Annotated in this window: 152 protein-coding genes and 3 pseudogenes (1 of these 155 cut by a window edge); 82 read left to right on the forward strand and 73 right to left on the reverse strand. The window is 57.8% G+C overall.

The annotated features are described in order from the left end of the window. On the forward strand, positions 1 to 778 hold the end of the coding sequence (locus tag LEPTO7104_RS0117705; protein ID WP_017299918.1) for a cation:proton antiporter domain-containing protein. It extends 1,307 nt beyond the left edge of the window; 778 of the gene's 2,085 nt are visible here — the last part of the coding sequence; its start codon lies off the left edge, out of view; the stop codon is at positions 776 to 778. A gap of 53 nt (positions 779 to 831) precedes the next feature. On the opposite strand, the gene LEPTO7104_RS34370 is transcribed toward LEPTO7104_RS0117705, so the two are convergent. Next, entirely contained in the window at positions 832 to 2,376 is a 1,545-nt protein-coding gene (locus LEPTO7104_RS34370; RefSeq protein ID WP_017299919.1) for an N-acetylmuramoyl-L-alanine amidase, read from the reverse strand. A gap of 556 nt (positions 2,377 to 2,932) precedes the next feature. On the opposite strand from LEPTO7104_RS34370, the gene LEPTO7104_RS0117715 reads away from it, so the two are divergent. After that, positions 2,933 to 5,248 carry a glycoside hydrolase family 9 protein gene (locus tag LEPTO7104_RS0117715; RefSeq protein ID WP_196358128.1) on the forward strand — a complete coding sequence of 772 codons (2,316 nt, stop codon included), beginning with the start codon at positions 2,933 to 2,935 and terminating at the stop codon, positions 5,246 to 5,248. A 123-nt stretch (positions 5,249 to 5,371) separates the two neighbouring features. Here the strand turns inward: LEPTO7104_RS0117715 and folE are convergent, their stop codons facing one another. The 5 genes from folE to LEPTO7104_RS0117740 all read right to left on the reverse strand — a co-directional run bounded on the left by folE (position 5,372) and on the right by LEPTO7104_RS0117740 (position 10,248). After that, the gene (folE, locus tag LEPTO7104_RS0117720; protein WP_017299921.1) at positions 5,372 to 6,085 is read right to left on the reverse strand and encodes a GTP cyclohydrolase I FolE; all 714 of its coding nucleotides are present in this window, start codon (positions 6,083 to 6,085) and stop codon (positions 5,372 to 5,374) included. A gap of 81 nt (positions 6,086 to 6,166) precedes the next feature. Beyond that, positions 6,167 to 6,904, reverse strand: coding sequence for an SDR family oxidoreductase (locus LEPTO7104_RS0117725; protein WP_017299922.1), 738 nt, complete (start codon positions 6,902 to 6,904; stop codon positions 6,167 to 6,169). Between the two features lie 267 nt (positions 6,905 to 7,171). Then, positions 7,172 to 8,152 (reverse strand): acetyl-CoA carboxylase carboxyl transferase subunit alpha, encoded by a 981-nt coding sequence (gene accA, locus LEPTO7104_RS0117730; RefSeq protein ID WP_017299923.1) that lies wholly within the window; start codon positions 8,150 to 8,152, stop codon positions 7,172 to 7,174. 146 nt (positions 8,153 to 8,298) lie between these two features. Then, on the reverse strand, positions 8,299 to 9,351 hold the full coding sequence (locus LEPTO7104_RS0117735) for a long-chain acyl-[acyl-carrier-protein] reductase (protein ID WP_017299924.1): 1,053 nt from the start codon (positions 9,349 to 9,351) through the stop codon (positions 8,299 to 8,301). A 201-nt stretch (positions 9,352 to 9,552) separates the two neighbouring features. Next, a complete protein-coding gene (locus tag LEPTO7104_RS0117740; protein WP_026072818.1) occupies positions 9,553 to 10,248 on the reverse strand; it encodes an aldehyde oxygenase (deformylating) in 696 nt (231 codons plus the stop codon). An 863-nt stretch (positions 10,249 to 11,111) separates the two neighbouring features. Between LEPTO7104_RS0117740 and LEPTO7104_RS0117750 the strand changes: the two genes are divergently transcribed. Next, positions 11,112 to 12,086: an ABC transporter ATP-binding protein gene (locus tag LEPTO7104_RS0117750; RefSeq protein ID WP_017299927.1), complete on the forward strand. Its 975-nt coding sequence runs from the start codon at positions 11,112 to 11,114 to the stop codon at positions 12,084 to 12,086. Positions 12,087 to 12,091: 5 nt separating this feature from the next. Here the strand turns inward: LEPTO7104_RS0117750 and LEPTO7104_RS0117755 are convergent, their stop codons facing one another. Both LEPTO7104_RS0117755 and LEPTO7104_RS0117760 read right to left on the reverse strand, forming a co-directional pair. Continuing rightward, entirely contained in the window at positions 12,092 to 13,540 is a 1,449-nt protein-coding gene (locus LEPTO7104_RS0117755; protein ID WP_017299928.1) for a glycoside hydrolase family 13 protein, read from the reverse strand. A 198-nt stretch (positions 13,541 to 13,738) separates the two neighbouring features. Then, positions 13,739 to 14,152 carry a nuclease A inhibitor family protein gene (locus LEPTO7104_RS0117760; RefSeq protein ID WP_017299929.1) on the reverse strand — a complete coding sequence of 138 codons (414 nt, stop codon included), beginning with the start codon at positions 14,150 to 14,152 and terminating at the stop codon, positions 13,739 to 13,741. Between the two features lie 225 nt (positions 14,153 to 14,377). On the opposite strand from LEPTO7104_RS0117760, the gene LEPTO7104_RS0117765 reads away from it, so the two are divergent. After that, positions 14,378 to 15,835, forward strand: coding sequence for a DASH family cryptochrome (locus LEPTO7104_RS0117765; protein ID WP_017299930.1), 1,458 nt, complete (start codon positions 14,378 to 14,380; stop codon positions 15,833 to 15,835). Between the two features lie 491 nt (positions 15,836 to 16,326). Here LEPTO7104_RS0117765 and LEPTO7104_RS34380 read toward each other — a convergent pair whose 3' ends face one another. Beyond that, positions 16,327 to 16,746, reverse strand: a complete 420-nt coding sequence (locus tag LEPTO7104_RS34380) for a hypothetical protein (RefSeq protein WP_017299931.1) — start codon at positions 16,744 to 16,746, stop codon at positions 16,327 to 16,329. A 327-nt stretch (positions 16,747 to 17,073) separates the two neighbouring features. Here LEPTO7104_RS34380 and LEPTO7104_RS0117775 point away from each other — a divergent pair, with 327 nt between their 5' ends. Further along, the gene (locus LEPTO7104_RS0117775) at positions 17,074 to 18,129 is read left to right on the forward strand and encodes an ABC transporter permease (RefSeq protein WP_026072819.1); all 1,056 of its coding nucleotides are present in this window, start codon (positions 17,074 to 17,076) and stop codon (positions 18,127 to 18,129) included. 16 nt (positions 18,130 to 18,145) lie between these two features. Continuing rightward, positions 18,146 to 18,448, forward strand: a complete 303-nt coding sequence (locus tag LEPTO7104_RS0117780) for a hypothetical protein (RefSeq protein WP_017299933.1) — start codon at positions 18,146 to 18,148, stop codon at positions 18,446 to 18,448. A 222-nt stretch (positions 18,449 to 18,670) separates the two neighbouring features. Here LEPTO7104_RS0117780 and LEPTO7104_RS0117785 read toward each other — a convergent pair whose 3' ends face one another. From LEPTO7104_RS0117785 to LEPTO7104_RS0117795, 3 genes are all read right to left on the reverse strand, one after another. Further along, positions 18,671 to 19,855, reverse strand: a complete 1,185-nt coding sequence (locus LEPTO7104_RS0117785) for a bifunctional sterol desaturase/short chain dehydrogenase (protein ID WP_017299934.1) — start codon at positions 19,853 to 19,855, stop codon at positions 18,671 to 18,673. Positions 19,856 to 19,997: 142 nt separating this feature from the next. Beyond that, on the reverse strand, positions 19,998 to 20,990 hold the full coding sequence (locus LEPTO7104_RS0117790) for a hypothetical protein (RefSeq protein WP_017299935.1): 993 nt from the start codon (positions 20,988 to 20,990) through the stop codon (positions 19,998 to 20,000). Positions 20,991 to 21,078: 88 nt separating this feature from the next. After that, positions 21,079 to 21,858 (reverse strand): RNA polymerase sigma factor SigF, encoded by a 780-nt coding sequence (locus LEPTO7104_RS0117795; protein ID WP_017299936.1) that lies wholly within the window; start codon positions 21,856 to 21,858, stop codon positions 21,079 to 21,081. 747 nt (positions 21,859 to 22,605) lie between these two features. On the opposite strand from LEPTO7104_RS0117795, the gene msrP reads away from it, so the two are divergent. Next, positions 22,606 to 23,595: a protein-methionine-sulfoxide reductase catalytic subunit MsrP gene (gene msrP / locus LEPTO7104_RS0117800; protein WP_026072820.1), complete on the forward strand. Its 990-nt coding sequence runs from the start codon at positions 22,606 to 22,608 to the stop codon at positions 23,593 to 23,595. A 59-nt stretch (positions 23,596 to 23,654) separates the two neighbouring features. Here msrP and cobW read toward each other — a convergent pair whose 3' ends face one another. Beyond that, complete coding sequence (gene cobW / locus LEPTO7104_RS0117805) at positions 23,655 to 24,710, reverse strand: cobalamin biosynthesis protein CobW (RefSeq protein ID WP_017299938.1); 1,056 nt, start codon at positions 24,708 to 24,710, stop codon at positions 23,655 to 23,657. Between the two features lie 87 nt (positions 24,711 to 24,797). Between cobW and LEPTO7104_RS0117810 the strand changes: the two genes are divergently transcribed. Beyond that, positions 24,798 to 25,364 (forward strand): Uma2 family endonuclease, encoded by a 567-nt coding sequence (locus LEPTO7104_RS0117810; RefSeq protein ID WP_017299939.1) that lies wholly within the window; start codon positions 24,798 to 24,800, stop codon positions 25,362 to 25,364. 193 nt (positions 25,365 to 25,557) lie between these two features. Here LEPTO7104_RS0117810 and LEPTO7104_RS0117815 read toward each other — a convergent pair whose 3' ends face one another. The 4 genes from LEPTO7104_RS0117815 to LEPTO7104_RS0117830 form a co-directional block, all read right to left on the reverse strand. Next, positions 25,558 to 25,992, reverse strand: a complete 435-nt coding sequence (locus LEPTO7104_RS0117815) for a VOC family protein (protein ID WP_017299940.1) — start codon at positions 25,990 to 25,992, stop codon at positions 25,558 to 25,560. A gap of 78 nt (positions 25,993 to 26,070) precedes the next feature. Then, entirely contained in the window at positions 26,071 to 26,682 is a 612-nt protein-coding gene (locus tag LEPTO7104_RS0117820; RefSeq protein WP_017299941.1) for a hypothetical protein, read from the reverse strand. A gap of 147 nt (positions 26,683 to 26,829) precedes the next feature. After that, positions 26,830 to 27,450 (reverse strand): signal peptidase I, encoded by a 621-nt coding sequence (gene lepB / locus LEPTO7104_RS0117825; protein ID WP_017299942.1) that lies wholly within the window; start codon positions 27,448 to 27,450, stop codon positions 26,830 to 26,832. A gap of 105 nt (positions 27,451 to 27,555) precedes the next feature. After that, a complete protein-coding gene (locus LEPTO7104_RS0117830; RefSeq protein WP_017299943.1) occupies positions 27,556 to 33,042 on the reverse strand; it encodes a translocation/assembly module TamB domain-containing protein in 5,487 nt (1,828 codons plus the stop codon). A 956-nt stretch (positions 33,043 to 33,998) separates the two neighbouring features. Between LEPTO7104_RS0117830 and LEPTO7104_RS0117835 the strand changes: the two genes are divergently transcribed. Genes LEPTO7104_RS0117835 through murQ form a run of 3 tightly spaced genes read left to right on the forward strand, consistent with a single transcriptional unit; the run spans position 33,999 to position 36,351 of the window. Then, positions 33,999 to 34,397, forward strand: a complete 399-nt coding sequence (locus tag LEPTO7104_RS0117835) for a DUF3110 domain-containing protein (RefSeq protein ID WP_026072821.1) — start codon at positions 33,999 to 34,001, stop codon at positions 34,395 to 34,397. A gap of 12 nt (positions 34,398 to 34,409) precedes the next feature. After that, positions 34,410 to 35,327, forward strand: coding sequence for a DUF4870 domain-containing protein (locus LEPTO7104_RS39440; protein ID WP_017299945.1), 918 nt, complete (start codon positions 34,410 to 34,412; stop codon positions 35,325 to 35,327). 55 nt (positions 35,328 to 35,382) lie between these two features. Further along, entirely contained in the window at positions 35,383 to 36,351 is a 969-nt protein-coding gene (murQ, locus tag LEPTO7104_RS0117845; protein WP_017299946.1) for an N-acetylmuramic acid 6-phosphate etherase, read from the forward strand. Here murQ and LEPTO7104_RS34390 read toward each other — a convergent pair. The 3 genes and pseudogenes from LEPTO7104_RS34390 to LEPTO7104_RS0117860 form a co-directional block, all read right to left on the reverse strand. Then, entirely contained in the window at positions 36,334 to 36,915 is a 582-nt protein-coding gene (locus LEPTO7104_RS34390) for a pentapeptide repeat-containing protein (RefSeq protein ID WP_017299947.1), read from the reverse strand. The two genes, murQ and LEPTO7104_RS34390, sit on opposite strands and share 18 nt — an antisense overlap. Positions 36,916 to 37,517: 602 nt before the next feature. Next, a complete protein-coding gene (locus LEPTO7104_RS0117855) occupies positions 37,518 to 38,249 on the reverse strand; it encodes a rhomboid family intramembrane serine protease (RefSeq protein WP_026072822.1) in 732 nt (243 codons plus the stop codon). Between the two features lie 106 nt (positions 38,250 to 38,355). Further along, positions 38,356 to 38,637 (reverse strand): annotated as a pseudogene (locus LEPTO7104_RS0117860) (pirin family protein); the annotation flags it as partial. 231 nt (positions 38,638 to 38,868) lie between these two features. On the opposite strand from LEPTO7104_RS0117860, the gene LEPTO7104_RS34395 reads away from it, so the two are divergent. Then, entirely contained in the window at positions 38,869 to 40,392 is a 1,524-nt protein-coding gene (locus LEPTO7104_RS34395; protein WP_017299950.1) for a hypothetical protein, read from the forward strand. Positions 40,393 to 40,429: 37 nt separating this feature from the next. On the opposite strand, the gene LEPTO7104_RS0117870 is transcribed toward LEPTO7104_RS34395, so the two are convergent. The 4 genes from LEPTO7104_RS0117870 to mtnA all read right to left on the reverse strand — a co-directional run bounded on the left by LEPTO7104_RS0117870 (position 40,430) and on the right by mtnA (position 43,216). Continuing rightward, the gene (locus LEPTO7104_RS0117870) at positions 40,430 to 41,101 is read right to left on the reverse strand and encodes a molybdenum cofactor guanylyltransferase (RefSeq protein ID WP_026072823.1); all 672 of its coding nucleotides are present in this window, start codon (positions 41,099 to 41,101) and stop codon (positions 40,430 to 40,432) included. Positions 41,102 to 41,116: 15 nt separating this feature from the next. After that, positions 41,117 to 41,341 (reverse strand): DUF167 domain-containing protein, encoded by a 225-nt coding sequence (locus tag LEPTO7104_RS0117875; RefSeq protein ID WP_017299952.1) that lies wholly within the window; start codon positions 41,339 to 41,341, stop codon positions 41,117 to 41,119. After that, positions 41,338 to 42,054, reverse strand: a complete 717-nt coding sequence (locus tag LEPTO7104_RS0117880) for a hypothetical protein (protein ID WP_017299953.1) — start codon at positions 42,052 to 42,054, stop codon at positions 41,338 to 41,340. Before LEPTO7104_RS0117880 ends, LEPTO7104_RS0117875 begins: the two co-directional genes overlap by 4 nt. A 106-nt stretch (positions 42,055 to 42,160) precedes the next feature. Continuing rightward, complete coding sequence (gene mtnA, locus LEPTO7104_RS0117885; protein WP_017299954.1) at positions 42,161 to 43,216, reverse strand: S-methyl-5-thioribose-1-phosphate isomerase; 1,056 nt, start codon at positions 43,214 to 43,216, stop codon at positions 42,161 to 42,163. A gap of 320 nt (positions 43,217 to 43,536) precedes the next feature. Between mtnA and LEPTO7104_RS37125 the strand changes: the two genes are divergently transcribed. After that, positions 43,537 to 45,195, forward strand: a complete 1,659-nt coding sequence (locus LEPTO7104_RS37125; protein ID WP_017299955.1) for a serine/threonine-protein kinase — start codon at positions 43,537 to 43,539, stop codon at positions 45,193 to 45,195. Positions 45,196 to 45,201: 6 nt separating this feature from the next. On the opposite strand, the gene LEPTO7104_RS34405 is transcribed toward LEPTO7104_RS37125, so the two are convergent. Beyond that, positions 45,202 to 46,845 (reverse strand): EAL domain-containing protein, encoded by a 1,644-nt coding sequence (locus tag LEPTO7104_RS34405; protein WP_017299956.1) that lies wholly within the window; start codon positions 46,843 to 46,845, stop codon positions 45,202 to 45,204. A gap of 849 nt (positions 46,846 to 47,694) precedes the next feature. Between LEPTO7104_RS34405 and LEPTO7104_RS0117900 the strand changes: the two genes are divergently transcribed. Continuing rightward, complete coding sequence (locus tag LEPTO7104_RS0117900; protein WP_017296610.1) at positions 47,695 to 48,486, forward strand: IS5 family transposase; 792 nt, start codon at positions 47,695 to 47,697, stop codon at positions 48,484 to 48,486. Between the two features lie 270 nt (positions 48,487 to 48,756). Next, positions 48,757 to 49,401: a hypothetical protein gene (locus tag LEPTO7104_RS0117905; RefSeq protein ID WP_155523683.1), complete on the forward strand. Its 645-nt coding sequence runs from the start codon at positions 48,757 to 48,759 to the stop codon at positions 49,399 to 49,401. A gap of 4 nt (positions 49,402 to 49,405) precedes the next feature. Here LEPTO7104_RS0117905 and LEPTO7104_RS0117910 read toward each other — a convergent pair whose 3' ends face one another. The 3 genes from LEPTO7104_RS0117910 to groES all read right to left on the reverse strand — a co-directional run bounded on the left by LEPTO7104_RS0117910 (position 49,406) and on the right by groES (position 52,289). Continuing rightward, positions 49,406 to 49,996, reverse strand: coding sequence for a heme-binding protein (locus LEPTO7104_RS0117910; RefSeq protein ID WP_017299958.1), 591 nt, complete (start codon positions 49,994 to 49,996; stop codon positions 49,406 to 49,408). A 148-nt stretch (positions 49,997 to 50,144) separates the two neighbouring features. Further along, on the reverse strand, positions 50,145 to 51,776 hold the full coding sequence (gene groL, locus LEPTO7104_RS0117920) for a chaperonin GroEL (protein WP_026072825.1): 1,632 nt from the start codon (positions 51,774 to 51,776) through the stop codon (positions 50,145 to 50,147). A 201-nt stretch (positions 51,777 to 51,977) separates the two neighbouring features. After that, on the reverse strand, positions 51,978 to 52,289 hold the full coding sequence (gene groES / locus LEPTO7104_RS0117925) for a co-chaperone GroES (RefSeq protein ID WP_017299961.1): 312 nt from the start codon (positions 52,287 to 52,289) through the stop codon (positions 51,978 to 51,980). Positions 52,290 to 52,615: 326 nt separating this feature from the next. On the opposite strand from groES, the gene LEPTO7104_RS0117930 reads away from it, so the two are divergent. Together LEPTO7104_RS0117930 and LEPTO7104_RS37130 are read left to right on the forward strand one after the other, a co-directional pair. Beyond that, positions 52,616 to 53,518 carry a DMT family transporter gene (locus tag LEPTO7104_RS0117930; protein ID WP_017299962.1) on the forward strand — a complete coding sequence of 301 codons (903 nt, stop codon included), beginning with the start codon at positions 52,616 to 52,618 and terminating at the stop codon, positions 53,516 to 53,518. A gap of 133 nt (positions 53,519 to 53,651) precedes the next feature. Next, positions 53,652 to 55,079 carry an SGNH/GDSL hydrolase family protein gene (locus tag LEPTO7104_RS37130; RefSeq protein WP_017299963.1) on the forward strand — a complete coding sequence of 476 codons (1,428 nt, stop codon included), beginning with the start codon at positions 53,652 to 53,654 and terminating at the stop codon, positions 55,077 to 55,079. A 36-nt stretch (positions 55,080 to 55,115) separates the two neighbouring features. Here LEPTO7104_RS37130 and LEPTO7104_RS0117940 read toward each other — a convergent pair whose 3' ends face one another. Next, the gene (locus LEPTO7104_RS0117940) at positions 55,116 to 55,322 is read right to left on the reverse strand and encodes a hypothetical protein (RefSeq protein WP_017299964.1); all 207 of its coding nucleotides are present in this window, start codon (positions 55,320 to 55,322) and stop codon (positions 55,116 to 55,118) included. Positions 55,323 to 55,718: 396 nt separating this feature from the next. Here LEPTO7104_RS0117940 and LEPTO7104_RS0117945 point away from each other — a divergent pair, with 396 nt between their 5' ends. Together LEPTO7104_RS0117945 and LEPTO7104_RS0117950 are read left to right on the forward strand one after the other, a co-directional pair. Beyond that, positions 55,719 to 57,644, forward strand: a complete 1,926-nt coding sequence (locus LEPTO7104_RS0117945) for a putative bifunctional diguanylate cyclase/phosphodiesterase (protein WP_017299965.1) — start codon at positions 55,719 to 55,721, stop codon at positions 57,642 to 57,644. 149 nt (positions 57,645 to 57,793) lie between these two features. Then, positions 57,794 to 59,086 carry a Glu/Leu/Phe/Val family dehydrogenase gene (locus LEPTO7104_RS0117950; RefSeq protein WP_017299966.1) on the forward strand — a complete coding sequence of 431 codons (1,293 nt, stop codon included), beginning with the start codon at positions 57,794 to 57,796 and terminating at the stop codon, positions 59,084 to 59,086. A 190-nt stretch (positions 59,087 to 59,276) separates the two neighbouring features. Here the strand turns inward: LEPTO7104_RS0117950 and aat are convergent, their stop codons facing one another. After that, positions 59,277 to 59,864 (reverse strand): leucyl/phenylalanyl-tRNA--protein transferase, encoded by a 588-nt coding sequence (gene aat, locus LEPTO7104_RS0117955; RefSeq protein WP_017299967.1) that lies wholly within the window; start codon positions 59,862 to 59,864, stop codon positions 59,277 to 59,279. A 129-nt stretch (positions 59,865 to 59,993) separates the two neighbouring features. On the opposite strand from aat, the pseudogene LEPTO7104_RS34415 reads away from it, so the two are divergent. Both LEPTO7104_RS34415 and LEPTO7104_RS0117965 read left to right on the forward strand, forming a co-directional pair. Next, a pseudogene (locus LEPTO7104_RS34415) lies at positions 59,994 to 60,320 on the forward strand (hypothetical protein); the annotation flags it as partial. 102 nt (positions 60,321 to 60,422) lie between these two features. Further along, complete coding sequence (locus LEPTO7104_RS0117965) at positions 60,423 to 60,998, forward strand: Uma2 family endonuclease (protein ID WP_017299969.1); 576 nt, start codon at positions 60,423 to 60,425, stop codon at positions 60,996 to 60,998. Positions 60,999 to 61,105: 107 nt separating this feature from the next. On the opposite strand, the gene rpsN is transcribed toward LEPTO7104_RS0117965, so the two are convergent. The 3 genes from rpsN to tgt form a co-directional block, all read right to left on the reverse strand. Beyond that, complete coding sequence (rpsN, locus tag LEPTO7104_RS0117970) at positions 61,106 to 61,408, reverse strand: 30S ribosomal protein S14 (protein WP_026072826.1); 303 nt, start codon at positions 61,406 to 61,408, stop codon at positions 61,106 to 61,108. Between the two features lie 419 nt (positions 61,409 to 61,827). Then, positions 61,828 to 61,965, reverse strand: coding sequence for a photosystem II reaction center protein K (locus LEPTO7104_RS0117975; protein ID WP_017299971.1), 138 nt, complete (start codon positions 61,963 to 61,965; stop codon positions 61,828 to 61,830). 117 nt (positions 61,966 to 62,082) lie between these two features. Continuing rightward, the gene (gene tgt / locus LEPTO7104_RS0117980) at positions 62,083 to 63,258 is read right to left on the reverse strand and encodes a tRNA guanosine(34) transglycosylase Tgt (RefSeq protein WP_017299972.1); all 1,176 of its coding nucleotides are present in this window, start codon (positions 63,256 to 63,258) and stop codon (positions 62,083 to 62,085) included. Positions 63,259 to 63,873: 615 nt separating this feature from the next. Between tgt and LEPTO7104_RS0117985 the strand changes: the two genes are divergently transcribed. From LEPTO7104_RS0117985 to LEPTO7104_RS0118020, 8 genes are all read left to right on the forward strand, one after another. Continuing rightward, positions 63,874 to 64,260: a hypothetical protein gene (locus LEPTO7104_RS0117985; RefSeq protein WP_017299973.1), complete on the forward strand. Its 387-nt coding sequence runs from the start codon at positions 63,874 to 63,876 to the stop codon at positions 64,258 to 64,260. Positions 64,261 to 64,272: 12 nt separating this feature from the next. After that, positions 64,273 to 66,336, forward strand: a complete 2,064-nt coding sequence (locus LEPTO7104_RS37135) for a caspase family protein (RefSeq protein ID WP_017299974.1) — start codon at positions 64,273 to 64,275, stop codon at positions 66,334 to 66,336. A 242-nt stretch (positions 66,337 to 66,578) separates the two neighbouring features. After that, positions 66,579 to 66,932: an ArsR/SmtB family transcription factor gene (locus tag LEPTO7104_RS0117995; RefSeq protein ID WP_017299975.1), complete on the forward strand. Its 354-nt coding sequence runs from the start codon at positions 66,579 to 66,581 to the stop codon at positions 66,930 to 66,932. Between the two features lie 430 nt (positions 66,933 to 67,362). After that, positions 67,363 to 70,632 carry a carbamoyl-phosphate synthase large subunit gene (gene carB, locus LEPTO7104_RS0118000; protein ID WP_017299976.1) on the forward strand — a complete coding sequence of 1,090 codons (3,270 nt, stop codon included), beginning with the start codon at positions 67,363 to 67,365 and terminating at the stop codon, positions 70,630 to 70,632. Positions 70,633 to 70,838: 206 nt separating this feature from the next. Then, the gene (locus LEPTO7104_RS0118005; RefSeq protein ID WP_155523684.1) at positions 70,839 to 71,627 is read left to right on the forward strand and encodes a DUF6602 domain-containing protein; all 789 of its coding nucleotides are present in this window, start codon (positions 70,839 to 70,841) and stop codon (positions 71,625 to 71,627) included. 251 nt (positions 71,628 to 71,878) lie between these two features. Continuing rightward, positions 71,879 to 72,118, forward strand: a complete 240-nt coding sequence (locus tag LEPTO7104_RS0118010) for a ferritin family protein (protein WP_017299978.1) — start codon at positions 71,879 to 71,881, stop codon at positions 72,116 to 72,118. A 34-nt stretch (positions 72,119 to 72,152) separates the two neighbouring features. Next, positions 72,153 to 72,539: a C6orf136 family protein gene (locus LEPTO7104_RS0118015; RefSeq protein ID WP_017299979.1), complete on the forward strand. Its 387-nt coding sequence runs from the start codon at positions 72,153 to 72,155 to the stop codon at positions 72,537 to 72,539. 106 nt (positions 72,540 to 72,645) lie between these two features. Beyond that, on the forward strand, positions 72,646 to 73,059 hold the full coding sequence (locus LEPTO7104_RS0118020; RefSeq protein WP_026072828.1) for a hypothetical protein: 414 nt from the start codon (positions 72,646 to 72,648) through the stop codon (positions 73,057 to 73,059). Between the two features lie 7 nt (positions 73,060 to 73,066). Here the strand turns inward: LEPTO7104_RS0118020 and serS are convergent, their stop codons facing one another. The 4 genes from serS to LEPTO7104_RS0118040 all read right to left on the reverse strand — a co-directional run bounded on the left by serS (position 73,067) and on the right by LEPTO7104_RS0118040 (position 75,675). Continuing rightward, positions 73,067 to 74,344, reverse strand: coding sequence for a serine--tRNA ligase (serS, locus tag LEPTO7104_RS0118025; protein ID WP_026072829.1), 1,278 nt, complete (start codon positions 74,342 to 74,344; stop codon positions 73,067 to 73,069). A 153-nt stretch (positions 74,345 to 74,497) separates the two neighbouring features. After that, positions 74,498 to 74,737: a NifU family protein gene (locus tag LEPTO7104_RS0118030; protein WP_017299982.1), complete on the reverse strand. Its 240-nt coding sequence runs from the start codon at positions 74,735 to 74,737 to the stop codon at positions 74,498 to 74,500. A 421-nt stretch (positions 74,738 to 75,158) separates the two neighbouring features. Next, positions 75,159 to 75,302, reverse strand: a complete 144-nt coding sequence (locus LEPTO7104_RS0118035; RefSeq protein WP_017299983.1) for a chlorophyll a/b-binding protein — start codon at positions 75,300 to 75,302, stop codon at positions 75,159 to 75,161. A gap of 160 nt (positions 75,303 to 75,462) precedes the next feature. Further along, entirely contained in the window at positions 75,463 to 75,675 is a 213-nt protein-coding gene (locus tag LEPTO7104_RS0118040; RefSeq protein ID WP_017299984.1) for a chlorophyll a/b-binding protein, read from the reverse strand. A gap of 184 nt (positions 75,676 to 75,859) precedes the next feature. Here LEPTO7104_RS0118040 and LEPTO7104_RS0118045 point away from each other — a divergent pair, with 184 nt between their 5' ends. After that, a complete protein-coding gene (locus tag LEPTO7104_RS0118045; protein ID WP_017299985.1) occupies positions 75,860 to 76,624 on the forward strand; it encodes an SDR family NAD(P)-dependent oxidoreductase in 765 nt (254 codons plus the stop codon). 212 nt (positions 76,625 to 76,836) lie between these two features. Here LEPTO7104_RS0118045 and LEPTO7104_RS0118050 read toward each other — a convergent pair whose 3' ends face one another. The 3 genes from LEPTO7104_RS0118050 to LEPTO7104_RS0118065 form a co-directional block, all read right to left on the reverse strand. Then, positions 76,837 to 77,262, reverse strand: a complete 426-nt coding sequence (locus tag LEPTO7104_RS0118050) for a CAP domain-containing protein (RefSeq protein WP_017299986.1) — start codon at positions 77,260 to 77,262, stop codon at positions 76,837 to 76,839. Positions 77,263 to 77,735: 473 nt separating this feature from the next. Continuing rightward, positions 77,736 to 78,983, reverse strand: a complete 1,248-nt coding sequence (codA, locus tag LEPTO7104_RS0118060) for a cytosine deaminase (RefSeq protein ID WP_017299988.1) — start codon at positions 78,981 to 78,983, stop codon at positions 77,736 to 77,738. 235 nt (positions 78,984 to 79,218) lie between these two features. Beyond that, a complete protein-coding gene (locus tag LEPTO7104_RS0118065) occupies positions 79,219 to 79,407 on the reverse strand; it encodes a hypothetical protein (RefSeq protein WP_017299989.1) in 189 nt (62 codons plus the stop codon). Between the two features lie 675 nt (positions 79,408 to 80,082). Between LEPTO7104_RS0118065 and LEPTO7104_RS0118075 the strand changes: the two genes are divergently transcribed. Next, positions 80,083 to 80,943 (forward strand): transglutaminase family protein, encoded by an 861-nt coding sequence (locus LEPTO7104_RS0118075; protein ID WP_017299991.1) that lies wholly within the window; start codon positions 80,083 to 80,085, stop codon positions 80,941 to 80,943. Between the two features lie 9 nt (positions 80,944 to 80,952). Here LEPTO7104_RS0118075 and LEPTO7104_RS0118080 read toward each other — a convergent pair whose 3' ends face one another. After that, a complete protein-coding gene (locus LEPTO7104_RS0118080; RefSeq protein WP_225887010.1) occupies positions 80,953 to 82,827 on the reverse strand; it encodes a protein kinase domain-containing protein in 1,875 nt (624 codons plus the stop codon). Between the two features lie 418 nt (positions 82,828 to 83,245). On the opposite strand from LEPTO7104_RS0118080, the gene LEPTO7104_RS34425 reads away from it, so the two are divergent. Next, entirely contained in the window at positions 83,246 to 85,003 is a 1,758-nt protein-coding gene (locus LEPTO7104_RS34425; protein ID WP_196358130.1) for a putative bifunctional diguanylate cyclase/phosphodiesterase, read from the forward strand. A gap of 54 nt (positions 85,004 to 85,057) precedes the next feature. After that, positions 85,058 to 85,429, forward strand: a complete 372-nt coding sequence (locus LEPTO7104_RS0118090) for a cupin domain-containing protein (protein ID WP_017299994.1) — start codon at positions 85,058 to 85,060, stop codon at positions 85,427 to 85,429. Between the two features lies 1 nt (position 85,430). On the opposite strand, the gene LEPTO7104_RS34430 is transcribed toward LEPTO7104_RS0118090, so the two are convergent. Further along, a complete protein-coding gene (locus LEPTO7104_RS34430) occupies positions 85,431 to 85,622 on the reverse strand; it encodes a hypothetical protein (RefSeq protein ID WP_040695529.1) in 192 nt (63 codons plus the stop codon). Positions 85,623 to 85,906: 284 nt separating this feature from the next. On the opposite strand from LEPTO7104_RS34430, the gene LEPTO7104_RS0118100 reads away from it, so the two are divergent. The 5 genes from LEPTO7104_RS0118100 (at position 85,907) to LEPTO7104_RS0118120 (ending at position 93,886) form a co-directional block, all read left to right on the forward strand. Continuing rightward, on the forward strand, positions 85,907 to 87,877 hold the full coding sequence (locus LEPTO7104_RS0118100; protein ID WP_040695531.1) for an AMP-binding protein: 1,971 nt from the start codon (positions 85,907 to 85,909) through the stop codon (positions 87,875 to 87,877). A 114-nt stretch (positions 87,878 to 87,991) separates the two neighbouring features. Then, entirely contained in the window at positions 87,992 to 88,441 is a 450-nt protein-coding gene (locus LEPTO7104_RS0118105) for a YlqD family protein (protein ID WP_017299997.1), read from the forward strand. Positions 88,442 to 88,560: 119 nt separating this feature from the next. Further along, on the forward strand, positions 88,561 to 89,847 hold the full coding sequence (locus LEPTO7104_RS0118110; protein WP_017299998.1) for a dihydrolipoamide acetyltransferase family protein: 1,287 nt from the start codon (positions 88,561 to 88,563) through the stop codon (positions 89,845 to 89,847). 212 nt (positions 89,848 to 90,059) lie between these two features. Further along, a complete protein-coding gene (locus LEPTO7104_RS0118115) occupies positions 90,060 to 91,481 on the forward strand; it encodes an amidase (RefSeq protein WP_017299999.1) in 1,422 nt (473 codons plus the stop codon). 464 nt (positions 91,482 to 91,945) lie between these two features. Continuing rightward, positions 91,946 to 93,886, forward strand: a complete 1,941-nt coding sequence (locus LEPTO7104_RS0118120) for an SLC13 family permease (RefSeq protein WP_017300000.1) — start codon at positions 91,946 to 91,948, stop codon at positions 93,884 to 93,886. Positions 93,887 to 94,115: 229 nt separating this feature from the next. Here LEPTO7104_RS0118120 and LEPTO7104_RS0118125 read toward each other — a convergent pair whose 3' ends face one another. Then, complete coding sequence (locus LEPTO7104_RS0118125; protein WP_026072830.1) at positions 94,116 to 94,661, reverse strand: late competence development ComFB family protein; 546 nt, start codon at positions 94,659 to 94,661, stop codon at positions 94,116 to 94,118. Positions 94,662 to 94,818: 157 nt separating this feature from the next. After that, complete coding sequence (locus LEPTO7104_RS0118130; protein ID WP_017300002.1) at positions 94,819 to 95,031, reverse strand: Hfq-related RNA-binding protein; 213 nt, start codon at positions 95,029 to 95,031, stop codon at positions 94,819 to 94,821. A gap of 234 nt (positions 95,032 to 95,265) precedes the next feature. Between LEPTO7104_RS0118130 and LEPTO7104_RS0118135 the strand changes: the two genes are divergently transcribed. The 6 genes from LEPTO7104_RS0118135 (at position 95,266) to LEPTO7104_RS0118165 (ending at position 102,759) form a co-directional block, all read left to right on the forward strand. Continuing rightward, on the forward strand, positions 95,266 to 97,095 hold the full coding sequence (locus LEPTO7104_RS0118135; protein WP_017300003.1) for a DUF1989 domain-containing protein: 1,830 nt from the start codon (positions 95,266 to 95,268) through the stop codon (positions 97,093 to 97,095). Beyond that, positions 97,092 to 97,607 carry a hypothetical protein gene (locus LEPTO7104_RS0118140; protein ID WP_017300004.1) on the forward strand — a complete coding sequence of 172 codons (516 nt, stop codon included), beginning with the start codon at positions 97,092 to 97,094 and terminating at the stop codon, positions 97,605 to 97,607. Before LEPTO7104_RS0118135 ends, LEPTO7104_RS0118140 begins: the two co-directional genes overlap by 4 nt. Positions 97,608 to 97,860: 253 nt before the next feature. Continuing rightward, positions 97,861 to 99,258 (forward strand): ammonium transporter, encoded by a 1,398-nt coding sequence (locus LEPTO7104_RS0118145; RefSeq protein ID WP_017300005.1) that lies wholly within the window; start codon positions 97,861 to 97,863, stop codon positions 99,256 to 99,258. Between the two features lie 44 nt (positions 99,259 to 99,302). After that, positions 99,303 to 99,743 carry a hypothetical protein gene (locus LEPTO7104_RS0118150; RefSeq protein WP_017300006.1) on the forward strand — a complete coding sequence of 147 codons (441 nt, stop codon included), beginning with the start codon at positions 99,303 to 99,305 and terminating at the stop codon, positions 99,741 to 99,743. A 221-nt stretch (positions 99,744 to 99,964) separates the two neighbouring features. Beyond that, complete coding sequence (locus LEPTO7104_RS0118160; protein ID WP_017300008.1) at positions 99,965 to 101,614, forward strand: CapA family protein; 1,650 nt, start codon at positions 99,965 to 99,967, stop codon at positions 101,612 to 101,614. 269 nt (positions 101,615 to 101,883) lie between these two features. Then, entirely contained in the window at positions 101,884 to 102,759 is an 876-nt protein-coding gene (locus LEPTO7104_RS0118165; protein ID WP_017300009.1) for a DUF2267 domain-containing protein, read from the forward strand. 218 nt (positions 102,760 to 102,977) lie between these two features. Here the strand turns inward: LEPTO7104_RS0118165 and LEPTO7104_RS0118170 are convergent, their stop codons facing one another. Together LEPTO7104_RS0118170 and btpA are read right to left on the reverse strand one after the other, a co-directional pair. Next, positions 102,978 to 103,913 (reverse strand): vitamin K epoxide reductase family protein, encoded by a 936-nt coding sequence (locus LEPTO7104_RS0118170; RefSeq protein ID WP_026072831.1) that lies wholly within the window; start codon positions 103,911 to 103,913, stop codon positions 102,978 to 102,980. 223 nt (positions 103,914 to 104,136) lie between these two features. Then, positions 104,137 to 104,982, reverse strand: coding sequence for a photosystem I biogenesis protein BtpA (gene btpA, locus LEPTO7104_RS0118175; RefSeq protein ID WP_017300011.1), 846 nt, complete (start codon positions 104,980 to 104,982; stop codon positions 104,137 to 104,139). A gap of 350 nt (positions 104,983 to 105,332) precedes the next feature. Between btpA and rimO the strand changes: the two genes are divergently transcribed. The 4 genes from rimO (at position 105,333) to LEPTO7104_RS0118195 (ending at position 109,149) form a co-directional block, all read left to right on the forward strand. Then, positions 105,333 to 106,688 carry a 30S ribosomal protein S12 methylthiotransferase RimO gene (rimO, locus tag LEPTO7104_RS0118180; protein ID WP_017300012.1) on the forward strand — a complete coding sequence of 452 codons (1,356 nt, stop codon included), beginning with the start codon at positions 105,333 to 105,335 and terminating at the stop codon, positions 106,686 to 106,688. Positions 106,689 to 106,744: 56 nt separating this feature from the next. Further along, complete coding sequence (locus tag LEPTO7104_RS34435; protein WP_017300013.1) at positions 106,745 to 108,154, forward strand: DEAD/DEAH box helicase; 1,410 nt, start codon at positions 106,745 to 106,747, stop codon at positions 108,152 to 108,154. Between the two features lie 177 nt (positions 108,155 to 108,331). Beyond that, positions 108,332 to 108,529: a hypothetical protein gene (locus tag LEPTO7104_RS0118190; RefSeq protein ID WP_026072832.1), complete on the forward strand. Its 198-nt coding sequence runs from the start codon at positions 108,332 to 108,334 to the stop codon at positions 108,527 to 108,529. 125 nt (positions 108,530 to 108,654) lie between these two features. Further along, on the forward strand, positions 108,655 to 109,149 hold the full coding sequence (locus LEPTO7104_RS0118195; RefSeq protein WP_017300015.1) for a Tic20 family protein: 495 nt from the start codon (positions 108,655 to 108,657) through the stop codon (positions 109,147 to 109,149). Here LEPTO7104_RS0118195 and LEPTO7104_RS0118200 read toward each other — a convergent pair. Further along, positions 109,146 to 109,922 (reverse strand): fumarylacetoacetate hydrolase family protein, encoded by a 777-nt coding sequence (locus LEPTO7104_RS0118200; RefSeq protein ID WP_017300016.1) that lies wholly within the window; start codon positions 109,920 to 109,922, stop codon positions 109,146 to 109,148. The two genes, LEPTO7104_RS0118195 and LEPTO7104_RS0118200, sit on opposite strands and share 4 nt — an antisense overlap. Positions 109,923 to 110,082: 160 nt before the next feature. On the opposite strand from LEPTO7104_RS0118200, the gene rpsF reads away from it, so the two are divergent. Together rpsF and LEPTO7104_RS0118210 are read left to right on the forward strand one after the other, a co-directional pair. Further along, complete coding sequence (gene rpsF, locus LEPTO7104_RS0118205; RefSeq protein WP_017300017.1) at positions 110,083 to 110,439, forward strand: 30S ribosomal protein S6; 357 nt, start codon at positions 110,083 to 110,085, stop codon at positions 110,437 to 110,439. 328 nt (positions 110,440 to 110,767) lie between these two features. After that, positions 110,768 to 111,313 carry an Npun_F5560 family protein gene (locus tag LEPTO7104_RS0118210; protein WP_340627217.1) on the forward strand — a complete coding sequence of 182 codons (546 nt, stop codon included), beginning with the start codon at positions 110,768 to 110,770 and terminating at the stop codon, positions 111,311 to 111,313. Positions 111,314 to 111,557: 244 nt separating this feature from the next. On the opposite strand, the gene LEPTO7104_RS37140 is transcribed toward LEPTO7104_RS0118210, so the two are convergent. Then, entirely contained in the window at positions 111,558 to 112,502 is a 945-nt protein-coding gene (locus tag LEPTO7104_RS37140; protein ID WP_017300019.1) for an S-layer homology domain-containing protein, read from the reverse strand. A 237-nt stretch (positions 112,503 to 112,739) separates the two neighbouring features. On the opposite strand from LEPTO7104_RS37140, the gene LEPTO7104_RS0118220 reads away from it, so the two are divergent. After that, the gene (locus tag LEPTO7104_RS0118220) at positions 112,740 to 113,474 is read left to right on the forward strand and encodes a hypothetical protein (RefSeq protein WP_155523686.1); all 735 of its coding nucleotides are present in this window, start codon (positions 112,740 to 112,742) and stop codon (positions 113,472 to 113,474) included. Between the two features lie 15 nt (positions 113,475 to 113,489). Here the strand turns inward: LEPTO7104_RS0118220 and LEPTO7104_RS0118225 are convergent, their stop codons facing one another. The 3 genes from LEPTO7104_RS0118225 to LEPTO7104_RS0118235 all read right to left on the reverse strand — a co-directional run bounded on the left by LEPTO7104_RS0118225 (position 113,490) and on the right by LEPTO7104_RS0118235 (position 116,560). Continuing rightward, positions 113,490 to 115,019, reverse strand: a complete 1,530-nt coding sequence (locus LEPTO7104_RS0118225; protein ID WP_017300021.1) for an anthranilate synthase component I family protein — start codon at positions 115,017 to 115,019, stop codon at positions 113,490 to 113,492. Between the two features lie 191 nt (positions 115,020 to 115,210). Next, positions 115,211 to 115,639 (reverse strand): photosystem I reaction center subunit II PsaD, encoded by a 429-nt coding sequence (gene psaD, locus LEPTO7104_RS0118230; RefSeq protein WP_017300022.1) that lies wholly within the window; start codon positions 115,637 to 115,639, stop codon positions 115,211 to 115,213. A gap of 111 nt (positions 115,640 to 115,750) precedes the next feature. Beyond that, complete coding sequence (locus LEPTO7104_RS0118235) at positions 115,751 to 116,560, reverse strand: glucose 1-dehydrogenase (RefSeq protein ID WP_017300023.1); 810 nt, start codon at positions 116,558 to 116,560, stop codon at positions 115,751 to 115,753. A 172-nt stretch (positions 116,561 to 116,732) separates the two neighbouring features. Here LEPTO7104_RS0118235 and LEPTO7104_RS0118240 point away from each other — a divergent pair, with 172 nt between their 5' ends. After that, positions 116,733 to 117,410: a potassium channel family protein gene (locus LEPTO7104_RS0118240; RefSeq protein WP_017300024.1), complete on the forward strand. Its 678-nt coding sequence runs from the start codon at positions 116,733 to 116,735 to the stop codon at positions 117,408 to 117,410. Between the two features lie 175 nt (positions 117,411 to 117,585). Next, entirely contained in the window at positions 117,586 to 117,951 is a 366-nt protein-coding gene (locus LEPTO7104_RS0118245) for a hypothetical protein (protein ID WP_017300025.1), read from the forward strand. A gap of 26 nt (positions 117,952 to 117,977) precedes the next feature. On the opposite strand, the gene LEPTO7104_RS0118250 is transcribed toward LEPTO7104_RS0118245, so the two are convergent. After that, positions 117,978 to 119,615 (reverse strand): cation:proton antiporter, encoded by a 1,638-nt coding sequence (locus LEPTO7104_RS0118250; RefSeq protein WP_017300026.1) that lies wholly within the window; start codon positions 119,613 to 119,615, stop codon positions 117,978 to 117,980. Between the two features lie 302 nt (positions 119,616 to 119,917). Here LEPTO7104_RS0118250 and LEPTO7104_RS0118255 point away from each other — a divergent pair, with 302 nt between their 5' ends. Continuing rightward, positions 119,918 to 120,526, forward strand: a complete 609-nt coding sequence (locus tag LEPTO7104_RS0118255) for a CPP1-like family protein (RefSeq protein ID WP_017300027.1) — start codon at positions 119,918 to 119,920, stop codon at positions 120,524 to 120,526. 123 nt (positions 120,527 to 120,649) lie between these two features. On the opposite strand, the gene LEPTO7104_RS0118260 is transcribed toward LEPTO7104_RS0118255, so the two are convergent. From LEPTO7104_RS0118260 to LEPTO7104_RS0118270, 3 genes are all read right to left on the reverse strand, one after another. Then, a complete protein-coding gene (locus LEPTO7104_RS0118260; RefSeq protein WP_017300028.1) occupies positions 120,650 to 121,750 on the reverse strand; it encodes a 4-hydroxyphenylpyruvate dioxygenase family protein in 1,101 nt (366 codons plus the stop codon). A gap of 246 nt (positions 121,751 to 121,996) precedes the next feature. Beyond that, positions 121,997 to 122,797: a hypothetical protein gene (locus LEPTO7104_RS0118265; RefSeq protein WP_017300029.1), complete on the reverse strand. Its 801-nt coding sequence runs from the start codon at positions 122,795 to 122,797 to the stop codon at positions 121,997 to 121,999. 162 nt (positions 122,798 to 122,959) lie between these two features. Then, the gene (locus tag LEPTO7104_RS0118270) at positions 122,960 to 124,057 is read right to left on the reverse strand and encodes a Gfo/Idh/MocA family protein (protein WP_017300030.1); all 1,098 of its coding nucleotides are present in this window, start codon (positions 124,055 to 124,057) and stop codon (positions 122,960 to 122,962) included. A 125-nt stretch (positions 124,058 to 124,182) separates the two neighbouring features. Between LEPTO7104_RS0118270 and LEPTO7104_RS0118275 the strand changes: the two genes are divergently transcribed. Genes LEPTO7104_RS0118275 through LEPTO7104_RS0118290 form a run of 4 tightly spaced genes read left to right on the forward strand, consistent with a single transcriptional unit; the run spans position 124,183 to position 127,988 of the window. Beyond that, a complete protein-coding gene (locus LEPTO7104_RS0118275; RefSeq protein ID WP_040696988.1) occupies positions 124,183 to 125,523 on the forward strand; it encodes an efflux RND transporter periplasmic adaptor subunit in 1,341 nt (446 codons plus the stop codon). A gap of 32 nt (positions 125,524 to 125,555) precedes the next feature. Beyond that, positions 125,556 to 126,779 (forward strand): ABC transporter permease, encoded by a 1,224-nt coding sequence (locus tag LEPTO7104_RS0118280; RefSeq protein ID WP_017300032.1) that lies wholly within the window; start codon positions 125,556 to 125,558, stop codon positions 126,777 to 126,779. Between the two features lie 27 nt (positions 126,780 to 126,806). Then, on the forward strand, positions 126,807 to 127,508 hold the full coding sequence (locus tag LEPTO7104_RS0118285) for a hypothetical protein (RefSeq protein WP_017300033.1): 702 nt from the start codon (positions 126,807 to 126,809) through the stop codon (positions 127,506 to 127,508). Positions 127,509 to 127,514: 6 nt separating this feature from the next. Then, positions 127,515 to 127,988 carry a GNAT family N-acetyltransferase gene (locus tag LEPTO7104_RS0118290; RefSeq protein WP_017300034.1) on the forward strand — a complete coding sequence of 158 codons (474 nt, stop codon included), beginning with the start codon at positions 127,515 to 127,517 and terminating at the stop codon, positions 127,986 to 127,988. A gap of 28 nt (positions 127,989 to 128,016) precedes the next feature. Here LEPTO7104_RS0118290 and LEPTO7104_RS0118295 read toward each other — a convergent pair whose 3' ends face one another. Continuing rightward, positions 128,017 to 129,408: an NAD-dependent malic enzyme gene (locus LEPTO7104_RS0118295; protein ID WP_017300035.1), complete on the reverse strand. Its 1,392-nt coding sequence runs from the start codon at positions 129,406 to 129,408 to the stop codon at positions 128,017 to 128,019. 154 nt (positions 129,409 to 129,562) lie between these two features. Between LEPTO7104_RS0118295 and LEPTO7104_RS0118300 the strand changes: the two genes are divergently transcribed. Further along, entirely contained in the window at positions 129,563 to 130,057 is a 495-nt protein-coding gene (locus tag LEPTO7104_RS0118300) for an SRPBCC domain-containing protein (protein ID WP_017300036.1), read from the forward strand. A gap of 88 nt (positions 130,058 to 130,145) precedes the next feature. Here LEPTO7104_RS0118300 and LEPTO7104_RS34445 read toward each other — a convergent pair whose 3' ends face one another. Beyond that, entirely contained in the window at positions 130,146 to 130,415 is a 270-nt protein-coding gene (locus LEPTO7104_RS34445) for a hypothetical protein (protein WP_017300037.1), read from the reverse strand. Positions 130,416 to 130,695: 280 nt separating this feature from the next. Beyond that, positions 130,696 to 131,538: a class I SAM-dependent methyltransferase gene (locus LEPTO7104_RS0118310; RefSeq protein WP_017300038.1), complete on the reverse strand. Its 843-nt coding sequence runs from the start codon at positions 131,536 to 131,538 to the stop codon at positions 130,696 to 130,698. A gap of 278 nt (positions 131,539 to 131,816) precedes the next feature. On the opposite strand from LEPTO7104_RS0118310, the gene LEPTO7104_RS34450 reads away from it, so the two are divergent. Further along, complete coding sequence (locus LEPTO7104_RS34450; RefSeq protein WP_017300039.1) at positions 131,817 to 133,073, forward strand: DEAD/DEAH box helicase; 1,257 nt, start codon at positions 131,817 to 131,819, stop codon at positions 133,071 to 133,073. 155 nt (positions 133,074 to 133,228) lie between these two features. Here LEPTO7104_RS34450 and ppk1 read toward each other — a convergent pair whose 3' ends face one another. Then, entirely contained in the window at positions 133,229 to 135,400 is a 2,172-nt protein-coding gene (ppk1, locus tag LEPTO7104_RS0118320; protein WP_017300040.1) for a polyphosphate kinase 1, read from the reverse strand. Positions 135,401 to 135,656: 256 nt separating this feature from the next. Between ppk1 and atpD the strand changes: the two genes are divergently transcribed. Together atpD and atpC are read left to right on the forward strand one after the other, a co-directional pair. After that, positions 135,657 to 137,111 (forward strand): F0F1 ATP synthase subunit beta, encoded by a 1,455-nt coding sequence (atpD, locus tag LEPTO7104_RS0118325; protein ID WP_017300041.1) that lies wholly within the window; start codon positions 135,657 to 135,659, stop codon positions 137,109 to 137,111. Between the two features lie 70 nt (positions 137,112 to 137,181). After that, positions 137,182 to 137,589, forward strand: coding sequence for an ATP synthase F1 subunit epsilon (gene atpC, locus LEPTO7104_RS0118330; protein ID WP_017300042.1), 408 nt, complete (start codon positions 137,182 to 137,184; stop codon positions 137,587 to 137,589). Between the two features lie 151 nt (positions 137,590 to 137,740). On the opposite strand, the gene LEPTO7104_RS0118335 is transcribed toward atpC, so the two are convergent. Beyond that, positions 137,741 to 138,079, reverse strand: coding sequence for a 30S ribosomal protein PSRP-3 (locus tag LEPTO7104_RS0118335; protein WP_225887097.1), 339 nt, complete (start codon positions 138,077 to 138,079; stop codon positions 137,741 to 137,743). Positions 138,080 to 138,126: 47 nt separating this feature from the next. Between LEPTO7104_RS0118335 and LEPTO7104_RS0118340 the strand changes: the two genes are divergently transcribed. Further along, the gene (locus tag LEPTO7104_RS0118340; RefSeq protein WP_017300044.1) at positions 138,127 to 138,942 is read left to right on the forward strand and encodes a TIGR01548 family HAD-type hydrolase; all 816 of its coding nucleotides are present in this window, start codon (positions 138,127 to 138,129) and stop codon (positions 138,940 to 138,942) included. A 140-nt stretch (positions 138,943 to 139,082) separates the two neighbouring features. On the opposite strand, the gene LEPTO7104_RS0118345 is transcribed toward LEPTO7104_RS0118340, so the two are convergent. Continuing rightward, a complete protein-coding gene (locus LEPTO7104_RS0118345) occupies positions 139,083 to 139,946 on the reverse strand; it encodes a DUF4114 domain-containing protein (protein ID WP_017300045.1) in 864 nt (287 codons plus the stop codon). A gap of 434 nt (positions 139,947 to 140,380) precedes the next feature. Here LEPTO7104_RS0118345 and LEPTO7104_RS0118350 point away from each other — a divergent pair, with 434 nt between their 5' ends. Then, positions 140,381 to 141,295, forward strand: coding sequence for a LysR family transcriptional regulator (locus tag LEPTO7104_RS0118350; protein WP_017300046.1), 915 nt, complete (start codon positions 140,381 to 140,383; stop codon positions 141,293 to 141,295). A 233-nt stretch (positions 141,296 to 141,528) separates the two neighbouring features. On the opposite strand, the gene thrC is transcribed toward LEPTO7104_RS0118350, so the two are convergent. After that, entirely contained in the window at positions 141,529 to 142,632 is a 1,104-nt protein-coding gene (gene thrC, locus LEPTO7104_RS0118355) for a threonine synthase (protein WP_040696995.1), read from the reverse strand. Between the two features lie 289 nt (positions 142,633 to 142,921). Here thrC and LEPTO7104_RS34455 point away from each other — a divergent pair, with 289 nt between their 5' ends. The 3 genes from LEPTO7104_RS34455 to LEPTO7104_RS0118370 all read left to right on the forward strand — a co-directional run bounded on the left by LEPTO7104_RS34455 (position 142,922) and on the right by LEPTO7104_RS0118370 (position 144,921). Then, positions 142,922 to 143,227, forward strand: coding sequence for a hypothetical protein (locus LEPTO7104_RS34455; RefSeq protein ID WP_017300048.1), 306 nt, complete (start codon positions 142,922 to 142,924; stop codon positions 143,225 to 143,227). 120 nt (positions 143,228 to 143,347) lie between these two features. After that, positions 143,348 to 144,202 carry a hypothetical protein gene (locus LEPTO7104_RS0118365; protein ID WP_017300049.1) on the forward strand — a complete coding sequence of 285 codons (855 nt, stop codon included), beginning with the start codon at positions 143,348 to 143,350 and terminating at the stop codon, positions 144,200 to 144,202. Between the two features lie 200 nt (positions 144,203 to 144,402). Beyond that, positions 144,403 to 144,921, forward strand: coding sequence for a hypothetical protein (locus LEPTO7104_RS0118370; RefSeq protein WP_017300050.1), 519 nt, complete (start codon positions 144,403 to 144,405; stop codon positions 144,919 to 144,921). A 140-nt stretch (positions 144,922 to 145,061) separates the two neighbouring features. Here the strand turns inward: LEPTO7104_RS0118370 and LEPTO7104_RS0118375 are convergent, their stop codons facing one another. Both LEPTO7104_RS0118375 and LEPTO7104_RS0118380 read right to left on the reverse strand, forming a co-directional pair. Further along, a complete protein-coding gene (locus LEPTO7104_RS0118375; protein WP_155523687.1) occupies positions 145,062 to 145,994 on the reverse strand; it encodes a hypothetical protein in 933 nt (310 codons plus the stop codon). A gap of 318 nt (positions 145,995 to 146,312) precedes the next feature. After that, entirely contained in the window at positions 146,313 to 147,215 is a 903-nt protein-coding gene (locus tag LEPTO7104_RS0118380; protein ID WP_026072835.1) for an RluA family pseudouridine synthase, read from the reverse strand. A gap of 101 nt (positions 147,216 to 147,316) precedes the next feature. On the opposite strand from LEPTO7104_RS0118380, the gene LEPTO7104_RS0118390 reads away from it, so the two are divergent. Beyond that, the gene (locus LEPTO7104_RS0118390) at positions 147,317 to 147,787 is read left to right on the forward strand and encodes a VOC family protein (RefSeq protein WP_026072836.1); all 471 of its coding nucleotides are present in this window, start codon (positions 147,317 to 147,319) and stop codon (positions 147,785 to 147,787) included. Between the two features lie 101 nt (positions 147,788 to 147,888). Here the strand turns inward: LEPTO7104_RS0118390 and dxs are convergent, their stop codons facing one another. Then, on the reverse strand, positions 147,889 to 149,796 hold the full coding sequence (gene dxs / locus LEPTO7104_RS0118395; protein ID WP_017300055.1) for a 1-deoxy-D-xylulose-5-phosphate synthase: 1,908 nt from the start codon (positions 149,794 to 149,796) through the stop codon (positions 147,889 to 147,891). Positions 149,797 to 150,014: 218 nt separating this feature from the next. Here dxs and LEPTO7104_RS34460 point away from each other — a divergent pair, with 218 nt between their 5' ends. After that, positions 150,015 to 150,539: a hypothetical protein gene (locus tag LEPTO7104_RS34460; RefSeq protein WP_155523688.1), complete on the forward strand. Its 525-nt coding sequence runs from the start codon at positions 150,015 to 150,017 to the stop codon at positions 150,537 to 150,539. Positions 150,540 to 151,069: 530 nt separating this feature from the next. On the opposite strand, the gene LEPTO7104_RS37145 is transcribed toward LEPTO7104_RS34460, so the two are convergent. Next, positions 151,070 to 152,125, reverse strand: coding sequence for a toll/interleukin-1 receptor domain-containing protein (locus LEPTO7104_RS37145; protein WP_225887011.1), 1,056 nt, complete (start codon positions 152,123 to 152,125; stop codon positions 151,070 to 151,072). 42 nt (positions 152,126 to 152,167) lie between these two features. Continuing rightward, positions 152,168 to 153,394, reverse strand: coding sequence for a toll/interleukin-1 receptor domain-containing protein (locus tag LEPTO7104_RS38470; protein WP_071527279.1), 1,227 nt, complete (start codon positions 153,392 to 153,394; stop codon positions 152,168 to 152,170). 130 nt (positions 153,395 to 153,524) lie between these two features. On the opposite strand from LEPTO7104_RS38470, the gene LEPTO7104_RS0118415 reads away from it, so the two are divergent. The 3 genes from LEPTO7104_RS0118415 to LEPTO7104_RS0118430 all read left to right on the forward strand — a co-directional run bounded on the left by LEPTO7104_RS0118415 (position 153,525) and on the right by LEPTO7104_RS0118430 (position 156,811). After that, positions 153,525 to 154,571 carry a hypothetical protein gene (locus tag LEPTO7104_RS0118415; protein ID WP_155523690.1) on the forward strand — a complete coding sequence of 349 codons (1,047 nt, stop codon included), beginning with the start codon at positions 153,525 to 153,527 and terminating at the stop codon, positions 154,569 to 154,571. Between the two features lie 704 nt (positions 154,572 to 155,275). Next, positions 155,276 to 156,178: a GUN4 domain-containing protein gene (locus LEPTO7104_RS41245; protein ID WP_017300061.1), complete on the forward strand. Its 903-nt coding sequence runs from the start codon at positions 155,276 to 155,278 to the stop codon at positions 156,176 to 156,178. A gap of 15 nt (positions 156,179 to 156,193) precedes the next feature. Continuing rightward, positions 156,194 to 156,811, forward strand: a complete 618-nt coding sequence (locus tag LEPTO7104_RS0118430; protein ID WP_017300062.1) for a GUN4 domain-containing protein — start codon at positions 156,194 to 156,196, stop codon at positions 156,809 to 156,811. A gap of 24 nt (positions 156,812 to 156,835) precedes the next feature. Here the strand turns inward: LEPTO7104_RS0118430 and LEPTO7104_RS0118435 are convergent, their stop codons facing one another. The 3 genes from LEPTO7104_RS0118435 to LEPTO7104_RS0118450 form a co-directional block, all read right to left on the reverse strand. Then, the gene (locus LEPTO7104_RS0118435; RefSeq protein WP_017300063.1) at positions 156,836 to 157,939 is read right to left on the reverse strand and encodes a cation diffusion facilitator family transporter; all 1,104 of its coding nucleotides are present in this window, start codon (positions 157,937 to 157,939) and stop codon (positions 156,836 to 156,838) included. A gap of 177 nt (positions 157,940 to 158,116) precedes the next feature. Further along, a complete protein-coding gene (gene dps, locus LEPTO7104_RS0118445) occupies positions 158,117 to 158,647 on the reverse strand; it encodes a DNA starvation/stationary phase protection protein Dps (RefSeq protein ID WP_017300065.1) in 531 nt (176 codons plus the stop codon). Between the two features lie 379 nt (positions 158,648 to 159,026). Next, positions 159,027 to 159,197, reverse strand: a complete 171-nt coding sequence (locus LEPTO7104_RS0118450) for a PCP reductase family protein (RefSeq protein WP_017300066.1) — start codon at positions 159,195 to 159,197, stop codon at positions 159,027 to 159,029. A 486-nt stretch (positions 159,198 to 159,683) separates the two neighbouring features. Between LEPTO7104_RS0118450 and sigC the strand changes: the two are divergent. The 9 genes and pseudogenes from sigC to LEPTO7104_RS0118500 all read left to right on the forward strand — a co-directional run. Further along, positions 159,684 to 160,769 (forward strand): annotated as a pseudogene (sigC, locus tag LEPTO7104_RS0118455) (RNA polymerase sigma factor SigC); the annotation flags it as partial. Between the two features lie 244 nt (positions 160,770 to 161,013). Then, the gene (locus tag LEPTO7104_RS0118460) at positions 161,014 to 161,229 is read left to right on the forward strand and encodes a hypothetical protein (RefSeq protein ID WP_017300068.1); all 216 of its coding nucleotides are present in this window, start codon (positions 161,014 to 161,016) and stop codon (positions 161,227 to 161,229) included. Between the two features lie 21 nt (positions 161,230 to 161,250). Then, a complete protein-coding gene (locus LEPTO7104_RS0118465) occupies positions 161,251 to 161,589 on the forward strand; it encodes a cupin domain-containing protein (protein ID WP_017300069.1) in 339 nt (112 codons plus the stop codon). 130 nt (positions 161,590 to 161,719) lie between these two features. Further along, a protein-coding gene (locus LEPTO7104_RS0118475; RefSeq protein WP_155523613.1) for an ISKra4 family transposase occupies positions 161,720 to 162,783 on the forward strand; the annotation gives its coding sequence in 2 pieces (ribosomal slippage) (positions 161,720 to 161,876 and positions 161,876 to 162,783; 1,065 coding nt in all). 562 nt (positions 162,784 to 163,345) lie between these two features. Further along, entirely contained in the window at positions 163,346 to 164,251 is a 906-nt protein-coding gene (locus tag LEPTO7104_RS0118480) for an ATP adenylyltransferase family protein (protein WP_017300070.1), read from the forward strand. A gap of 171 nt (positions 164,252 to 164,422) precedes the next feature. Next, complete coding sequence (locus LEPTO7104_RS34470; RefSeq protein ID WP_017300071.1) at positions 164,423 to 165,277, forward strand: SPFH domain-containing protein; 855 nt, start codon at positions 164,423 to 164,425, stop codon at positions 165,275 to 165,277. A 54-nt stretch (positions 165,278 to 165,331) separates the two neighbouring features. Then, complete coding sequence (gene rlmN / locus LEPTO7104_RS0118490) at positions 165,332 to 166,429, forward strand: dual-specificity RNA methyltransferase RlmN (protein ID WP_083887095.1); 1,098 nt, start codon at positions 165,332 to 165,334, stop codon at positions 166,427 to 166,429. Between the two features lie 152 nt (positions 166,430 to 166,581). Further along, on the forward strand, positions 166,582 to 167,334 hold the full coding sequence (locus LEPTO7104_RS0118495; protein ID WP_051158514.1) for a lysophospholipid acyltransferase family protein: 753 nt from the start codon (positions 166,582 to 166,584) through the stop codon (positions 167,332 to 167,334). 90 nt (positions 167,335 to 167,424) lie between these two features. After that, a complete protein-coding gene (locus LEPTO7104_RS0118500) occupies positions 167,425 to 168,255 on the forward strand; it encodes an alpha/beta fold hydrolase (RefSeq protein ID WP_017300074.1) in 831 nt (276 codons plus the stop codon). Between the two features lie 94 nt (positions 168,256 to 168,349). Here LEPTO7104_RS0118500 and LEPTO7104_RS0118505 read toward each other — a convergent pair whose 3' ends face one another. Together LEPTO7104_RS0118505 and LEPTO7104_RS0118510 are read right to left on the reverse strand one after the other, a co-directional pair. After that, positions 168,350 to 169,183 carry a metallophosphoesterase gene (locus LEPTO7104_RS0118505; protein ID WP_017300075.1) on the reverse strand — a complete coding sequence of 278 codons (834 nt, stop codon included), beginning with the start codon at positions 169,181 to 169,183 and terminating at the stop codon, positions 168,350 to 168,352. 192 nt (positions 169,184 to 169,375) lie between these two features. Then, positions 169,376 to 170,185: a sulfite exporter TauE/SafE family protein gene (locus LEPTO7104_RS0118510; protein WP_026072838.1), complete on the reverse strand. Its 810-nt coding sequence runs from the start codon at positions 170,183 to 170,185 to the stop codon at positions 169,376 to 169,378. Positions 170,186 to 170,450: 265 nt separating this feature from the next. Between LEPTO7104_RS0118510 and LEPTO7104_RS0118515 the strand changes: the two genes are divergently transcribed. Further along, complete coding sequence (locus LEPTO7104_RS0118515; protein WP_017300077.1) at positions 170,451 to 170,840, forward strand: hypothetical protein; 390 nt, start codon at positions 170,451 to 170,453, stop codon at positions 170,838 to 170,840. 93 nt (positions 170,841 to 170,933) lie between these two features. On the opposite strand, the gene LEPTO7104_RS40230 is transcribed toward LEPTO7104_RS0118515, so the two are convergent. After that, entirely contained in the window at positions 170,934 to 171,083 is a 150-nt protein-coding gene (locus LEPTO7104_RS40230; protein ID WP_196358132.1) for a hypothetical protein, read from the reverse strand. Positions 171,084 to 171,412: the final 329 nt, after the last annotated feature.

Raw genomic sequence — 171,412 nt, forward strand, 5'->3', positions numbered from 1 at the left:
CCCGGTGGCGAACCCCAGTACCGAAGACAATCTGCTGCAGTTGGCCATCATTTTGACGAAGCGAGTGGGAGGTACGCTGCTGCCCCTGCATGTGCTGCCCGATCGCAACCAGCCGATCGCCAATGCCGACAAAACCCGGCAAAACCGCCTGCTCGACACCGCCGAAACCATTGCCCATGCCGCGGCCATTCCCGTAGAAACCATTGGTCGCATCGACGACTCCGTGGCCTGGGGCATTTTGCGCGCCCTGCAAGAGCGGGAGGCCGACCTGCTGATCTGCGGCTGGAAAGGGTTCTCGACCTATCAGGAGAATTTTTTCGGCAGCGTCATCGATACCATTGTGCGATCGGCCACTATTCCGGTGCTGATTAGCCGATTTCCCCAGCCGATCGAAAACACCGAACAGGTGGTGCTGGCCATTACCGGCCGGCCCGCCACCCTAGGCCGGGTCAAAAGCACCCTGGCCATTGCCCAAAGCCTGGCGGAGGAGCTAAAGGCGCCGCTACAGGTAGTCCAAATGCCCGTTAGCCCGGCTCGCGATCGCAAGCTGACCGCCCTATTTGAAGAGAAAGCTATCGCACCGCAGCTGGCCCAGGGAAACACCATCAGGCGAGTGTCGGAGGCCATTCAGCCCAACACTTTGCTCATTCTGATCAGCAGTGCCCACAGCGTAGGTCAGCCAGCTTTGGGGCGCGAACCCGAAGCGATTACTCGCGCCAACTGGGAGACCAACATTATCGTTGTCAACTTTCCGGCCCAGCCCCTGAAAAGCTCCTGAGCGACTTTCTTTCACCCCGAACTCTCTATCTACCGCCCTTGCCGCCCCCGCGTTCACCGGGGCTGGCTGCGCAGGTAGTTGAGAATGCCCTGGGCGATAGCCTGGCCCATCTGGGCCTGCCACTGGGGGTCACGCAGCTTGGGCGCATCGGTGGCGCCGGTAACAAAGCCAATTTCGATCAGCGCGGCGGGCATAGAGGTGTGCCGCAGTACGAAAAAACGGGCCTGACGGATGCCGCGATCGTGCATAGCCATAGTGCTCAACACCTGTTGCTGGAGGGCTGCGGCCAGCACCTGGCCGGTCTCGGAGTAGTAGTAGGTCTCCAATCCGTTGACCTCCTGGCGCTGCATATCTACCGCATTGGCGTGAATACTGACAAACACGGTCGATCGAGCCGCCTCAGCCTGCGCGGCGCGGGGCTGCAACTCCACTGTTTGGTCGCCCTGGCGGGTCATCTGCACCGCGACCCCCTGGGCCTGCAGGGCTGCCGCCGTGTAGTGGGCCACCGCCAATACCACCCCTTTCTCCTGTAAACCGCCGATGCCTACAGCCCCTGGATCGACGCCGCCATGGCCGGGGTCAAGCATCACCAAGACCTGCCCCAGGTTCGGTTGCCTGGGGGTAGATCCTGGCCCAGCGGCGGGTGAAGGGGCTGGAGTGGCAATTCCTGGGGGGGCAGCGGGACGGGTAATTGGCGGTGGGGCGGCTACCGCATTGATGACGGGCAGCGCCACGGTGGCAGGGGGAGCGGTAATCTGGCTGGGGGCCACCCCAATGGGCGTCAGCCAAATGCCACCGCTAGCTAGGGGAGTAATTTGCCAGTCGGGGCTATAGCCATCCAGGGTGAGGGTGACGCGGATGGCCGGCGGGTCGGTGGCAAACTGAGTCAGGTTCCAGCGGTGAACCCCGTAGCGCCCCTGGGGCAGCGTCTCGGCGGCAAGGCCGGGGGCAATGGCAGCATCCAGCAGATCGATGACGATCTGCCGCGCCTGGTTGGCATCGCGGGTGCGGTAGACCTGGATCTGTGGCGCGGCCCCAGCGGTGGGAATAAAAAACCCCTCGGCAGTGGCCTGCACGCCGCCCAGCACCGTAGCTGTTGCCCTGACAGCGGCCAGACTGACCTGATTGCGCCTGATTAGCGGCGGCAGCGGCTCGGCCCCTACTGTAGTGAGGGGGCGCGATGTCGATGCTTTAGAAAAGTCTGGAATGGTTAGCGTGCTGTTGGGAAAGGATTTGTCGACGCCGGGGGCCTGGGTTGAACTGGGCAACTGCACAACCCACTGCTGGTTGGTCAGCCCCCATACTTTGACCTGCTTGGGGTCAAGGTTGTAATCGGGGCTCAGATCTAACACCATGCGGGTGGTGCTTCCGTTGGCCTGAATAACCCGCACCGCCCGCACTGCCCCGCCGATAAACTGGTTGCCCAAGGCGTCGTCAGACAAAATTCCCGGCAGGTCAATGACCAGCTGGTGAGGGTTGGTCGATAGGCTGACCTGGGGTTCCACCCCACTCTCAGTGGTAAACACGAGGCGATTTTGGCCCGTATCAAACTGCCAGGCCTGTAGCCGTGCGCTGGCTTTGGCCGGTAGGCTGCCCAATAGGCAAACCCCAGCCACCCCAACTACACCGGTAAAAAACTGCCTTAGCCGCAATCGGGCTGATCTCCCCACGCACCACAGAACTTAGCTCGACCCTTGAGCGATCGCGGGCCGTTTGCTGTGCCAGCTCTCCTCTCCTTGGGCAACTTATATTGGCCCCGGACCTTGGCCCGGAAGCCAAAAACGGCCCCTGGCACAGGACTTGAGCGACTGAATCGGCTTAGATATTAGCTCACTTTTGATAAAGTAAAGCCCCAATTGTTTAGCTGCGGTAAAACTTTGGCCACGCCAGAGGAACGTTCCCCACAACCGCCCCTGGCGTTCTGTACTATGGCCCGAGAATGGCGGGACAGGGCCGGATGGGATTCCCCTTCAGTGGTGTTGAGTAGTTGGTGTTGAGAAGTTGGTGTTGAGACGGACTGTCGCATCGATCTGGTTTGCCAAAAAGAGGGTTTGAGAGATGTTGATTAAGCTGAGCCGTTGGCCTCGTAGGACAGCCCTCTGGCTAGGGATGCTAGCCTTTGCGGTAGCCTGTACTGCGGGCACTTTGGGGCGTATGCCTACCGCGCAGTCTGACCAGCCCAACGCCACCGTGACCGTTGTTAGCCCCGAGATTCTAGTGGTTTATATTCGCCAGGGTGAGGTCACCCAGGCCCGCCAGCAGCCTTACCGTTCTGACCCCGAAGACCGCCTGGAACGTTCGGGTAACGACACCTGGCTGCTGCGCCGGGGAAAAGCCTTGGGCACGCTGGTTGGTTCTGACCAGGATATTCTCTACGGGTTCGATCGCTATAGCGAAACTCCCTTTGATGCCGATCTTGCCAGTCAGCCCCGCAGCTATCGCATTCAGTCCGATCGCGATTCCAGCTATCGGCAGCCGGTTGCTCCACTGGAGGTGCACCGCAAGAGCAAGCCTGTGGATGTGGCCAATACAGACCGGGGGGAGCGCCGTTGGGCAATGGAGCATCGCTTTTACCTGCGGTTGCCCGCCCCCCTAACCCCAGGTGAAACCTACCGAGTCCAGCTGCCAGGGCGGGAGGGGTCGGAGCAGAGCCTGACCTACCAGCCCGATCGCCAGCCCAGCGAAGCCGTACATGTTACGGCGGTGGGCTTTCGCCCCGACGACCCAGTAAAAGTGGGGTTTTTGTCCACCTGGATGGGCACTGGTGGCGGGCTGATCTATCCAGAGGGGCTGTCGTTTCGGGTGATCGATGAGGCCACCAGTAAGGTTGTCTTTGCCGGACAGGCGAACCGCCGCCACCGCAGCGGCGCCATTGAAGATAAACGCGATCGCACCTACACCCTGACAGACGTAGATCAGCTCGACTTTAGCGCGCTTAACCAGCCCGGCCGCTATCGCCTCTGCGTAGACACCGTCGGCTGTTCCAACTCCTTTGTGGTGGCTGACGATGCCTGGCAGCAGGCCTTTTATCTCGCGGCTCGGGGATTTTTCCACCAGCGCAGCGGCATTGCCATGGGGCCACCCTACAGCGATGAGGTGCGTCCTCGCCCCTTTCATCCCGACGACGGCGTTACGGTTTACCAGTCGACGACGGGGCTGATGGATACCGGCAACGGCCTCAATGCCCAGGGCACCGACACCGGCAACTTCGCCAATCTGGTGAAGGGTAAAACCGACGAGGTAGTGGCCAACGCCTGGGGGGGCTATTTCGACGCGGGGGACTGGGACCGCCGGATTCAGCATCTAGATGTGGCCCGCTGGCTGCTGGAACTGCTGGAGCTGTTTCCTCAGCCCATGGCGAGTTTGGCCTTAAATATTCCAGAGTCTGCCAACGATCTGCCCGATTTGCTCGACGAAGCCCTCTGGGGAGTCAATTTTTTCCGTCGCCTGCAAACCCCCGAGGGGGGCATTCGCGGCGGTATTGAGTCGGCGGAGCATCCCCGCTGGGGTGAGACTAGCTGGCAAGAGTCGCTGCCAATTATGGCCTACGCCCCAGACCCCTGGAGCAGCTACGTCTATGCCGGAGTCGCCGCCCGCACCGCCCGATTGGTAGGCACCTACGCCCCTGATCAGGCCCAGGGCTATCGCGACAGCGCCCTGAAGGCTATGGCCTGGGCCGAAAACCTCCACCAAAAAGGCATTAAGGCCGAGGAGTGGGCCAGCAATCGAATCGAGGCCGATCGCGCTTTGGCCTGCCTGGAACTCTACCGACTCACGGGCGATCGCCCCTGGCACGAGCGCTTTGTGGCAGCGCGCTTGGCCATTCCCGCCGAGGCCAGAAATGACTGGCGCATTGCCGGTCCCCAGCGTGAAATCGCCTTTCTCTACAGCCGCTTGCCCGCCGACCAGGTGGATGCCAACCTACAGGCCGAACTCCGGGCAACGCTGATTGCCGAGGCCGATGGAGCGGTACAAACGGGCCAGACCACGGCCTTTGGCTGGACCAAGACGGACCCCTACACCCCAGTCGGCTGGGGCGACGGGCTGGGTGCGCCCAAGGCGCGCACGCTGCTGCGGGCCCACGCCCTGACCGGCCGCGATCGCTACCTTGAGGCGGCCCTGCTGGCCTGCCAGTTTTCCGCTGGGGCTAACCCCGACAACATGACCTACACCACAGGCCTGGGCGATCGCTACCCCCAGAACCCCTTGATCGTCGACCAGCGGATTACCGGGGAGGAGCGTCCCGGCATTACTCTGTACGGTCCCATCGATCCTGGCTTCTACGAGTCCGAATGGATGTTCGAAGTGCTGGATTCAGTCACTGTACCCGCTGCTCGCCAGTGGCCAGCGGTCGAGACTTACTTCGATATCTACATCGTGCCAGCCATTAATGAATACACCGTCACCCAAAGCATGGCCGATGCTGCCTACGCCTGGGGCTATCTGAGCGGGCGAAAGCCGCAGGGCTAGGCCTTTTGTTCAAAAGATTAAACCGCTAAAAATCGGGTGCTCGGGAGACAACTAGCTCCATATAGCTGTTGTCTCCCGAGCACCCGATTTGTCTAGTGGCCGACAACCGCCTAGAAACCCTGCTTAGAAGAACGAGGGCTGGTGGCGAATCAGGCTAAGAAACTCCTCGCGGGTCTTAGAATCTTCCTGAAATACCCCCAGCATGGCGCTGGTCACCGTCCAGGATCCAGGCTTTTGTACCCCGCGCATGACCATGCACATGTGGCTGGCTTCCACCACGACAGCCACTCCCTTGGGGTCAAGAATTTCCTGCACCGCTTCAGCAATCTGGCGATTGAGGCGCTCCTGCACCTGGAGGCGGCGGGAGTACATCTCGACAATCCGGGCCAGCTTGCTCAGCCCCACCACTCGCTGGTTGGGAATGTAGGCCACGTGGGCACGGCCCATGAAAGGCAGCATGTGGTGTTCACAGAGGCTAAACAGATTAATGTCGCGCACCAGCACCATTTCGTTGTGGCCTTCGTCAAAAATGGCCCCGTTGACTAGCTCCTCCAGCGACTGCTGGTATCCGCTGGTCAAAAACCGCATGGCCTCGGCCACGCGCTTGGGGGTCTTGAGTAGGCCTTCCCGCTCAGGGTCTTCGCCGACCGATAGCAGCATGGTGCGCACCGCTTCGGCCATGTCCTCGTGGCTGGTTTCGGGGATGGGATACTGGTCGGCATCGCTGCGGTAGCTATGGGTGCGATCGGGCCGGATGTTGGGTTGGGCTATGGCCTTAGTCCCAGCGCTTCTGTTGGTAGCTTGGTCGTTAAGGCCGTTTGAGGATGCGATAGTCATAGATTTTCTAAACACTCCAGAGGTTCAACAAAAATGGGGCCACTCGCTGAGTTGGCCAGGCCGCCACAGGGAAAAAACTAGCTACAAAGCGCCGCCCGCTGGCATTAAGGTGAGATCTTCAATCACCGCCTCGGGCGGCAGCAAAATGGTTTGCAGGACGGCTTGCGCCACCATCTCCGGTGTCAGCATTGACGATCGGTCAAAGTCGGCATGCACTGTGTCGGTATCCCAAATGGGAGTGTTAACTGCTCCCGGCGATACTGTCACCACGCGAATGCCATGAGGCCTTTCCTCGACCGCTAGCACCCGCGACAGCGCCACCAGGGCCGCTTTGCTGACGGTGTAAGCCCCCCAGTCGGGAAAGGCCGACTTAGCTGCGATAGAGCCGATATTGACTATGGTGCCCCCTCCCCCTGCCCGCAGGATGGGCAGAACCGCCTGGATACACTGAAATATGCTGGTGAGGTTTAAATCCATCACCCGCTGCCAGTCGGCCAGGGGCATGGTGGCTAAAGCGCCTGTATAGCCCATGCCGGCGTTGTTGACCACGACGCTGAGGGGACCAAAGTCGGCCAGCAAGTCGGCCAATCGACTCTGCAATCCCTCCATTTGGGCCAAGTCAACGGCGTAAGCCTTGGCTGCCACCCCGCAGGCTGTTAGTTCCTCCTGCACCGGCTGGAGTGAGTCCAGGGAGCGGCTGATCAGGGCAACGTCATACCCTGCCTTGGCCAGGGCCAGGGCGATCGCGCGACCTATACCACGACTTGCCCCGGTTACCAGGGCGCGGCGCGGCAGATCAGAAAACGTAGAAGTCAGCAATAGGAAGTACCAATCGACAAAGCATTTGGGGTGGCTGGCATGCCGGGAGCACTGGGCAAGCAGGCAGAGCGCCCAGCCAGTGGCTCAGCCAGATACATCAACTATGTTAACAAATGTAAACGCTTTATTAACGAAGTTGTTTCTGGCAAGCCTTTAGGCCTGTCTACCCTAGCGCTGGCCTTAGGGGGTTAAATGAATGGGCGATTAACTCCTTCTGAGATAGGTTGCAGAGAATTGCAGCCACAGCACGGGTTGGCCAAAAGACGCCTAAGCTGCCTCTGCAAAGACACCAATCTGACGGTATTTTTGGTAGCGCAGCTGCTGCCGCGCTGTGGGGGAGAGCTGAGACAGATCGGCCAACTGCTGTACCAGCGCTTGTTTGAGGGTGTCCGCCGCCTCAATGGGGTGAGCGTGGGCTCCGCCTACGGGTTCAGGCAGCAGCACGTCTAGAATGCCCAACTGTTTTAGATCCCAAGAGGTGATTTTGAGGGCTTCAGCGGCTTCTCCCGCACGGGCGGCATCTTTCCACAGGATGGCCGCGCAGGCCTCGGGGCTGGCCACGGTGTACACCGAATGCTCAAACATCATCAGGCGATCGCCCACGCCGATGCCCAAGGCCCCGCCAGAGCCGCCCTCCCCAATGATGGTGCAGACAATGGGTACCGAAAGCCCAAACATTTCTCGCAGGTTAAAGGCGATCGCCTCGCCCTGGCCCATTTCTTCCGCTTCATAGCCAGGATAGGCCCCGGGGGTATCGATAAAGGTAATAATCGGCATTGAAAAGCGATCGGCGTGGCGCATCAGCCGCATCGCCTTGCGATAGCCGCCGGGAGAGGCCATGCCAAAATTGCGGGCCACGTTGTCTTTGGTGTCGCGGCCCTTCTGGTGGCCCAAAATCACCACGGGCTGTCCGTCTAACCGGGCTACACCGCCGACGAGGGCGGGATCGTCTTTGCCGGAGCCGCGATCGCCATGGAGCTCAATCCACTCGTCGGTAATGGCCTGGATGTAGTCGAGAGTGCTGGGCCGACGGGGGTGACGGGCCACCTGAAGGCGCTGAGCAGGCGTCAAATTCGAGAAAATTTCCTGGCGCAGATGGGTGGCACGGGCCTCCAGCTGGCGCAGCTGGGTCGATACATCTACGTCATTCTCCTCCGCCAGATCCCGAATCTGATCAATGCGGGCCTCCAGCTCAACCAGGGGCTTTTCAAACGACAACAAAATTGACTTGCGCTCAGGTGGGGCCATAGCCAAGGGGTAAACAAAACTCAGACAGACCAGCGTTGAGGCAAGAACCGATCGCGCATCCGAAAAGCCCTTACCTATACGCATCCTAGAATACCAAGACAGCGTCCCCACTGCCCCAGGTAAAACCGCTATCGGACCTAAAAAATCTAGGAAAGTTCAGCCGCTAGAGGCGCAGCATTCAGGTCAAGCAGCGGGCGAAACCCGTGACGCCGTGACGATTGGCCAATCATGTCCATCTTTTCGAGGGTGATCTGATTGCGCCCCCAGGAAAAGTTGGTGTACCACTTTTCAAACTCCAGCAACATCGCCTCTGCAAAGCAGGCAAACAGCTGGCGGGCAGGCACATCCATATTCACAATACTCATAATGCGCCAGTCAATGTCCAGGGAATGCTCGACAATGCCGCCTTTGAGCACGTGGATGCCGTCGCAGTTAAAGTGCTGGTCAAGGTTTTTGGGGTAGCCGCCGTCGATCATCAGGCAGGGGCGTTTAAGGCTGGTGAGATCTACCTCAACGCCTTTGGCCATGCTGGCTACCCACACCACAATGTCTGCCTTGGGAAGGGCGGTTTCTAGAGCCATAGCCACGCCGCAGCCCAGCTCTTCCTGCAGGTGCTGAAGGCGCTCCTGGTTGCGGGCAATCAGCAGTAGGTCTTTGACATCGGTGCGCGCCGTCAGCCAGCGACACACGGCGCTGCCAATGTCCCCAGTAGCGCCGCATACCGCCACGGTAGCGTCTGACAGATTGATGCCCAGTTTTGCCGAGGCAGCAACCACTTGCTGACAAATAATGTAAGCCGTGTGGGTGTTTCCGGTGGTAAAACGCTCAAATTCAAGGGTGACATTGCGCACCTGCTGAATCTGGTTGAGGTTAAAATTCTCAAAAATAATCGATGAAAACCCTCCCAGTGCCGTAATGTCAATGCCGTGCTTTTGGGCATGGGCCATGGCATTGATGATTTTACGTGTGGCTGCTTTGATGCGCTTGGCGGCCAGCATCTCGGGTAAAAAACATGACTCAACGTAGCGCCCTTCAATTTGCTGGCCAGTAGCGCTGGTTACCTTAATGGTGTCGACAATTTGAGGTGGAGCGCTGCACCAAAAATCGAGCCCTTGGTCAGCATACTCTGGGTACCCCAGTTCTCGGGCTACAAGCTGGGCGTGGTCAAGGCTAGTTAAATGTCCGATTAGGCCAAACATCGCGAATCTAGGTTACTGGGGATAGTGCGCCAGAAGTATGGTGCAGGTTAACAATTCACCTACGATAAACTGCCCAGTGCTGGATTGAAAGCACACTGGGCAGTAAGTAGGTATCAATAGGCGGAAACAGGGTTTTGCTGAAGGTCGTCAATGGCTAAGGCTGAAGCCATGGCCATTGAGGTCGATCTTTGCCTGTGGCGGCTAAATTGCCGCTAGTCCCTGGGCTGACAGCTTCATGACCTCACGGCTAGAAAAGCCAATATTGGCCAGGGCCTCACCGTAGGTGATCATAAAGTCTTCGACCAGAGCGTCTTTTTCCATGCCCAGCACAGCGGCATCGTCAGCGACTTCGTTGAGCATGGCCCAAATAATGGGCAGGTTTTGGCGGTTGGCGGCTTCCAACTCGGCCTTGGCGGATTCAAAATTAGCCTTGAGCCACTCTTCGCCAAAATTCAGGTGGCTATACTCATCCTTGACAACGCCTTCTGTGATCTTACGAGCAAAGGCATCGGCCACCGGAATGTAGATGTTGTACGCCGAAATGGCAAAGGTCTCAATAATCAGCGACTGAATCAGTAGGCAGGTAACAATTTTGCCTTCGGCCCAGGCCTGCTGAAAGTTCTGGTGCAGCTGGGCAAAAAACTTGGCGGCAAACTCCATGTCAGGGGTGACGGCCAAATTTTTCCCACAGGCTTGAAAGCCTTTCATATGACGGCTTTCCATCTTTGCCAGGCGCAGCAAGTCGTCCTTAGCGTCAGGCAGAGACTCAGCCAGCTTGCAGTAGTTATCGTAGGCTTCCTGCTCGCCTTCAATCACAATGGCATTAATGCGGCTGTAGGCGTCTCTATAGTGCTCTGACTGGTAGTCAAGGGTCGACATTGTCTCAAGCTGTTGCATAGCCATGGGTTCCTGCTGATTACCGGACAACTTTCTAAAATTATTGATCGCAATAATACTATGCCAAAGTCAACGGGCCGTGGGGGCATCAAGGAGGGAAGCAAGCTCATTTTGCCCTAAAGTCGCTTCCCTCCTCCGCCAGGAGGAGAATCTCGGTTTAATAAAGGCAGCCAACTTTGGCTTATCGATAAGCATTGCTAATGTCTGAGTGGCGCCAGCGCGGCAGTAGCTTTTGAGTGGGCGATGGAGGAATTTCCCCCGGTTTTTGCTATGGCCTGTAAGGCTTTCCTGAGCAAAGGCAGAGCCGGATTAAGATATGGACTGAGCGGCTGATATGAGGTGCACTAGGGGCAAAGTCTGCGTCTGGGCCAGGGCAGCCTCTAGGTCCATGAATCCCCCTTGGCAACGGCTCAAACCATCTAGCCAGGCTAGTAAAAGGGGGAGAGAAGACAGGGGGGCAGGCACCATTTCACCTCGAAAATCGAGCAGCTGTACCAGCGCTAGATAGCCGACGGCAAGCAGTAAAGAAATAGCGCCTGTAACAATGGCAATTAGCTTCGATCGATCCATAGGAGTTGTAAGGCTTGAAAATACAACCAAGAGCCGCTAGCAGCCCTAAACTTGGCCTGTACGTTAAGGGGTTTAGGTGTTGGAGCGGGGCTTGAGGTCAGTACCATAGTGCCATTGGGTGGGTACCCTAAATAGGGCCATACCCGCTGCTGGTTTGACGGCTCCATACTCTATTCTGCCTCGGTGAGATAATTCTGCCTCAATGGACAGAGGCAGATTATGCGGGTGCGGGTTTGGGGTGTAGGTTTGAGGGGCATGGACTTAAGGGCTGTAGGTTTGGTGAGCATAGTTTTATGGACGCTGCATTGTCACAGCATGGGCTAACTGCACTGCCGGATCAGCGGCCGGTGGTTGTACAAACTGAGGGTCTGGGTAAGGCCTATCGCACTGGGTTTTGGCTGAATCAGCGGATTACCTCGCTCAAAGACTGTTCGCTGACCGTTGGCCAAGGTGAAACCTTTGGTCTGCTTGGCCCAAATGGTGCGGGAAAAACCACGCTGTTGAAAATCTTGCTAGGCATTATTCGCCCTACCTCTGGTACCGCCACACTGCTCAACCATGCTCTGGGCGATGGCGCGGTCAAGCAGCGCATTGGCTATTTGCCTGAGAATGCCTATTTCTACGATTTTTTGACCGGCTGGGAGTTTTTGCAGTACACGGCTGGCCTGTTTGGCCTTTCGCGGGCGGCCCAGCAGCGCCGTATTGTCGAACTGCTCGACCTGGTTGGCCTACCCCAGGAGACCGCTAAGAAGAAGCAGCTGCGGCAGTACTCAAAAGGCATGTTGCAGCGGGTGGGTATGGCTCAGGCACTCATCAACGACCCCGATGTAGTGTTTCTTGACGAGCCGATGTCGGGACTTGATCCGACGGGACGATTTCAGGTGCGGGAGATTATTTTGGCCCTGAAGCGAGAGGGCAAGACAATTTTTTTTAACAGCCATATTCTGTCGGATGTGGAGATAATCTGCGATCGCGTTGCCATTCTCGACCAGGGCGAGCTGATTGCCATGGGCAGTCTCGATGAGCTGCTGGGCACCGCCGACCAATATTTTGTCAAGGGGCAGGGCGGGCGCAGCGCTGAGATCGAACCCTGGCTCGATAGAATGACGGTGCAGGGCGACCTCTGGCAGGGCCAGGTTAAGGGCGACCCCTACGATTTTGCCAAGCAGATTCCCCTGGCCGGGGGGCGCTTGATTACCCTGAAGCAGACCCGTCCTACCCTGGAGGAATTCTTTATTGCCCAAATTCGCCAGCGTCGAGGCCAGTGAAGGGCTTATTCTGTGGCTATCACCATGGCTGAGCGGGGAGGCAGCGTCAGGCTGTCGCTGGCCCAGGTGGCGCCGTGGTAAGTGAAGACCTGGCGGCCAGCTTTGACCGCTGGCACGAGGGCCTCGGCGGCCAGGGTAACCGTATCTTCCGAGCCGGCGTTTAGAGCTACAATCACGCGATCGCTGCCCAGGCTGCGGCTAAACACGTAGCCCATTCCCTCGGCGCGCAGAACGTCGTAGGTGCCGGTGCGCAGGGCAGGATAGCGATCGCGCAGGGCAATCAGTTCGCGGTGAATTTTGAGCAGGTCTTGGCGCCACGCTTGCTCTGGCGGAAAGGTCCGGCGGCAGTCGGGGTCGAGTTCGCCCGGCAGGCCCACCTCGTCGCCGTAGTAGATGCTGGGGGCGCCAGGGAAGGTGAAGAGCAGCAGGGTCGCCAGCACCATGCTGGCGTCGTCTTCACCCACCACGGAGTAAATGCGGGCGACATCGTGGCTGGAGAGCAAGTTGAGCTGGGTCAGCTGAATTTCCCAGGGGTAGAGCGCTAGCAGGTGCTGAATTTTGTCGCCGTAGCCCGCCGCATCCAGGGCCGGGTAGGGATAGTAGTGGGGAATTTCGACCAGGTCCATGCGGACGCGATCGCCCGCCGCAAAGGCAATCGTTGGGGCGGTGAACAGGTAGTTCATGACCCCGTCGAACTGGGTGCCGTCAAGCCACTGGGTTGCATCGTACCAAATTTCCCCCACGATGTAGGCCTCGGGGTTGATGGCTTTGATGCGATCGCGAAACTCCTGCCAAAACCCCTCGGTGCCGACTTCGTAGGGCACATCGAGCCGCCAGCCGTCGATGCCCTGGCGCACCCAGTACTCGCCCACCCGCATCAGGTATTCGCGCACCGCCGGATGGTCGTGCTTAAACTGGGGCAGGGCGCGATTGTCAACCCAGCTTTTGTAGTTGGCGGGCAGCGACCCATCGTAGGCCGACAGCGGCCAGCCTTCTATCTCGAACCACTCCAGCCAGGGGGAGTTGGGGCCGTTCTCAAGAATATCGCTAAAGAAGAAAAAGCCCCGGCCACAGTGGTTGAAAACGCCGTCTAGCACCACTTTGATGTCTTTGGCATGGGCCGCCTCCAGAAGGTCAAAGAAGGCTGGGTTGCCTCCCAACAGCGGGTCCACCTGGTAGTAGTCGTGGGTGTGGTAGCGGTGGTTGCAGGCCGACTGAAAAATCGGCGTCATGTAGATGGCCGTAACGCCCAAATCGGTCAGGTAGTCGAGTTGCTCGGCAACCCCCCAGAGATCGCCTCCCTTATAGCCAAAGGGGGTGGGACGCGATTCCCAGGGTTCGAGCGCTACGGCCATGGCGGGGTGATCTAGATGCCGCTGGGTACGGGCAAACCGATCGGGAAAGATCTGGTAGAAGACAGCATGCTTCACCCAGTCCGGGGTTTGAAAAGCCATGGATTTTTGCCTCGATTTCTACCGTTAGGCTACCGTCATCTGGCCCGAGTGACCACGGCAATAGGTTTCGGCAAGAGAATTTTAGAGAAAGGGTTTAGACTTTTCTCCCTGCAAAGTTTAAGCCGCCTGAGCCCTTTTCCTGCCGTTTCCCGGGCAAAACCAAGCTCAGTATCCGCCTGAGGTTCCATCGCTTTTCCGCTAGGTCTCAATCGCGTGGGTGTAGATCCCCACGTAGCAGCCGCTGGAATGGCGACCCAGCAGGTATAAATTTACGTCCACAGCCCCCACCCGATAGCTGTGCAGGTCGAGCAGGTGGGCTTGCAAGATCTCCTGTAGGCGCCTGTACCGCTGGGTGAGATGGCCGCCTTGGGGGGTACTCCAGTAGAAGTTGCTGAACACTGGCCGAAAGAAGTCATCGGCAGATTGGTGCTGGAAGGTGTCAGAATTGGCCCCCAACTGCTGGCCAAGGGTTGTGGCATCTAGATTGGGGTCTGCATAGATCGCTATGGACAGGGGAGCGTCGGTTTCGCTAGGGTACCAGAGCCCAGCGATCGCCTCTTCTAACTCCCGTAAGCAGGTGACTAAATCGCTGTGGTGGGGCTGAAGTTCCATATCAGACTGCCTGTAGGGTTTTCGCAATGCCCGTGGCCTGAGCCACATAGCTCCCAAAGGGAATGGAGTTGGAGAGGTGCAGCACCTAATCTCAATCCCCCCTCGGTCACCATAGATGTATCTTCCGTCTAGGCGTTAATAGTTTTTTAGAATACTGAATAAAGCCGCCTCTTGCTCAACGGATTGCCGCATTGCCGGCTTCGCTATCCCCATTGACCCAACCCCATGCCTACCCTTGTCTGGTTCCGAACCGATCTGCGTCTCCACGACCACCAGCCTCTGGGCGCGGCTTTGCGGGCCGGGCAGCCGATCATTCCGCTCTACTGCTTTGACCCCCGGCAGTTTGGCCAAACGGCCTTTGGCTTTGCTAAAACCGGAGCCTACCGGGCGCAGTTTTTGCGGCAGAGCGTGGTCGATTTGCGGCGATCGCTGCAAGCCCTGGGCAGCAACTTAGTGGTGCGGGTGGGGCAGCCCGAGGACATCATTCCAGATCTGGTGCAGGCCCACGCCATTGATGCCGTCTACTGGCACGCAGAAGCTACCTATGAGGAACGCCGAGTTGAGCAAGCCCTAGCCGCAAAACTGGCAGCTATGGGGCGCAAAACCGAGGCCTTTTGGGGGGCGACCCTGTACCATCCCGATAGCCTGCCCTTTGAGCTGCCCTGTTTACCCGAGGTATTTACTCAGTTTCGCAAACAGGTAGAGCAGCACAGCACAGTGGATGCAGCACTTCCCACCCCTGCCAACGTGCCGCTTCTCCCCCAGGTCGAGCCTGGCGCAGTGCCAACCCTGGCTGATTTTGGCCTCGAAAATCTGATCGCTGATCGCCGCGCTGTACTGGCCTTTGAGGGGGGAGAAACCGCTGGTCTAGGCCGCCTGAACTACTACGTATGGCAAGCCGACTGCCTTAAAACCTACAAGCAAACCCGCAATGGCATGGTTGGGGCCGACTATTCATCTAAACTGTCGGCCTGGCTGGCGCTGGGCTGCCTGTCGCCACGGCAGGTGTACCAGACGGTGCAGGACTACGAGCGCGATCGCATTCGCAATGACTCCACCTACTGGCTGATTTTTGAGCTGCTGTGGCGCGACTACTTTCGCTTTATCTGCGCCAAACACGGCGACAGGGTGTTTCACTCCTCTGGGCTACGCGGCTTGAGGGTTAATTGGCGACAAGACTGGGATCGCTTTACCGCTTGGCGCCAGGGGATGACCGGTTTTCCCTTGGTCGATGCCAATATGCGCGAGCTGGCCTGCTCTGGGTTTATGTCGAACCGAGGGCGGCAGAATGTGGCTAGCTTTCTGACAAAAAATCTCGGCATTGACTGGCGGATGGGGGCTGAGTGGTTCGAGTCCCTGCTAATTGACTACGACGTATGCAGTAATTACGGCAACTGGAACTACACCGCTGGGGTCGGTAACGATGCCCGAGGATTCCGCTATTTCAATATTCTCAAGCAGGCAAAGGACTACGATTCCGAAGGGCTTTACGTCAAGCACTGGCTGCCTGAGTTGAAGTCTCTTCCTGCGGCCAAGGTGCACGAGCCCTGGAAACTTCAGCCTGCGGAGCAAAAACGCTTTGGGATCCAGATCGGTGTTGGCTATCCCCGCCCGGTGGTAGATCTGCACAAATCGGTACAGGCCAACGAAAAAATCTACAACGCCGCTCGCGAAATGTGTTAAGTGTATTGTCAAGGCTCAGTTATGACCAGTTGCGAGCACAGCTGCAAGAGATTTCGACCAGTCGATAATCCCAGGACTTAGGGTGTTCCATTGAAATGAACGTCCCCGTTGAGGGCGTAAAGTCGACCCGCCGGGCCTGTTGCCGTAAATCCCTGGATAAGCATTTAGCTGGAACACTCTCAAACCGCCAGAGCGTCAGCCCCGTCCTGAGGCTGGGCTGAATACGACATACCGCCTTCTGGATTGGCCTAACCGTAGTCTTTGTAACGGCAGTTAATGTTGCGCTACCATAGCATCTATGAAGTGTTCTTAATGCAATAGCTTGCTTGACTGTTGCTTCGGTTTAACCAGCGGCAGCAAAAGCAGCTAGGGCAGAGACAACACTACTACCGCTAAATCAAACCTTTAAATCAAAACCTTAAATCAAACCGTTGAATCAATCATTTAACCCCTTGCCCCAGCTTTGGACAGCTGGGGTTTTTTGTGGCTATTTACTGGCAGGTGCCGCGTCCCCACTGGCCGTCGTAGCCTACCGAAACCTGATCGCCCCGCTGAGCCGGACGGGCAGAGAGATGCACTAACGTCACATCGGCGGCGCCATTGACCGCGCCACGCCAGATGGCCTGGCCCTTGGCATTTTTGCGATCGTAGCTAAGAAACGCCTCGGCAATTTGCTGGCCGGTACTGCGACGCCGCAGCACGATGCGCGAAAAGCCTGCCTCTCGGGTAAAGAAAACCGTGTAATTAATGTCGTTGACCAAAATGGAGCCCGGACACTGCATTTGCAGGTTGTCCTGGTTGGGTTCAACCTGGGCCAAAGCTGGGGTCGATGACTCGGTGAGAGCAGCCCATCCATTGCCAGCCGGGGCAAAGCCGATGATCCCAAGACTCAAAGTAAAGGCAGCTTTCATGACTAAGCGGTTCATACATGCCCTCAATCAACAGTAAAATCCAGCACTAAGCTGATGAAATCTTAATGACCTATGAATTTTGTAGGAAAGCGGGAAAAACACCAGCATCTACAAGCGACCTGGCACACGGGGCCGTAACCTCTTTTCTCGGCTGGACAAGAGCAACGGGTGCCACAGGAGGATATCGTCGCCACTATGCGGGGCAATGCTGGTCCGAGGCGTCATTGGGTCGAGATGACAGTGATTTAGGCGGCCAGAACCGATAAGCCGGACGGGATTGGTTTAGAATCACCACAGATCATTTTTTTAACCTCGGCGCATTTGGGTATGGCTCAGTCTTCTACTCCCCGCCGTTCTTTGGTGAGTCCCTGGGACCGTTTGGCGGCCTTTGCCACTAGCGAAACTGTGCTCTACGTGGTGAAGCGCATTTTGCAGGCCGCGCTGACGCTGCTGCTGGCCTCTGCCCTTAGCTTTTTTGTGATTCAGCTGGCCCCTGGTAACTTCCTCGACCAGTATCGTCAGAGTCCACAGTTTTCTCCGGAGACTCTGGCGCAGCTAGAGGCGCAGTTTGGGCTAGACAAACCGGTGTGGCGGCAGTACCTGAACTGGCTATATCAGGTGGTTTTTCACGGCAATTTTGGCCTCAGCTTTGCCTACCAGCGCCCGGTGGTCGATCTGCTGTGGGAGCGGGTGCCTAACACGCTGCTGCTCTCCCTGGCGGCCATTGTAGTGACCTGGCTGATTGCCCTACCGATGGGCATTGTTGGGGCCGTTAACCAAAACAAATCGATCGATAGGGTACTGCGAGTGCTGAGCTATCTAGGCCAGGGCATGCCCACCATTGTGACTGGTTTACTGCTGCTGTTTTTTGCCCAGAGCGTTGCGCCGCTGTTTCCCATTGGCGGACGCACCAGCATCATCTACGACGATCTCAGCTGGTTTGGCAAGCTTGTAGATGTGGGCTGGCACATGATTTTGCCGACCCTGGCCCTGAGTATTACGAGCTTTGCTGGACTACAGCGAATTACTCGTGGGCAACTGTTGGATGTGCTGCGCCAAAATTATATCCAAACTGCTCGCGCTAAGGGGCTTTCAGAGAATCGAGTGGTTTATGTGCACGCGTTGCGCAATGCGATAAATCCTCTGATTACCCTGCTGGGGTTTGAGTTTGCTAGTTTGCTTGGGGGGGCGTTCATTACTGAAACCTATTTCAACTGGCCGGGGCTGGGGAAGCTGATCCTTGAAGCTGTACAGGCTCAGGACTTGTATTTAGTGATGGCTAGCTTAATGATGGGGGCGGTGATGCTGATTATCGGCAATCTGCTGGCCGATCTGGCCCTTAGTTTTGTAGATCCTCGCATTCGTCTGTCGGATATCAATTGAGGCGGCGGCTTACGCTATGGTTTCTCAGCTTTATTATTTGCTGCGATCGCGCGCCGATGGCAGCTATTTGGTAGCCCGCCCCCACGGTAATAGGGACCCAGGCCAACCGCTGTCGACTGGATTTTTGCTGGTGTTCACCGCTGACTACGATGCCCTCAGCTATCTCAATGCCCACGCCCCTGAGCTGAGCGACAAATTTGCGATCGAAACGATCGCCGCTGCCAGCCTTAAGCCCCTAATCAGCCGCTGGGATTTTCAAGGTCTAGGCATGGTCAGTGACCCTCGCCTACCCCAGGTCGAGTTCTTTAACCGCAGCTAATTAGCCTATTCGCCGCTAGCAAGATAAACGGCTATGGTCAATCTAGCTGTGGCCAACGCGCTTAGGACAGTCGCGATCGTCAATGGGGACACAGGGAGAGTTCATTGACGTATAGCGATCGCGCGCGAGCTACCTGTGCAGCGTCCTAACCGGGTTGGCTCTAGCTATAGAACTTGGTACTGGTTAGCGCCGATGCGTTGCAGCGGTAAGGTCACGGACTGATCAGTTACGGCTGGAGCGGGTAAAGAGCCTGAAATAGATCCCCTGGGCCAGCTCTTGGATGGGAAAGACTACATAGGTCAGCGGATTAACGGTGACAATGATGTTGCGCACGTTGCGTTTGGCCAACGCTACCACCGCCCAAGCCACCCAGTCGGCAGACATGACCCCAATCGGGTTTAGGTTGCTTCTAAACGGCCCTAAAATCACCTTGCGCACCACGCAGGGGGCGTCCAGCCGCCGCAGGCTTACCAGGTCGCCCATCAGGCGCTTAGACACCTCATACAGGGGACTAAAGGCCGGACTGACTTCGGCCTCCGATGTATTCACCCAAACTTCTTTGGTAGCCCGCTGGGGCGATGTCTCAACGGTGCTCAGGAACACCTCCATCAGCCGCCAGCCCGACAGGGCGTTGGCCTCTAGGGATGTTTGAACAGCTTCGGGGCTGCGATCGCCGTGCACATTCAGCCCGTGGTTGAGAATGAGAATATCCACTTTTTTCAGCGATTCGTGCAGGTCGGCTTCGGCCCCAGGCTGCCAGTGCCAGCAGGAAATGCCAGCCTCAAACGTTGCGCCTGGGGAGGTCGTCAGGGCGATGGGACGAGCTTTTTGAGCCGCTAGCTCTTGCAGCAGCGCCCGACCTAGGGTGCCTGATGCCCCAGTTACGGCAACGGTTTTACCCTTGAGGGAAACAGCGGTGCCTATGAGCTTATCGAGGAACGTGAAGTAGCCAGCGAAATAGGCGTTAGTGTCATCGAAGTGATGCCGCCAGTGGTAGGTGCGATTGACTCGCCAGTTGCCAGGAATAGTGGTGAGTTCGCCGGGTTCGTGGGTTAGGTCAGTGGTCAGCAACCAGCCCTGGGACCGAGCGATCGCCGCCGCCAAAAAGCCCAGGCCATAGAGCGCCCCCAGCCACAGCCCAGCAATGCCGGTAGAGATAGCCAAACCTGCCAATGCCCCAGCCATCACAATGGCTTCGGGGGCGTCGTTGTAGATTTGGGCCTGGCGATACAGCGTCGGGCTAACTGGCGTGAAGTCTTTTTTGTAGGCCCGGTGGTGCCAGTTGTGCAGCCGCATGAGGGGAGGCCAGTAATGGCTTACCACGTGGTAAACGTCGCGGATGGCCTCTGCCAGCAGAATGGCGATCGCGCCCCATAACCCTTGCCAAACAACCGTTTCAAGCGGCATAACACTGTTCACACCAAGTCGAGCAATTCACATTCTGACACGACTTAATACAGGGTGCGGAGCTTTAGGCTCTGACCCTAAGTCATAGGGAGCAGTCCATGAAGAAAACTTGGGGGCGAAGACTTGAGGGCAGCTGCCAGTTCTACGCCGAGGGCTGATCGACGGCTGGTGCCGGTGCGCCTACCGAACGAGTTACCTCAATGCCGTTTTGCTCTAGCACAACACTGGGCTCGCTACCGCGTATGTCGATACGCTTAATCAGCACTTGTCCGTTGGCTACGCGCTGGCCGACCTTAACGTACTGACTGCCCATGGACGTCTGCACCACCGCGAAGTTCTCATTGCCAATGGTCATCACTCCGGTGACTACCACGGCCTCAGCTAGGGTTGGCTGCGGCAGCGATGGCAGTGGTGCCAGCGGCGGCGTGGCCGGCTTAGCGCCGCCGCGGGCTCCCCCAGAGGTAGAGCCCGATGTAGAACCGGACCCAGCACCCGGCTGGCCAGGAGCAGTGGCCACAGATGAGCCTCCCCCAGGGGAACTACCAGCGGGTCTGCTACCCGCTGGGGTGGCGGTGCCAGGAGAAGGAGCGCCGGGCACGGTCGGTGGAGCAACTACCTGGGGTGGCGGTGGAATGGGCACTGCCGCAAAGGGATCGGAACGGCTATTGTTGATCTGCTGAAGGCGCTCATTGGGATCGGTGGACTGAATTAAATCAGCCCGAGCAATAGGCGATAGCTGAGGGGCGACGGGAACTAAGGGTTCGGCAAATTCTGCGTCGGGAGGCTGTGCTGACGTATCGGGCACCGGCACTGACTCAACGGGTGTGTTCTGGGCAGGAACGTTATTTTCGATGGTGCTGCTGACCTGGCCAGCGCGCTGGGCAATAAATGCGCCCAGCAGCGGTGTGGATAGCAGCATGACCCCAAGCCCGCCAAGGCTCATAATCAGGCCATTGCGAGCCCACTTACGACCCCAAAACTTGATGCAGTAAACCAGCAGGGCGAAGGGTATAAACAGCGATAGCAAACCCCAGACAGGGCTGACTCGAAACGCGTCTACCAGACTGACAATGCCGCCAGCGGTAGCCAGCAGAAACCCCAATACGAACAAGACTACAAACGCGATCGCCCCCATGGCCAAGCCTCCTTGCTTCCCGAGCCGATGTTCATCAACGATAGCTCAATTCTGCCGATGCGACTCAATTTTGCCGATAGGGAGTGATTTAGGCGATTTCGTCTTCGGTAGCGACCATTAGAGCCTGGAGGTGGGTGAGTCCCTGCTTGACCCGGCGCGATACGGTGACGGCGCTGATTCCCATGCGCTCGGCAGTTTCTTTTTGGGTGAGGTCGTAGAGAAAGACAAACTCCAGCACTTCGCGGGTGCGCTGCTCTAGCTGGTGTAGCGCCTGCTGGAGACGAAGCTGATCTTCCTGGGCTAGCTGAAAGCTTTTATATTTGAGGTCAGGCAGCAGATCGCCCAGACAAGCCGATTCTTCGTCCTGCACGGGGGCATCCAGGCTGAGCAGCGATCGGTTGCGGTTGGCGAGCTTGACCTCTTGCCATTCGGCTACGGAAATGTCGAGGGCGGCGGCAATTTCGTTGTCAGTAGGGCCTCGACCCAGCTCGGCTTGCAGCTGACGAATCACGCGAGTGGACTGGCTTTGGAGCGCTTGCCACCGCCGAGGAATGCGCATGGAGGTGCTTTTATCGCGCAGATAATGCTGAATTTCGCCCCGAATGTAGGGAATGGCAAAGGAGCTAAAAGCATAGCCTTTGCCCATGTCAAATCGCTCAATGGCACGAATTAGACCCAGGCTGCCTACCTGCATGAGGTCATCAAAGGTTTCGGTTGACTGCTGCAGCCACCGATAGGCCTCCCGACGTACCAACCCAATGTTGAGCTGTACGAGCTGATTCCTTAAATTGAGATCGGGGTTGTTCTGGTACTGCCGCAGCAGCTCTAGAGTACTGCCTTTAGATTGAAACCGAGAAGTAGCGGCCATGGCGATTTCAGGAAACGTCAAATCCGACTGGACAAACCGAGAACCGTGCTCCTTTGAATAAGGCGTAACCCTCGAGTAAGGAGTAACCCTGATGCTGATGCCGAGCAGAGGAAACTGCTTACCTTAGGTGCCGACAGATGCTCGCTACTCTAATCCAGGTATTCCCCGGTAGTAACAGGTCAGCCCGCAGCAAGAAGAACCGTGTACTCGTGATATCTAGCCTAAGGTTTGAGGAAAAGGGCCACAATGACGGAACTACGGATAAACCCTGGACTCGCCTAACCAGTATAGAAGCTGCTGATTCTATTCTCAAAAGCGCTCGTGTTAGTGGCGTCAAAGCGGCAAAATCAGCTGCCTATGAGGCCGATTGACCAGGTTCCTGGCGGTGGCTAACCCTTATGAAATAAGGGGTTGGGCTTTGTTTGCAAAATACCTACAGCTCTGTGAACTTTTAGCTAAATTACTGAATTTCATGCGGCCGAGCTAGTCGAGCTTTATTTTGCTTTCGATGGAAATAGCTGAATTCCCGCAGGGCCGCTGCATCAATGCCCGTGTTTTTACCAGGACGGACATGGAAGTGTTACATAAGTTCTGATTTGAATTGGGCAAGATCGACCTAGCTGATTGCCCGGCGGCTGGTTTCTCACTCCAGCCTCATCTATGGACGCTGCGAACATGACAGGATAAAAGGACGCTGGCGATCGCTGATGTCGCCTTCCCCCGCCGCCCTTCATCCTCAGACGTCGCATGGTTTTTTTTAAGGCACGCCCTGACTGGCAACGGTCTTCTGCTCAGGTGACTCCTGAGCAGATATTTTGGCGACGGCGACGGTTTATAGCTTCGCTGATTGGGGCGGGTGTGGGTTTGGCAGCAACCTCTGCTGGGGGGTGCCAGCGCTCTAAAGCTATGGATGGAGACCTGGAGCGCACCCTGGGGGAACCGCTGGCCGGGGTGCGCCGCAATAGTGCTTTTGCCGATGCGGGGCGAGAACCCACTCCCCAGCAGTATGCCAGCAGCTACAACAACTACTACGAGTTTGGCGGCAGCAAAAATATTTGGGAGAGCGCTCAGGCGCTGCCTACGAATCCTTGGGCGCTGGAGGTTGGTGGACTGGTCAAAAATCCAGCTACCTTCGATTTAGACGACCTGACCCAGCGCTTTGAGCTGGAAGAGCGCATCTATCGATTTCGCTGTGTGGAGGCCTGGGCGATGGTGGTGCCGTGGATTGGCTTCCCCATGCGGGCGCTAATGGCAGTGGTAGAGCCGACGGCGGCGGCCAAGTATGTGCACTTTACCTCCTACTATGATCCGGCGGTAACCCCTGGCCCCAGTCTTGGCTTCGCCCGCGACCTGCCCTGGCCCTACACTGAGGGGCTGACCGTGGACGAAATGGCCAATGAACTGGCTTTTTTTGCGGTGGGGGTCTATGGTCGCACTCTGCCAAAACAGCATGGTGCTCCAGTGCGCATGGTGGTGCCCTGGAAGTACGGATTTAAGGGAGCTAAGTCCATCGTCAAGATTGAGTTTGTCGCTGAGCAGCCAGCCACCTACTGGAATACCCTGGCTCCCAATGAGTACAAGTTTGAGGCCAATGTGGAGCCTGACGTACCTCACCCCCGCTGGTCGCAGAAGAAGGAACGCCTGATTGGCGAAAGTACGGCCATGTTTAGCTGGGAGGAGCAGCCGACGGTGATTTACAACGGCTATGGAGAATATGTGGCCGATCTGTACGCGTAGGTCTGTACGCGTAGGTGACGAGTAGATGCGGGCTGGGGCGATCGCGGAGGGGGGATGGTTTAGGCGGCGATCGCGGCCCTGATGGCCCCGGCCTCTAGGTCTTTGCCGATGACCACCAGACGGGTGTGGCGCGGCTCGGCAGCCTGCCAGGGGCGGTCAAAAAAGGAGTCGAACCGCTGGCCTACTCCGTGGACCACCAGCCGCATGGCCTTGTTGGGAACGTAGACAAAGCCCTTAATGCGGTAGATCTCATGGTTTGCAGCCAGGTGTTCTAGCTTTTCCATGAGCGTCTGGGGGTCAAATCCCTGGTCCAGCACAAGGGGAATAGCCACGATGTCGTCATCGTGGTCGTGGTCATGGTCGTGATCGTGGTGGCTAGAGCGGTTGTCTAGATCGTCTTCGACGGCGGCGTTGAAGCCCAGCAGTAGCTCGGGGCTAATGGCACTGGAACCTTCGCCACCGACGATGGAGAGCACCTTGACCGGGCGGGGAAGCTGCTGGTGTAGCCAGGTCTCCACTCGGGCGCGATCGCCTCCGCTCACCTTATCTACCTTGGTCAGCAGCACCAGGTCGGCGCAGTGGAGCTGGTCTTCGAACAGCTCTTCTAGAGGCGTTTCGTGGTCGAGGCTGTCGTCGGCCTGGCGCTGGGCCTCCAGGGCAGGCAGATCGCCGACCAGGCTGCCCTCTGCCAGGGCTTCGCAGTCGACCAGGGCGATCACGCTGTCAACGGTGGCCGCAGTGCGAATTTCGGGCCAGCGAAAGGCCTGCACCAGAGGCTTCGGCAGCGCCAACCCCGAGGTTTCGATTACTATGCAGTCGATCTGATCGCGACGCTCCATTAAAACCTGCATGGTGGGCAAAAATTCTTCCTGCACCGTGCAGCAGAGGCAGCCGTTGGTAAGTTCAACAATGTTGGCTGCGGCAGGCTGAACCGCTCCGTCTTCGTCGCACACCTGGCAGCTGCGCAGCAGATCGCCATCGATGCCGACTTCGCCAAACTCGTTGACCAATACGGCAATGCGCCGCCCCTGGGGGTTTTGCAGCAGCTGGCGAATCAGGGTGGTTTTGCCAGCCCCAAGAAAACCGGTAATGATGGTAACTGGAATTTTGTGCATAGCCCGCCAAAAAATCGCTGCCCCTCAACCTAGCACGGAGGCAGGGGATAGCGGTCTACAATGGCTACAATTCAACCCGTCTGGCCAATGGTACGAACTCCTGCCAAAACCATTACCCTAGCTGAGTTTCTGCAACAGCCAGAGACCAAGCCCGGGCGCGAATACATCGACGGCCAGATCATTCAAAAGCCAATGCCCCAGGGACAGCACAGCCGCATCCAGCAAAAACTGATCAATGCTATCAATGCGGTCACTGAAGACGATCGCATTGCTCTGGCCCTGCCCGAACTACGCTGTACGTTTGGCGGCAGATCCATTATTCCCGATGTGTCTGCGTTCCGCTGGCAGCGATTGCCCACAAATGACGATGGCACCATTGCCAATACGTTTAGCGCTGCCCCTGACTGGACAATTGAAATTCTTAGCCCCGAGCAGTCTTCCACGCGGGTGGTGAGCAACATTTTGCACTGTCTTAACCACGGCGGGCTGGGAGGGTGGCTAGTTGACCCCAACGAGAATTTGGTGCAAGTTTACCTGCCTGACCAGCTACCCACCTCCCTAGAAGCGGCAGAGAATGAGCTGACCATGACGGACCTGGCTCCGGCTCTAATGCTGACTGTGGGGCAGGTATTTGGCTGGCTACGAATAGGGTAAACGCTGCTCAAGCCTTTGTAGAAGAGCTTGGTAGCCGCAACAAAATCAAAATCCCGGCTGCTTCATCATAGCCCACCCTACAGCGGCACAGCTGCTGGATTTAGGCCGATATCTTCTTGCTTCGAATTCTCCTTGAGCTGTTGGGTGCGATCGACGGATGAAGGCCATGCGATCGCATTCCCCGCCTAGCGATCTATTCAGCGTCCCCCACCTGCTTTTGGTCAACCTCGCCAAAGATGGCGCTGGGGTGGCAGTAGTACTTAAATTCCAGCAGGTTGTAGAAGGGGTCTTGCAAAAAGAAGGTGCGATGCTCCAGCGTTGTGTCGGGGAAGCGCCGCTTTTCGCCCTGGTGAAAGCTGAGCTTTTGCCCCTGAGCCCGGTGCAGCAGAGATTCCCAGTCGGTCTCGGCCATGAATACCAGGCCAAAGTGGCGCGGGTAAATGCCTTTTTGGGGAGCCAGGTCAGCGGTGGTGTGGGCCACTAGCTGGTGGCCGTGCAGGTTGAGAATGAGGGAGTTGGGGGTTTCTCGCCCTGGCTGGCAGCCCAGGCCGTCGACGTAAAATTCTTTGGTGGTAGGAATGTCGGCTACGGGAAACGCAAGGTGAAAGAGAACGGCGGCGGAATCCATAGGAGGAGAGCAAAGGGAAACTGGGCGAGCCGTACAGGCTGGAGAATGATACGGGGAAGATCGCTCTGAGCGATCGCCCTAGGCTACTACCTTGCGATCGACGGCGTTGAGCAGAGCCTTGAGGGCTGTGTCTTCGGCCTGGCTGATCTGGTGGTCGAGCAGGGCGATGTGAATGGCTTTAGACAGCACAAAGGCGGCCACCTCGGGTTCTAGCTGCTCGACCAAAAGTTCCATGGGCATAGGGACTTTTAGGGCGCTTTGGATGCCCACCAGCATGGCCTGGTCCATACCCATGGCCGTCAGCCGGGGCTGTAGATCGGCCCATTCTGCGATGGGGTCTTGGCCACTGGCCTGGAGAATGGACGCCAGCAGCCGCTGCACCTTACTCTGCTGGGCAATGGACATGGCCGCATAGGTGAGGGCGTCTTCTTCGGCCGTAGTAGTCCTATCCTGGTTGAGGTTGTTGAGAATTTGCTGCCACTCGGCTTCGGTGCACTGCTCGGGTTTGCCCACGCAAAGCGATACCTGAATGCGGTTGCCCGTGGTTTGCAGCTGGGTAACCTCCGCATGGATGCCCAAATAGCCCAGCCACTGAGACACCATGCCCACCAGTTTGCCGCTGGCTGACTGCGCCTGGGCGAGCATTTGAACCTGGCTGCGCACCAGGGGACGAACAAGCTGTACGAGCATAGGGGCTTCCTCAAGACCGCTTTGATCTTACACAACCCTTCCGCCTGTGGTGGTAGTGCAGTACGCCATTGGGCCAGAGCCCAGGCCGGGTAAGAGCAGACGTTAGAACGGCTTACGGTCGGCTGAAAAGACCAGAGGACCCTGGATCTAGCCGACGGGGCCGAGGCGATCGAGGGGCCAGAAGCGGAACCGAGCGCGGCCAATAATGTTTTGCTGGGGCAGCCCGCCCCACACGTGGGAGTCGTTGCTGTCGTTGCGGTTGTCGCCCATGACAAAGACCTGCCCCGGTGGCACCGTGACCGGCTCTAGGGCGTAGGCGGGGGGCTCTAGGATGTAGGGCTCTTGCAGGGGCTGCCCGTCGATTCTGACCTGTCCCTGCACGACTTCAACCGTTTGGCCCGGCTCGCCAATCACGCGTTTGATAAAGGCCTGGCTGGGTTCGTAGCCCAGGCGGGTGAGCTGCGGCGGCGGGGCAAACACCACGATGTCGCCCCGGTGGGGGGGGTGCCAGCGGTAGCTGACTTTGTCGACCAGCAGGCGATCGCCGATGTGCAGGGTCGGGTCCATGGAGTTGGAGGGAATATAGCGGGGTTCTGCAATCAGCACCCGAACGGTGAGGGCGATCGCCAGCGCGATCGCCAGCACCCGCAGGTTTCCCCACTGACCAGACCAGAGCGATCGCCAGCGCGGCCCAGCGCCGCTGGGCGGATGGGCAATCTCATCCTCGGTGGCAGGCGGTGGGGAAGGGTTAGGTAGCTTGGGATTCATAGGTGGTAAACAGCGGTGGAGTGGGGGACATTGCCCCTCTGGAATTAACCTGTGGCATTAACCTTACAGGGGATACAGGGGCAAAGGCACTCTTTCGCCGCCGGGCTAGAACCGAAATTCTAAAATTGCCCCCGTGTTTTCATTAAACTGCTCGTAGCTGGTGATCGCCCGCAGGGTGATCTGGTCATTGATGCGATAGCGCACGCTAAAGACAGCGGGAGTAACGGTCGTAAACACCTTCTGCACCGATACCGAAATGCTGGGCGAAAAATTAAACCCAAGTTCACCCCCAATATCGATGGCTCCCGATTGCTGGCTGCCCGGCGGCGATGCCGAAAACAGACGCAGATCGGTGCGCTCTAGGCCCGACCCCAAAATATTTTGCAGGTTGTTGAGCAGGGCCGATCCGGCAAAGGCCAGCAGCCCCTGAAACCCGTCGCCGCCGCCCGACACACTGCCCAGGGTAGACTCCAGGGCGGCTAAAAAACCGCCGCTGATCAGGGCTACTATTTCGCCCTCGGAGCGGGGTGGGGAGCTGCTTAGCTCTACCCCTTGCAGGTTGACCACTCGGCTGACCCGACCGTTGACCGTAGCGCGAATTCTGACCGTCTGTACCCCCGCCTGGGTCAGGCCCAGCTGATCGATTCTAGACTCGCTGATTTCGTTGCGGGGGAAGGGGGTGGCCGTCGACAGGGACGCGCCAGCGCCAGCGCTGTCGGGCACGGCCGCCGTCAGGGTGGCCACCAGGTAGGGGTCAATGGTTTCGTCTAGGTCGCTAAACTCGGCGTAGTTTTCATCGCCGGTGAGCCGGAACTCAGTAGTCAGCAGGTTAATCCGGCCTGAGGGCAGGTTGATGCGGCCAATGGGCTTAATATTTGGGGCCGTGCCGACCAAATCTAGGGATCCCTCAGCGCGCACATCGACAATGCCTGGAATGGCAAGACGTACATTGTCGGCCAAGACCAGCTGAAAATTGTCGAGCACGGGGGGAATCGGATCGAAGATGCTGGGCTCGCGCGTGGCGCTAAAGGTCGCAGGGGTGGCGCCACTGCGGGCGTCAGGCAGCGTCAGCACGCCGTTGGAGAGCCTGATCTCGCCGTCGACCACCGGGGGCAGCAAAAATACACTGCCTCCCACCGTAACGTTGCCGTCTACCCGCCCCCGGTAGGTGCCCGAGGGATTGCGCAGGTCTAGGGCAATGTTGTCGAGGGTAACGTGAAAGGGGCGATCGCCCTCCGGGGCCAGGGCGGTGCTGCTGCTGTCAAAGAGCCCTGGGGCCAGATCTTGCACCGAGGGCAGCAGTTTGAGATTGCCCTCAGCGACCACTTTGCCGTTGCTAAAGTCACCCTGTAGATTTTGAAAATCGAGCACTAGGCCGTCGGTGTAGACCGAGCGGGCCACATCGGTGGCAGAACTATCGACCACCTGAATTTTTCCCTGGATGTTGGTCAGAGGTTCGGGCAGGCTGCGGGAGCTAATGGTCACGCCGTCCAGATTGGCCTCTCCGGTGACCCTGAGAGTGGTAAGCGCCTCTTGAATTGATTTGTTCGTCGGCCACCGGCCTTTCACGGCCAGGTTGAGATTGGCTGAGCCTGACTCCCAGGTGACGGCCTGGGTGAGCAGGTTGATCAGGGCAAAGCCGTCGTCGCGCATGCGGAGGGTGATGTTGACCGTATCGGTCTCGGGCTGCTGGCTGAGACCGGGCAGCGGTAGCGGGATGCTGGCCACCAGCCGCAGCGGATCTTCGACCTGCTCATTGACCGCGACTCGACTGATGAGATTGAGGCGGGCTTTGTCATAGCTGAAGTTGGCGGTGGCCAGGTCAATGGTGTTGCGGTTTATGGTGGCTTCGTTGACCGCCAGTTGTCCGCGCACCTGGGGATTGGCCAGGGTGCCGGTGAGGGTAGCCCCCAGGTTCATGAGGCCGTTGAGGTTGTCGGGAAGCCGCAGGGGCTGGCGCAAAGCCTCTAGGGGCACGTCGCTGACCTCTAAACGCATGGTGTGGTTTTCGGCATCGTCGGGGTCGAGACTAAACTCGCCGTTGAGGGTAGCCAGGGCCACCCCCTGCTGGGTTGTCGCCGAAAAATCTGAAAAATCTGACCGCAGACTGACTGGGTTGAGGCGAATGACGCTGTCCTGGTAGCTGCCCTGGGCCACGACTTCGTCAACCCGATAGACGGCACCGTTGCTGCCATCGGGCTTGCCCCAGACCCAGTTGGCCCCGGCCAGGTCAAAGGTGACGTTGAGGTCGTCGGGAATCGCGCCACTGGCGGTGACGGTGCCGGAGAAGCTGCCCACCAGTTCTTCTAGCGGCGGTAGTGGGGCGGCCTCGGACTGGGCCGCCAGCATGTCTTGCAGCTCTTGGACCTCGGCCAGGCGGCGCAGCTGGTCGAGCAGGCTGGCCTTGCGATCGCCCACGGGTTTAACTTCCTCCAGGGAGGCCACATCGGCGGCGGTGGCGGGCCGATACCAGTCGGGCGGCTGGAGGATATTGAACCGAAAATCGGACCGCTCAAAAATGAGCAGGGTTTGCAAAATCTCTTGAATTTGGCCATTTTCAACCTTCAGCTGGCCGTTGATCTGGGGCGTATCGCCCAGGGCGTAGGTGCCGCTGACTAGGTAGCGGCTGAGCCCCGAGGCTGACTCAAGCGTCACTCCCGCCAGGCCAAAAACACTGTTGGCGTAGGTAACGGTGCCCCGTAGACGACCGTAGCGGGTTTCCTCGGCCGGGCGCTCGGGGGCGTTGGGATCGATGGCCACAACGGTGGTTTCCGTCGGCAGCCGGATGTAGCTAATGCTGGGATCTTGGATGTCGAAGGTGGCCCGCAGGGTGGGCTGGCGCAGGTTGGCAACAATCTGCGCCGAGGTGATCAGGCCGCCCACGCGGCCAACACCGTTGACGCCCGCTTGGGGCAGTCTGAGGTCATCAATGGGAAGATTTTCGACGCTGGCGTAGAGGGTGTCGGCCTGGGTATAGCCTGTGGCTAGGGCCTCGCCGCTGCGGACCTCAAAGGTGAGGTCGCGTTGGTTGGAAGCCGGCCCTTGGGGACCATCGCCCTGGGCGCTGGCCACGTAGACGCGATCGCCGCCGCCGGTCAGGTCGACCGCCAGCGGGCCGCCCTGGGTATAGTTAACCGGACCGCTGAGGGGAGAGGCAAAGGCCAAATCGCCAGCGGTCAGCCCCACCAGGGATGCGTTGCCGCTCAGGACTAGGGCGCCGGGCCGCCCCCGCAGCCGTCCGTCAAAGAAGGCATTGCCCGCCAGGGGAATGATCTCTGGCAGGGGCAGTGCCGCCAGGCTAAAGCCATCCACACTGAGGTTGAGGTCGAGGTTAGCGATAGCGGGCGCACCGGGGCCGCTGAGCTGCGGCGTGATCAAACCACTGGCCTGCAATCCGGCGGTGCTGGCCCGCTGCACCTGAATCGCCTGACCATTCCAGGCCAGGTCAGCGGTGAGGGGCTGCCGCACCTGGGACAGCTGTGGCGCGCGCCCGGCCGCTGTGGCCAAACCATCGGAGAGAACCAGCTGCCCCTCGCCTCTGACCCCGGCCAGGCTGAGGTCACTGGTGCTGCCCCGAAACTGGAATTGGCCCGCAGCGGTGCCCTGGAGGTCGGGGGCAAAGGCCGCCATTTGCAGATTTTGGCCCCGCACATCGGCGACCCACTGATTGCCGCTGAGGGTAGCACGGGTGTTGACCGTGCCACCAGCAAGCACGGCCTGGGCAACTCCCTGCCCCTGGACACCGCTGAGGCCGTTGTCTAGGGTGCCGTTAAACTGGGCGACGCCATTGATTACCCCATCCACACCAGCGCCAATTTGGTTGAGCTGAACGCCCTCGGCGCGGATGGTTGACTCCCAGCGGCGGTCGGTCAACCCCAGGCTGCCAATGCCGGCCAGGGTGCCCCCGGCCACCTGCACAAAGGTGTCGGTAAAGCGCAGGGTGTTGTCTGCCAGGAGAATATAGCCCTGGGCAGGGTAGTCTCCCGCTGGGGCGCGCCAGTGGGCTTTGCCCCCCAGCTGGTCGATTGGCCCGTTGACCTCTGCTTCTAAAAATACTGGCCCCAGGGCAACGGACTCTGGCAGACCATAGAGCCGGCCCACGGCATCGGCGGGAAGGCGATCGCCCGTTAGCGAGAGGGCCAGCTGGCCCGGTTGGGCAAAGGTATACTGGCCTTTCCCGGTCAGAGACCCCCCGGCCTGGGGCTGGGCCTGAAAGCTGTCGATGATGAGGTTGGGGGCTTTCAGAGTGGTGTTGGCTTCTACCTTGGCGAAGGCGACCTGGTCGATGGTGACCGGGCCTTTAGAAAAGACATCAGTGGCAATCACGGGCCGATTGAGCGGCCCGGTCATGGCGACGTTGGCTAAAAAGCTACCCGTCGCAGGCACTGGCAGCGCCACCTCAAACAGCTTTGCAGCCTGCTCTACCGTAAAGGGGTTAACCTGGCCGCTCAGGTCATAGCCCTTATCCAGGTCGATGGTGCCGCCTGCCCTGGCGGCCAGGTCCTCCATGCGGGCCGTGACCGCTTCAAACTGCATCACCCGGCCCTGAAACCTCACATTTCCCTGTAAATCCTGGAGGGGAGCTGGCATCCCACGGGTTACCACCGAACCCTCCTCCACGCGCGCGGTGCCGACAATGCTGGTGGGCACGCCTTTGCCGCTTTCAATGTCTACCTGGCCGCTGACAACGCCGCTGGGAAACTGAACCGGCAGAGGGTTTTTTAGAAAGGAGTCCACCAGGGGCATGATGTCTGTGGCTCGGGCCTTTTGGGTGCGCAGGTTGAGATTGGCTTTCAGCCCTGGCCCCGGCACCGCCGTGGCGTCGGTACTGTCGCTGGAGACAGCGTTAGCGTTAGCCGGGGGCAGCAGGACGGCCCCCTTGAGGGCCAGGCTGCCCCCCTGAACCGAGTTGCCGTCTAAGGTTAAATCGAGCTGTCGAGTTTTTAGGGGAGACTCTGGATCCTCGGGCACGGCAATCAGGGCGTCTTTGAAGTGAAGCTGGCCCTGGAGGTCGTCGATCGCCACCTGCACTGGTTTCGCGCCACCCCTGGCGTAGGGCACCATGGTGAGCTGCCCGCCGTTGACGTTGACCGTGTCGAGGCTAACGTCAATAATTGGATTGCGATTGGGATCCTGCTCTGGCAGATCGATATCGAGGTTGATCCAGTCCCCGGCGGCGTTTTGCTCCAGGTAAAGCTTGCCCTGATCCAGCGTGAGGCTGAGGGGCAGCTTTCGCCGCCACAGATCTAGCAGGCTAAACCGTAGCTCCATTGCCGATAGGGATAGCGAGTCTGGATCGGTTGCGGTGGCTGGAATGGTCGACGGCCCCACCCGCAGTCCCGACAGCCCAATCTGCTCTAGCGGCCCCAGCTCTACGGGACGATTTAGGGTGTCGGAGAGCTGGGCTGACAGCCAGGGAATGAGGTGGTTACGGCTCCATAGCCAGCCGCCTAGGACCGTACTGCCCCCCAGCACCAGCAGCCCCGAACCGACCACCAGGGCTGATGTCAGCCAGGGTCTGCCGCCGCCTGCGTCTGGCTCCTGGGGCGATTCTGGTTCTTGAGAAGGCTCTGGCTCTTGAGAAGGGGTCATACCCGTTTACGCCACCGCAGAACACCCAACATAGTAATGAACTCCCTGACTTCTGCCTACTCCCCGTCCCCAATTTTCTCGGCCTTCAGCTGATGGTTTGCGCCGATCAAATCTGCGGGCCTAGCTGCTGCGATCGCAGGGTTGACCAGAATCTCTGGGGCAGTGTATTTACTTCTGTTAAGCGCCGCCGCCTAGTTCTGGTAAAGCCGTAGCCAGTCCGGTGAAGACATTTTCTTCCAATCAAAACGCTCAAACGCTCAAACGCCTCTGGATGTCCCAACCTGAGTGACTATAGCCACAGCTCTAACTCTACGCTAGATATAGCGGACTATGGCTAGCCTTCGGGGACCCCGAGGGCGATTGTCTGCGATCGCGGTCTCGCTGGCTAGCGGTTGGTCAGGGTCTGGCGCTCGGCCCATATCGCTAGAATCTCTGGGCCAAATACCCTCGCCCAGAGGTTCCAGATGTGAAACTAGACGGCGGGGCGGTGAATTTTGTTCGCCCTGAGATCAGCGGTGCCTCTTTGTAGGGAACCTTTGGCTCGGCAACCTTCGGCTGGAGCCGCTCTGGCTGCGATCGCGATGCTACTCAAGCCTCGGTCACCCAGGCGGAGATTGTTCAAGTCGTGGCGTTGGCAGGTTTAGGGCCGATGACAACTCCGCCCGATCCTGGCCTTGTCATCTTTTAGGAAGCACAACCTAGCACTCTGAGGCGGAAACATGCCGACTATTCCAGCTCGCTTGGCTCCCTAGCTCCCCTGCTCCCTCGCAATTGGCAATAGCCCCCCCACTTGTGCCGCAGTCTACTAGAAAGCACCGACGTTGGTCTGCCAAAAGCCACCCAGGGGGCCATGCTCGATGCTGGGGTATCTCGAGTTGCTAAGGGTTAACTTCGGATTGGCCTGGGGGCAAGGTGCCCAGTACAGTAAACAAGTGACCTGTTTGTGAGAGATGGCCATGGTGGTGTACGTGCTGTTATTCAACGCCCGCACCGACAACGAGGGGATTCACGCTGAAACTGTTAACGGGCAAAATCTGATTTTGATGTTTGAGCACGAGGACGATGCGACCCGCTACGCTCTGATGCTGGAGGCCCAAGACTTTCCGGAAGCCACCGTGGAGGGTTTTGAGCAAGCCGAAATTGAGGAGTTTTGCAGCTCGGTTGGGTACGGCTATCGCCTGATTCCCGAAGGGACGCTGGCGGTGCCCCCGGATCACAACCTCGATGAGCACCTCTGGAATCCTGACCAGCCTAGCTCTGGCCCCGCCCCCGACAGCTCCGTCGCTGAAGCCGATGCTCGCCTCTCCCAGGGAGAGCTCGATCGTATGCGTCAGCAGCTTGAGAAATTGCTCTAGACCCGCTGTGCTATGACCCCCTTCCTCGCCACCCTTATCGCCCGTGCGCGCCAGGGCGATGCCCGCGCGATCGCCCAGCTGATTACGCGATCGCTGGCGGATCAAGGCATTGTGGCCCGAGGGTACTGGCAGGGCACCGATCTCCACCTCGATCTGGAGTCAGACAATGCCCTTGGCCAAAGCCAGGTTGTGCCCCCCATTCGGCGCGGACTGCTGCGCCTGGGCCTCACCTGCCCCGTCCATACGGTGTGGGTAACGGCCCGCCGGGTGGGCTGCCCCAATGCCGACTGGTGCGAGAGCTTTGCGCTAGAGGGGGGGCTGTCTTCCCCGGCGGTCAGCCCCACAGAAGACATTGCCGCTGCTCCTCCCCCCGGCCCTGCTCCGGCGACCCCAGACGACGGGCTGCCGCCGTCCGATCGGTTGGACCCGCTGCCTGGGGCTGCTTGGGTGCCCCAGGCCCAGCCCAATCAGCCCGCTCTCGACCGTCCGGGGCTGGCCCCAGAGGGCGATCGCTCTCTGGGGCCGATTCCTTCGGATACGACCTTGATCGCCCTCGCCCATCTGGCTCCGGTGCTCAGCTACCTGGTGCTGGGCAGTCAATGGCTAGGGGGCTGGCCGCTGTTTTGGGGCGGCTCATTTTTGCTGCCCTGGCGGGTGGTGGCTCCCCTGGTGCTGCTGTTAGTCAAAGGGGCCGGGGCCAGCGCGGCTTCCAATCTGGCCTACGTTCAGCAGCAGGCTAAAGCGGCGCTTAACTTTCAGCTCACGATGTTTGTCGCCTGGGTGATCACAATTGCTCTGATGTTTGTTTTGGTCGGGTTTTTGCTGGTAGTGCCCCTGACCCTGTTTGAAATTGTGAGCTGTATTGTGGCGGCGGTGCGGGCTTCGGAGGGCAAGCCAGTGCACTATGGCGCAATTCGGTTTGTGCGCTAGGGGCACGATCCTCTACATTGGCAGGAGTGTTTATTGCCTCTGGGGAGGCTTGCCCATGCCTGCTAGTTCTTCCGCTCATTTTCTCTCCAACCCCGCCGATCGCGGCCATTTGCTGACTGAGCAAGCCAACCCCCGCAGTGCTCAGCTAGACCAGCTCAGCTCCCTGGAGCTGGTGGACCTGTTTAACCAGGAAGACCAGCGCACCCTGACGGCCATTGCCGCAGCGCGGCTGGCCCTGGCGGCGGCCATTGACGCGGCGGCGGCGGCGCTGGCCCAGGGCGGGCGGCTGTTCTATATCGGTGCTGGTACCAGCGGGCGGTTGGGGGTGCTCGATGCGGCAGAGTGCCCGCCCACCTTCTGCACGCCGCCGGACCTGGTGCAGGGCATTCTTGCGGGCGGCGCGGCGGCGCTGGTGAAAAGCTCTGAGGGGCTAGAGGATGTGGCCGAAGACGGGGCCGCCGCGATCGCCGATCGCGCCGTTCAACCCAAAGACGTCGTGGTCGGGATTACCGCTGGCGGCACCACCCCCTACGTGCGGGGGGCGATCGCCGCTGCCAATCAGCGCGGTGCCACCACGGTTTTTATCGCCTGCGTGCCCGCCGACCAGGTGCCGACCGAGGCCGACATCGACATTCGCCTGCTGGTGGGGCCAGAGCTGCTGGCCGGTTCTACCCGGTTGAAGGCGGGCACGGTCACCAAAATGGCCCTGAATATTCTCTCGACGGGGGCCATGGTGCGCCTGGGCAAGGTCTACGGCAACCGCATGGTCGATGTGGCGGTGACCAATACCAAACTGCGCGATCGCGCCCTGCGCATTCTCTGCGACCTCACCGATTTAGACCGCGAAGCCGCCGCCGATCTGCTCGATCGCAGCCATCAGCAGGTGAAGCTGGCGCTGATGATGCACCTGGGCGGCCTGGAGGCTGAAACGGCTGCCGGGCAGCTGGCACAGCACGGCGGCCAGCTGCGGCGGGCGCTGGCGGCCGTGCAAAACCCTGGTGAAGATTTAGTACGTGGAAGATAGCTCCGGGGGCTGGGGCGCGGCGTCTAGCCAGGCGCGATCGAGGTGAGCCCCCTCTAGCCGCGCGATCGCTAGGTTTACGCTGCGCAGGTTGGCCCCTGTCAGGTTGGCCCCGCGCAGGTCGGCGGCGGTTAAATCGGCCCCGTACAGGTCAGTGTAGCTGAGGTCGGCGTGGCGGAGATCGGCGTGGCGCAGGGTAGCCAGGCGCAGATTGGCCAGGCGCAGATCGCTACAGCGCAGATTGGCCTCGGTCAGATCAACTCGGCTCAGCTCAGCGCGAATCATTACCGTACGGGCCAGATTGGCCCCTCTCAGACTTGCCCCTGCCAGGCTGGCTCGCCACAGGTTGCAGCTGCTTAGGGTGGCCCCACTTAGATTGGCCGACCCCAGGTTGGCCGATCCCAAATTGGCCTGACTCAGGTTAATGCCGGGGAGCGCTACCCCAGGCATCCAGGCTTCGTGGAAGTCGAACTGGCTAAAATCGCGCCGACCAGCGGCGTACAGGTCCAGGACCTGAGCCGTGGTTATGGTGATGGACTGACTATCCATAAGGCTGTTTTTATCCATCGACACTACTCCAACGCTTCCCCCGCCCGCGAGATCAGCGCGCCGCTAACTGTGAACAACAGGCATTTTATATTACCCATTGTTACGATGCGTAAACTAATGTAACAACTCCTCATCCGTCTCGCAAGGGCGGAGTTGTTCTGCGCAAAGCGACCCTGCCTTGAGCCGCTAGGAGTTCTGGAGGAATTGGGCTAAAGAAGCCGAGGAGGTTTCTGGGAAAGAAGATCTAGCCAGAGTCACGTTGGTTAGGACATCCAGACACCCTATGAACGTTCAAACGCTTGAACGTTCATAGGAGACATGTCTTAACCAGACTGACCACAGCTATACCTCAGGATTGAAGTGCAGCCCTGCACCCTTGAGAGAAAGCAAACTTCGTCGGATATTTTCGCTACCAGAGCCGTCTATTCTCCCTGGCTCTTCTGCTTCCTTGCGATCGGCATTGTCAACGAACTTGTGCCAATAAACCTGCAATGAGCGGTGGAGCCGCAAGCCGAGGGTTGCCCTAGCGAAGCTAGGGCAACAGGTTGGGGTTGTTAATTATGTTAATTAGATGGGGTTGTATTTAAGTACTGTCCCAGCGCTCTGGCACATGCTCCCGCCTATTCTACGCCGGGGCTTTCGGCAGTGACCTCCGCATCGGGCTGGCTAAAGAGGCCAAACAATGGCCCCAGCAGGGCGCCAATGGCAAAGCCCCCGGCGTGGGCCCAGTAGGCAATGCCGCCCCCCTCCATGCCAATCATGGTAGGGGCGCTGAGGCTGGCGAAGCCGTAGACCGCCTGCTGGGCAAACCAGATGCCCAGGTAGAAGAGGGCCGGAATTTTCAGCGGCAGGGGAAACGGCCCCAGGGGAACCAGGGTGAGAATGCGCACCTCCGGGAATCGGAAGATGTAGGCGCCCATAACGCCTGCGATCGCACCGCTGGCTCCCAGGGACGGAATCTCTGAGCCCATGGCAAAAAACCACTGGGTCAGGTTAGCGAGCACCCCGCACAGCAGGTAAAACAGCAAAAAACGCAGGTGCCCCATCTGGTCTTCGACGTTGTTGCCAAAGATCCACAGGTAGAGCATGTTGCCCGCCACGTGCAAAAAGCCGCCGTGGAGAAACTGGCTGGTCACCACCGTCAGCCATTCTTCGGCATTGACCGTTGAAATCCCGGTGGACAGGCTGGTCGAAAACTCCTCGGGAACTACCGCCCAGGCGTGAAAAAAGTCGGTCAGCGCGTAGGCCGGCAGGCTCAGTTCGTAGATAAAGATCGCCACGTTGAGCACAATGAGGCCGTAGGTGACGTAGGGGGTGCGCTGACCTGGGTTGTAATCTTTAAGGGGTACCACCGACTGCTGTGCTCCTGCTAAAAACGGCTTGGGCAACAGCCCTACTATTGCAGAGTAGCCAAAAAAATAAAATCCTTCCCTAGGGGGCCTTTGGGTCAGGACTGCCCATCCAGTTCACTGCGCCGGGGTAAATGTCTTGCACCGTGCCGAGGCTATCGCGGTAGCGCAGCGCCCCCTCAAACAGATAGGTGACCGTAGCCAGGTTAATGTGAGGGTGCGGCCGCACATCGACGCCCTGCCCTGGGCCAAACTGAGCCGGACCAAGATGGTCAAAAAAAATAAATGGCCCCACCATCATGCGGTGCTCGTGGGGGAGCAATCGGCGGGCCTGGAACCCCCCCAGATCTTGAATGTGGGGCTTGAGCAGGCGATCGATGGGGTCTGGCATAGGAGATTTACAAAAAACAGTCGGCAGGCCGGGGTGCTGCTCCCACTATAAACTTAGAAAAACCAGGGAATTCAGGCCCAGAGGGGGCTGGGGTTGATTGTCTCAGCCCCAGCGCTTTCGCCGGACCGCACAATTTTCTAAACTGTAATTTTCTAAGCTGTAGTGGAGGGTGTTGCCTCTGGCCCGCCGACTTCAGCTAGATCTCCTCCTACCTACGCTCTGATCTCTGCCATGATTCATCTCCTCACCTCCCGTGGCGGGCTAGCGGCATCTGTAGTGCTAGGCGTTTTAATCACCTGCTGTACGGGGTCTTCCCGGCCCCTCGCTCCCCCCGCTGTATCGGGGCAGCCCGCTACCGCTGTTTCGCCTGCCCCTGACCCTTGGGAGCAAGCCGTAGGTGAAGCCAATCGGGCGACGCAGCTGGCCGCCACCGCTACCACCGCTGCCCAGTGGCAGCAGGTGGCCGGGGCCTGGGGGCGATCGGTAGCCCAACTGCACGATCTGCCCACGGATGATCCCAGGCAGGTGTTTGGCCAGCGCCGGGCTCGGGAGTACCAGCAAAACCTCTACCTGGCTCAGCAGCAGGCTGCCCAGCAGGGGGTGTCCAGGGCGTTTCCAGCCCTGGGCAGCACAGTGCTCGATGAGCAGGTCAGCCTGTATCGTTCCTACGTGGCTACCCTCGGCCCGCCGGATGTCTTGATTGTGGGCAGCTCGCGATCGCTGCAAGGCGTAGACCCGCAGGTGCTGCAACAGGCGCTGGCCCTGGAGGGCTACTCCGGTCTGCGGGTGTATAACTTCAGCGTCAACGGAGCTACGGCCCAGGTGGTCAGTTTTGTCACCCGGCAGCTGCTGGCCCCTGACATGTACCCGCGCCTGATTATTTGGGCTGAGGGTTCTCGCGCCCTGAACAGCAGTCGCTTTGACCGCACCTTTGCCGAAATTTTGGCTTCCCCTGGCTACGCCGCCGTGCGCGAGGGCAGCACCCTCAGTTTGGCGACCGCGATCGCCCCCCCCGCCGACAAAACTGCCGCTGCCGGGCCAGAACCCGACACCGAGGGCGAGGTGACCCCTGGGCCAAACACAGTCCCCGAGCCAGAGACACCACCCGCGCTAGAGACACCACCCGCGCTAGAGACACCACCCGCGCCCGGGCCAGACTCTGAACCTGTCGGAGAATCTGTCGAAGACATTGAAATTGAAGCCGGAGCGTCAGGGGCCGTTACAACGGCTGACGCCGCCGAGAAAACCCCCGTTAGCGCCATCAATTCCCAGGGGTTTCTGGCCGTGGATGACCAGTTCAACCCAGCCCTGTATTACCGCCACTTTCCCCACGTGCGGGGCCTCTACGACAACGACTACCGCCCTTTTCGGTTAGACGGTGTGCAAACGGTTTCCTTTGAGGCCGTGACGCAGTTTTTGCAAAGCCAGAATATTCCGCTGGTATTCGTCAATTTGCCCCTTAGCAACGACTATCTAGACGGGGTGCGCATGGTCTACGAGCGTCAGTTTCAAGCCTTTTTGCAGGGCTGGGCCAACCAGGGCAGCCTCACCCTGGTCGATCTGCTGGAGATATGGCGCTGGCAGTCCCATCTGTTTGCCGACCCCAGCCACGTCAACCGCTACGGCGCGCGCGAAATTGCCCGCCTGATTGCCGCCGACAGCCGGATCCCCTGGCCCCAGGCCCTCTCCCCGGCCCCCGAGGTGCCCGCTGCCGATCTCGACACCGCCACGGCTGGGCCTGAACAGGCCGACTAGGGACTGCCGCCGAGGCCAGCCCGGCGGGTTTGGTGGGCTAGCTATCTGACTGACTCGATCGCTGCCATGCCTCCAGATCGGCGGGGGTGTTGAGGTTGGCCAGCATGGCATCCTCCACCTGGGGCATGGGCTGTACCGGATGCTGGCGGAGCCAGGCTTGCAGCGATCGCCCCCTGGGGCCAACTTTTGACCCCTGCGCTGGCTCTTTGGAGGCTGCCAGTGGCGCTGTCACATACTGTCGCAGCGGCTCCAGGGCCGCCGTGCGGTAAAACCCACACAGCGGCTCCCAGCGGTGCTGGCGGCGGGGCAGGTAGGCCAGGTAGGGCAAAGGAACTGTGGCCAGATCGGCTCGCCAGCTGTTGAGGGCCGCCGCCGAGAGATTGGGCATATCGCAGGCCAGCACCAGCACCCACTCGGGGCACTGGGGGCGATCGCGCAGCAGACCTAGCGCCAGCACCAGCGCCCCCAGCGGCCCCTGGGAGGCTTCGGGCCGCTCTGGCGAGGCGCGCTCTTCGATCCAATGCACGGCACTGGGCACCAGGGGGCGGTAGCGATCGGGCCAGGGCGCAACGACATACACAGGGTCGGCGCAGGCTAGCGCTACCCGACAGGTGCGCTGAATCAGAGGTTCGGTCCCCACCGCAATCAGCGCCTTGTCCTGGCCCATACGAGAGCTGCGGCCCCCCGCCAAAATAACAGCCGCTGTCATGGCCGGGCCTCACCGTCAGTCATCAATTTCAACTCGCTTGGTGCGGCCGCTCTGCCCAGATTTGATCTTTACCTGGGCCTTGGTTACCCCCAGCTCCTGGGCCAGCAGGGCGATCAGCTCCCGGTTGGCCTTGCCATCCTGGGGTGGCGCTTTGAGGTGCAGCAGCCAGCTGCCATCGTCGAGTCGAGTGGCCCGCTGAACCCTGGCGTTGGGCTTGACTCGCACCGTCAGCAGGGTCATGCTTTGCGCTGGAGGGCGCTACCCTGGGCGACCTTACGCAGTCGGGCGGCATCGGCCTCGGCCAGGCCTTTGAAAAAATAAATTACCCCGGTGAGAAACGCTAACGCCATATAAAAGAGGCGTATGCCCCACCCGGCTCCGTCAAAAATCATGGAAAATACCCCTGGCTCAATGCCGCTAAAGCGAGTGAGCTCTGAGCGAAACCACTTCTGATCTTCGGCCATGCGCTGGAGCTCGGCTACGGTGTCGGGCAAGATGGGCATGCGGGTGGTGGTGGTGTAGTAGCCCCAAAACCCTGTTTTGCCCCCCTCGTGGCTGAGGGCCTGGTTGGCCAGGGCGGTAATTTCTTGGCGAGTCATGGTGGACTCCGCGGTCAGGTGGCTGATCCACAGGTAGTGCCGCAGCCAGTAGCTGCTAAAGAACACCAGGGGCAGCGCCACCACCAGGGCAATAGACTTGAGCCCCAGGGGAGTTTTGGCCGACAGGTGGCGGGTGGCGCTGCCCAGCCCAAACCCCAGGATGGCAAATAGCAAAACCACGCTCAGCTCAACGATCTCAAGGCTTTTGAGCCAGCCGCCCAGGATTGGGATGGGGTCTAAAAATACCTCGGCAGCCCAGGTGATTAGAAAGCGCACCCCCAGGACAGCGGCGGTTACGGCCACAACCGTCAGCAAATACCTGGAAACGTTGGCTGGGGGGCGCAGGGTAGGCATGGCTGGGGCTATCGAAAATAGGATGGGAGCGACGATCCCCCTAATAATAATGATGCTGGGCGGAGGATTTATGTTTGCTCTAGAAAAGTCAACGGTCTGGGCCGCCCTAGCTGGCCCTCAGGGTGTCAAGCTGGTCGGGGACAACGGCCCCCTTTTCGGTCACGATCGCGGTAATCAGCCGAGCTGGCGTAACGTCGGAGGCAGGATTATAGAACTCGGCACCGTTGGGGGAGGTGACCCGCTCGCCCAGTCGATAGATTTCCTCGGCGGCATGTTCGGCGATCGCCATGCCCTCCCCGCTGGCCACCGTAAAATCGACGGTTGACACCGGAGCCGCCACCACGAAGGGAATATTGTGGGCCTTGGCCACCAGGGCCAGGCTGTAGGTGCCAATTTTGCTGATCGTGTCGCCGTTGGCGGCGATGCGATCGGCCCCCGCCAGCACGGCGTGAATCAGCCCTTTTTGCATGCAGTGGGCGGTCATGCTGTCGGTAATCACCGTCACCGGAATGCCCTCCTGCACGCATTCCCAGGCGGTGAGCCGCGAGCCTTGTAGGCTGGGGCGAGTTTCGGCGGCGTAGACCCGCTCCAGACGGCCCGCCTTCCACAGCGATCGCATAATGCCCAGGGAGGTGCCGTAGCCCGAGGTGGCCAGGGCCCCGTGGTTGCAGTGGGTTAGCACCGTAAGCTTGGCCGGACGGCTGGGCAGCTCCTGAATACCGTAGTCGCCAATGGCGTGGCAAAGGCTAAAGTCTTCTGCTTGCATCGCCTGGGCCTGGGCCAGCAGCTGCCCTCTGACCTCGTCTATGGAGGCCTGGGAGTGATGAACGACCGCCAGCATGCTGTCCACCGCCCACTGTAAATGGGCTTTGTCGGGGCGGGTTTGCTTAAACTGGTCGCCGATCGCCTCGATCCGCTCCCAGAAGGCCACCGGGTCGTCGGTGTGGATTTCGTTGGCCCCCAGGTAGAGGCCGTAGGCGGCCGCCAGCCCCATGGCCGAGCCGCCCTGAACAATGCCGGAGCGCAGCGATCGCACCACATCGTCGCAGCGGTGAATCGACACAATGTTATAGCGCTCCGGCAGCTGGCGCTGGTCAATCAGCACCAGATGGTCGTCTTGCCAGAGCACAGGATAAACGTGGGTATCGCTGGGGGCAATCATGATGGCTGTGGAGATAGGGGGCGGCGGCTAATCCTATGACAATTAGTATGGAGGTTTCCTAGCCCCTGTCAATGTGGGCCTCTTGGCGGCAATAGGGCGGGACGCTTCGCTGGCGGAACAACGGCTGGGAACGCATTCTATCTTGCTGCGGCGGTACGAACGGTAGCACGTTCAGCTTCCTCGGGCAGTTTTCAGATTTTCTTTAATCTGCCCTGTTGCCGATCGCGCCGCCGCCGTTGGGCATTCGTGTCCACAGATACATTTGCTTCTGAATCAACTAAAGCTACGCTGGTGTTCAACCCCGTTAGCTGCCCCTGCCCATGCCTGTGTCTTCCCCTAATTTTCAGCCCGAGTCGAGACCCCTGGGGGGGCGCTATCGGCTGATTCAACCCCTGGGGGCGGGGGGCTTTGGGCAGACCTTTAGCGCCCAGGATTTGCACCTGCCGGGGCACCCGCTGTGCGTGGTGAAGCAGCTCAAGCCCCAGGTGAGCAGCGTTGAGGAACTGCAAGTGGCGCGGCGGCTGTTCGATACCGAGGCCCAAACCCTGGCCAAACTGGGGTCGCATCCGCAGATTCCGGGGCTGCTGGCCCACTTTGAGGAAAACCAGGAATTTTACCTGGCCCAGGAGTATATCGAAGGCCATTCCCTGGCCGACGAGCTGGGCACGCCCTGGAACGAGGCCCAGGTGACGACATTTCTAGGCGATCTGCTGGGGGTTCTGGCCTTTGTCCACCGCCACGGCGTCATCCATCGCGACATCAAACCCTCGAACCTGATTCGCCGCGCCAGCGATCGCCGCCTCGTGCTGATTGATTTTGGCGCCGTCAAACAGATGAGTAACCAGGCTACTGCCCTGCGATCGGGCCTCAGCCACACGATTTCGATTGGCACCCAGGGCTATATGCCGAGCGAGCAGGTGGCCGGGCGACCCCAGTTCAGCAGCGATATCTATGCCGTTGGCATGTTGGGAATTCAGGCCCTAACCGGTTGTCCACCGACCGAAATCCATCCCGATCCCCACAGCGGCGAGCTAGAGTGGCGGCGCTATGCCCCCAATGCTCACCCGGCGCTGCTGGAGGTGCTGGACACCATGGTGCGCTACGACTTTCGTACCCGCTACGCTACCGCCGCCGAGGCCCTCGCCGCCCTGAGGGCTCTGCCCCCAGCCTTGAGCCGGTACGTTCCGGTGGCGATCGCCCCTCCCAGCTACGCGCCTGGAGCTACCCAGGCAGCCCCAACGGTGGCTGTGGGACGTCGCCGAGAAAGAACCCAACTTACAGCACCCCAGGCTCCGGCCCAGAGAAGAGCAACGAGGCGAGAAAAGTCGGCGCCTGCCCTGTGGCTGCCGCTTGCGGCGGGGGCTAGCGTCGCGATCGCGGGTCTCGTCGGCTGGCAGGTCTGGCGCTCGGCCTCTACTTCAAATCCTGACGTTCCTTCGGTTGCAGCCACTCCCACGGATGCTCCTACGGCAAGTACTGAACCCCAGGACGAGGCGACAACCACGCCCCCTGGCGACGTTGATGAACCGGCTGAGGTCGAACCTGCGGAACCTGCCGCCCCACCGGAACCCGTGGTAACGAACCCCGAGAACTCCGCGCCAGAGCCATCCCCAGCGCCACCTTCAGAACCATCCCCAGCGCCCAAAAGTGAGCTGACTCCACAGGCGGCCCAGGCCACCATCGCGACCCTGTACAGTGCGGTGTCTAATCAAAATTGGGATGCGGCGCGATCGCAGTTTAGCGGCCCTCTGGCGCAGCAGTTTGACCCCGGCTTTTTCGCTCAATTCGATCACGTTTCGGTTGAGAATCTGCGGGTAACCGGGCAGACGGCCGATGCCGTCCAGTTGGTGGGCGAAAACACCTACGTTTACCCCGATGGCTCCACCCAGCGAGAAGAGCGCACCTTCACCGTAGAAATGAGCGATGGACAGCCCCGCATTACGGCCTCTAGCTTTAGAGGGGTGTTGAAGGCTCGTTAAAAAGCATTACCGTGCCATTGTTAGCGCCGGTAGCGGCTGGGCCGGGGACTTGGTTTGCAGCCAGGTGGCCAGCGCCTCTGCTGGCAAAGGGCGACTAAAGTAAAACCCCTGCCCCTCTTCACAGCCACGCTCTTTGAGATAGGCCAGCTGCTCCTGATCTTCAATCCCCTCTGCGGTAATGCTCAGGTGCAGGCTCTTGGCTAAGGCGATAATCGCATCGGTGACGGCGGCACTTTCTGGATTGACCCGCATGTCGTTGACGAAGGAGCGATCGATTTTTAGCATGGTCACCGGAAAACGGCTCAGGTAGTTGAGGGAAGAGTAGCCGGTGCCAAAATCATCCAGGGCGATCGCTATGCCCAGTCCGCGAAGCTCCTGCAAGGTCTGCACTGAGCGATGGATATCCTCCATCAAAAAGCTTTCGGTAACTTCTAACTCCAGATAGGCCGGATCCAGCTGAGTTTCAGCCAGGATCTGAGCGATGGTTTCAACCAAATTTGGCTGACTAAACTGGCAGGCGGACAGGTTCACCGACAGGCGCAGGGGCGGCGAGCCAGCCAGCTGCCAGGCTCGGCTCTGGGCGCAGGCTGTGCGCAGCACCCACTCCCCAATCGGCACGATCAGCCCGTTGGCCTCGGCAATGGGAATGAACTCGGCCGGAGAGACCAGCCCTCGAATGGGATGCTGCCACCGCACCAGCGCTTCCACAGCAATGGCCTGCCCCGTTTGCAGGTCGATCAGCGGTTGGTAATACACCCGTAGCTCATCACGCTCTAGGGCTCCGTGCAGGTCGTTTTCCAGCATCAGGCGATTCTGCAGCTGGGCCGTGGTCTCTGGGGAATAGAACTGATATTGGCCGCGCCCTCGCTGCTTGGCCTGGTGCATCGCCATATGGGCCTGTTGCAGCAGCTGATCGATATCCTGAGCCTCTTGGATGGTTTGCAGGACGACCCCAATGCTGGGGGTAATGTGAACAGTCTGCCCCTCGAGGAAAAATGGCCTTGCCAGAACGGCCCGCAGGCTTTGTATGAGCTGAATCACGCTCTTGGGCGAGGTGACATCAAAGCGGGCGATCGCAAACTCATCCTTGCCCATGTAGGCAAGGAGACCGTCTTGCACAACATCTTTGGTCAAGCGTTGAGACATTCCCCGCAGCAGTAGCCGCAGTGTCTCCGGCTCTAGACCGTGGCTGATATCGGTAAAGTCGTCGATACTGAGCAGCAAAACCGCCACTAATCGCTGATGGTCGGTCTGAAGAGATAGAGTTTCCCGCAGGCGATCGACCAGCAGAGCTTGATTGGGTAAACCCGTCAGATGGTCGTAGTGGCTGTTGCAGTACATCAGCTCATCCAGCTGATGCAGCGTCTGGGAGGTGTCCGCCATCAGGGTGCCGACTTCATCGGTAAACCTGGTGGGCAGACTGGGCAAGCTTTGATTTTCTAGATAGGTTTGCAGTGCCGTAGATGTCAATCTCACTGGCACTAGCAGCTGGTGTAGAGCGTATAGAGTGGCGGCTGTACCCGTCAACGTGGCCAGCAAAGCTACTCCCAGTACCCGGAGCGCTATTTCCCAGGAGTAGGTATTAGACATCACAAAGCTAGCCAACAGGGTTAGCAGCGGAACGTGAATGCCTAAAAAAGCTACGGCCATGATTTTAGCGGTATAGCTTCTTCGAAGCGCCCTAAAACTCGCTAAAGCAGAATATAAAACTAAAGAGCGATGAGTAATTTCCATAAGCCTAAAACTGAGTAATGGTAGATAGAGGCTGCTTCAATAAGTTCAATGAGATTGAACAGTCTCAGCCCAGCAGTAATACCTTGAGGGCACCTCGAGAAAACTGCAAAGACGTTCTCATCGTGAGATCATAGAATCAGTGTAAGCATCCCTAAAACTATGCTGGCTGAGCGAAGTCGCAGGCTTTGCCAACTGAAACATCTTCCAAAGGGAGAAAGTCAAAACTCACTAGAGATAAAATCCCCTAGCCTCCAGGGGGCAGTTAAGTGATCGGCACTCGCTTCGCGAACGCTAAAGATTCCGATCAGGGAGCGGTTACGAATTAGTTAGCTAGCCCCATCTGAGCTTAGCTACAGGACTATAAGGTTCCGGGACGAAGACGATAGGCATGATAAACGGGTGGCGAGACAGAACCCTTCGCAACGCCTGAAAATGACAGTGCCCTCGTCCTATTGATACAGCCATGACTTATTTTTGGCATAAGTTCTGATCAAAAGAATCAGCATTTATGCGTAGACAGAATTAAGAATTAAGGCGATTATTTATGCCGACAGTAGCTGTCTCTAAAGAAGCAACTCTATGCCTAAAGTTACAAAAGTTTGATCTATTCTAAGTTAGGAAAGTGACATTTTCGTGACATCCTAGTGCTCTAGGGCAAAAGCTTAGGCACCATTCCTGAGAGGGTGTTTGAAAAGTCGGTCCGTGGGTAAAAAAGCTCACTCCGTGTAAGTTGCAGATAGAAGTCAGCAATGCCGGAGTGAGACGATGAGTAAAGACTACCCCAGCAATTTAACCCGTGCCCAATACGAGCTGCTGAGTGACTTGCTGCCTGAGGCCAAACCAGGCGGACGACCCCGCAGCGTGGATCTGTGGGAGCTGCTCAATGCCATGATGTATCTCCTGGTAGAAGGGTGCCGTTGGCGGGCCTTGCCGGGAGACTTTCCGCCATGGCAGACGGTGTACACCTACTTCCGGAACTGGCGCAAGGACGGCACCTGGATCATCATTCATGACCACTTGCGCGAGTGGACTCGGATTGAGCAAGACCGACACCCTCAACCGTCAGAAGCCGTCATCGATAGTCAGAGCGTGAAAAGCGCGGCCATGGTGCATGAGGCCGTTGGCTATGATGCGGGCAAAAAGATTAAAGGACGTAAACGGTTTCTGGGCGTCGATACCTTCGGCTTGGTGCTGCGGGTGCTGGTCACCGCCGCCAGTGTGCCGGAGCGTGAGGGGGGTAAGCAACTCCTCAAGCGCGTCAAAGCGATGGGGCCTGCCATCTCGAGACTGACCATTATTTGGGCGGATGGGGGCTTTGATGGCCCTGCTTTCATGATGTGGGTGATGGATACCTGTCGTTGGATTCTCCAAGTCGTGCTGCGACCTCAACAAACTAAAGGGTTCGTGCTGCTCAAGAAACGCTGGGTGGTGGAGCGTACCCTCGGTTGGCTGATGGGGTGCCGACGTTTGGTGCGAGATTATGAACTGCTACCCGAAACCTCAGAGACCCTCATCTACCTGGCCATGATCCGTATTATGGTCAGGCGGTTGGCATAATTTTTGACCCCTCAGATCTTTTAAAACGTCCTCTGAAAGCTAGGCTAGGGAGCGAAGCGATCTGAGGCGGCAGGGGTATCTCTGCCGTCGGGTACCAGAAATTCCGCTATTTTCAGAGACATGCCAATATCCGCTAGATCTGGTCTTAACCGAAGACTGGCTCTCTGAAGGTTGAGCTAGCGATTGCTGACATGGACTTCCACCAATTCTCGAGATTTGCCCTAGGCTGGATGAAACAGCTTTTGTATCAGAAATAACTTTTTGCAAATTATGCGTAAAGCAGCCTTCCGTTCTTCTGCATTCCTGCCCCTTGGGCTAACGCTGCTGCTGGCTATGGCTGCCTGTACGCCAACCTCAGACACCGCCGATGCCAACGGTACAGACCCCATGGCTGATGCTGTTGACCCTGCCGATCCTGCTCCCACCGACCCTATTTCCGGCGACCAGGTTGAAGACACCGAGAGTCTCGTCGCGCTTTCTGGGGAAGGGCTTCAGATCGTAGGCGATCGGACTGGCTCCACCGCCTCCCTCGCATTTGGCACCGAGATGACCGTTGTCGCAGATGCCGTCACCAGCATATTGGGCGAACCGCTGGAATCGGGAGAAAACAGCGAATGCGGCTCTGGCCCACAAACGATTACCCAATGGCCCCACGGCCTGGTTCTCCATGCCGCTAACGATAAGTTTATTGGCTGGTCCCTGGGCTCCGATGCCGATACCACCTTAACTACTATGGCTGGCGTAGGCATTGGCTCCCCCCGCCGCGAGTTAGAGTCGGCCTACACCGTTAAGGTGTATGAGAGTTCCCTCGGTACCGAGTTTTCTGCGGGTGACCTGTTCGGAATTTTGAAATCGTCTGAGCCCGATGCCGTGATCGAAAATCTTTGGGCTGGCACCACCTGCAACTTTCGCTAAGCAATTAGTGCTGCACTGGAATCTGCACATCGCTGCGCTTGAGGGCGTCGGGCAAGAACGGTCCATCGTAGAAAAACCGCCGGGGCGGCCCCACCACTGTATAGTCGGGGTGGGCGGTCAACCAGGTCTCTAGCCGCTGAATACTAGCCTGGTAGGTCTTAAGGCTGTAGCCCCCTCGGGTGCCGATGCTCACCACCAGCATGGGCGGGATATCTTCAATTTGAATGCCTGGGGCGACATCCTCGGGCACAATATCCAGGCTGCGGTAGAGAAACGAGACGGTAGCTTCGCCTTCTGAGACAGGACTGTTTTCGAGCGTTGCCACTGGGTAGCGCGTTTCTACCGGAGCGGTCATCGAAATGTTGTTGCTGCTGATGTGGCGAAACAGCGGGCTAAAGCCGCGAGAAGGGGCAGCGTCTAGATCGCCCGAGGTTTGAACGGTGGCGGCTCGGTACTCAGGATACTGCTTAACTTCAATTTTCCCATCGGGGCTAGGGGGTGGAAACCCTTCGGGCAGCGGTGCTGAGGCGGCGCTGTAGGCTCCAAACAAAAGTGCGCCAGTGACGGCGATCGCAACCACCCCAAAAATCAACATAGTCTGATTCAGCTTCACGTTTAAGTCCCGCACATTACCTTCAGTCTAACGATCCTGTGGTTTTGCCTACCGACAAAAAAGCCGCCCTGAACCAGAGCGGCTTTTTATTGATTAACTCTGGCCTCTCAAACGAGGCTCAGGCGCTACCTTAGTAGTCGAAGTCGCCGCCCATGCCAGCGCCTGCAGGGGCACCTTCTTTGGGTTCGGGCATATCGACCACGATGCACTCGGTGGTCAGCACCATACCGGCGATGGAGGCTGCGTTCTGCAGGGCAGAGCGGGTCACCTTGGCGGGGTCCACGATACCGGCATCGAACATGTCAACGAACTCACCGTTAGCGGCGTTGTAGCCGACGTTGAAGTCCTTCTCTTTGACGCGCTCGGCGATTACCGCACCATTTTGACCGGCGTTTTGGGCAATGCGCATCAGGGGCGCGGCCAGGGCACGGGCGACGATCGCAGCTCCGGTGTGCTCTTCAGCGGTGAGGTTGGCTTCCAGCCACTCGGTGAGGTCAGGCACCAGGTGGGCCAGGGTAGTACCACCACCGGGGACGATGCCCTCTTCAACCGCCGCCTTGGTGGCGTTGATGGCGTCTTCCAGGCGCAGCTTGCGGTCCTTCATCTCGGTCTCGGTGGCGGCACCGACCTTGATTACGGCCACACCGCCGGAGAGCTTGGCCAGGCGCTCTTGCAGCTTCTCTTTGTCGTAGGTCGACTCGGTTTCGTCGATCTGGCGACGAATTTGCTCGCAGCGGGCCTTGACATCCTTCTCGTTGCCTTCGGCGACGATGGTGGTGTTGTCTTTGGTGATGGTGAGGCGGCGGGCCTGGCCCAGCATGTCGAGCTTGGTGTTGTCGAGCTTGAGGCCGGTGTCTTCGGAGATCACCTGACCGCCGGTGAGCACGGCGATGTCTTCGAGCATGGCCTTACGGCGATCGCCAAAGCCAGGCGCTTTCACGGCAGCCACATTCAGCACGCCGCGCAGACGGTTGACCACCAGGGTGGCCAGGGCCTCTTTCTCGATATCTTCGGCGATGATGATCAGGGGACGACCGGAGCGGGCCACCTGCTCCAATACGGGCACCAGGTCCTGCACCAGGGCAATTTTCTTGTCGGTGATCAGAATGTAGGGCTCGTCCAGCACCGCTTCCATGCGCTCGGTGTCGGTGACGAAGTAGGGGGAGACATAGCCTTTGTCGAAGCGCATGCCTTCGGTGACCTCCAGTTCGGTGGTCATCGACTTGCCCTCTTCCAGGGAAATGACGCCTTCGCGGCCCACTTTCTCCATGGCTTCGGCAATCATCTGGCCCACTTCTTCGTCGTTACCGGCGGAGATGGAACCCACCTGGGCGATCGACTTGGAGTCACCGACGGGACGGGCGTGCTCAGCAATTTTCTCCACCAGGAAAGCGGTGGCTTTGTCGATGCCACGCTTGAGGGAGATGGCGTTGGCCCCGGCAGCGACGTTGCGCATACCCTCTTTGACCATGGCGTGGGCCAGCACGGTGGCGGTGGTGGTACCGTCGCCAGCGGCGTCGTTGGTTTTAGAGGCTGCCTGGCGAATCAGGGCAACGCCGGTGTTCTCGATGTTGTCTTCGAGCTCAATTTCCTTGGCGATGGTGACGCCGTCATTGACGATCTGAGGCGCGCCAAATTTCTTCTCAAGGACCACGTTGCGGCCTTTGGGGCCAAGGGTGACGGCAACGGCCTCAGTCAGAATATCCATACCCCTTTCGAGGGCACGACGGGCGTTTTCGTTGTAAACAATGCGCTTAGCCATAGAATCAATTTTCTCCGAGAAGATAAGGAGTGAACGCGAGAAATGTCAGTCAGAAGTTAATGGAAAGGAGGACTCAGGCGTTCAGGTCAGCTGGGTGGAGCGGTAGCGAAACCCAACCAAACCAGCGAAGCCAATGATGGGCAGTGCCCACCCTACGCGACCTACGCGACCAAAATCCCAAATCTAAAATCCAAAATTGGCCTAGCCGAGCACGGCGAGGATGTCTTTCTCAGACAGCAGCACAAACTCGTCGCCGCCCAGCTTGATGTCGGTACCGGCGTACTTGGAATAGAGCACCTTGTCGCCAATTTTGACTTCCATGGCCTGACGGCTACCCTTGTCGTCGGTTTTACCGGGACCTACGGCGGTAATCTCGCCCACCTGAGGCTTTTCCTTGGCGGTGTCAGGTAGCAGAATGCCGCCAGCGGTGGTCTCTTCGGACGCACTTACTTTAATCAAAACTCGATCGGCTAGGGGCTTAACGCTAGATGCCGCCAAAGTGATAGCTGCCATACAATGCTTCTCCGGATTTGCTATTAAGACAGCGCCTGAAGCACGTACCCTACGAGATACAGGCGCACTACACAGATTTAGAACCGATTTAGAGCTTAGCACTCGCAAGCTCCGAGTGCTAATTTACGGCGCGGAGGGGGGCGATCGCAACGCCGAGAGCTGTACGGGTTCCCGAACTGGGTGGGTGAGAGGGTGCGGGGGTGCGGGGTGCGGGGATGCGGGGTGCGGGGATGCGAGGGGGGTGAATGGATTGAGTGGGGGCGATCGCTGTCAGAATTGGGCTGGGAATGGCCTCGGCTGAATCCTAATTCTTTCAAAATATTGCTATGTCTTCTTTGCCCGGCCTGAAGGTTTTGCTGCCTGTGCTCACCAGCTTTTTGTTTGCCGGTAGCTTTGTGGCGGGCAAGTACACCACGGTCGATCTAGGGCCGCTGACGACCTCTCTACTGCGCTACCTGATTGCGATGGGAGTGCTAGGAATCTTTATTGCCCGCAGCGCCCAGCCGGTGAAGGCGCTGACGGTGGCGCGATCGGACTGGGGCGCGATGGCGCTCTTGGGTCTGTTTGGGGTGGTGGGGTACCACTATTTTTTCTTTAGCAGCCTGCGCTACACGGCCACGGCCAACACCGCCATTATCAATGCCTTTAACCCGGTGGTAACGGGGGTGATGGCGGCCCTGTTTATTGGCGAACGGCTGACCCGCCGCCAGTACGGTGGCATCGCGCTGGCGCTGCTGGGGGTGCTGACGCTGCTGACGCGGGGCAACTTGACGAAACTCTTGACCCTGGAGCTAAACCGAGGCGATGGGCTGATGCTGTGCGCCGTGCTGTGCTGGGTGGTGTATTCGCTGATTATTAAACAGCTGAGCCAGCGCTACTCGGGGCTGACGATTACCTTTTATGCGGCGGTGGCGGGGGTAGGGCAGCTGCTGGTGCTGGCTGTGGCCGAGCGCTGGTGGCAGCAGTTGGCCACGCTGTCGTTGGCTTCGCTGCTATCGATTATTTACATGGGGGTGGCGGCCTCAGGGGTTGCCTACCTGCTGTTTAACCTCAGCATTCAGCAAGTTGGCCCCACCCGCACCGCCAGCGTGGTCTACAGTTTGGTACCGATTTTTGTGGCGGCGCTGGCCTGGTTATTTTTTCGTGAGCCGCTGACCGGGGCAATGGTGGCCAGCATGGGGCTGATTTTGCTGGGGGTGAATGTGGTGCTGAGTCAGCCCAAGGTGTGAGCCAGTCGTCGAATCCGATTCGTTATTCTGGGTGTGGTTATTCTGGGCGTAGTTCTTTTTCTCACCTATTTTTCTGCCGGGAGGCGTTATGGCATCGCTTTTGTCGCCTTTTTCAAGTTCCCTTGCGGCTCTTTTGGGACCAATCAATATTTTTGACAGCACCGTTTTGCTCGGTGGTTTTGGCGACGATGTGATCAATGGTGGGGCAGAAAACGAGATTTTAATCGGTCTCTGGGGCAATAACCAGCTGTTTGGGGCCGGGGGTGACGACTGGCTGGTGGGCGGATTTGGCGAGAGTTTTCTTGACGGGGGCCAGGGCAACAATCGGCTGATTGCTGGGGCGGGGCAAACCACCTTTGGGCTCAAAAACGATGGCCGAGTCGATACCGTTGTGAATTTTGCTCCAGGAGTCGATCGGCTGCGGCTGCAAGGAGGCTTGGGCTTTGGACAACTTGCGATCGCCCAGCAGGGGACCGACACTACCATCCGCTATCTGGGCCGGGCAGAACCCAGCGTGGTGCTGCTCAATGTCGATGCCAGCACCCTTACGCCTGAGAGTTTTGACACCCAGGCACTGGTGCCCAGCTTTAACGGGCTGACCATTTTTGGCGACAGCCTGTCCGACCCGGGCAACCTGTTTGAGCTAACCGGCTTTTTCCCGCCGTTTCCCTATTTTGAAGGGCAGTTTTCTAACGGCGATATCTGGGTCGATTACCTGACCGATGACCTTGGCTTTGGGCCTGACCAGGTGCAAAACTTTGCCGTGGGCGGGGCAACCACAGGCCGCGACAACGGCCTCGACCCGCTGATTGGGGCACTGACGGGCACAACCTCCAACCTGCCAGGTCTGCTTGACGAAGTGGACAGCTATCTGGGCACGTTAGGCAATGCCCCCGCCAACCCCGACAGCCTCTACGTGGTGTGGGCCGGGGCTAACGACCTGTTTAACCTGCCCAGCGACCCCGCCGCCATTCCGGCTTTTTTGGCGAACGCCGTGCAGAATGTGGCCACGACCATTACCACCCTGGCCCAGCGCGGGGCGGATACTTTTTTGGTGCCTAACCTGCCCAATCTGGGCCTCACTCCGCGCGCGATGGGCGACGGCAACAGCGTCGAGGCGACGATGCTAAGCAGCGCTTTTAATGCCGGTTTGGCCAATGCCCTAACCACTCTGGATCAAAACCCACAGCTGGCGATTGACATCATTCCGGTCGATATTTTCGGGCTCACCAACGAAATTCTCGGTGAACCCGCCGAGTATGGCTTTACCAACGTTACCGATCCACTGCTTGGGCAGCTAGAGCTGCAAAACCCCGGCTTCTTCTGGTGGGATCAGCAGCACCCCACAACACGAGTACATGACCTGCTCTCGGATATTTTTCAGAGCAATCTGGCTGAGGCCGGGTATTTGCAGGCTGAGGGAGGGATGCAGCCCGCCCTCAGTGCCGTGGCTGAGGCAAACTGGCTGCCCCAGGGTGCAGATAGCAGTCTGGCTGCACCGCTGACCAGTCTGCTACCCAGCCCAGAGGAGTGGCTGGCGGTGAGCAACGACCTGGGCTAGGCCAAACGGCTGGGTTTGAAATACAGGTTAATTAGCTTAGTAGCTCTCTTCTGGGGCAACGGTGTGCAGGGCCAGGTCGTGGTTGGCCTGGTTGAGGCGATCGGCGATCGCGCGCCGCCATTTAAGACTGATGGTGTCGTCGGCCAGTACCTCCTGGGCCTCTTCGCGGTACAGGGCGCTTTGCACCGTGTCGACCTCTTCGAGCTGCTTTAGGTGCTCAAATACTTCCTGGGGATTCTTCATAGAAATAGTCCTTATAGCTTTGAATTGGGCCAGAGTGACCTGTGCCAGCCGGCATCGAGCCAGGCGCATTTCCCTATTTTCTGGGAACATAACGTTAACGGCTACTGTTCAGGCTGAACCTTTACGCCCCGATAAAGTTTGTTGCGCTTCGCAACAGGGCGTTGCACTTCCCGCCAGCGAAAATTTACTGAACCATGGCCAGCGGCGATGGTCTGGGCCAGGCTGCTTTGGCTTTGCACCCAAGCAAAGTGTTGCTAAGCCAGTGATTTGCCGGTCTTTGTTACGCCTACCGTTAGTTCATAATTGAAAGTGTCTACTCAGTTATTGGTTGTAGGGTGCGGGCAAAGGTAGACCATCGGCCCTAAAAACGGAAGCCCTTATTGGGGAGAGCTAGGCATGGAGATTGCTGCTAACGGTGCGATCGCAGCAGCGTACTTTATCATTCCCCTAACGCTGCTGCCGCTGCTGCGGACAGCCAAGCGTGAGATTTGGCTCAATCTGCTGCTGGCCATAGGGTTTATCTTTAGCTGCGGCGTAGGGCATACCCTGAGCGCGCTCGGCCTGCACAGCACGCCCTGGCACTGGGTGACAGCGGCGGTATCGTGGGCGGCAGTGGTGGTGCTATGCAGAAGCCAAACCCGGCTGCGCTACCTGACCGAAACCTTTAGCCTGCTGGAAACCACCTGGGAGCAGGCCCTGACCGGCAATGTGCTGTGCGAGCGCGCTGGCGATGACCTGAAGGTGCTCAGGCTCAACCCCGCTGCTGCCGCCATTACCCAAAATCTGCTGGCCTCCGGCGATCGCCTCTGCGAGAAAATGCCCCTGCACCGTCAGCAGGTCTATCCCTACGAGGTGCCGCTGATTGACCTCTACCTAGAAGCGCTGGAATCTGGCGAGTCCAAGCGTCTGGAGTACCAGTACAAGGGCGAAATTTCCGGCTGGTACATGACTCTGGTGACTCCCCTGTCGCCCCAGCTGCTCTACATGACCTTCGCCGAGGTCAGCGGCATCATCCACGATCCGCTGACGGGTCTCTACAACCGCCGCATCCTAGAGATGGAGCTAGAGCACTGGGATGTCTGCCTGTTTCTGGATCTCGATCGCTTTAAGCTGATCAACGACCAGCGGGGCCACTTTCTGGGCGATGCGCTGCTAAAAGCGGTCGCCACGGTGCTGCAAGATCAGGCCCAAAACCATGACGGGATTGCCGTGCGCAACGGCGGCGACGAATTTTTGCTGCTGCTGCCCGCTGCCGCCGCCGATGCTGCTGAGCCGCGCCCTACTCCGGCGGCGATCGCCGCCAGTGTGCTAGCCGATATTCTCCTCATCGAAATCGAGGGGGCCAGCATCAGCGCCTCCATTGGCGTTGCCAGCGGCGTTATCCATGCCTTTCAGGAAGATGCCCCGATCAACCGGCTGCTGCAGGCGGCCGAAACCGCTCTGCGCGAGGCCAAACGCAACCGGCGCTCCAACTTACCCCAGCATCGCATTCAGGTATGGAATACCGCTCTGGCTTGGCGGCGGCTGCGCCAGATCACCCTGGAAGCCTATTTGGCGCAGCGCAGCAGCGAGCTAGAGTTTTGGCTCGCCTACCAGCCCATTTGCCACATGGAAACCGGCGCGATTGTCGGCGCTGAAGCCCTAATCCGCTGGGATTCGGCTCGCCTGGGACGGGTGTCACCGTCGGAATTTATACCGGTTGCCGAAGCGACGGGATTGGTACACCGCATCAGCGACTGGGTGCTCTGCCACGCCCTAGAGCAGTTGGCCCAGTGGCAGGAGGTCGCGCCTCAGTTCAATCTCTCCATCAATATCAGCCCCCTGGAGCTAGAAGACGACGACTTCTTGGACCGCATCACGCAGCGGGTTGCGGGGGCGGGCATTGCCAGCAACCACTTTGGCATTGAGATTACCGAGCGGGGCATCTACAACAACCTGGAGCGCTACCTGCAAAGCCTGCAAGACCTTCGCGATATGTCGCTACGGCTCAAGGTTGACGATTTTGGCATGGGGCAGTCGGGGCTGGCCCAGCTCTTGCAGTTTCGCTTTGATGAGGTCAAAGTCGATCGCTACTTTATTCCCACCAGCGCTCAAAATTTAGAGAAGGTGGCGATCTGCCGGGCGATCGCAAATCTGTCTCAGGGAATCAACTTTGACCTGGTGGCCGAGGGCATTGAGCAATCTAGCCAGCGCGACCTGATGCTGGGGCTGAACTACAACTACGGCCAGGGCTATCTCTTTGCTAGGCCGATGACGGCGCCGAACCTGACCACCCTACTGCAAGCGGGAACCTCTTTGTCGCCTCAGCCGCCGAGGGACTAGCTGAGGGCATAGGGCCGCGAGGTGAGGGTAAAACGGTATCTTGCAATACAAAATATTACTTTTTGGCTGGGCTGATTCGCCTTGGCGGAACCTTAAATAAGCGGCACAATTTGCTGTCTCACCATCCCTTCACTCTTTGGTGTTAGCCCATGGCTACCTCTATTTTGTCCGATGCCAACCGCCGTCTAGAGCGGGCGCTCAAGTATGTTTCGATTTCCGACGATGCCTCCGAGCGGTTGCGCTATCCCAAGGCCAGCCTCACTGTGTCAATTCCGGTGCGGATGGATGATGGCACCCTGAAGGTGTTTCAGGGCTATCGGGTGCGCTACGACGACACACGCGGCCCCACCAAGGGCGGCATTCGCTTTCACCCCGGTGTCACCCTCGACGAGGTGCAGTCCCTCGCTTTTTGGATGACCTTTAAGTGTGCTGCCCTCAACCTGCCCCTGGGCGGCGCCAAGGGCGGCGTGACGGTGAACCCCAAGGAGCTGTCGAAGTTTGAGCTAGAGCGGCTGAGTCGGGGATATATCGATGCGATCGCCAACTTCATTGGCCCCGATGTTGATGTGCCCGCCCCCGATGTCTACACCAACCCCATGATCATGGGCTGGATGATGGACCAGTACAGTATCATTCGCCGCAAGCTCAGCCCGGCGGTGATCACGGGCAAGCCGCTCAGCATGGGCGGCAGCCAGGGCCGCGACACCGCCACGGGCACTGGCGCATTTTACGTTTTGCAGGCCATGATGGCCAAGTTTGGCCGCGCGCCTCAGACCACCACCGTCGCCGTGCAGGGGTTTGGCAATGCGGGCAGCGTCATCGCCCGGCTGCTATTCGATGCCGGTTATAGGGTTGTGGCGGTGAGCGATTCCCAGGGCGGGGTCTATGCCCCCTCCGGGCTGGACATCCCCAGCATTCAGCAGTTTAAGACCTCGACCCGCAGCATTAAAGCGGTGTACTGCGAGGGCACCGTGTGCAACATCGTCGACGACCACGCCACCATCACCAACGAGGAACTGCTGGCTCTGGATGTGGATATTTTGATTCCGGCGGCGCTGGAGAATCAAATCACCGCCGAGAATGCCAATATCGTCAAGGCCCGCTACATTTTTGAGGTGGCCAACGGCCCCATCACCTCCGAGGCCGATCGCATTCTAGAGGCCAAAGATATCTACGTCTTTCCCGATATTCTGGTCAATGCGGGCGGGGTAACGGTGAGCTACTTTGAGTGGGTCCAAAACCGCAGCGGCCTCTACTGGTCGGTGGAAGATGTCAACACTCGCCTGCGGTCAATGATGGTGGCCGAGGGCGAACATATCTGGAAAATTGCCCAGGAATTAGCCATTTCTCCCCGCACCGCCGCCTATGTCCACGCCCTTGAGCGGCTGGGCGATGCCCTCAACGACAAGGGCACCCGCGACTACTACGTCAGCGGCATCTAGCCCGGAAGTGCAGTCACCCAGCGCTGAGCCTAAACGCTAGGCACTTTGACCCTGGGCAAAAGCTGTATATGGCCATAGTTATGTTAGTTAGGACATTCAGAAATCCTATGAACGTTCAAACGTTTGAACGTTCATAGGAGACATGTCTTAACCAGACTGGCTACAGCTATAAAAGGCAGGGAAGCTGGGTTCACAGAAAACTACAGTTTTGCTTGAGCGCAATTTTAAGCAGGCTTTTGTACTCGCGATCGCCCACAATATAGGCCCCAAACCGCTCCAGGTGCGGGTTCATCATCTGGGCATCAAACAGAGCAAAGTGGCGCTGGCGCAGGTGTTCTACCAGCTTCACCATCGCTACTTTAGACCCCTCAGAAATGCGAAAAAACATCGACTCGCCAATAAACGCGCCGCCAATCACTAGGCCCAAAATACCCCCGGCCAGCTCATTGCCCTGCCAGGTCTCAAAGCTGTAGGCCCAGCCCGCCCGGTGGAGTTCGCTGTAAACCTGCTTGAGTTCCCCTGAGATCCAGGTGGTGTCGCGATCGGCGCAGCCGCTGACCACTTCCTCGAAGGCTTGGTTGATGGCGACTTGAAAGCGGTTTTGGTTGAGCGATCGCCGCAGCGACCTGGGGTAGCGAAAGCGATCGTCCAGCGGAATCAGGGTGCGCTGGCGGCTAGAGTACCAGCCCAGATCGTCACCTTCGCCATCGGCCATCAAAAAATACCCTTGGGAGTAGCCGCGAATAATGGCGTCTAGGTCGTACTTGGTGGGGATCACGGCATTCTACACAGCAAAGAGGGGTTGATAATTCGTTACGCTCAGCCGCCCTCGGCTTGGGATTAGAAGCTAAAGCGGTAGTATTGAGTGTACAGAAGGTTTTCTCAGGTTGCTTCACCCCCCGCACCGATGACAGACCCCCTCGACCCAATTACGCTGCCGCCGCCGGAGGATGCTCAACGGGAAGGTCAGTGGCTCAAGTCAGCGTTGCTCACCTGGCTCAATGCCGAGTACCTGCCCGAACCCGCCAACCGCACCATTGCCGAGCGGGCCTCCCAGGTATTTGTGCGCCACCGCATGGAGGGCGAGAACGACGTTGGCTCGCTGGTGATGGCGATCTTGACCGAGCTACAGGCCTTTGACTTTTCAGACAGCTTCTACGGCGAGTTTACCGTCGCCAATGCCGTCGGCGATCTGCTGTTCGACAGTCTGGGCATCGATCGCTGCTGCGGACGTTCTACTACCCTTGAGACCAACCGCGTAGGCAAGCTCCCGGATGGCGAAGATACAGAGGGCGACATCAACTAACCTGTAACGATACGCCGTTACCCCAGGCCTATGACTTCTCTAACCCTGACCCTCGACCCGGTGGTGCGGCTCACCCGTGAGCAGTTCTACGAGCTGTGCAAGGTTAACCACGACATCCGCCTGGAGCGCAGCAGTACAGGAGATTTGATCCTTATGCCACCTACAGGCTGGGAATCGGGTAAGCGCAATGCAAACCTAACCACCGACTTGAATATCTGGAATCGTCAGGCTCAGGCGGGTGTGGTGTTCGACTCTTCCACTGGTTTTTCGCTGCCCAATGGGGCCGATCGCTCGCCCGACGTGACCTGGGTCGAAAAATCGCGCATTGAGGCTATCAGCCCAGACCCGGCCAAATTTCTACCCCTGGCTCCCGATTTTGTGGTTGAGCTGCGATCGGCCACGGACAAGCTGGCCACGCTACAGCACAAAATGGCCGAGTATCGCGATTGTGGCGTACGGCTGGGGTGGCTGATTGACCCCCAGGAAAAGCGAGTAGAAATCTACCGCCTGGGCCGACCTACCGAGTACCTGAGCCAGCCAGAGCAGCTTTCTGGGGAAGCGGTGCTGCCAGGCTTTGTGCTCACGCTAGCAACGATTTGGGACTAGGTGATTAGAGGGTCTCACTAAAAAAGGCCTGAGCGATACCCAGGCCTTTAGATCAAAAAGTTTGAAGCTGAAGGCAGACGCCTTGAACCAGCTCGAATACTGAGAGCTTACCAGCTCGACTTGACTACCCCGGGCAGCAAACCCTGGTGGGCCATCTCGCGCAGCTTGTTGCGGCAGAGGCCGAAGTCGCGGTAGTAGCCACGGGGGCGGCCAGTCAGCCAGCAGCGATTGTGCAGGCGAGTCGGCGCGCTGTTGCGGGGAAGCTGCTGGATCTTACGGTGAATCGCCACCTTCTCCTGCTGGTTCTCGGCATTGCTGAACTCTTCTAGCAGCGCCTCACGCTTTTGGGCGTACTTCGCCACCATTTTCTCCCGCTTGCGCTCCCGCGCAATCATGCTTTTCTTAGCCATTTAGTTTCTCTAGTCGTAAGACCTTATTATCACAAACACAGTCTACCAATATACGCGACGCCAGCCAGGAGAGTAAACCCTACCTGTCAATTTTTTCCCCAGGACTTTCCTTCGCAGGGTTCTAAATGTAGGGTTAGGGAAATTTAGATCGCCAGCGGGATCGGTTTGGAGGTGCTTCGACGACAAACTTAATCGCCTGGATTTTCGTCGCCTTGGCCACCCTTATCATCGTGGTGCAGTTTACACATCACTGATTACACACCACTGACCCGTTCTGAACCCCTCTCCTAGGGCGGCTTTAGCCCGCAGGACAGTCACCTAGCCAGCCCATGCGGCATTGAGGGCCAACCCAAAACAAACCCCCAGTGCAGAAGGGCGCTGGGGGTTTGAACTATTTGAACTAATCGGGGCTGAAACGCTTATTTGAAACCTACGGAAGCCTGCCAGACAAAAGCCAGCAGCAGGAAAAATACTGGAATGATGGGCAGCACGTCTACCAGGGGGTCGAACAGGGAATAGGCTTCGGGCAGCTTGGCCAGCAGCATTGCGACTTCCATTTAGTTATTATCCTCTCGTTACACAGCCGGGACAGACCATCCTTCAGACCTCAGCGGAGCGGTACCCTTAGCGCACCGGCTGGAATCTGAGAATTGGTAAATTTTCTTCGCATTTTATCATGGTGGGGATACGTCGATCGCAGTTGCGGCTGAGTTTGGCGCTAACCAGTGGGCAAATTCTGTGGTGAAGCGATCGCCCAAAATCGCCTCTCGGATCCGCTGGGTAAAGCGCACCAGCTCGGTGATGTTGTGGATCGAGATTAGCGTAAAGGCCAGCATCTCCTTGGCGTGGATTAGGTGGCAGAGGTAGGCGCGGGTGAAGTTTTGGCAGGTGTAGCAGGGGCAGGCGGTATCGATGGGGGTATAGTCGCGGCGAAAGCGCTGGTTTTTGAGGTTCCAGCGATCGCCTGCCACCAAGGCTGCTCCGTGCCGCGCCAGCCGGGTGGGGATAACGCAGTCGAACAGATCGACCCCGGCGGCGATCGCCTGGGCCATTTCCCGATAGGTGCCCACCCCCATCAGGTAGCGGGGCTTGTGCTCGGGCAGACAGGGGGCGGTGGCCCTGACGATGGTTTTGATCAGCTCCGGTGGCTCCCCCACGCTGACCCCGCCGATCGCATAGCCCGGCAGATCCAATGTTGCTAACTGCTCAGCCGCCGAACTGCGCAGGTCGGGGTAGACGCCCCCCTGCACAATACCAAACAGCGCCTGATCCGGTCGTTGGTGGGCCTCGACGCAGCGCAGCAGCCAGCGCCAGGTGCGATCGGTAGAGGCCTTGATCGTCTCGCGGCTGCACGGGTAGGGCGGGCACTCGTCGAAGGCCATGATCACATCGGCCCCCAGATCGTTTTGAATTTGGATCGAGGTTTCGGGACGAATATTAATGATGCGGCCATCCTTGGGCGACTTGAACGTGACGCCATCTTCGGTGATGGTGCGCATCTGGCTGAGGCTAAATACCTGAAAGCCGCCGGAGTCGGTCAGCATAGGGCCATCCCAGCCCATGAAGCGGTGCAGGCCGCCTGCCTCAGCCACAATGTCTTCTCCCGGCTGCAGGTGCAGGTGGTAGGTGTTGGAGAGCACCATCTGCGCTCCGGTGGTGGCGAGCTGGGCGGGGGTGACGGTTTTGACGTTGGCCAGGGTGCCCACGGGCATAAACCGGGGCGTGTGCACGGGGCCGTGGGGGGTGGTGAAGGTACCCGCCCGCGCCAAGGTGTGGCTACAGCGGGCGTCGCAGCTAAAGGAAAAAGCCTGGGTCAAGATTCGGGCGAACCGGTGGTAAGAAAGCTGCATCGATCATATCATTCTGCCTTCTCTGGTGAGTCTACTGAGTTCAGAGCTGTAGCAGATATAGGAGATAGGGTTCGGAGAAGGACTTGACTCCTACAGTCGGTCTCACTGGCATCTATCCAGAGTGTCAACCGCTTAAATCAAACATCGACGGCGCGAGCGCAGGTTTGTTGACTAACGTGCCAAGGTTCTAAGCAACACCAGAGTTGTTCTTGGCCTATTTGGCAAGAAGGTTCTAGCACACAAATCCCTAGAGCAAGAAACCAACATTTAGGGAAGCGAGGATTCAGCCGTACCAGAGGAAAGCGCTAGGGCTGCCCCAAGCTTGGCTCGAAGTTGTATATCAGAATACACTTCACCCCACTAAAAGGATTGGACTCTTTAGCAAGGCTATACAAGCTTGGTGCATTAACGAATAAGAGAAAAATCAGTGTTATTCATTATCTCGTTTCAATCCACTTTTCTGTAATTTCACGTATATTTAGGAAAGAGTCCACTTGTCCCAAGTCATGATTGGGCAGTGAACTTCATGAATTTCCCAGTGTGTTCCCCTGTAGTCAACGAAGTACATTTGTTCGCGTTATAGCTGGCGCGAAAATACTACGTGGGGAAAATATTATGTCGGTTGATTACTCTCTAGTTAGGGTAACTCTGCACTTCACTGATCCGTCCCTCAATCCCGATGAGCAAGATCTTGAGGTTCAAAAGCTACTGCCACAGTTAGCTCAGTTAGCTGCAGCTGGTGAAGTCGAGCAATCAGGTCGAGTTCTTGATCCTAATCCCCCTGAGAAGAGCAAGGGCTTTGGTTTTTTGCTAGGCTTGCTTCAAGCCGAAGTAAGTGCTTCTAACTTTAAAGCTTTGTCCCAGTTTTTGGGCGAACGTCTCTCTGGCAAAACCATTGAGATGGAGGTAGAGGCTAATGGAAGAAAATTAAAATTAAAAGCTAGTAGTCAAGCTGAATTATCTGCTGCTTTGAAGGCAGCCCAAGAGTTTATCGGTGACTAGAGGGCTGTTATTATGGCAAAATTTGCACTGCTTATAGGCATTAGCAACTACTCATCTGGCTTATCTCTCTTACCCGCAGCAATTAAGGACGTTCAAGCACTGCAGGTTGTATTAGAGCATCCTGAGATGGGTAATTTTGATCGAGTTCAGACGATACTTGATCAAGATGTTCAGAACATTCGGCGTGCTATTGAAGATCACTTTCTACAATGTGGGCGAGAGGATCTTGCCTTGCTGTTTTTCTCTGGCCATGGCATTAAAGATGACTTTGGGAGGCTTTATCTTGCTGGCAAGGAGACTTCTAAGGATAAGTATGGAAATCTCATTCGCTCAACTTCAGTGGAGACATCTTTTATTCAGGAAACTATGTCTCGCAGCCGATCGCGCCACAAGGTTGTAATTCTAGACTGTTGTTTCAGTGGTGCTTTTGGAGAAGGTTTCTTAGCTAAAGACGACGGCTTAATTGACATTGAGAATCAGTTAGGCGGAGAAGGAGTCGCTGTCTTAACTTCCTCAACTTCCATGCAATATTCTTTTGAACGCGAGGACTCAGACACTTCTATCTATACACGTTACCTAATTGAAGGCATTGAAACTGGGGCCGCTGACTTAGATGGTGATGGACTAATTTCAAGTCAAGAGTTGCATAACTACACAGCCCAAAGAGTAGCTGAAGCCGCTCCAGCTATGAGGCCCAAGTTCTTTGTTTTTGAAGAAGGATTCCGAATTTACCTTGCTCAAGCACCTACCAAAGATCCGTTACTTCAATACCGCCGTGAGGTAGAACGTGCCGCTAAGTTCAACTCAAATTCTGGTGAAATTTCTGAAATCGCCCAGCAGACGTTAACATTGCTACGAGAAAATCTTGGTATACCAAGAGACATTGCAGATAAAATTACTTACGAGGTATTAGAGCCGTATCGCAAGAAGAGGCAAAGTCTTCAAAATTATGAACAGACTCTACATGGTGTTCTCTGTGAAGAATATCCATTGTCTAAACGATCCGAATTAGAACTCAAACGCCTTCAAAATATTTTAGGCTTGCAAGATGAAGACATTGAGCCAATTCGTTCTAGATTGATATCGGAAAAAGAGGTATCTGGTTTTCTTGCCCCCTTAAACGAAGAAAATCAGAGTGATAATGTTAAGTTAAGCCACTTTTCCAATTCACAATTGCCTGTAACAAAATCGGATTCGTCAGAGAGCCCTAACCCAATCCAGGCTTTACCATTTTCAGCATCTTTCATTCGAGAGGGTTCAACGGACGAGACCAATCAAGCTCGGCGATTCAACTTTACTACGTTTTTGATAGTATCAGGTGCCTTCGTTGCTACTGTTATTTCAGGAGTATTCGCTTATCAATATCTTTGGAAAGGAGGGTTTAGAGACCCAATAACAGTTTTTCAGTCAGCATCCTTTCCACCAAATGCTGGTGAGTCTATGAATAGACTGGCAACGCGTATACAAGAAGCGAATCGAGAAGGGAAAGTCAGTGATGATAAAGCATGGATAATGTACACCCAAGATGGGGACATTGATGGTGCTATTCAAGAGCTAAATAAAGTTCTCCCAATTAGTTCTGAATATACTGCTGTCCAAGAGAAGCTAGCGGTGTGGCAAGCAGGTTTTGACAAAAATCAGCAGAATTTTAATCTGAGCCAGATAGCCTTAAACAATGGTAGATTAACTTCAGCAGAGAGCTACGCTAACGCGCTTGATAGTACGCAAGATTACTGGCGAAATCACCAGCAGGAATTGTTGAATCGTATTTCACGTGAGCGCGCTAGGATAGAACGCCAGAGCCATCGGCTTATCTGTGGGAATAGCAGCAGAGGCACTATCTTGAACCAGTTTCAAGTTGATGCCCAAGGTATACCAATCTCAGATTCATCCGGAGAACTTGTTTTGGATAAAGCTGATTCTTTGTTAGAGGGAACTAAGGTTGCTTTAACAAGATCGCCAGCTAGTTCACAAATGAGTAACCTTGATCTAAGTTTTGTAGAAGTGAAAGGTGGGCCTGATTTGGGTAAGAGGGGTTGGGTTGATTCAAATGATCTATGCCGTCTGATGGACTAATGAACTGTTTGAGATCCCTGTCGTGAAGTAAGTGAAGCAGTTGTCAACCAAAGACTTACTGTCTCAACCTTCTCTATCAACAAAAAGCTCTATTTAATTTATTGCTTTTATCTTGGTGACTGCTGGTTCTTGCGAAGTTTAGGGACGACTGGTACTTAGATTGGGACTCAACGGGCAAAATAGCTCCCGAAGTCAAAACAGCTCTGCTACGCTGGAATTTAATCGCTGTCAAACCCATACCAATGTCGCTAGGACTGCAATCCGCTTCGTCAGCCACCACCATAGCCAAGTTTAAGGCCCTGTCGGACCCGCTGCGGCTGGAGGTGATTGAGCTGCTGCGATCGCAGGAAATGTGCGTGTGCGACCTGCGCGATCGCATGGACATCGCCCAGTCCAAACTTTCCTTTCACCTCAAAACCCTGCGCGAGGCCGGGCTAATCTCCGCCCGCCAGGATGGCCGCTGGATTTACTACAGCCTCAACCCGGCAGAATTTGGCGAACTCGAAGATTACCTCAGTGCCCTGCGCGCGATCGCGGTTCCCCGGCTGGCTCGGGCCTGTGGGGAGGGGATTGAGGGGATGGGGGAGATGGGGTAATGGAGTGATGGGGTAATGGGGTAATGGGGTAATGGAGTGATGGGGTAATGGGGTGATGGGGAGATGGGGTGATGGGGTGATGGGGTAATGGGGTAATGGGTTTTGAGCAGGATGGAGCATGGTTAAAAAATTGCGGTTGAGAAGACTGAAACCCTCAATCCCTTCCCCTCAAAGCCGAAATTTACCCAACATCGCGATCGCTCCCCCCAAAGACTATCAATCTCCCCCACGCATCCATGCCCCCACGCCCTAACGCCCCCACGCCTCCACTCCCCCACGCCCCACTCCGGGAGTTTTGCTTAAATTCAACAAACGCTGACATTAGCCCGCAGCCTCGGCTAATCCTGCCCGATCGCCTCAACCTGGGCAAACGGATCTTGCGAATACCCCTTAGAATGATTTGGATTTTTCGTAAGCACCCCTGCAGCCTATGCCTCGCCGTGATGACATCCAAAAGATCTTGTTGATCGGCTCTGGCCCGATCGTCATTGGCCAGGCCTGTGAATTTGACTATTCGGGCACTCAAGCCTGCAAGGCACTGCGGGAAGAGGGCTACGAGGTGGTGCTGATCAACTCCAATCCGGCGACGATTATGACCGACCCGGAGACGGCCAACCGCACCTACATCGAGCCGCTGACGCCCGAAATTGTGGAGCGGGTGATTGAGCGGGAGCGTCCCGACGTGCTGCTGCCCACCATGGGCGGACAGACGGCGCTAAATTTGGCGGTGACCCTGGCCAAAACCGGGGTGCTAGAGCGCTACGGCGTAGAGCTGATTGGGGCCAAGCTGGAAGCAATTGAAATGGCGGAAGATCGCAAGCTGTTTAAAGAGGCGATGGCCCGCATCAATGTGCCGGTGTGTCCGTCGGGCCTGGCCGAAACCATGGATGAGGCGAAGCAAATTGCCCAGCAGATCGGCACGTTTCCTTTGATCATTCGCCCGGCCTACACCATGGGCGGCACGGGCGGCGGCATTGCCTATAACCAGGAAGAATTTGAGACCATCTCGCGATCGGGCCTCGACGCCAGCCCCGTATCGCAGATTCTCGTCGAGCAGTCGCTGCTGGGCTGGAAGGAGTACGAGCTGGAGGTCATGCGCGACCTGGCCGACAATGTGGTGATCATCTGCTCAATCGAAAACCTCGACCCCATGGGGGTTCACACGGGCGACTCAATCACCGTGGCCCCGGCCCAGACCCTCACCGACAAAGAGTACCAGCGCCTGCGCGATGCCTCGGTCAAGATCATCCGCGAGATCGGCGTGGAAACCGGCGGCTCGAACATTCAGTTTGCGGTCAACCCCGACAACGGCGAGTACATCGTCATCGAGATGAACCCCCGGGTGTCGCGCAGTTCGGCTCTGGCCTCTAAGGCGACGGGCTTTCCGATCGCAAAATTCGCCGCCAAGCTGGCGGTGGGCTACACCCTCAACGAAATCTCCAACGACATCACCAAGAAGACCCCGGCCAGCTTTGAGCCCACCATCGACTACGTGGTGACCAAAATTCCCCGGTTTGCCTTCGAGAAATTCCCCGGCACCTCTACCACGCTGACGACGCAGATGAAGTCGGTGGGCGAAGCGATGGCGATCGGGCGCACCTTCCAGGAGTCGTTCCAGAAGGCGCTGCGATCGCTCGAAATTGGCCGGGCGGGCTGGGGCTGCGATCGCGCCGAAAAGCTGCCCAGCCTCAACGAAATTCGCCCCAAGCTGCGCACCCCCAACCCCGATCGCATTTTTGAGCTGCGCCACGCCATGCAGCTGGGCCTGGCGATCGACGATATTTACCAGCTCACCGGCATCGACCCCTGGTTTCTCAACCAGCTCTGCGGCCTGCTGAAGACCGAAAAATTCCTCAAGCGCACGAAACTGACCGAGCTAACCTACGACGATATGCGGGCGATCAAGCGCCAGGGCTTTAGCGATCGCCAGATTGCCTACGCCACAAGCACCAGCGAAGACGCCGTGCGCGACTACCGCAAAGGCCTGGGCGTAATCCCCGTCTACAAAACCGTTGACACCTGCGCCGCAGAGTTTGAGGCCTTCACCCCCTACTACTACTCCACCTACGAAGACGAAACCGAGGTGTTGCCCAGCGATCGCCCCAAGGTGATGATCCTCGGCGGCGGCCCCAACCGCATCGGCCAGGGCATCGAGTTCGACTACTGCTGCTGCCACGCCTCCTTTGCCCTGCGCGACGACGGCTTTGAGACCATCATGGTCAACTCCAACCCCGAAACGGTGTCTACCGACTACGACACCAGTGATCGCCTCTACTTTGAGCCCCTCACCAAAGAAGACGTGCTCAACATCATCGAGGCCGAAAACCCGGTCGGCGTCATCATTCAGTTCGGCGGCCAAACCCCCCTCAAGCTCGCCGTCCCCCTCCAGCAGTACCTCGCCTCCCTCCCCGCCGCCGACCCATCCGCCCATCCACCCATCCATCCCCCAACCCAAATCTGGGGCACCTCCCCCGACTCCATCGACACCGCCGAAGACCGCGAACGCTTTGAGGCCATTCTGCGCGAGCTGGACATTCTTCAGCCCCCCAACGGCATGGCCCGCAGCTACCAAGACGCCCTCAAGGTGGCCCAGCAGATCGACTACCCCGTCGTGGTGCGGCCCAGCTACGTGTTGGGCGGTCGCGCCATGGAAATCGTCTACTCCGACGCCGACCTGGAGCGCTACATGACCTACGCGGTGCTGGTCGAGCCCGACCACCCGATTCTCATCGACAAGTTTCTGGAGAACGCGATCGAGGTGGATGTGGATGCGATCGCCGACCACACGGGCCAGGTCGTCATCGGCGGCATCATGGAGCACATTGAGCAGGCGGGCATCCACTCCGGCGACTCGGCCTGCTCGCTGCCCACCATGACTCTACCCCCCGCTGCCCTGGCCACCATCCGCGACTGGACGATCAAGCTGGCCAAGCGCCTCAACGTGATCGGCCTGATGAACATTCAGTTTGCCGTCAAGGGCGACCAGGTCTACATCATTGAGGCCAACCCCCGCGCCTCGCGCACGGTGCCCTTTGTTTCCAAGGCGATCGGCCACCCGCTGGCCAAGCTGGCGGTGCGCGTCATGTCGGGCAAAACCCTGGCGGAGCTGGGCTTCACCGAAGAGGTGATTCCCAACCATATCTCTGTTAAAGAAGCGGTGCTGCCCTTCGACAAATTTGCGGGCACCGACGCCCTGCTCGGCCCCGAAATGCGGTCCACTGGGGAAGTCATGGGCATCGACGCCGACTTTGGCAAAGCCTTCGCCAAAGCTGCCCTGGGGGCCAACCAAAAAATTCCCCTCACGGGTACCGTCTTCATTTCCATGAACGATCGCGACAAGGCCGCCGTCATCCCCGTTGCCAAAGACCTAGCCAGCCTGGGCCTCAAGCTGATCGCCACCTCCGGCACCCGCGCCGCCCTCATGGATGAAGGCCTAACCGTAGACCTCATTCTCAAAGTCCACGAAGGCCGCCCCAATATCGAAGACGCGATCAAAAACAGCGAAATTCAGCTAATCATCAATACTCCGGCGGGCAGCACCGCGCTCGAAGACGATCGCTCCATTCGCCGCACGGCCCTGGCCTACAAGGTACCGATCATCACCACCATTGCCGGGGCAAAGGCGACTACCGCTGCGATCGGCTCCCTACAACAGCACCCCCTCCAGGTGAAGTCGCTTCAGGAATATGTGGGAATGTAAGCTGGGAGAATGGAACGGGGAAGTCATCCTCCCCTCAGAGTGTGAGAATGTTTTTCATGGCGCTCCAGTACCCAGACTGAGACAACGTTTGAGCGTTTAGAAGGACGTCTCCACGTTGGAGCGCGGGATAACTTGAAGCTGTATATCTTCTAATTCAAGAAGTGTAGAGATTCGCTATATGAGATATAGACTTTGGAGGATTATTCATGCCAAACGAGAGATTAGTTCAGCGCTTTTCTATTGTACAAAAGCAATTTCAATTAAAGCTAGAAGAAATTAGATCGACTCATCAACACCAAGGTAATAAAGGATCAAACGTTGAACAGATAATTAGAGATTTTTTGAGAGCTTACTTTCCATTAGATCACAGAATTGGTCAAGGAGAAGTAATAGATAGTGGTGGAGAAATATCAAGCCAACTAGATATAATAATGACTAACTCATATCATCCGTATATTAACGATCTCAGCCAGCCGAGTATTTATTTTATCGAAGGAGTCGCATGTTGTGGTGAAGTGAAAAGTGTTTTGGCCAGCAAAGATATTGAAGCGATTCTAAGTAACTGCTTAAGGTATAAGAAACTAAGCTTGCAATTGTCTAAGGGGATGACCATTCACTCTAACTTGTCAGATATTAAGCGATTTGTTGAGAAGAGGCCGTACTTTCTTTTCGCATTTGAATCTCAAATAAACTTGGACTCAATGCTTAAGAGAATATCAGAGTTTAATAAAAAACACGATTTGGAAGTTTGGCAACAGATCGATGCTGTTTTTCTCTTAGATCGAGGAGAAATAATAAACTTTGGAGATGGAAGAGGAGCCTTCCAGTTTAAGGATTTACAGGGTCAATCTATTGCTGGATTAATCAAGCGTTCTATAGATGAAGAACCTAATCTGCTATTCAGCTTCATGACATGGATGTCAGCAGTCATACCTCGCTTTACCATTTACGACAATATACTAGTGTACTATCTGATGAAAGGGAAAATGGGATGACTAATGAGTTTTATCAGCATGGTGCTTTGAGCTACCTGCACAATGCATAGCAGACTCTAAAGTGATGATGCATTACATTGGCATCATAGACAGATTTGTTAAATTTTATCCATTATGCGGTCAAATGACTTTACGCTGATAACTAGACAAAAAAGGCTTTAGTAAAGATTAAACAAGCTCAAAGACAGCAACCTCACGCCACGCATGGCAGATACTCTGCCACAAGATCTACGCAAAGGAGGCTGAACAAAATGGCAACCCTAACCATCAGCAACGAGCAAGTTATTGAACTTCTCAAGCAGCTTCCCCCTCAGCAGCAGGCGGAATTGTTCAAATATCTAATACTCCAGCAGTGGAGTACCTGGGACTCGCTATCTAGCTACGGAGCTGAGAGAGTCAGAAGAGTCGCCCAAGAGCGTGGCCTTAATTGGGGTGCCATGACCGAAGCAGAGCGCGAAGCTTTTATAAATGACATAGTGAACGAAGACTGATGTAGCCACTGCATTCTCCAGGCGCGCCGCTTCTATGGATATCCTCGAACAACTCCGCCTCGACTACCAGCGCTTCCCCAAAGACCAGAGCTATCAGCTGTACGCCGATGACGTGTACTTCAAAGACCCGCTAAACCAGTTTCGCGGCGTCGATCGCTACCGGCGCATGATTGGCTTCATCGATCGCTGGTTTCAGGAGATAGACTTTCAGCTCCACGCCATAGAGTATGCCAGCCCCACCCAAATCAACACCCGCTGGACCCTAAACTGGGTCGCTCCGGTGCCCTGGCATCCGGCCATGAGCATTCCCGGTCGCAGCGAGCTAGGGCTGGGGGAAGACGGCCAGATTATCTCCCACATCGACTATTGGGACTGCTCCCGTCTGGCGGTGCTGAAGCAGTTGTTTGCGAACCCAGGTTAAACTCATCATCCCCTGCCAAGCAACGCTAGCTTTACCATTGCCCATACAAACGAGACGACGCGCCGATTTACTGCCACAATCGGGGTGAAACCATTGAGGACGGCCTATGAGAATGGTCAAGCAAGCGTTAGCAGGGTTCTTCCTGCTGATTGGGTTGCCGATTACGCTGTGGGCGATCGTAGATATTGTTAACCCTGCCACCGATGCCGAACAGCGCGCGGGCGCAGGCGCAGCGCTGGCATTTTTTGGGTTACCCTCCACGGCCCTGGGCGCCTGGCTGGTTAAAGACCTGCGCCAGAACCAGCAGCAATCGTCTGAGGCATTGCTGCAGCAGCAGGAGCAGCTTTTTTTGAAGATTCTCCATGCCCACGAAGGGAGCCTGACTGTGATTCAGTTTGCCACCGAGACTGAGATGTCTCTGGAAGACTCTAAGGAATTTCTAGACCAAAAAGCTAAATTTCTCAATGCCTCCTTCGATGTGTCAGACACCGGGGCCATTGTGTACCGCTTTCCGATGTAGCAGGTGCCTACAGGTACTCCCGGTTGAGGTAGGGTTGCAGCACCTCGGGCACGCGCACCGAGCCGTTGGCTTCCTGGTAGTTTTCTAGAATAGCGGCCATAGTGCGCCCGATCGCCAGCCCCGAGCCGTTGAGGGTGTGGACGTACTGGGTCCCTTTTTGCCCGGCTTCCTTAAAGCGGATGTTGGCGCGGCGAGCCTGAAAATCTAGACAGTTTGAGCAGCTGGAGATCTCTCGATAGCTGTCGGAGGAGGGCATCCACACTTCTAGATCGTAGGTTTTGCAGCTGGAGAAGCCCAGATCGCCAGTGCAGAGGGCCAGCACCCGGTAGGGCAGCTTCAGCTGCTGCAAAATATCTTCGGCATCACCGACTAGGGCCTCCAGTTCATCAAAGGAATGGTCGGGGTGAACAAACTTGTACATCTCCACTTTGTTGAACTGGTGCAGACGAATGAGGCCCCGCGTATCTTTGCCGTAGCTGCCCGCCTCGCGGCGAAAGCAGGGCGTATAGGCGCAGTAGTGAATGGGCAGCTGGTCGGCACCGAGAATTTCGTCGCGGTGCAGGTTGGTCAGGGGCACCTCGGCGGTGGGGGTGAGCCAGAGGTCGTCGTTGCGGCACTGGAAGCTTTCTTCGGCAAACTTGGGCAGCTGACCCGAAGCGGTAAGCGCCGCCGAGTTAACCAGGTAGGGGGGAATAACTTCGGCATACCCTGCCTTGGTGTGGCGATCGAGCATGAAGGAAATTAGCGCCCGCTCCAGCGCTGCCCCGGCCCCCATCAGCACTACAAAGCGGCTCTGGGCAATTTTTTCGGCGGCGCGCTTAAAGTCCAGAATGCCCAGGGTTTCGCCGATTTCCCAGTGGGGTTTGGCGGGCTGCTGGGGCAGATACTCATCGCCCCAGCGGCGCACCTCGACGTTTTCGGTTTCATCTTTGCCGACTGGGGTTGACTCGCTGGGCAGGTTCGGCAGAGCCAGCAAAATGTCGTCGATCTGGGCCTTTATCTCACGCTCTTGGGGTTCCAGGGTTTGCAGCTCGGCCTTGACCTGGTTGCCCTCGCCTTTGAGGGCGGTGATTTCTGGCCCGTTGGGGGCGGCACCGGCTTTGATGGTCTGGCCGACCTGTTTGCCAATCTCGTTGCTGCGGGCCTGGAGCTGCGATCGCGCCGTCTCAAGCTTGCGCTGCTGCTGGTCTAGCTCTAGCAAAGGCGTCAGATCATAGACCCCTCGCTTCCCCAGGGCCGCCTGTACCCGCTCCGGATTTTCCCGTATCTGCCTTAAGTCGAGCACAGCAATCCCCTAAACGCTACCCACCGAGAAATTAACCCCAAAAACGGGCCAACCCTTCGCCAATAAAATAGGATATCAGCAAAAACAGAAAATCCCCCGGCTGAGGTGCCGCGCACCGTCACCGAGAGATTTGGCCACAGGTCAACAGCCGTCCTAAAAAACTTGCTCGATCTCGGCAATTTCAGGGATAAACTCACGCAGGCGGCGCTCGATGCCCATGCGCAGAGTCATGGCAGAGCTAGGGCAGGAGCCACAGGCCCCCTGAAGGCGAAGTTTTACGACCGGACCGTCAATTTCGACTAGCTCGACATTGCCGCCGTCGGCAAGCAGGTAGGGTCGCAGCTCATCTAAGACCTGCTCCACATTAGGAGGGGTAAGGGCAAGGGTTTCCATAGGTTGTATCTGCCAAACGCATTTGTGAACTATTACCATTCTAGGGGCTGTCATCGATTAGTTGCTGATGGCCCAAAAATCAACGGTTACAGCCCCTAGCCTGTTTTTTGAGTCGGGCGTGACAATGCTGGGGGAATCAGGATTTTAGCCACCATTGAGGGCACGTCCTAGGGATTTTGCCCCCAAATCGAAGCGCCAGATTGAATCGTTTCCACAGGCAGGGAAGCGAACTCCCTAGTTCTATGCCAAAGTCATCCGATGACTCAGATAAACCTCGGCCTGCTCGGCAAGGACTTTGGCTTGGCGGTGGTTGAGTTCATTGGCTCACTTCAATAAACGCCCATCACCCCACAGCAACTAAAAAGGGGGATGAACGATTGCTCACCCCCCTTTCACTATTCAATTGTCTAATGGTAGATGACTACATGATGCCGAGCTGAGACAAAATGCCCTGTCCGGTCAGAAACTCAGTAGCGACACCGATTACAAAGCCCAGCATAGCCAGACGGCCGTTCCAGGTTTCTGCGAAGTTTACGAAGCCGAACTTGTTTTCGTTGGTTTCCATGATGGATATCTCCTAAATGATTAGAGGGGCGAAATCAATATCCTGTTACTTAACGTAACATAGATTTTTTGAGGCGTGGTCCGGAAACAATAACTTTTTTCACTGGTTGCGATTTAATCGCTCAATGTCGCTGTCTTGCAACAGCACCTGCGGCAGTCACCTACAGGTTAGTCAGCCAAGTGACGATGCCATTCCCCGTAGCCGCTTCGAACAGTACAGCAGAAACGAAGCCGATCATGGCTAAGCGACCGTTGAGCTTTTCGGCATAGGTGTTAAAGCCGAACTGCTGGCTGTCATCGACGTAAACCTTGGGTTCGACGGCAAAGTTGTTGAGACGACCGCCATCTTCGGTGGTGTAACCTCTAGTGGTCATAAGCTTTCTCCGTTTCTTCTGCACCTTTATTGTAACGCAATGTAAACAAATATTGCAATACTATTTACATTTTGGATGACATAATCCTCGCTGTAGATTGTCTATGGATGCCCTATCCTCTGCGATTCGGGGGGTGAGCCGGATGGCAATAGTTTGGGCGCTTAACCACTAGCGACAATGGTGTATGACCTTAATCGACTTACGGGGCAGCACGGTATTGGTGACGGGTGGATCGCGGGGCATTGGCGCTGCGATCGCCCGCACTCTCCACGGGGCCGGGGCCGCGATCGCGCTTCACTACAGCCAGGGAGAGGTCGAAGCCCAGCAGATCGCCGCCGAGTTGGGGGGCGATCGCATTCATGTAGTGCAGGCTAATTTGGCCGTGCCGGGAGCGGCCCCTGGGCTGTGGCGGCAGGCCCTGGGCTGGCGAGGGGAGATCAATGCCGTAGTGAACAACGCGGCTACTATGCCTGCCGCCACCATCACCGATGCCTGGGAACTTTGGTCAGCGGCCTGGCAAGACACGCTCCAGGTCAACCTGATTGCCATGGCCGATCTGTGCCGGGAGGCAATTGGCCACTTCCAGGCTCAGGGCGGCGGTGAGATTGTCAACCTAGCCAGTCGGGCCGCGTTTCGGGGGGATGGGCCAGAGTTTATGGCCTACGCCGCCTCTAAGGGAGGGGTAATTGGGCTCACCCGCAGCCTGGCCAAGGGGTTTGCCCAGGATGGGGTGCGGGCCTACGCGATCGCGCCTGGTTTCGTGCGCACCGATCGCATTGAGCAGGTGATGGCGGAAAAGGGGGCCGACTACGTCACCCGCGACATTCCCATGGGTGCCCCGGCAGACCCCCAGGACATTGCTAACCTGGTGGCATTTTTAATCGCGGGCCTGGCTCCCCACGCGACGGGTGCCACCTTTGACATCAATGGCGCGTCTTATTTTCACTAGCTCTGGATGTCGTTGTTTAAGCTCCAGATCTGGTTGACTGACAAAACCCTTGAAACCCTTATACTGCCGTAGGTTGGGTTAGCGTTAGCGTAACCCAACAAAACCGTTGCTGGAGTTGGGTTTTCTCCCCTAGAGACGCTACGCGAACGCTTCGCTCAACACCAACCTACATCAGAACTTTTGTCAGCCAATCAGGCTTCAGATTCAAGCCCTTAAAAAGGCTTTTGCCCCTGGTAGTTGCCAGGCGGTGAATAGCGGCATACCAAGACGTCCTGACCGCTGCCGGTGGCTAAGCCGCAGCCCACCGCTGTAGTGTCTCTCCAAACAATCTGGGTGTAATGCCCCACGTCTGTCCATCTGCCGGTTGTGGAGAGGTTTGGAAAGGCCGCATTCGGAATGAAGTACTCTTTCTCGTCTCCCCAGGAGTTCACCATTTCAGTTAGGGAGTAAGCCCCAGCGGTGCCCTTCCACAGGTTCTCTCCATAGCCATCGGCATTGCTGTGGGCAAAGGTATCTGTAGATGCCAGGTGGTCGGCCCAGGTTTGGGAAGAGGCGGCCAGGCTTTCCGACCACTCCAGCGGTGGTACGCCAACTTCAAAACGGTAAAGATTGTGAGCTTCCAGCAGGGTATCTGGCATGGAGCCACTGGTGGAGCTGCCCCCTGAACTGCCGCCCGGAGTTGGGCTAGGCCCTGGGCTGGAATTTGGGCTGGGCCCTGGGGCCATGCATCCTACCAGAGCAGACAACCCCAGCGCTGACAATCCAACGGTTAAGCCTTGCCATCTCATGGATTTCTTCCCATCACGTATCACCAGCATCCTAATAGCCAAGGCTATTATTCACGTCGAAAAATTTAGAATTCTGCAAAAATCTGCCTTCGAAGAACCCCAAAGTCGTCTCGGCGCGACCACTGGCCTACGGCGATCCGAGAGGGTTTCAAGACTGACTCCCCACCTAGCGCAGCGTCAAACCTAAAAATTAGGGTTCGCGTAGGTTGGGTGGAACGAAGTGAAACCCAATAGCAGCAAGCTTTTGTTGGGTTCTGCTAGCGCTCCACCCAGCCTACAAACTAAAGTTTGACAAAGCTAGGGCCAAAGCTGTTTTGTTCTTCTTACCCCTCGTGCGCATTCTGCCAGGTCACCTCAGCGGGCTGGGTCTGCACCAGCAATTTTCCGCGCGAGAACACGTGGGTCACCGTGGCAGTGCGGCGAATCGCTTCGTAGGGACTGTCGGCATCGAGCACGATTAAATTAGCGGGCTTGCCTACTTCCAGGCCATAGGCGTCTTGAACAGCCAGGGTTTTTGCCCCGTTGGTGGTAATCATGTCGTAGCAGGCGACGATTTCGTCCTGTCCGGTCATCTGGCAGACATGCACCGCCATAGACGCGACATCCAGCATGTTGCCAGAGCCCAGGCTGTACCAGGGGTCCTGCACGCAGTCGTGGCCCAGACTCACGTTCAGCCCCTGCTGCCAGAGTTCTTTGACGCGGGTGACGCCGCGCCGCTTGGGATAGGTGTCGGTGCGCCCCTGGAGGGTGATGTTGATCAACGGGTTGGCGATGAAGTTAATGTCGGCTCGGGACAGCAGCCCCATCAGCTTAAAGGCGTAGGCATTGTTGTAGGAGGCAAACGCGGTGGTATGGCTAGCGGTCACCCGCGATCCCAGGCCCGATCGCACCGCACAGGCGGCTACCACCTCCAAAAACCGCGACTGGTCATCGTCGATTTCGTCGCAGTGGATGTCGATCAGGCGATCGTAGTGCTGGGCCAGCTCAAAAATACGGTGTACCGACTGCACCCCGTCTTCGCGGGTCATTTCGTAGTGGGGAATGCCACCTACCGCGTCGGCCCCCAGTTTCAGGGCTGCTTCCATGAGATCCAGATTGCCGGGGCTGCCGTAGAGTCCGTCCTGGGGAAAGGCCACCACCTGCACAGTGATCCAGTCTTTGACGGTGTCGCGCACCTCTAGCAGCGCTTTGAGAGCGCTCAGGTTAGCCTCGCTGACATCGGCGTGGCTGCGCACAAACAGCACCCCCTGCTGGGCCTGGAGTTTGAGGGTGGCGATCGCCCGCGCCTTGACATCCTCTAGGCTGAGTGACTGCTTGCGATCGCGCCAGATCTCAATGCCCTCAAACAGAGTGCCGCTCTTGTTCCAGCGGGGTTGCCCAGCCGTGAGCGCCGAGTCGAGGTGGATGTGGGATTCCACGAAAGGCGGGCTGACCAGTTTGCCCGCCACGTTAATTTCCCGGGCGGCGGTAGCGGCCAGGCGGGGTTCTATGGCCTCAATTACACCCTCTCCTAGGCCAATATCGACCAGTTCCCCCCCAGGGAGCCGACATTCTCGAAGCATAAGATCCATAGCTAAGCCTGTCCTTGGCGAACCATCCTGCACCGTAGCGCTGGCTTGACTATATCAACTCAGCTAGGGCCAACCCCATAGACAAACCTCCCCGACATTGCCTTGTAGGCCTGCCGGGGAGGTTTAGATTGAGCAAGCCCGGCCTGAGGGAGGAGACCTTGAGGACGCAGGCTTTAGGAACGCAAGAGAGGGCAATGTTTGAGCATAAAAGCTGCAAGTACCGCCGCTGCGGCCCCTAGCAGGCCGATGTGGCAAACAGCCCTGGGGCGTAGGCTTCAATTACTTTGCCCGTACGAGCGCAGGTAATCATCAGATAGTCACAGGCGGCACACTGGGTGCGCACCAGCTGGTCAGGCTCGATGTGATGCCTCTCGGCCAGATGACCGCAGTTTGGACAGTGAACTTGTTGCGAATGACCAATCATTTTTATGACTCCGGCAGCTTTTTGATGGAATAAATCAGAGATATTATCTGTGGGTCTATGGAAACGTTTTAGCCAAAAAGAATCTCGCAATGGTTTACTTCACTGCGAGAGCTATTGATTAAAGTTGCAGATTAAATAACTGCTTTCCCCGTGGCTTTTATTATTACGCTGATTTATGGGAGGTGCAACCTTATTTTATAAATGCTTAACCTTGGGATCATGTGAGGGCGGGTGATCCCCGCCGTTGGATAGAGCAGTCTCAGTGAAATCAACGAGTCATTTATTTCGCCAGATGGAACAGAAGCAGGGCTTTGTTTCACAAAATTAAAATTGATAGAGCTGGATCCTGGCCAGGTTTTTCTGTCATTAACGGATCATCACAGTTGGCAAACTGTTATCTGGAAAACAAAAAATAGCCGAAACATTCTGGAAGCTTTTGGGCTGGGGCTATTTATCAAGAACTGGCAAGAACTGGCCACCCCAGACTGAGGGCAAGGCAAGGCCGTGGAAGCGACGGGCAATTTAGCTACAGGGCTGAGGCCAAGGGTCTGATACCGTTAATTCAACTCAGGAGTATAAATTAAAACTCTCTGGAAGAGGTCAAACGCCCCATTCGATCGCCGGATAGCCCCCCCAGGCTTGATTACACTGCCGCCCGCCAGGTTTTTCAGCTCTATGCGCTATCACATTCGCCATCTCACGACGTATCGCTATCAGCAGCCGGTTACCCTGCGCCAACACGTTGTCCGCCTGCGCCCCCGCAGCGACGGCGCTCAACAGCTGCTGAGCTTTGATCTGGAGGTGATCCCTACCCCCCGACAGCAGTCGGCAATCGCTGATTTAGAGGGCAACAGCGTTCTGGGGCTTTGGTTTGAGTCTAATCCAACCGAGCAGCTGACCCTGGTAGCCACCGCTGAAGTCGAAACCTACCGCTCTAACCCCTTTGACTACCTGGCCGAACCCTGGGCCACAACCCTGCCGGTAGACTATCCGACCACCGTGCGGACGGCGCTGCTCCCCTACCTCAGCTCCGATCGCGATCCTATTGCGGCGGGGGTCATAGACCTGGCCCAGGGGATGGCCCATGGCGCTGACGGCAATGTCGGGTTGTTTTTAACCACCCTGGCGTCTCACATCTATGAAACCTGTGACTACACCACCCGAGACACAGGCGCCCCCTGGCCCGGAGGACTTACCTGGGCCAAAAAGCTGGGCAGCTGCCGCGACTTTGCGGTGCTGTTCATGGAAGCCTGCCGGGCGGTGGGGCTGGCGGCTCGCTTTGTCAGCGGCTACGAAGAGGGCGATCGCACCGTTGTCGAGCGCGACCTGCACGCCTGGGCTGAGGTGTATGTTCCGGGCGGCGGCTGGCGCGGGTTTGATCCCACCCACGGGCTGGCTGTCAGCGATCGCCACATCGCCCTAGTCGCCAGTCCCTTCCCCAGCCAAACGCTGCCCATTCACGGCAGCACCCAGGAGGGCAGCCGGGTCGGCTCCAGCCTGGAAACCGAGGTGCGCATCGACGTACTGGCCGACTGACCCCCTGCCCTAGCGCCCCAGGGTTTGGCGGGCCTTCTGCCGCAGTTCCTTGGCGGGGGCGTAGTCGGGGTTGAGCTGTAGGGCCTTTTCGAGGGCGATGATGGCCTGGTCGTAGCGCTCCAGGGACCAGGTGGCCTCGCCGCGAACGGTCCAGGCCTCAGCTGAGTCGCGGTTGCGCGCGATCGCCTGATCGATGGCGGCAATGGCCTCGGCCGAGCGCCCCAGTTTTTGCAGCACCCGCCCCCGGTCTAGCCAGGCCTCAAACATGGCGGGCATAAGGCGATTGGTGTCTTCGTACAGGGTCAGGGCGGCCAGCAGTTTGCCCTGCTGTTCTTCGGCATTGCCCTTGCTGCGCACTGCCTCGGGGTAATAGGTGCTGTAGGCCAGCGCATCGTCGCAGGCGGCAATGGCTTCGAGGGGGCGCTTGAGCGCAATCAGCGCCTTACAGCGGCCCAGATAGGCCGCCGCGTACTCTGACTGGCTGGCTACGGCGTCGTTGTAGGTGGACAGGGCGTCGGGATAGCGCCCTTTGGCCAGCAGGCGATCGCCCTGGCGAGTCAAGAAGGCCGCCTTTTCCTCGGGGGGCAGCAGCCGGCCCAAATCGGTGGTCAGCGACGGCACCGTCGCCATCTGAAAGGGAATCATATGCCCCGCACCGTTGAGTTCGAAGGCGATCGTTAGACCGCTGCGCCAGAGTACCAGACCAATTGTCAGCGCCCCGAGGCACCCACCGATAACCAGCGATTGGCGGCGGGGATAGCGCCGGAACCCTGGCACGTGAGCATCGGCAATCAGGGGTAGGGTTCCGGCAGCGCTGCCGTTGCCGTTGCCGTAGGCCAGCCCCACGGGAAACAGGGAGGTTGAATCCTGGTCGTCGGCAAAGGCGGTAGGCTCTGAGGTTTCGGTGGGGCCAACGGCGGTGTTGCTGTCCTCGTCGGGAAAGGTTGGTCCTCGACCGTTGGCTCCCTTCATCCAGGTCTGATAGATTTGGGTGCCGACCAGCCCGTGCAGGGGGTTGGGCAAGTTTTGCAGGGCCTCTAGGGCTTCCTGGGCGGTGGGATAGCGATCGCGGAAGTCGTAGCGCACCATTTTGTCGAGCACGGCCACCAGCGACGACGACACCATCGGAGCATACTGCCGCCAGTCTAGTTCGCTGGTCACCGGGTCTTCTTCGATCTTCTGGGGGTGCAGGCCCGTCAGCGCCCGAATGCCGAGGATGCCGACCGCGTAAACATCGCTGCTAAAGCGAGGCTTGCCGGCATATTGCTCGTTGGGCATATAGCCATGGGTACCAATGGCCACGGTAATGTTGGTGGCTCCGGTTTCGGCATCGAGCAGGGGAGAGGACGTCACCTGCTTGACCGCCCCAAAATCAATCAGCACCAGCTTGCCGTCGCGGTGGCGGCGAATCAGGTTCGAGGGCTTGATGTCGCGGTGAATCACCTGCTGGCGGTGCACAAAGGACAGTATCTCCAGCACCTCTTGCAGCAGCAGCACCACCCGAGTCTCGGACCAGGGTTTGCCCTCCTCAATCTGGCGGTTGAGGCGGCTGCCCTCTATATATTCCTGGGCCAGATAAAACTCCTGATCTTCCTCAAAGTGGGCCATGAGGGCAGGAATTTGGGGATGGTTGCCCAGCTGATACAGCACTCGCGCCTCGGTATCGAAGAGGCGGCGGGCCATATCCAGGGTGCCGGTGTCCTTGTCCTGCACCTTGAGCTGCTTGATCACGCAGCGGGGATGGTTGGGCAGGTGTAAATCGGTCACTAGAAAAGTGCGGCTGAACCCTCCCGACCCCAGCCGCCGGACAACCTGGTACCGACCCCCTAGTAGTGTTTGCTCCATGCTGCCCAAAATGCCTTCGTCAGCCTGGTGTTGAACCACGGACTCAATCAACTCGTCGCAGCGCTGTGGAGACGACCTGTTTGCGGCCCCATACGTCCTAAACTATGCTCAAACCAGTATTCCAACAGGGCTTTGCCCCTGGCTTCTAAATCCGTCTGTATGACTCAACTCGCAACCCTGATCTACCAGCTTTAGTGTAGGCCCTGAGGGGCGGCCCTGAACCACCGCCACCGGGTAACTTCCTGACGGCTCACATGTCCTTTACAGCACTTTATCTTAAGTTGCTAAAGTCGAGATTTAAAGCCGTGCCCCAGTGGCTACTGCCCCCCCGGAGCCCGTTTCCCAGCCGTCAGCTAAGGTGCCACTCAGCTGGCATTTTGGGCAAGCTAAACCTATCGACTGCGAACCGCGATCGCCCAAGTCTATGCCGGGCCGTACCATTTTTCCCCTAGGCTCTATGTCACAGCCCCCCTGCCCCGATGCCAAGATAGATGCCGAGCTATACCTCGCCGCCCTGAACCACCTACCGGACGCGGTGATTGTAGTGGATGCGGCAGGGGCGCTCCTGTTTACGAACACCGCCGCTGAAGCGCTGCTACCGGGGGGAATAGCGGGCCTAGGGGGCCAGGGCAAGTCGTCGGCGTACCAGGTGCTGGATTGCCAGCACCGCCCCCTTGCCGCCGCTGATCTTCCCCTGGGCCGCGTGCTGGGGGGCCAGCATGTGCAAGCCGAAGAACTTGTGCTGGTGATCAGTTCGCCGCCCTGCACCCGCTGGGTGACGGTGACGGGAGAGCCGCTGTCGACGGTGGGGGGAGCCGCCGCGCTGCTCACCCTGCGAGACATTTCTGGGGCCAAACAGCATGAGGACAGCCTGCTCAAGCAGGCGTTTCACGATCTCCTCACCGGGTTGCCCAACCGCTATCTGCTCATGGATCGCCTTAGCTATGCCCTGGCCCGCGCCCAGGACCACCCCCAGGTCTCCATGGCGCTGCTCCTGATCGATCTCGATCGGTTTAAGGCCATTAACGACAACCTGGGCCACCAGGCGGGCGACAATTTGCTGGTTGAAGTCGGCACCCGGCTGCGATCGCAGCTGTGCCCCAACACCACCCTGGCTCGCCTCGGCGGGGACGAGTTTGCGATCCTGCTGGAGGACGTTGCCAGCAGCAGCGCCGCCGTTGATCTGGCCGAGCAGATTCACGCCGCGATCGCCCAACCGTTCTTTCTCAACCACCAGGAGGTGTACCTAGATGCCAGTATCGGCATTGCCCTCGGCCCCGCCGCCTACGAAAGCGCTGGCGACTGGCTGCGCGATGCCGACATCGCCCTGTGTCAGATCAAAAGTAACCCTGACCAAGCTTGGCACGTCTTCGATAGCTCGCTTCAGGTGCAGCAAGACCTCCGCTTGCAAACCGAGATAGACCTGCGCCAGGCCCTGATCTGCAACGAACTGCGGCTGCATTACCAGCCCATTGTCACCCTCAACAACGAAGAGATTTGCGGCTTTGAGGCGTTGGTGCGGTGGCAGCACCCCACCCGAGGGCTACTCATGCCGGGAGAATTTATCCACATTGCCGAGGCGACCGGGCTTATTATTCCCCTGGGCTGGTGGGTGCTGGCCGAAGCCTGCCGCCAGATGCACCTGTGGACCACAGAATTTCCGGCCATGGCCAACTTTACGGTCAGCGTCAATATGTCGAGTAAGCAGTTCTCCCAGCCGAACCTGGTGGAGAGAATTCAGGAAATTTTGGCCGAAACAGGGTTTACCGCCAATCGGCTCAAAATTGAAATCACCGAAGGCGTACTCATTGACCATTCCGACAGCATTATCGCCACCCTGGCGCAGATTAAAGCGCTGGGCATTAAGCTGCTGGTGGACGACTTTGGCACAGGCTACTCCTCCCTGAGCTACCTGCATCGCTTTCCCTTTGATTGCTTGAAGATTGACCGTTCATTTATCGAAAATGCCGATCAAGACTTTGAAAAGCTAGAGATTTTGCAGTCGGTGGTCCGCCTAGCCTGGAATCTGGGCCTAGATGTGGTCGCCGAAGGGGTTGAAACCTCCCGCCACCACGCCCAGCTCAAGGCCCTGCGGTGCGAACTGGGCCAGGGCTTTCTGTTTTCTCGGCCGCTGTCGCCCGCTGCCATTGAGGCTATGATGGCGAAAAAAAACGCCAGCTCCCTCGACCCGACCGCAGAACCTCCCTCCGCCTAGCTCGGCCCGCAGGGTCTGGGACGTTCTGATGACGCTCTGTCGTGCCAACTCACTATGCTAATCCGTAAATTGCTTGACTGCCCTGAGTTTATTGCTGGTGACGGCACCCAGCTGCGCGAGCTGCTGCATCCCGACCGGCAGGCCGTTTCCCTGCGCTACAGTCTGGCGCACGCAGTGGTGCCAGTAGGCCAGGTGTCGGTCCCCCACGCGCTTACTACCTCCGAGGTGTACTACATTTTGTCCGGACAGGGGGAAATGCACATCAATGACGAAATTAGCCCGGTTGAGCCAGGCGATGCAGTTTACATCCCGCCCCAGGCGCGCCAGTACATTCGCAACACAGGGGACCAGCCGCTGGTGTTTATTTGTCTGGTCGATCCCGCCTGGCGTCAGGCGGATGAGACCGTTTTCAAGGCGTCTGACTAGCCTAGCGCTTTGGTACCCACGGCAGAGTGACCCAAAAGGCATGCCAGAAGGCCCTGATCTGCTGCCCAAGGGTGCGGCGGGGGCGCAGACTACAGCGCTTGAGCTGGCGCAGCAGCTGATCTAGCGCCGCGTCTCCCTGGGCCAGCTGAGCGGCCAAACAGTGGGGCTTGTGGTGGCAAGAGGTGCATAACATGGGGCGTTGGGCCTGACTAGGCCCGAAGACAGAACGGGGGACGGTTGAGCAGGTGGGCATGAATTCCCTGACCTTCTAATATTTTGCTTTGCCAAAAATAAAAGCTGCTCACGTTGAACTGAATACATTCTGAAGGTTTGCGATCGCCCCTGCGGGCATCCTCCAGCCAGTTCAATTTCTGGAAGGATGTCTGTTAAGCCCGATCGGCTTTAGGGCTAGGTTGAGGCCAGGCTGCGGTAGGATGACCGCAAGCTTTTTTAAATTAAATTTTTTGGGTGGCCGGTATGCCTGTATCGACAACTGCGTTGCAAGAGGTGCGTCAGCGCGATCGCGCCTGCCTAGAGGCCAACAATCCCTACAAACAGCTCCAGGCTCTCCACGAAATTTGGCCGATGGTGGCCGAGCAATACGGCGATACCTTGGCTCTCCACGACCCTCACTACAAGCCTGCCACTACCCTTACCTATCGGCAGCTGGCGGCGGCCATCCGCACCTTTGCCAGAGGTTTACAGGCTCTGGGCGTTGAAAATCGCACCCACGTGGCGCTGTTTGCCGACAACAGCCACCGCTGGTTTATTGCCGACCAGGGCATTATGACCGCCGGGGGCATGAACGCCGTGCGCAGCGCCACCGCCGAAAAAGAAGAGCTGCTCTACATCGCGGGGCACAGCGAGAGCACCGTGCTTATCGTGGAGACCGCGGCGCTGCTGAAGCTGCTGCGGGACCGGCTCGATGCCCTACCGATCAGCCTGGTCATTTTGCTGTCGGACGAAGAACCACCGGCTGACGATCGCCTCAAAATTCTCAACTTTGGCCAGCTCATGGCCCTGGGGCAAGATCGCCCCTACACCCCAGTCGCCATCCAGCCCGAAGACCTGGCCACGCTGATCTACACCTCCGGCACCACCGGGCAGCCCAAGGGGGTAATGCTCAGCCACCGCAACCTGCTGCACCAGATCAACACCCTGGAGTCGGTGGTGCAGCCCGAACCCGGTGACCAGGTGATCGGCATTTTGCCGTCGTGGCACAGCTTTGAGCGCACCGCCGAGTATTTTTTGCTGTCCCGCGGCTGCACCCAGACCTATACCAACATTCGCCACCTCAAAACCGATCTCAAAACGGTCAAACCCCAGTACATGGTGGGGGTGCCCCGCCTGTGGGAGTCGATCTACGAAGGAGCGCAGAAGCAGTTCCGCGAGCAAAGCCCCGGCAAGCAAAAGCTCATCTTCACCTGCTTTGGCCTCAGTCAGCGCTATGTCGAAAACCTCTGGCGCTACCAGGACATGAAACTTGACGAGCCCCACCTGACCACCCTGAGACGATTGGGGTCTGGTCTGGTAGCGCTGGTGCTGTGGCCCCTGCACCAGCTGGGCAAAGCGCTGGTCTACGGCAAGGTGCGGGAGGCCACTGGCGGTCGGGTAAAGCAGCTGATTAGCGGCGGTGGCTCCCTGGCCCGCCACATCGATATTTTTTTTGAGATCATCGGCGTGCCCCTGCTGGTGGGCTACGGTCTGACCGAAACGGCGCCGGTGCTCTCGGCCCGCCGCCCGTGGCGCAACCTGCGGGGAGCCGCCGGGCAGCCAATTCCGTTTACGGAAATTAAGATTGTAGATCTCGAAACGCGCCAAGAACTCCCCCAGGGAGGCCAAGGCCTGGTGCTGGCGAGGGGGCCGCAAATTATGGAGGGGTACTACCGCAACCCCGAGGCCACCCGCAAAGCCATTGACCCCGAGGGCTGGTTTGACACGGGCGATCTAGGCTGGATGAGCCGCGACGGCAACCTGGTGCTCACCGGGCGGGCCAAGGACACCATCGTGCTGACCAACGGCGAAAACATTGAGCCGCAGCCGATCGAAGACGCCTGCATTCGCAGCAAGTACATCGATCAGATCATGCTGGTGGGCCAGGATCAGCGATCGCTGGGCGCGCTGATCGTTCCCAACCTGGAGGCGCTACAGGCCTGGGCCGCCGCTCAGGCACTCTTTGTGGCCGCCCCTGGGGATGACACCCCCGCCCCCGCCGACTGCACCGCCATTACCCTCGACGACGAGCGGGTGCAAAAGCTGTTTCGCGATGAACTCAGCCGCGAGGTCAAAGATCGTCCCGGCTATCGCCCCGACGATCGGGTTGGCCCCTTTCGTCTCATCCTGGAGCCGTTTGCCATTGAAAACGGCCTGCTGACCCAAACCCTAAAAGTGCGCCGCCCCGTGGTTACGGCTCGGTATCGCGATATGATTGACGCGATGTTTGTGTAGCTGCGGGGCGTGTAAAGACTTCACTAACCTGCGGCGGCGCGCTGAAGAAGAGTCCGGCCACAGGCCCCAGGGGCCGTAGTCGGTATTGGTAATTTCTTTACTAAGTCGAAGATTATGGATGAGAATCAGTCGTTGCTGCTCAAGCGGGTAGTCAACATTAAGGCCATTGTGACTCCCCTTTGGAAAGAAGAGGCCCAGAAACAGCTGCAAGCCCAGATCAATCAAGTCGACGGTCGCCTGCAACAGCTCGAAATGCAGGGCCAGCGCATGGTAGCCGAACTGCAAAAGCAGGCCGAAACCCAGCCCGCCAGCCCCGCCATTCAGCAGCAGATGGGCAATATTCAAAACCAGCTCAACCAAGACAAAAGCAAGCTGCTCCAGCAAAAAAACCAAAGTCTTCAACAGCTTCAGGAAGTGCAGACCCTGGCGATCGATGCCGAAGTTGAGCAGGGCAAAGTCGAGAGCTTCTTCAACGTGTCGGTGGGCGACAATCTGGTGCGCAAGCTCCAGGTCGAAATTTTAATTAAAGACGGCGTGATTCAAGAAATTCGCGGCGAACTCTAAGCCCAGGACGTTCGCAGGTTTTAAGGTTCCACGTTCTGAGGGTTCAGCCTTGGGGATAGAATAAACCCTTGGCATCTCTGCTGCTCTGTTGTTTTTGCCCTGTTTCGGAAGCCACCTCCATGATTCGCGAAGTTTTCATGCCCGCCCTGAGCTCGACCATGACCGAAGGCAAGATTGTGTCTTGGGTCAAAGCCCCCGGTGACAGGGTGGAAAAGGGTGAAACCGTGGTGATTGTCGAGTCTGATAAGGCCGATATGGATGTGGAATCCTTCCACGAGGGCATTTTGGCGGCCATTGTCGTAGAAGCAGGCGGTACGGCCCCGGTGGGAGAGGCGATCGCTCTCCTCGCCGAAACGGAGGCTGAAGTAGAAGCGGCCAAGCAGCAGGCGGCGGCCAAAGCCGGTTCCGCTTCTCCATCGGCGGAACCGGCTACTGCCACTCCGGCCCCCGTGGCTGTGGTTGAAGCGCCCACCCCCGCCACCCAAAACGGCGCCGCTGCGGCTAGCAGCGGTCGAGTGGTGATCTCCCCCCGCGCCCGCAAATTGGCCAAGGATCTCAAAGTAGATCTGGCCGGCCTCCAGGGCAGCGGCCCCCACGGCCGTATTGTGGCCCAGGATGTCGAACTGGCGGCGGGCAAAACCCCCACTCCCGCAGGTCCGGTAGCCACTCCCCTAGCCGCTGTAGCCCCCTCTATTTCTGCTGCTTCTGCCCCGGCTCCCAGCTCCGCCCCCCTGGGCCAAGTGGTGCCTTTCAACACCCTCCAGCAGGCCGTGGTGCGCAACATGGTCGCTAGCCTGGCGGTGCCGACGTTCCACGTGGGCTACACCATTACCACCGACAACCTTGACGCCCTCTACAAGCAGATTAAATCTAAGGGGGTGACCATGACCGGGCTGCTGGCCAAGGCTGTGGCCGTGACGCTGCAAAAGAATCCCCTACTCAACGCGGCCTACACCGACCAAGGCATTCAGTACAGATCCGGTATCAATGTTGCGGTCGCTGTAGCCATGGAGGGGGGGGGACTGATTACCCCGGTCCTCAAAAATGCCGATCAGTACGATATTTACTCCCTCTCCCGTACCTGGCGCGACCTGGTGGAGCGATCGCGCTCCAAGCAGCTTCAGCCTGATGAGTATAGCTCGGGCACCTTTACCCTGTCGAACCTGGGCATGTTTGGGGTCGATCGCTTTGACGCTATCCTACCGCCGGGACAGGGATCCATCCTGGCGATCGGGGCCTCCCGTCCCACCGTAGCGGCAACGGCTGACGGTCTGATGGGCATCAAGCGGCAGATGCAGGTCAACATTACCTGCGATCACCGCGTGATTTACGGGGCCGATGCCGCCGCCTTCTTGAAAGACCTGGCCAACATGATCGAAAATAATCCCCAGTCCTTGACCCTGTAGCCCGATCACCTTCTACGGCCCGGGCTCAGCTGCCGCAGCTATGGACGATTAGGGCTGAGGCTATCTCCAGCCCGCCTCTGTCGCCAGACTCCTCCAGTCTCTTTAGAGAAGGGCAACGGATGGCTGGTGTAGCCCCAATACTGAGGGGTTTTGTCCCCAGCTTAACTACGGCTTGATATTCTGAAGGCATCTTGCCCTCTGCCCAGCGCGCCATGAACTCAGTCGATCTCGCCTTCTTGCCCGCCCTCGAACAGGCCCGGCTGATCCGCGCTAGGGAAATCTCGCCCCTGGAGCTCACGGAGATCTATCTAGAGCGGATTGGGCGGCTTAACCCGGCCCTGGGCGCCTACGTCAAGGTCATGGCTGAGCCAGCCCTGGCCGATGCTAAAGCTAAAACCGAACACCTGGCCAGCAATCCTGAGCACTTGCCCCCCCTGTTTGGGGTCACGGTGTCGGTCAAAGACCTGAATCCGGTAGAGGGTGTGCCCTGCGCCTACGGGATCAAGATGGCCTGCGACCGCATTGCCGACCAGGACGACTACATCGTGGGCAAGCTGCGCCAGGCGGGGATGATTATTCTCGGCAAAACGGCCACCTCTCAGCTAGGATCGCTGCCCTACACCGAGCCACCGGGCTTTCCTCCCGCCCGCAACCCGTGGAATTTAGACTACACGCCGGGCGGGTCGAGCGGCGGCGCGGCGGCGGCCCTGGCCGCGGGGCTATGCGCCATTTCCCAGGGGTCTGACGGGGGCGGGTCGCTGCGGGGACCTGCCTTTTGCTGCGGCCTGGTAGCCATGAAAGCAGCTCGCGGACGGATTAGCTTTTCGCCAGGGGGGGAGCGGCTCAACGGGCTGGCCGTCAACGGCCCCCTGGGGCGCACCGTGGCCGATACCGCCGCACTTTTGGATGTCCTCAGCGGTTACGAACTGGGCGATCCCTACTGGCTGCCCGATCCAGACCCATCCTTCCTGGCTGGGCTAAATACTCCGCCTAGACCCCTGCGGATTGGCTATGCTACTCGCCTGGATCCGATCGGTGAGGTTGATCCAGTTTGCCGTCAGGCTATCTATGACACCGTGCGGCAAGTTGAAGACCTGGGCCACACCGCCGAAGAAGTTACCTTCCCCAACCTGGAAGACTTGATTGAACCCTTCGTGGTGGTGTGGGAGAGCGTGCTGACAGAGGTAGGGGTGCCCTGGATTGTGATGGAAAAAATGAACCGCTGGCTCTACTGGCGGGCCTGGCGGATCAACAGTGGCGCTTACCTACAGGCGGTAGCCAAGCTACAGCAGGTGGCCCGCCGAATTGTGCAGTTTTGCCACCCCTACGACGTGCTGATTTTGCCCGTGTACATGCACCAGGCCATCAAAGTGGGGGCGTGGAAAGGGCTGCGATCGCCCAAAATTCTTGACAACGTTATCAACTGGGTGGCTCCCTGCCCGCCTTTCAACGCCAGCGGCCAGCCTGCCCTGGCTATTCCTACCGGGTTTGCCCCCAGCGGTGTGCCGGTGGGGGTCCAGCTGGTGGGTCGTCCCGCCGATGAAGCCACGCTGCTGGCATTGGCCACCCAGCTGGAGCAGGCTCGTCCTTGGAGCCACCAGCGCCCTACCTTTGCTGACCAGACCGAGACCTAGGGCAGCATCCGCCGCCAAAGACGGGCGAGTTTCAGGTGAATTTTGGGGTTAATGGTCGGATTTGGCCCGTTAGCTAGGGCTCTTTGCCCTGTCTCCATTGATATAGCTGTAGCCAGTCTGGTTAAGACATGTTTCCTATGAACGTTCAAACGTTTGAACGTTCATAGGGTTTCTGGATGCCCTAACCAACGTGACTATCGCTATAAAATAGAGGGCAAAAACCTAATCTGTTGTGAAGTTTATTTCAAAACAATTACCTTTTGAATTCAGTTCAAACGCAGCTCATCTATATTGATGGGGCGTAATTAACGGGATCGTACGTCAGGTGAGCTACCGGGCTGCGTTCCTCAGGGGCTGGCAAATCTGCTACGGCTCTCTGCTAGCCTCTTTTGGCGCCATGGACCGATCCCATAGGTTTAGTTTGATTCCTATACATCCAGGGCAGCGCCCTCGATCAGCCTTTTATGGACTACGATCCGCTCCAGGACAGGCAACGGTTTGAACCGCAGGCAGCGCAAAACCAGGCCCGCAAGGGCGATCTGACTGTGCTTCTGCTCACTGTGTCCCTCATCGTTGGGGTGGTGCTGCTGGGGGGAGTGGCCCTCGCCCTAGGGGTGGTGTCCCTGCCAGGCCAGCTCACCGGGGCCGGTTGGTTGACCATCGGGGTAACGCTGGCTGCTTTTTTGCTCAACGCCCTGACGCCCCTGCCGGCGGAGGCCATCTTTTTGGCGGCCCTGGCTACTCTACTGCTGTCCGGGGTGCTTGATACCGCCACGGCTTTAGCCGGGTTCAGCAATCCTGGCATGGTGACGGTGGGCGTTTTATACGTGGTGGTGGCAGGGCTACAGCAAACTGGCGGGCTGGACATGATTTCGCGATCGCTGCTGGGGCTGCCCAAGGGGCAAACCATGGCGCTGCTGCGGCTCATCGTACCGGTTTTGGGCATGAGTGCTTTTCTCAATAACACGCCGATTGTGGCGATGTTTATTCCGGTGGTGAGCGACTGGTGCCGAAAACTGCGCATCAGCCCCTCCAAGCTCATGATTCCGCTCAGCTATGCCGCCATTATGGGGGGCATGTGCACACTGATTGGCACCAGCACCAACCTGGTGGTCAACGGGCTGCTGGTGTCTGAAACCGACTACCCCGGTCTTAAGCTATTTGACCTGGTGCCCGTAGGGGTGCCCTGCGCGATCGCGGGGACGCTGATGCTGACCTTGGCCCAGCGCTGGCTTCTGCCCCAGCGCAAGCCCGCCATCACCGACACCGACGATCCGCGCGAATATACCGTAGAAATGGTCGTTGAAGACCACAGCCCCCTGGCGGGAAAAACTGTTGAACAGGCGGGCCTGCGCCATCTGCCAGGGCTTTACCTGACCGAAATTCAGCGGCAGGGGCGGCTGCTAACCGCCATTGGCCCCCAGGAAACCCTGCAAGCGCAAGATCAGCTTGTCTTTGTGGGCATGGTCAATTCCATCGTTGACCTCAGCCACATCCGGGGCCTACAGCCAGCCACCGACCAGGTCTTTAAGCTCGATACCCCGCGCACCGAGCGCACTCTGGTCGAAGCCGTGGTTTCCAACACCTGCCCGCTGGTGGGCATCACCATTCGCCAGGGCAAGTTCCGCAGCCGCTACGGAGCCGTAGTGCTGGCAGTCGGGCGCAACGGCGAGCGACTGCCCGGCAAAATTGGCGACATTCGCCTGCAAACCGGCGATACTCTGCTGCTGGAGGCCAATCCGGCCTTTCTAGAGGAGCGCCGCGCCTCGCGGGATTTTTATCTGGTCAGTGAGATTCCCAACTCCGACCCCCTGCGCCACGATCGCGCCCCGGTTGCCCTGGCCATTTTGGTGCTGATGGTTGCCCTGGCCACCTCGGGTTGGATGGACATGCTCAACGCCGCCATCCTGGCCGCGCTGCTGGTAGTCATCACAGGCTGCTGCTCATTTCAGCAGGGCTTTCGCGCCATCGACTGGTCGGTACTGCTGGTGGTGGCTGCGGCCCTAGGGCTGGGCAAGGCGCTGGAGGTCACCGGGGCTGCCGCCGCACTGGCGGGGGGGATGCTGGGCTTTGCTGGCGATAACCCCTGGATTGCCCTGACCATTGTCTACGGTGTTACGACCATTCTGACCGAGGTAATTACCAATAACGCAGCGGCGGCGGTGGTGTTTCCCATTGCGCTATCGCTGGCTCAAACCCTGGAGGTGAGCTTTATTCCCTTCGTGGTGGCTATTATGATTGCGGCTTCCGCCAGCTTTAGCACCCCCATTGGCTACCAAACCAACCTCATGGTGTACGGTCCGGGGGGCTACAAGTTCACCGACTTCATGCGCATCGGCATTCCCTTCAATCTGGCCTTTTGGCTGCTCACGGTGCTGATTGCCCCACGGGTGTATCCGTTCTAGGGCTTTTGCTCTAACCATTGTGGGGTGCTTTAACCCAAAAAACAGGGCCTAGATCGCGTCAATGCGGCGGATCTTAGGCCCTGGGGACTGGTGACAGAAAAGGAGTAATCTACCCTTGGCAGCGCTGCTATATAGCTGTGGCCAGTCTGGTTAAGACAGGTTTCCTATGAACGTTCAAACGTTTGAACGTTCATAGGGTTTCTGGATGTCCTAACCAATGTGACTATGGCTATACCTTCCCGGCCGGCTCAAACTTGTGAGCGTGGTCTTGCAGCAGTGAGCTGACCTGGTTGAGCACGTTGTCGCCACCCTTTTTCTGGATGGTTTGGCGCTCGGGGTAGAAGTCGGGCTGATCGAGGTTGCGCGAAATAGCCTGCTGCACCTGCTCAGCAATTAGAGCGGACAGATCGCCACGGGCATTTTCCCGCTGGAAGTTGGCGCCTTCTTCGGTGGTGGCGTAGAGAGGCGGCAGCCGGTTGAGGGCATAGGCGGCAATATCGCCCAGATCGAGGGTTTTGTCGGAGGTGGCCTCAATTTCGGCCACCCGTGAAATCGCCTCGGTCAGCACCAGTTCTTCCATCACGTTAATAAACTGTTTCCGGGGCACCGCTACCACTTCGCCAGTTAACAGGGCACCCATCAGGCGATCGAGGGCCATGTATTCTTCAATGGAAAGCTCAGCGGCCGTGTCGCAAATGCGACCTACTTCGGCTTCCATAGCAGGGGTGAGGTAGCCGTCTTGTAGGGCTTGCTCAACAATCTTTTCAATGGTCATTTGGCCAAACGCTCCATAAAATGGGTGGATTAACGGCTTTTTTGGAAAATAGCGGACTGGAATCAACAGGGTAGGCATCCACCTGGGTGTAGTGTGCCCGAATCGATTAGGCAGACTACAGGAACCTATGAAGACTGCTTAGGGACACCAGGGCGAATTAAGAATATTTGAGGAAGCCAATGGCCTGCTTCCAAATCTGGTGCTTGCGCTGATCTTCGGTTTCTACGCAGATGCATTGGGGGTCTTGCCACAGGACACGACCAGAAATCACGTCGCCGGTAATGAGCTTGACCTCGACGGGGTCTTTATCGCGAATTAGGTTTTGAACCTGGCGAACACTCGGAAACCCGGTGGCAAACTCTTGAGACATGGTGCTACGCCACTGAACTTATGCTGGTCTTACGGTACCCTGTTTGGCCCGTATAGGTTACAGACAGGGGCAATTTGTTAAGAAATCTGCGCGGCCTCGGGTCGGGCTTTGGGCCAGGCTCCGGGAAGGCGATCGCGCCGCCGGCCTCGCTAAGGCTAGCCGCAGAGCTGAGATATCGCTGGTTCTGTAGTCTTCACCACTGCGGTGGTTGGGGACATTTGCTGCAATCTTGTCATGACAACTACCCTCCGCGCCTTGCCAACCGATCGATTTATCGATATCCCGCCGCCGCTGGGCCAGGTGGTGGCAGAGTATCGCATTTTGCCTGGAGAGGCGATCGCCTACCCGGTTGCCGCAGGCCAGTACATACAGATCGTTGATGTAGCTGGATCCCAATGCTCTGATTTTCTTGCCTTTGGCGGCGGTGACCACAGCGATCCGCTAGACGCCACGGTCACCAGAACGCTCACCGGAGTAGCGGTGCCCCAGGCGGGGCTGCCCGGCAAAGCCTTTTCCCAATCCATGCAGCCGCTCACCGAGGTCATTCAGGACACCTGTGGTCGCCACGACAGCTTTTTGCTGGCCTGCACCGCCCGCTACTACGAAGAGGCGGGCTACCCAGGCCACCCCAGCTGTAGCGACAATTTTAACCGGGTGCTGGCCCCCTACGGCATTGCGCCCCGCTCCGGCTGGCCCGCCCTCAACTTTTTCTACAACACCAGTATCGATTGCCACGGCGCTGTAGGGTTTGAGGAATCTCTCTCTCGCCCCGGCGACTATGTGCTGCTGCTGGCCCACCAAGACTTGCTCTGCGCCAGTTCTGCCTGCCCCGACGACATTGACCCGGCCAACGGCTGGCAACCAACTCCCATTCACGTTCGCATCTATGCAGCGGGTCAGGTCTTTGGGCGAGCCATGGGACGGCGGGTGGCGGCGGACTTTCCCCTGAGGCTGACCCAGGACAGTGCCTTTACCCCGGCCATTCGGCAGCTGACCGACGATCTGGCTGAATACAACGGGTTTTGGGTGCCGCGCAGCTTTGCCCACCAGGGCGACCAGGCGGAGTACTGGGCGCTGCGCCAGCGGGCCGCCCTGATGGATCTGTCGGCCCTGCGCAAGTTTGAGGTGCAGGGTAGCGATGCCTTTACCCTGTTGCAGTACGCTTTTTCGCGCAATCTGGAAAAGGTGTCACCGGGGCAGGGGGCCTACGGCTGCTTGCTCAACCCCCACGGCGGCATCGTCGACGACGGCATTGTGTTTTGTTTTAGCCCCACCCACTACCGCTACGTGGGCAACTGCGACACCGATAGAGCCTGGCTAGGGCAGATTGCCAGAGAGCAGGGATGGTCGGTGAAGGTGGAGGTGGTAGATCGCCACAACCTAGCCATCCAAGGCCCCCTCTCCCGCGACATCCTCAAAACCCAGAGCCCTGAGGCGGCAGCGCTCGGCTATTTCCGGTTTATGGAAACCCAGGTGCAGGGCATTTCAGTCTTGATCTCTCGCACTGGCTACACCGGGGAACTGGGCTACGAGCTGTTTGTAGAGCCCCAAAATGGTGCCGTTCTGTGGGACCTACTCATGCAGGCGGGCCAGCCTGTTGGACTGATGCCCCTGGGGATGAAAGCCCTCGATCGCGCTCGCATAGAGGCCGGGCTGCTAGCGATGGGCTACGAATTTGACGACTTAATCTCCCCTTACCAGGCGGGCATTGGCTGGGCCGTGGCTATGAAAAAGCCCGATTTCATTGGCAAAGCAGCGCTGGAGGAGATTCGCCGCCATCCCCCTCGGGTGGCGGTGGGGCTGGTGCTAGAAGGCCCAGAGGTGGCGGCCCACGGGCAGCCGGTCTTTGCGGCGGGCCAACGATGGCGGGTGGGACACATCACCAGCGCCACCTTCTCGCCCATGCTCAACGCCAGCATTGCCATGGCCCAGGTCGTACCCGAGTACGCCGAGGCGGGCATGGCGGTGGAAGTAGGCATGCTAGACGGGCTAAAACGCCGCATTCCTGCGACGGTGGGACCTCTAGCAGCCTTTGACCCTACCAAAAGCCGGGTACGAGTATGAATGACATCACGATCTATCACCCCTGGGATATGGCGGGGGTAGACGGGCTGGTGGCTGCCAGAGCCCTGTTTGGGGAGTCGGTGGACTATCTGGCTCCGTTTCAGTCGATGGAGACCGTCTTGGGGGGAGAGGCTTGCTCGGTGCTGCGGTTGTGCGATCGCAATTTTCGCATCACCTACCCTGGCCCCCTCGACCAAATCCTCTCTGAACTCAAGCTTCAGCTCTGGGTCAAGCAGCTGGAGTGGATGCGGGCAGTTGTGTTACCTGTTGACTGCTTGCCTGCGATCGCAGCCCAGGCCACGACCAAAGCTCCCCATCGGCTTCAACCCCTGCCCCTGCACTGCGCCGCACCAGCCCAGATCAACCCTATTCCGGCGCTGCTTTGGCATCATCCTATTGACAATTGGCCAACCCTGGAAGTCCATCTGGCCTATCGCCAAATTGCGGAGTTTTGGGATCGAATTCAATCTCCCACTTACAGTTCAGTATCGCTCACTACAGCCCATACTTAATTTGCATTGCACACTCTTGACATAACAAGCTGGTCAAGCCCAGCAGGGTAATTTGGCCGCTTAGCTTCAGCCCATTAAAACCGTTCCACGATTATTCTTGGCCAGTCCAGATATCGTTTATTTGGTGTAATTTAGGCTGTCTTAGTGGGTAGTTTTACCAATGCTTTTAGGCCTACCTCAATCAAGATAAGCCATCCTTTCAGGCCTTGTTTGCGTTCCCTTGTACATCTTCATGGACAGTTAGGAGTGATTTATGTCTCCTGAATCGCAAGAGTTTTTAGCAACTTTTGTATCAGAGTCTTTCTACTACTGGGCCTCTGTGCTCATGTTGCTAATTCACGTAGGCTTCTTAGCCTATGAAGGTGGCGCAGCCCGCACTAAAAACGTTTTGGCCACGATGGTCAAAAACCTGATGACCCTGTCTCTGGTGGGCTTGACGTTCTTTTTCTTTGGCTGGTGGGTGTACAACGCCTTTCCGCTGTTTCCGCTCCAGGGCGGTATTGTGGGGCCGTGGACAGATCCCGCCTCCGAGGGGACTGTGGGCGATGTGCTGGCCCTGGTACAGGCTTCCTACCCCTGGTCGCCGGCCCTTGGCCCCAACCTTGCCGACAACCTGACTGGGGTGTTTTGGTTTGCCTTTGCGCTGTTTGCCATGACCACCGCATCGATTCTTTCCGGGGCGGTCATCGAGCGCATTAAGCTTGGCAGCTATGCCATCCTGGCGATTGTGCTGGGTTCCTTTACGTGGGTGGTGGCGGCGGCCTGGGGCTGGAACCCCTACGGCTGGTTTTTCACCCAGATGGGCTACCACGACTTTGGCTGTTCCGCCGTGGTCCACGCGGTATCGGGCTTCTTTGCCCTGGGCGTAGTCATCAATCTTGGCCCCCGCATCGGCAAGTTCGATAGCCAGGGCAAGCCCAGGGTGATCATGCCCCACAACCTGCCCCTCACAATGGTGGGGCTAATGCTGATTTTCGTCGGGTTTTACGCCTTTTTGGCCGCCTGTGTGATTTTTGTGCCCGGTCAAACCGGTGAGATTAGCATCTACGGTACGCCAATGACCCTGGCATCGGTCGGCGTAAGCACGACGTTAGCGCTGTCAGCGGGCCTAATTGGAGCCTATATGGGCTCTAAGGCCGACCCTTTTTACACCATCTCCGGTGGCCTGGCCGGCATTATCTCGGTAGGGGCGGGGATGGATCTTTACAGTCCTGCAATTGTGATTGTTTTAGCTTTTATTGGTGCCTACACAATGCCATTTGTGGGCAACGCAATTGAAAGAGCTGGAATTGACGATGCCGTTGGTGCCTTTGCGGTACACGGCTACTGCGGGATGTTTGGGTCCTTGATGGTAGGCATTTTCGCGGCTGGTTACCCTATGCCTGAGGGTATTCCCGCCATCAATTTTGGGGCTCAGCTAATTGGCGCTTTGATTTGTGCTGTTCTCTTGGGCTTTATTCCCGGCTATGGAGTGAGCTTTGTGCTCAAGAAACTCGGTATGCTGCGCGTTTCTGAAGCCGAAGAGATCGCTGGTTTAGACCTGGCTGACTTTGGCATTGGGGGCTATCCAGAATATTCGATTTTGCCTGAGCAGAACGGTCACCCTAGCGTAGCTACTCTGGAGATGACTGAGGTGAGTCCTAAGTCTTAGGCGGGGAGTTTTTGGGATGCTAGAAACTTTGAGGAGCAAGTGATATGTCAAGCCCGTTTTCCACCTATGCAGAGTTTGAAGGCGCCGTAGATGGCCCTACCGGCGGTGCTATTTACACCTTTGCCAACAGCCCTGCCGTCAATATCATTGCGCTTTTAATCGGCGTTGGGTTCTTGATTTGGTTCATTGTTAGAACCTTCTCGACCCATTACGAAGTCCCGGCGGTGGATAGGTCGCTCAACCATCTGAGCGCATTTATTGTGGCGGGGTTGCTCTCTTTGACCGGTGCCGCCTATCAGCAGACGGTTCAGCCCAATCAGCCAGCGGAAGCGATGACCCAGGCGATGACCCACCGTCCGGGAACTCCAGCAACGCTAGGTCTGTTGGGTCTATTGGGGGTAGGGCTTCCCGGTCGACAGCGACGGTCCAAGGCTGGGCTCAACAAGCGATCGCGCCCTCGGGGTCTCTACCGCGACATTAAATAAAAAATCGTCGCGCTAGGGTGTGCGGCCTTGCGTTTTTGGCCTTGACGGCCCGTAGCGTAGTTTTGTTGTTCTCAAGCGTTCCGTATGAACCCACACTATGCCCTGCGGCGATTGGCCAGCGGGGCATTTTTTTGGCTCCAGGCCCAGCGCCGCAGAATGAGCCTAGAAAACAGCGCTGGCGCTATGATTTGGCGTAGCGAAGCGCAGGATAGCTTAAATTGGTGACTATTGCGGATTTAACCCAACAGGAGAGCTGGGAGCGGGCACAGGCTGGCGATATGGGGGCGATCGCCCGTCTGATTGCCTTTGCCATTAACCCTAGCCAGAGGCCGTCCCCGGTGAAAGTAGAAGCATCGCGGCGGGATGGTACCCTCTACGTCTTTCTGACCGCCGCCCCGCCCCGACAGCTAGAAACCTACCTGCAAGCCATTCGCGCAGTTGTCAGCGCCCTGAACCTGACGGCCATCACTCAGCTCAAGGTGCTGGATGGGGCTGAAAAACGCTTGCTCAATCGCTGGCAATACGACTTTAGCCTTGCGCCTGCTCCGTCTGCCGCTCCGCCGCCTCAGCCCGCTAGACTCGCCTTGGCTGAGAGCGCCCCTGGAACAGAGTCGATTGCTCTTGCCCCGGCTGCCGCTGGCGATCGAAGGCCCAGCCCGGCGGAGCCGCGCCGCCGGGGGTGGATGGTATTGCCGGCCGCGATCGCCCTGGGCTTTGGGTTGGCGGCGGGCGTCACCCAGTGGCGCTACGGCCAGCAGCCCAACTCTGCCCGTCCGTCCGAACCCCAGGACACCGAAGTGGCCTCCAACCGCAGCCCCGAGGCCACCCCCACGGCATCCCTCCCGGCCGGGGCTCTCAGCGATTCGGCACCAGCGGCAGCGGGCGCGGCCCCCCCTCCCAATCCTGCCCCCGTCGCCCTCACCATCAAAGCCGTGGGCGACATAATCCCCGGTACCGACTATCAGCGCTACCGCCTGCCCGACGACTGGCAATACCTGTTTCGCAGCATCCAGTACCAGCTGAGCGATGCCGATATCACCTTCGGCAACTTTGAAAGTACCCTCACCGAGGTGCCCAACAGCGCCAAGGACACCAGCCGCGGCAACACCTTTGCCTTTCGGACCCCGCCCTGGTACGCCAGCGTGCTCAAAGAAGCCGGGTTCGATGTTCTAAATGTGGCCAACAACCACTCCATGGATTTCTTTGAGCAGGGATTCAATGACACCATCGCCAATATCGAAGCAGCCGGGATGCAGGCGGTAGGCCGCAAAGGCGAGATTTTGTACGTAAAAGCCCACGGCAAAACCGTGGCATTTATTGGCTTTAGCACCTACAGCGAGCACAACTCGGTCAATGATTTAGATACCGCGATCGCCCTGGTAGAAACCGCCAAACAGCAGGCCGACATCGTCGTCGTCTCCTTCCACGGCGGCAAAGAGGGCACCGACGCCACGGTCACCCGTGACCAGGACGAATACTTCTACTCCGAAAATCGCGGCAACCTGGTGCGGTTCTCCCACACCGTCGTCGACCACGGGGCCGACCTGGTGCTGGGCCACGGTCCCCACGTCCCGCGCGCGATCGAGCTGTACAACCACAAACTGATCGCCTACTCCCTGGGCAATTTTTTGGGCTACCGCAGCCTCTCTACCGTAGGGCCTCTGGGCATTTCGCTCATTTTACAGGCCGATCTCGACGCCCAAGGCAATCTGGTCGGCGGGCGCATCATCCCCGTTGCCCTCGACAAAAATGGCGTCCCCTACCTGGATGATCACTTCGGCAGCGTAGTCTTGCTGCGCCAGTTCACCCGGCGCGACTTCCCCGACACGCCGCTAAAAATTGACGACCTGGGCTACATCTGGCCCCAGTAAGGGCTTCGGCCAAAAGGATAGCTGGGGGATCGATAGCTTAATAGGGCCAATCCTCCAGTTCTGGCCAGTGGCCGCAGAGCCTGCCTACAGCGCAACGGCGATCGCGACGAAACCCAGCCAGGGAAGGAAGCCAACCTGCTACCAATGACAGTGTTATGCCCAACGGCAGGCGCGCTAGCGTTGTGTAAAGCGGCTGTGACAGTTGCACGTCACCAATGCTGCGCGTCAGCTGTACCTCATTAGCATTGCGTTATCAATAAGGAGGCATTGTGCCAATTTCCATTCGAGACGATGTAGTATTCATCATTCTCAGGAAAATTCAGGAGTTTGACCAAAACAGTCAGCAGGGAGAGATAGATTTTTCCTCCACCGACTTCACTGGATTAGGGCTAACCCAGGCCAGTCTCCTGGGCCACTTAGACTACCTCAACCAGAAGCATTACATCGACGCCGAGTTTAGCGGAAACGCCTACGGCAACCAGGACGACGTTCCCAACCTGGTCAACCCAGAGGAGGTAGACTTCCGCGTTGCCAACACCTGGGGCGCCGAAGACGGCCCCCTACCCCACCTGGTAGCCTTCAAGCAGGCCACGCTGACCGAGAAGGGGCAGAGCATGCTGGCCGAGATGGAAGCGAACCCTCCAAAAGCTTTAGATCGAGGGCCAAAAGTACCGCTGCTGAACGAGCAAACGCCGTTCTTAGAAAAGGTCAAAGTCAAGGGCGGCCTGTCGGATATCTACGATGCTCGAGACATTAGTGAGACTGTTTTTCGCGTCATGCGAGACGTCATGACAACCGCAGAGGCCGATCGTGTACAGGCAGAACTTCACGAGTCTGCTCTATCCACCCAGGAAAAAGCCCTGCAAATGGAAGTTGCCGATCTTTGGAAAGATAGAAACCCCATTGTGGGTCTGCTGAGTCGCCTGCGGCCGCCGCTGAAGGGGGCAGCCCCCTTGGGCATTGACTCCAAACTCTTTTTGACCAGGGTAGATAATGAAGCCGGTGTGCCCAAGATGGCTAACGCAGAAACTGTCGTTTCTGCCGTCTTTTCAGCCACCAAAGATGAGCTTTCCCAGGAGCGCATCGAGGCCGTTGCCGAATGGCTACCCGAGGGGAAAGTGCGCGAACTCTGGCAGGCCGCCTGATCCCCCCGTGAAGACCGGCCGTGACGAGGGCATCGTCCCACGGAGATAGATATAGCTGTGGCCAGTTTGGTTGAGACATTTCCCCTCAAAACGTTCAACCGTTTGAACGCCTCTGGATGTGACCTAAGTTGCTGTGGCTATAAATAGAGATTGAGCGCTGCGGCTAGCCCCCTGCCAACAGTTGTGGGTAGGGGGCTATCTGTTTTTTAGGCCAAATTCTAGTGCTGAAAATTGGTGGGGCCGCTGTAGTCTGAAAGCTCCGCTAGCTGTTGCAGGGTTTGGGTTCCTGAGTAGAACTCGCCGTTGATCTCCCAGGTTGGGAATCCGGTAATTTCTGGTGTAGATCGGCACAGTTTGGTCTGAGAATTTTGGCCATCTTCGGAGCATTCTACATAGTCAAGGGCGGTAGTGGCTTCGGCCCCAAACAGCATTTTTTGGTCATGGCAGTGGGGGCACCACCAGGCTCCATACATTTTTGCGCCAATGCCTTTGAGATGCTTTGCCAGGGCAATTTCAGCCGGACCAGAGGCCGTGGTGACGGGCGGGCCAGCCTGTCCGGCGGCAGCGCGAGTAGCGGTCGGGCGGCCCCCATCCGCTCCATGATTGGGCGCGTAGAGGGCAAACGTGCCCGTCAGGGTAATGATCGCCGTAATAGCGCCAATAAAGGCGAGCTGGCCCAGGTCATCCCAGGGGTTGCCAAACAGGATGATGGCAAACATCGACAGGGCAAACAGGGCAGACGACACGCAGTAGGGGCAAAACGCCTGAATTTCAAAGGCAAGCACGGTCATCAGGTAGGCGCTAAACACCGCCATGACCGAAGCCATTACAAACATCAGCGGCCAGGTCCACGACTCCAGCCTTTGGCGTAAAGGTTTGTTTTGGTCAGCATTGACCAGTAGTGGAGCCACCGCCAGCACTAGCATCGTGGCGTAGGCCAAAAACCCAAACAGGGTGAGGGGCAACCCAAACACGGTAGCGTAGGGGCTGGAGAGGACTCGCTCGCAACCCTCCGTGGGGCAGGCGCCGCCGCCGCCAGTGAGTTTGTCAATCGTCAGAAACGCAGTACCCAGGGCACCTACCGAGGCAATACCTGCCACTAACCAGCGCGACCAGCGATGAATCCAACGGCTTTCCTGACGACGACCTCTCATCATGCGTCCCTCCACCAAAACAGTTAACCAGAATTCTAAACTGCCAATTGAGATCGGCAGCCAGTTATAGCCATAGTCACATTGGTTAGGACATCCAGAAATCCTATAAACGTTCAAACGTTTATAGGAGACATGTCTTAACCAGACTGGCTACAGTTATACAAAATCGCGGCTGGCCCAGTGTCCATAGTAATGTCTAGGCTCGGCTGTAGGCAGCGCGACCTTAAGGAGCAACCATAGTTGGCAGCGACAGGGTACCCTCCAGGGCTTGCAGACCCTCCTGCATGGCCTCCACAAACTGCCCCACCCGAATGGGATCGATGGGCTGGTCAATGTTGCCCTGGCGTTTGAGAGAGCTGGCGACAATCACGCCATCGGCAGCTTTCATCAGGGTGCCAATGTTGTCTGCGTCAGCTCCGCTGCCGATGAAAACGGGGCGATCGCCCGCCGCCGCCTTGGCCAGCTCCAGATCTTCGAGGCTGGGAGGGCTGCCCGTAGCCCAGCCCGACAGGATAATGCCGTCGGCCATGCCCCGATGAATGGTTTCCTGCACCGCCGTGGTCAGGTTGGGAGACCCGAGGGGACGGGCGTGCTTGACCAGCACATCGGCCAAAATTTTGACCGAGCTGCCCAGCTCTTTGCGGTAGCGCAGCAGGTCGTGGGCGCAACCTTCGATTAGCCCCTGGTCGGTAGCCATGACTCCGGTCAACACGTTGACGCGAATGAAGGCGGCTCCGGTACAGGTGGCGATCGCCAAGGCACTGCGGGCGTCGTTGCGCAGCACATTAATGCCGATGGGCACCGTAATTAGGGTTTGCAGGCGCTGCACGACCAGACCCATGGCGCTGACCACGGCTGGATCTACCGCCCCTTTAGTGAACGGAGCATCAAAGAAATTTTCAACAATAATGCCGTGCACGCCGCCGGAGGCAAGGGCGGTGGCCTCTTGTTCGGCCCGGTCAATGACAGCCTGTAAACTCCCCTGCCAGCGGGGTGAAGTGGGCAGGGGCAGCAGATGTAGTACCCCGACAACCGGGTTGGGGGTGTTGAAGACTTCGATTAAGTCCACGTGAATTTTGCCTGGACTCGCAGAACGGTACAAAACAGTAGGCAGTCTTGGCCTGCCGCAGCAAGCGCAAACCTACCCTACCAGCATATCAACCCCTGGGACCTGATTTGGGACACCCCTGCTTTTGTGATGTATTATTTATGAGTGTTAATTTGTATTGCCCCCTGGTGCCATTGGCCAAAAGATTTGCTGGGCAATTCGTCAACACAGGATTGATGGATGCCTGAGCTGTGGCGTTAGGGATGTTGGTACTGGCGTGAGCAGTGCCCTGCTGCGGCGCGATCGCGCCAGCTACCCGAAGCTTTTGGCAAGATCGGCGTGTTCACATATTGAGAGACACGAGAAACACCATGGGGCTAAAGCCAACGGTTGCATTTAACCACCTCGGCTGTGAGAAAAACCGAGTCGATACCGAGCATATGCTGGGTCTGCTGGTGCAGGCAGGCTATCAGGTCGACGCCAACGAGGAGCTGGCCGACTACGTAGTGGTCAACACCTGTAGCTTTATTGAAGCCGCGCGGGAGGAGTCGGTGCGCACCCTGGTGGAACTGGCGGCCGCCCAGAAAAAGGTGGTCATCACGGGCTGTCTGGCCCAGCATTTTCAGCATGAGCTTCTAGAGGAGATTCCCGAAGCCGTGGCCTTGGTGGGCACCGGCGACTACAACCGGATTGTCGAAGTAATCGAGCGGGCTGAGGCCGGGGAGCGGGTCAAACTGGTGTCCCCAGAACCCACCTACATTGCCGATGAAACTGTGCCCCGCTACCGCACCACCGCCTCCAGCGTGGCCTACCTGCGGGTGGCCGAGGGCTGCGACTACCGCTGCGCCTTCTGCATCATTCCGCACCTGCGCGGTAACCAGCGATCGCGATCGATCGAGTCTATCGTCAGCGAGGCCCATCAGCTAGCCGCTGAGGGGGTGCAAGAGCTGGTGCTAATCTCCCAGATCACCACCAACTACGGCCTGGACCTCTACGGCAAACCCCGCCTGGCCGATCTGCTGCGCGCCCTGAGCGAGGTAGATGTTCCCTGGGTGCGCATGCACTACGCCTACCCCACCGGCCTCACCCCGGAGGTGATCGCCGCCATTCGCGAAACGCCCAACGTGCTGCCCTACCTAGATTTACCCCTCCAGCACTCCCACCCCGAGGTGCTGCGGGCCATGAACCGCCCCTGGCAGGGCCAGGTCAACGACGACGTTATTTTCCGGATTAAAGACGCGCTGCCCGACGCTGTGCTGCGAACCACCTTTATCGTGGGCTTCCCTGGCGAAACCGAGGCCTACTTTGAGCACCTACTGGCGTTTGTAGAGCGCCATCGGTTTGACCACGTGGGTGTGTTTAGCTTCTCCGCCGAGGAGGGCACCCCCGCGTACAGCCTGCCCAACCAGGTGCCAAGTGCAGAGCGCGATCGCCGCCGCGAAATCCTCATGCTTGCCCAACAGCCCATTGCCTGGGAGCACAACCGAGCCCAGATTGGCCGAGTGGTAGATGTGCTAGTTGAGCAGGAGAACCCCACGACTGGCGTAGCGATCGGGCGATCGGCCCGCTTTGCCCCCGAGGTCGACGGCTTGGTCTATATCTCTGGGGCCGCTCCCCTCAACCGGATTGTGCCGGTCACCATTACCGCCGCCGACACCTACGACCTGTTCGGAGAGGTCGCCCCTGTGGCTTCCGCCGCAGACCCATCCCTAAGCCTGGCTCGCTAGGTTTGTCCCACTTTTCCTTGCCCCATACCCTTTGTTCACCGTCCCGAGGAACCACCATGACCTTATCGTTCACTAGCCTGGGGTTGTCTGCAGCCCGTGTCAGCCACCTAGAAAGCATGGGCTACGAAGAACCTACGGCCATTCAGGCGGAGGCCATTCCTCACCTGCTCTCGGGGCGCGATTTGATTGGCCAAGCCCAGACCGGCACCGGCAAAACCGCTGCCTTTGCGCTGCCAATTATGGAACAGGTCGATGCCAGCAACCCGGCGGTACAGGCCCTGATCCTGACTCCTACCCGCGAGCTGGCGATGCAGGTCTGCCAGGCCATGCGCGGCTTTCGCCTGAGCGGTCGCCCCAAGGTGCTGGCCCTCTACGGTGGTCAGTCCATTGAGCGGCAGCAGGAGCAGCTCAACCGGGGCACTCAAATTGTCGTGGGCACCCCCGGTCGCGTGCTCGACCTGCTCAACCGGGGCAGCCTGTCGCTGCAAAGTCTGGCCTGGCTTGTGCTCGACGAAGCCGATGAAATGCTCAACATGGGCTTTATTCAAGACGTTGAAAAAATTCTCAGCAAAGCCCCCGCCAATCGGCAGACAGCCTTCTTCTCAGCCACTATGGCCCCGGAGATTCGGGAGCTAACCACTAAGTTCCTCCATTCCCCGGTCACGGTAACGGTACAGTCTCCCAAGGCTTCTCCTAAGCAAATTCAGCAGGTGAGCTACATCGTGCCCCGGGGCTGGACCAAGGTGCGCGCGCTCCAGCCCATTCTGGAGCTAGAAGATCCCGAAACCGCGATTATTTTTGTGCGCACCCGCCGCACCGCAGGGGATCTCACCCGTCAGCTCCAGGCAGCAGGCTACAGCGTTGACGAGTACCACGGCGACCTGAGCCAGTCCCAGCGGGAGCGGCTGATGATGCGCTTCCGTCAGCAGCAGGTGAAGCTTGTGGTGGCTACCGATATCGCGGCCCGCGGCCTGCACGTAGACGACCTCACCCATGTGATCAACTTTGACATGCCCGATGCGATGGAGAGCTATGTGCACCGCATTGGCCGCACCGGGCGCGCAGGCAAAAACGGGGTCGCTATTTCCCTGGTAACTCCCCTGGAGAAATACAAGCTGCGACAGATTGAGCGCCATACCAAGCAGCCCATGACCCTGATGAAGATTCCCACTCGGGCTGAAATTGCGGCCCGCAATTTAGAGCGGTTGCGCAGCCAGGTGCGTGAGGCTATTACCAGCGAGCGCCTGGCGTCATTTTTGCCTATCGTGTCTCAGCTCAGCGAAGAGTACGATCTGCGCACCGTAGCAGCGGCAGCCCTGCAAATGGCCTACGACCAAACCGTACCGGCCTGGCAGCGCGAGCACCACAGCAGCGACTCAGACTCCTCTGAGCGGGGGGTGCCGTTGCCCAAAAAGCGCAAAGGGGCGGCGGCTGAATCCCGCGAGGTGAGCAAAGCCAAGGAGTAGTTCCGCTCCGCCATCAGAGCATGCCTGAGGAGCAATATTACCCTGGAGGCTATCTATAACGTGGGTGCTGACCGGTTGCGTTTGATTGCGTATGCCAGCACACAGCGGGTTTCCTGGGGCATCCTAAGATGAGGAGAAGATCAGGTTAACAACCCTGTCCCACGGGAGGTAACCGCAATGTTGGTAATAATGACCGATAGCCAACTCATCTCGCCTCAGGCGGTATGCTGTAACTGCTTGATGGCCGATCGCCACGGTCAGCCCCGCTGGCAGCAGGGGGTGCTGCGCTGTGGCCGTCAGGTGGTCAGTCTAGACCAGGCTCAGCCGGCCCAGTTTGAGTGCCAAATGGGGTTTCGAGTGGCCGATATTGGCTAAGGTGTGGGTCAGCTCCTTCGATTTCTTTGGGCCTAGCCGCTCCCTACCTCTGGCCAATCAACAAGTTACGATATGGTAAGGCTATGGCCCGGTATAGCCCTTAGCCTGTCGTCTGGAGAAACATTATGACCTGGAGCAGTTCCCCTAATCCCACTATTTTGGACCGCGTCTTGGCGGCCCTGCCCTACATTTTACCGATCACGGCCGGGCTGCCCTACGGTATTCAGCTGATCAGCCAGTTTCCGGTGTTTGGTTTTTTGCTGCTGCCCTTAGCGCCGCTCATCACCGCCTACGGCACCTTGGAAAGAACCATTCCGTTCTTTGGCCTGATTGTGTTTTTCGCGCTGATTTTGCTGGTGGTGCGCAATGAAAATATCAGTCGATTCATCCGCTTCAACACCATGCAGGCGATTTTGCTGAGCATTATTTTGGCGGTATTCAGCCTGATTTTGAGTCTGCTTGACCCCAGTGTGTTTGGGGCGCTGCTGTTTAGCACCCTCTCCAACGTGCTGTTTTTAGGCATGCTAATCTCGGTTGGCTATTCTTTAGTGCAGACTTTCCGCGGCCTGTACGCGGAGATTCCAACCATTTCAGAGGCTGTGCATATGCAGGTGCGCTAGGCCCGCAGCGCTACGCTGTTGTCGAGCATACCGATGCCTTCGATTTCGACCCTGATCCGATCGCCCACGGCGAGAGGGCCAACCCCGGCTGGGGTGCCAGTTAAAATCACATCCCCTGGCAGCAGGGTCATGATCTCGCTGACATAGGCCACCAGGTAGTCGGGGCTGTAGGTCATTTCATCGATGGCGGCCGACTGCACTGGCGTATCCTGATCGTTGAGAAAGGTTTGGAGCCTGGCTCCAGGACTGAGTTCGCGCACAATCCAAGGCCCTAGGGGGCAAAAGGTATCGAAGCCCTTGGCGCGGGTCCACTGGCCGTCGCGCCTTTGCAGGTCGCGGGCGGTGACATCGTTTGCGATGGTGTAGCCCCAAATTTTGGCGCGGGCTTCTTCGGCGGGCACGTGGGCGCAGCGATCGCCGATAACCACGGCCAGTTCGCCTTCATAGTCCACCTGGGTGGCCTGGCTGGGATAGTAAATGGGCGCCCCAGCCGCCGTCACTGCGGTGGAAGGCTTGATGAACAGCAGCGGTTCAGGCGGGGTTTCAGTGCCCATTTCGGCGGCGTGGTCCGAGTAATTTTTGCCTACGGCGACCACCTTAGAGGGGGCGCAGGGGGCCAGCAGGTCATAGCTGCCGGGCAGTAGCTCGGCCTCGGTGGGCTGTCCCTGGAGCCAGGGGGGCGCGTCGAGCACCTGCACACTGCGGTCGGGCCGCAGCAGCCCATAGTGCAGCTGCCCGGTTTGAGATTGAACCCTAACGTAGCGTTGCGCCATAATTTTCTAACTCTAGGCCTGCTAATTCTTGGTATGATTGTAGATCCTTGTCTTTGCGCCAATACCTGAGGCTTGGGTAAGGCCTGGTGGCGATCGCCGCAGGACTTACTTTATGCCTATTTTTGGCTGCTAAAGGCCACTATGTCCACAAGGAGTTTTCATGAGAGCTTACATGTACGAAACGATGTACATCCTGCGGCCCGACCTCAACGACGAGGCCATTGACGGCACTATTGGCAAATACCAGACTATGCTCAAGGACCAGGGCGCCTCTATTCTAGAAACCCAGCACCGGGGTAAGCGTCGCCTGGCCTACGAAATCGATCGCCACCGCGAAGGCATTTACATTCAAATGAACTACACCGGGCCTGGTGCCGCGATCGCGCCCCTGGAGCGGGCCATGCGCCTGAGTGAGGAAGTTATTCGCTTTTTGACCGTCAAACAAGAGTCTGACGAGCCGCTACCCGCCGAGGTGGACGAACCGGTGGAAGCAACCGCTGCCAGCGAAGAAGAGTAGGGTTCAGCAATGACTCAGCCAGTGCCGCTGGTCTGCCTGCCCTCAAGGGTGGCACAGACCAGCGGCATTTGTTTGTTCAACTCCGACCATTTAGCCCTACTTCCAAACTTTGGTGTGCCGATTTCTCTGGCAGATGCTATAAATTAGCAGCAACTTACCTACCCTGATTCAGAAATTGCCCAGCCGGATCCCCACGATTCAACCAAAACCGCTATTGAATCGAGTTAAGGGCATGGCCCGTCGCTGAGGCGGAGCATAGCTGAGATAGGGTAGTTCAGGCTTTGGGGCATCGAATTAGTAGGTTAATTGTTGGTGTGGGAGTAGTCTTGTGGCGCAGTCTTCATATACAGACATGAACGAGCACCAAGCTGAAATTGCCCGGCTTGAGTCTGAGTTAGCCATCCGTGACCAGCTGGTGCAGCAGCTATCTCAGGAATTGTTTCGGCTGGTCAAAGGCAATGCTGGGTTCGTGCCCAGCCCGGAGATATCTGAACAGCATCAGGCCGAAATGACCGCCCTGCGCGACCAGCTGCGCGGAGTTGAAAAGCAGATTGACTTTTACCAGGGGCAAATCGAGGACCGCGACAGCGAGGTCTTGCAGCTGCGGCAAACTGTGCAGGAGCTGACCGATCGCACCCGCATGCTGGAGCAAGTGGTTCAGGAGCTGCCTACGGTTTACCGACAAAAGTTCGCCGATCGCATGGCCGCCGTGAAGCAGCGGGTGGCCGAAATTCAGCGCGAAAATCGCCAGCTTCAGGCCGAACTCCAGAGCGTCAGCTATCGCTTGGCCATGCGCACTCGCCGCAGCCAGCGCCTAGAGCTGCCCACCCTGGAGCAGGAGGGCCTAGATGGTATTTCTCTCCCCTCCTTCTGAGATTGATGGGCCTGATACTCGAAGACTGAAACATTTCCACCGTTCTGGCGCGCTTAGCTCCCCTGCTCCCAGCTTGCAGAAATAGCCCCCAAACCTCCGCCTCAGAGTACTAGGTTGGAGTGACTTGAGCTTGATTGCCCTGGGGTTAAACGGGTTGGGATGAAATGGGCCGAGCTTGCCTGGGTAGCCTGACGGTGTTCCCTTGGCTCCAGCCCGCCCCCTGCCAACTGAGATTCAGCAAAATTCAGGGATTCGCCTGGGGCAGCTCTACTACGTAGGGAAAGGGCACATCTTTGAGGGTGCCGGTGTAGACCAGCGCTCGATGCAGCATAGCGGCCACCTCTGCCCGGCTGGCGGGGCGGTTGGGGGAGAGCTGACTCAAATTGGGGTAGTCGACGACTAAACCCGCCTCCGTAGCCGCGACCAGTGGGCGAATGGCCCACGGAGGCACCTGACTTTGGTCGCGGTAGCCTTTGAGCACGACCGCTGGGCTGCTGCTCGATTTCAGCATTAGCCCGCTGGCCAGGGCGACTATGACGTCAATCCGGCTAACGGACTGGTCGGGCAGAAAGGTCGCGTCGGGATAGCCGCTGAGAAACCCCATCTGCATCGACCGCTGCACACCGCCATAGGCCCAGTGGTCGACGGCGACATCTCTGTATATTTTTGCCGCTGGCAGCCGCGATCGCTCAAACGAGAGTGTAAACAGGCGGGCGAGCTGCACGGCAAACTCGGCGCGAGTCATCGGCGCATCGGGCCGAAAAGCACCGTCTGGAAACCCTGCGACTAGATTGCGCTGGGCCAGATCGGCCAGCAGGGGCCAGGCCCAGTAGTCACTGTCGAGGTCAGTAAAGGTGGGCTGGATCGTCGCTGGCGGCAGCTCGGGCCAGGCCTGCTGAGGCGGCAGCGGCAGCGGCAGAACTGGCGGTGGCACCACTAGCAGCTGCGGCTGACGGCGACCAGCTAGAGGGTTGAGGCCCCTAGCCCAGGGCAGGGCAGGCCTGGTGGGGGAGGTCACCGAGACTAGGGCAAACCCGGCCTCGGGGGAATGTTTGCTAGTCCAGGCCAGCAGAGCCAGGCTGGCTGCGATCGCCAGCCCGCCAGCCGGTATCAGCTGACGCAGCCGGGTGCTGGGCACTGCTCGGGCCAGGCGCCTAAACCGAGGCAGGGGGCGAAATAGCTGAGGCATTGGGGCAGAGGACGGCTACTGCTACACTGAGACGGGTATAAAAGCGGGTGGTTGGTCAAAATATTGACTGGGCATGCCCATTATGATAGTTCTTGCCTAAGGTTTAGACCGTTTTGGGACTTCATTTAGGTCGGGTTATTGTCCTTCCAGCTGTGGCTATGTCCTGGCCCTGCATCGGCAGCCTGAGCGTCTGTAGGTGGCGCATCATATCAAAACACCCAGCGGATTTTAGGGGTAATGGTTAAGGGGAAGCAAAAGAGACTAGTGGCGATCGCGGCAGCGACATCCCTGCTTGGTTTGGTGGCCGTTGGCACCTATGGCCAGCGTTCCGTAGGCGTTGCCCAGGCAACCCACGGTCAGGTTTTGGCTCCAGTCGCGGGGCGATCGTCTTACTACGTTTCCAAGGCCGCTGCCCTGCTCAATGGCGTGCTCGTTCCGCTTAGGTCTTTGCGGGTCATGCAGCGGGCCATTGCCCTGGCCCCTGGGGCCGACATCGAGGCAGCCCCCACCCTGGCCCTGCTGGCGGCCCCCCTGCAAACGACCGGCCTCGGTCCCGTGCGCATTGGCATGGACCTAAACGATTTGGAGTCGGCGGGGCTTACCCCGGTCCCCATTGCCGAGGCCAGCAACGGCCAGTGTCGGTACTATCGCATTCAAGACTACGGCGAACCTATCGGGCTAATGGCCATTGACGACAAGGTGCTGCGCGTCGATATCTGGCCGGGCAGCCTCACAACCACCCGCAGCGGCATCGGCATTGGTTCGAGCGAGCAGGACTTAGTCCGGGTCTATGGCAAACGGCTAGAGGCTACCACCAACCCCACCACCCTGGGCAAAACGGTAACCTTCACGCCCCAGGATCCCGGCGAGGATATCTATCGCCTTGTGTTTGAGACCGATGACAAGGGCCGAGTCACGCAGTTTCGCGCTGGCCAGTTTCCCTCCGTGACCTGGGCCGAGGGCTGCTTTTAACTGGCGGAGCTAAAGCTAATCTAGGCACCGAATGGCTTCTAGCATTCCCCGGGCCTTGTTGAGGGTTTCCTGGTATTCCAGCTCGGGCACGGAGTCGGCTACGAGGCCGGCCCCAGCCTGTACCGCAACGCTGTGACCGCCCTCGGGTAGCGCCTGGACCACCATGGTGCGAATGGTAATGGCCGTGTTGAGCTGGCCCTCAAAGTCGTAGTAGCCGTAGACGCCAGAGTAGGGGCCGCGGCGGCAGGGTTCCAGGTCGTGGATGATCTGCATGGCGCGAATCTTGGGAGCCCCGCTGACAGTGCCCGCCGGGAAGCAGGCCTTGAGTAAATCCCAGGCAGTTTTGCTGGGGCTGAGGTGGCCCACTACGTTGCTCACAATGTGCATGACGTGGGAGTAGCGCTCGATCACCATGAGCTCGTCTACCTGCACGGTGCCGCTGAGGCAGACTCGGCCCAGGTCGTTGCGGCCCAGGTCCACCAGCATGACGTGCTCGGCCCGCTCCTTGGGGTCAGCCAGCAGATCGTGCTCGTAGGCGATATCTTCAGCGGCGGTTTTTCCCCGGGGGCGGGTGCCCGCGATGGGGCGCACGGTGGCAACGCGGGGCTGGTCTGGGTCGTCAGCCAGGGTGGCCTTAACCATCACCTCAGGGCTGGAGCCAATGAGCTGCCAGTCGTAGAAGTTGAAGTAGGCCATGTAGGGGGAGGGGTTAATCTGCCGCAGCGATCGGTACAGATCGAAGGGGTCGCCCTGGTAGGTGGTGCTCAATCGCTGGGAGATGACCACCTGGAAGATATCTCCCGCCTGGATGTGGGCCTTGGCTCGCTCAACGCTGGCGCAGAATTCAGCGGGGGTGCGGTTGCTGGTGTAGGCCACCGGGGCGGCCTCGCCGTAGGGCGGGTGCCAGGGCAGGGTGGACTGAGTTGAGGCTAGGGGCAGGGTGAGCTTGTGGAGCATCTGCCGGACGCGATCGCAGGCTCCGTCGTAAGCCGCCCGCAAATCTGTATCCGGGTCTCGCAGGTCGGCGTAGGCCACCGCCCATATCTTGCGCTGCACCTGATCGAAGATCAGCAGGCTGTCCACCTGCATCCAGAGGCCATCGGGTAAATCGCTGTCGCCCAGGGGATAGATGGGCACCGTTGGCTCGATCCAGCGGATTAGCTCGTAGCCCCAGAAGCCAAATAGGCCGCCAATACCCGGCGGCAGGGTTGGCAGCTTGACCGGCCGATAGGGGGCGAGGCAGTCGGACAGGGTGTCGAAGGGGTTGCCCCCGTGCTCAATCACGGCGCCATCGCGGTGGGTTTGGGTTGAGCGATCGCCTCGGCTTTCCAGCACCCACAGGGGGTCACAGCCCAGAAAACTGTAGCGGCCCAGAGTTTCGCCGCCCTCCACCGACTCCAGCAAAAAGCTGTAGGGCTGCCCGGCACACACCTTGTACCAGGCCGATACAGGGGTGTCTAGATCGGCCAGCCACTCTTGGTAAACCGGCACGAAGTTGCCCTGGGCGGCACAGGCTTGAAACTGGTCAAAGGCAGGAAAAATCATGGCACTTATTCTACTGCCCCAGCCGGGGCACGGGTAACACACCCTAGATAGCAAAAGGGGCATAGCCTAGGCTACGCCCCCCACAACACAACAGTCACATCAAAATTGGCACAGTCAATCAGCGTTTGGCAATCAGCGTTTGGCTATATTTAGCCCCGGGCTTCAGAGGTCTGAAACCGGCGGAGCAACGCCTACACTTCGTAGGTAGCCTTGCCGCTAAATTTAATGGTGGCCGGATCGGGGTTAGCCCCAATGTTGCGGGCTACGCTGTTCACGGGCCCACGACCTTCATTTACTTTCTCGGGGAAAACGCCATCTGCGGGGTGCAGGTACTGGGTTTCACCGCTGGGATAGACGCGATAGACCTTGTAATCGTCGATTCTGGGCTTAAACTTAGTGCGCAGCTGGGTACCCAGGGCCAGGCACTGCTCTTTGCGGGCCAGATAAAGGAGGTTTTCCCCTTCATTCATGAAGGCCGCACCACCGGTCGGCATTTCAAAAACCTGCTTCTTGGGGCTGGTCCAGGTAATGGCGTACTTTTCTTCGACCTGGGCTTTGGTGAGGAGACCGCCGGTGCTGCCTCCAAAAATAGGTGTTTGACCTGTCAGCGTTTCAGTCATGAAGTCCTATCTCTCAACCACTTAATGGGCGTTTGATGGGCATCGTATCATCGCGAGCGCAGGGGGTAATACCGATTGTTGAGGAAGTGTAACAGTTCTTCAGGTAAGGCTCTAGGCCGACCAGGCTTCGCGGAAGTCGGCATAGAGCGTCAGCCCGCCGTCGATGTAGAGGGTTTGCCCGGTGATGTAGGCGGCTTCGTCGGAGGCCAAAAACGCCACGGCGGCGGCCATTTCTTCGCTGGTGCCGGCCCGGCCCATGGGAATGTGGCTCTCCACCTCGGCGCGTTTGGCGGGGTCATCGGTCCACTCGTCGTTGATGGGGGTGACGGTGGCCCCTGGGCCGATGCCGTTCACTCGAATGCCCTGGGCGGCGTACTCCAGGGCCAGGGTGCGGGTCATGTTGCCCATGCCCCCTTTGCTGATGGAGTAGCTCAGGTACTGGGGGCGCGGGATGATTTCGTGAACGCTGGAAATATTGATGATGCTGCCGGGACGGCCCGAAGCCAGAAAGTGCTGGATTGTTTCGCGGGCGCACAGGTAGGCGCCGCGCAGGTTGACCCCCAGCACCTTGTCAAAGCTCTCGATGTCGATCGCATCGGAGGGGCTGGCCGATTGAACCCCGGCGTTGTTGATTAAAATATCGAGCTGGCCAAAGCGGTCGATGGTTTTTTTCACCAGGGCGATCGCATCGTCCTCCCGAGCCACATTTCCCTGCACCAGCAGCGTCTTGACACCGCATTTTTCCATGTCTTGGCACGCCTGCTCCATGGCCTGGTGGCGGGTAGCTTCGGCCCCATTGCTGTCGCTGTGGTAGTTGATCACCACATTGCAGCCCTCTTCGGCCAGGCGAATGGCGATCGCCTGGCCAATGCCCGAGGAAGCCCCGGTTACGAGGGCGGTTTTGCCGGTCAGTCCTTTCATGGCAGGCTCCGTGGGTTAGTCGTGGGTGGGGTGTAGCTTCCCCTGATCTCGGGTGAGCATACTAAAGGCTGAAACTTTGGTATATCCCTCTAGGGAGTTATTTCTGCTTAAGGCCGCTTGAGTGCGATCGCTGCTGTCATCCGTTTCCCCATCCGTTAAGGAGTCTTTGCGCATGTACGTTCTGATCGGCGGTGCTGGCATGCTGGGCCTGGAGCTGGCCAAAACGCTGCTCGGGGAAGGGCACACCGTGGCGGTGGTCGATACCGACCCGCTGGCCTGCCAGTATGCCCGCGAAAAAATTGGCGTGATGGCCTTTGAGGGCAGCGCTGTGAATACGACTACGCTGCTGGAGGCGGGGGTTCGCAAGGCCGATGCCGTGATTGCGGCCCTGCCTGAGGACGCCCTTAACCTGGCGATCGTGACCCTCTCTAAGCACTACGGGGTGCCCCAGACGGTGGTGCGCATGAGCGATCGCGACTTTGCCGAACCCTACCATCTGGCCGGGGCCACCCACACCATCAGCACCACCGAACTGACCATCAACCGCATGGTCAGCGCCATTGAGTACCCCCAGGTGGAGGCCATGATGCACTTCGAGCAGGGGCAGGTGGAGGTGCTCAAACTGCCGATTCCGCAGCAGTGCACCATTGTGGGCCGCTCGGTGGCCGAAATTGCCCAGGATTCTCGGTTTCCGGCGGGAACCCTGATCATTGGCTATCAGGCCCACCCCCAGGAAGATTTGACCATCCCCAACGGCAGCACCGTGCTGGAGAGCGGCTCAACCATCCTGGCGGTGACCAAGCCGGGACTGGTGCGAAAAATGCTCGATTTTATGGGGCTTTGCTCCTAACGGGGTGAGAGAAGGAGGGTTTTGGTAGCGATCGCTACCTGAATCCCCAAGGCTCCAGATTCCTCAACGAGTCTTAACGGAACTGGGGCGATCGCCTGGTACTGGCTTCAAGCAGATTCGCCATGATGGGCTTGGAGTACACCACACAGCCGCCCCGGCGGTCCTGTAGATTGCGATGAAAATTAAGTCGATTGACTGCCCCCACTGCGACGAACGGTTCGAATGGTTTGATCCAGACGTAGGGTCCAAGGATCTTAGCACCCTGATCGGCAGCCTGGGCGGCGGCTGGGCTGCCCAGGCTCTGGCTCGCGGCATGGGTATCGCCCTAGGCGGGGGCTGGCCCGGTATTCTGCTGGGCGTTCTGCTGGGCGGGCTACTGGGACGCTGGTTTGGACGGCTGTTTGAATCCGATCCGATGCCCTGCCCCCGCTGCTGCCTCCAGACCCATCCGCCGCAGCCCAGCCCCCAGACTCCTCAGGCCAGGGCTGAACTGCGGTCTGTGGGTTGCCCAGGCCGGGTTTCTGGCCAGGTTTCTGGGTAATACTCAACCCAACCGCTCCAGGCCGGTTAGTCATCCTTCAGGGTTAGCAGTTTTTCGTTGAGCGCCCTGACATAGGCCTGGCTGGTTTCCTCAGACAGCAGCCCTTTGCGGAGAGCGTCGTTGACGGCGCCTTTCTCGGCCAGATAAAGGCGGCGGCGCAGGCTATCGAGGTAGCTCTGATCCTCAAGGTGGGTCTGATCCTCAAGATTGCGCCGATTGTAGAAGTCGCGCAGGTCGCGGTCGGCGGTGGCAATTTGGGCCTGGTAGGCGGCGAACAGCTCTTCGTAGAGGTTTTTGGGCAGGCTGCCCGACTGCAGCAGGTTGGCCAGTTCTTGCTGGGCGGCTTTGGCCGCAATCAGGTTAAGCTGGAGCGCCTCAAGGCGCTGTTTTGTAATTGAGGGAACGGTCAGCCGCAGCCGCTTGACCAGCCCGGGCAGGCTCAACCCCTGTCCCACCAGCGACACCAGTACAGTGCTGAACACCAGGGCGATGACCTGCGATCGCCCCGGCAGCCCGGGGGGCAGACTCAGCGCCAGCGCCATCGATAGCGATCCCTTGACATTGCCTAAAATCAGCACGTGCTGCCAGCGCAGGGGCAGCGGGCGATCGAAAAAGCTGAGCAGGTACAGCAGGGGATAGGTAGTCAGAATGCGGCCCACCTGGTAGGCCAGCACCGCAAACAGCGCCGCCGGAATGGTTTGCAGCAGTACCCCTGGGTCGACTTCGATGCCCACCAGCAAAAAGATAAAGGTGTTGACCCCAAAGCCCGCATACTCCCAAAAATTGAGCAGCGTGACCTTTGTCGAGGCCGAGGTCTGGCGAAAGCCCAGTTCACCAATCACCAGCCCGGCGACTACGACGGCGATCGCGCTCGATACCCCCAGCCCCTGGCCAATCTGAAAGGTTCCCAGCGACACCGCCACCGTCAGCAAAATATTGCTCAGCGCATCGTCGAGCTGCTGAAACAGGCCCACGCACAGGTAACCCAATCCCAGTCCCAACAGCCCACCGCCCACGAAAGCAATCACGATCTGCTGAAGCCCCTGCCAGACCGTAAACGATCCCTGGAGGTAAATGGTGGTAATCATCCCCAGCAGCACCAGGGCGGTGCCGTCGTTAAACAGGCTTTCGCCCTGCACAATGGTGGCCAATCGAGGGGGCACCGGCACCGTCCGGAAGGCCGCGATCACCGACACCGTGTCGGTAATGGTCAAAATCACCCCGATCGCAGCGGCGGTAATGATGGCCAGCCCCAGACCCCACCACAGCAGAGCGGCCGTAATGACGGCTGCCAGCAGCACCCCTGGCCCGGCAATGAGCGCGATCGGCTTAATCGTGCTGCGCAGCCGACTGATGTCAGTATTGATGGCGGCCTCAAAGATCAAAATAGGCAGAAACAGGTTCAGAATCACCTCTGGGTTGAGGCCCACGGACTCGGGCAGCAGCGATTTGGTAATCGTCAGCCCGGCCAGCACCAGCCCCACCACGTAGGGAATACGCAGCCGCCGGGTGACTAGCGCCACCACCGTGGCCACCAGCAGCAGCACAATCAGCGTGTTGACCAGCCCAGTTACCTCGCTGCCAGCGGCGACTGGCGCTGGCAGCCCATCGGTTTCTAGAATGGCCTGGGCCAGCCAGCCCGGCAGCGTTGAGGGTATACCCATGGGGCCAAACGACCGCTAAAACTATCCCCTATCCTAGGGGGTGACGCCGGCCCCGACGTGACGCAAACAAAAATTGCGCACTTCCTGTCCTACCTTTGCCCGCGGCGTAAGATGGGCCAAGGGTTAACCGCGGGAAGTGTTCCCTATTTACGGGGTGGCTGGTTACACTGGGTTTAGACAGATGCCTTCTGGCCGAAGATTCTTGATTGAGAGCAACTGCCAGGGGCGCTTGATCAGGGTCCGTTGATCGGCTGAAATTAGCTATTGTTGTTAAGTCGTCTGGGGGCTGTGGGGTTTTGCAGATGAGCGACCAAAATTCGTACGAACTGTTAGGGCTGACCGAAGCCTCAACTTTTGAAGAAATCCAGGCGGCCCGCGATCGCATGGTCGATCAGTATGCCGAAGAACCCAAACGACAGGCCGCCGTCGAAGCCGCCTACGACGCCATTTTGATGGAGCGGCTGCGGCTGCGGCAGGAGGGCAAAATCAAGGTGCCCGATCGCATTCGCTTTGCCGAAAACGCCCCCGAGCCATCCCCCGCCGCCAAGTCAACCCCCAGCCTGCCCCGGCCCGACTGGCTCAGCGGCCTGGTAGACAACCCCAGCCGCGACGACATTCTCTGGCCTGCCGTCATTTATGGCGGGTTGGCTGTGCTGGGCTTTGCGGCGCCCTCGCTGGCGCTGGCCGTGGCCATTGGGGCCGCGATTTACTTTCTCAACCGCAAAGAAAACAAGTTCTGGCGATCGGTGCTGCTCACCATTGGCGGGCTGGCGGTGGGCCTGGCCCTGGGCCTGACCGTGGGCCAGCTGCTGATTCCCCAGGGGGCACAGTTTGCCTGGGCCAGCCCCGACGCCGTTGCGGCAGCGGTGACCTGCGTATCGCTGTGGACAGTTACCAGCTTTCTCCGCTAGCGCCCCAGCGGCCCGGCTGCGCGATCCAGCCACAGCTAAAGGTTTCCGCTGCGGCACAGTTCTGGGCACAAAACTGGCTGCCCTTTCTCTGCCTTTAACCCCCTCATCGGCGCGGCGGCCCGCCTAGGCTAGGCTGCCGCGCTTCATTTGCTCGCGCTCAATCGCCTCAAACAGGGCCTGAAAGTTGCGTTCGCCAAATCCCTGGGCCTGCACATCTTTTTCCTTAACCTGCACCACCTGACGCTGAATTAGCTCGAAGAAAATTGTCGGGATACTGAGCAGCGGCTGGGTAAAGGTTTGCAGCAGCCGCGCCTGGGGCAGGTGGGGTTCCCAGTCCACCAAGATCTGGAGCTGGGCGATGGCCGCCTCGCGCTGGCAAAGTCGCTCTGACGACCCATTGATCTGATAGCCGGGCCGCTGGCGCAGGGCCTCGTAATAGCTCGGCGGCACTGGCAGAAACTTTACCCCTCCGGCCCGCAATCGCCCGACGGTATGCACGATGTCTTCGGTGTGCAGAGCCACGTGCTGAATGCCGCCGCCTCGGTTGTAGTCGAGAAATTCCTGCACCTGAGAGTTGGCTGTAGCAGGCTCGTTAATGGGCAGCTGGGCGCTGCCCTGGGGATGGGCCAGCACCTGGCTGCGCAGGCCCGATCGCGGCGTATCGATAGTAAACCGCTGGCGAGGCTGGAAGCCCAGCTGGCTGGCATACCAGGCGATCGCCTGGGACAGCTCACCCGTGGGCACGTTGACCACGGCGTGGTCAATGGCGGTGATCAAAACGCCCCCAGACCCAGCGGTGCTGCAATCACCGGGGGCTATGCCAGGCACCCAGTTTTCCGGCTGCCACGACTCTAGCAGGGTGTGGCTGAGCGATCCCCAGCCTCGAATTTTGCCCCATCGCCCCCGCCCCCACGGATCGACCTGGGGGGGCTGCACCACCACGCCCCCGGCGGATGCCACCTGCCCTAGGGTCTGCTCCAGGTCAATCACCCGCAGTGCCACGTCGCCAATTCCCGGTGGATGGTGCTGGAGGTAATCGCCCACAATATCGGGTGCCGCTACAATCAGCAGCGGCACCCGGCCCACGTACACTAGCGCCAACCGGTCAGAGGGTTGCCCGTTGCCGACCTCTGGTCCGGCCCAAACGCCTCCCCAGTGCTTAACAAATCGGTCGCGCCAGGGAGCTACCGCATCCACGTAAAAACTCAGATGATTGAATTCCATAGGGCTGCGTCACCGTGCTGATCTCGCTGCTATTGGACCACAAACTACACCCCTAAAGCCCTATCTCTGTGAAGATTTTCGTTTAGAAACAAAGATCGGCCCTGCGCAGCCACAACAAAATCCGCTGCGTCCTCAACCTAATAGCTGTGGCCAGTCTGGTTAAGACATGTTTCCTATAAACGTTCAAACGTTTGAACGTTCATAGGGTTTCTGGATATCCTGACCAACGTGACTATGGCTATATTTTTACCCGGCTGCATTGCCAGCTACGGCGACGACCTGGTCTTGGTTCTCAGCCGTGTAGCTGTTGGGGGGGTAGCGGTCGAGGTGGCGGAACAGGGCGATCGGCTTTTGCACGCGGCAGGAGTAAAACTCCACAACCACCTCGGCATCCTGGCGCAGCACCACCTTAGGGGAAAAGTCCTCGGGAATTTTGGTGCGCCACTGCCACGGAATCTGCTGGGGCGGGGCCGCCACAAAGCGGTGATGCATCCAGCGGGCGTAGCGGCCAAAGCGGCCAAACTCTCGCACTTCGCGAGTAAAAATCGAGGCGGCTAGAAATGAGGCCAGCGAGCCGTCTCCTTCAAGGCCGGCCATCAGATTGGGCAGGGCGCCCATGGGGTTGGGTATTTGGTCGGCGGCGGTCACTTTGCCAATCGCTTCGTCTAGATATTCTGTGGTGCTGAGCAGTGCTGGCAGGGCCACCGTGGCCCCCATGCCGCCGTTGGCATCCTGCCGCAGGTAGGTGACGAGACGAATGCCGGGCCGCATCCACAGCCCAGGCAGCTTGGTTAACGCATTGGCGGGATCAAGGGTGCTCACAAACCAGCGTCCCTCGACGTTGGGGGCAGGCACATTGTCCTCGGGCATGTCTCCCACCCGAAACAGGTCCCCTAGGGCATTCAGCGAGTCAGGCATGGGGCCATCCTCGTCATCCTGGGGGCTGGTCTGTCCCGGCTTCTGCTCGTGGGGGGGTAGCACCAGAGTTTCGCGAATAAACTGGCTAACCTTTTGAACTGTGGCTAACGGATATCTTTGAAACGACATGTATCACCGGGGCGGTGGCTAGGGAATAGGGGAGAATTGGTTTAGCAACGAAACCATGAGCATTTTTCGAAGCCACCCTTATAAATCAAGGATGCCCTTGAGAATACCCTTTAGCCCCAATCTCCGCATGACTAAGGGTCCAAATCGGGAACATTCCTACACCTAAAACAGGGCTTTTGGCACCTCTACCCAGGTGTTTTGTCGGTTTGATTGATGGGCCAAATCCATCAGATGTTGCGATCGCACCCCCTCTGCAATCGACGGTGCCGTAGCCTGACCCCGGTCAATGTTGTTCACCCAGTGGTTGACCACTCGCACGAAGGGGGCAATGCGGCCATCGCCATAGGTGGTAGGAAACTGGAGGCGGGGCGGAATTGCCAGTTCTTCGAGGGGCTTGCCTGCCTGGCTGCCCCAGAGCTTAAACCCGTGAACGTAGTCGGTCAGAGTGTCGCTGCCCAGGACCAGCGTGCCCTTGTCGCCATAGACCTCGACCCAGTGGCCCCGCCCCGCGTAGGTGACGGAGCTAATCGCCACCTGGCAGGGGGTGCCATCGTCTAAATCGAGAATTAAACGACAGGTGTCGTCGGCATCCACGGGCTTGAGCGCGTCGGTGATTAGATCGGGGCGCTGGGCAATGGTGGTGTCTAGACGTGCACAGAGCCGTGCGATCGGCCCAAAGAGCCAGGTGATGTAGTCAAAGCTGTGGGAGGCAAAGGCTCCCAAGGCACCGCCCCCCTGATCTTGGCGTGAGTACCAGTTCCAGGCGCGGCTGGGGTCGGCTCGGCCCGGCACCGTCCAGTCAACTTTGATAAAGCGCAGTTCACCTGCATAGCCCTCGGCCAGTAGCTCGGCCAGTCGCTGCCAGGCGGGCACAAAGCGGAACTCAAAGTCAAGGGTGACGATCAGGTTGCGATCGCGCGCCAGCCCTGCAATCTCATCAGCCTCACTCCCCGACAGCGCGGTGGGCTTTTCGAGCAGCAGGTGCTTACCTGCCGCAAGGACGGCTTTGGCCTGGGAGTAGTGCAAAAAGGGGGGCGTAGCCACCGTCACTGCCTCCACCTCGGGCAGAGCCGCGATCGCCTCCACGCTGTCGCAGGCGTGGGGAATGCCGTGGGCGGAGGCGATCGCCTCCGCCTTGGCCAGATCGCGGTGGTACAGGGCCACGACCTCGGTGCGATGGTGGGCCTGCAGCCCCGGAATATGAACCTTCTGACCAAATCCGGTGCCGACTACCGCAACCTTAAGGGGAGTTTCTGCCATGGCGACCTCTTGACTACAACCGGGGGTCTGAATCAGCCAGCGCCCTCTTTCAGAGTAAGGGGCGAGCTGCGATCGCTACAATTAAACTCAGCGGTTTAGTTTTGGCCAAAACCCAAATTTTTTTTATGCAGGTTCCCTTGATTGGTAAGGTGCGTCGCCCCCTGGTTTGGTTGCTGGCCGGATTGACCGCTGCTGCGTTGGTAGCTGGCGCGGTGGGGTTTGGCCTCTGGCGCAGTCGTCAAACAACCTACAACATTGATGACTTCACCACCCAGGCCGCGATCGAGCCGCTGACGGTGCGGGTGGCCGCCAGCGGCACCGTCAAACCGGTGCAAACCGTCAACCTGAGTCCAGAAAACGCCGGAATTTTAGAGCAACTCTACGTCGAGCAGGGCGATCGCGTTGAGCAGGGCCAGCTGATTGCCCGCATGCGCAACCGCGATACCGCCGCCCAGGTCGATCAAAACCAGGCGGCCGTGGCCGAAGCCGAAGCCGCCCTGGCCGACCTGCGCCAGGGCAGCCGCCCCGATGAAATCGACCAGGCTAAAGCCACGGTGGAGGCCAACCGAGCCCAGGTGCGCGATGCCCAAGCCCGCTTGGACCTGGCCACCAGCGATCTGGCCCGCCGCCAAAGCCTGTTCGAGCGGGGGGCGATCGCAGCTACCGACCTCGACGCCGCCAGGCGGGAGCAGCGCAGCGCCCAGGCCGCCCTAGCCCAGGCCCAGGCCCGCGTCACCGAGTCGCAGCGGCGGGTAGACGAGCTGCGCAATCAGCCTCGTCCCGAAGAAATTGCCCAGGCCGAGGCCCGTCTGACCCAGGCCCGCGCCCAGCTCGAAGGGGCTCAGGTACGGCAGGATGAAAACTTCATTCGGGCGCCCTTTGGCGGTATTGTCACCCAAAAGTTTGCCACCGAGGGAGCCTTTGTAACGCCTACCACATCGGCCTCTGAGCTATCTTCGGCCACCTCTACGGCAATTGTGGCCCTGGCCCAGGACCTGGAGGTGCTCGCCGAGGTACCCGAGGCCGATATCAGCCGCATTGAGCCGGCTCAGGCGGTTGAGGTCGTGGCCGATGCCTTTCCAGACCAGACGTTCAAAGGCCGGGTCAAGCTGGTGGCCCCAGAGGCGATCGAGCGGCAGAATGTGACGCTGTTTCAGGTGCGCATCGAACTGCTCGACGGCAAGGATATTCTGCGATCGAACATGAACGTGAACGTCTCGTTTATCGGCGATCAGCTGGCCGATGCCCTGGTGGTGCCCACCGTGGCGGTGGTGACCCAGGCCGGCAAAACGGGGGTGCTGGTGCCCGGCGACAACCGCGACATCGTGTTTCAGCCGGTTACCCTGGGGCCGCAGGTGGGCGACCAGATTCAGATCGTGGACGGGATTGCGGCGGGCGATCGCGTATTTATCGACCTTCCCCCCGGTAAGTCCCTCGAAAACATCACCGTCCGGCAAAATCAGTAGTCAGCGGTTTAAATCAGTAACAGGATGCTCCCATGAACCTGCAAGAAAGCCTGTCGATGGCGACTAAAACCCTGGCCGCCAACCGCCTCCGCAGCACCCTGACCATGCTGGGCATCATCATCGGCAATGCTTCGGTGATTACGATGGTGGGGCTGGGCGAGGGGGCGCAGCGATTTGTCAACGCCCAGCTCCAAACCCTGGGACCAAACGTGCTGTTTGTGGTGCCCGGCAGCCGCGAAACCCGCCAGCTGGGTTCCCTTGAAGTGCCGCGCAACCTGGTGCTGGCCGACGCCGAGGCGATTGCCCAGCAGGTGCCCTCGGTCAGCGCCGTGGCGGCAGAGTCGAGCGGTCGCCAGCTGGTCACCTTTCGCAATCGCAACGCCAATATCAACGTGGTGGGGATCACCCCCGACTTTCTGACCGTGCGCAGTTTTGAGGTGGCCCGAGGGCGCTTTATCACTGACTTAGATGTCACGCGCAGTGCCCAGGTCGCCGTAATTGGCGACACGCTCCAGGAAAGACTGTTTGACACTGAATCGGCCCTAGGAAAGCAAATTCGCGTCGGGGGCGTCACCTTTGATGTGGTGGGAGTGCTGGAGAAAAAAGGCTCTAACCTTGGCCTCGACTACGATGATGCGGTGATGGTGCCGCTCACGACTAAAGCCACACGGCTGGCCAGCGGGGAGCGATCGCCCTACGGCATTGAGGTTTCGTTTATCACGGTGTCGGCCCGCGATCGCGCCAGCATGTCTACCGCCGAGTTTCAGATCACCAACCTGCTGCGCCTGCGCCACAACGTTCGCGACGAAGACGACTTCTACATCAGCAGCCAGGATACGCTGCTGACCATCGCCAACACGATTACCGGGGCGCTGACTCTAATGTTGGCCGCGATCGCCGGTATCTCCCTCTTTGTCGGCGGCATCGGCATCATGAACATCATGCTGGTGTCGGTGCGCGAGCGCACCCAGGAAATTGGGCTGAGGAAGGCGATCGGCGCGTCCCAGAGCGATATTCTGGGTCAGTTTTTGATCGAGGCCATCATTCTCTCCGTGGCTGGGGGCGTGATCGGCACTGCGCTGGGGGTAAGCGGCATTCTGCTAATTGGGTTGCTTAGCCCCTTTGAGGCAGGTATTTCCGTCGGGGCAATCGTTCTAGCGGTGAGTATATCTGGCGGTATTGGCCTATTTTTTGGGGTTTTCCCCGCCCGCCAAGCGGCCAAACTCGATCCCATCGTGGCGTTGAGAACTGCTTAGCTTAAAAGACATCGGAGCGCACAGACCATGCCCTTTGAGCTAGATCACCTATTCATCTGCACCGAGGTTGGGGCGCCTGCGGCCAAGCAGCTTACCCAGTTCGGGCTGAGGGAGGGTAGCGCAAACGTACACCCTGGCCAGGGCACCGCCAATCGACGCTTTTTCTGCCAAAATTTGATGCTAGAGCTGCTGTGGGTACACAATGCCGCCGAGGCCCAGGCTGAAGCCACCCGCCCCACCCACCTTTGGGAGCGGTGGAGCGGCAGAGCCCAAGCGGCTTGCCCGTTTGGGCTCTGCCTGCGCCCCTCCCCCGGCAAAGAGCCCGATGGTCTACCGTTTCCTGCCTGGGACTACCGCCCGACCTACCTGCCAGAAGGACTGTCAATTCCGGTGGCGACCAACGCGGCGGTGCTGAGTGAGCCAATGCTGTTTTACCTGTCCTTTGCCCGGCGGCAGGATACCTACACAGGGGCCAAGGCTGAACCTTTGGACCATGTGTTAAACCAAGATCGGCCCTCAGAGCCGATCGCACTCCGGCAAGTTACCCGCGTGACCCTCACGCTGCCATCATCAGGGCCACTGTCTGAGGCCCTTCAGGCAGTGGTTGACGCCAATTTGATTGAAATTCGAGCCGGGCAAGGGTATTTGATGGAGCTTGGCTTTGATGGAGAGACCCGCAGTCAACACCAGAGTTTCCATCCCACCCTACCCCTGGTAATTTATTGGTAAATCAGGATGCACCTTCGCACGGCGACTGAAGCCGATCTCCCTACCCTCGCCGATCTGTACCAAGAAACGGTGCTGGTCAACGCTCCCCAGCACTACACCCCGGCCCAAACGGAAGCCTGGGCCGCGATCGATGCCCACAGCCCTCGCTTTCACCAGCTCATTCTGGGCGTCACCACTTATCTGGCCGAGAACGACACAGGGATCCTCGGCTTTGCGGGCATAGGCGAGAACGGCTATGTGGCCTCTGCTTACGTGCGCCACGACTGTCTGCACCAGGGCATTGGCTCGCTGCTGATGCAGGCGGTGCTGACCCACGCCCAGGAAAAACAGATCCAGCGCCTCTACGCTGAGGCCAGCGAGTTCAGCCTGGGGCTGTTTCAGAAATTTGGCTTTAATCAGTACGACACCGAAATCGTCGATCGCAACGGTGTGTCGTTCACCCGCTATCTGGTAGAGCGAGTTTTGGCCGAGACGCCGTAGGGGCACAGCAGGCCGTGCCCCACAGAGATTATTTTCTGGCCACCCCATCGACTCGGGCGGCGTGCTTTACCGCAGAGGCCACCGCCGTGGACACCCGCTCGTCGAACACCGAGGGAATAATGTGCTCGCAGGTGAGTTCGTGGGGGTTGACCAGGGCGGCGATCGCGTAGGCCGCCTCCAGATACATCGACGGCGTAATCTCCTGGGCGCGGCAGTCGAGGGCACCGCGCAGCATGCCGGGGAACGCCAGCACATTGTTGATCTGGTTGGGGTAGTCGCTGCGGCCAGTGGCCATCACGGCCACCTTGCCCGCCACCAGTTCAGGCTGAATCTCGGGGATCGGATTGGCCATGGCAAACACGATCGGGTCGGCGGCCATCGAAGCGACCATTTCGACGCTCACGACGCCCGGCGCGCTCACCCCCAAAAATATGTCGGCCCCCACCATGGCATCGGCCAGAGTGCCAGACTCGGCCACCGCAAACTCCTGTTTCTGGGGGTTCAGGTCGTCGCGGCTGTGGGAGAGAATGCCCTTTGAGTCGCACAGTACAATGGCTGAGGCCCCGGCCTTTTGCAGGAGTTTGGCGATCGCCACCCCCGCTGCCCCGGCCCCGTTAATCACCACCTTGACCTGGGTGAGCGACTTATTCACCAGCTTCAGCGCATTCACCAGCGCCGCCAGGGTGACTATGGCCGTGCCGTGCTGGTCGTCGTGGAATACCGGGATATCCAGCTCCTGGCGCAGCCGGGCCTCGATCTCGAAGCAGCGGGGAGCGCTGATGTCCTCCAGGTTAACGCCGCCAAATACCGGAGCCAGCTGCTTTACCGCCGTCACAATGGCGTCGGTATCCTGGGTATCTAGGCAAATCGGGAAGGCGTCTAACCCGGCAAACTTCTTAAACAGCAGCGCCTTTCCCTCCATCACCGGCAGGGCGGCGGCAGGCCCCAGGTTGCCCAACCCCAGCACAGCGCTGCCGTCGGTGACAATAGCCACCGTGTTGCCCTTGATGGTGAGGTCATAGACCCGGTCGGGGTGTTCGGCAATTTCGACGCAGACCCGCCCGACACCGGGGGTATAGGCCATGGCCAGGTCATCCTGGTTGTGCAGCTCCAGCTTGCTCTCAACGCTGATCTTGCCGCCCTCGTGGATCGCGAAGGTGCGATCGCAAATCTCCAGAATTTCAACCTCCGCCACGGTCTTGACCGCCGCAATAATGTCCTCCACGTGGTCTTCGCTAGAGGCGTCTACGTGCAGCACCCGCACCATGTCATAGCGACTGCGGCTGATCAGCTCAAAATCGCCCAGGTTGCCCCCTGCTTCGGCAATGGCTTGGGTCACTCGCGCCAGCATGCCGGTTTTATTCGGCAGTTTGAGCCGCAGGCTGAGACTGTAACTGGGGTTGGGGGTGAGAGTTGCCATACCAAAACCTTTGGGCGATCGCGCCAGCGAAACAGAAATGTCGTCTTGAGGGAATAATAAGACTAACCGCTCAGTTTAAGCACTGATTCAGGGCCTGCGCCTTTCCCTCCGCGCATCCCAGTGTGTGTGAAAATAGCGGTAGCGTCTGTTACCTATGCACGGTTTCTGGCGCACGGTTCCTGGCTACCCCCTCACCGCCATGCCCAGTCTCTACAGCGAAATCACCATCAATGCCCCCCGCTTTGCCGTTTGGGATGCCCTGGTCCGCAAGGAGGAATGGCATCGCTGGAACACCTTTCTCTACGACTGCGATCCCAACCTGCCCATTCGCCCCGGCGGCGAAATCTTTCTCGCCCTGCGCCGTCTTGAAGGCGAAGACGAAACCGAGTTTCAGCCGCGCATCCTGGTGGTGCAGACCAATCACTGCCTGCGATGGATTTCCAAAGGCCCCGGCTTCAAAAGTGAGCATGTCTTCGAACTCGAAGACGTTGGCCCCAACCGCACCAAATACATCCACCAGGAGCGCATCTCCGGCCTGCTCTCCCGAGCCTTTCTCCCCTTCATTCGCCGCGACGAAAAGGAAGGCATTCGCCGCATGGCCCAGCAGATTAAGCGCTACGTGGAGTACCACTACCGCAAGCAGTGGTAGGCAAAGCTTCTGTCGAATATCCCCTAAGGGTTGGGAGTCGATCAGCTAACGCCAAATCCCTAGGGGATACAGACCAATAAACCCGAAGCTACGAATCGGCAAACACGTAGCGGGTGAGCACCCGCATTGACTCGCGATCGCGATCGGTGGGCAGCGGTTTACTCCACTCAACTGTGTCAGAGAAGCCCAGGTGGCTCATTTCTGAGATCACCCGGTTGACGGCGGTCGAGCGGCCAATCACAAGAATTCGAACTTTGTCTCGATGGTCATAGGCAGGCCCTTTGGGGCCATCGCCTCCAGTGGGAGGTATAGCCTCATCTTCCGATGGGGCGCTGGCGTATAAAAAAGTTTTAGGCATAGCAAATTACGGCCATAGGGAGGTCAACATAGCTCTGGGGTGACGACTCAGGCACTAGTCAACGCGATCCAGCCGGGAGATAGCCGCAGCTAGGCTCCCAAGGTACAGCAGGTATACCTCTCCCCAGCGTATTCACAATACCGGCAGGTGGCGCCTTATTTAAGGGATTTTACGGAGGCTTTAAAGGCAGTGAAAGCAGATAGCTGGCCAAATTTCGCCAATAATTCTGCTCGGAGATGAAATTAGCCCAAACAGCCCCCCCGCAGCTGGGCCCGTGACCTCACCCAGGCTTTGCAAAGGCCAAAGCGACCGGGGGCTGATCGTAGATTTTGGGCCGATCGTTCACCACGCAAAAATAGTAGAGCCAGGCATCGGATTCAGCCGCCTCGTCGTCAGCTGCGCCCAGCCTGGTGCCCCGCTGCCACGAGTAAATTTCTATGCGGCCAAAGCCAAAGGCTAGCTGCTTGACCTGCTCCTGAGGGCGAATGTAGTAGGTCTGGAGGCGAAAATTGTGGGATTCATCCCTCAGCACCAGATAGTTGGCCGCGCCAATGTGAGCCCGGGAAACAGAACGGTTAAACAGCCGCAGCACTCCCCACATGGCCAAGTTTTCGTACGCTTTGAGCGGGTTGCGGCTGAGGTGGTGGCGGTAATCGAACGTCCCGGCGATGTGCTGCAAATTGTGGCTTGAGAACAGCACGCAGCACCCCGGCTTACCCACCCGGTGAATCTCTTGCAGAATACGGATGCGATCGCCGTGGGACACATAGTCAATGCCGTTAAAGCTAAACAAAATAAAATCAAAGGAGTTATCGGCAAACAGCCCCATATCCCTGGCATCCACAACGGCCAGGTGAATCGATGGCGAAGCCTGAGAAAAGCGCCGCCGACAGGCCGTCACCATACCCGCCGCATAGTCTATGCCCGTATAGCTGCCGACTAGCGGTAGAAAGTGCTGAGTGGTGCGCCCACCGCCAATGCCGATGTCCAGCATATCCATCGTCGGCAGACGGTCCCGCAGCAGCTCCAGAATGGTCTTCTCTGCGGGCTGAAGCAGGTTGATGCGCGAGTAGTAGTCAACCATGCCAGCGCTGGCGTAAACGGCCCAATTTTTCTCGCCCATGCACCTTCTTCCGCTATGGAGAGAATATTAGAGCATCGTGGTCACACCTATGCCGTCGCGCAGGTTATCTCCGCTGGCCGCTGTCGATCCTGCGTTCCACCTCCCGAATCAGCAATTGCCGAACTTATCTGCTAGGATGTAGCTTCGTCAGCCATCCGGTCTGTGCTGACCAACAGAATTTGCCTTACAGCCGTTCTTTTGATTACAGTTCACTGCTCTTAGACTGGGCCCAGGTAGTTGATTTGGGATAGGGGCACCATTCGGAGCAATCTGACTTCATGACTTTTGAACAACTCGGTCTTGCGACCGGTTTACTTCGCGCTGTTTCTGACCAGGGCTACACAGAGCCAACCCCCATTCAGCAAAAAGCGATCCCCGCTATTTTGGAGGGTCAAGATATTCTGGCCAGTGCCCAAACGGGTACGGGCAAAACCGCTGGGTTTACGCTGCCCATGCTCCAGCGTTTAGCCGAGCGCAAAACTACGGGTCGGCGCCTGCCTCGGGCTCTAATTCTCACGCCCACCCGCGAGCTGGCAGCCCAGGTGGGCGACAGCGTGACCACCTACGGCAAGCATCTGCCCTTTCGGGCCGCCATGATCTACGGTGGCGTTAGCTTTGGCGGCCAGATCCGCCAGCTGCGCCAGGGGGTCGATATTCTGATTGCCACCCCGGGGCGACTGCTCGACCACGTCAGCCAGGGCACCATCGATCTGAGCGCGGTTGAGATTCTGGTGCTAGATGAGTGCGATCGCATGCTCGACATGGGCTTCATCCACGACATCCGCAAAATCATGGCTCGTCTGCCCGAAGAGCGCCAGACCCTAATGTTCTCGGCTACCTTCTCCAAGCCCATTCAGCAGCTGGCCCACACCCTGCTGAAGTCGCCCGTACAGATTGAAGTTGCCGCCCGCAACACCACGGCCGACCGGGTTGAGCAGGTGGTCCACCCCGTCGATCGCCACCGCAAGCGGGAGCTGCTGTCGCACATCATCGGCTTCCACAACTGGCAGCAGGTGCTGGTGTTCACTCGCACCAAGCACGGGGCCAACCGCCTGGCCGAGCAGCTCGCCAAGGACGGCCTCAAAACCGCCGCCATCCACGGCAACAAAACCCAGGCGGCCCGCGCCCGCGCCCTCAAAGATTTCAAGCAGGGTCGCGTCCGAGTCCTGGTGGCCACCGATGTTGCCTCCCGCGGCATTGACATCGACCAGCTGCCCTACGTCGTCAACTTTGAGCTGCCCAACGTGCCCGAAGACTACGTGCACCGCATTGGCCGCACCGGCCGCGCCGGGAATGAGGGCCGCGCCGTGTCGCTGCTCAGCGACGATGAACTTCCCCTGCTGATTAGCATTGAGCGCATGCTCAAGCAGTCGATTACCCAGGATGTGGTGGCTGGCTACGAGCCTTCGTTCAACGCCGATACAACCCGCAGAACATCTAGCGCTCCGGCTAGCCCCCGTCGCCAGCGGCCCCGTCGCCGCAGCGGTGGCAGCAGCAGTGCTCCTCGCCGGGCTGGCGCTGGGGCCAGGGGCTAAGAGTTGCCCCTGAGTGGAGGCGTTTCTTCACTCTCAAGAGCGATCGCCTTCAGATTCTAAAGCCCCCTGCATGTAAATGCAGGGGGCTTTTAAGTTTTACGGCGCTAGGCTTCTGCCCTCGGGCAAAAGGCATTGGCCCAGCTTTAGCAAGGCGCTTAAAGCACGCGGTCTCGCCGCAGGGCATAGGCCATCAGCGTTTTATGGGTGCCGCGCTCGTTTTCGCCTGCCTGGGGGCGGCGCTGGGTAAAGGTACCGTCAGAGGCCATCTCCCAGGCCTGGCGGTTGTCGGCCAGCATAATGTCGAGAATGGTTTGCAGCTCTTTGACTAGAGCCGGATCTTCGATGGGCACCACCGCCTCCACCCGGCGATCGAGGTTGCGGGTCATCCAGTCAGCGCTGCCAATGTAGTACTCGGGCTGTCCGCCGTTGTCAAAGCAGAAAATGCGAGAGTGTTCCAGGAATTGACCAATCACGCTGATCACGCGGATATTTTCGCTAACTCCCGGAATTCCTGGCCGCAGGCAGCAGATACCGCGCACAATCAGGTCGATCTCCACCCCAGCCTGGGAAGCTTCGTAGAGCAGCTTAATCATGGCGTAGTCAACCAGAGAATTCATTTTAGCGACAATTTTGCCCTGGCCGCCGTTCTGGGCCTGCTCTATTTCACGGTGAATCAGGGCTGTCATGCGATCGCGCAGGGTCAGCGGCGCCACCAGCAGCTTGCGGTAGGCCTTTTGCCGTGAGTAGCCAGTCAGAAAGTTGAACAGATCGGTCAGGTCGGCCCCCAGGTCGTCCCGGCAGCTAAACAGGCCCAGGTCGGTATAGAGCTTCGAGGTTTTTGGGTTGTAGTTGCCGGTGCCAATGTGCACATAGCGGCGGATTTCGTTGCCCTCTTCGCGCACAACCAGGGTGGTCTTAGTGTGGGTTTTTAACCCCACAATGCCGTAGACCACGTGCACTCCGGCATCTTCTAGCTTTTTGGCCCATTCAATATTGTTGGCCTCATCAAATCGGGCTTTCAGCTCGACTAGAGCCACCACCTGCTTGCGGTTTTCTGCTGCCGCAATCAGCGCTTTGACAATGGGCGAGTCACCGGAGGTGCGGTAGAGAGTGATCTTGATGGCCAGCACCTTGGGGTCATTGGCCGCCTGGGTAATGAACTCCTGTACCGAACGGCCAAAGGACTCGTAGGGGTGATGCACCAAAATATCCCCGTCCCGCAGAATGGCGAAAATATTGGGGGGGTGCTCAGAATAGCTGCGGTTGCCGTCATCGTCGAGTTCCACAACGGGCTTCAGCCGAGGGGGAACCAGCGCCACCCAGGGTTGATCCTTCAGATCGGGCAGGGGCAGCGACTGAAAAAAGAACAGATCGCTCAGGTTCAGCAGCCCATCGACTTCGTAGACGCGATCGCTACTCACCTTAAGTTCGTGCATCAGGCTTTCTTTGAGGTCATCGGGCATGGTGCTCGCCATCTCGACCCGACACACGAAACCCTCCAACCGCCGTTTGTTAATTTCTTTCTCGATCGCAATCAGCAGATCATCGGCTTCGTCTTCGAGGACCGGAAAGTCAGCATCGCGGGTAATGCGAAATAGATGATGCCCGACAATGGTCATGCCCGGGAACAGATAGCCCAGATTTTCGGCAATCACCTGCTCTAGGGGCACGCCAATCCACAGGCAGGGCTCACCCTGGAAGGTGCACAGCGGTTCGGGCATCCCCACAAAGCGGGGCAGGCTGCTGGGCACCTTGACCCGGGCAAAGCGCTCAATGCCGGTATCGGGGTTAGCCACCTTAACCGCCAGGTTGAGGCTCAGGTTCGACATGCGCGGAAAGGGATGGGATGGGTCAACGCTGAGGGGCGTCAGTACCGGAAAGATTCGCTTCTCAAAATAGTCCCTCAGGTAAAACGTCTGCTCCTCAGTCATGTCGAGATAATTTTGCAGATAAACCCCGTACTCGGTCAGCGCCGGGAGCAGCTCCTGGGTAAAGGTTTGGTGCTGGAGCCGCACCTGTTCGATGAGGTGCGATCGCATAATCTCCAGCTGCTTCGCCGGGGTGGTCTTGTCTGGGGTATTGGGATGCACACCGGCCTCCGCCTGCTCCATCACCCCGGAAATACGCACCATAAAAAACTCGTCCAGGTTAGAGCTATAGATGGCCAAAAACTTTAGCCGCTCCAGCAGTGGAGTACGAGGGTCAAGGGCCTCATGGAGCACCCGCTCATTGAATCCCAGCCAGCTCACCTCGCGGTTGATGTAATAGCGAGAATCGCTTAAATCAATTCCCTGCTCCGTCTGCTCCGTCAGCTTAGCCTTTGTCATAGCAGCCTCTGTGCCCCAGATTTTGTTATCGAGGCATTCTAGTCATCTAACTTGATGGTTTGGTTAAGGGTAAAGGCGTTTCACCGGAACAGCAAGCTGACCTGAGCCAGCTCAACCATCCTAGGTTTCAATAAAGTCGGCGCGATCGTCGTAGGCTGTCACGCTCTAGTGATACTCTGAGTGATGGCGCTTTAAAACGTAACAGTACCTCAATAAAGCGCCCCAAACAGCTGATCATACGAGATAGGCGCAAGGCATGGTCACCACAGCAGAAAAAACAAACGTTGGTTACGTCACACAAGTCATTGGTCCAGTCGTAGACATCAAGTTTCCGGCGGGCGAAATGCCAAAAATTTACAACGCCCTCAAAATCCAGGGTACCAATCCCGCTGGCAACGATATTGCCGTCACCTGCGAAGTCCAACAGCTTCTAGGCGATTCCCAGGTGCGGGCCGTTTCCATGAGCACCACCGATGGTTTAGTGCGGGGCATGAAGGCGGTTGATACCGGCTCTCCCATCAGCGTACCCGTTGGTGCTTCTACCCTGGGGCGAATTTTCAACGTGCTGGGTGAACCTGTAGACGAAAAAGGTCCTGTCAACGTCGACACGACCTCTCCCATCCACCGCTCAGCGCCTAAATTTACCGAACTGGAAACCCAGCCCTCGGTGTTCGAAACCGGGATTAAAGTAATTGACCTGCTGGCTCCCTACCGCCGTGGCGGGAAGGTCGGCCTGTTTGGCGGTGCAGGTGTAGGCAAAACTGTACTCATTCAAGAACTCATCAACAATATTGCTAAAGCACACGGCGGTGTGTCGGTGTTCGGCGGCGTTGGCGAGCGGACCCGTGAGGGCAACGATCTCTACAACGAGTTTATTGAGTCTGGGGTAATCAACGCTGATGACCTCAGTAAGTCGAAGGTAGCCCTGGTCTACGGTCAAATGAACGAGCCTCCTGGGGCACGGATGCGAGTAGCTCTCTCAGCCCTGACCATGGCCGAGTACTTCCGCGATGTGAACAAGCAGGACGTGCTGTTGTTCATCGACAACATCTTCCGGTTTGTGCAAGCCGGTTCTGAGGTATCCGCACTGCTGGGCCGCATGCCCTCCGCTGTGGGCTACCAGCCCACCCTGGGTACCGACATGGGCGACCTGCAAGAGCGCATTACCTCTACCCTAGAGGGTTCTATCACCTCAATTCAGGCCGTATACGTGCCCGCAGACGACCTCACCGACCCTGCTCCGGCCACCACGTTTGCTCACCTCGATGCCACCACGGTGCTGTCTCGAGCGCTGGCTTCTAAGGGCATCTACCCCGCTGTGGATCCCCTAGACTCTGCCTCTACCATGCTGCAGCCCAGCGTGGTGGGCGAAGAGCACTACAAGACTGCTCGAGCCGTGCAGTCCACCCTACAGCGCTACAAAGAGCTGCAGGATATCATCGCTATTCTTGGCCTTGACGAGCTTTCTGAAGATGATCGTCTGGTGGTAGCCCGCGCCCGTAAAATCGAGCGCTTCCTGTCTCAGCCCTTCTTCGTAGCTGAGGTATTTACTGGTGCTCCTGGCAAGTACGTCTCCCTGGAAGACAGCATCCGCGCTTTCAACCAGATTCTGGCTGGTGAGCTAGACGAAATCCCTGAGCAGTGCTTCTACCTCAAGGGCGGCATTGAAGAAGTTCTAGAAGCTGCCGAAAAGCTCAAGGCTGAGAAGTAATGCCCTCCGTTGGGGGTAAGACTGGTTCTTGCCCCCAATATTCCGTGATAGTCCCTATTTCACCCTTGTTATGGCATTAACCGTTCGTGTAATTGCCCCAGACAAAACCGTCTGGGATGCCGAAGCAGAGGAAGTCATTCTGCCTAGCACTACCGGCCAGCTAGGCATCTTAGCTGGCCACGCCCCGCTGTTAACGGCCCTAGATGTGGGCGTGATGCGGGTCAGATCTGATAAAGAGTGGGTGCCCATTGCGCTGATGGGCGGTTTTGCCGAAGTTGACAGCAACGAGTTGATTATTCTGGTCAACGGGGCAGAGCGAGGCGACGCCATTGACGCCGCAAAAGCCCAGGCTGCCTATCAGGAAGCCGAGACTCGCCTGAGCGAGGTCAATGCTGATGATAAGCAGGCTGTTATTCAAGCCCGCCAGGGCCTCAAGCGGGCTCGCGCTCGGCTTCAGGCATCTGGAGGACTTAAGTAACTCCGCTTGATGGCCTATCTAAAAAGCCCAGTGCTTTAGCAAAGACTAAAGTACTGGGCTTTCTGTTAGAGCTAATGTTCTTAGGGCATAACGGCGGGAAGCCTGGCTGCATCGGGAATCGCTGGTAAAACCCTGATTCCCGATGGGGCCATCACGAACTACCGGTAAAAGTAATCTCGGGAAAGCGGTCCTGAGCTTCGGTGAGGGGCTTGCCCTTACCTTCTTCCTGCCAATAGTTAATGATCTCGGTGGCCTGGTTGAGAATTTCAACCCGCTCCTCTTCCTCGATCCAGGGCTTTCCCTCTAGTTCGGTTTTCATTTGTTCCCAGGCATCGTTACGGGGCCAGAAGAAATAAGAGGTGAGCGGGCTGGTGCCCTTACCTACCACTTGATCCACGGCCAGCGCAACGTCATTTTCTAGCCAGAGTACTTTTAGGACAAATCTGGACAAGTAGACCTCCGCCGCAATTCCAAAAATACTACAGTCTATAATTCTATCACCTCAGCTTCCTCAACTCTACCCCAAGTGTGCATACTATGACTTCCTTGGCTGCTCCCTGCGCGATCGCGGTATTTGATATTGATGGCGTACTGCGGGATGTAGGGAATTCTTACCGTCGGGCCCTGGCGGATACGGTGGAGGCCTTTACCGAAGGGGCGTATCGTCCAACTTCAGAAGATATCGACCGTCTTAAAGGCGAGGGAATTTGGAATAACGACTGGGAAGGTTCCCAGGAGCTGGTCTATCGCTATTTTGAAGCCCAGGGAAAATCTAGAGAGAGCGTAGCCCTTGACTATGGGGAGATTGTGGAGTTCTTTCAGCGTCGCTACCGGGGGCCTGAGCTCAGTAACCCTGACCAGTGGACGGGCTACATTACCCAAGAGCCCCTTCTGGTAGACAAAGCCTACTTTGAGACACTGACGCGCGATCGCATTGCCTGGGCCTTCTTTAGTGGAGCCACCCGAGATTCCGCCAACTTTGTGCTAAGGCGTCGGCTGGGCCTGAGAGATCCAATGCTGGTAGCTATGGAAGACGCGCCTGGCAAGCCCGACCCCACAGGTTTGCTGACGCTGGTGGATAACTTAACCACGCAGAGTCGTCTTCCCGCCGACCTGCCGGTAATCTACGCGGGTGATACCGTTGCAGATATGCAGACCGTTGGGCGGGCCAAAGTAGCCAGAGGGCAGCGGCGGTGGCTGGGGGTTGGAGTACTGCCACCCCACGTCATAGCGGGTCAGGAGGCCTATCGTGACAAGTACCGGAAGACTCTCGAAAAAGCTGGGGCCGATGGAGTGGTGAGCGACGTCAACGCGCTGAGTGCTGACTATGTTAGACAGCTGATATCGGGTTGAGGCGACAAACTTGTGGCGATTGCCGCTCACTATAGAGCCTAAAAAGAAAGCAGGAGGTAAGTTAACTTACCTCCCACTGCCATCAGGGTGCATCACTTTGTAAGCAGGCGCGGATAGCGCCAGGGGCTAATTTAACCAAGCTAGTCTGTGGCCATTTTGCGGCGGCGCAGGGTGGTAAACCCACCGATACCTAGGACTAGCATGCCGAGCAGGGCAGAGGGCTCAGGCACGTCTTCAGAGGGAGCACCCTCCTGAATGCCGCGCACCGCAAAGATGACGTCGTTATAGTCAAGGTCACCACCGCCGACAATGTCCTCAAAGCCAAGGATAATCCAGTCGTTATGCTGGAAGGCAACGACGTGCTGAAGGCCATCGGAGTTCTTGGTCGGGTCAGTGCCCAGGGTGCGCTTGGCCAACTCGCTTTCGTACTTGGCAATGTCCTTAGCCTTGGCTTTGGGGCCTGGCTTGGCCAGATTAAACCCGTCAGAGATGATTGAGAAGTCAAGCTGGGTGGCCCCTACGAAACCGCCTAGGCTAACCCCCTGCCCCAGGGCCAAGGCGCCGTTCCTTTCGCTCAAAATGCTGTCTGGCGACGAAATGTCATTGAAGATCATGGCTGACTGCTTGAGATTGCCCATATCGTCATAGGCGCTGTAGCTCAGCTGGTTTCGGTAGGCTGCTCCTTCGTTGATAAAGTAAACCTCGACAGGGTCTACGCCATTCCAAAACAGCTTGCTGGCATCGAGCTGATAGTTGGAGAGAAATGCCTGGGTTTGAGCTTTGCTTTCACCAGTGGTCAATCTTTTGAGTTCTTCAAGGGTGGCCGAGGGCTCTAATAAATTCATGGTCTTCAGACTGCCAAAGCCGAGGTCGCTTGCAAATTCATTTGGGGTGAGGCCAGCGGCAGGTAGTTGCGCTTGGGCAGGGGCGGTAGCCACAGCGCTGACAGACACCGCTGCTGCCGCAGCGAGGCCGACTTCTAGGAGGTGACGGTTTAGAAACATCTCTGGAAACCTATTTAGTAGTTTAAGGGCGGTTACATAGGACACCTGCCGCTACGGGAGGGTCTAAGTGAGTAGAGCAGGCTCTCAATGCCGAAAGGGGACTGTCTTTGGCCGTTGACTACTCTAAGACCAGTGAATTAAGACTGGTTTAGCATGGTTCCAATTTACTCGACCCGCAGTTGGTCAGCCTGGGTATATGCCACAGTTAATCGATAGAGATTAGGTAATTTGAGCGATCGCAGGTAAAAAATATTGCCAAAAATACGGTTGTCACTTAGAGGTTTTCTAATGCAACCGCCCGTCTAGGGCTGCCTTCAACAGCTGGCATATTAAAAATGCCTGTACGGGCAGACAGCAAGATTGGCGAAAATTCTTTCCGCAAATACCAATCTAGGGTTAGTGTCAAGCTTATCTGAATCAATTAGGACAGCGCAATGGCCAAAGCTGACCCCCACCGCCTCAAGCTCTCCCAACTGCGGGCGCTGGTGGCCATTGCCGATGAAGGATCCTTCAGCGATGCAGCGCTGCATCTGGAGCTTTCTCAGTCGGCCGTGAGCCACGCTATTGCCACTCTGGAAGAGGAACTGGGCGTAATGCTGCTGAGCCGGGGCCGTCAGGGGGCGGTGCTAACTCCGGTGGGCGAGCAAATCACTGAGGAGGCGCGGCAGGTGCTGCGATCGCTTTACAGTCTGTGCCACAAAGCTGAAGATGCGAAGGGATTACAGACTGGGGAAGTGCGGATTGCGGCCTTTCGCAGTGTCGCTACCCACATCCTGCCAGAGGTGATTCGCCAGTTTCGCCAGCAGTACCCTGGCGTCGCCATTGCCATTGACGAAAAATCTCACCACGAAATGGTCGAGAACGACCTGCGCCAGGGTCGAGCCGACGTGGGCTTTACCTACCTGCCCAGCCGGGACGAGTTTGACCAGTGGGAACTATTGCGCGATCGCTATATTGTTTTGCTGCCGCCCAACTCCCAGCCTCAGCCCCAGCCGTTTCGGTGGGAAGATCTAGCTGCCTATCCGCTAATTTTGCCTCCCCCGGACGACGGCGATCGTCAGCATCTCGATCGATTGCTGCACGGTTGGGGGCAGCAGCTTCAACCAGCCTACGTGGTGCGTGAAGACTCCACTATCCTCAGCATGGTTGAGCGAGGGCTAGGGGCCACAGTGATGGCAGCCCTGGCCGCAGAACCAATTCCTGCCGGACTCCGGGTAGCTGAGCTACCTCAACCCCTGGAGCGGGTCATTGGGGTGATTATATTGCGCGAGGCTCTGCTGCCGCCGCCGGTCTATGCCTTCCTAGAGCGACTTAAAGCCATTTGGCTACAGCCCAAGGTCGCCAGCTAGTTGTCCGACGGCCCAGAGCGATCCGGTGGTTCAGTACAAATGGTTCAGTACAAAGAGCCCCAAAGCCACAGGCGTGGCCCGCAGAAAAATACCCCGACATAGGGCCGGGGCGGTTGATCGTTGTTGTTTGGAGGGACGTTGAACGCTGTTCATACTCTCCAACCATCAGCTACAACACCCCTGGTGACAATTTCGGACAGTCGCAGAAGGTTTAATCAACTTCAGCCGGAATGCTAGAAACCCATTGCCTTTGCCAGGGTAGCAGGGTCGGGGTTGAGGCCACCTTTAACCTGGTTATTGCTGTGGGCGATCGCAGTGTCAGGGTCCTTCAGCCCGTTGCCCGTAAGCACGCACACAATGCTAGCCCCCGTCGGCACCTGATCTTTTACCTTGAGCAGCCCGGCCACCGATGCAGCGCTAGCTGGCTCACAAAATATTCCCTCCAGAGCCAGCAGACGATAGGCCTCTAAAATTTCGTCATCGGTGACGGCGTGAAAAGACCCCTGACTGGAGTCTCGCACGGCTTCGGCCTTCGTCCAACTCGCCGGATTGCCAATGCGAATGGCGGTAGCCAACGTCTGCGGGTCGCGCACCACATGGCCGTTAACCAACGGAGCTGCCCCGGCTGCCTGAAAGCCCATCATCCGGGGCAGACGGCTACACTTACGCTGCTGGTGATACTCGCAAAAGCCCATCCAGTAGGCGGTAATGTTGCCCGCATTGCCCACCGGAATACACAACCAGTCAGGGGCATCGCCCAGGGCATCCACCACCTCAAAGGCCCCGGTCTTCTGCCCCTCCAGGCGATAGGGATTGACCGAATTCACTAGGGTGATGGGGTAGCTTTCTGCCAGTTCCCGAACCATGGTTAGGGCGTCGTCAAAGTTGCCGTTGATGGCCAGCACCTCAGCTCCGTAAAGCAGGGCCTGGGCCAACTTGCCCAGTGCCACATAGCCATCGGGAATCAGAACGAAGGCGCGCATGCCCCCCCGGCGAGCGTAGGCAGCAGCGGCAGCAGAGGTGTTGCCGGTACTGGCGCAGATGACCGCTTCGGCTCCGGCCTCTTTGGCCTTGGAAATAGCCATAGTCATGCCCCGATCTTTGAAACTGCCCGTGGGGTTAAGGCCATCGTACTTGACCCAAACCTTGACCTCTTTGCCAATGTGCCCAGCTAGAACCGGCATGGGGATGAGGGGAGTATTGCCCTCACATAGGGTGACTACCGGAGTCTGATCGGAGACGGGCAAATAACCCCGGTAGGCCTCGATTAGTCCGGGCCAGGGCTGTAACCCAGTGGCTAGAGGCGAGGAGGCTGAGGTGGCAGCGACAGAATTAATGCTTAAGGTCACGGTAGGTTGGCGATACTAATGATGAATAGAAGTTTGACAGCTTGTATGGCCAGCAGCCCGGCCCAAACATTCGCATTTTATGTTTCCTAGTTTACCGTGAGCCTCGACCTCAGAGAAATTTCTCCATCAAGTTGCCAGCCAGTTCACAAACTGCCCAACCTGAACCTTTGAGCTGGAGCAGCCTGATTTAAGATTGTCCCCTGGACAGAATGGTTAAAATGCCTTAATTTGCTGACTGAGTACAATTCTCTATTACATACATCATAAAATCTTGCCCATGAACGCCCCCGTAGACCACGCTAACGTTCAGGCCACTGCTCTACCAGACGGCTTGGTCCCAGAGCCAGCCGTAAGCTCGCAGTCAGATCGAGCCACCAAAACCCCGCTAGCGCGTGAGACAGCTCCTGCTCCTGACGACAAAATTTGCTGGATCGAGCTTCGCCAGGTTCCGTATCCTCCCGATCAGCAGGTCGAGCTACTGCACCTACAGGCGGAAGCGGAGGCTCTATTGTTGCAGTTGCAGGCCATGCACCAGCGGCGGCATCTTTCCCGAGGCGGCGCGATCGAGGCGCCTCAGTCCTAGCTTTAGGGTTTCCCACAGCGGCTTCTCTGTCTTCCCAATTGGAGGCCTAATACTAGCGAAAGTGCGCCACTTTCCAAAGAGTTCGCTAATGTTAGGAGGAAATTGTGGGGAGATGCTGTGATGACCTACTCTGCTCATCCCAGGCAAGCTGGGGAAACCAAACTCAGTGGCCTAGCGAACCGAAAGCTCTATGCGGCCATTTCGGGCGTCTTACTGCTGGCGATCGCGACAGGCGCAGCGATTAAGCTCACAATGGGTAGCTCCGGCGCTCCCGAGGTCGCCGCCGTAGATGCTGTAAACCAGGACCTGAACGCCAAGGGTTCTAGCGCCACTGACGCCGACAGCGCGGCGGTGCCGTTTCAGTCGAAGCCCTTTTTTCAACCTTCGGCACCCCTGCGCTTAGCCGATCCCAGCCTGTTGCGCTCCACCTCTTCCCAGACGCGGGTCGCGGCTGTGACGACTGGCCGTCCGGATCCCTTTGCCTCAGTGGTGCTTCCTGGGCCTAAAATATCGCGCCCTAGCCCGGCGGCCGCCCTGCTCACTCCGGCATCTCCTGCCGCAGTTCAAGGGCTACCGACGGTGCCAGTGGCGGCCACCCAAAACCTGCCGCCCCTGCCCCAGGCCTCCGTCCAGGCGGTGGCGCTGCCCAGTTTGCCCGCTCCTTTTTTGCCGGGTAGCGTTCCCCCCAGCCCCACCGATATTGCGGTCGCACCCACGGGTAGCCCGATCTTTCAGAACCTAGCCGAACAGGTGGTGGTCAGCGGCGTGGTGCAGGTGGGCAGCGGCGTGAGCGTCATTGTGACTGAGCCAGGCAGTACCGTTAGTCGCCGCGTTGTGCAGGGCGATATGCTGGCCGGGGGCCGCATTAAGGTGAAGTCGGTAGACATGTCTGGACAAGAGCCGGTGGTAGTGCTGACCTACGACGGCAAAGATTACACCCGCACTGTTGGAGCTTCCATAGCTAGCTCGCTGTAGCCAGGGGCAAACCAAATAGTCGCGCGATCGCCCCTCAGGTTGAGGGGTCTCCACATCCATTACACTAGAGGGGCGATCGACCGATGAGTTGTAGGCCCAAAACTCCCTAACTTTAGATTGGGTCACATGGAGCTTGGTTCTGGCTGGCTGACCGAAGGCTTACCCAGGTTTGACTGGCGGACTTGACTGAGGGATTGGCTATGGGAAGGGGCGATATAGCGGCTGGCAAAAAGAGAGGGCAGCGATCGCTGGATCTCGGTGGAGCCGATACCTACGATTGCCCGTTTTGTCGCCACGGGCAAATGCAGCCCATGGCCCTGATGGATGCCTATGCCTGTAGTTTTTGTCGCCATATCTTTGATGTCAACCTAGATCAGCAGACGGTCCATGTAGTCGACAGCGTGCAGTCTATGGGCTGGCGTTGGCAGGGGTGGCGCTGGCAGCCTCTATATCAAAGTCGAAGTGATATTACACTCACCCTATGGCTGGTGGGTCTAGCCTTGATCGTTTTTCCGGCAGGAATTGTGGCACTGGGGGGCTATGTCTTTCCCCCCCTGGATGAGAGTGCAGGCATTAATTGGTCAATGGTCTGGGCTATCGGTACCCTAGTTGCCCATGGCACTATGGTTGGCTGGTTGGTAGCTGAACACTACCAGTTCCCGGTTTATGTGATGACTAAGATTCGGCTGCAAAGACTTATCAATCGTCTGCCCGGTTGAGCAATAGCAGCGGAATAGCCGCACCGAGTCTCGCCCAGGACTTCTACCTCCTGAATAGGATGCTCAGCTCTTCCGCCGGGGCGATCGCAGGCCAATTTACCCTGGCAAGGTACGTTCGATTAAGTCACATCGTTAGCTATCTAGCAGCCATGGGGCGCAAACCAAATGAGAGGCGTCGCGGTTTCGCTGCGCCAGCGCACCCAGCCCTCGGCGGTACTTGAACCCGGCAGTGCAGTGCAGCCCTGAGCAGGTTGGGTAACGCGCACCCGTAGCCAGTCGCCATCGAGATCTAGGGGCTGGATAATGCTATTTGGCCCCACCAGTGCCTGTAGCGGGGCATTGCTGGTCGGCGCTAGCCGCATGGGCTGAGATAACCCTGGGCGACGAAACTCAATGCGAGCAGCATGTTTCATAGAGTCATCCCAGGTTTCTATCACAAGGGGCACTGAGCCTAACGCTAATTGGGAGGTGTGAGCCCAGGCCGCCCCGGCAGGTGTGTACTGAAAGCGAAACCAGCCGTCGGGACGAACTTCAAGCACCGGGAACGTATAGATTTGCTGCCCGGTTTTCACCATGGAAAAAGCCGCATCGCGCCCAATGGCCAGAGGTGGGGCATTGTTGGGCACCAGCCAGCCGTTGATGAGCCAGCCCCAGGGAGGGCTTTCGGGGCTGGGATAGATGGGTAGAGCTACCCCCCGCAGCCACCCAGCGCCCATCAAAGAGCTACTGCCAGATCCAGAGGTGGGGTCAGCAGGGCGCAGCTGGCCAATACCGATATCGTCGTTGGGGGCAGGATCTAGATCAATAATGCCAGATTCATCGGGGTCAATGGGTTCTGGAACAGGATTTGGCAGAGGCGGCACCGTCGGGGCAGCGGCCTCTTGTTTAGCGCGAAGCTCGGCGAGGAAAGGGGCAGTGGTACCCGAGGGCTGGGCAATCGGCTGGGGTGCCGCCCCTCCTGGCAAACCGGTAATCGCCAAAAAATTTAGGGCGATCGCCGCGCTGCTGCCGATGGTTCCGAGCGATCGACAAAGGAAGTATCGCAAGGGGGGATAAGGGATACGCTTGACCATGGCAACTGCTAGGGGCAACATCAGTAATCTTTAGCCAGTACGACTGCACCCGAGGTTTGGATGGAGCACAGCCAATTGCAGGGCCGATCGCACAACTCGGCCTGACTTTAGTCAGTATGCCCTCGACCTGGGCATTAGCTTTCTTGACCCCTGTCCCAGCCATCTTGTGCCTGCAGTTCTATAGCCATAGTTACGTTAGCCATAGTCACGTTGGTTAGGAGATCCAGAAACCCTATGAACGTTCAAACGCTTGAACGTTACGTTCATAGAAGACCTGTCTTAACCAGACTGGCTACAGCTATAACTGGCTATCCAAGGCTAAACCGAGCGGCTGCGGAGTACCGCCAGCAGCCTGAGAAAAGGCGGTGGCAGAGGGGCGATCGCCACCACCATTTCCCCCGTCGCCGGATGGCGCAGCTCCAGCCGCTGGGCGTGGAGGGCCTGGCCCGGTAGGTTGACGCCGACATCGCGGCCCGTGCCATAGGTGGGGTCGCCCACAATGGGGTGGCCGATGTGGGCGCTGTGGACGCGAATCTGGTGGGTGCGTCCGGTTTCCAGGCGAAAGCGCAGCAGCGAGAAGTTGCCCAGGCGCTCTTCCACCTGCCAGTGGGTAATGGCGATGCGGCCTTTTTCGAGGGGGACTACGGCATTCTTCTTGCGATCGACGGGATGGCGGCCCAGGGGCGCATCGATGGTGCCAGACTCGGCTTTGGGAGCCCCGTAGACTACCCCCAGGTATTCGCGTCGGGCGGTTTTGGCCTTCATCTGGGCCTGGAGGTCGCTGTGGGCCAGGTCGGTTTTGGCCACCACGATCGCCCCGGTGGTGTCTTTATCCAGCCGGTGCACAATGCCGGGGCGCTGCACGCCGCCGATGCCCAGAAGCTGGTCGCCGCAGTGGGCCAGCACGGCGTTGACCAGGGTGCCGCTCATGTTGCCGGGGGCAGGGTGCACCACCAGCCCGGCAGGCTTATTGAGAATGATCAGGTGCTCGTCTTCGTACAGAATGTCGAGGGGAATGTCCTCGGCGGTGAGTTCTAGGGGGCGAGGCTCGGGGATGGTGAGGTGAATGCGATCGCCCGGCTGCACCGCCTCTTTTTTGTTGGTGCAGAGCTGGCCGTTGAGCTGCACATATTCCCAATCGATCAGCTTTTGAATGCGGTTGCGGGAAAGCTCCTTAACATTGGCGGTGAGCCAGCGATCGAGCCGTTCAGGATCGGGAATGGTGACGGTGAGTTCGAGGGTGTGGTCTGCGATGGCTTGGGTTTGAGCGCGGTAGGATTTCTATAATCCATCATAAACCGTGCTGTTATCGGACAATGCCCATGCGCCCCAGCCCTGCCGCACCCGTTCAAACGACACTGGCTCTCGGTCAGCTCCGCCGCATTCATCACCTGGCGCTAAATGTGAAGGATATGGACGCCTCGCGGCGATTCTACGGCGGCCTGCTGGGTCTGAGGGAGCTGACCGGCGACGAGGTGGACGACACCCTAAAGGAGCTGGTAGCCACCGGCAAGGTGGCTAACTTCGTGCTGCCCGATGGGCTAATTCTAGATTTATTCGGCGCTCCCGACCTGGAACCGCCCGACTCCGACCCCGATAGATCCTTTACCCGCGCCTACCATCTGGCCTTTGACATTGACCCGGCCCAGTTTGATCAGGCGCTGGCGGTGCTGGCGGTAAATGGGGTGGCGATCGCCCACGGCCCCATCACCCGTCCCACCGGACGCGGCGTATACTTCTACGACCCGGACGGCTTTATGGTGGAGATTCGCTGCGACCCGGTCAAATGTTGACCTTAGTTTCGGCTTGCTCCTGCGATCGGCCTGGCTGGGGCCTTTCCCTAAAAAAGCCCCGGCTCTTAAGACCCGGGGCTATGGGTTGATGTGGCTACCTACTATCGCACCAGGGCAGGCTTTTCGACCTGGTAGGTGGCCAGAATGCGCTCGGCCATCTGGGGCGGGGTCAGCCCCAGGGTGGCCTTCGACTGGTCGGGAGAGGCGTGATCCACCAGCACATCGGGCACGCCAATGCGCAGCACCGAGGCAGGAATCTGAGCATCCAGAATGGACTCGGCCACCGCCGAGCCAAAGCCGCCCATCAGGCAGCCTTCCTCCAGCGTTACCACCTTACCGATCTGCTTGGCCAGGGGCAAAATCAGCGCCTCATCCAGGGGTTTGGCGAAGCGGGCGTTGACCACCGTGGCTTCAATGCCGTGCTCGCTGAGGATTTCAGCGGTTTGCATAGCCGGGTAGACCATGGAGCCGTAGCCCAGCAGCAGCACGTCGTCGCCCTGGCGCAGCACCTCGGCCTCGCCGATGGGGAGCGGCTCCCAGCCTTCTTCCATTAGAGGGGCACCGTAGCCGCTGCCACGGGGGTAGCGCATGGCGATCGCACCGTTGGTGTAGTTAATGCCCGTCACCAGCATGCGCTGGAGCTCGGCCTCATCCTTGGGAGCCATCAGCACAATGTTGGGGATGCAGCGCAGGTAAGCGATGTCGTAAAGGCCCTGGTGGGTCGGCCCGTCGGCTCCGACAATACCCGCCCGGTCGAGGCAGAAGAACACCGGCAGCTTTTGGATGCAGACATCGTGGACGATCTGGTCGAAGCCGCGCTGGAGGAAGGTGGAATAAATTGCCGCTACCGGGCGCATGCCCTCGCAGGCTAGCCCCGCCGCTAGAGTAATGGCGTGCTGCTCGGCAATGCCGACATCCACGTACTGCTTGGGCAGCGCCTGCTGGAGCTTGTCTAGCCCGGTGCCGGTGGCCATAGCGGCGGTAATGCCAATGATTTTGGGGTTGTCTTCGGCCAGCTTGATCAGGGTTTCGGCAAAGACCTTGGAGTAGCTGGGCGGCTTGGGCTTGGTGGAGGGCAGGCTCTTGCCGGTGGACAGATTAAAGGGCGATTGGGCATGGTAGCCGACCTGGTCTTTTTCGGCGATCGCGTAGCCCTTGCCCTTGGTGGTGGCCACGTGCACCAGCACTGGCCCCGTGTGCTTGTGGGCTTCTTTAAAGGTGGCGATCAGCTCTTGTAGGTTGTGGCCATCCACCGGCCCCATGTAGGTAAAGCCCAGCTCTTCAAACACGGCCCCTACCTTGGGCACCGCCAGCCGCTTCATGCCTTCCTTGACCCGATCTAGCTCGGGCGACAGCGAGGTACCGACAAAGGGCAGGTGCTTAAACTGCTCTTCCAGGTTGTCGGTGAGAAACTGCACCGGCGGGCTGAGGCGCATTTTGTTCAGGTAGCGCGGAATCGCCCCCACGTTGGGCGAGATCGACATTTCGTTGTCGTTGAGCACCACCAGCAGGTTGGTGTTGGGCAGGTGCCCCGCGTGGTTAATGGCCTCCAGGGCCATACCGCCAGTCAGCGCGCCGTCACCAATGATGGCGGCAACTTTGTAGTCGTCGCCATTCAGGTCGCGGGCCAGGGCCATGCCCAGGGCAGCCGAAATACTGGTGGAGGCGTGCCCGGCCCCAAAGTGGTCGAATTTGCTTTCGCTGCGCTTGAGGTAGCCCGCGACACCATCCTTTTGGCGCAGGGTATGGAAGTCGTGGTAGCGCCCCGTAATCAGCTTGTGGGGGTAGGCCTGATGGCCCACGTCCCAGGTGACTTTGTCGCGATCGAGGTCAAGGGTTTGGTAGAGAGCCAGGGTCAATTCCACCACTCCTAGCCCAGGACCCAAGTGCCCCCCGCTGGCCGCCACGGTTTCCAGATGCTTTTCGCGAATTTGGCGGGCCACATCTTCGAGTTGGCGAAGGGATAGACCGTGGAGTTGATTGGGGTGAGTTATGTCACTCAGGTGCATACTGCCTTAACCTCTGCATCACGAAATTGAGTTTTTCCTGCTACTCTTCACTGTAGAAGATTCAACGCCCAGAAACATTGGGCCAGGCAGACATTGCTTCAAATTCAATGCTGCCTAGGCTAAATTAAAAGAGCTAATCCTCTGTAATTAATTGATCAACAGACTGTAACCGCTGATTACGCCCGTTAACCAACCGATATAACCTTTAACGTTCTGTTATGGTTTATTTTCTAGCTTCTGCCTCCCGTCGCCAGTGCTTTGCAATACCGTTTGCCCTAATTGCCGGTTTGGCAACGCCCATGGTACTGCTCTCTGCCCCCAGGGCGATCGCAAACGACTTTGAATCCTGTACAAGCAGCCTAGTTGGGGCTGGCATTGACTCGGCCTCAGCCGCTGGAGCCTGCGGCAAGGCGCTGCACCCAGACGATCTTTCCAGCTGCACCCTCGACGTTACCCGCAGCGCCGATGTAGAGGCCGGACAGGCCCTCGTAGCCTGTCAGAGCGATCGCCGCCCCAAGGAGCTGGCGATCTGCGTTGGCAACATTCACCGGGGGTTAGCGGTCGACGACTCCACCGCCGTGCTCAACAACTGCCGCCGCAGCACGCTGCCCATGCGCTTTGCCGACTGCGTGGTCGGCGTTGCCAGCGCGGCCACCCTGAGTGCAGCCGACTCAATGGCCCAGTGCAGCGCCGCAGGCTACCGCCCAGAGGATGTAGCACCCACGTTTATATTCTCTCGCTAGCGCTGCTCCGGGACCGTGACCCTAAGGCCGCCATGCAGTCAGGAGCATCGTTCTCTTTCGCATGTCAGGTGATCATGCTCACTTGCCTGAGCCGAGATGAAGAGTCACCAGTACAGCAAAACAGGGCCTCTAGACTATCCATAGGACAGCCTGCTGAATAAGTGGCAAGGTTCAACTTTTTGCAGTAACGGTCCCCTGAGCGGAGTCGTTGGCGTTCGCGAAGCGAGTGCTGGGCACTCAGTCGCCCTAGAGGGGCTAGGAGATATATTGGGTGGGTTCTGGCTTTCTCCCTCTGGGAGACGTTCCAGGTTGGCGCAACCGGCCGAAAGGCTTACGACTTCGCTCAGCCAGCATAGCTCTAGGAATGCTTGCCATTTACAAAATGGTGCGGCTTCTTCACGATCGCTGAAAGCTTTGATTGATAAGGGTTGCGGTACTTGGCCTATTTGGCATTTAATGCCCCCGATCTGCGCACTTGGGTTTTACTTTTCAGCTTTCAAAGCCCCTCCTTTCCTTGTCCTGAACTCAGATTATTGGGGTAAATTCCCATGGCGCTCTTCCCACTCTTTGATAATTTGATACTCAATTTTAATGGCCTTCCACCGGGGTAGTTTCAAATTGTGGTGCAGCCGTCTCAAATGGCTAATAACTCTTCGATCTAGGGTTAGTGCCGTGGCCTGTCCATGAGGTTTGGAGTTTGCTGCTAAACTGCTGCCATGGTAGTCAACCAACTGTCTAACGGCTGATGTGTAGCGATGATAAGGCTGCTGGGCTCCCTCTTGAATGCGTTTAGTTGTCTCCCTGGTGAGGCGCAGATGCTGACGGAGAGCCTCAAGGTAGATCTGGCTAACAGGATCAATTTGTCCATCGCTGCTCTCAAGGCAGTAGCGCACTTCATGTCGATATTGATCTTGCCACACCAGTTCATCATCTGAAGGGCTCGAAAGAGTTTTAGGTAACTCTAGGGGGCTGCCTTCAATCAGACGATCTAACTCTCGCACTAACCGCTGTCTATCTTCATGAAATGCTTTAGAGCTAATACGAATACCGTTAAGATACGGCAGATCTTTGAGGCTTTCGGGTAGCTCATCCTCTCCAGGCATCTTCACCCCATCGATTAAAATGGGTACGACACTGACATTACTAATATTCCTGAAAGCCAAGGCCTCTTCCAGTTCTATTCTGACCCAGTCACAGGGCCTATTCCAATCGCCACCGCTTAAACCAGAGGCTGTAATGCTTTTCAGCCAATCTGCTGCAATAATCGGTAATACAACGGCACACTGGCTGATACTATCTCTGATGAATTTACGCAGATCTTCCCCCTTCGGAATGCTTTTCTCATCTAAGAAAATAGCGTCCTTGCCGTAGGTTTCTTCTAGATATTCGTGAATTCTACTCGTAATAGGTTGACTATCGCGACGACGGTAGGAAAGAAAGATAATTGGCATGTCTTGCCCATTGCTGACTGATAAACCATCTTTGACGAAGTCCTCAACCCATCGCGGGAAGGGACTTTCAGGCGATGCAAATTCCTGCTCTGCATTCAACAACTTGAAACCCTTCTCCTGCAAGGGTTTTAGCAACTCCTAGGCAAACTTTTGTCAGTCAATTAGGACATCTGCACCTTAAGCTGAAAAGTATTGATAAATTATTGGCAAATAGAATCGGCGTACATATTCTTCAGGATGATGCATTAACCATTTAATTTCATTCGGATATTGACAGGCAATTTTTACCAAATATTCATAATGCCAAATTATGATTCGGCATCTAACTTGTACAATCACCTTCTGGTTCAATTGAAGATAGAATTCATGACAATGCTTTTCAGGATTGCGTTTTAACTGCTCTATTTCATTTGAGTAATTATCGCTGAGACTAATCAGATATTTATAATAAAAGATTAGAATTTGCCACCTAAGGTAAGTGGTCTGGCCCCTATCTTTGACTGTTTCTTTGTCTCGCCATTCCTCGAAAAGCTGACTTTCAATCACTCGAACAGCATTTTTTGACAAACCCATATTTTGGTGAAGTCTTCTCAAGTAGCTTTGAGACTTAGAATCTAGCAGCATTCTAAATGAGTCAGGTAAAGGAATATGCTGGGATCTTGAAGTTGAATCAATCATTTTTCTGGCGGCCTCTTTATATCCGTGATATGCCGAGTTTCTTGAGCCCCAAATTTTTCGAGCATATTCATGATTAAAACCTAAATACTGCCTAAGATGTGTTAAATAAATTTCGCTTGTGAAATCAGATCTAACTATTTTACTTTCGATGCAATATTGAGCTTCATTCTCAAATTGAATTGTCCTAAGGTTCTTGTCATGCCAGTTATTCCCACGAATTTCTTTTTGGATCGGTATCTCCGAACCTCCAATTTTTCTATCTAAAGTTCTAAAAAGATGACGTATACCTTCCGCAAAGTCTTCAGAGCTAAAAACGAAAGCATTTCGATAAAAAAGATTTTTTAGATCTTGTGGAAATAATTCAATCCTTGGTTTTACTCGTTTTTCAAAATCGATGTCAATCAGTAATGGAATTACGCGATTATCACCGAGAGACAGAGCTTCCTTTAGCTCTAAAGCAACCCAGTCCCGAGGATTTTCCCAGTCACCAGAATTAGATCTTATAGATATTATCTTTTCCAAACATTCAGGCCCCATTATTGGGAGAAAAATCTCACATCTAGATAGAGAGTCTCTTATAAAATCTCGAAAATCTTCACCTCTTGGAATGCTTTTTTCATCCAAGAAAATTGCTTCATCTCCATATCTTTTTGTTAATTCGCCGTGAATTCTTAAAGTTGCTTCTCGAGCAGTAGAGCGACGATAAGAAAGAAACACAAGAACCATATAAGAATCCCTCAACTCAACGATTTTGAATCAGCTTAATAAAAATTATTGCTCACTCTGTCGCCTCTTTAGGTTAAGTTGTTATACTCAGGAACTTAATGATTTGAAATTTTTCTGCTTTTTATTTAAAATGACTAGAAGCTATGGTCCGATTAAGATGTTCAAACTCTCAGTTAAAGCTCTTGGTCAAGAGTCAGGGCCTGAAGCGACAAACATCGGGATTCGACTATTACACAATAGCCTTCGTGAATTGAGAAGTCTAGAGCAAGCAAAATTTACTCTTCTTCCTCCTTTTGGAGGCTCACACATGGAAGTCACACAAGATTTCGATCTAGAAGAAGTATTGTATTCTGGACTACAAATTGAGGCACCCCTTGATGGCTTCAGACTTATTCTTAGGAGCTTGAAGAATTGGTTAGGTCGTGTTTCCCAAAGATTCCTCTTCACACTAGAATTGTCGCAATCTTTTCTTATTACGCTCCAGACCAATCAGATTGAGCCTCTTGTGCAATTGCTCATCCTTGGGGAGTATTTGCTACCAGCTCACGATACTTATTTGAATAAAGCCGAGGCCTATATTGATAGTTTTGGCGAGCTAACTCCGTGCATAAAGGCTAATCTTAATCTGATTGGATATAGAATGAAGATTTCTGATGTCGAAGCTAAAAATCTGAACACTAGAGTTATGGAACCTCTTAAAGACTTGGAAGAAAAATATTCGAACTTTCGCCAGGAATTGCTGCTCGTAAGCGATGAGGAAAGTCTTTTGGATGATAAATTTTGGAATTCGATGAAGCAAAGAGCTAGTGTCATAAGGCTGCCTGAAGTTGATTTCGACTTTTTGATGGCGGAGCGTCAGAAAGAACTTCGCGAGGAATATGAATCTAATAAAAGAAAAATAGCTGATGAATTAGATCTTTACAGGAAAAAACAAGAAAATTTGACACGATACTGCAAGGCATTTGAGGATCTCATTCTTGACTTTATTAAGAATGATGCCTTTGACGATGATCCATTAGCTATGTGCCAAGAAATAATAGATGAAATCGAGTTAAGGGAATTTGGTCGAGGAAGATTGAGTGAAATCCGAAGCTTTTACAAAGATATTCCTGTTGAGCTCAACTTGTTAGAAAAAAGAGTTATAAGTGAAATATGTCTTCTCCTTTCATTCTTTTGATTTGCTTGATATTAAGCAATATTTTGGCTAAATTTAGACCTAGTTTTGTTATTTGAGTTGGAGGATTTAACTTGGCAAAAGAAGTAATTGTCTTGATTAAAATAGTCGACTCTGGCCTTACTAACGATGATGTTGTTGGCGAAGTTCAATACCTTATTGAAGATCTACGCGATCTTGATGGGATGAGCCAAACTAGGTTTTATGTGGTAAATGAAATAAGGGATTCTGATGAGATAAGAGTGGGTATTCGATTTGAAGTTAGTTCCACTGAAAACTTTAGATCCGTTATAAAAAGGCTTAGGGATCGGCTTTTTTATAACCCAATAGAAACACGTTTTTTGTTTCAATTTAGCGATTTGAAACTTCAAATTCAGACTCATAAGGCAGAAGATTTGATAGGCCTGATGTCAGCTATCCAAAGTGGTTACTTATTCCCACCCCAATATAATTATTTTTTAGAGGTCGAAAAATGTATTCATACGCATTATCATCTATCTAACGTAGATATCAATAACCTGAAGCTAATCGGGCAACGTTTGGGATTAACTCAAGAGCAGGCTCATGATCTTAATGACGAAGTTGCAGGAAAATATAAAACTAGAGAAGAAAAGCATAATTATTTTGAGAAGATCACATTTGAGGAGTTCATGTATTTTAGAAGAATGAGGGAAAGTTACTCCTTTGCTTCTAAGGATCGTTGGCCGATGTTAGAAGAACTGGCTGAGAATTTAGGCTTGCCAAAATCCGAGGCTGAGCTCATATACAAACACTATTACAAAGACTACAACGAAGATATCAAATTAAAAAGTGAGCAGCAGCTTGCCAAAGCTTCTCAAGAAGCTGAGTCAAAAGCCAAGGCCGAGCGGCAAAAACAGGCTCAGCAGGCTCAAGAATGGCGCGATCAGTACCGATCGCTGTGTCGCGAGGCGATGACTAGCAATATTTACCCATCCGAATACGACCAAGGTCGATTAGACCAGGCCCGTCGCCTGCGAAACATTTCAGTTGATGAGGCAATATCGATCGAGGTCGAGGTGCGCGATGAACTGCACGGCGGTATTCAATCTGCCGCCGGGGTCGACTACAGCCGTCTGCGCAACCTGCTGCACCAGCAGGCCTGGCAAGAGGCCGACATGGAAACCGAAGCCGTTATTCTCAAAGCCCTCGATCGCGATATGCAGCCCGCTACTGCGGCCACGGTGCAGCGGTTGTCAGCGGTGGATGTCGCCACCATCGACGGCCTGTGGAGCCGCTACAGCAGCGGACGCTTTGGGTTTAAGGCCCAGCAGCAGGTCTACCGAGCCCAGCAGCAAATTCAGCAGGACGATCGCCAGCGATTGCTCGACTTTCAGCAGGCGCTGGGCTGGCGCGAGGCGCCCTCTCTGCTTTATCAGGGCTATAGGCCCTACCACGATCTAAACTTTAGCCTTGAGGCGCCCCAGGGACACCTGCCCACCTGGCGGTGGAGCTGCCCCAGCCTGAGCGATCGCTACAAGCCCAGCCTTGAAGTCATAGCCGCCGTCATTCAGCACCTCAACGGGTGCATGCTCCTGGAGGCTGCGGCGACGCCAGCTCTCGATCCAGCGTTCCCCACCCAGCTTGCCTAACCGGAGGCCTAACCCATGCTCGCCAGCGCTATGACCACCGACTTAGAAGAAAGCCTCAGCGAGCTCAGCCTGTTGCTCTACGAAGAAGACTGGAAAGCTGCGGATCGGCTGACTACCGATCTGCTTCTCAGGGCCGTGGCCCACAGCCCAGGCAACTCAGCAATACCGTCCCGCGAGGAAGTTCAGCGCCATCGGCTGCACCTGGCCACGGAGACCTTGGCGACTCTGCCCTGCCCGCTGCTCAACGCCCTTGACGACTGCTGGCAAAGCGCTAGCGGTGGACATTTCGGTTTTTCAGCCCAGCTGCAAGTCTATGCCGACATTTTAGAAACCGTAGCGTTTGACCCAGCCCTGCGCAACTGGTCTATGCCCCATCCCTTTTTTGAAGAGGTGGGATGGCTAATGCTATTTCCGCTGCGGCCTGTGGGCTTCCTGAAATTTTACAGCTGGCTAGATTTTGACCTTGACGCTCCCATGGGCCACCTGCCGGCGCTGTGGTACTGGCGAGTGCCGCGCTTGGCCTCTCTTCAGATGGGCGGCTTTTTAACCGGACAGGGGGCGTGCTTTGGCGATCTGTCCCGCCTCGACGCCATGATGCTGCGACTGTCCCGCTGCCATCAGCTGGGCGGCTAGGGCAAAAGTGAGTCCCAGAGAAACTTAGCTATCTAAAATTGCTTCAACCATCTTTTGCAGGGGCGCTGGTTCGAGACGTCGCTGGGGCTGCACCTGGATGGTGACTTCGGCCAGGTAGGGCAGCTGTCGGTGCAGGTGAGCACTGACCTGAGCGGCGATCGCACCTCCCCCCGCCACCGACAGATCCCCGTCCACGCCCAGGGCCACCTCTCCATACAGTCGATGGCCCAGCCATCGTCCCTTCACCAGGGTCACGGTCACCGGGGCCTCTGGCGCGGCAGCGGCTACCCCGTGCTCTACTTCATGGCGCAGGCGATCGAGCACCTCTGGCTCAATTCCATCCAGCAGCCGGGTAAATACCGTCTGGGTGGACTGCCCCACCACCCGCAGCAGCACCAGGGTAATGATCAACCCCATGGCTGGGTCGGCCCAGGGGTAGCCCAGCCCCACCCCCACCGCGCTGACCAGTACCGCCAGGCTAACCAGCCCATCGGCCCGAGCGTGCAGCCCATCGGCCACCAGCGCGGCGCTGCTGATCTCACGCCCCACCCTTAGGCGAAACAGAGCTACCACCTCATTGCCAACAAAGCCAACGATCGCCGCCGCCGCCAGCGCCCCCAGGTGATCTAGGGGTTGGGGATGGCGCAACCGCTCAATCGATTCGTAGCCGGTGAGCAGAGCGCTACAGAAAATGACCGCTACGATCGCCAGCCCGGCCAGATCCTCCGTGCGACCATAGCCGTAGGCAAAGCGGGCCGAAGGCCTGGCGCGCGCCAGCAGAAAGGCCACCCCCAGGGGTAACGAGGTCATCGCATCGCCCACGTTGTGAATCAGATCGGCCATTAGGGCAACGCTGCCCGATAGGGCAAAAACGACGGCCTGGGCGATCGCCGTTATCACCAGCCCTATAAACGACAACTTCACAGCCCACAGCCCTCGCTCCGAGGCGGCTATTTCGGGATCTACGGCCCCGTGGGTGTGCCCGTGCCCGTGGGAATGCCCATGCCCATGAGTGTGCCCGTACCCATGGGTATGATTCTCGGCGGTAGAGCTGACCAGGTCGATTTCTACCGAAACCGTGTTGCCGATCGCATTGGAGCCGGAAGGGGGGGAAGCCGGATTAGGCATAGGTAAGAAAAGAGCGACTGAAGCGCTATGGTACCTGCTCAAGACCGGGCCTTACCACAGAAGATGTTAAGACTGCGGCTGGCCTGTCCCAAAAACATCGGCCTGAACGACAAAGCCGAGGAGACAGCGGCCGCTATCTCCCCGGCTATAGACTAGCTGTGACTGGCGGCTTAATGCCTAGCCTCGGTCAGATTTCTTAACCAGGTGGGCTTCCAGGAACCACAGACGCATGTCGATGGTGCGAGAAACCTCAGTGTATAGATCCGCCGTGTCGGCATCGCCCAGGTCATCGGTAGCGCCAATGGCTTCGCGCACGTGCTTACCGTAGGCGGCAAAGCGCTCGGCTAGCGCAGTGACATGCTCAGCGCCCTCGACGGCATCGACCGGGTACTCGGGCAAAATGGACTCGGCTGCGGCCATGCGAGCCGTACCCATAGCTGTGCCGCCCAGGGCGGTAACACGCTCGGCCACCAAGTCGACGTAGCCTTCTAGCTCCCCCGCCAGCTCGTCAAACAGCTCATGTAGCTGGTAAAAATCCATGCCCTTCACGTTCCAGTGGGCCTGCTTCGTCTGAGTTTTCAGATCGAGGGTTGCGGCCAGGGTTTGATTTAAGATCGCACAAATCTGCGATCGCACGTCGGCAGACATATCGATGCGGGTGGGGTAAAACCCGCGCTTGGTCTTAGTTTTTTCAGCGGTTGCAACCATAGGGCCTCTCTTTGTTCTGTCAATTGAAGGTCTGTCAATCGGACGGATAACCAACAAATCTGTGATGCTGCCTGCGGGCCTGCTGTTGAAAATCCTAGCACTATGGCCCCGGCTCTCCATAAATCATACTCGTTATGAGTACGACTTGCAACCCATTGCCCAGACACTTGAACGTCAATCTACTAGCATCGATCTGCCAGCCCGCACTATGCATCTATTCACGCATTACGCATTATCAAGGTGACAGCCGTAGGGCTTTGCGGTAGTCTGCATCGCCGACCCATGCCATCAGAAAAGGCTGCTCAGCGCATCCGTTAGCATAGCGCTGCCAGGGCTGGCCTACCTGTATCTAGCGGCAGAATTGTTGGGATGCTCGGGGCTACTGGCCAAACTCCAGCCGCACCTGCTCCACCAGATCGGCTGTAACGGTCTCAGCCTCAGCTTCACGGGCTACATCCTCAATCCGTTTGCGGGCCTGGGCGCGGACAAAAAACGGAATATTTTTAAGCTTGGCCTGGGCGTCTGCCGTCCAGGGAAGACCGTTAACCATTAGCGAAGTCCGCTCCCAATTGCAACGAATGCCCTAATCCTATACGGCGCTTCGGGGTCAATGTAAGGTTTTTGCCAAGGTGTAACGTTTCATCGGGAATTACGGCAAGGGGAGGCGTAGATTATGGTGTCGGTTGGCCTCAGCCTCCCCCATGCCGTCGATCGCCTGCCGTCGGTTGCTGCGATCGCCCCTGACCGCCCAGCGCTGGAACTCAGGCCCCTGTTCTAAAGTCCTGGCGGTTTGGGAACAATAAGCCCAGGTTGGCAATGGCCTATCGGCACAGGTTCAGACACGTTACTAGAGAGCGTCATGGTAGCAACACCCCACTACAGAACAAACGAAGCCTCCGCCCTGCCCGATCAGGAGCTTGATCTCCCCGCCCTGGGAGATGAGGACGAAGGGGCCGCCCTGCCTCTCCATGACTTCTCCCCCGTCGACTCTGAGGACAGCGATTTTGAGGCCGACACGGCAGAGGTGCTGAAGGGGCGTCGCACCACCGACCTGGTTCGCCTCTACCTGCAAGAAATTGGCCGCGTGCGCCTGCTAGAGCGCCACGAAGAGGTTGCCGAGGCCCAGTGCGTGCAGAGCTATATGCAGCTGCTAGAGGATCTGACTCAGGCCGCAGGGGCCAACGGTGGCATCCTAGCGATCTACAGCAACCTGCTCAAAACCCGCGATCGCCTCTCGTCGCAGCTGGGCTATCGCCCCTCCCTAGAGCGCTGGGCGGCCGAGGCGGAGGTTCCCATTGCTGACCTCAAGCCCACCCTGGCCGCAGGCAAGCGGGCCTGGGCGGAGCTCAGCCAGCTCACCGTACCCGAGCTAGAGAAAGCCATCGCCGAGGGCATTCGCGCCAAAGAGCACATGATCAAGGCCAACCTGCGCCTGGTGGTGTCGGTGGCCAAAAAATACCAGAACCGGGGTCTGGAGCTGCTCGATCTGATTCAAGAGGGCACCCTGGGCCTGGAGCGAGCGGTGGAAAAGTTTGACCCCACCAAGGGCTACCGCTTTAGCACCTACGCCTACTGGTGGATTCGCCAGGGCATTACCCGCGCGATCGCCACCCAGAGCCGCACCATTCGCCTGCCGGTCCACATCACCGAAAAACTCAACAAAATCAAAAAGGCCCAGCGCAAGCTCTCCCAGGAGAAAGGCCGCACCCCCTCCATCGAAGATATCGCCCGCGAGCTCGACATGACTGCCGCCCAGGTGCGCGAAGTTCTGCTGCGCGTACCTCGGGCCGTTTCCCTCGAAACCAAGGTGGGCAAAGACCGCGACACCGAGCTGGGCGATCTGCTGGAAACCGACTGCATGTCCCCCGAGGACATGCTGATTCGTGAGTCGCTGCGCCGCGATTTGCAGCAGCTGATGGCCGACCTCACCACCCGCGAGCAGGATGTGATCAATATGCGCTTTGGCCTTGGCGACGGCACCCCCTACTCCCTGGCCGAAATTGGCCGCGCCCTAGAGCTATCCCGCGAGCGAGTGCGTCAGATTGAGTCTAAGGCACTGCAAAAGTTGCGCCAGCCCAAGCGCCGCAACCGCATCCGCGACTATCTAGAAGCCCTGAACTAAAAACTCTCGGCAGAGAATTGCAGGCCTGGGGCAAGTTCACAGATTGTGAACTTGCCCCAGGCCGTGTTTTTTTGCGCTTTTGCCAAGGTGAGTAAGGCAGGCTGCCCACGCGGTGCGACCTGCCGCAGCGCCACTGTGGCTCCACCTATGTTCTGTGTCCTGCTATATGTAGAGCCGTGAAGTAAACAAGGCTTACAATTTCCCGCCGCCCTACAATTGGCTTATCCTTTACCAGCTTGAATCTATGTCTATAGAAACCATTGGCAGCCCGCCCCCCGAGGCCGATCAGGTGCGGTCTGTGTTAGAGCAACAGCTGCCGGACATCATCGCCAGTTTTAATCAGGTGCTGCGAGACCAGTACGGCATTACGGGCGTCAGCGTGGGCGGGTTTACCGTGGTGCCAGAGAGCGCTGTGCCCTCTAAGGTTACCTGTGATCAAGACGGCTGCTCTATCAATTAGGGCTGTGCCGTCATCCCCCTTATGGCCTCAGCCCCCCAGCCTGCCAACCTGTTAAAGCTGCCCGACCTGCTGCCAGCGGTGGAGATGGTTACAGCGTTGTTTGAAACCGCTCATGTGCGGGTTGAGCGCATTGTTTCGAGCGGACAAACAACACCTCCTGGCGACTGGTATGACCAAAACCAGGCGGAGTGGGTGGTGCTGTTGCAGGGCAGCGCCAGGCTTACCTACGAGGATGGCACCGCCCTGGCGATGGGGGCAGGGGATTACGTACTGATCCCGGCCCACGTGCGCCATCGGGTCGACTATACCAGCAGCCAACCGCCCTGCATTTGGCTAGCGGTGCACAGTATCGATGGGTAAATTGATGGCTACTTGTGGCGATCGCAGCCTCAACCGCCGTTGGTAAAGGGCAAGATAAATGGGGAGCATCCCACTTTCGCGAAAACAGTGTCAGGGGGAGAATAGAGGGGTAGCTCAGGGACGACTCACCATGACCCCCGAAGACCAAAAGCGATTGGAAGCTTGTACAGCAGAGATTGCCGAGATTTTGTACCGCAATAGCAACCGAGACAGGCTCGATAGTCTGGAAAGCATTGAGCAAACCGTGCGACAGCAGATGCTGGAGGAGGTCAGCCCTCGAGTCGCCGTTTTTTTGTCAACCAGCAAGCCTACCCGGCCCGAGGCCGGGTTCGCCGACTGAAGAGTTTGGTGGGTTTCCTCCAGATTCGTCAAAGCCAGGCAGAACAGTTAGGCGTAAAGGCTTACAGCCGTCTCAGTGGTGGCCTAGAGAAAGCCAACTTACGCTTAAGTGCTAACGAATCGTTTCAAGGTGCAGAGGATGACATCGCGGCCCTGACCGGGATGAAGGTCGGGCACTCGACCCAACAACGCCTGGTGGGGCGTCAGTCGTTCGAGTCTGCCGAGGCCAAACAAGGCGTCAGTGAGGTCAGCATTGATGGCGGCAAAGTCCGTCTGCGTGACCTGGTGGAGTCCACCAGCCCGTGGCGAGACTACAAAGCGGTGCGGGTGCAAGGGATCTACTACAACGCCTTCTTCCAGGACAATGAGAGCTTGATTGACTATCTCAGCGCTCAGCGATTGCTCTCCCCGCTGGTCTGTCTGGGCGATGGTCACGCTGGGGTGTGGAATTTGTTTAGTCAACTCACCACCGTTGAGACCCGTTGGGAAATCCTCGATTGGTATCACCTCAAAGAAAACCTCTACAAAGTCGGTGGGTCGCTCAAGCGCTTAGCGGCGGCGGAAACGCTGTTATGGCAAGGTGAGGTGGCGTCTGCCCAGGCCCTCTTTGCGGACTGTCGGCGCAAGCAAGCCCGCAACTTTGAAGCTTATCTGAGCACCCATCGGGCTCGCATCGTGAATTATGGAGCCTATCAGAGTGAGCAACTCTGCTCCATTGGTTCAGGAGCCGTTGAGTCGGCTGTCAAACAGATTGGGCGACGTCTCCAAATCTCGGGTGCCCGCTGGAATACGGCCTCCGTCAATGCAATGTTGAGTCTGCGCTGTGCCTACCTCAATGGTCAACTCGCAAGTTGACTATTTTGTCGAAAGTGGGATGCTCCCAGATAAATGTACCTAAACGACTGGATTAATGGCGCTTTCAATCTGGATATAAAGCACCATTAATCCAGTGTTAACTATCGTTTCATCAACTAGGCTAACTTTGACGAAAAAGCTATATTGAATGTGGAGCCGATGAGGCTTCCCTGGCAGATAAAACAGCCAATGGTCCACACACAAAAAGGAGTGAAAGCGCTGTTGATTTCACATCTGTCTCGTCTAAACAGCAGCACCCAAGACATCATTCAACCCTTCCTGTAGTAAGCAGACGGGAGTTATTGGAAGCAGTAATCTATTCTCTAGCTAGAGGGTAAACTAAGCTTTTCATCTCCATAAAGGCTCGACTCAATTTGGGAAGTTCTTTGAATTAAGACGTTGGGTGCTGTTGCTTTTAAATAACGCCTATAGCCTCTTAGAAACTGCGAAACCTGTTGGGATTAGTTAGTTTTTTCGTGTTTTTATCGTTGCATTGGCCTCTGTTGCTGGGGTCGGGGGTTTGGTAAAGTCGGGGAAGTAACGTTTCCTCGCTGGTGTCCCTATGGCCTATTCTGCCGAGGTCGGGCTGGCCCCCGGCGACCTCTGGAGCAACATTCAGCAGCAGACCGGCCATGCTTTGGCCCGTGGTGCTCTCCAGCCCATCGACACCCGCTACGAGTTCGTGGACCAGGGCGGCATGCGCTTTTTAGTCAGAATTTTGGCTAACCTGACGCGTAAAGAAAAAGCTGACCTGGCTCAGCAGGCTCAGCAGCGGATGGGGAAGCCCGCAAATCCGTTTTTGCCCTATGACCCAGACTTGTTTGTGGCCAACCTGTCGGCTACTCACCTGTGTTTACTCAACAAATACAACGTGGTTGACCACCACATTTTGATCGTCACCCGTGCTTTTGAGGATCAAAATACCTGGCTGACCCTGGCTGATTTTGAGGCCTTAGCCATTTGTATGGCCGAAGTCGATGGCCTGGCCTTTTATAACGGTGGCCGTCTAGCCGGGGCCAGCCAGCGCCACAAGCACCTGCAGCTGGTGCCGCCGCCCCTGTGCCCCGATCGCAGCCCGCTGCCCTTGACCACAGTACTGGCCGATCTCAACCTTTCCCACGACGTCTCTGAGCCTCTACAGTCGCCTATCCTGGCCTTTCACCACGCTATTTTGCCCCTGGTAGAGCAGCAATCCCCAGGCGGCGCAACCCTGCTAGCGGCCTACCAAAATCTGCTTACCTCCCTTGGAGTCGACTGGGCAAGGCCCCCCGAAACCTTTCCCTATAACCTGCTGGTCACCCGCCGCTGGATGATGGCGGTGGCTCGACGGCAGGAGCACTATGAGTCAATTCCGGTGAATTCCTTGGGATTTGCCGGGTCATTGCTGGTGAAAAATCAGGAGCAGCTGGAGCTGTTAAAAGCGCTGGGGCCGATGACGATACTCAGGCATGTGGCCCGCGCCAGCTAGGCAGGCTTGGGCAGAGGGCCAGAGGGGCAGATGAGTTGCCGTTAGGAGTCGGTATTCAGCCAGTCTGCGAAGGGATTGGGGTTGATGAACGGTTTCGCTCACTTTGGGGAGAAATCGGTACACTTGAGGGTAGAACAGGTTTACTCAACCTTTTAGTCCTGGGGGCTAGCTGTGCCGTCAATTATTGGAATTCTGGCGCTAATCATTATTGGTTACACCGTGGGTTCGGTGCGTATTATCAATCAGGGTACCGAAGCTCTGGTAGAGCGCCTGGGCCGATACCACCGCAAGCTGAAGCCCGGAATGAACTTCATTGTGCCGGTGCTCGACTACATTGTGCTGCGCGACAGCGTCCGCGAGCAAATTCTTGACGTGGCTAAGCAGGGCGCGATTACCAGAGACAACGTATCTCTGGAAGTCGATGCCGTGGTGTACTGGCGCATTTTAGAGCTGGAGCTGACCTTCTACGCCATTGAAAACGTTGAGCAGGGCATTGAAGAACTGGTGATTACCACCCTGCGATCGGAAATTGGCAAGATGGAGTTTGAGAAGACGTTTTCCTCCCGCGATGAGCTGAACCGAGCGCTGCTCTCCCAGCTCGATGAAGCCACTGAGCCTTGGGGTGTGAAAGTCACGCGGGTTGAGGTGCAGGAAATTATTCCCCCTGAAGAAGTGAGGCGATCGATGCAGTTGCAGCAGGCGGCGGAGCTGAGGAGCCGGGCCATGGTGCTGGAGGCGCAGGGCGAGCAGGAAGCGGCTATTAAGCGGGCTGAGGCCACAGTGCAATCGATTCAAATGTTGTCTAAGGCCCTGGCCGATCGCAGCGATACCGGCGAAATTCTCAACTATCTGTTGGCCCAGCGCTATGTGGATGCCAACCAGAAGCTAGGCGAAAGCGAAAACTCCAAAGTGGTCTTTATGGACCCCAAAATGCTCACGGAGGGGCTGGTCGAGCTGATGCACACCGATACAACTACGCCAAAGCACAGGCCAGATCCCGACGATTTTCCCAGCCGCCGCCGGTAGCGCCCTTAGGGGCAGAATATCGCTACCATAGAGGATTCTGCATTTGTTGTGGCTATGGCTGTTTTCCCTCTGACTTCCCCTAACTCATCTGCCGTAGATTCTGCGGTGGGAGACAAGGCCTCCGTAAGCGGGGACTCGTCGGCGCCTTTGCTGGGCAAATCCCTAGAGGAGCTAACCGAGTGGATGCAGGCCCAGGGGCAGCCGAGCTATCGGGGTAAGCAGCTTTACCAATGGCTGTATCAGCAGGGGGCGCGATCGCTCCAGGACATCACCGTATTTCCCAAGGCCTGGCGCCAGGAGCGGGAAAACGTTCACTTAGGCCGCTCAACCCTACACCACCGGGTTGTGGCCAGCGACGGCACGGTGAAATACCTGCTCAGACTGGCCGATGGCCAAATTGTTGAAACCGTGGGCATTCCCTCTGCCAAGCGACTGACGGTGTGCGTGTCGTCCCAGGTGGGCTGCCCGATGGCCTGCGATTTTTGCGCTACGGGCAAGGGTGGCTTCGTGCGCAACCTGGCCGTCCACGAGATTGTCGATCAGGTGCTCACCGTACAGCAGGATTTTGGCCAGCGGGTCAGCCACATCGTGTTTATGGGCATGGGCGAACCCCTGCTCAACGGCAGCAGCGTCGTGGCAGCGATCCGCTGCCTGAATCGGGACGTGGGCATTGGTCAGCGGGCCATGACCCTGTCTACGGTGGGAGTGCCGGGCCGGATTCGGGCGCTGGCGGCGGAGCAGCTACAGGTTACCCTGGCGGTGAGCCTGCACGCCTCCAATCAGCCCCAGCGGCTTCAGCTAATTCCCAGTGCTGGCGCCTATCCCCTGGAGGTGCTGCTCGACGAATGTCGTGAGTACGTGCAGCTCACCGGGCGGCGGGTTACCTTCGAGTACATTCTGCTGGCTGGGCTAAACGATCGGCCCACCGATGCTGCCGAGCTGGCCCAGCACCTGCGGGGGTTCCAGAGCCACGTCAACCTGATTCCCTACAACCCCATCGACGAGGCCGACTACCAGCGCCCCAGTGAAGCCAGCATTCGTGAGTTTGTAGCTGAGCTGGAGTCCCACCGTATTGCCGTTACGGTCCGCTACTCCCGTGGGCTAGAGGAAAACGCTGCCTGCGGCCAGCTCCGGGCCTCTAAGAGCCGTTGACCCTGAGCGGGGGATCATCCGTGGGGAGATCTTTCTCAGATCGGTCGGTTTACCCGCTTGTGAATGCCTGAGTTTTTGTTAAGTTATGAAACATAAGGTTTCGCGGTCTTCTACCAGAGGCAGCTGTGCCTTCTCCATCTTTGCAGGTTTGAATGGTCCTAGCTCCTGTCCCGCCGCTGGCTGCTCTGACAGCTAACCCTCTGGATATGTCTAACTGGCTGCTGGCCCTTTCGCAGGTGCGGGTCTCCGTGCACGGGCGCGATCGACTGCCGCCTGCCCGGCCTCTGGTGGTGGTCAGCAACCATCGCAGCATTATGGACGCGCCGCTGCTGATGAGCGCCGTGGGCCGCCCGGTACGTTTTGCCTGCCACCACTACATGAGCCAGGTGCCCGGTCTACGCAATGTCGTCAATGCCCTTGGCTGTCTGCCCCTAGATTCCCCTGACAAGGGCCAGACGGCGTTTTTTCGCCGCGCTATGAAAGCCCTAGGCGAAGGCGAGGCGGTAGGGATTTTCCCTGAAGGGGCGGCCCCCATGGTCAACAGGACCACCCCCGACAACCTGAATAGCTTTCACCGCGGGTTTGCCCACCTGGCCCTGCGGGCACCAGTAGATGAACTGGCGATCGTCCCCGTGGCGATCGCGGCCCGCCGGGAGACAAATAACTCGGTGGTGCCTCTGCGGTGGCTGAGCATCTTTGACGCCTCCGAGCCGCTGTTTCAGCAGTCAGGATGGCATCCGGCGGTGTTTTACAAAGAGGTAAACCTGCTGATTGGTCACCCGGTGCGGGTGGACCTGCGGCTGCGATCGCGCTACCGCAGCAAAGGCCCCAGCGATGTGGCCACTGAACTCACCCAGTGCTGCCAAGATGAAATTGCCAGGCTGCTAAAGCAAGGATGCTGCTGATGTTCAGCCCTGTGCCTACCTGGTTGCCCAGCGGGACAGCCCTTGCCACAGCTGGCTCTAGGGCTGGTTTGCCGTCTGCACGATTTGCCCATGCCTGAATCTGTCACCCTAAAATTGGTTGCCCCGGTCGGTAAACATTCCGATCGCCCCCTGCTCATATACCTGCCTGGCATGGACGGTAGCGGTGAGCTTTTTGGTCTCCAGAGCGCGGGCCTGAGGCCCTATTTTGATATTCGCTGCCTGGTCATTCCCGGCGATGATCTATCGTCGTGGGAGCGCCTGGCCTTTCAGACGGTGCAGCTGATTCGGCGGGAGACAGGCTCTGCCCCGGTGTATCTCTGCGGCGAGTCGTTTGGGGCCTGTCTGGCGCTGCGGGTAGTGGCCCTGGCTCCCGCCCTGGCCGACCACCTAATTTTGATCAATTCGGCCTCTTCGTTTCACCGCTTTCCGTGGCTGCACTGGGTCGCTAATCTAACGCCCTGGGTTGCCCCGCCGCTGTACCAGACCTCTACCCTAGGCAGTCTCCCCGTGCTGGCCAATCTCAGCCGCATCAGCGAGGCCAACCGCCAGGCCCTGGTGCGGGCGATGGAGGCTGTGTCCCAGGGGAGTGCCGCCTGGCGCCTGGCCCTGCTGTCCCAATTTCGCCTGGAGCCGCTCCAGCTGCAGCGGGTAGCTGCGCCCACGCTGCTGGTGGCATCGCTGGGCGATCGCCTGCTGCCCTCCCTCGAAGAGGCCCAGCGCCTGGCGGCCCTGCTGCCCAACTCGCGCATTTACCCTCTGCCCCACAGCGGCCACGCCAGCCTGCTTGAAGATGGGGTAAATTTGAAGGCAATTCTAGCCGCAGTAGGCTTTCTGCCCCTGGCCGAGCGCGATGGCCAACGCCAGAACTCTACCAATCGGCAAGCCCCGCTGGCATCTTAACGCCAGCAGGCGGGGTTAGACGCGCCAGGAATTTCAAGCAGGCAACTTTAAAGGGCATCAATCAGGCAGCAAACGCCACGCTTTCCGGGTATTGTCACGTTCCCCGTAGCTCTATCACCGTGATCTCCGGCGGACATCCCAACCGCCCCGGCGCGTAGCTGCCCAGGCCCCGGTTCACGTAGAGTTGGTTCGCCCCTACGGAGTGCAGCCCCGACGCCCATTCCCAGTGGCGAAGGATTCTAAAGCATTTGCGGTTTAAGTAGGGCAGATCAAATGGCAGGCGAGACAGTGCAGACAGCCGCAGCGATTGGGTGAGAGCTGGCACAGGCCCCAGGCCCGGCAGCACAATTTGGCCGCCGTGGGTGTGGCCCGAGAGCTGGAGGTCGACGCGCTGGGAGGCTAAAAATGCGGCGCTGTCAGGGTTGTGGGACAGCACTAGCCGGGGCTGGGTCGGCGATAGCGCGTCGAGCAGAGGGACAGCGTAAAAATCTCGCGACCAAAAGTCGGCCAGCCCTACTACGGGCAAATCGTCCCCCAGCGGGTAGGTGATATCGTTCCACAGGGCACAAATGCCGACCTGCCGCAGCGATCGCAAAATTGTCCGGCGACCCCCCAGGGTAATGTTGTCGTGGTTGCCCAGCACGGCAACGGTTCCGTAACGGCTCTGCATTTGGCGCAGGTAGGGGGCAAGGGTAAAGATGGGGGCCGTTTCTCTAGTGACATAGTCGCCAGTCAGGGCGATCAGGTCAGGGGCTAAGCCATTAACCCGGTCGACTACCTGCCGCAACAGCCCCAGCGAGAGGCACTGCCCGTCGAAGTGGAAGTCGGACAGCTGCACAATGCGGCACCCCTCTAGCCGTCGGGGCAGGTCGCGAATGGGTGCAGCCACCGTTTCAACGGTGAGAGGTCCAGTGAACAAGGGGCGCATGGGAGCTAAAAACGCATCCCCCGCACGCTAGCCCGTTTGCCCGCAGGTTGCCACTGGTTTGGGCAATTCTTCAGCAGGGGTGAGCAAAAATTTGTGTTCGGTGAAAACGTTCGGCGAAAAAGTAGCGCTGCGTTACGCCTCAAATTGAATCGATTCGACTGGCGGCGGTAGGCTAGTTGGGCTTGAAAAAACCTATGCAGCCAGGGCCGTGTAGCCTGCCCAGGCTTTGAAGAAAAAGTATCCAGACAGCAGCGCCAGCAGCGCCCGAAACATAATAGTCACCGCCTGGTCGGGGAGCCGAGGCAGGTAGCGGGTGCTGACCTGCACGCCGATCGCCCCCGCCGCGCCTAAAATTAGCCCCGTCGTCAGCAGCACGTTGCCCGACAGAGCATGCCACAGGCAGGCCCACAGCCCGGTGATCACGATCGCCCCCAGGCTGGTTTGCACCGCCACCTTGATCGGCTCGTGCAGCAGCAAAATTTGCAGGGGCACCATCACCACGCCGCCGCCGACCCCAAACAGCCCCGCCAAAAACCCGGCCAGCCCGCCAATGCCCAGCCTAGCGATCGTGGGCGACACGGGCAGCGGTGTGGAATCTGCAGCGGGTAGGCCAGCAGATTCGCTGCGCTGGGCCTGACGTACCACCTGTTTTTTCAGGCCAATCAGGTAGATATTAAACAGCAGAAAGAGTCCAAAAATCCCCAGCAGCGCGTAGTTGGGCAGAGCGGTGGCCAGCTCTTTGCCCAGGTAGGCGGTGATTAGGGCGGGTAGGCCCAACATGGCCACATGGTTGAGCTTGAGAAAGCCCATGCGCCAGTTCTGCACGCTGCCGACCAGGGCGATAAGGGCGATCGCAAGGGTACTCGTCCCCACCGCCTGCACCCCCGTCATACCCAAAGCGACCATCACGGGCACCATCACCGTGCCGCCGCCAATGCCCAAGAACCCCGCCAGCACCCCGGCCAACAGCCCCACCAGCGCTAAAATTAGTCCACTTCCCACCGCACTCTCCCCGGCAACTTAGCCACAACTGTCAATCAGGCGATCGCCCCATCTTACCTGTTGGCGAGGCCGCAGATGGTAGCTATTTGGAGCAACAAAACATTGGTGCTTAGAACCTGCTTGACTGACAAAACTCCCGAAACTTGATTCTGCCGTAGGCTGGGTTAGCAATAGTGAAATCCAACGAAACCATTGCTGGCGTCGGGTTTCGTGACCTCAACCCAACCTACAGGGCTACTGTACACCCGTAGATCGGAGAATTCTTATGAGTTATGAAACTGATCTTCTTGAAGTTAGAGAAAAGTATCCGTTTAATAAGTGGAAAACTTACGCTGAAATTGGTGAGGCTGGCGAAGAGGGCTTAGAGCAATACACAGAAGAAAATTGTGAGGCAGCAAAGCGCATCCTGGATACCTTGGTTTCTGATTTGGCTGCCTTGGGTGAAGACGCCCTAAAAGAAGACAAACTTCAAAAGTTTCAGGTTGCTGTTGAAGCACTCAATACGCTCAACCATGAAATGGATGGCTCACTTATCGAGACAGGCGAACGAGAGGAATTATGTGAGCTTTTCAATATTATCGCTGTAAAAGCTGGTATAGATCCGAGTGAATACGGCGATGGAGAAGGGCCGGCAAGTGAATGGCGAAATTGGTAACAACCTCAAAGCGTTAACCGCAGCACAACAAATTGCTACAGCCATAGCGGGCAGGTGAGTTGTTAGATCGACGTTTACGACTTGGAATTGAGCTTAAGCCTGGGCAGCCGCCACTGGAACAATAAATTCCTCCGGCCCTAGCAGGGAGATGTAGGGGGTATGAAAGAACTCTTGAGCGACGGCTTCGGCATCGAGCACCGTAACGGCGGCCACCATGTCTTGAAACTGCTGGTCGTACTCCACCCCCAGGCCCAAAATTTCGTACCAGCCCAGTAGTCGTAGGTTGGGTTAGCGATAGCATAACCCAACGAAACCATTTCTGGCTTTGGGTTGAGGTCACGAAACCCAACCTTGTATATAAGCGGTACGCCCCTTGGATTTATCCTAAAGGGATATCGTTGCGGGGAGGACTCCGAACCCAACCTCAAGCCACCAAGCTTGCTTCGTAGATTCATTAGAGCCTCCCCCCCTCCAACCGTCACCTCAAGCAGCCTGGACAGTATGCTGGGCAACCCCTCAATGGACACCCCGGATTCCGCAAGGATAGTGCGCTTGTTGTGTGACTCAGATGT

Source organism: Nodosilinea nodulosa PCC 7104 (assembly GCF_000309385.1).
In the GTDB taxonomy this organism is placed as follows: domain Bacteria; phylum Cyanobacteriota; class Cyanobacteriia; order Phormidesmidales; family Phormidesmidaceae; genus Nodosilinea; species Nodosilinea nodulosa.

Bases quoted from the DNA above. Each gene is read 5' to 3' on its own strand.
- LEPTO7104_RS0117735 (WP_017299924.1), bottom strand. From the start codon at position 9,351: ATGTTTGGCCTAATCGGACATTTAACTAGCCTTGACCACGCCCAGCTT.
- LEPTO7104_RS0118065 (WP_017299989.1), bottom strand. From the start codon at position 79,407: ATGATTGGTCATTCGCAACAAGTTCACTGTCCAAACTGCGGTCATCTG.
- LEPTO7104_RS0118295 (WP_017300035.1), bottom strand. From the start codon at position 129,408: ATGGCAACTCTCACCCCCAACCCCAGTTACAGTCTCAGCCTGCGGCTC.
- LEPTO7104_RS0118375 (WP_155523687.1), bottom strand. From the start codon at position 145,994: ATGGTCAAGCGTATCCCTTATCCCCCCTTGCGATACTTCCTTTGTCGA.
- LEPTO7104_RS37135 (WP_017299974.1), top strand. From the start codon at position 64,273: ATGGCAAAATTTGCACTGCTTATAGGCATTAGCAACTACTCATCTGGC.
- cobW (WP_017299938.1), bottom strand. From the start codon at position 24,710: ATGCACAAAATTCCAGTTACCATCATTACCGGTTTTCTTGGGGCTGGC.
- LEPTO7104_RS0118170 (WP_026072831.1), bottom strand. From the start codon at position 103,913: ATGAGAGGTCGTCGTCAGGAAAGCCGTTGGATTCATCGCTGGTCGCGC.
- LEPTO7104_RS0118390 (WP_026072836.1), top strand. From the start codon at position 147,317: ATGCGCCCCAGCCCTGCCGCACCCGTTCAAACGACACTGGCTCTCGGT.
- LEPTO7104_RS0117775 (WP_026072819.1), top strand. From the start codon at position 17,074: ATGGCTCAGTCTTCTACTCCCCGCCGTTCTTTGGTGAGTCCCTGGGAC.
- LEPTO7104_RS0117815 (WP_017299940.1), bottom strand. From the start codon at position 25,992: ATGGATTCCGCCGCCGTTCTCTTTCACCTTGCGTTTCCCGTAGCCGAC.
- LEPTO7104_RS0117870 (WP_026072823.1), bottom strand. From the start codon at position 41,101: ATGACAGCGGCTGTTATTTTGGCGGGGGGCCGCAGCTCTCGTATGGGC.
- LEPTO7104_RS34450 (WP_017300039.1), top strand. From the start codon at position 131,817: ATGACTTTTGAACAACTCGGTCTTGCGACCGGTTTACTTCGCGCTGTT.
- LEPTO7104_RS0117810 (WP_017299939.1), top strand. From the start codon at position 24,798: ATGGTACGAACTCCTGCCAAAACCATTACCCTAGCTGAGTTTCTGCAA.
- LEPTO7104_RS34430 (WP_040695529.1), bottom strand. From the start codon at position 85,622: ATGTTATGCACCTCTTGCCACCACAAGCCCCACTGTTTGGCCGCTCAG.
- rpsF (WP_017300017.1), top strand. From the start codon at position 110,083: ATGAGAGCTTACATGTACGAAACGATGTACATCCTGCGGCCCGACCTC.
- LEPTO7104_RS34395 (WP_017299950.1), top strand. From the start codon at position 38,869: ATGATTCATCTCCTCACCTCCCGTGGCGGGCTAGCGGCATCTGTAGTG.
- LEPTO7104_RS0118465 (WP_017300069.1), top strand. From the start codon at position 161,251: ATGGCCTCAGCCCCCCAGCCTGCCAACCTGTTAAAGCTGCCCGACCTG.
- rpsN (WP_026072826.1), bottom strand. From the start codon at position 61,408: ATGGCTAAGAAAAGCATGATTGCGCGGGAGCGCAAGCGGGAGAAAATG.
- LEPTO7104_RS0118310 (WP_017300038.1), bottom strand. From the start codon at position 131,538: ATGGGCGAGAAAAATTGGGCCGTTTACGCCAGCGCTGGCATGGTTGAC.
- LEPTO7104_RS0118345 (WP_017300045.1), bottom strand. From the start codon at position 139,946: ATGTTTCTAAACCGTCACCTCCTAGAAGTCGGCCTCGCTGCGGCAGCA.
- LEPTO7104_RS0118220 (WP_155523686.1), top strand. From the start codon at position 112,740: ATGGTTAAGGGGAAGCAAAAGAGACTAGTGGCGATCGCGGCAGCGACA.
- LEPTO7104_RS34405 (WP_017299956.1), bottom strand. From the start codon at position 46,845: ATGGCCGTAGCTTTTTTAGGCATTCACGTTCCGCTGCTAACCCTGTTG.
- LEPTO7104_RS34435 (WP_017300013.1), top strand. From the start codon at position 106,745: ATGACCTTATCGTTCACTAGCCTGGGGTTGTCTGCAGCCCGTGTCAGC.
- LEPTO7104_RS0118435 (WP_017300063.1), bottom strand. From the start codon at position 157,939: ATGCCTAATCCGGCTTCCCCCCCTTCCGGCTCCAATGCGATCGGCAAC.
- groL (WP_026072825.1), bottom strand. From the start codon at position 51,776: ATGGCTAAGCGCATTGTTTACAACGAAAACGCCCGTCGTGCCCTCGAA.
- dxs (WP_017300055.1), bottom strand. From the start codon at position 149,796: ATGCACCTGAGTGACATAACTCACCCCAATCAACTCCACGGTCTATCC.
- LEPTO7104_RS0118270 (WP_017300030.1), bottom strand. From the start codon at position 124,057: ATGGCAGAAACTCCCCTTAAGGTTGCGGTAGTCGGCACCGGATTTGGT.
- lepB (WP_017299942.1), bottom strand. From the start codon at position 27,450: ATGAATCCCAAGCTACCTAACCCTTCCCCACCGCCTGCCACCGAGGAT.
- LEPTO7104_RS0117760 (WP_017299929.1), bottom strand. From the start codon at position 14,152: ATGGAACTTCAGCCCCACCACAGCGATTTAGTCACCTGCTTACGGGAG.
- LEPTO7104_RS0118135 (WP_017300003.1), top strand. From the start codon at position 95,266: ATGACAACTACCCTCCGCGCCTTGCCAACCGATCGATTTATCGATATC.
- LEPTO7104_RS34380 (WP_017299931.1), bottom strand. From the start codon at position 16,746: ATGAAAGCTGCCTTTACTTTGAGTCTTGGGATCATCGGCTTTGCCCCG.
- LEPTO7104_RS34425 (WP_196358130.1), top strand. From the start codon at position 83,246: ATGTCACAGCCCCCCTGCCCCGATGCCAAGATAGATGCCGAGCTATAC.
- LEPTO7104_RS0118015 (WP_017299979.1), top strand. From the start codon at position 72,153: ATGGATATCCTCGAACAACTCCGCCTCGACTACCAGCGCTTCCCCAAA.
- LEPTO7104_RS0117910 (WP_017299958.1), bottom strand. From the start codon at position 49,996: ATGTTGATTTTTGGGGTGGTTGCGATCGCCGTCACTGGCGCACTTTTG.
- LEPTO7104_RS0118430 (WP_017300062.1), top strand. From the start codon at position 156,194: ATGCTCGCCAGCGCTATGACCACCGACTTAGAAGAAAGCCTCAGCGAG.
- LEPTO7104_RS0117875 (WP_017299952.1), bottom strand. From the start codon at position 41,341: ATGACCCTGCTGACGGTGCGAGTCAAGCCCAACGCCAGGGTTCAGCGG.
- LEPTO7104_RS34455 (WP_017300048.1), top strand. From the start codon at position 142,922: ATGAACGCCCCCGTAGACCACGCTAACGTTCAGGCCACTGCTCTACCA.
- LEPTO7104_RS41245 (WP_017300061.1), top strand. From the start codon at position 155,276: ATGTTAGAAGAACTGGCTGAGAATTTAGGCTTGCCAAAATCCGAGGCT.
- LEPTO7104_RS37140 (WP_017300019.1), bottom strand. From the start codon at position 112,502: ATGCCTCAGCTATTTCGCCCCCTGCCTCGGTTTAGGCGCCTGGCCCGA.
- mtnA (WP_017299954.1), bottom strand. From the start codon at position 43,216: ATGATTGCCCCCAGCGATACCCACGTTTATCCTGTGCTCTGGCAAGAC.
- LEPTO7104_RS0118150 (WP_017300006.1), top strand. From the start codon at position 99,303: ATGTCAAGCCCGTTTTCCACCTATGCAGAGTTTGAAGGCGCCGTAGAT.
- LEPTO7104_RS34445 (WP_017300037.1), bottom strand. From the start codon at position 130,415: ATGCCTAAAACTTTTTTATACGCCAGCGCCCCATCGGAAGATGAGGCT.
- LEPTO7104_RS0117740 (WP_026072818.1), bottom strand. From the start codon at position 10,248: ATGCAACAGCTTGAGACAATGTCGACCCTTGACTACCAGTCAGAGCAC.
- LEPTO7104_RS37125 (WP_017299955.1), top strand. From the start codon at position 43,537: ATGCCTGTGTCTTCCCCTAATTTTCAGCCCGAGTCGAGACCCCTGGGG.
- LEPTO7104_RS34390 (WP_017299947.1), bottom strand. From the start codon at position 36,915: ATGGATAAAAACAGCCTTATGGATAGTCAGTCCATCACCATAACCACG.
- carB (WP_017299976.1), top strand. From the start codon at position 67,363: ATGCCTCGCCGTGATGACATCCAAAAGATCTTGTTGATCGGCTCTGGC.
- LEPTO7104_RS0118090 (WP_017299994.1), top strand. From the start codon at position 85,058: ATGCTAATCCGTAAATTGCTTGACTGCCCTGAGTTTATTGCTGGTGAC.
- LEPTO7104_RS0118500 (WP_017300074.1), top strand. From the start codon at position 167,425: ATGCCTGAATCTGTCACCCTAAAATTGGTTGCCCCGGTCGGTAAACAT.
- LEPTO7104_RS0118350 (WP_017300046.1), top strand. From the start codon at position 140,381: ATGGCCAAAGCTGACCCCCACCGCCTCAAGCTCTCCCAACTGCGGGCG.
- LEPTO7104_RS0117905 (WP_155523683.1), top strand. From the start codon at position 48,757: ATGCGTAAAGCAGCCTTCCGTTCTTCTGCATTCCTGCCCCTTGGGCTA.
- LEPTO7104_RS0118050 (WP_017299986.1), bottom strand. From the start codon at position 77,262: ATGCCAGATACCCTGCTGGAAGCTCACAATCTTTACCGTTTTGAAGTT.
- LEPTO7104_RS0117965 (WP_017299969.1), top strand. From the start codon at position 60,423: ATGACTTCTCTAACCCTGACCCTCGACCCGGTGGTGCGGCTCACCCGT.
- LEPTO7104_RS0118505 (WP_017300075.1), bottom strand. From the start codon at position 169,183: ATGCGCCCCTTGTTCACTGGACCTCTCACCGTTGAAACGGTGGCTGCA.
- LEPTO7104_RS0118340 (WP_017300044.1), top strand. From the start codon at position 138,127: ATGACTTCCTTGGCTGCTCCCTGCGCGATCGCGGTATTTGATATTGAT.
- LEPTO7104_RS0117940 (WP_017299964.1), bottom strand. From the start codon at position 55,322: ATGAAGAATCCCCAGGAAGTATTTGAGCACCTAAAGCAGCTCGAAGAG.
- LEPTO7104_RS0117780 (WP_017299933.1), top strand. From the start codon at position 18,146: ATGGTTTCTCAGCTTTATTATTTGCTGCGATCGCGCGCCGATGGCAGC.
- LEPTO7104_RS0118480 (WP_017300070.1), top strand. From the start codon at position 163,346: ATGGCCTATTCTGCCGAGGTCGGGCTGGCCCCCGGCGACCTCTGGAGC.
- ppk1 (WP_017300040.1), bottom strand. From the start codon at position 135,400: ATGACAAAGGCTAAGCTGACGGAGCAGACGGAGCAGGGAATTGATTTA.
- LEPTO7104_RS38470 (WP_071527279.1), bottom strand. From the start codon at position 153,394: ATGGTTCTTGTGTTTCTTTCTTATCGTCGCTCTACTGCTCGAGAAGCA.
- LEPTO7104_RS0117975 (WP_017299971.1), bottom strand. From the start codon at position 61,965: ATGGAAGTCGCAATGCTGCTGGCCAAGCTGCCCGAAGCCTATTCCCTG.
- murQ (WP_017299946.1), top strand. From the start codon at position 35,383: ATGCCTGCTAGTTCTTCCGCTCATTTTCTCTCCAACCCCGCCGATCGC.
- LEPTO7104_RS0118370 (WP_017300050.1), top strand. From the start codon at position 144,403: ATGGGAAGGGGCGATATAGCGGCTGGCAAAAAGAGAGGGCAGCGATCG.
- tgt (WP_017299972.1), bottom strand. From the start codon at position 63,258: ATGCAGCTTTCTTACCACCGGTTCGCCCGAATCTTGACCCAGGCTTTT.
- LEPTO7104_RS0118075 (WP_017299991.1), top strand. From the start codon at position 80,083: ATGCGCTATCACATTCGCCATCTCACGACGTATCGCTATCAGCAGCCG.
- LEPTO7104_RS0118255 (WP_017300027.1), top strand. From the start codon at position 119,918: ATGAGCGACCAAAATTCGTACGAACTGTTAGGGCTGACCGAAGCCTCA.
- dps (WP_017300065.1), bottom strand. From the start codon at position 158,647: ATGGTTGCAACCGCTGAAAAAACTAAGACCAAGCGCGGGTTTTACCCC.
- psaD (WP_017300022.1), bottom strand. From the start codon at position 115,639: ATGACTGAAACGCTGACAGGTCAAACACCTATTTTTGGAGGCAGCACC.
- LEPTO7104_RS0118245 (WP_017300025.1), top strand. From the start codon at position 117,586: ATGAAAATTAAGTCGATTGACTGCCCCCACTGCGACGAACGGTTCGAA.
- LEPTO7104_RS0118010 (WP_017299978.1), top strand. From the start codon at position 71,879: ATGGCAACCCTAACCATCAGCAACGAGCAAGTTATTGAACTTCTCAAG.
- LEPTO7104_RS0117795 (WP_017299936.1), bottom strand. From the start codon at position 21,858: ATGGCCGCTACTTCTCGGTTTCAATCTAAAGGCAGTACTCTAGAGCTG.
- LEPTO7104_RS0118515 (WP_017300077.1), top strand. From the start codon at position 170,451: ATGAGTTATGAAACTGATCTTCTTGAAGTTAGAGAAAAGTATCCGTTT.
- LEPTO7104_RS39440 (WP_017299945.1), top strand. From the start codon at position 34,410: ATGACCCCCTTCCTCGCCACCCTTATCGCCCGTGCGCGCCAGGGCGAT.
- rlmN (WP_083887095.1), top strand. From the start codon at position 165,332: ATGGCTGTTTTCCCTCTGACTTCCCCTAACTCATCTGCCGTAGATTCT.
- LEPTO7104_RS0118040 (WP_017299984.1), bottom strand. From the start codon at position 75,675: ATGACCACTAGAGGTTACACCACCGAAGATGGCGGTCGTCTCAACAAC.
- LEPTO7104_RS0118300 (WP_017300036.1), top strand. From the start codon at position 129,563: ATGCACGGTTTCTGGCGCACGGTTCCTGGCTACCCCCTCACCGCCATG.
- LEPTO7104_RS0118130 (WP_017300002.1), bottom strand. From the start codon at position 95,031: ATGTCTCAAGAGTTTGCCACCGGGTTTCCGAGTGTTCGCCAGGTTCAA.
- LEPTO7104_RS0117835 (WP_026072821.1), top strand. From the start codon at position 33,999: ATGGTGGTGTACGTGCTGTTATTCAACGCCCGCACCGACAACGAGGGG.
- LEPTO7104_RS0118240 (WP_017300024.1), top strand. From the start codon at position 116,733: ATGTACGTTCTGATCGGCGGTGCTGGCATGCTGGGCCTGGAGCTGGCC.
- LEPTO7104_RS0117950 (WP_017299966.1), top strand. From the start codon at position 57,794: ATGGCTACCTCTATTTTGTCCGATGCCAACCGCCGTCTAGAGCGGGCG.
- rimO (WP_017300012.1), top strand. From the start codon at position 105,333: ATGGGGCTAAAGCCAACGGTTGCATTTAACCACCTCGGCTGTGAGAAA.
- LEPTO7104_RS0118260 (WP_017300028.1), bottom strand. From the start codon at position 121,750: ATGGAATTCAATCATCTGAGTTTTTACGTGGATGCGGTAGCTCCCTGG.
- LEPTO7104_RS0117785 (WP_017299934.1), bottom strand. From the start codon at position 19,855: ATGCCGCTTGAAACGGTTGTTTGGCAAGGGTTATGGGGCGCGATCGCC.
- msrP (WP_026072820.1), top strand. From the start codon at position 22,606: ATGGTTTTTTTTAAGGCACGCCCTGACTGGCAACGGTCTTCTGCTCAG.
- LEPTO7104_RS0118190 (WP_026072832.1), top strand. From the start codon at position 108,332: ATGTTGGTAATAATGACCGATAGCCAACTCATCTCGCCTCAGGCGGTA.
- LEPTO7104_RS0118290 (WP_017300034.1), top strand. From the start codon at position 127,515: ATGCACCTTCGCACGGCGACTGAAGCCGATCTCCCTACCCTCGCCGAT.
- LEPTO7104_RS0117755 (WP_017299928.1), bottom strand. From the start codon at position 13,540: ATGGCTTTTCAAACCCCGGACTGGGTGAAGCATGCTGTCTTCTACCAG.
- atpC (WP_017300042.1), top strand. From the start codon at position 137,182: ATGGCATTAACCGTTCGTGTAATTGCCCCAGACAAAACCGTCTGGGAT.
- LEPTO7104_RS0117985 (WP_017299973.1), top strand. From the start codon at position 63,874: ATGTCGGTTGATTACTCTCTAGTTAGGGTAACTCTGCACTTCACTGAT.
- LEPTO7104_RS0118110 (WP_017299998.1), top strand. From the start codon at position 88,561: ATGATTCGCGAAGTTTTCATGCCCGCCCTGAGCTCGACCATGACCGAA.
- LEPTO7104_RS0117995 (WP_017299975.1), top strand. From the start codon at position 66,579: ATGTCGCTAGGACTGCAATCCGCTTCGTCAGCCACCACCATAGCCAAG.
- LEPTO7104_RS0118200 (WP_017300016.1), bottom strand. From the start codon at position 109,922: ATGGCGCAACGCTACGTTAGGGTTCAATCTCAAACCGGGCAGCTGCAC.
- LEPTO7104_RS0118495 (WP_051158514.1), top strand. From the start codon at position 166,582: ATGGTCCTAGCTCCTGTCCCGCCGCTGGCTGCTCTGACAGCTAACCCT.
- LEPTO7104_RS0118450 (WP_017300066.1), bottom strand. From the start codon at position 159,197: ATGGTTAACGGTCTTCCCTGGACGGCAGACGCCCAGGCCAAGCTTAAA.
- LEPTO7104_RS0117930 (WP_017299962.1), top strand. From the start codon at position 52,616: ATGTCTTCTTTGCCCGGCCTGAAGGTTTTGCTGCCTGTGCTCACCAGC.
- LEPTO7104_RS0118100 (WP_040695531.1), top strand. From the start codon at position 85,907: ATGCCTGTATCGACAACTGCGTTGCAAGAGGTGCGTCAGCGCGATCGC.
- LEPTO7104_RS0118285 (WP_017300033.1), top strand. From the start codon at position 126,807: ATGCCCTTTGAGCTAGATCACCTATTCATCTGCACCGAGGTTGGGGCG.
- LEPTO7104_RS0118030 (WP_017299982.1), bottom strand. From the start codon at position 74,737: ATGGAAACCCTTGCCCTTACCCCTCCTAATGTGGAGCAGGTCTTAGAT.
- atpD (WP_017300041.1), top strand. From the start codon at position 135,657: ATGGTCACCACAGCAGAAAAAACAAACGTTGGTTACGTCACACAAGTC.
- accA (WP_017299923.1), bottom strand. From the start codon at position 8,152: ATGGCCCCACCTGAGCGCAAGTCAATTTTGTTGTCGTTTGAAAAGCCC.
- LEPTO7104_RS0118225 (WP_017300021.1), bottom strand. From the start codon at position 115,019: ATGATTTTTCCTGCCTTTGACCAGTTTCAAGCCTGTGCCGCCCAGGGC.
- LEPTO7104_RS0118250 (WP_017300026.1), bottom strand. From the start codon at position 119,615: ATGGGTATACCCTCAACGCTGCCGGGCTGGCTGGCCCAGGCCATTCTA.
- LEPTO7104_RS0118195 (WP_017300015.1), top strand. From the start codon at position 108,655: ATGACCTGGAGCAGTTCCCCTAATCCCACTATTTTGGACCGCGTCTTG.
- LEPTO7104_RS0118035 (WP_017299983.1), bottom strand. From the start codon at position 75,302: ATGGAAACCAACGAAAACAAGTTCGGCTTCGTAAACTTCGCAGAAACC.
- LEPTO7104_RS0118105 (WP_017299997.1), top strand. From the start codon at position 87,992: ATGGATGAGAATCAGTCGTTGCTGCTCAAGCGGGTAGTCAACATTAAG.
- groES (WP_017299961.1), bottom strand. From the start codon at position 52,289: ATGGCAGCTATCACTTTGGCGGCATCTAGCGTTAAGCCCCTAGCCGAT.
- LEPTO7104_RS0118235 (WP_017300023.1), bottom strand. From the start codon at position 116,560: ATGAAAGGACTGACCGGCAAAACCGCCCTCGTAACCGGGGCTTCCTCG.
- LEPTO7104_RS0117945 (WP_017299965.1), top strand. From the start codon at position 55,719: ATGGAGATTGCTGCTAACGGTGCGATCGCAGCAGCGTACTTTATCATT.
- LEPTO7104_RS0117790 (WP_017299935.1), bottom strand. From the start codon at position 20,990: ATGGGGGCGATCGCGTTTGTAGTCTTGTTCGTATTGGGGTTTCTGCTG.
- LEPTO7104_RS0117715 (WP_196358128.1), top strand. From the start codon at position 2,933: ATGCCTACCGCGCAGTCTGACCAGCCCAACGCCACCGTGACCGTTGTT.
- LEPTO7104_RS0118460 (WP_017300068.1), top strand. From the start codon at position 161,014: ATGTCTATAGAAACCATTGGCAGCCCGCCCCCCGAGGCCGATCAGGTG.
- LEPTO7104_RS0118005 (WP_155523684.1), top strand. From the start codon at position 70,839: ATGCCAAACGAGAGATTAGTTCAGCGCTTTTCTATTGTACAAAAGCAA.
- codA (WP_017299988.1), bottom strand. From the start codon at position 78,983: ATGGATCTTATGCTTCGAGAATGTCGGCTCCCTGGGGGGGAACTGGTC.
- LEPTO7104_RS34460 (WP_155523688.1), top strand. From the start codon at position 150,015: ATGGTTTATTTTCTAGCTTCTGCCTCCCGTCGCCAGTGCTTTGCAATA.
- LEPTO7104_RS0118280 (WP_017300032.1), top strand. From the start codon at position 125,556: ATGAACCTGCAAGAAAGCCTGTCGATGGCGACTAAAACCCTGGCCGCC.
- folE (WP_017299921.1), bottom strand. From the start codon at position 6,085: ATGACTATCGCATCCTCAAACGGCCTTAACGACCAAGCTACCAACAGA.
- LEPTO7104_RS0117820 (WP_017299941.1), bottom strand. From the start codon at position 26,682: ATGCTCGTACAGCTTGTTCGTCCCCTGGTGCGCAGCCAGGTTCAAATG.
- LEPTO7104_RS0118265 (WP_017300029.1), bottom strand. From the start codon at position 122,797: ATGTCGTTTCAAAGATATCCGTTAGCCACAGTTCAAAAGGTTAGCCAG.
- LEPTO7104_RS0118120 (WP_017300000.1), top strand. From the start codon at position 91,946: ATGGACTACGATCCGCTCCAGGACAGGCAACGGTTTGAACCGCAGGCA.
- LEPTO7104_RS0118115 (WP_017299999.1), top strand. From the start codon at position 90,060: ATGAACTCAGTCGATCTCGCCTTCTTGCCCGCCCTCGAACAGGCCCGG.
- LEPTO7104_RS0118275 (WP_040696988.1), top strand. From the start codon at position 124,183: ATGCAGGTTCCCTTGATTGGTAAGGTGCGTCGCCCCCTGGTTTGGTTG.
- LEPTO7104_RS0117765 (WP_017299930.1), top strand. From the start codon at position 14,378: ATGCCTACCCTTGTCTGGTTCCGAACCGATCTGCGTCTCCACGACCAC.
- LEPTO7104_RS0117880 (WP_017299953.1), bottom strand. From the start codon at position 42,054: ATGCCTACCCTGCGCCCCCCAGCCAACGTTTCCAGGTATTTGCTGACG.
- LEPTO7104_RS0117750 (WP_017299927.1), top strand. From the start codon at position 11,112: ATGGACGCTGCATTGTCACAGCATGGGCTAACTGCACTGCCGGATCAG.
- LEPTO7104_RS0118045 (WP_017299985.1), top strand. From the start codon at position 75,860: ATGACCTTAATCGACTTACGGGGCAGCACGGTATTGGTGACGGGTGGA.
- LEPTO7104_RS0118365 (WP_017300049.1), top strand. From the start codon at position 143,348: ATGACCTACTCTGCTCATCCCAGGCAAGCTGGGGAAACCAAACTCAGT.
- LEPTO7104_RS0117900 (WP_017296610.1), top strand. From the start codon at position 47,695: ATGAGTAAAGACTACCCCAGCAATTTAACCCGTGCCCAATACGAGCTG.
- LEPTO7104_RS0118020 (WP_026072828.1), top strand. From the start codon at position 72,646: ATGAGAATGGTCAAGCAAGCGTTAGCAGGGTTCTTCCTGCTGATTGGG.
- LEPTO7104_RS0118415 (WP_155523690.1), top strand. From the start codon at position 153,525: ATGACTAGAAGCTATGGTCCGATTAAGATGTTCAAACTCTCAGTTAAA.
- LEPTO7104_RS0117830 (WP_017299943.1), bottom strand. From the start codon at position 33,042: ATGACCCCTTCTCAAGAGCCAGAGCCTTCTCAAGAACCAGAATCGCCC.
- LEPTO7104_RS0118125 (WP_026072830.1), bottom strand. From the start codon at position 94,661: ATGACCATTGAAAAGATTGTTGAGCAAGCCCTACAAGACGGCTACCTC.
- LEPTO7104_RS0118145 (WP_017300005.1), top strand. From the start codon at position 97,861: ATGTCTCCTGAATCGCAAGAGTTTTTAGCAACTTTTGTATCAGAGTCT.
- LEPTO7104_RS0118140 (WP_017300004.1), top strand. From the start codon at position 97,092: ATGAATGACATCACGATCTATCACCCCTGGGATATGGCGGGGGTAGAC.